This window comes from Lysinibacillus sp. NPDC058147 (genome assembly GCF_042884205.1).
Taxonomy (GTDB): Bacteria; Bacillota; Bacilli; order Bacillales_A; family Planococcaceae; genus Lysinibacillus.
Map to the genome: position 1 here is coordinate 1 of NZ_JBHVUJ010000007.1, position 173,448 is coordinate 173,448.

Genomic DNA, 173,448 nt, shown 5'->3' on the forward strand with positions numbered 1-173,448 from the left:
GTTCGTCCTGAGCCAGGATCAAACTCTCCATAAAAGAAATTTGATTAGCTCAAATTGTTTTGCTGGCATCATGTTTGATGTCCAAAATTTTGTTTTGTTCGCCAACTCAAGGTTAGCTACTAAAAACTTTATTGATTACGTTTTGCTTGTTCAGTTTTCAAGGTTCATTTCGTCGCCGTTTCTTCAACAGCAACTTTTATATAATATCATGTCGCAAACTCTACGTCAACAACTAATTTAGTTGTTTTTCAGTAGTTATCTTAACGACTTGTATAATATTACACCCATATTTTAAGAAGGTCAATACTATTTCTAAAAAAAAATTATAGTTTTTCACTTCATCGAGAAACTTCCTATATAATAATTAAGAAAACAATTTAATATTAGACTTACAATCTGAAGTATATATTGTTATCTAAAATATTATTTCTTCATAATTTCTATTAAAAAATAAACAAAATAAGTCTGTGACATAAAAGAATGGACAATCAATTATGCCTTGGCATAATTGCGTCGCATCCGGAATCCACGGTAAAGAAGGATTAAGCTCTAATAACATTTCGATTCAAATTCCCGACCCAATCGAATGCTGCAACACGATATTACCACTCCTATTAGAGTCAAAAGATAATCATTTTTACATTTCCTTTTTAAGATAATGAGGGCTTTAGTAAACAAGGTATATAGATCACTTAATCTATCACATTAAAAAAAAGCATGTTTTGATCAATTTTTTCAAAACACGCTCTTTTAATATGTTTCCCTATCAAGGTTACTAACATTAATTTAATCAAACTTAATTATAAAGCTACAATTAGCGAAACATGGGGATACATAAGTGAAATATCAAAAATAAATCCTTTTACCGGTCTACATTCCCCAGTCATTACCCTACTATTATTTATTCTTCAATATTGTGCAATAAAAAGCTTGTCGCCATTTGGAACTGTAAATCATTTTGACGGTCCTCTTTGTATTTTTTCAACGTTTCGTTCAAGCTGTTAAAGAAGGTAGTGTCTAGAGAAATATTAGCTTCTGCCTGATTCAATTTCTTATCCTCTCGATAAAGCTTAACAGCCTCCGCCGTCGATTCATCTAAGTAACCATCTAAACGAGCAATTTTATAGCCTAGCTTTTTTAAAGCATTTTGCGTATAAGCAATTTCCTCACTCATGTCGCCCTCTTTAAACTTCCCTGATAGTGGGTGCATTTGGAAAGCAAATAATTCATTTTGTTCAATAACTAAATTAGCCTCAATACCTTGGCCATGAATCCATTCGCGCTTTGGTGTCAGCCATTTATTTGTGGACAGTTTAAGCTCTCCACCATTTTTCAGAGACCACGACTCCTGTACTGTACCCTTTCCAAAACTCTTGACACCAACAAGAGAAGCACGTCCCCAGCTTTTTAAAGCGCCACTAAGTACTTCACTAGCAGATGCACTGCCCGCATTCTGTAACACCACAATCGGTATTTTGTACATTTCTTGTAAATATTTTTCATCGAAACTTTTTGATTCTGTTTTTAATGGTTCCATAGCACCTTCAGCATTTTGCATATAGGCAAACACTTTGCCTTTCTCTAATACTGTGCTTAGTAGCGCTGCGACGCTATGTAAATAACCACCTGGATTATCTCGCACATCAATTACTAACCCTTTTATATCTTTTCGAAGCAATTTACTCGTTTCAGCAACCCATTCATTGGCCGTTTTCTCACCAAATAGTGAAATTTCCACATAACCTATCGGAGTATCTTCTACGTTCACTACTTCGCTCGTTACTGTTTTATTGGAAATTGCCGCTCGTTCCATCGTCATTTTAATATGTTTATCTTCACTTGGACGATAGACGACAATAGTTACTTTCGTCCCCTTCTCTCCTTGAATTAATTGCATTAGTTCACTCATCTTTTTACCATCTACTCGAACGCCATCAACTTGTACAATTTCATCGAGAGAGCGCATTCCTGCTTTATCTGCTGGGGACGAACGGACTGGAGACACAACAATAAATTTTCCGTTATTTTCAGATAGCTCAATCCCAATGCCCACTCTTTCCTCGGCTAACATTTGTCGGTGTTGTTCAGCCTCTTCCTTCGAATAATAGGTGCTGTAAGGGTCCTTAATAGCATCTGCCATACCACGAAGTGCCCCCTCCACTAATGCATCCTTTTTCGTACTGTATACAGATTTTTCCTCAATTAAATTCAACGCTTCATTAATCGAATCGACCTCTGCTACGACCGGCTCCTTTTTATCCCCTAAATTAAACCAGTCAAAATAAATTCCGCTACCTAGCAATAGACTACTAGCAAGTACGCCGACACCAGCCATTATTTTGCGCAAACCTTCCCTCCTCCGTCTCTTCTACTGTATGAATTTAATTTTTCAAACATACAAGATTAATCTTCAAAATAATTTGTTGAATTCTATGATTTATATTTTACGAGTATTCTATTGTGTGTCTCGGATATTTGCATTTTTAGTGTGAGTATTCTATCGACATTGAGGGTATTTCCTTCCATTCCGTGGGTAATTCTATCCCCAATCGCGGGTATTTTTCTTCTTTTCACGAATATCTATGCACGAATCATGGCGTTTTATAAACGAGGGAATATTCACGTAAAAAAATCTGCTTCGTTTCTTCGAGAAAACGAGCAGATTTTTTGATTTATTTTATTAGTCTAATGCATCTACATATTGTTTTAACATTTCCACATTCATTGGCCCTTTAATAGCACGTCGAATATATCCATTTGAATCAATAAAATAGGTTGTAGGAATCGTTAATATTTGATAGGCAATGCCGACTGATTTTTTCGGGTCTTGATCCAGCAAAATAGGAAATGTTAAATCAAAGCTATCTCTAAATGTCATCACAGAATCTATTTTTGCGTCATCCGTAACATCTCGTTCTTCACTTGTTAAATTGACAGCTATTATTTCTACATTATCTTTTTTAGCATATTGTTCATAATAATTTTGCATATGTGGCATTTCTGCCTTACACGGTGGACACCATGTTGCCCAAAAGTTTAACACGACTTTTTTTCCACGAAGCTCACTCAATGTGACATTTTTACCATCCAAACTTGTTAAAGTAAAATCCGGTGGCGTATCTCCATTGTTTAAACCAATCTTTCGTTCATCCATTTCTTTCCCCAGAGAAGCTGTTTCAATTTCACGATCCTTCTCAATCTGCTGTTTAACATATGTACCAATCATCGCGGCTACTAATAACACGACGATAAGCAGCCCAATATTTTTTTTCATTCCGTACCTCCCAATAATTCAGTACTTTCTCTTTGAACAGCATCATTTAGACAGTCCAGCCAAGCGCTGAATCGCAATACCTACTATCAATAATATGATGCTCACCCCAACAGCCGGTTGCCATAAACCATGTGGTTGAAAGAGAGCAACAATCATTAGACCAATCGTATATAAAAATAATGCGCGATTGATAGCTGTTATTTTCCATAATATGAGGATTGTTAGTATACTTAGCACAAGTAAAGTAATCATTTCGCTATTTGCTTGATTATCATTTAGTAACACTACAAGCCATTGATAGATCGATTGCGTTAAAATGATTGCCCAACCACAAGCAGCGATTCCAGTTGCGTCAAATTGCAATTTTTGCCGCTTCCACAAAAGCTGTAACGATGCCGCTATTACCCCTAATAAAACACCAATTGTTCCACCATTGAAATAAAGGAGCGCAACTGGTTGAGCAATAACTGCTTTAAAATCAGTGACAATTATGCTAAATTTCCAAACGAGAATAAAGGTAAAGACTGCGTCACCATATACCTCCGACCATTTCTTCGGAAATTGTATCCGTAAAACTAGCCATACAATGATAAAAGCCACAAGAAGAGCGACAGCTGTTGCCGGTAATGTTAGTGTCCGAATAGAGAACCATTCTGTATTATTCACCTAATAAATCCTCCATAAGAAAAGATAGTTTCAGCATAGCATATAATCTTTATATGAACTGTCATTTCACACCGTGTTCAAAAAATCTCCCTGAAACATGCAAAGAATAGACTCTGGATAAACAATTCAATTGAAATACCCATCTAGGTATTCATACTACAAATATATTACATAAAATGATGGCATACTAGGAAAATGGCTTCCAAATTATGCATCTGCTAATAAAATAAGTACAAGGTTCTACAGATGAGCATATTTTTAATTTCAATAATCGAGATGAGCATATTATGTTGCTTTCCCAAACATTATTCAGAAAGCTCTTCCCTACATGAACTTAGTTGACGTTCTATCCGTCACTTTGCCTTTTTCTATCAGCCTTAATCATTTCTAAGCGCACAATGTGAAGATTCCCAAAATTTTGCGCTGACTGACTGCCAATCTTCCTCTGTTTATTGACATTACCCAATCTTGACTAACAAATCTTTTTTGGTAGAAGTGCCGAACATTCACTTTCATCTTGATATGTCGATACCCAATCAATATTATAGAACTTTAATAGAAATATAAAAAAGCTATACATTAGCATAATCCTAATGTATAGCTTTCAATATTTTTATACTGGAATATATTTCAACGGGTTTACACTACCGACTGCTTGTCCACGCCAAGCGCCAATATGCACTTCGAAGTGTAAGTGTGGTCCTGTTACGCGTCCAGTCATACCCATTGTTGCAATTTGCTGACCTTGGGATACCTCTGAACCAACACTAACATTGAAAGAATTTAAGTGTGCATATACTGTTGTATAAATTTCGCCATTGATAGAATGTGTAATGATAACAACATTACCATACGTGCTAAGTGGTGCAGCATAGGCAACAACACCGTCAGCAGCTGCCCAAATTGGAGTACCTGTACTATTTGCAAGATCGACTCCATAGTGGAATTCTGGACCTGCACCAATATTACGCCAGCCATAAGGTGATGTTAAACGACCATTTGTTGGCTTAATCCATGTACCATTCGATTGTGGTGCATCCACTGTTGAAGATCCTGATCCTGATCCTGATCCACCACCACTATTGCTTGAATTAGCTGCCTTAGCTGCGGCAGCAGCGGCTGCCTTACGTTTCGCTTCTTGTTGACGAGCAATTTCAGCTAATCGATTTTGTTCATCGATGATTTTTTGTTGTAATTCTGCACTAACCTCAAGGGCCTCAGAATATTCTTTCTCAAGCAATACTTTTTCTGATTTCAGCTTTTCTTGCTCTTTTTCTAATTGATCAACTAATTTATTTTTCTCAGCTTTCTGTCCATCCAATGATGCTTTTAAACGATCAAGCTCAGCTTTTTTATCTTCGAGCTTTTGACGTTTACTTTCTAAGACTTGCTTTTGTTCCTCTAATTTTTGCTTGTCATCTTTTTGATCCTGGATAATTTGTCGATCCGCTTCAAGCAATGCATTAACAGCAGAGAATCGATCGATAAAATCTACGAAGCTATTAGAACTAAGTAACACGTCTAAATAGCTAACGGAACCACCTGCCTGAATGGCACGGGCACGATCCTCTAACAATAAATCACGCTCTTCAATTTTGCGCAAAAGCTCCGCAATAGAATCTTCTAATGTTTTTATTTCTGCATTTGTAGATTGAATTTCCGACTTCACATTTTTGATATTGCCATTCGTTTTATCAATTTCAGCATTTAATGTTTGAATTTGATCTAATAATTTTTGTTGCTTGTTTTCATTTGCATTAATAGCATTTGTTTTATTATTGATGGATGAATTTAAGCCATCTTTCTTTGATTCAATTTGTTTTTTTTCATCTTTTAAATCCGATAAACTAGTTGCATACGCTGATGGAGTTTGGATAAAAAGAAATAGTGCAGATGCTGCAGCAAGTGTTTTCAATGAGTTTTTCGCCATACTTTTCACCTATTGAACTCCTTTTCGACTATTATTTTTTTTGAATTTCGTTTTTAAAGCCTTACGAAAACTAGATTTTTAAAAACTTACGTACTGACATGAAACTTCCCCAAATACCAATTAGTATACCGATGAGTAATAGTAGACCGCTTACTTGGTACACAAGAGGTGAGAAATCAAGTACTTGAACAAGTTCGCCCTTTAATCGAGGCGCAATAATTTTATATACATTGTGGTAAAGGGTTGCAATGACCGCAATCGGAATAATAGAACCTAAAATTCCGAGCCACATTCCTTCTAATAAAAATGGGATACGCACGAATGAATTCGACGCTCCAACAAGTTTCATAATTTCTATTTCATCACCGCGTGCAATAATGGTAATTCGAATCGTATTAGAAATTAAGAAAATCGCTGTAAATAATAATCCTAAAATAAGCACTATACCTACGTTGCGGCTAATATTTAAAAAGTTAAACAGTTTTTCTACTTTGCCTTCACCATACATAACGTCATATGTATACTCAAATTTTTCAATTTTTTTAGCAACAGTAGCTGTTTGCTGAGGATCGGAAGCCTTCACATAAATGACATTACGTAATGGATTGCTTTGCTCAAATAATTTAAAATCGTCCCCAAAATCTTTTACTAATTTCGTTAATTCATTTTCTTTAGTCGAATAGTTCATCTCTGCGACATCTGGTAATTTCTTTATTTTTTCCATGAGCGCTTTTTCAGCAGCTTTATCTGCTGTTTCATCGATTAACACTTTAATTTCTACATCGTTCTCTAAATCAGATGCTACTTTATTTAAATTCATCATAATAAGCGCGAATACGCCTACTAATATTAATGTAACTGTTACTGCACTCACTGAGGCAATAGTCATCCAGCTATTACGGCCAAGAGACTTAAAACTTTCTCGGAAGTGACGTTTTACCGTATTAAACTTCATAACCGTAGTCACCTCCATGCTCATCACGGACAATCATTCCGCCTTCAATTGCAATTACTCGACGGCGAATCGTATTTACGATTTCACGGTTATGGGTTGCCATTACAATAGTTGTACCTCTCGCATTAATTTCCTCGAATAAATTCATAATTTCCCAAGATGTCTCAGGGTCTAGATTCCCAGTAGGTTCATCCGCAATAACTACCTTCGGCACATTCACAATAGAACGTGCAATCGAAACACGTTGCTGTTCGCCACCTGAAAGTTCATTAGGGAACATTCTTGCCTTTTGCTTCAGTCCCACGAGCTCTAAAACTTCCATTACACGACGGCGAATTTCTATTGGGTCTTCCTCGATTACCTCAAGTGCAAACGCTACATTTTCATAAACGCTCAAACGAGGTAGTAGCTTGAAATCTTGGAAAACAACCCCAATTTGACGACGTAAATAAGGTACCTTTTTATTTTTCAATTCTGCTAAATTTATACCATTAACAGTGATTTCTCCCGAAGTTGCTTTTTCCTCGCGGTACATTAATTTAATGAAAGTCGATTTACCTGCACCACTTGGACCTACAACATAGACAAATTCACCTTGCTTTATGTTAACGGAAAGCCCATTTGTCGCAACAACGCCATTTGGATACTTCTTTGTCACATTTTTCATTTCTATCATATTTAAACCACCTAAATCTCTTACCCTGTAAGAGGTATTTCGTTAACTATTATAGCACTCTATTTCTCCCTTTTTTATTACAGTTTCATTTCATTACGTGGTAGTTCTTGTTATTTCGTTATTTGATTGCAAAAAAGTAACATAAAATCGACAAATAAAAAAACAGAAATCGAGCCCAAAAGAGGAAAGTCGATTTCTGTTCTTCTTATGTTTCAAGCACTAAAAAAGCATTCAAGCTACGCTGTTTAGCTTAGCCTGAATGCTTTTGTTATTTGTTATTTAAATTTGCTGCTCGTCAGTTGTTGTATAGCGTACAAGAACTGCGCCTGTTTTAGACTCACCTTCGATGAATAGACGATTAGCATTCTCTACTTCTTTATCAAAACGTACTACTTTTGATAAAAATTGATCCTGTGATTCAATTTTTGAGACATCTTGAATACCAACATCTACTTTACCAAAATTCGTAACAATTTTACCGCTTAACGATATTGTACGTGGCACATACAATTCAACGGCTCCTGCTACTGTTTGTGCTTTTATTTTCGATGAATTAGTAGAGCAAGTTGTAACAACAACATGTCCATTAACCGATTTTGCTTCAACTTCATCCAATGCGCCATCTATATAGACACGGCCATTCAATGTTTCAGCCTCTAAATCTTTACCACGAACATTTGTTAATTCAATCGAACCATTAGAAGAATCCACTTCTGCCTTTCCAAAGTTAAACTTAGAGCCTTTAATCGCACCGTTTAATGTCTTTACTTTTAATTGCTCAAAATCCGTATCTTGTAATGTAACGCTACCGTTCATTAATCGTACTGATAATTTTTCTAATTTATCCTTTGGAACAAGTACTTTAACATTTACTTGAACAAGCTTTAGTTGACTTAAAATTCGTAGTGAATCTCCGTCTTCTTTAACAACGAATTGCTCTAGGAAATTAGCACGTGTTTCGTCTTCACTGTCATTAACAAGAGGTGCCTTTACTTTGCAAATGACTTGGAAGCTATCTCCTTCAGCAGTTTCTAATGAAAAATTGCCATTCGGTAATTCAGCAATTATTTTATCTACATGTTCAGCTGCAACTTCTTCCGTATGTGTAAACTCAAATTTATCACCAAATGGAGAAGTAACATCAAATTCTTTGACCTTTTTTACTGCCGTATTCATCATGTCCATAAAAAGTGAACCGATTTGTGTTAAATCTTTACGGAAATCTCGCATTTCTTCTTGGAAATATTTAGAGAAATCTTCATCTTTTTGCGGTTGTTCATCTTTGTGACTTTCATTTTCAAATACTGACTCTTTTTCTGTTGAGGAATGCTGGTCCTCATTTGACACATCATTCATAACATTTTGAGTGGACTTGCTAGGTTGCTCTAATGCTTCTAATAATGTAATCGCCTCTTGCGCTGAAATTGTTCCTTTTTCCACAAGTTCTAAAATTCGTTGACGTTCATTTTGCATAATTAAAATAGCCTCCCTCAGTTCGTTATATTATTTATACGATTCATCTTGTGAAAAGTTTCACCATAAAAATGAAAATATTGGGTATATATCTTTTTAGGCTCATTACCATAAGTGTGGGGTTGATTTCCGTTCCAGCTGGGCGCTTTGTTGCTGACGCTAATTCCCAAGGAGTTGTTCATCCTCCACTCCTATCAACCTATCCACATGACGTACATTTTAACTTAATATCATCCAACTTTTGAATTTTATCGGAACACTTTTAAGTATTATCGCCCAAGTTTTGAATTTTATCGATACACCTTCAACTTTTATCATCCAACTTTTAATTTTTATTGATATCTGCCTTCGTGCAAGCAAAAAAAGTTCGCAACTCCCCTTAGGGAGTTTGCGAACTTTTTATAGTTATTGAGAAGCCTTTGCTAAAACAGCTTCCATACGCAGACGATCTCTTGTTAATATCGGTTTTAAATATTTCCCTGTATACGATCCACTTACTTCAACGACTTCTTCTGGTGTACCTGTCGCAACAATAGTACCACCTTTGTCTCCACCTTCAGGACCTAAGTCGATAATGTAGTCTGCTGTTTTGATGACATCTAAATTATGTTCGATTACTAGCACAGAATCGCCATTTTCTACAAGACGTTGTAGAACTACGAGTAAACGTGCAATATCATGCGCATGTAAGCCTGTTGTCGGCTCGTCTAAAATATAGAATGATTTACCTGTTGAACGACGGTGTAATTCAGAGGCTAATTTTACACGCTGTGCCTCACCACCGGATAGAGTTGTTGCAGGTTGTCCTAATTTCATATAGCCTAATCCTACATCCACGATCGTTTGTAGCTTACGTTGGATTTTCGGAATATTTTCGAAGAATACTACTGCGTTTTCAATCGTCATATCTAAAATATCCGCAATGCTCTTATCTTTATATTTCACTTCAAGCGTTTCACGGTTATAACGCTTCCCATGACAGACTTCACATGGCACGTAAACATCTGGTAGGAAATGCATTTCAATTTTTATAATACCGTCACCACGACAGGCCTCACAGCGGCCTCCCTTAACGTTGAAGCTAAAGCGACCTTTTTTATAGCCTCGTACCTTCGCTTCATTTGTTGTTGCAAATACATCTCGAATATCATCAAAAACGCCTGTATACGTAGCTGGATTTGAGCGCGGTGTACGGCCGATTGGTGATTGGTCAATATCAATAACCTTTTCGAGCTCATCGATTCCTGTTACTTCTTTATGTTCGCCTGGCTTCACCTTTGAACGATTAAGTTTTTGAGCTAATGACTTATATAGAATTTCATTTATAAGCGTTGATTTACCTGACCCTGAAACCCCTGTTACGGCTACGAATAAACCAAGTGGTACATCAACCTTCACATTTCTAAGATTATTTTCTTTGGCACCTTTAATCGATAATTTGCGCCCATTCGGTTTGCGTCGCTCTATTGGTAGTGGAATAAACTTCTTGCCACTTAAATATTGCCCCGTCAATGACTTTTCATTTTCCATTACTTCCTGTGGTGTTCCCGCCGCTACAATTTGGCCACCGTGCACACCTGCACCAGGACCAACATCAATAAGATAATCTGCCGCCAGCATCGTATCTTCATCATGCTCGACAACAATAAGCGTATTGCCGATATCACGCATATTTTGCAGCGTGCTAATAAGACGGTCATTATCACGTTGATGCAAGCCGATTGATGGCTCGTCTAAAATATAGAGGACACCCGTTAAGCGCGAGCCGATTTGTGTTGCAAGGCGAATTCGTTGAGCTTCTCCCCCAGAAAGTGTTCCCGCTGCTCGACTTAACGTTAAATAATCTAACCCTACATTAACAAGGAAGCCCAGTCGTTCTTCAATTTCGCGTAAGACAAGTCGAGCAATTTTCATATCCTTTTCTGATAAATCAAGCTCTTTGAAAAATGAATCGGCTTCCTGAATCGAATACTGTGTAACTTCACCGATATGCTTATCTGCTAGTTTTACAGCTAATGTTTCAGGCTTTAAGCGATAACCTTTACAAGAAGGACATGCTTGCTGCGCCATATATTTTTCCATTTGTTCACGTACGTAATCAGACGTTGTCTCTTTAAAACGACGCTCCACATTACGTACAACACCTTCGAATTCAATCATTTGATCTCGCACATTGCCAAACTCATTTTCATAATGGAAGTGGATTTTATCTTTACCAGAACCATATAAAATCTTATCCATCTTTTCTTTTGGAAGATCCTTTACTGGGACGTCCATTGGGATATCATAATGATCGCACACAGCCTTTAATAATTGTGGGTAGTATTGAGAGCTTGTTGGTTCCCACGGTGCTATAGCATGCTCTAATAGACTACGATCCCAATCAGGCACTACCAAATCAAGATCTACCTCTTGTGTCGAGCCTAAACCATCACAGCTCGGACAAGCTCCAAATGGACTATTAAATGAAAACATGCGAGGCTCTAGCTCACCGATTGAAAATCCACATAATGGACAAGCATGATGCTCACTAAATAATAATTCCTCATGCTCCATCACATCAACAAGTACACGCCCATCTGCCAAACGTAATGCTGTCTCTAAAGAATCACTAAGACGCGCCGCGACACCTTCCTTCATCACAACACGATCGATGACTACTTCTATTGAATGCTTTTTATTTTTATCGAGTTCAATTGCATCATCTAAATCACGTAACTCACCGTCAATACGTACTCGAACAAAGCCTTGCTTTTTTAAATCTTCCAGTAACTTTACGTGCGTTCCTTTACGCCCTGACACCATTGGAGCAAGTAACTGCATTTTCGTTCTTTCTGGATAAGTTAATAAACGATCGACCATTTGCTCAATCGTTTGGGACGTAATCTCAATACCATGATTCGGACAAATAGGTTTACCGATGCGCGCAAATAGCAAACGCAAATAATCATAGATTTCCGTTACTGTCCCAACTGTAGAACGTGGGTTACGGCTCGTCGTTTTTTGATCGATAGAAATAGCAGGGGATAATCCCTCTATGGCATCGACATCTGGTTTATCCATTTGACCAAGAAATTGACGGGCATAGGCTGAAAGGGATTCTACATAGCGACGTTGTCCCTCTGCATAAATCGTATCAAACGCTAATGATGATTTCCCTGAGCCCGATAAACCTGTTAGCACGACTAATTGATCGCGTGGAATTGTGACATTGATATTTTTTAAATTATGTGCTCGTGCGCCTTGCACGACTATTTCAGTATTTTTCACAAGCCATTCACCCTTCTACTTTCAATTCAAATATTGTATCGCGCAGCTCAGCAGCACGTTCGAAATCGAGTGCTTTTGCCGCTTCCTTCATTTCTACTTCTAGAGTAGCAAGTAATTGCTCTCTTTCCGCCTTCGTCAGTTTCTTACCTTTTGTTGCCTTCGTTACATAAGACTCTTCTTCCTCTGCCACCTGTGTCGCACGAATAACATCAGGAATTTTCTTAACAATCGTTGTCGGTGTAATACCGTGCTCTTCGTTATACGCCATTTGTAGTGTTCGACGACGCTTCGTTTCCTCAATCGCCTTTTTCATCGAATCAGTCATATTATCTGCGTACATAATGACATGACCATTAGCATTACGCGCCGCACGACCAATTGTTTGAATGAGTGAACGCTCTGAACGTAAAAATCCTTCCTTGTCAGCATCTAAAATAGCCACAAGCGAAACCTCAGGAATATCTAACCCTTCTCGCAATAAGTTAATGCCGATTAGAACATCATAAGTACCTTTACGCAGCTCGCGAATAATTTCAATCCGCTCTAGCGTCTTAATCTCTGAATGCAAGTACTCCACCTTTAAGCCCATTTCTTTCAAATAAGCTGATAAATCCTCTGACATTTTTTTCGTCAATGTTGTAACGAGCACTCGTTCATCACGAGCAATACGCCCTTGAATCTCATCGATTAAATCATCAATTTGCCCTTCAATAGGACGTACGTCAATTTGTGGATCTAGAAGTCCTGTTGGACGAATAATTTGCTGTACCATTTCTGGCGAATGCTCCAGCTCATACGGTCCTGGTGTTGCTGATACATAAATAGCTTGATGTATATGTTTCTCAAATTCTTCAAAACGTAAAGGGCGGTTATCTAGTGCTGATGGCAAACGGAAGCCATGCTCAACTAGCACACCTTTACGAGCTTGGTCACCGTTATACATCCCTCGAACTTGTGGTAAAGTAACGTGACTTTCATCGACAACAAGTAAAAAATCATCAGGGAAATAGTCTAGTAGTGTATATGGCGTTGCCCCCGCTTCACGCAATGTTAAATGACGCGAGTAGTTTTCGATACCTGAGCAAAAGCCCATTTCGCGCATCATTTCTAAATCGTAGCGAGTGCGTTGCTCTAAACGCTGCGCCTCCAATAATCTATCCTCTGCACGTAAAAGAGCTAAACGCTCCTCCAACTCTTTTTCAATATTTTCAATGGCTTTTAGCATTTTTTCTTCTCGAGTTACGAAGTGGGATGCTGGGAAAATAGCTACATGATCACGCTCCGCTAATATTTCACCAGTTAACGCATCTACTTCGCGGATTCGATCAATCTCGTCCCCAAAAAACTCCACGCGGATACAATGCTCATCACGAGATGCCGGGAATATTTCCACCACATCGCCACGTACCCGGAACGTCCCACGTGTAAAGCTCACATCATTACGCTCATACTGAACATCGACCAATTTTCGAAGCAACTGATTACGTTCAATTTCCATTCCAGTCCGCACCGATACGACCATTTCACGATATTCTTCTGGAGAACCTAGACCATATATACAGGACACGGATGCAATAATAATGACATCATCACGCTCGAATAATGCAGATGTTGCAGAGTGACGCAATTTATCAATTTCATCATTAATGCTTGAATCCTTCTCGATATAAGTATCCGTCTGCGGTACATATGCCTCTGGCTGAAAGTAATCATAGTAGCTGACAAAGTATTCAACTGCATTATTAGGGAAGAACTCTTTAAACTCACTATATAATTGACCCGCTAGTGTTTTGTTGTGCGCCATAATAAGTGTCGGCTTTTTGACCTGTTTAATGACATTAGAAATCGTAAACGTTTTTCCTGTTCCGGTTGCACCGAGCAATGTTTGATGTCGTTTACCTGCACGTACACCCTCCACTAATTCCGCAATTGCCTGTGGCTGATCTCCACCAGGCGTATATGGCGCTTGTAAATCAAATGTTTGCACACATGTCCCCGTCCTTTCCTTCCAATTTGTACATATATTTTAGCATAGCATTATTAAAATTTCGAACATTTAACGAACGAATGTTTGTAAATATTTTTTCGTTTGTTATATTTAAGATAATCTAGATAGAACGTATGTAATGAAATATTCAACTTCTTTCAGCGAAGTTAAGACCTCACGGCGAATGACAGCCTATCTATAAATAGATTACCCTTTCCAAATGTTAGCTAATCGAGTTAGGAAGATGTAAATGCATTACATTAGAGGAGAAACGTTCAGATGGGATGAAGAATTCGCTCTGGCTAGCCATAGAACTGCTCAGATTCCACGAAGTTTTGATTCCTGCCTCACTACGGATATTCAATCATCAACGTTGCAAATATAGCAAAAAAATCCCGCCCTCCAATAAGCGGAGAGCGGGCTCATCATATTATTCACTTGCTACTTGGTGTAAAGCTACTAGTTCGGTTGCGTATAGATGAAATGCCTTTTCATCTTTTTCGTCGAGTGCTCTATCTATCAGAACCATGAGCTGCTCTTCACGATGCTTACGCTGGATATGATTTAAAAATAAATCTAAATAAATCTCGTTTAATAATTTCTCTGCCTCATCAACTTTCTTTGTCTGACCAACGGCTTTTAGAAAATCTGTATACGAATAATATTTATCCAACGAATCTCACCTCGATCCTTTTCTAAATTATATGAAAATTGAAATTAAAATGCAATGTTAAAGAACTGAAAATCATTTCGATTTACTATTAATCTCGTGAAATTTCACGCAATTTCTCTATGCAATTGCTTGATATATCAACGCTTTTTTTGTTTTATCTATATTTTCTGAATTTCGTTTTGTATTTTACACTTCAATAACAAATAGAAAAAGGGGGCTTACATACATGTCAGCAAACTACGTCAACGGATATTTAATGTCTTTCAACACCTATTTACTTCAGCCGGTTCAGTATGACTCTAAAATTTTCACGCGGGTAATTGATAAGCATAATGAACTGATCGTCACACGGAAACCAATGCATATATTACGAAAATCTTGTATTTCACTAGGAACAACCTATGAAGCAGCAAGACATTCCGCCAAACGCTTTTTCGGCAATCAACATAAACTTCCAATCGTTGTTGCTTATGATTATGGGTATCCTTGTATTTTTCTACCAACGTATTCTCCAAACTCTATCCACAATATTTGGATTGGACTTCACGCCATTGCCAATGTTGTACCAAGTAAAATAGGCTGTATCGTCACTTTGAAAAATAATAAACAGATTGAACTGTCTATTCAATATGCTTCGATTAGTAAGCAATTTGTCAATGCATCGATGCTCTATAAGCATTACATGAATGAGCGGGAGCAGATTAGCAAAGACACCCCGTATCATCCACCTTTTTAAAAAAAGGTATCACCAGAACTAAAAAACCCCCTCAAAAGCACAATTTTACTGTGCCTCTGAGGGGCTTTCATTACCCGATTTTTGAACGTAAGTATGCATTAATGAATGGATCTACATCGCCATCCATCACCGCTCCTACATTACCTGTTTCTTCATTTGTACGATGATCCTTCACCATTGAATATGGGTGGAATACATATGAACGAATTTGTGAGCCCCAGCCGATTTCTTTCTGTTCACCACGGATTTCATCTAGCTGCGCTTGTTGCTTTTCGATCTCTAATTGATAGAGTTTACCTTTTAACATCGTCATGGCTTTTTCACGGTTTTTAATTTGTGAACGTTCTGCCTGACATTGTACGACAGTACCAGTTGGAATGTGCGTAATACGAACAGCTGAATCTGTCGTATTAATATGCTGACCACCTGCTCCCGTTGCACGATACGTATCAATTTTTAAATCCTCTGTACGAATATCAATTTCAATATTATCATCGAATTCAGGCATAACATCACAAGAAACGAATGATGTATGACGACGACCCGAAGAGTCAAATGGTGAAATACGCACTAAACGATGGACACCTTTTTCTGATTGCAAATAGCCGTAAGCATTATGACCCTTAATAGACAATGTTACAGACTTAATACCCGCTTCATCGCCTGGAAGATAATCAACTGTTTCGACTTTAAAGCCACGTTTTTCCGCCCAGCGTGTGTACATACGAAGCAGCATTGAGCCCCAATCCTGAGATTCCGTACCACCTGCTCCTGGGTGCAGCTCTAAAATCGCATTATTTTGATCGTATGGACCGCTTAATAGTAATTGCAGCTCAAAATCGCCCATTTTTTGCTGGAATTCTACTAATTCATTGCCTAGCTCTTCCTGCAATTCTTCATCAGGCTCTTCTCGTAATAGCTCTAGCGTCATATCTAGGTTCTCATGTGTTTCCAATAAATCTTTATATTCATTAACAATTGCCTTTAAGCCATTGCTTTCATTAATGATTACCTGTGCGCCTTGCTGATCATCCCAGAAACCTGGCTCAAGCATCATTTCATCTAATTCCTGAATACGTGCCTCTTTGTTTTCTAAGTCAAAGAGACCCCCTAAAATCCGCCAATTTTCCGGCTGAAGTGTCTAACGCGTTACGTACATCTGCTAATTCAATCATTATTAAATCCTCCGAACGTTATTAATGGGGCTATCTGTTTTATTCTATGATAACCACCCAAGCTTTTAGAAAAATCAGTACGAAAAATGATTTTAAAATACTCATACTTCATTTTTTCAAGCCCCGTATCTCTTTATTATAACGTTTTTACGGAGGAAAACATACTTTTTTACAATACTGTATAGTGTGTCAATCATTTTCAACTTCATTGTCAAAGATAAAGTTGTTCGCCATTCGTTGGAATACTCTACCTTGATCATATTGAACTAGTAAATGCTTCATTCGTTTCTCCAGTTTATATTTTAATAAAAACGCTCTTTGAATTCTGGATTCAAATGCTCTGACACTTAGATCCACATTAAATTCATAGCCGTTCATAAAAGTTACTTTTGTACACTTATTATCCACAGCTTGATAGTCCTCGATATGATGGACGGCAAACCATTTACATTCAGGTCGTAAATAGGATTTACTTGGAAACCATACAATATTACTTCGCTCATGAACAACTATGGGATTTTTATTCAACTTCCCCAGTATCATTTTCGAGCCATCGAAAGCCCCTCTTAAGCTTGAACCAAAATAACGTAGATTATAATCCATTAATTTTGTCGGTGATAATTTTGAAATATATTCATTATCCCTTTCTATTACACGTGTGCACAAGTTTCCATGGGCATCATACTCCGGTATATACAGCATCGTTTCACTACTCATAATGTCATCACAATGCATGTAAATCCTCCTTAAAATATTATTTATTTTTTCTAGTAAAGAGGAGTATACTAATAAATATATTGGTATACTCCAATGTACTTCCTCGAGAAGGTCTTCCTAGGACTCCTATTCTCGAGGATTTTTATGTCCACACATGAATCACCCCCTTATCAAAAGAAAACAAGTTCAAATCCACAAAACTTTCATACTATTCATATATACTCATAATAAATCAGAAAAAAGTTATAAACATTACCTTTTTTATTGAACTATTTACCTATTGTTGTAGTATTATGTATCTTTTTCTGAATTTTCTAATATCTCGATAGATTTAAGCTCTATATCAAAACATAGAAAAAGACCATTTTAACATTCAGTTAAAATGATCTTTTTCATAATCGTTAACTTATTGAGCTGCACCATGGCAGTTTTTAAATTTCTTACCGCTTCCGCACGGACATAAATCATTACGTCCGACATTTTCAGCCTTACGGACAGGTTGCTTTTTCGGAGCTGAACCGCCATCCTCTTTCGGATTAACAGCTTGACCTTTTGCAACTTCCTCACGCTCTAAGTTATTGTGGATTTCTGCCTTCATTGCATATTTTGCTACATCTTCGCGAATGGAAGCAACCATATCCTCAAACATAGCAAAGCCCTCTTGTTGATACTCACGAAGCGGGTCATTTTGACCATATGCACGAAGATGGATACCTTGACGTAGCTGATCCATAGCATCGATATGATCAATCCACTTCGTATCAATTGAACGTAATAAGATAACCTTTTCAAATTCACGCATACGTTCTGGCGTAAGCTGTTCTTCTTTTTCATCATAACGTGTTTGGACAGCGTTTGAAATTAGCTGGTTAATCTCTTCTGCGGATTTACCTTGGAAATCTTCCACCTTCAGATCGCCTTCATCTAATAGGTTTGCGGCAACATAGTCATCAATTGCTTTTAAGTGCCAATCCTTTTGCTCACCTTGTGTATACAATGCCACAACGTTGTCGATCGTTTCTTGAATCATAGACTCAACAAGCACACGCATATTTTCTGTTTCTAATACGTCGTAACGCTCTTTATAAATAATCTCACGTTGCTGACGTAGCACATCATCATATTGTAATAGACGTTTACGAGCATCGAAGTTATTACCTTCAACACGTTTTTGAGCTGATTCTACTGCTCTTGAAACAACTTTAGATTGTAGTGGCTGTGAATCATCCATCCCTAATTTCATCATCATGTTCTTCATATTATCGGAGCCAAAACGACGCATTAATTCATCTTCTAGTGACAGATAGAATTGAGTAATCCCTGGGTTCCCTTGACGACCAGAACGACCGCGCAGCTGATTATCGATACGACGTGATTCATGACGCTCCGTACCAATTACCGCTAAACCGCCAAGCTCCATTACACCTTCACCAGGTTTAATGTCCGTACCACGACCAGCCATGTTTGTTGCAATTGTTACTGCACCTTTTGTACCTGCATTCGCAATAATTTCGGCTTCACGCTCATGATTTTTCGCGTTTAGGACATTATGCGGAATTTTATGTTTATCCAATAAATTCGAAATAATTTCAGATGTTTCAATGGCAACAGTACCAACAAGAACTGGTTGTCCAGCTTTATGGCGCTCTGCAATATCTGCCGCCACCGCTTTATATTTCCCATCCATCGAAGCAAAAATTAAGTCTGGACGGTCATCACGAGCAATCGGCTTATTCGTTGGAATCGCCACAACACTCATATTATAAATATTACGGAATTCCTCTTCCTCAGTTTTCGCTGTACCTGTCATACCTGCAAGCTTTTGATACATACGGAAATAGTTTTGGAATGTAATTGTCGCCATCGTCATCGATTCATTTTGAATCTCTACGCCCTCTTTAGCTTCAATCGCCTGATGTAGTCCATCAGAGTAACGGCGACCCTTCATTAAACGACCTGTAAAGCCGTCAACAATAACGATTTCGCCCTCTTGTACAACATAATCAACATCATTATGCATACTTACATGCGCCTTTAACGATTGGTTAATCGCATGGTTTAAACGTACATGTGTTAAATCAAATAGGTTATCAACGCCAAATGCTTTCTCTGCTTTTTCAACACCAGCATCTGTTAACGTAACACCTTTTGTCGATTCTTCATATGTGTAATCCGTTTCAGCACTTAACATACGAACAAACGCATTAGACTGTTTATAAAGCTGCGCTGATTTCCCAGCCTGACCCGAAATAATTAATGGCGTACGCGCTTCATCAATTAAAATCGAGTCAACCTCATCGATTACCGCATAATGTAGCGGACGTTGTACACGCTCTTCTTTATAAAGCACCATATTATCACGTAAATAGTCAAAGCCAAGCTCATTGTTTGTGCTATACGTAATATCAGCTTGATAAGCTGCACGTTTTTCTTCTTTTGACATGCTGTTCAAATTTAAACCAACCGTTAAGCCTAAGAAATTATATAAAAGTCCCATTTCTTCAGCATCACGGCTTGCTAAATATTCGTTGACTGTCACAACGTGTACGCCTTTACTAGTAATGGCATTTAAGTAAACAGCCATAGTAGCCGTTAACGTTTTACCTTCACCAGTTTTCATTTCCGCAATATTACCTTCATCTAGTGCCGCAGCACCCATAATTTGTACACGGAATGGGTACATTTCTAACACACGCTTTGACCCTTCGCGACAAACCGCAAAAGCTTCCGCACGAATCGACTCTAAAGGCTCTCCGTCCGCATAACGTTTTTTAAATTCTTCTGTTTTCGCTTGTAATTGATCATCTGAAAGCTGTTCCATTTGAGAAGCGAATCCCTCAACCTGGTCAGCGATTTTTTCTAATTTTTTTAGTTCACGTTTATTGAAATCAAATAATTTATTTAATAGGTTTGCCATGAATTTTTTCACTTCCTATATAGTCTCAACTTTCATTTTACCATTGTATAACAGATTCATGCAAACAGAGTCCTTATCATGAAATGAAATCCGGATGCAAGTAGGTGTTTGGTGAAAAGATATACATGCATTCATCCAAGCACCTATATTGGCGATAATTTTTTCTACTGAATGAAGATAAAAAAGGCTCTCGCTTTTGCGAGAGCCTTTGTATATAATCAATTATGCCTCGGCATAATTGCGTCCTGAATCGGCTTTGTGCTTGCACAAAGAACTCCTTTCCGATTCCGTGACATCCGCCGGAGGCTTTTAACTTCTTTCAGCGGATATTTGGACATCCGCTGAAAAGTGATTTAAAACAACATTCATCTCACTATCTTTAGAGATGAGAGACTTCTGCTGAAAGAAGTTAAAGTTTAAGTTGTTTCAATTAAGCCGTATTTACCGTCTTTGCGTTTATAGACAATATTTGTGCCGTTTGATTCTGCATCTGTAAAGATATAGAAATCATGCCCTAGCATATTCATTTGTAAAACAGCTTCTTCTTGATCCATCGGTTTTAGATCAAATTGTTTTGTGCGAACAATAGAGTATTCTTCATCCTCTGTTGATACATCAGCCGCTGCTTGAGAAGTAGCAAAATAAAGGCCAGTACCTTCACGCTCACGGAATTTACGGTTTACTTTTGTTTTATGCTTACGGATTTGACGTTCTAATTTATCAACGATTAAGTCAATCGCAGCATACATATCATTATGACGCTCTTCTGCACGAAGAGTTAAGTTCTTCATTGGAATTGTAACTTCCACTTTAGTTTGCTTGTCATTATAAACCTTTAAATTTACGTTAGCGTTGGCGTTAACATCTTCGTTAAAATAGCGTTCAACTTTCTCGATTTTGTTTTCAACATACTCTCGAATAGCTGGAGTTACCTCAATATTTTCACCACGAATGTTAAAGTTTAACATGTAAACTCCTCCTTTATAACTGCTATACTATATATTTCTACACAAGTGTGTGAAATTCCTCTAAAATAATTCTTTTTTTCACAAAAATTTTTTTCCTGAAATAATGTGTAGCATCTGCGACAGCAACGAAATTAAATGTAGGATGAATGTTTTACTTTATAAATGAATGTTATTTAATTTTGCCTCATCCGCTTCTTTTCTTCTGCGCAACTTCAACTCTTCGACAATCAAATCTTCAACCGATTCTTGATTATTGAAATTCACGCCATACTGCTTGCCATTACCAAAAGGACGGCTCCAAATTATTTCACCATAAGCTCGTACCTCTCTTGTATCAAGAACAAAGCGTAAATCCAACGGACGAGGATTGACACCTAAATCCACCTCAGTAAACATCTTTAAACCGCGTGGACTAATATCAAGTAAATCAGCCATTGCCGTTTGCGCTTGATTGACTCTACCATCCTCATATATTGCAAAAGTCATTTTAACAGGCTCATCGAACTTAAATCGAAAACCTTCTTGGCGTTTAAATATCATCTACCCACCCCAATACTATTCTAAACATCTATTTAGCTTGATTATGACACGGTGCATGTTTTACATCTAGAGGGAATAAGTAACATATTTTGCCGATTAAAGACCTATTTTTTGACTACTTAAATGGTTCCCTTTTGTATGATGTAAATGCCGTGTCTCGTTTTTCACGCAAAGAAAAGAGACCATCTTGGATCGATGGCCTCTATGTTGTCTAAATTTGTCCAGTGTTTCCCTGACCGTATTGCTGCTGTCGATTGATGCGAATAACTTCCTTCCATGTATCACGGAATTCCATCACTAATCCCTCAACTTCTTCAATAATAGCGACATCACTTTGAATATTTGCCTCGACTAAACGACGATTCATATATTCATAGAGCGCAAACATATTTTTTGATATTTCGATATCCATATTCAATGTCGCCATCAGCTCGCTAATAATTGATTGTGCTTTTTGAAGATTTGTATTTTTTTCTTGGATATTCTTTTCTTTGATTGCTAGTTTAGCCTTATGCAAAAACTTCAAGCATCCATTATAAAGCATTAACGTTAGCTCACCAGGTGAAGCAGTTGTAACACTATTTTGTTTGTACGCATTTTGTGCTGTTAAATTTGCTGCCAATAAAGGACAACTCCTTTGAAAGGTTACTTATTTACTAGTTTAAACCATTTTATGAAGAAAAGCTAATAGGTAATTATTAATTCTTTTTGTCATAATACATACCATCCATCACACGAACATTCGAGTAAGGATTGTAGTATTGCTGTTCACTTTTTTTCGTTTTTTGTAGGGTTGCCATATCCTGCTTTACAGTGCTCATGACAGCAGCCAAGCGTTCTTTTATCCCATTATCTAATTCAAGTAAAGTTCGATGAATGCGATTCTGTTTGTCGAATAGAAAGCCTTCTTGAACCAAATCTTCAATAATTTTTCCACGCTTGTCTAACATGTCGTTAATGTTATCAATATATTCATCGCGCTCTTCACCATTTGGTATATCACCCAAAAGCTTAAATAAATTAGCTGACACCTGCAATAGTTGATCTATTAGTTTCATAATATTCTCCTACCTTGCTTAATTAGAAACGACCGCCAAAACCTTAACCTTGCGCGAACATACTAGATTGCTGGTTTGCTTTATTGATTGCTTGCTCCATAGCTGAGAATTGTTTCCAATAACGAGCTTCTACATCTCTTAGTTTAGCTTGTAATTTCGTCATACGCGTATCAGATTCATTAATCGCAATACCCAAACTAAATGTATTGTTAACAGCTCCCTCTCTTCCTGCTTGTTTCTCAATTTGGGTTGTCATTTTTTTCATCTCATCGCGTAAACGCCATGCAATTCCACGACTATCTTCTGTTACTTTTACTGTTTTTCCATTCACTATTTGTTCTTTTACAGTTACCTCACCCGTTTGAGAGAACATTTTAAACACTTGATCAGGATCTTTTTCTAATGCAGCATCTAGTTTTGCCTCATCAGTAATAACAAGCTTACCACTATCTTTCAAATCTTTTGATGTAGTAATACCAATTTCAGCTAAAGAATCCATGAATTTATCGCCAAGGCCTGCAACACTTCCCATAAATGTTTCGCGCATTTTTGCCATACCATCTCGAATAATTGAATCACTACGCAATAAACCACTCTTCGCTTTTTCATCCCAGAGCTTTTGTTCATTTTCACTCATCTCTTTACGTTGCTCAGCTGTTAGTGGTGCATAATCACGGTATTTACTTTCTTTTAGCTGTTTATTAAACTCATCAATCATTTCGTTATATTTTTCAACAAACTCCTTGATTTGTTCCTTCGCAGCCTTTGTATCAGTAGTAGCTTGCATTGTGACAGAGGCTACTGTCGTACCACCTGTTGGAGTATTGTTATTTACTTCTTCAGCATTAGCGTAAGCTTGCTCCGCATCTTTTTCGCGTTGCAAACCAGCTCCATAGTTGCTTTTTACACTATCATAACTCGCTTTTTCTTTTTCATAAGTTACTTGCTTTGTCGCAATATCCTTAAACTCATTTAGTCTAGTAGAATCCTGCGATAGAAACTGCAATTGTTCTACATTTGTATTTTTCAGCATTGTTTTTAAAGAGCCATCTGCAAGATCATTTATAGCAGTTTTAATTTCTTCTGTTGTCTTACCGTTCATGCTATTTAAAAACGTAATTGCCTCATCATTTGTAAGTAAATTTTTATTAGTTGCTTTATAAAGTCTTTCATCTGCTTCTTTATTCGCCTGGTTACGGAAATTCTCAAGGCGATCTGCATTATCTTTCATTCTATTTAAATCTGCATCACTATAAACGCTGAACTGGCTCATCGCTCTTAATGTATCAAAATCATTATTTTTAATAGTATCAATATCATCATCACTTAAATTCGCAATACGATTTTTATCTGCAAAATCTTTGTAAACCGATTGCTCCTGCTCTGTTAAAGTGGAAGCAAATTTACTAATGTATACAGTATCATAATCTGTCTTAAATGCGCTAGGAGGCAATGTAGCATTATTCAATTCATCTATCGTAGAAAAAGATGTGCCAAAATAACGATTCGCAGCATCAATGTATTTTTGAGTAAGCCCATTCGGCCCTGCCATAGCATCTTGTGCATTTTTAAGCTCTAATTTTGCTGCCTCAAACTGCTTTAAAGCAACGTCACCCGCATTAAAAGTCTGTTTTAATGTCATTTCATAACCTGAAATTGTAAAAGTATTAGATGAACGCTCTGTTTGAATACCATTTACTTCAAACATAGCATTCTTTCCATTGCTAGCCAATTTACCATCAGTAGATGCGAAGCCTAGTTTGTTAAATACATCCAAACCACCTGTAACAACAATTTCACCTTGTCCACCTTTTTCACTGCCTGTGTTTTTAGCAGTTAGGGACAATTTCCCACCTTCAAATAAAGCAGTAACACCTGCACCACTATTGTTAATTGTCTTTACTAAATCATTGATTGTCATATCATTAGTAAAATTAACTTTTGTTGCCTCTGTTGCTAATCTACCATCCTTACCAATTGATTGGATAGAAATAGAATTTACATTCAAATTTAGCTCACTTAACTTTGAATCACCGGTATATTCAGTTTGATTACCTACAGCTTGGGCTGCAGAAGCTAATTGTGACACACCACCAATTGTAATATTACCAGCTGCTCCTGAAGTAGCCTTTACTGATACTAAATTTTCATTTGATGAAGTTGCAGTTTTTTGATTCATTTTTCCTGAAAGAATCATTTTATCTAATAAGAAAGTATCAAATGTTTTTAGTTTTGCATTAACATTACGATATGCATCTCGTTTCCATTCTAATAATTGTTTTTGTTGAAAAGCTTTATTTAAAGGCATACGTTCTGCCTTCATTAATTTCTCTACAAGTGAATCAATATCCATCCCCGATGCTAAACCGCCAATTCTTGTTACCATACTTTTTTCCTCCTCATTAATATTTTTATATTTTCTTGTCTACAATCATACCCAGCATCTTCTGCATTTCATAAAATGCGTCCAATAGCTTTTTGGGAGGTATTTCTTTTACTACCTCCTCGGTATTTTGGTCAACCACCGTCACATAATATCGTTCTAACCCTTCATGATATACAAACTTCGCTGCGCTATGTGTAACTTCTAACATTTGGTTCATTGTATTTACAGCTTGTTGAACTTTAGCCTTTGTTTCCTCAGCATTTTCAAGTAATTGGACTTGTTCAACTTTAGATGTAGGTATTATTGTAACTTCACTACCTTGATTCGTCCCCCCCTCTACTGCTGGTTTATTTTTAATACCAGTTTGGATTATCGCCTTTGCATCCATATTTGTATTTTCTGATATACGCATTGTTTCCCATCCCCCCTTGATTCTCTTACAAGCGTTACTAGAGATAATATCGGATAAAAAAAAAAGAATTTCAGTTTTTCCATAAATCATGAAAAAAAACTGAAATTCTTATAGTTATAATGGGGTTCTTAGGTTTAAAATCAAAAAATATTATAAATAATATTATTACTAGTCTTTACTTCTAGGATTGATTTAACTCAATATTATGACAAAATATACGTTCTTGTGTATTGAATCCAGGATATCCCCTCTTTTACATCTTTTAAAAAGAAGGTTTATGTTAAATTAATTGTCGCTTTCATTGGATTTATTTTCATTATACACTAATCAAATGCAATTTAATGAGCATATAATAGACAACAAGCATCATATAACTTTCTAACTAATGTCTAAAGTCATATGTAAATAAGATTTTAAATACATAATTCTCAATATAATTTTCATGCATTTACCCCTTCTTCCTTAGAGGTAGCAAGAATTGTCCTATTGCTACCTCTAAGGAGGGTATCCTAATTTTGGAAATGAAAAGCGTTAATTAAAAAAACGCACATTAAAATTTAATCACCAAGGACTATTTTCAAGTCATATTGTCCTAAATACAAATTACACATAAAAAATTAGTAATAAACTAAAACTACTATTTTTTACGATTATCTATTATTATAATATTTTTAGGAGCTATCATTTTATATTTATAAGATAATTCATTAGGAGTGATAAGGTATGATAAAAACAGCAGTCATTTTAGCAGCTGGTATAGGTAGCCGCCTGCGACCATATACAGATAACCAACCAAAAGGATTTTTACAAATTTATAAGGATGTCCCTTCGTTAATTGAACTCTCTATAGAAGCACTACAACAGAATGGTATTACTAATATTATTATAGGCACAGGTTACCGTAATAATTTCTATGAGGATTTAGCTAATAGAATGCCTAATGTAACATGTATACATTCACCTGAATACGAATCAACAGGTAGCTTAGAAACACTCATGCAAATTTTCCCTCATATTTTAGGAAAAGATATTTTATTATTAGAATCTGATTTATTATACGATCCAAATGGGATACGAGAGCTTATGTGGCACAGAGAGCCTAATGTTATTTTAGCGAGCAATCCTACAAATTCTAATGATGAAGTGTATATCGAAACAACAGACTCTTTTAATTTAATTAATCTCTCAAAAAATAAATCAGAACTCAACACTACTTATGGAGAGCTTGTAGGTATTACAAAATTATCAGCTGCTCTGTTAGAAAATATAAATAAGCTATATAACGAAAAATTAGAATGTGCAATGTGGGATTATGAGGATGCATTAGTTGCTCTTGCACATCAAAATATTTTTGTACATAAAATCGCAGAGTATACTTGGTGTGAAATTGATAACGAAGAACACTTAGCGTTTGCAAGAAAAACTGTCTATCCAAGGATTCAATTATTAAGCGGACTACCTAAGCGAGATATTTTACTAAACCCCGGACCTGCAACTACCTCGACTGCAGTGAAATATGCACAAATTCAGCCAGATATTTGCCCTCGTGAAGAAGCATTTGGTGACGTCATGTGCTTTGTTTCATCAGAATTAACGTCGTTTGTTGCAAATAATGAGGAATATACTACTGTGCTATTCCCTGGTTCAGGTACAGCAGCTGTGGAAGCAATATTAACATCTGTCGTAAAGGATAATGATACTTTGTTAATAGTGCATAATGGGGCTTACGGAAAACGAATGCAAGAAATCTGTGATACATATGCTATTAACTATATAATGTATGACTCGTCTTATACAGAAGCAATAAATTATGATGAGTTAGAAAACTTCATCACAACCAATCAAACCAGTCATCACATTACACACATTGCAATTGTGCATAATGAAACGACCACTGGTTTATTAAATGACTTAACAATTGTTGGAGAGATGTGCCGTAAAAATAACATAACATTTATTGTTGATGCTATGAGTTCTTATGCCGCGATTCCAATAGATATGCCTACACAAAATATTCATTATTTAGCAGCTAGTTCAAACAAAAATATTCAAGGTATGGCAGGTATCGGTTTTGTAATCGCAAATAAAATTAATTTAGAACAATGTAAAAGTCATAAACGTAAAACTTACTATTTAGATTTATACGGACAATACGAATACTTTAATAATACAGGGCAAAGTCGCTTTACTCCACCTGTTCAAACCTTTTATGCACTACAACAGGCTATTATAGAAACTAAAAATGAAGGTATTATAAATCGCTATCAACGTTATAGTAATTCATGGGAAGTGCTTATAGCCAGCTTAAAAGAACTAAATTTAGATTGGGTAATTCCTTTAGAGCATCATTCTAAAATTATTACAGCTATTTATGAACCAGACAATAACAACTATGACTTTACTACAATGCACGATGAACTCTTTGCTAAAGGTTTTACGATTTATCCCGGTAAGGTAGGTAATTTAAATACGTTCCGAATCGCGAATATTGGGGATATCGATAAAACAGACATGCAAGGCTTTATTGAAGCCCTGAAAGAATATTTCAAAAAAATAAGTGAGTAGCCCGTATTGGGTTACTCACTTTTAATGTGTTGCATAAAACGACTTTTCACTTCAACAGGTGTTACACTAGGTCGTCCTAAGTTATCTTTCACTCCTAAAGACGTTTTACAGTAAGCGAAAGTTAAACCGCCTATTGTGTCCCACTCTTGTAAGGAATCTTTTAATGTTTGTTCGTCATCTAATGCAAAAACATGGTGATACTTTGTGGCTTTAGCCATATCTAAAAAATCAACATGAGAAGATACGGTAAACTGTGCACCTGTAGATTCATGTGCTGCATTGTCTAATAATAAGTGATATAGGTTATTCGGTGCGTAATAACCAAGTGTAGCCATTGTCCCTAATCGCATTAATAATGCACCATCTCCATCTATAGCAATCACTTTTTTATCAGGGCGAGCAACAGCTAAACCAAGTGCGATTGAACTAACACACCCCATCGAACCAACCATATACAACTGGTTTGCTGTATCTCCTAATTCGTACAACTCTCTTCCCGTTAAACCAGTGGTTGCGAGTACAAGTGCATTATCATCTGCATAAGATTTCACTGCTGATAACATAGTTAAGCGGGCAGGTAACTCACTTTTTTTCCCATATTCTCTATAAGTAACATCTATAGCTTCAATCTCACTTTGTTCTTTTAATGCAACCTTCCCAAAAGTCCCCTTTTTAACAATGAAAAAATAAGATTCGCCTTGTTCAATATGTGCATCTGCTTCCTTTAATTGCTGAAGTGCTTCGTCAAAATCAGTCGACAATATAGCATGAGGTATGCGCATAGTTGCTAGTAATTCACCTGTTATTTCACCCATTAATTCATGCTGTGGCTCATCATGTAACCCTTCTTCACCACGTAAACTAACAAATCCCAATACAGGAATCTTAAACGTATGGGTTAAAGATGTTAGTGGTGATACCGCATTCGCTAAACCTGAATTTTGGCATAGAAATACTGGCTTACGCCCACCAAGATAAGCACCTGAACAAATTGCTACAGCATCTCCTTCATTTGCAGCCATCACAAAATCTTGTTCATTAATTGCATAATTGATAAGATACTTTAAAAATGAGCAAGGTACACCACTATAAAAATCATAAGATAAATCATTTAAAGCTTCTCCAAACTGTTGTGCTGCTAACATTTTCCCACCTCACTTATACATGTAGCAACTATAAATAAATTCATTATTCCAGTATTCTTTAATCTCTGTTTTAACAAATTTAATTTGCAGTTCATTTTTTCTAGCAAAATCCTCAAAAAATACTTTTGGATAGAATAGTTTAGGTAAGTCTTTATATAATTCGTCAAAATTTGGTATTAATTCACGACGGAACTCATAATAAGAACATTCTTTATCCTTATCATGAATATCAATTAAAGCTATCATACAATTAGCTTTACTCAACATTTTTTCTAAAACTTTTTCAGCATACTCTAAGTCTTTAAAGTATGCGAAAACACCGTTTGATAGTATGACATCATATTTATTTTTTACATCTAATTCATCTGCATTTCCATATTCTAATTTTACTCCATATTTTTCTAGTATCTTATTTCCTCCATCAACTAAACTCTTAGAATAGTCTAGACCAGAACTTTTATAACCCATTTTACTTGTCAAAAGTAAGTTAGCACCATTCCCACAGCCTACTTCAAATAAAGTACTTATTTTCCCTCCTGTTTTATTTTCGTAATAATTTATTTCATTTTGTAATTCTTCAAATTGTTTCAGAAATGCATCATATGTAAAAGCACCATCAACAATATCAAAACCGTTAGCTTCTTTCATTTTTAAGAACAATTGTTTCTCATCAATTTCAACTACTGGATATTCAATTTGTTTTTCATTCCATATATTTCTCCAAGTATTCATACTAATCCATCCTTTTGAGCTTTGATGTTTTGTAAATCTTCAATAAGATCAATATCTATCCATCCACCTTTTATATATTTAATATTAACTTCATATTCATTAGCATAATTTGTTAAAAACTCATTAGTAGTCCATTTTTCTATTTTTGCTTGCTCTTTTACTTTGTTATAGAACATTTTCAAATTTGTAGCACCTTTGGACGTAACTTTCCATAAGCCTATAGACTCACCTGTTGGTTTTTCTATATTAGTACCGATTTCAAGTAATTTTTCAATTTGGTTAAATTCATTTTTAATATATTCATTTGTAGCTAATACTAAATCTTTTTTTACAGTACATTCTTCATCATTAATATCAGCATCAACTATCATTATCATGTCATAATTTTCATTTAATAATTCGTTTAATATATAAGACTTAATCAAAATATCCCCAAACATAATAATGGTGTTAGTTCGAATTTCATCCACTGCAAGCATTAAAGAGTCTAAATCCGTTGTATTAGCATAGTTATCATTATCTATTGTTTTAATATTTGGTAAAGAAATTGTTTCTTTTTTATAGCCACGAACGACAGTAATATCTTTAATACCAATATCATTTAGTTGATTAACAAGTGTATGTAAAATAGGCATGCCATTTACTTTTAGCATTGTTTTAGGAATATCTTTTGTTAAATCCCCTAATTGCGAACCACGAGAAGCTGCTAAAATTATAGCATTCACATCTTGTCCATAAGTCGGTAAATATTTTTTTTCTGCTTCTTTTAATTCATCCGCTCCCTGCAATTCAAATATGTGACCAACAGAAGCAATTGTACCTTCTACATTCACTAAACTTTGATCCTTATAAATGCGTTCTGTCGTTTCCTCCATAGCAGTAATTGCTGCACGCACATTATGATTAGCCCAAATAACCATGCTCACACCCCAATCTTTGAAATGAGAGGTCGGCGTTGAATAGTATTTCGTTGGTACAATAATAACAGGGTGACGGTCATTCCAAATCTCCATAAATGCTTTAATTTCTGAAGCATTACTTTTTTTACTATGCATTAAAATCGCATCTGCCCCAGCTTGACGATAAGCTTCTGCTCGTTTTACTGCTTCGTCTAGCCCCCAGCCTGCAATAAACGCTTCAACACGTGCTACTACAATAAAATCAGGATCTGTTTGCGCATCTTTAGCAGCTTTAATTTTGCCGCAAAACTCATCAATATCTGCAAGAGGCTGTGCTTCACCATTTATAAAGGAGTTTGTCTTAGGGAACAATTTATCTTCAATACATACGCCTGCAATACCTCGTTGTTCTAACTTTCGAACGAGACGACGCATATTATTAAAGTTACCGTAACCTGTATCCCCATCTAATAAAATAGGAAGATCTACAGCATCATTCATAAATTCAATCACTTCAAGTATTTGAGTCCACGATGCTTCATTATTATCACGAACACCTAGTGCCGCTGAAATTGAGAGTCCACTCGCCCAAATACCTTTAAATCCAGCATTTTCAACTATTTTTGCGGAGAGACCATTATGTGCTTCCATAATAAAGTTAAGCTCATTCGATAAAAGTAGATTTTTTAACTTTGTTGTTTTATTCATGTATATTCTCCTTAATCATTCTAACAATCTTAATTATATCAACATGTGAAAGATAAGTATGTAGAGGTAGTGTTAGAGCATTTTCATACCATTTCTCCGCCTTCGGACATAAACCTTTTTTATAGCCTAATTTCTGATAATAAGGGTGCCAATACACTGGCATGTAGTGCACATGCACGCCAACATTTTCCTTACGCATTAGTTCAAATACTTTTTTACGGTCAACATGATTAGACAATTGTACAGAATATAAATGACATCCTGATTCCGTATTTGGCAACTGGTAAGGAATTGTAATGCCTTCCACATCTGCGAGCAACTCGTTATACATTGTCACAAGCTCACGACGCTTCGCAATAAATATATCGAGCTTTTTCATTTGCGAAATGCCAAGTGCTGCTTGTAAATCTGTTATGCGATAATTATAGCCAAGGTCTGTCATTTCGTAATACCAATCACCTTGCTCCTGCGCAAATGGTGTTTGCTCAATACCATGGCTACGGAACTTCAGCATTTTTTTATAGTATTCCTCATTATCAGTAACAATGACACCACCTTCTGCCGTTGTAACGGGCTTCACAGGATGGAAGCTAAACATCGTCATATCAGCAAATGTACCTACTTTCCGACCCTTGTATGTAGCGCCTAGTGAATGTGCACCATCTTCAATTACAATTAAATTATGCTTTTTAGCAAGTTCCATAATCGGATCCATATCAGCGGGCTGCCCCGTAAAATCAACTGGAATAATTGCCTTCGTCTTTGATGTAATATTTTTTTCGACTTCTTTAACGTTTATGTTATAGGTCTTCTCATCAATATCAGCATAAACAACAGTACCATTCATGTAACGTACGCAATTTGCACTTGCTGCAAATGTAATCGGAGAAGTGATTACTTCATCTCCTTCTCCGATATCAGCCGCATAACAGGCTCCATGAAGCGCAGCTGTCCCATTGGAAAAAGCTACCGCATATTTTGCGCCTACATAATCAGCTACCGTTCTTTCGAATTCTGCAATTTTAGGACCTGTCGTTAAAAATGGAGAACGTAATACATCAACTACTGCTTGAATATCCTCTTCATCTATACATTGGCGACCATAAGGAATAAACTCGTCTAATTTTTTCATAGTATAAGCTCCCAGCTTACAGGCGTACCCTTTTTTGCTTCCTTTTTAATCGTTTTTCCTAATAGTAATTCATAATACTTTGTAGGTAAGCCTAAGCCTGGACGTACATCTCTTAAGTTTTCTTTAGTAAAGACATCCCCTGCTACCATATCTTCCCCAATGTAAAGCGAACGGCGGTCATTAGATGATTTTATTTCCGCTTCAGTTGGGCCATATTTTACTTCACCGATAGATTGCCATGCGCGCTCTGTTTCTTTTACTAACATTTTCAGCTCATGAGGCTCCATTGAAAAGGTTGCATCTACCCCGCCTTCTTCACGCGATGTTGTAAAGTGTTTTTCGATGACTGTAGCGCCTAATGTCACCGCCGCAACGGACACACCTACACCCATTGTATGATCTGATAAACCCATCTCGACATTAAACAATTCACGCATATGTGGAATGGTTGCTAAATTTGAATTTTCTGGTGTTGCTGGATATGTACTTGTACATTTTAATAAAATGATTTGGTTGTTTCCTTCTTCTCGGGCAGCACGTACAGCCTCATCTAATTCAGCGGCACTTGCCATACCTGTTGAAATAATCACCGGTTTTCCTGTGCGAGCTACCTTTTTAATTAATGGAATGTCCACATTCTCAAACGATGCAATTTTATAAGCAGGCACATCTAACGTTTCTAAAAAATCAACTGCTGTTTCGTCAAATGGTGAGCTAAACGCAATTAAGCCTAACTCTTTAGCACGATTAAAAATCGCCTCGTGCCATTCCCATGGTGTATAAGCTTGTTGATATAATTCATGCAAAGACTGACCTTTCCATAAACTATCCTCATTTGAAATAAAAAATTCGTTAGTGTGCACATCTAATGTAATAGTGTCTGCTGTATATGTTTGTAGTTTTAATGCATCTACCCCCGCTTCAGCAGCCAGCTCCACCAATTCTAATGCTCTCTCAAGTGATTGGTTGTGATTACCAGACATTTCTGCAATAATAAATGGTCTTGAATAAAGACTTATTTCACGTTCTCCAATTTTAATCATTGTATCAACTCCAATATTTCATAAAGCCACAGGTTTGGCTGATTATTTACCGTAATTTGTAATCCTTTATCACTTATAGTTTGTAATTCACTAATAGATAGGTTGTTTAATACATCTCGATAAGTTTCAACTGTCACTTGTTCATGCCATCCTAGGCTGATGCAAGCTCCTAACTTTGCTGCATATTCAATACCTATACACTGATTATCTGCTACAATCGTACACGCTGCTGGTAAGCCAACAAAACAACGCTCCCAAGTTGTCGCACCGCCTGCCCCTAATGAAAAATCTGCTTTTCCCATAAGTTCTGCTATGTAATTAATTTGTTGATGATAATGATAGTTTCGTTTATAACAAACCTGCTTAATCTCATCTTTATGAACATTACCATTTCCGACTACAACATCAATGTGAGCAAAGTTAAAATCGCCTAACGCTTCTAAAACCTTCAATGTTTCTGCTGTAGGATCCGAGCCACCCATAAATACAAGTATACGTTGCACATGCCTTATATTTCTGTGATAACGAGCTTGAATGAATTCCTCACGCATAATTAAATACTTTGGCCCTAATAACCTTAAGCACTTTTCGTTAACGAGAAAATCGTATCTTCTATCATAATGAGGAGTAACATTTTGGTCTAATATCATATCACAGTCATGCTCACGGTTCGCAAGGTCATCGATAACCATTATTCTTTTCGTAAACTTACGTATTTCACGCTCTTGCACCATACCAATTTCATAGTGGTCTATAATATATAAATCAGCATTTTCATAAGCTGTTATATTAACAAAACCTTCTTTTTCAACAAATTGAATCAAATTTCCGGGCAAATCACTCATTAGAAATTTTACCTCACACTGCTGTTTCTCTAAACTTTTGGCAATAGTCAAACAACGCATCACATGACCACTGCCTATGGCAGTCGACGCATCCGCAACAATTATTATTTTCTTCATTACACCACCGGCTTCTGTTCAATATGTGCATTTAATTTTGCAATATCAGGATTTTCCTGTAAATAACGTACAACTTCCGAACTTTTCACCAACGGATCATTAAAATGGTGTGCAACAGCTTGGCACAATGAATAATCCTCATCCGTGTCAAGTGTAATGCGTAGCATAGGTACTTGGATTGCTTCTTTTGGGGTATATGTCGCACGAGTAAATTCAAGCATATACTCATAAGCATAATACGTCACATGTTCACGGTGACGCTCTTCTGTACTTATTTCATGAATACGATAAAGCGCATCATATGAAATAATTTCTACCGCTAGCCCTCTAGGTAATGCTATCTCAATATCAATAACATCTACTTGTTGCTCTTTTATTAGTGTTACCAAATCATTCGCTAACTCATAATCAACAAATGGGCAATCAGAAGTAACACGCATCACATAATCCGGACTATATGGCTTAGCTGCTTGCACATACCGATCTAGCACATCTTGTTCGCTACCACGATAATAAGTAACACGATTGGTTTCACACCATTCTGCAATTGCATCGTCCTGTGGTAAATTTGATGTCGCTACAATTACTTCTGTTACACCATTAATTTGTCGACAACGTTTTACAACATAACTCAGTACATCTGAATCATTAAGTGGTTTTAATACCTTGCCAGGTAGACGAGAAGAGCCAATACGGGCTTGAATAATCGTAATTATTTTCATCATTCCACCTCCACAATATACTTACTATACCTCTCATTTATACTCCAACGCTCCGCTGTCATTTCAAACAAATGAACATCATGCCAAACATTATTTTTAAAAATATGCTTTTCTAAAATACCGACTTCTCGAGCACCTTGGCGTAAATGAAGTTTTTGTACACCTTCATTAATATCCATAACTTCTCCAAGTAACTTTTTTAATCCTAATTCCTTAAATGCGTAATTGTACATATAAAGGCCAATAAATCCTGCTAATAAAGCATACTTCTCTTCACCCACATAAAAATTCCAATATGCTCTTTTATTATGCCAATTAATAGATGTTAATGAAATTAAGCCAATTGATTCACCATTATATTCCATAACCCAATACATTGAAGTTTGGCATTCATTAATGGCTTCAAACCATTTTTTTTGATTCTCCATACTATAAGGAATATCTGTATACATGACACGTGTAATATTTTCTTTAGTACGCCAGTCCAAAATTTTTTGTAAATGCTTTTTTTGTACCTTTCTCCAAATCACAAGATTACAACCTTTCTTGTATAGGATGTTAGAAATTGTTGACCATCCCATATGTTACTAAAGTTCAAAGCTTGTCCTATTGGTACAATTCGGTCGATAGCTCGGTTAGAAATAGCATTCACTAACACTGCGAGTTCTTCTTTTGAAACACCATAATAACTTAAGGTTTGATCTTTATCCGCCAACTTATCTGCTATTTCTTCCAGTGATTGAACACTGCATTCTAAAAATAATCCAGCACCACAATGTTGTTCACGTAGCTCAATATCCATTCCCGTTACTTGAATACGTATAAATGTTGGAGCTAACGATACATTATCTGTAGCTTTATCCGTCGCATACTGCATCGCTGTAGTTAATTTTGTAACCTGTAGAGCTGACTGGAATTCATACTGTTCACTTTTTATATGTTGGTCTAAGCTTCGCCAAAACTGCTCAATCGCTTTAGTATTGTTACCTAACCAAAAAATAAGGCGTGGTGATGAACATGCCATTTGGTCAAACCAAAAGGCATCGTTGTAAAATTTCTTCACAATCACCTCTATATCATCTAGCGCTTCGCTGTTCAATAATGCAACCGAAAAGCGATCAGGAAAAGCTAACTCGTTAGCTAGCGGGGCTAGAGGAACTTGACGAATTTCTTTAATAGTTGTATCACCACCCCAAATCACACGTGTATGACAGATCTCACTGATTTTTTCGGTAGCCCCTTCATCGTGGTTATATGTACATAATATCGTCTGTTTTGCGATAGTATTAAACTTTCCAGTATGAAAAGCCTCAATAATTGTTGTGAGTAAGACATTATCCTGACTTTTACCTGACAACCGAATAATATTGCGATTACCTGCAAATAACGATAACAGCCAAGAGTACACAAATATTGTATCTACATTCGAAGGCGCAATATGAAATACTGTACCTCGTGCAACTTTAATACTCTTTGCATTTTTTTCCCTAAATTGATCTTGCATTTCCTTAATATTGGATTTACGTAACCAATAGCCTAATGCAACAATTTCCGGTTGGCTTCGCATCCGTAACCATTGCTTTGATAAATAATTGGCAAATGCAAGTACTTCTTCATCAAATAATGGCAATACTTTTGTTACTTGTAAAGCCGCTAATGCTTGATCAAACGATTGATTCGTTGGCCAAAATACTATCATTGTTTTATCCTCCCTGAAACGTATCACTGCAACCACGTACTTCGGCTTTTGGAATTCGACCTGCCACTGTGAAATACTTACCTTTCCATCCACAAGTGCAATTATCTTCTCCATGAATAGTACCAATATCTTCCGTTAATAAAGAATGACCTGGATAGCTTTTAGGTAGTTCACTTAACACTTGTATTACTCCCTCTTGTCCATTAATAAGAGGCTCAAACGTAATTTTATCTCTCACGATAATATCCGCATAACTCGGTGCATGTAAGTAGCCTGCGCTACACTCAACAAAAATAGAGCCAACTTGTTCAACCATGCCGTAATAATTATGGATTTCTTTAATACCAAACCACTCTTTTAATAATCGATTGAATGTTACCGAGTCAACTGCTTTGTCTTTTAACTTCTTCCAACCACCGCCGTGAATTAGAATACTATCATTAAAATCTAAACTAATACCTCGTTTTTTACTTACTTGATAAACATATTCCCAAATCATAAAAGTAAAACCAAATAATAAAATACGCTGTTCTTTATGTTCTTCTAAATAAGCTTGCAAACCTTCAATATCTAATGTCATATCATCATTCAATGCGTAAAAATGTTTACGTCCAAAATTAGCAAAACCTAATATTCCGGCTCCGCGTGCACTAAATGAATTACGATTCTTTAACACCGATTTCGTATCAAAAATAATCATCGGTAGTCGCTTTGTACCAAGCAATGGACGCATCACATCAACTAATGTTTTAGTTTGTACCATAGCTGTATTTTTATCTAAAAAAATTTTAGATACTTGTTGTCCAGTCGTACCACTTGAAGTCAATACCTTAAATACCTCATTTTGTGACACAGAATATAAATCCATTAGCTTAAATAATTGCACTGGTAAATATGGTATATCTTCTAATCGCTTAATTTCTGTTAGTAACTGGCTTTTTAGCATCATTTGACTATACAATTCACAATGTGTCAAATGCCATGCCGTTAATTCTTTTAACTTCTCAAGAAGTTGTGTTTCCTTCTCTTTTTTAGACAAATCATATGGTTGCATTACAAATACAACTCCTTCAATGCATTATAGTTTAATTTTCCATTTGAAAACCTAGGAAATTCCTCTAATACATGCACACAAAATCCTGAATTATGTAAATGATACCACGATTGAATTAACTTCCTAATAATATCTGCCACATCACTAGTAGTGACAATAATTAACTTGTCATCCTTTCCTGTACACGCCACATTAAACCCTTCAGCCTCTAGCTTACGCTCAACATCATCCAAGTTAATGCGCAATCCAAACAACTTAATAAAACGCTTTAACCGTCCTGTAATTGTGTAATAACCATCTTTATCAACTACCGCTGTATCACCTGTATGAAGCACGCCTCCTAACTCATCACCTTTTGCTAAGTCGGTTATTGATTCCGCATAGCCCATCATCACATTATCACCATAATAAATCAGTTCACTCGTTTCCCTATCTATATCAAATCGGCCACCAGGTACAGCAATGCCGATTGTACCTGACTTTTCATTTAATAGCTCATAAGGAATATATGACATACGTGGTGCTGCCTCTGTTTGACCATACATCACATAGAAGTATTTATTCTTTTCCTTCGCATATCTCGCAAATGCAAGGACTTCTTTTTCATTTAAGCGCCCCCCCGCTTGCGTAAGTGTCTTTAAATACGGTAAGTCCATTTTCATAAACCCTATTCGAAGTAACATTTGATACGTAAATGGAACACCTGCTAAAGACGTGGCATGCTGTTCTTGTATATACGACCAAAAACCTTTTTCTATAACACTTTGCTCAATAAGCAATAATGTTGCACCTGCTTGCATGTGACTATTTACAATTGACATACCATAAGAATACGAAAGTGGTAAATTCATAATTGCTCGCTCATTGGTATTAATCGATAGATATGTCACAATGGCCTCTGCATTACTTTGTAAGTTATCATAAGATAATCGTACAAATTTAGGACTACCCGTTGTTCCTGATGTGCTTAGTAATACAGCTAAATCCTCATTTATTTTTACTTCCATAGGTCTAGTATGATACAAAATACCTTGCTTCTCATTGTATCCATCTACTTTATCAATTCCTATAATATAATAGGGACTATACTGTTGAATAATTGTACGTAACAGATCTATATGTAGCGTATAATCTACTAACATTATTGCATGTCCTGCACGCAACGCACTAACATAATAGGCTACGGTTGCCTCATCATTTCGACATACTAACAAAACAAGGCGCTTAACATCCTGTTGAAAACACTCTGGTACTGTAACCACACCATTCTCTGTTCGTAATACTTTTTCAAAAAAATACATGTTCTCCACCTCTCATATATACTATCGACAAAAAAGCATCTGCATAAAGGCGCAGATGCTTTCTAACTTAAAACAACACATCATATTTAGCTAAAATTTCTTTTGCTTTAGCAAATGAGTTCATATCTAAAACATCATCTGTATCTAGCATTGTATCAAACACATCATCAATCTCTGCAACAAGGGCCATATGGGCAATAGAATCCCATTCTGGAATGCTGTTATATGTAAGTCCATCTGTCACTTGTGATTCATTAATACCTAAAGCCTCTATAAAAACTTGTTTTAATTTTTGTTCATTCATTAATAACGCTCTCCTTACACCGTGATTAAAGTATTAAATTATCATACCACCATCAACACCAATTATTTGCCCCGTTACATAGGAAGATTGCTCAGATAATAAAAATGTAATCACATTAGCCACTTCATCAGGGTGACCAAATCTTTTCATTTTAATTTTATCTAAAACTTTTTCTTTTTTTTTATCTACGTAATGACAAGTTAATTTAGTATCTATGAAACCTGGCGCTACAGCATTTACCCGTATTCCATCAATAGCAAGTTCCTTAGCTAGAGATTTTGTTAAACCTACAATAGCCGCTTTGCTAGCTGAATATGCCGAGCTCCCTTCAGCTCCGTTTAGTCCCACAATAGAACTCACATTAACAATAGATGCATTATCACTTTTACGCATTAATCGAGATGCATACTGTATTTGTATGAGGACAGATGTAACATTCACATTTAACATGTCATTCATTACTTGAGCCTTTGTCATGCCAACAAGGGCTTCGTTCATAATCCCAGCAGTATTTACTAATCCATCGATATATCCAAACTCTTTTTTAATCCTCAATATACTTAGTTTCATCGCCTCTTCATCGGTTATATCATAACAAACTATAAAGGGATCCTGTCCATTTTCTCTACAAAATTTAATAGTTTGCTGTAAACTTTCTTGAGTTCGACCATGTAAAATAACTTTACAACCCTTCTTACATAAGGCTATTGCCGTAGCTTGTCCTATACCGCTTGCTGCACCAGTAATTAATATTATACCAATAATGTTACACCTCTATCTCATTATAATCTGCAAAGGAAAATGATTTTTTCGGGATTTTCCAATCATTACCATAAATATATACAAGATATTTTTCATATAACCTCGAAACTTTTACATCCAAACTTCCCCATCTATAAATTGAAGATTGAGTAAAAAATTCGCGAGGGAAAGTATATTCATTAGTAAAATAACCTTCACTACTCTCTTTTAAGACTTCGAAATCTATTGTAAAAGGTTTGATGTTAGAATGAGCAATAAAAAGTCTGATTCCACTAGCTTCATCATATTTTAAAGAAACAGAAGGATTATCTACAATAAATGAATTTAATATGTTCAATAAATCTTTCTTACATTCATCTTTGACTTTGAAGTCAATATCTTCATCCCACTCTATTAAATCTCCATCTCTTACTACTCCTAAGAGGGTACCATAATCAAGGAAGTATTCCACATCTTCTTTATTAAATAGTATAATAAGGTTTCTTAATAAATTTGTTGCATATTTATGCGTATTCTTATCTTCAAAAGCATAACTTTCAGATTTTAATAACTGTTTAGAAGGGAAAATAATCCTAGATTCATCAATATTTAGTTGATTAACTAATTGATATTTAATTTCTGTAACATACATGGAAGTGATCATTATATTATAAGAATGATCTTTAAGTGAACTAGGTGACTTTATCTCATACCCTAAAAGAGTTTTACCTTGCTTTGCAACATCATTATCAACTATGTAAAGAACTTCATATTCTTTTTGTTTTTCTAAAAAATTTACTGCTCCTCCACCACTACCAAAAAGTACAACTTTCATTTAAGATCCTCTTTCAGAATATCATATGCCTCTAAAATACTAGTATTAATAAAAAAGCTAGTACCTTTACCTTTGCCTAAAAATTTTATGTTATTCGGTATTGTATTAATCAATTCTTCGTTTTGTTTCACAGTCTGCACATATTTTTTATCAATGATAGGAAAAGAACGATATAAAACTTCTTTATACTGTTTTTCAACAATATTATCTTGTCCAATTATTTTAGCTTTTATTAACTCTTGTAAGATAAAATCGAATGTTAATTTTTCCAATTCTTCATCTGAATCGAAGAATATTTCAATGGTACACTTATTTACATCCTTATTTTGAGAAACATTTGGATACAAGGTTACTCTAAAAAAGCTAAAACTATTATCCCAACAAGTAATGTAATGGTTCTCAGAAATAAACGGTTTTTCAAATATAAAATGCATTAATAATGTATTTCTAAAATTAAGAGAAGGCATATTAACTTTTTCTTTTGTTACATTTAAAAAGTTATTAAACGGAGCTGTCCATACAATTAATTTCGGAGAAATAACATTCGTAATGTCATTTTTAAAATTTTTGATTGTAATACGACTTTCTTCTTGTAATAGCAAATCTATAGCCGCAGTATTTGTCAGTACCTTAACATTTTTTTCTTTTAACTTTTCAGTTAAAAACTTTATCCATAAACCTATACCTTCTCCATTATTAGGATAATACTTTTTATTTAATGAACTTCCAGTCTGATATTGTGGATATGCTATCTTAGAATCATAAATTTCTGACTTTTTTAGTTCTTTTGTTAAAAATTCATCTCCTACAATTAGCCTCTTAACATCAAAAGTTTTAAATACATCGGTTGTTAAGTTTTCTAATTCTAGATTAAGTAGTTTTTTAAATATTGGTCTAAATACTTTATTTGTATATGTTGTCCCGAATATCTTTATTAAATAACTATATAAATCTTGGTCTAAATTCGATACTTTTTCTTTACTAGATAATAATTCAATTAAGCCATTTTCATAGCCCTCCTCCATATTAATTATATAAGGATAACTAGAATCTTTGTAAAGTTCCCCAAAGGTAATATTACCGGGATTAAAGGTTTGAATCTCTCTCCACTCTTCTCCAAAATCAGTATATAAAATATCATCTATTTCTTTAATCATGGTTTCATTAACAATGTGAGTACCATAATCAAATTCAATTCCTTCAAATTCTTTTGAATTTAGTAGTCCACCAACTCTATCTGTATTTTCAATTAAATAAATATTTTTATATTTATCAGCTAAAAAAAGGGCAGAAAAAATACCTACAATTCCACCACCGACAATTACCACCTCATCATCCATCAAATCATCCCTCTCAATTCTTCTACATCTAACCAATCGGTATTTTTATCGCTTGTATATTCAAATCCATCAGGTAATGATTTCCCCTTATCTTTGTAATGAGTTGACCACCAAGAAAACTCTGGTTGAATAACGTAATAAGTATCAAATTCACATGTATGACGAGCATCATCTTCCATAATCATTGCTTCATGTAGTTTTTCACCTGGACGAATACCTATAATCTCCATTTCACATTCCGGAGCAATCGCTTTTGCGAGATCCGTAACCTTCATGCTAGGGATTTTTGGTACAAAAATTTCACCCCCATACATACGTTCTAAATTATCTAGAACAAATTGTACTCCTTGGTCAAGTGTAATCCAAAAACGTGTCATACGTTCGTCTGTAATAGGTAACTTGCCTGTATCCTTAATCTTTTTAAAGAAAGGTACAACACTACCACGGCTTCCTACTACATTGCCATAACGAACAACTGAAAATCTTGTTTTCTTTTCTCCTACATAAGCATTTGCTGCAACGAATAACTTATCAGATGCTAGTTTTGTTGCACCGTATAAATTTACTGGACTACATGCCTTATCTGTTGAAAGTGCAATCACCTTTTCTACACCGCGATCAATCGCAGCTTCAATAATATTCTGAGCACCATGAATATTTGTTTTAACTGCCTCAAAAGGATTATATTCACAAGCATCGACATGTTTCATCGCAGCCGCATGAATAACAATATCTACTCCATCAAACGCACGGTATAAACGATCCTTATCGCGTACATCACCAATAAAGAAACGTATTCGCTCATCTTTGAATTCTTGTTTCATTTCATATTGCTTCAGCTCATCTCGACTAAAAACAATGATTTTTTTAACACCTAATGTAAGTGCTTTTTGGATAAACTTCTTACCAAAAGAGCCTGTCCCCCCTGTTACTAGTACGGTTTTATTATATAACGCCATCATCTTAAAACTCCTATCTTATATGTCTAAGCAATATCATGCAGAGTATAATTGAATATTCAATTATACTAATTTATTAGTATTGAATTTTTATATAATTTATATCGGCAAATTTTCTTAATAATAAAGAAAATTTGCCGATATAAATTATTACCAATATAATACTTTCCATATCCGACCTTTTTTCAGTTGTATTATTAACCTTGGCATTTAATTTAAATTTTCTATCAATCTAAATTAAGTAGCTATAACCTTAGCTACTTAATTTAAAGTTATTTTTCAAAAGGGATGCACACTCGTCCGTAAAGGTCTGTTTAGCTATATTTTATTATCATTTCTTCCCTACCAATTACACCTAAAAATCAAAGTCTCTTTTAAAACCCTATAAAAACTAATTTAATTGCTCCATTTAAATTTATTGGACTCAATCTTAATCTACTTTGAGCAATAATTTTTCCACTCCGCTTAAGGTGCAATTTTTTTAATGAATTTTCTTACATATTCAACATACTTCATTCATTATGTTTAACCTTAAAATTTAAATATTCTTTATTATAGACTCTGCCGATAATGAAAACGTTATCTTAATACTGCTTCTTTATTTTATATTACTTTCTTAAGCTAGACTTTTACAAAATCCCAACGCTTTTTAGTTGAACTTTTTATCAAACGAACCAGTACCTTCTGGATAAAATGCTCTATATGTATTTCTTAGTATTATATCGGATGCTTTTTCTTTTTTTACACTAAAAAGCCTATGACCGCTTGTCACAGGCTTAAAGCTGTAGAAATTGTTCCTTTGTTATAAATTTTGTACCGTTTATTTTTGCACCTTGCCTTGCAGTATTGTATACATTTGCATTTGCTGTTGGACAATTCTCATTGAACCATCGTAGATAGACATGTAGATTTGGTTGTGTCTTTATAATGCTTCCATCATTGGCTTGTACTTGTATCAATGAATTCACAACAACTTTCCCGGATGTAGAACCTTCAGCATGTGTTAGCTCACCACTAAACCCCAAGTCCTGACCAAATAGCACAATATTTTGATAGCCAAGATACTCTAGTAAGCTAAATGTTGTTGTTGCAACAGAACCACCAGTTGCCAACTTAGGCAAACTATATTTATCTGCTTGCTCCTCTGCTTGCTCATAGCCTTGCTGGCATAGCATATATTTCTCACCTTGATGGAGCTCCACTACCTCTGCATTAGCTGTTAATAAGTAAAATAATGGACCTCTATAATTGGTACCTTCTAGTTGCTTTACAATATTTAGCTGTGCATCCGTAATAACTACTGCTTTAGGCCATATGCCCTTTGCTAACACTAGTTTCAACGCTGAACCTACTACATAAATATCTACATTTTCCACTTCTTCCAGCCACTGCACAGTTTCATTTAATGAAGGCCCGGACGCCACTAGGCAAGCTGTATTACTGCTACATTTTGGGTAAAGCTTATGTTCATACAATTCTTTATTTTTCTCAGCATTGCTATGCATAAGAGGTGCAAATTTTTTATATGAAATTTGGTTACGCTTAATCGTATCTAAAATATCATACAGCGCATTATTCTCTCCTATAGCCTTTAGCCAAACATTCGGCACTAGCAGTTGCAAGTTAATGGTATTTTCAACCGCTTCTAAAGAATTAACAAGCTTAATATTTGAAGCTAATAAACTACCATTTTGCTGAAAAAGTTCCATCTCTACTTGTTCAAAATAATAAACGTAAATCGGCTTAGTTGTCAGCTCTGCTAGCGCTTGAGCATGATACCCAAGACCAAGACCAATGACTAAATAATGTGTGGCTTCTTGATTGAACTCCTTCACTACCCAGCGCATTGCATCGTCATAAGGTCGGTACTTACTATATATCGCTACTCCATTAAGTAGTAACGTCAACTCTCCATTTCGCGCCTCTTGTATGTGCCATTCCATTATTATAGAGGTGCTTCCGCTAATGTGATTTCTTCAAAAAATGGAGCAATTTCATATTCAAACATATCAGCTACTACAACATAATCTTGACGCTCCAAGCCATCATTTACTTCTAATAAAAATTCTTGCAACTTCTCAACTTCTAAAACCACTTTCCCACGATTTGAGTTAATAAGTTCGCTAGCTTGTGTTAGCCACATCATTCCTTCAGAAAAATCTTTAATACTAACAAGTGCACTAGTCAGCTCATCCTCGCGCAATTTTTTAGCTATATAAGTAGCACCATTCGGCACATTTTTTATATATGAATTATACATTTCAATAAGTTCATTTAACTCCATATCTCATTTCCTCCGCTTCATTTATTGTTGCATCAACATATGTACTACATTTTTCAATTACCTCGATAAAATTTGTATACAAGTCTTTTTGTTGAAGATAAACTCTTGCATAACTTTCATCATGAGTTTCATTTTCCTTCTGATTATAATGCGTCATAACCCGCATGATAATTGGATCCTTTACGCTTGATATTAACGTAGTTTCTAATAATTGCTGGAATTTGCTATCGATAGTGTCTAATTTTTTTAGCGTGCTAGTTGGAAATTGCTTACTTGCTACAGTACTTTCTAATAAACGCTCTGCAGTTTTTAAAAGCATAATTATCTCTTTATATCTACTTTTCTCTTTTCTCATTGTGGCAATATAACTATCAATACTATGCTCTTTAGAAACTATACTATTTTTATTCGTAATTTCACATTTAGGAATAGCATTGCAAAATGCTTCAAAGCTTTTTTGCTCCATTCCTTCAATTTTAATGCCGCCTTCCGTACAATTATAGATAGTCGAAGGGCTTTCAATCTCCCTCATAATTTCCTCAAAATTATCTCTCATCGTCAGAAAAGCATAATCTGTTAACACTATCCCACCATTGTATCCCTCAACTTCAACTAGTCCCCTATTTTCAATATATTCCTTATCAATTTCACGCATATTTTTATTGCCTTCAGCATGAGTTAGATTATTTGTATAAGCCAAATCCTGACCGATTAAAGCAATTGGTCCATCACTTATATAACGTGCGATTGATAACGCATAGTGTGCAACAGATCCACCACCTTTAATAAGAGGTAACCTTAACCCTATTTGTTTAAATACCGAACTTTGATCACTCACTTCATTATCATAAAATGCATACTTTCTGTTCGTAAATTTTTGTTGAATTTCATATTTACTCGTTATGCTAAATATTAATTCAGCATATTTAAGATTTAAATTTTTAAAATGTCTCTCATAGTTTATCATACCACCATCAATACTTATTATATAATCTGGTTCAATTTCATTTTTTATTAATGTATGAATAGTAGAACCTGAGGCAATTAATATTACTAAATCCTTAATATTCTTTAATAATGGGATTTGTTTGGTTAGCGATGGTCCACCTGAAATCACAACTATTGGTTTAGAAGTAGTCTTCTCTAAATCAGATAAGTTGCTAGAATTATACGAATACAATATATTTCTAATGATATTTTCTTGCCATAGATCAGCAAATTTTGTAATTGTATTTTTATAAATTGTATTTTTATTTTGAATTTCTTTAATTAATTTCAATAACTTGACATACTCTTCCGCAAAAATTTTGTCATAGTTAGAAGTACATATTATATTTACTTCTTTAGAATAATTAATTAATCTTTCAGTAATAGCCAGTTCTATATCCTTAATCTGTGTTCCATAAATTACAGAATATGATGTATATCTATTATTTTTTAATTGTTCAAGCGGCTCAATAAAAAGTATTTTATCACTATTTACTTTTGCATTGACTAGAGCATCATATAAAAAACCATTTCCTATTCCATAGATAATATTTAGTTGGTTCGGATTAATTTTATTTTGGCAAATTTGCTCTGCTTCTCGTTGCGGATTATATTTACTATGTATTAACATATTATTTATTTTAATTGTTTCGTGACCTGTTTTAGTTGGAAGATATTCAATATCACATAACATCTCTCTTCACTCCTTTACCATTTAAAAAAAGGCTCTCTCAAAGTAGAGAGAGCCTTTTAGGATACTTTTAATTATCGTAATAATTGTAGTACACCTTGTGGTTGTTGGTTAGCTTGCGCTAGCATAGATTGTGCAGCTTGCATTAAGATGTTGTTCTTTGTGAAGCCCATCATCTCTTTTGCCATATCTGTATCACGGATACGTGATTCAGCAGCTGTTAAGTTTTCAGATGTAGCACCTAAGTTATTGATTGTGTGCTCTAAACGGTTTTGAACAGCACCTAGTGCAGAACGTTGTGTTGAAACGTCTTCTAATGCTTGGTTGATTGTATCAATTGCTGCGTTAGCGTTAGTTTGTGATGAAATACTAACTTTTGATACACCTAATTTATTAGCAGTCATTTCATTGATAGAAAGCTTAATAGCTTGGTCTTTATTAGCACCAATATGGAATACTTTATCAGTGAATTTACCACTTAATAATTTTTGAGTGTTGAACTCTGTATCAGTTGCGATACGTGTAATTTCTTCTGATAAAGCGTTCACTTCTTTTTGTAATGCTAAACGGTCAGAAGTTACGTTTGTATCGTTTGAAGATTGTACTGCTAATTCACGCATACGTTGTAGGATTGCATGTGTTTCGTTAAGTGCACCCTCAGCAGTTTGGATTAAAGAGATTGAGTCTTGAGCGTTTTTAGTAGCCATGTCAAGACCACGGATTTGCCCGCGCATTTTTTCAGAGATTGCTAAACCAGCAGCATCGTCTCCAGCACGGTTTACTTTGTAACCTGAAGATAATTTCTCAAGGTTTTTTGAAGCTTGAGTGTTGTTGAAAGAAAGGTTACGGTGTGTGTTTAAAGCTGAAATGTTGTGTTGAATAATCATTTGGAATTCCTCCTTGAATGTTTGTTTTTGTTATTCCACATCCTTGTGGAATGTCGGATTAGGTAGTATGTATGTACTTCCTGCCCCTTACAATATATATATCGTATTTAATCGGAAAATGTTTAATAGTTTTTTAGAAAGTTTTTTTTTTTTTTGTAATAGATTTCAAGTTTAGATATTAGTAATAGTTTATTGGTTCTTTATTTGTTCTAAGAAGCTTGATGAGGCAGAAAGGGCTTCCTTGTTTTGATCTTGAATTGCTTTAAAAACTTCTGAACGGTGTACTTTAACCGTTTTAGGTGCAACAATTCCAATTTTTATTTGCTCGCCATCTACTGCTAATATTTTAATTTCAATTTGGTCACCTATCATAATAGATTCACCTTTTTTACGTGAAAGCACTAGCATTATTTCACACTTCCTTCCAATGTTTGCATTGGGTAGCGTAGTGGATAGGACTTATTATCTTCAAGGACAACTTGTTTGCCAAGATTTTTATCTATGTTAATAATTATAGGTGCTAGCAAATTAATAGTAGAATCCTCGAAAGTTTCTTTCATTGTAACAATAGTATATGTAAGAACATCTTCCTCTTTTTCAATTTGTAGTTGGTTATGATCCTCGTCACTAATTTCAAAGCTATAATCTTTTTTAAACGCAAATGGATAGGCTATCACAAAACCAATTTCCATTTGATCAACTGATTGAAGTAATACTAATGGCAGGTTTGCATCTATAGGTAGTAATACAAATTTTTTGTAATCTTCCAAACCTAATAAACCTTGCTCAAATGTTAGAATATCCTCTTCTACAATTTCGATTTCACCTAAAAATTTAGTAGCTATTTTCATTCTTTCACGCGCTCCTTTAAATGATGACGTCGATGTTAACATCTGGTCTTTGTACCATTGTACTAGTTACTTTACCAGGTGTGTAGTCAATAATAGGTTTGTTCACCTTTGCGTCAATTATTGGTTCTCTTCTCTCAAAATTGATGTCTGTAGTACCTGGTGTATAGTCGATTTTTACAGAACCTACAGATGGGATAAATTTAATATTAAACGGGGTACGGTGTGGACCATGGTTTTGTTTTGCGATATTTTGAATAGTCGCACGTTCTTGTCCTTTACCTGCATTCTCCATTAATTGACGTCCCTCGCTTGCTCTACGGGCCATCCCCTGAAGTGCTCCTTGTTTGCCTTCTTCTGCATAGTTTGCACTTGATTCCAAAGGACCAATCATCCCTATATCTCGTCTAGCTTGAGAAGAATCGATTTGTAAAACGCCCCTAGTTGTATGAATCTCCAGAATAGCTGCTGGTTGTTCAATTGTTTGAGTAGCTTTCGGCTGTTCAATAGATTGTTGAGGCTTACTAATTTCAAGCTCTATCTTTGCATCCGTTGTTTGAATTTGAATTTGTGGAAGTCTCATTTACAATTCTCCTTTCAAGAAAAGCGTCTGAACATATTGTTCAAACGCTCTATAATTCTTTATAAAGTTTGCCCCTGTCACTTCGCTTTCGGGGCAGAACCTTAGTAGTTTTTATCGGATAAAATCTACTAAAGTTTGCTGAATGATTTTTGCTCCTACGGATAGAGCGGCTTGGTGAACGGATTCTTGTGTAACCATATCTGTAATCGTCTTCGCATAGTCTGTGTCTTCATTGGCAGATAGTTGTTTTGTTACATTTATTTCTTGAAGACTTAGTCGATTTCCCATCATTTCTACACGATTTTGACGAGCTCCGACATCTGCTCTTAAAGTCAATGTACTTTCATAAATACCGTCTAAACCAGGAATTGTATTAGCACCACTTGTTACTTCTAAACCAAGTGCATCGCCAATCTCAGCACCTGTTGCACCACTTTCTAAAAGTGTTGTTACGTGCGTCATAAATCCATCAATATCGTTAAATAAATCAGCACCCGGAGTATTAATGTTCATTGTGATACCATCAAATACGTTGATTTCAATCGACTTCTGTCCTCCAGTGGTAATTGCCGAGTTTGGTGACCCTGTATCATCATAAAGCGGTTGGTTTGTATGCGTGCCTGAAAAGATATAGTTATCGCCCACTTTTGTATTGGCAATATCACGCAATTGTTCCTTTAGTTGTTGCATTTCTGCATTGATCTTTTGACGATCATCAGCAGTATTTGTATCGTTAGCAGCTTGTACAATAAGCTCCTTTACACGTTTTAATGCTTCGCCTACTTGGTCAAACGCTTCGTCTGTTGTATCTAGCCATGTATTTGCTTCACGAAGATTACGTTGGTATTGTTGGTTTTTATCAAGATCTATACGATAGCCCATTCCCTTTACCGCTACAACTGGATCTTCAGACGGTCTTGAAATTACACTACCTGAGTCCAACATATTTTGATATTTAGACATTTTACTATAGCTTGTATTTAAATTACGTAGCATATTACTCGATAGCATTGATTGTGTAACGCGCATAATTTATCTCCTCTCAGTCAAGTGGCTATTATAGCCCTACTCTTCCCATACCATTGATGATTTTATCTAATGTTTCATCTACCACAGTAATCATACGTGCATTAGCATTGTATGCTTGTTGGAATGTAATCATATGAGTCATCTCTTCATCTAAGGAAACTGAGTTCATTGAATCACGGCGCTTAGAAATTTCCAAATGCCTTGTTTCAGAGTTGTATGCACTACGCTCAGCTTCCTGTCCCTTAACTGCTAAATCCCCTACTAATGATTTATAATAGCTTTGGAATGTACCTTTCTTTAAGTTATCTTGAGCCTGCGATTGCAGCTCTGATAACTTACGCATGATTCCGTTATTACCTTCCTCGCCTATCGTATCAGATACAGCTACCTGCTTTGCATCAGTAATTACTACGTTAAAATCACGTGCAGTTGTTCCAGAGAAAAAGTCAAGACCTGTACTATTATCTAAACCAAAACCTTGACGATGGATTTCATTAAATTTCGTTATAAATTCATTTGCTAGTTTATCTAAATTAGCAAGCATTTCTGGATAAGTGCCTTCTCCACCACTATGTCCATATGCGTCAATTAATGCACGTAATGTACCTTTACCAGGTTCCATTTGACTGTAATCAATTGAAATTCCATTCGCTGGATCCCCTGGTGGTTCGCCAACAGCAGAAATTTTAATTTCTTTAAAGTTAGCATAGCTTCCTGTCGCTTGATCATCTACATCACCATCGATGCGCTGATTGTTTGTATCCATCGTTGCAAGTGCAGCATATTCTCTACCATCCACTAATTTAACAGAAGTACCATCTGCTGCTACATATGTAATCGTCATTGAACCTTCAGCTACATCTTTTGCTAACCCACCTGATTTTTGCCATGAAATTGAAACAGGAATATATTCATTTAACTGATCTACTAATACATCACGTGCATCATATAAATCATTTGGTACATAACCACTTGGCTCAGCTTCTTGAATTTGTTTATTAAGGGCAGCAATTTGTTTAAGAATTGAATTTACTTTATCCGTCGAAACATTAATTTCATTCCCGATATTACCTTGGATCTGTTTAAGCTGTCTATCCATATAATTAAAGGACTCAGCAATTGCCTTTCCTTTAGAAATTAATACCTGACGTGCAGCTGTATCTTTTGGATTGTCCATAACGTCCTGCATCGATTTCCAAAAATCTGTAAATGATTGATTAATACCAAACTCTGAAGGCTCTGACATAACATCTTCCATCTGCGAAATTGATTTTGCTGTTGAATCCCAATAACCTAACTTATTCGTTTCTTGACGATATTGTCGATCGGTAAATTGATCACGGATGCGTTGAATCGAGCTTGTTTCTACCCCTGTTCCAAGATGTCCTGGATAGACAGGTTGATTTAATCCAGCGGTTGGAAAACCAGGAGTCGCTTGCATATTCACTCGTTGGCGAGTGAAACCTAATGTATTAGCATTGGAAATATTATGTCCTGTTGTATATAAAGCAGTTTGTTGTGTAAATAAACCACGTTTACTTGCTTCTAAACCCATAAATGTTGAGCGCATTCTTTTTCCTCCCTTACTATGCTTGAGAATCGAAATATGATTTTTTTGCTATTGTATTTGTGCCACGAACCTCATTGCCAGAATAGTTGATTTGCTCAGGACGAGGTTGTAAAGCGTCCAATGTAAGATTGACAAATTGTAACGATTGGAACACTAGTTTTTGATTTAAATCGTTTTGATTTTTTAAGTCGTTGATGATTTGCAATAATCGATTGCGCACTGCTGAAAGTGTGTCTTTTTCAGTCTGTTGTTCAGCAGCCTCGATGACATCCGCGACAGTTGCTTTGTCAGTTGAAGCAAGTCCTTTTGCTTCAAGGTAGTCCGTTACCTGTTTCTGACGCTGTTGCTCGAGCTTATCGATGGCCGCTACATGCGCCTGCTCATCCTTGAGCATTTGGTCCAGTGCTTCGATATTCCCAACTGTAATAATTTCAGTTTTTTTAATAGCTAGTTCAAGTAAGCTTTTATGCATTCTTTCTAGCTTTGTTAATGTAGAACAGATCGCTTCTGTAGACATTTTGCTAAGCACCCTTTCTGATATTCCTTAGAAACGATAATATTTCAGCATATCTTCTGCAACTTTGCGAGCGTCCACTTTGTATTCACCAGAATTGATATCTTTTTTTAGTTGTTGTACGCGCTCTGCACGCTCTGTGCTGTATGTTGAAACTCCTTGCATCTCCTGTGCAGTTTTTGAAATTTCGATTTTATCTGCAAAAGATGCCTTGTTTGCGCCTGATTTCACATTACGCACCTGATTTTTATAGGCGTTCACTGCATTAATCCCATAAGATGTAATTTTCATTTAATAACCCCCTATCTAAAAAGCTTATCTTCCTATTATTTCGGATTGTCTCACATAATGTTAAGTTTTCAAATATAAAAAAGTGTGCTAATTTTGTTTAAAATTAACACACTCTAAGCCTTTAACGTTTTCGTTCTGCGTGATATGTTACACGGTCACGTTCTGCTACACTCTCACGGAACTCCTTCGCCGCTTCAAATGTACGTAGCTCCGACTTCAATTCATCCTGACATTTCGTACAAAGCTTACCTTGTGTCGTTAGATGACCACAGTTATCACATGGGTAGCCAAGATTAGGGAACATCGCAGTCTGTAAGCGCCCCTTACGTACCCATTTATACAACAGATCCTCATCAGCTCCTGTTGCTTCAACAATACGTTCTACTGTCGCAGCACGGTTTTCACGTTTACGTAGAAAGCGATAAACGATTTGATATAGATCTTCTTCAGATTGAGCACATTTATGACATACTTCTCTGACCCCTGTATAATTAAAAAACTCATTACATTTCGGACAATTACGAACCTCTGCCATCTACTCTTCCTCCTCTTACATAATAACAACAAAATACGAATCTTATTTACTCGTAATCTATTATACACAATGCATTAGCATTTTCATCCATTAATTAGTGTGAAGCTTTTGACATTTTTGGCGCCTGCATTTAATAAAACCTCAGTAGCATGCCTTAAAGTCGTTCCTGTAGTTTTTATATCGTCAAAAAGAAGATATTCTTTATGCTCTACATGTGCTCCAGCCATTAAACGGAAAAGGGGTGCTGCTTGGATACGCTGCTCTCTATTTTTGGAGCTTTGCGTTGCTGTCGTCGTTTTTTCTAAAAGTTGTATAAAAGGAATATTAGCAGCTTTTAATAGCTCATCCATATGTGAAAAAGTACGTTCCCTTTGTTTGAGGGGATGCATAGGAATCGGAATGATGGTTGCTTTTTCATGTTTAAATCGTGCATGTAGCTCCTGCCGAAATACTTTAGCAAGTGCGACATCTTGAAGAAATTTATATTGATGCAAATAATCCTTCATTGCATCGTTATATTGGTAAAGCGCTGTTGTTGTTGAGGAATATTCAAATTGAGCCGAGCACCCATCACAGATCGTTGATTGAAATTGTTTGGTTAAAAGTATTTTCCATGAAATTGCTGATTGCAAAGGCTGTGAGCATAATAAGCAAAGTGTTTCAATTTTATTCATTATGAAAATCCTTTCTTATTATAATAAAGAATTTTAGTATGCGCATCATCCATTTCAGTCGTAATACCATGATGAAAAAATACGACGTCTCCACCTGCAAAATTAGCATTTCGTCCAACTCGCCCAGCGATTTGTATTAGTGCACTTGAAGTGAAAATTGTTGATTCTGCCCCAATCACTGCAACCTGTACATTTTTTATCGTAATACCTCTTTCTAAAATGGTCGTTGTCAGTAAACCTGGAACTTCTTCATAGCGTAGTTTAAGCACTTTTTCTTTACGCTCAGGATCTTCAGCATGCACCGCCATGATTCTGCCATCTAATTGCTGAAAAAGAGGCGTAGCTATTTTCATTAACTCTACTTTCGGGAAAAATAATAGAAAAGGCTCTTTTCTTGCAAGGCGCTCCTCTGTCCATTGTTTTAGCTTTCTTGGAATCTTTCCTCGTTTGAAGCTTTTTTCATAGCTCCATAGGGAATGAAATCGAGGAACTGGTAATGGACGATTATGATAGCGCTTCGGGATAAATGAATAGCTTTCATTTTGATACTGAGTCAGTAATTTTTGCGAAGGTGTTGCTGTGACTAATATTATTGGTGCGTTTTCTGTTTTTGCTTTTTGCACAGCGCTTTGTAAAGTTTCATCAAATGTATATGGAAATGCATCAGCTTCATCAACAATCATGACGTCAAAGGCTCGTTCAAAACGATAAAGCTGATGGGTTGTAGCTAACACAAGCTGTGCATAGCCCTCCTGCTTTGGCGATCCACCATATAGTGCATGGATCATCGTTTGCGGGAAAACTGTTTGAAAGCGTGGATATAACTCGAGCACTACATCTGTACGTGGCGTAGCGATACATACCCGTAAGCCCTGCTCTAACGCATAATGTACAGTTGGAAAAAGTAGCTCTGTCTTTCCTGCCCCACATACAGCATGAATAAGATGCGAACGCTTTGCTTTAACACTTTCTAGCATCTCATTTGCGGCCTGTTGTTGAAGCACTGTAAATTCCCCTGCCCATTTGAGTGAATGCTTTCTTGTTCTCATTGCGCGAGGGCCTGTCCAGATTATTAATTGTGTACAGTTACTCACTCTGCCCATATTCAGACAATGTCTACAATATATACATTGCTGCTGGCATTTCGAACAATCAAACGTTGTAAATTGCTGAGGATTATCATTATGGCAACGATTGCATTTTACATGCGGCTCTTTTTGAATTCCTTCTATTATATGGAAGCATTTGTGGTTGATCGATTTCTCGATATCACCCTTTGAAAATGTGGCGTGTTCCTTTAACCAAATACGCCCTTCATGAAAATCTCGTAATGCAGGTGGCAACAGCCAGCCTTTGTATTTCATTGCTTTGCTCCTTTCGTGTGGGTGGTTTTTATCAGCGATTCTCTTGCTTTTATCAGCGATGTTCACGGGTTTATCAGCGATCCACCGCTTCCCCGACAAAACGGTATGCCCAAAAATTAAAAAAACAGCCTCTACAATTTTGCTGTAGAGACTGTCTCACTTAAGATTATTTTTTTGTCCAACCTAAACCAATTGAGCCCTCACCTAAGTGTGTGCCAATTACGGGACCGAAATAGCTCAATTTAAAGTTAACGTTCGGGTAGGTTGCTGCTAGTTGTGCTAGCCATTCCTCGGCTTCAGCCTGGCAATTGGCGTGGATCACGACAGCGTCCAGTGCATCATACTTTTGAACATCCTCAGCTAGTAGCTCCTCCGCACGCTTTAATGCTTTTTTACGCGTACGAATTTTTTCAAAAGGTACAATGACCTTGTCCACAAAATGAAGTACTGGCTTTACTTGCAATAAGCCGCCAATTAATGCAGCTGCTGAAGACAGACGTCCCCCACGTTGTAAGTGCCCTAAGTCGTCTACAATGAAGTAAGCACGAATTGTCTGCTTCATGTCCGCCAATGTTGCGAGAATTTCTTTTGCAGAATAGCCCTGAGCCGCCATTTCAGCTGCTCGTAGAACGTAAAAACCCTGTACCGCACAGGATATTTCACTATCAAAAGCGTACATATCAATGCCTTCCACCATCTCGCCTGCTTGAATAGCACCTTGATATGTTCCACTAATTCCACTCGATAGATGAATAGATATTACTTCATCATACTCTTTTGCCAGTTCTTCAAAGAGAGCGGCAAATTCTCCAATTGGGGGCTGCGTTGTTTTTGGAAATTCTTTTGCCCCACGTACTTTATCATAAAATTCAGATGCTGTGATATCTACTTCTTCTGCAAATAGTTGCCCTGAGATATTTACACTTAACGGAATCATATGAATGTTTAAGCGTGCTCGTTCCTCAGCCGGAATATATGCAGTACTATCTGTTACGATTGCTGTCCTCATTCATGTCCACTCTCCTATTCTACATAGTTTACATTCAATTGCGCCTCGGCGCAATTGTTGCTGTCGCTTCGCTTTCGCACAAATAAAAAATGTTGTCCGGATTTTGGCAGGTCAGTTAGCCATTTTCGCAGGATGCGGAGGTTTTAGGCTAACATCCTTGTATTCATTCCTTTAAAAATCCGTGACATCCGCTGGAGGCTTTAGGCCAACAAATGTTTTCTGTGCGAAAGCGTAGTGTTAACGCAGCGACAGCAACACGAGGTTGGTCACTCAGTCATTGCCACAGGACGTGGCGTTCTTAGACTGAGTTCCTCTATTTCAGTAGGTATCTACTGAATGAAGATAAAAAGAAATGAATGTGAAATGAATTACGACATAGCGTAATCTCGTCTGAATGTTGAATAGGAGTAAATACATTCCCCTCTTTCACTATTCTAGACATATGCTAAATTGTTAAACTTAGCATCCATTTCACATTCATTTTCTATGTATACTGCTCTTAGCATGTAAGAGGTTGATCTTCATTCAATTAATCCTTCTTTTAGGGCTCGCTCATCACCATAACGCGAAGTTGATTTCCGCTCCTCTAATGAACTGTTATCACAGGACGCTTTCGCTCTAACGTCTTATCTTTGACGCTAATCCTAGAAAACGCCTAATCTCAACTCTTAGTGATGAGCCTGAATGAAGATTGCCTCATTTTATTTGCCAGTACTTGATTTGGTGTCATCTCCAGTATAAAAAACGCTAGTGACCTTCCAGTGTCCATCTTCTTTGACGAATACTGTAACTTGTTGTCCAGCACTTTCATGCTTCACATTCGTTGTAGTTTGTACTAAATGCAATGTTATATTTGAATAGACCTGCGCTTCATTTTCGCTATATTTTATAATCGTAGTATCTTTAGCATCTCGTTTAACGTCTGACTGTTTAAACACATCCGTCAAGTATTTTTTTTCTTCTTCATAATTGAAACCTTTTGGATTCTTCGAGAGTGTTTGCATATAACGATCAATTTCCTTTGAATTGAAAGCTGCATTATATTCATTAAAGGCTGCTAATATCGCTTTTTCTTCTTCAGCAGGGATATTTTCCGCCTTCGTTATTTTTCCACCATTCATTTCATACCCGACGGTTCCATCATCAATGACTTTTTGTCTTTCTTCTGCACTCATTTCATCTTTTTTATTACCACAGGCAGTTAACATTAATGCAGATAACATTAATAAGGTAAGAACTGCTAGAAAACTTTTCTTTAACATCAAAAAACCTCCCGCGCATATTGTAGCATATAAATCCCGTTGTAGGAATTTTGTTGTGCATTTTCAACATTTAGGTGTTACATCTTCCTTATGACGCCCATGGTTTTAAAATGTTGCACTCTTTATGTGAACACTATGTATAAATTGTTACATCTTTATATGACATGATTCGCTGTTTTTTCAAAAGGTATGAATACTACAGAATTCTTCTGCGAACAACGCTACGATCTCGCCACAAAGCATTTTATTTTCACTAAAAAAACTGCTTTAAAAACTACTAAATAACATAGTAGCCTTTAAAAACAGTCTATCAATTATGCCTCGGTATAATTGCGTCCAGAATCGGCTTTGTGCTTAGGCCTGCAGATGTTTTTTGCGCGAAAGCGTAGTGCTAACGTAGCGTCAGCAACGTCTCTTTGTCTGTGCGAAAGCGAAGCGACAGCAACACAGCATCGATGCAGGGCAGTTAGCCGTTATCGCATGGATGCGATGGTTTTAGGCTAACATCCCCTAAGAACTCCTTACCGATTCCGCGACATCCGCCGAAGGCTTCAACTTCTTTCAGTTCTGCTGAAAGAAGTTGTTTAATGTATGGCTATTAGCGTACTTCAACCCAGCCATTTTTGATGGCTGTAACAACAGCTTGTGTACGGTCGTTTACATTCATTTTTTGTAGAATGCTTGAAACGTGGTTTTTAACTGTTTTTTCTGAAATGAACAGTGTCTCACCAATTGTACGGTTAGATTGTCCATCTGTTAATAATTGTAATACTTCACATTCGCGTTTTGTTAGTAAATGGAATGGTCGACGGATTTCTGTTTGATGGAAGTTACCTTTATTTTCATGCTCAGAAAGACGACGGAATTCCGCTACTAAATTTTTAGTTACTTTTGGATGTAAGTATGATCCACCATTCGCAACTACTTTAATCGCTTCAACAATTTCGTCAGCATCCATCTCTTTTAGCATATAGCCAAGTGATCCAGATTTTAGCGCGTGTGTTACGTATGTTTCATCATCATGAATAGATAACATAATAACCTTCGCATCTGGGAATTCATTAATTAAATCTGCCGTTGCCTCTACTCCATTTTTCCCCGGCATATTAATATCCATTAGTACAACATCTGGTTGATTTTCAGCATATAAAGAAACCACATCTGTACCATCGTCACCTTCTGCTACTACGTCAAACGTATCTTCAAAGTCTAAAATACGTTTTACTCCTTCGCGGAATAGCTGGTGATCGTCTACAATAATAATCTTCGTCATTTGTCTTTACCCCCTAAAATTCTCCAACAATCGTTTTACTCTACTTCTAACGGAATTTTAAATAAAACCGTCGTACCTCGATTTATCTCACTTGAAATTGAGATTGTCCCATCCAAAATTTCGATACGTTCTTGCATACCTAAAATCCCAAAGGAATGTTCTTTTACTACCTGTGGATCGAAACCTTTGCCATCGTCCTTTACAACGATATTTACGGCATCTTTCAACCATTCAAGTTTCACCCAAATATCTTTACATTTCCCGTGCTTCATGGAATTTGTTACACATTCTTGCACTAAGCGGAAAATAGATACTTCATAGTTTGATGGTATACGCTTTTCGGTGCTTCTCGATTGGAAATGAACTTCAACACCAGGGTTATATTCAGTCACTGTCGATAAGTATTTTTTTAATGTCGGAACAATTCCCAAATCATCAAGTGCCATTGGTCTTAAATCATAGATTATTCGTCGCACCTCTGATAATGCATTACGCACCGTTTTCTTTAAATCAGCAATTTCAGCCAAAGCATGCTCAATGCCTTTTTCACGATAAGTTCTGTCAATTAAATCTGTGCGCATTAGTACATTTGCTAGCATTTGAGCAGGTCCATCATGAATTTCTCTAGATAGACGTTTACGCTCCTCTTCTTGTGCTGCAATAATACGTATACCAAAATCTTGTTTCATTTTTGCTTGTTCAAGTGCTAAACCAACATTTTTTAAATCTGAAGTTAAGTAATTCAAAACGACATTTACTTGATTGACTATATGATCTGCACGTTCAATCGTATCGAGTAATGCTCTTAATCTTCTCTCCAAATCATCTCTCTTATCACGTAGCTGCTTTTCTTGTGTTCTAATAACAGAGAGCTTCACTTGAAAATCATTTGCAGTTTCATATGCTTCTCTAACTTGTTCTTCGGTATAATTATCAAAAGCTTTACTCACTAACACAAGTCTTTGCTTAGCAAGCTGTGTACTTTTTTCTAAAGCATCGCCTTCATCAATAACAATTGAAACTTGTTTTCGAACAATTTCTAGCTCTATTTTCATATCTTCGAAGCTTCTTCGGCTTTGTTCACTTATAATAAAGATATCGTCTTTCGAGCTCATGATTGTTTCTAACATTCGATTAAATATGTCATCAAGCGACTTTAAATCGAAGGTATCATTTGAAAACATAGTATACTCCCCAGTCTAATGTCTTATGATTACTTACTATTTCAATAGACCAATTACATAGTCTACACCTATTATAGCATCACCATGTTAAAATTTAATGCTTTTTCTTTATGAAAATTATAGAATAGAACTCTACTTTAAAGGAGATTGATACTGATGAGAGAAAACTATTTAACTGTAAAAGGTTATGGAGAAAGCGAAATTGTTATTTCAAAATCTCGCTTCCTTACTTATATAGAACGTACAGAAACGGAAGAGGATGCAATTTCTTTTATTGAACGTATAAAAAAAATGCATCATAATGCGACTCATAATTGTTCAGCTTATATTATTGGAGAACATGACCATATTCAAAAAGCAAATGATGACGGGGAACCAAGTGGTACAGCTGGCGTCCCTATGTTAGAGGTTCTAAAAAAACAAGGGTTAAAAGATACAGTCGTTGTCGTCACACGCTACTTTGGTGGCATAAAGCTTGGTGGTGGCGGTCTTATTCGTGCGTACGGAAAAGCGACAACAGAAGGTTTACTTGCTGCCCAAGTAGTTGAACGCAAACTTCATCATTTGATGAAAATTGCCGTTGACTATACATGGCTTGGCAAAGTAGAAAATGAAATTCGAGGGTCTTCATATACATTAGAAGAAATTCGCTACTTGGAAGGTGTTGAAATCATTGTCTCTGTGTTAAAAGAGGACGAAGAACAATTCCGAAACTGGGTAACGGAAATGACAAACGGACAAGCAAACATTACTTTTGAGAATGCTCAATTTATTGAATTTGTTGTGAAATAAATAGTTTTAATTGTCGAAAACTAAATATCCATAGTATAATTTTAATATTGAGCTATTTTATCATTTACAACATATTTTAAAAGTACTTGAATAAAGTTTAGTTTAATCGCATTTTTATTCCCAAAATTTAGAGGAGAATATATCAAATATGAAAAATAGAAATAAAAATAAAAGCAAAAAGAGGTCTTCTAAAGCTTCATTAATTATAAAAGTTGCCCTTCTTTTAGTTGCTAGTTTACTAATTTGCGCGACTGCCTATGGTGTTTATATTGCGAAACAAGCGAAGCATGCAGCAGACTCAGCGCATGAAGAGTTAAAAGGTCGAGACATTTCTTCACTTCGTGCTGAAAAAGTAGAACCAGTACACGATAATGTTTCAATCCTATTTGTCGGTGTTGACGATAGTGAAAATCGCGGGCAGGGCTCTGAAAACTCACGGTCTGATGCATTAATCCTAGCAACATTAAACAATAAAACAAAAACCGTTAAAATGCTAAGTATCCCTCGAGATTCTTATGTATATATTCCTTCAATGGAACGTAATGATAAAATTACACATGCACATGCACATGGTGGAACACTTTCAACAATTGATACAGTAGAAAAACTATTAGATGTACCGATTGACTATTATGTGCGTATGAACTTTAATGCGTTTATCGACGTTGTTGATGCATTAGGTGGAGTCGAAGCTGACGTGCCGTATACTTTACACGAAAAAGATGAATTTGATCGCAATTCCATCAACTTAAAGCCTGGTTTACAGCATTTAAACGGAAGTCAGGCACTTGCACTTGCAAGAACACGTAAACAAGACAATGATATTGAACGCGGTAAGCGTCAACAAGAGATTTTATCAGCGATCATGAAAAAAGCTTCTTCTGTAGAATCCATTACAAAATACGATGATGTTATTAGAGCACTTGGTGATAACATGAAGACAAATATGACATTTAGTGAAATGAAGTCATTCTTATCTTATTTAACACAAGGGATGCCACGTATTGATTCTTTAACATTAGATGGTTCAGATGATATGTCTACTGGTGTTTACTACTATAAATTAAATCAAGAATCGGTTGATGAAATTTCTGAAACGCTGAAAAACCATCTTGACTACAATAAATCATCTAGTAACTTAACGAATAATAATACTGATAAAGATAACGCTGTTGGCGATGATACAACAGAAAACAATAGAGCTCAGTAATTATAAAAGCCTTTCCACTTTTAAATAAAATTGTGGAAAGGCTTTTTGTATGGCATGATTTTGGATGTTTGAGCAGTTCTAGGGTATTAGGATTCGCCGCTAAAAAGTATGAGTTGAGCCGCTAACCTAAGGAGGAACGCCGCTAAAACATAAATTTGCGCCGCTAATCAAGTAAAGAACGCCGGTAAAACTCGAATTCCCGCCGCTAATCAAGCAAGGAGCGCTTTTACCCGAGATTCAAACCTAAGTCTCAAAAGTAAAAAAGCAACCATCCATAAGAATGGATGATTGCTTGAATGTTTTATTTATTAAATATCCGCACAAAGTTCAATAATGGTTTATAGTTTTTACCCGCGAGTCCGATTACTTCAACCAAAATTTCAATTGCAGTTAAAATGACAGCTACGAGTAAAATCGCGCCCCATACTTTTGCCATTGAGAAAATGATGGCTGCTAATCCAAACATGACAGCAATCCCATAAATAAGGAGTACTGTTTGACGATGTGTAAAGCCCATATCCAGTAAACGATGATGCAAGTGTGATTTATCTGGATCTGACCATTTTTTCTTCATACGAACGCGGCGAACAATCGCAAAGAATGTATCAGAAATTGGCACACCTAGAATAATAACTGGGATAATTAATGTTACGACTGTTATATTTTTAAATCCAAGCAATGCGAGCACTGATATCATAAAGCCAAGGAATAAGGCTCCTGTATCTCCCATGAAGATTTTCGCTGGGTGGAAATTGTAAAATAAAAATCCGAATGTTGCTGCTGCTAAAATGGCTGCGATTGCTAAAACGAACATATTGCTCATGATAAATGCCATGACGGCTAAAGTAATAAGGGCAATCGTTGAAACACCCGCCGCTAGACCATCTAAGCCATCGATTAAATTAATGGCATTTGTAATACCCACAATCCAAAGAATTGTTAAAGGGATACTTAATAATCCAAAATTCAATTCACCAAAAAACGGTAAATTAACCATTTCAATTTGAATGCCACCTACAAAAATAACAATAAGTGCAGCAGCAAGCTGACCAATCAATTTTGCTTTTGCGGAAATTTCACGCATATCGTCTATGACACCAGTTGCTACGATAATACAAGCTCCAATTATAATTGCCAGTAGAAAATCACTACCATTTTCATTGTATATTAAAATCGGCTGGAATATAGCCACAGCTATTAAAAACGCAAGGAAAATCGCCAAACCGCCAAGTCTTGGCATTATTCGTGCATGTACTTTTCGATAGTTTGGTGCATCGACGGCACCTATTCTGAATGCTAATCGTTTAACTAGTGGAGTTAACAATATTGAAGCAACAAATGCTGCTATTATAGACACGTAGAGCATGTCTCTCCTCCTCAAAAAATAATCTACATTTAAATTCTAATTGATTATAGCACGAACAGACGCCGAAATATACTTTTTCTATTTATTTTCCACCATTTCACAAATATTATTCTTCTTTTTCAAATTGGAAGAATGCTGCATGTCAAATGTAGTCATCATTCGTAAAATTTGATAAAATAATGTAGTGTCTAGCATTTAGACAATTTAAAAGGAGCGTAAATTTCATGTTCTCAATTTTTAAACGCAACAATGAGCAAACTAGTGCTCGTCAATTAAAACGCTACTATAAAATAGTAGATCAGATTAATAGTCTTGAAGAAAACTATGTCCATAAGTCAGATGAAGAATTAAAAGAAATGACTTTTATTTTCAAGGATCGTTTAGAACAAGGTGAACCAATTACATCTATTATCCCAGACGCATTTGCTGTAGTACGCGAAGCCTCAAAACGTGTATTAGGTATGCGTCATTTTGATGTACAGCTTATCGGTGGCCTTGTTTTAACTGAAGGTAATATTGCTGAGATGCCTACAGGTGAAGGTAAAACGCTTGTCGCTTCCCTTCCTTCCTATGTACGCGCTTTAGAAGGTAAAGGTGTTCACGTCATTACAGTTAATGACTACCTAGCTAAGCGTGACTACGAGCTTGTCGGCCAAATTCATCGTTTCCTTGGCTTAACAGTTGGTTTAAATATACCGATGATGGAGCCGGATGCAAAAAAAGAAGCCTACAACGCAGATATTACATATGGTGTAGGTACTGAGTTCGGATTTGACTACTTACGCGACAACATGGCTCATAGCTTAGCTGATAAAGTACAGCGCCCTTATCACTTCGCCATTATCGATGAAGTCGATAGTGTACTTATTGATGAGGCAAAAACACCGCTTATTATCGCTGGGAAAATGCCTGCGAATGATGAGCTACATCGTATTGCCTCTATGCTTGCTAAACGTTTTAAAGAAGAAGAAGATTACGATTTTGATGATGAAACAAAAGCTACTTCTTTAACAGATAAAGGCATTGAAAAGGTTGAGGCTGCCTTCAATGTTGATAATCTATATGATCTTGAACACCAAACACTTTACCATTACGTTATCCAAGCAGTTCGTGCACATGTGATGTTCAAGCGCGACGTTGATTACATCGTAAAAGATGACAAAATCGAGCTTGTTGATATGTTCACAGGTCGTGTTTTAGAAGGTCGTTCGCTCTCTGATGGCTTACATCAAGCGATTGAAGCAAAAGAAGGCGTAACGATTACTGAAGAAAATAAAGCACAGGCACAGATCACAATTCAGAACTATTTCCGTATGTATCCGAAGCTTTCTGGGATGACGGGTACGGCGAAAACACAAGAAAAAGAAATTCGCGAAGTGTACGGCATGGAAGTTATTCAAATTCCAACAAACCGCCCACGTCAACGTGTCGATCAGCCTGATATTATTTTCAGCAAACAGGAAGATAAATATAAGTATGTAGCTGCTGAAGCTAAACGTCGTCACGAAAAGGGACAACCAGTCTTGATTGGGACAACTTCAATACTACAATCTGAAACAGTGGCCGAACACTTAAAGAAAGAAGGCTTAAAATTCCAATTGCTAAACGCTAAAACAGTTGAGCAAGAGGTTGAGTTGATTTCACAAGCTGGTCAGAAAGGTCGTATTACTGTAGCAACAAATATGGCTGGCCGCGGTACAGATATTGTGCTAGATGAAGCAGTACACGAGCTTGGAGGATTATATGTCCTCGGTACCGAAAAGCATGAAAGCCGTCGTGTAGATAATCAGCTACGTGGTCGTTCAGGTCGTCAAGGTGATATTGGTGAAAGTCGTTTCATTCTCTCTATTGAAGATGATATGTTCCGCCGTTATGCAAAAGAAGAGGTTGAAAAATTCTCAGAAAAAATGGTTGTCGATGAAAACGGCATTATCCAAACTAAAGAAGTGCAAGAACTTATTAACCGTACACAACGTATTGTTGAAGGCTCTCAATACGGTATGCGTGAGTATAACTTAAAATTAGATGATGTTATTAATGACCAACGTACAGTTATTTACGGACTACGTGATAAAATTTTAACTGGTGAAGATTTAATGGGTGAGCTGAAAAAAATGCTAAGTGAAACAGTTGATTTTGCTGTTCGTGATGCTGCTCCTGATGAACTCCCTTCAGTGGAATGGGATTACGACCACATGGAGAGCTCTCTCAATTCACTATTCATTACTCCTGTCACAATTGACCGTGAAGCCGGCAAAGTTAAACAAATTTTAGCTGATATACAGCCTGCTGAACAAGAGTTACTTGATCGCATGGAAAAGTTCTCTAGTAATGAAGAAGTAATGAAAATTATTCCACAAGTAATGCTAAGCTATCTTGACAGTGGCTGGGTGAAACATTTAGAAAACATGGCACACTTAAAAGAAGGAATCGGCTTACGTCATTACCAACAAGAAGATCCGATGCGAATTTACCAACGTGAAGGACTTGAATTATTCGGAAAGAATTTCCAGGAATTACGCCGTTCTATCATTATAGAAATTACAGGCTTCATGAAAATGATTGAAGCACAATTGGAGGTACAATAATGAGCTTATTCTCATTCTTTAAAAAATCAGACAAAGTTGTTCAAGAAAACACAATTGACTCTAAAGACTTATTAGGAAGTGCTACTACGGAGAATAGCGATAATCGCGATGTCGTGACTAAGCTATCATTCCATCCAGAATGGGATGTTCCACAGGAGCAAAAGTACATTTTTAATTTCCTTGCTAATGAGCTAGAACCATTAAAGCCAAATCAATTATCACTTTCTTCTATTAGTATTGAAGAAGATCCACGTTCTAAAAAATGGCAAGTGCGTGCATTTTTCCGCTCATCATTACCTCAAGCCATTGAGCTAGGTGAAATTGAGCTGTTCATTATGGATAAAAATGACGAGCTTGTAGCATCTAAAAAATTCGACTTTGCAGCACTTGGCACAATTCCAGCAGAAAGTGCTCGTCCATGGGTATTTGATTTTGAAAAATCAACAATTAAAGTCGATGAAGTACCAGAAGACGGCTGGAAAATTGCATTCAACCTTGTTTCCCTTCGTGGTCACCAATTAGAATTAGACCCATCATGGGAAAAACAACTGCCTGAAGCACAAAAAGAAGAGCTTGCGAAAATCGTAAAAACTTTACCTAAGTTAGGCGAAACAGAAGTAAACTTCACTGGCCTACAAGCGAAACTTGCTGATAACGGTAATTTTAATGTGTCAATCTTCATTCGTAACGGACATAATAAAGCTATTAATCTAGAACAATTACCACTAGAAATTATTGATGCAACAGGCAAACAAATTGCTAAAGGCTCATTTAAAATGGATCCAATCTTAACTGTACAACCAAACTCAACAAAGCCTTGGACATTTATCTTCCCAGCAGAGCTTGTTGACGCAAAAGATGCCGATCTTTCTCGTTGGACAGCACGTGTAACACAATAAAGTGTTTAAACACCCTTCTATTTATAGAAGGGTGTTTTCATTTATTTAATTTCTTATGGAGCGATGGGCAACCATCTATCAGCGATGTTCAGTGGTTTATCAGCGATTCTAACACTTTTATCAGCGATGTTCAGTGGTTTATCAGCGATGCACATTTTTATCAGCAAAGCCGTCGCCTTCAACCGAGCGATTTTATTTAAAAAAGCGATTTCTGCATATATGCAAAAATCGCTTTTACTTTATTTGATAGCGTCGAATCGTTTATAAGCTACTAATCTTGTTGACCAGTAAGAGTATGTAACGTCCGAAATTTCAACACCGTCTGATCCTGCATGGATAAATTTATTGTTACCTATATAAATACCCATATGAGATATTCCATCTTTATACGTATTTTGGAAAAATACTAAATCTCCTGCTACCGGATTTTTAACTTGTATTGTGTTACCGTAGAAGTATCCTTCGCTACTGTCTCTGCCAATTTTTAAACCACCTTGGTTAAAGGCATAGTAAATCAGGCCACTGCAATCTAGACCTTCTGATGTGTTGCCACCGTAGAGATATGGTGTTCCTACTAATGAATTAGCTACGTCTACTGTTTTCTTGTAAATAGCTTGTCCATTAGCTGTAGGGTCTTTAGTTGTTTCTGTTGATGTTCCCGCACCTGAAGATCCGTTATTATGTACTGTGTCATTCTCAGGTATTGAAGCTACTGGAGATAATTTTAACACTTGTCCAACGAAAATATTGTCTGTCGTAAGTCCGTTCCAGTCTTTAATATCCTTTATTGTCACATTATATTGCTTAGCGATTTTAGATAATGTATCGCCTTTCACTACTGTATAGGAAGCAGTTGTGGGCTTTGATGGTGTTGTCGGTTTTGTAGTTGATGGATTTGAAGGTTTTAGCGCTTCATTAGTAGCTTTTTTTGTAACTTCAAGCTTTTGCGCGACGTAAATCAAATCATTCGTTAAATTGTTCCAACTTTTTATGTCTTGTACTGTTATTTTATGGTTTTGGGCGATTTTAGTTAAAGTATCTCCTTTTTGTACGGTATATGTAGCTGCTTCTGCGGTCTGTAATGCTAAAAAAGAAGTAGCAATAGTGCTTAAAGCAAGGATTCTTAATTTTTTTGTCTTTTTCATATCAATTTGCCTCCGTTCGTGCTAAAATATTTCCTTGTGTGTCTATCATACTAGATATTTTAATAATCAGATATCAGAAAAATTGACTATTTTTCAAACAATTTATGATTCTTACCGATTCCGACAGATTCTTACAAATTGTTATAGAATATTAATTGCAAGATTAGTATTCATATGATAACATACACTTCTGTATTTAAAATTTTTAGAAAGTTTTATCTTTTCAATCTTAAAGGAGTTTTAATTTTTATGAAAAACATCTTGCTTTTCGTCAAGGAAAATTTGGCAGTCGGTTTACTATTATTTGCCTTATTTTTAGGCGCTGGAAATATTATCTTCCCCCCATTATTAGGTCAACAAGCTGGTGAACACATAACAACAGCCATGATTGGTTTCTTAATAACAGGTGTCGGATTACCGCTATTAGCAATTGTTGCTATTGCGAAAGCTGGTGGCGATTTACAAATACTTGCTAATCGTGTCGGCCCTACCTTTGGTATTATTTTTACCTCAATTGTTTATTTAGCGATTGGACCATTTTTTGCAGTGCCGCGTACGGGTTCTGTTTCCTATGAAATCGGGATTGTCCCATTTCTTCCAGAAGGAGCAGCAGATCATTGGGCTCCACTTTTGATTACTTCTGTTATATTTTTCGCCTTAATATTAGTCTTAGCAATTAACCCTTCAAAGCTTGTTGATCGCGTTGGGAAAATTTTAACGCCTGTTCTATTAGGTGTTATTCTAGTATTAGCTATTAAAAGCTTTATTTCCCCAATGGGTGAACCAGGGGCAGCTATAGGAAAATACACTTCGTCACCATTGACAGAAGGCTTTGTTCAAGGCTATTTAACAATGGATGTACTTAGTGCATTAGTATTCGGAATTGTTATTTTACAAGCATTACGCGACATGGGTATGTCAAATTCTAAGAAGCAAGTCAAAACGATAATTTTCGCCGGAATTGTTGCCGCTATTGGCTTATCATTTGTCTATATCGCACTTGGACAAATCGGTAACACTAGTATTAATGCAATAGGCACTTTTGATAATGGTGGTACTATTATAGCAAAATCAGCTGAAGCTCTTTTTGGTACACTCGGGACTGTTATATTATCTGCCACAATTTTACTAGCATGTATATCTACTGCTGTAGGTTTATTGACTGCCAATGCTCAATTTTTCCATAAACTATTTCCTAGTGTTTCGTATAAAACGTTTTTAGTAATTTTCACAATATTCAGTGCAGCAATTACTAACGTTGGTCTTGAAACAATTATTCGTGCATCACTACCTGTATTATTAATCATCTATCCACTAGCGATGGTGTTAATGGTTCTTTCACTTTTCGATAACTTCTTTAAAGGTGGAAAAATTGTTTACATTTTAGCATTAATTCCTACATTCCTTGTTAGTCTGAATGATGGTTTTAAGGAAATGAAGATTACGATTACACCGTATGTGAACATTTTGAAAACTTTACCATTATACGAGCAAAGTCTAGCATGGCTTGTACCTGCAATAGTCGGTGCACTTATTGGCTTTATCATTCATAAGCTAACAAAAATATAAAAGTTCTTCATCTAACTTGAATCTACTTACCTTTTGCGAATTAGTCTCAAGCTTCTTTTAGACAACGACTGTCTATGAATCTTGTATAAACTTTCTTTCTCGCAAAAGGCTAGTAGATTCTTTTTTTGTAGGTTATCCCCTCCTTTTCCTATTCACGGTTATATGGAAATTCATGTATAATAAAAGTAATTAGAAAAGAGGTGTCCCATGAAAAAAGTATTGTGGTCTTTTGTATTCGTTCTAAGCTTTTTCATCTTTTCATTTACAAACGCTTCTGCTGCGAGCAATGAACAACAGCTTGTAAAGGATATCAAGGCAATAATTGAGGAAAATTATGTTGGAACTATCCATGGAAATTTGCAGAAAGCTAAAACAATTCCTGAAATCATTGATCTGCTTGACCCTTATTCTACCTATTTTACGAAAAAGGAATTTGAAGAATTTATAAATAGCATCGAGCTATCAACGATCGGGATTGGTGTAATCATCGAAGAACATGAAGATGGCATTCATATTTTACAAGTGTTTGAGAATAGCGGTGCATCTAATGCCGGTGTAGTTGCTGGAGACATTATTACTGCCATTAACGGGAAATCCGTAGTAGGAAGCTCTACACAAGAAGTCTCATCCCTATTAATTGGTGATGAAGATACTAAAATAGAAGTGACATTCAAACATGCAGATGGTACAACTTCTAATACAACCATTACACGAAAAAAATTCACATTGCCGAATGTGGAATCTACATTACTATTTGGGGATGTTGGATATATTGCTATGTCATCCTTCTCAGAAGACGGTACAAAGCTTGTCAAAGATGCACTTATTCAATTAAAACAGCGTGGTGCAACCTCTTTTATATTTGATTTACAAAACAATGGTGGCGGCTATGTATCAACAGCTGAGGAGATTGCAGGGCTATTCCCGAACGCAAAAATTGCGTATTTATTAGAAGAAGCACATGCATCTTATAAAATACCTGCAGTCAAACAAAACGAAAAATTCCCGGCCGATACACGTATTCTCGTAAATCGCTATAGTGCTAGTGCCTCTGAAATGTTATCAGCAACATTACAAGATCAGCAATCTGCTATTTTATATGGAGAAACTACGTATGGAAAAGGCTGTATGCAGGGCTTTTTTGAATTGCAAGATGGAAGCTATTTAAAGCTTACTATCGGTAATTTTACAGGTCCTTTAGGGAAAACGATTAATGAGGTTGGGGTAAAGCCAAACGTCCAAACAAAGACTGCGCCTATATTCCAGGCACATTATGATGCAATTAAAGCGCAATATACAAATTATAAAGAGCTTGCAAGCTTAAAAAATGTACCAACATCTAAAACATTTACGGTGAAATTCTCACAAGCACTCTCTTCGCAGATTGCTAAAGACAGTGTACAGCTTGTCGCTTTAGGCGGTAACGAAGTACCAATTACTGCAAAAGTCGATGGTAGTTCATTACTTGTTACTCCATCAAAACCATTAAATAGCGGGCAAGAGTATATGCTACTTGTTCATCCATCTATCCAAAAAGAATCGGGCAATAAACTTAAAAAAGGCGCATATCTTCATATTACAGTTAAGAAATAAAAAATTCCTCTCACCTTAGATGGTGAGAGGAATTTTTTTCTCTTAAAAAGTATAAATGAACTAAATCGCTCGCTAACTCGCATGGCTGTTTTTTTTGTTCAAGTAAATTAGTTAATATTAAACGCTCAAAGGATCCTACAAAACTATCTACAATTATATGAATGTCTGTACAAAATGATTGTAATACATGGGCACAATCATAACGATGTATAAGGTGAGTAAATTGCTGTGTAAGTTGAGATTTAACTACAAGTGACTGTTCAGATTCAAATAGTCCAATTTTTGTTAATTTCGGGTTTTCAATTATGTAAACGAATAACATATGTATTTTTTGTTTTAGCTCTCGAGCAAAGCCGTCTAATCCCTTTTCAACTTCTTCTGATTGTTTACTCATAATTGCATCAAATCCACGTTGAAATCGTTCATTCAGATCGCTGTAAAGAGAGTCCTTGCTTTCAAAATATAAATAAAAAGTTGGCTGAGTTACATTAGCGGCTTTTACAATATCACTAATTTTTGTATTGTGATAACCTTTTTCAGAAAATAACTCCAAAGCCTTTTCAAGCAATAATTGTTTACTTCGTTCACCATTTGAATTAACCTTCCTACCTCTTGCCATACTTCCTCCCTTATCATAATTTGTAGTAGACTTAGTCCTTTATGCATACAGAGCAATGCGATATTATCCATATGTTCATAAAAAATTCCACACTGAATTAATTATGCCTCGGCATAATTGCGTCCGGAATCGGCTTTATGTTTAGGCATGCACGAGGGCCGACAGATGTTTTTTGCGCGAAAGCGTAGTGATAACGTAGCGGCAGCAGCATTATGTTGGTCACTCAATCGTGTGTTGTTCCTTTTGCTGCTATGCTTTCTCACAGATAAATTACCACAGGACGTGGCGTTCTTAAACTGAGTTCCTCTATTTCAACAGCTCTTCGGATACCCACTTAACTTAAATCCGCATTTATCACACCACCTATATAAGTGGAAACTTCTGTAACTGCCGTTTCACTTACGTTACAAAAGATATTTACTGAAAGTAAGTTAAAACTAATTATAATACAGCTCCTTTATTTTCACTATAAAATATTATAAAAATAACAACTTTTTTGCAGCTAGTAACTTTAGTGTCCATTGAACAAAATAAAAAAGTGGGTATCTAATTCTTGCTTAGATTCCCACTTCTCTATTATTTAGAAAACTTCCGTTTTAATTTATTGCCGTATTCTTTTACTTCCTTCACGCCAAATAATAAGTACGAGCCAACAACTACTGCACTAAAAATAACAAGGCTTACAATGAAATTTATATACATGTTGCTAAATACTAAATATTTACTTGAAAAATACAAAACAACTGTGATAATGATCATTGGTGGAACTGCTCTGAAAAATTGAAGCTCTTTGCTGAAGATCCCCATTTTCAGGTCATATTTAAAGCCTGCATAAACAATCAGCATAATAAAGTTTGTTACTGAACTTACAAATGTACCCCAGGCAATTGCCTCTGCTCCACACTTGTCAACAAGTAGCATAATAACAGCAATATTAACAGCAAATACATTGATTATGCTAAAGACAACAGGTGCCATTGAGTCACCCTTTGCATAATAAAAGCGCGTTATATACATGTTTGCGGCTAAAAAATACATCGATAAACAGAAGATTGCCATTACTGGTGTAGTAATTGCCGTTGAAAGTTCATCAAAATTACCTCGTTGATAAACAACCTGTATTAGATTCTCTGAGTAAAAATATGAGTAGATTGTTACAGGATAAAGTAACAATAATAGATAATGTAACCCTTTTGAGTATAAGCTTTTTATGGAAGCATGGTCATTCTCCCCCTCTTTTTTACTCAAAATCGGGAAGATAACAGTCGTTACTGCTGTAATTAAAATGGCTTGTGGGAATTGCATTAGCCTTGAGGCATAGTTTACAGAAGCTACTGCCCCATCAGATAACATCCCTGCAAAAACACGCTGTAATAACGCATAAAGTTGAATGGTAGCGCCACCGAGCATAATCGGTAAGATCATTACCCACAATTGTTTTGATGCACTATTTCGTTCAAATGAAAAACCAACCTTAAACGAACCCATTTTACGATAGCCGGCAATTAAGAAGTATATCATTATGATCGCACTTGCTAATGCACTAATCCCATATCCAATTGCACCGATACCCTCAATATTAGATAAAACTACAGCAATTAATAAAAACACTGCATTATAAATTAAAATGGCAAAACTGGACAAATGAAACTTATGATTTGCGTTTAACAATCCACTATACCATGAGGATAATACGAGTAAGATTGACGATGGCATCATCCAATAATATAGATTTTTAGCTAACTCTAAATCACTTTGACTTAATTTACCCTTCTCAGCTTTAGCTTGATTAAACATGTCCATAATCGGATTCGTGAATGCTAACATGACAATGGTCATAACGGAAACGGTTAACAAAACAATTGTAAAGGACTGTTTGACAAATAGTGCACGGTCCGTTGTTTCCCGATTATAAATCGTGATGACAGCAGTAGTGAATGCACCACCTACGACTAGATATAAAAAATTTGGAATTGTATAAGCTGTGAAAATACTATCAGCAATATGGCTACTACCATATTGAGAACCAATAATCACTTCGCGTAAGAATCCAAAAACACGAGCTACAATATTAATAATCGCAACCGCTCCGATTACTTTTAAAAAATTTTTCATAAGCCATCCCTACCTTCAATGGCCGACTTATAAATCTCAATACAACGAGCTGTTATATTTTTTTCATCGTGAATGGCTAATACTTTGTCGACCGCTTCACGATTCATATATTGTTCTGTTGGCGTGTTCACGGCACGCAGCATCTCCTCAGATAAAACCATCGCATTTTCGGGCTCCACTAAATGCCCTGCGCCTTCTCCAAGCAACGATACAAGTCCGCCTACATTTGAAGCAATAACAGGTGTATCTGTCGCTAATGCCTCTAATGCCACTAATCCAAATCCTTCTAAATGGGATGGTAATACAAAGACATCACTTGCTTGGAACCACTTTACTAGTTCTTGTTGTTTTAGTGGATCTATAAATTTGACGTCTTCACTGATTAATGGTTGCAAGGATTGGAAAAACGATTGATCTCTTCTAGAACCTACAATATTTAACTCTACAGGACGAGATACTTTTGTTTTTAGCATTTGGAAAGCCTGTAACAGCTCTTCAACGCCTTTTTGTTTAATAACATTTCCTACAAATAAAAATCTGAATGGCTCAGTTGCTAATTGCAGTTCTTTGCATATCGCTTCTTGATTTCCTTTTGTGAAAACCTCACGATTCACACCCATACTAACGACAGAGATTTTACCTTTTTCAATGCCAAAATCTTGTTCAATTTGTTGAGCTAAGACAGGACCTACTGCGATAACATGTTCACTTTCACGTAAAATACTCGCTGTCCAATTGCGAATTCTTGTGTTCTTCTTTGCCATGCGCTCAATATCGCCACCATGAGCTGTAACGATAAAGGGAATACCAAACATTTTCTTTAATAAGAGCGACAACATACCAGATGGAAACACATAATGTGCATGTGTGACATCAATAGACTTTCTGTTTTTAAAGCCTTTCGTCAATGTCGATAAACCCCATTTTGTATATTTCATAATGGTATTTTTCTTACCTGTTGCCGGATTAGTATTTACAGATATATCTACGTCTAGTCCTGCTTTTTCAAGTGCAGTGACTTGGTTTTTCACAAAAATACCGAATGATAAATGATCAGGTGTTGGATACATATTACTAATGACGAGTATTTTTTTCATAGACGTGTCACTGCCTTTTTCATTAATTCCTGACCACGCATGGCCTCTTTATGAATATGGGTAGCAATTTGTTTCGTCTCCGCAATCGATTGCTCCCAATTGCTACTTAGTTTGCCAACTAATGTAGATAGAACATTCTCATTATCTTCTATATCCTGCATTTGTAAGCAACGATCTGATGCGCCCACAAAGGACATAAAATCCTGTACTTTTGTATGATAGGATATCGCAATAATTGGAGTTTCCGAATTTGTTGCCAAAATAAGCGAGTGCAGTCGTGTACCGATAATAATATCCTGCTCCTCCGTTATATCAAGTAATCGCTCTGGCACCAAATTTTCATCAATAATTTCAGTATGCGCACGTTGTTGCATTTTTTTCTGAATATCCTTCGTCACAGTGACGTCTTGCGGGAATTTCGTAGCAAAAAATGTAATTTTGACATTGTGCTCAGAAATCACATGATCTAGATTTTTCGCCATACCTGTAACGTACGCATCATATTTTTCAACATTTCCTTCTGGCCAATAGTTTGCATTATAGTACGGAACCGCTGATACACCTATTTTAATTGGTTTTTCGGCGTAATGTTGACGATCACCTTTTAATGTAAATGCAGGATCACCAATAATATCTATTGGCTTTTTCACCCCAATACTATGCAATAGCTTTTTAGACTGGGGATCACGTACAGAGATACTTGCTGCATAACGACACATTACGCGAATACTAATTTTCCCGGAAATCGTATCTAGCGGTCCAGCGCCACATCCGTAAATAACGTAGGGAACATTACTTTGTTTTGCCATCATTGCATACGCCCCATACAGGTGAGCCTCACGTTTATAAAAATCCATTAAAATACCACCACCACCAATGATGAGGAGGTCAAATTTTGATACATATTGTTTATTGTTATTATAGGTATGGATAAACGTTTTAAATAAGTTACTCTTTCTGTAATACAATGGATAGCTATGTACCCCGTAACGTTCGGATGTTTGTTGTGTATTATTACTAAAAACGGTAATGTCATCACTAGTTACCGAAAATGTTTGTTTTACTTGTTGAAGAATGCCGTATAATATTGATTCATCACCATTATTATCATTGCCGTAATTCCCCACAATGCCTATTTTCATTAAAAAACATCCTTTTACTTTTTAATACTGAGATTATACCACAATTGAACATTTTCGTTCTTTTTAAAAATAGTGAAAATAAGATGAGCTTCAAAAGTCACTACTAGTCTTCTATTAAAGTGAAAATTGGCTCATTACTATAACATGGTTGATGTGCGTTGCAGATAGGTGCTTTCCTGAGGCATCCAATGAGTCGCCCAGTCTTCACTCAAATCAACAGTTATTATTAAATATCAAATAAATATTTAAAGAGAAAAATAGCAAACTAGGTGTAAAACTACTAGTTTGCTATTTTTTAAATGCAAAGTTCTATCTTTAGGACTACTATTATGGATTGATTGCTCTGTAAAGGAATAATCCAAAATGAGCGCGACTAATCGCTTCATTTGGCTTAAAGGTGTTATCACCATAGCCAGTTGTAATTTTATTTGCAGCTAACTGCTGAACATATGAATATGCCCAATGATCCTTTGATACATCTTTAAAGTTAATGCTGCTTGTTCCTTTTAAATTATAAGCTAATGCTACAACCTTCGCCATTTGTGCTCTTGTTAAAGTACCATTTGGATCAAAGGTATTGTTGCCTTTACCGCTCATAATACCAGCCTCGACTACAGCTGCGATTTGTTTATAATACATGTGACTCGCAGGAATATCTTTAAAGCCTGGATTTTTGACATTTGATGTTTTTAAATCAAGTGCGCGACTAATAATAACTGCTGCGTGTGCACGTGTAAGTTTGTCATTTGGTCTAAATGTGCCATCTGCTTGACCTGTAATGATTTTATTTTTTGTTAAATACTCAATTTCTTTATAGTACACATAGTTACTTGGAATATCTTTAAACAACGCCGCTTTTGCTACAGTCACATTAGCCTCAACATGTTTTGTTCCTAAAGTCGCTACTACTTTACCAGTAGCACCCGGATTTTGAGCCGTAAACTTACCATCACTAGTAATGGTACCGATATTACCTTCTACAGACCATTTCACCTGTGATGCATTATAAACTAGAGGTTTGCCACCCTCGTCCTTTGCATCCATAGTGAATTTAACCGTTTCACCGGCGCCCACTGATTTTGATTTTGGTTCAATGTTCAATGTTGCAGGAGCATCTACTACTTTCACTTGGAATGATTGAACGGGTGTGCCATCGTGGTTGATGAAAATACGATCATTGCCAGCTGTCGTTGAAGTATAGCTCAAGCCGTTAACTTTTAAAGTATTATTCTCAGATGTTAGCGATACATGACCGTCTAATGGTAGCGCATTATAGTTTTCATCTAAAATATATTTTACTGCTATACTAGACGAAGCACCTGCTAAAAGAGTTGCATGGCTTGTACTGTTCGTATATTCAATTTTTGCGCCTTTGCCAGTTGGTGCCGTACTTACAGCTTGTAATGTAGCGGACACAAGACGTTGCGCATTGCCTGAATTTAATGGTAGGTTCGCTAATACGACATTATTATTACCGTAATTTCGAATGCCCATCGTTGTTGAGCCGCCGCCATCTAGGTTAATTGCTCGTTCAACACCAAGCGACACTAAATAGTTAGCAAGCTGAACCATATTCATCCCTGCACTATGTTTTTGTTTTCCATCCACCGTAATAAGGTGTACTGTTTTTCCATTATTACTTGTCGCTACAACAGTACGTGCTGTTACCTCTTTTGCACGTTGACTAGATGTGCTCATCATAATATAAGGTTTATTATCTTTTACTAAATACGGACCACTTGCCAAGATAAATTTCGCATTCTGCCAAAGCTGATCAATCGAGAAGTTAACACTCAGCTCATCCCCAAGCGCAATTTGGCTTAGCTTACTGTGCCAATCTCCACCTTGTAAAGATACAACAAAGCCCGTTGAAGGGATGGATATTTTTTCTTTTGATCCATAAGGTGTAATTTGTGTAACTTTCCCTGTTAATGTTTGACCGAATTTATTTTCAGTAATCGGAGCTCCTGTATCTACTACGATTTCAAAGCCATATTCATTTGTATTTGTTGTTTTACTATAAAATTGTGGTGTGTAAACAATTCCCTCATATATATTACGAGCACGATTCATTCCTGACATTTTATAGTCTGTGCCTTTGTGAGAAAGTGTTACATTAAAATCAAAATAATCAATGACACCACTGCCATCTGCTGCAACCCCAAAAGCTGTAGGGACATTCATATATTCATCAGAGCCGTTAGAAACAGCACCACCGTTTAAAATAACATTATCTTTACTTAGTAAAAATAATGGGAAACCTGCAGACATATCGAAGAAACTTGCATTAATAGCACCAACTACACGATTCCCCTCGCGAGAATTACGATTAGCATTTGCTACTGTCGATTCTCTGCCATTGACATTTGCGGGCATACCTAATTGTACTTCTGTCGTTTCATCTACATTAATAGCAAGATGATTAATAGAGTTTGTATTGGTACTGCTGTATGTATATTGTTTATACTGCACACCATGCGATAATGGATAATCCTTTTTGACCGTTTGGGCTGCATAAGCATTTAACGGACTTACAACCATTGACAATAATACAACTAAAACTAGTAAATTTTTCGCTATTTTTTTCATTTTTTTTGCGCTCCTGAGTAATATGGAGCTCTCAACTCTCCCTTCACATGTTTTACTTCTATAACACTATCAAAAATATGCCAAAATATCCATGGAACATTTAAGCTATTTTCCAGTTTTAAATATATTGTCAAGAAAACTATTTATATAGTCTCATTTTAGGATTTTTCTAACATTTGACCCTTATCGTTACTCTATAACTTTGTTAAAATGAGGTAGAAGTCTAGGAGGGTAAAATATGAAAAAACTATCAATCATTGCTTTGCTCATGACAGTAATCGGCATGCTTCTTTGGCAACCACAGCTGGCATCTGCTGACGAACTGACAGGGCATTCACATGAACAGGGTCTTCGTTATTTAATTTCTAAAAATGCATTAGTAAAAGATACAAATGGAAGTTATCGTCCAAACGACAATGTGACACGCGGAGAGTTTGCTTCTTATTTAGCTAAAGCTATGAATCTCGAGACGACAAGCGACATAGTCTTTAAAGATGTCCCAGATACATATTTACATGCAAAGGATATTAAGCTTGCTGCTTCAGCTGGAATTATTACTGGCTACGGAGATGGTTCATTTAAACCTAATGCCGTTATTTCAAGACAGCATATGGCAGTTATGCTTGAGAGAGCTATTGATTATTTAAACATTCCTAAAGGTACATCTTCTATTACCTTTAAAGATAATGCAGCTATATTTAAAGACTACCGTCAAGCCGTAGCTATAGGTGCGCAACTAGGAATCATTCAAGGCTCTAATGGCAACTTTATGCCTGAAAAAAATGCGACTATTGGACAAGCATCTTCGTTTATTCTACGTTTAATGCAACTTGCTAACGATCCAGATGCTGGTGAATCAAACAATGGTAACTCAAACGGTGGTAATACTGACGGTGGCGATACAAATACCGGCTCCTCTAAATACGCTATTAAGGAAATTTCAAACGGCATACTAGTTGGTAATCAAGGTTTTTCTACCTTTGAAGCTGCTGAGAAGGCTGTAACAAAAAACACACAGGTTATCGTTCAAAGTGATAAAATTGTAAAAATGTCTTCAGGCTACGTTGTTACAAACAATTATGTAGCACTAAAATCTGAAACAATTAATGACGCAATTGCGGTTGCAGCTAATACAGAAATGGAATACTTAAGTAGTGATGCAACACAAGTAAAAGTTCGATTAGCTGGTCAAGTCGGCTACTTAAAACACGCTGATGTTACATTAATCCCATTTTCAATGAGCAAAGGTCGTTCTTACTATTCGAATGAAAATGGTGAAATTAAACATACACTCTACGATTACAATACAAATAAGTATTCTTCTAGCTATGTTTTCGGAAAGGCGCCATCATTCATGAAGCCAGGCGAAAAATACTATAGCTGGAACGGTATTTATTTCACAAATGGCAGTGGCTCTTCTAAAGGTGATGCCTATAACTACTATCAGTATTTACCTGCCCGTGCCCAAACACAATATACAGCACAAGAAATTGATGCTTATATTATGAATAAGCTAGCAGAAGTTGAGAGTACAGGAGCCAGCCTTTATAAAGATGCTACAAAGAAAAGTAAGTTAATAGGTTTGGGGCAAACATTAAAAGATGTGGAAGCAAAATCCCAAATTAACGCTATGCTTATTTTATCCCTTGCTCAACATGAGAGTGCTTATGGTATGAGTGATCATGCACAAAACTTAAATAACCTATTCGGTTTATACGTATATGACACAAACCCACTAAACAAAAAGTTTGATAGTGTAGCTGACAATATCAATGAGCTTGTTGATAAATTCCTACAACCAAACTACATTACTCCAGGCGGTTCACCTGGTAAAAACTTCTCTAACGGTGCAGTAGTTGGTTCAAAAGCTCTTGGCTTTAACGTAAAATACGCTTCTGATCCATTCTGGGGTGCAAAAATCGCAGGACACTATTACCGTGCTGAAAAGGCGTTAGGCTTTAAGGACGCCAATAATCCATACACAATCGGTCTAACAACAACAACCGGCTTGAATGTTCGTACAGGCGCAGCTGTTAGCTTTAACCCACTATTCACATATGCACGAAGTGGTATGCCAGTTATCATTACAAGCTCTGCTACAAACGGCTGGTATGAAGTCCTTTCTGATAAACTGTATACAGGAAAAGCTTTCGTAAGCAAAGACTATGTACAAGTAATCAATACAGTAAAATAAAAAAGAAGTCGTCCTATAACGTTAGGACGACTTTTTTTGTTGTTGGAAAGTTATTTATGGCAATGAAATTATGGTGTCTTAAAGTATATTTTCTAGCATGTCACTCTAATTTGTAGTGATAAAACGAAACTTCAGCAATGTATCTGTGCAAAAGCGAAGCGACGGTATTAACATGCGAACTGATGGATAGATACGCCCCAGCGACGGATTGAACCTGCAATGACGGATAGATACGCCCCAGCGACGGATTGAACCTGCCAACTGACGGATAGACACGCTCGAGCGACGGATTGAACCTGCAATGACGGATAGATACGCCCCAGCGACGGATTGAACCTGCCAACTGACGGATAGATACGCCCCAGCGACGGATTGAACCTGTCAACTGACGGATAGACACGCTCGAGCGACGGATTGAACCTGTCAACTGACGGATAGACACGCTTGAGCGACGGATTGAACCTGCAATGACGGATAGATACGCTCCAGCGACGGATTAAACCTGCGAACTGACGGATTAGAACACTTAATAAAAAAAAGATGTCTCAAATAATATTTGAGACATCTCTTTTATTGTTAATATGAAACCTTTTTCTTATCCGTTTTAATAATCGCTGACGCAATTATGACAAAGCCAAGCATTAAAACAAAGATTAAATCAAGTAAGCCCGTATGCATAGACACTGTAAATAAAGTAATGACAAATGCATAAGCTACTGAGTGGAAGCTACGAATACCGCCTTGCTTCACTTTATTATATATTAATGAGATTAATACGCCATATAATAAGAAACCAACCGCTACAAGTAGATATCCGCCATCTAAGAATAATTGACCGATAAACGTTGGTGTTGTTGTTCTGTTAGGACGTGTAATATATTTACCTTCAGCTTTGCTTAGAGAGTTTACAACTTCTGTTACTTTCATACGTGGTGACACTTGTTCACCTGGTAAAACTGTACTTAAGATACCAGCATGGATTTCTCCATTTAGATAGCCTTCCTGCTGCGTATATTCGATAATTTTACTTAAAACAATATGGCCAGTTACACTCTCACCATTTATTGAACGAATCCATTTTGGTGTTAAGTTAACTTTCTGCTCAACAGTTAACAGTTTTTCCTTTTCTGTTTCAGTTAATTCTACATCTGGTTGTTCACGGCTATTGAATTCCTTCGTTGTATCCTCTGTTACAACACGTAAGAAACCAAACATCGAGAAAGCTACTCCAATAACAAACAGAGCAGTAAGGAACCATGTTAATTTCACACGTTTTACAACGTAATGGAAAATGATAATACCAGTAAATAACATAATGATTAATGGTGTACGGTAACCCATTAATAGGAATAAGAACATTACAGCAGCATAGACGGAGCCGTAGATCAATGTTTTTTTCCATGTGATGTTTTTTTCTAAAATCATTTTATATGATATTAGCAGTAAAACTCCATACCATAATAATTGGGCAAAGAAGTTTAATTTTGGATCAAGGTTACGTCGATTAGATTCATCAGAAATTCCTAATCCACCACCGGAAATCATCATTATTACATATGAAACTAAACCAAGTACAGTTAAAAAAACTATAAAATGAACAACATATTTTCCAAAGAAGGATAAACCAAATGATGGGATTGTCCATTGTAACTTATCAATAATGTACACACCGATGTAGTAGCATATTACTGCTAAAAATACCGCTGGCCAAATTGATACACGTAAGTTAAATAATTCAAATCGATGGAAATCAAATAGACTTGTAAAAAAATAGAGCATTAATACAAAAGGTAAAAAGAAATACGGCGAAAACGTATCAATTTTGTTGACCTTTGCAAAAGTTTGTTTCAGTTTATTCATAAATGTCATACATCTAAGAAGATGTGATTGCCCTCCTCTATCGCGAATCATAATTGTTTATTCTTTTATTTACTAAGCAAAACAAGAGTTATTATATCATAAATACAGGTAGACTTATAGAAAGGAATGAATTGATTTTATATAAAATTATACAACGATTTCACATCCAGAATCGCTTGCATTGCTTTCCCTAAAGCTTGTCCCCTCTGTAACACAACTTAAACCTAACCAGATTTACAATACCTTCCAAAAATTCTGTACTAAACCCTCAGCTAAAATCCAAATTTTAATGATACATCCATTATTTAGATGTAATATAAGTAAGTAGTGCAAATTTCTTAAAATTTGAAAGGGGTCAATTGGTTCAAACACTATTCAAAATCAGGGATGCAATCGCGCAATTGAAGACAAATACAAAATAAGGATGTGGATTTAATGAAGAAATTATTCATTTCACTACTCGTAGCATGCTCTTTTATGCTTGTAGTTTTTTTAACACCAACACAAGCTAATGCTGCACAGAAAATTGGTGTCGTTTTCTCTGAAAGTAGCGAAAAATATGCCAATACTACACACCCAGCTGGAACATTTAATGGCCAATTTGTTTCTGAAAAAGTTGACTATAGCTCTACATATAATAAGGAACTTAAATCTTTTCTTCTCTATCAGCAACAAGGATTTCAAGTAGAGAAAATTTATGAGAGAGACTTAAATAATCTAGAAAATTTAAGTCAATATGATGCAATCGTCTTTGCCTATACAGTCATGATGAATCATCAGCAACGCGAAAATGTCAAAATGTACGTTCGAAATGGCGGTGGTGCAATTTTTGCCTTCCAGACAGCACGTAATGAATCCGCAAAATTCCCTAAACCTGGTCAAATGGATCTCTCTCCATTGATCTATGATGTCGATTCTTGGGTAATGGAGTGGGATAATTTAACTGAAGTTTTCAATTCACGTTTTATTGACGATATTGTGTTAGGAAACTCTACTATAAGCAATATAAATACTGTTCATCCAATTATTCAAAATACAACAAAAGAGCTTGGCAAAAGCAAGCTTACTCTTACAAAAACAGATCGTGATTGGGTAGAAGTCATGAAGCCTTGGCAAGGTGGATCGGCAACACCTATTTTATATTTCTCAGATTACAATTACACAGACAAGCCTAAAACAATGAAAAAAAATGAATTTGGTGCAGCCCATGCGATCGAATACGGTAAAGGCAGAGTTGTTCAAATTGGATTCAAAATCTATGATTATATTAATATTGATGTTAAAGCGGATTGGCAGAATAACGAAAATGGTGCTGCCTATTCAACAACTAATGGTGACAAAGATGCACAAGTATTAATGAAACATGCTTTAAATTGGGTAGCCGAAAATCATAAAGGCTATGAGCACCGCCGTTATAACCTTTCGCTTTACTCTGACGGGGTGCAAAGTTATGTAGCACCGTCTGGTAAATTCGTTTTCTACTCCACTGTAACGGTTAAAAACAATGGTAATGTGCCTGCACGTGGTACATTGAAAGTAGAAATTTTAGACGCAAACGATAAAGTTGTAGGTAGTGGACATGAACGTTACATTCCAGGACTTGCTGCCGATTCCACAACAAACAATGCTGATCAAAAAGACATTAGTACGCATGCGGAAAAATATCAAATTTCTATGCCTGGCGATTTAGCTGCTGGAACATATACGATACGTACATCCTTTATAGAGGGGCGCGATGACCGCAAAAATGCTGATGAAAAATTTGCAACGATTGCAGAAATTAAAACGCTCACACGCGCAAAAGGTTCCAATAAAGCAACAATTGCTTCCGCTCCATTCTTCCCAGATGTTTCTTCATCGAATGGTGCCTATTATGATATAAAAAACTTATATGCGTTAGGCATTGTGAAAGGATCTAATGGGAAATTTAATCCACAAAGTACATTGACTCGCCTGCAAGCAACAGAGATGGTTTTGCGAGCATTAGGGATTCCAGCATCGAGCTCAGTTACCTTAAATGCAAGTGACATGAAAGCAGGTGACTACGGCTATGCCGTTTTAGCAACAGGCTTACGCTATGGCATAATTGCATTAGAGGATGGCAAAATCAATGCCCATCAGCCAATGACCCGCGGTGCCATGGCACGAGCACTTGTCAACGGCTTCAAACTACAAGGTTTTACGAAGAATACTTTCTCTGATGTGCCGACATCTCATGCATATTATAAAGATGTTCAAGCTTTATATGCACTTGGCATCACTACTGGCTATGCGGATAATACATTCAAACCAGCTGGCACAGTGACACGTCAAAACTTTGCCCAATTCGTAAATAGAACACTTTATGCGAATTCAAAGTAATTACTAGGTGAAAGTTGATTTTTTAGTGTGCTGATCGGGATGTTTTTTATCGTTGGTAGACCTTATGTATTTCGTTGGTGGAAGTGCATTTATCGCCGATAAACCTGTGTTTTCCGCCGCTAAAAGGGTTCGTTTCGCCGCTAAACTTGTGATTTCCGCCGCTAAAGGTGCTCGCTTCGCCGATAAACTTGTGATTTCCGCCGCTAAAGGTGTTCGCTTCGCCGATAAAATTCTTTTAATACTACTAATCAAACAAAAAGAGCTACTTCGTTCACTTTTGAACGATGTAGCTCTTCATTATTATTGTTTTGAGTAATATTCTAAAATTCCTTTGTAAATAGATTCAGCGAATAACTCAAGTTGTTGATCATCTGTCAGTTTAGCGCGGTCTTCATTATTTGATAGGAAGCCTAGCTCGACTAAGATGGCCGGAATATTCGTATTAGCAATTACAATGTATTTCATTTCTTTGACCTTACGATCTTTCATATTTACGTTTTTAACGATTTGATTGTTTACAAATGTCGCTAGATCAATGTCTTCTTGATACATATCACCTGGTGTTTTAGCGTAATACGTTTCGGTACCTTTTGCATCAGTATTCTTTGCTGAGTTCACATGGATACTTACGAAGATTTCACCGTAGTTAGCATGTGCAAAGTCAATATGTTTTTGTGGCGGAGAAAACGTATCTCCAGTACGAGGCATCAATACCTTTGCACCTGCTGCCTCTAATTTATCCTTTACTAGAGTACTAACCTTTAATGTTATATCTTTTTCGTAAATTTTATCGTAAAGGGTTCCAACGTCACTACCACCATGACCTGGATCAATAATGATAATTCGATCTTTTAACGGATTACCACTTTGATTTAATAACTTTAAATAAGATTTATGGACATACCCTTCTTGACCTTGATAAGTAACTTGTGCCCAATAACCGTTAATACTGTTCACTTGAACATATTCGCCCTTTTTTAACTTGCTTACCACCGCAGAAGTAGAGTTAGCTTCTTTACGGATATTTAAACTGTCAACCGTCACTCGACCTAATAGATCCCCAGAAACTGTTGGTGGAGTCGGAGTTGGGTCTGGAGTAGAAGGTTTATCTACTTCAACGTCCTCCGTACTATTAGCCACGATATAACCTGGTACACCATTCACTACAGTTAGATAGTAACCACTTACCGTCTTATATACCGGCAAATTCACTTTACTATTCACAGTTGAAATTATCTTTGATGAAGAAGTTGGTTTTACGTAAAGATTAATATTTTGTGTTGTCTTAACTTGCTTTTGGACATTCCCTAATGCGTTACCGTCAGCATCTAAAAACTGTGCATACGTTTTATAAATATAAGCAAAGGTATCTTTATAGGAAACTTTTAACCAGTCTCCTTCAACTGCATAGACTGATAGTTTACCACCTTTATTGACAGTGCCTACAATATTAGCAGTAGATGAAGAATCCTTGGATTTACGAATATTTAATCCGTCAGTTGTTACAGAACCTAAGCCAATGACTTGTGATGAATCAGGTACAGTTACACCTTTAGTAGGTATATCTAAGCGATATTTTTCATCTTTGGCACGCGCTACAAATAACGCAAACTGTTTACGTGTCACTTGTCCATTTGGATTATAATTTTGATTGCTTCCCTTTGAAATACCATTATAGTAAATCGTATTCACGTATGAAACGTACGGATGAGTTATACCTACGTCTACAAAAGGAGAATCGATATTTTCATGATCACTTGTATCGAGCTTAAACGCGTTTGTTAATACATAACTCATTTCATCACGAGTTAAAGGTTTGTTTGGTAAAAATTGTCCCTTTGTATTTGTTTTAAAGAAGCCAAGTTGTACAGCACGTTCTACATAACCTGAAAGCTCTGTACCGACTGCTACATCTGAAAAGTTTGATTTTTTGCCAACTAATGGCTTGTTACCCGAAGCAACAACAACCATTTTGGCAACTTGTCCACGCGTTACTGTGTTGTTAGGTTTATAATACGTTTTCCCCTTTTCTTTATACCCTTTAATAACACCTAAATTAACTAAATAATTGATTTCTTCATATGCGTCATCCTTGTTCGTAACATCTACAAAACCACCACTTGCTTGTGCACTATGTATTGTAAACATTGAAGCAGAAAGAAAAAGGACGCATAAAATAAGACTAATTTTTTTAAGATACAATGTCTTATTTCCTCCCTTCTTGTTCTATCATTAATATTAACAAAATTTCACAGGCAAAACCATTATAGATGAAATTATTATACTAAAATTCTAAATTATAGAAATCTATGAACCCGAAATGCTAAATCAATTGGACTGATAAACTTATCAAACAAAAAGAGCTACATCATTCACTATTGAACGATATAGCTCTTCATTATTATTGTTTTGAGTAATATTCTGAAATTCCTTTGTAGATAGATTCTGCGAATAACTCAACATATTGATCATTTGTCATTTTAGCTCGATCTTCATCATTCGTTAGGAAGCCTAGCTCAACTAAGATGGCTGGAATAATCGTGTTGCGAATTACGTAGTATTGTTCTTCTTTAACACCACGATTTTTCATGTTTAAGTTATTAACGATTTGAGTGTTTACAAATTTTGCAAGATCAATGTCCTCTTGATACATATCACCTGTTGAAATTGCATAATATGTTTCAGTACCTAGTGCAGAAGTATTCGCTGCTGAGTTTACATGGATGCTTACGAAGATTTCGCCGTAATTTGCATTTGTAAAGTCCACGCGGTCTTGAAGTGAAGGATATGTGTCCCCTGTACGAGTTATATATACCTTCGCACCTGCTGCCTCTAGCTTTTGCTTCACAAGTGTGCCGACCTTTAATGTGATAGCTTTTTCGGAATTAGAGCCTACAACAGTTCCAGGGTCCTTACCACCATGACCTGGATCAAGAATGATAATTCGATCTTTCAACGGATTACCTTTTTGATTTAATAGCTTTATATAAGATTTATGGACATACCCTTTTTGACCTTGATAAGTCACTTGTGCCCAATAACCGTTAATACTGTTTACTTGAACATATTCGCCTTTTTTCAGCTTACTTATTACCGTAGAAGTAGAGTTAGCTTCTTTGCGGATATTTAAATTATCAACTGTCACTCGCCCTAATAGATCCCCAGAAACTGTTGGTGGGGTTGGATCTGGAGTTGGAGTTGGAGTTGGAGTTGGAGTTGGAGTTGGATCTGGAGTAGAAGGTTTTTCTACTTCAACGTCCGTTGTACTATTAGCCACGATATAGCCTGGTACACCATTCACTACAGTTAGATGGTAACCACTTACCGTCTTATATACCGGCAAATTCACTTTACTATTCACAGTTGAAATTACCTTTGATGAAGAGGTAGGTTTTACGTAAAGATTAATATTTTGTGTTGTCGTAACTTGCTTTTGGACATTCCCTAATGCGTTACCATTTGCATCTAAAAACTGTGCATATGTTTTATAAATATAAGCAAAGGTATCTTTATAGGAAACTTTTAACCAGTCTCCCTCAACTGCATAGACTGATAGTTTACCACCTTTATTGACAGTGCCAACAATATTAGCAGTAGATGAAGAATCTTTTGATTTACGAATATTTAATCCGTCAGTTGTTGAAGTAACTAAGCCAATAACCTGTGATGAATCAGGTACAGCTACACCTTTAACAGGGATATCTAAGCGATATTTTTCTTCTTTGGCACGCGCTACAAATAACGCAAATTGTTTACGTGTCACTTGTCCATTTGGATTATAATTTTGATTGCTTCCCTTTGTAATACCATTATAGTAAATTGTATTCACATATGAAACGTACGGATGAGTTATACCTACGTCCACAAAAGGAGAATCGATATTTTCATATTCACTTGTATTAAGCTTAAACGATTTTGTTAATACATAACTCATTTCATCACGAGTTAAAGGTTTGTTGGGTAAGAATTGTCCCTTGATATTTGTTTTAAAGAAGCCAAGTTGTACAGCGCGTTCTACATAACCTGAAAGTTCTGTGCCGACTGCTACATCTGAGAAGTTTGATTTTTTGCCAACTAGTGGCTTGTTACCTGAAGCAACAACAACCATTTTGGCAACTTGCCCACGCGTTACTGTGTTGTTAGGTTTATAATACGTTTTGCCCTTTTCCGTATACCCTTTAATAACGCCTAAATTAACTAAATAATTGATTTCTTCATATGCGTCATCCTTGTTCGTAACATCTACAAAACCGCCACTTGCTTGTGCACTATGTATTGTAAACATTGAAGCAGAAAGAAAAAGGACGCATAATATAAGACTGATTTTTTTGAGATACAATGTCTTAATTCCTCCCTTCTTGTTCCATCATTAATATTAGCAAAATTTCACAGGGAAAACTATCATATAGATGAAACTGTTGTACTGAAATTCTAAATAATAGAATTTCAGTATTTAAAGCATCAAACAAAAAGAGCTACATCGTTCATATTGAACAATGTAGCCCGTTTTTATTATTTTTTCGCGTAGTATTGTGAAATTCCTTTGTAGATAGAATCAGCAAATAACTCAGCATATTGATCATTCGTCATTTTGCCACGGTCTTCATTATTTGTTAGGAAGCCTAGCTCGACTAAGATGGCTGGAATAATCGTGTTGCGAATAACATAGTATTGCTCTTCTTTAACACCACGATTTTTCATATTTAAGTTATTAACGATTTGATTATTTACAAATGTCGCAAGATCAATGTCTTCTTGATACATATCACCTGTTGAAATTGCATAATATGTTTCAGTACCTTGTGCAGAAGTATTCGCTGCTGAGTTCACATGGATACTTACGAAGATTTCACCGTAATTAGCATTTGTAAAGTCAACGCGGTCTTGAAGTGAAGGATAAGTATCCCCTGTACGAGTCATATATACCTTCGCACCTGCAGCCTCTAACTTTTGCTTCACAAGTGTGCCGACCTTTAATGTGATAGCTTTTTCTGAATAAGAACCTACAACAGTTCCAGGGTCCTTACCACCGTGACCTGGATCAATAATGATAATTCGATTTTTCAATGGATTACCATTTTGGTTTAATAACTTTATATAAGATTTATGGACATACCCTTTTTGACCTTGATAAGTCACTTGTGCCCAATAACCGTTAATACTATTTACTTGAATATATTCGCCTTTTTTCAACTTACCTAGTACCGTAGAAGTAGAGTTAGCCTCTTTGCGAATATTTAAACTGTCAACCGTCACTCGACCTAATACATCACCAGAAACTGTAGGTGGATCCGGAGTAGGAGGTTTTTCTCCTTCAACGTCCTCTGTACTACTCGCAACGATATAGCCTGGTATACCGTTTACTACAGTTAGATGGTAGCCATTTACTGTTTTATAAACTGGTAATTTTGTTTTGCTATTAATGGTAGTAATTACTTTTGAAGAAGATGTTGGTTTTACGTAAAGATTTAGATTTTGTGTTGCAGTAACTTGCTTTTGGACATTCCCTAATGCGTTACCATCTGCATCTAAAAACTGTGCATACGTTTTATAAATATAAGCAAAGGCACCTTTATAAGTAACCTTTAACCAGTCTCCTTCAACTGCATAGACTGATAGTTTACCACCTTTATTGACAGTGCCTACAATATTAGCAGTAGATGAAGAATCCTTGGATTTACGAATATTTAATCCGTCAGTTGTTACAGAAATTAAACCGATAACCTGTTTTGTATCAGGTACACCTACACCTTTTACTGGTAGCTCTAAACGATACTTTTCACTTTTCGCACGCGCTACAAATAATGCAAACTGTGCACGTGTCACTTGGTTATTTGGATAATAATATTGACCCGTTCCTCGAGTAATACCATTATAGTAAATCGTATTCACGTATGTAACGTACGGATGAGTAATACCTACGTCCACAAAAGGAGAATCGATATTTTGATATTCACTTGTATCAAGTTTAAACGCTTTTGTTAATACATAACTCATTTCATCACGAGTTAAAGGCTTGTTCGGTAAGAATTGCCCCTGAGTATTTGTTTTAAATAGGCCAAGCTGTATAGCTCGTTCTACATAGCCTGAAAGCTCTGTACCGACGGTTACATCGGAAAAGCTTGATTTATTGACAACTAGTGGTTGGTTACCTGATGCAATTACAGCCATTTTGGCAACTTGTCCACGTGTTACTGTGTTGTATGGTTTATAATACGTTTTGCCATTTTCCGTATATCCTTTAACAACACCTAAACTAACTAAATAATTGATTTCTTCATAAGCTTCATGATCTTTAGGAACATCTACAAACCCACCACTTGCTTGGGCGCTATGTATTGTAAACATAGAAGCTGAAATGAATAAGACGCATAATATAAGACTGACTTTTTTGAGGTTCAATGTCTTATTTCCTCCCTTCCTGTTCTCGTGTACATTTTAGCAAACTTGCACAGACAAAACTATCATACGAATGTAACTATTCAACTGTTTCTAGGCATCACCCCTATTTTTGGTATATTTAATAAAAAGAAGAGAGCCTGCAAGTGCAAACTCTCCTCAATTTATACATTATATAAAAGAACTTCCTTGCAATGTATTACTTTAAACGTAGCCCTTGTCTAAGTAATACGGAATTTAATTATTATTGTTATTTTTGTGCACGTTCAATAAATGTTTGAAGTTGAGATATTTTTAACATCTCATCGTAACCGAAGTTACCATTTCCTATACCTTCTGTAATAGCATTTGAAGCAAGAATTGAAACAAATTCATTTGCCCAATGATTTGCAGGAGCATCAGCAAATGTTACAACATCGCCTTGTTGCTTTAATCCGAAGGCATGTACTAAAACTTTCGAGATTTGAGCACGTGTTATCGGTGAAGATGGATTAAATTTGCCACTACCATCACCAGCAAAGATACCTAACTTCGATACAGCTGCAATTGCACCAGCATGTTCATATGTTGGTTTTACGTCTGTAAAATTCGTATTTTTATCGGATGTATCCAAGTTAAGTGCTTTAGCAATTTGCTCTGCCACTTCAGCACGAGAAGCATAAACTGTGAAGTCAATCGCAGCTTTCTTTACTTCTTCTTTAACAGCTTCTGCTTGTTCACTATCAAATGTTGCTACACGTTTAGCACCGATGTAACGAGATCCCCAATAATATGGATCGTTTAAATTTGAATAACTAACACCTTTACCTGTTTGTGAGTGGATCATTTTCCCCTCACCCATGTAAATAGCTACATGTGAGACACCTTTACCACTAGTATTGAAGAATAATAAATCTCCAACTTGAAGATCATTCTTTGCTACTGCAGTACCTTGTTGATATTGTGAGCCTGATGTACGGCTTAATTCAATACCTAAATCTGCAAAGACTTTAGATGTATATCCTGAGCAATCGAGCCCTTTAGTAGTTGTACCTCCATAAAGATATGGAACACCTAAATATTTTGACGCTGTATCAGTTACATCAGATTCTGTAGCTGCTTCTGCTTTATCTATTTGAGTTGTTGTAAATAACATGAAAGATGCAAAAATCGGTAATAACCATTTCTTTTTCATATATTCGGTATACCCCTCTCAGAACTTTTTTGCCTATAAATAGACTATCATAAAAGAAGCTATTTTAATTTTTCAATTGTGTAACGGTTTTAGAGCACAAAAAAACACTGATATACCAACGTTTCGTGGTTTATCAGCGTTAAAATATGGGTATTAAATAATGGATATTCGGGATTTTTGTAACATTCCTGTAATATAAGCTATGCTTTGTCACAATAGATTACAAGATTTAGCGTATTTTCAATTTTTAATTGTTGGATATGAGCGTTTCCGATAGCATTCTCCATTAAAGGTTATGAGGAGTTCGCGTGGTATTTGATTACCTCGGGTATTCTCCTCTGCTTCGCGGGTATTTCCTTTATCCCGCTCCACACATGCTATTGGCTAGAAAATAATTGCACCCAATAGTAATATCCATTGCTATCAACAGCAATCGCTACCCCGGTATTTGTGTAATTTTCTCGCAAAATGTTTTCACGGTGTGCTGGTGAAGCCATCCATGCTTTGACAGCGGCATCGGGTGTTGGAATTTTTCTTCCTATATTCTCTCCTAAGCTCGTATATGGATAATCGAATAATGTTGCTAAATCCCAGGGCATCCCGTAGTAAGGTGATTCGTGCTCAAAATAGTGTCGATTCACCATATCCTGTGCCTTAATAACGGCAATTTGTGTTAAAGCTGCATCATAGGTAAGGGTTTGTAGCTTTCTTTTTTGCCGTTCGACGTTGACTAAACGTATTACATCATTAGACATGTTTAGTGAATAATTTTTTGTTGGAATATACGACTTGGATAAATAGTCATAGGCTACCTCGCGATTTGTTACCTTCGATGAAAAGTCAAGACTTCTTTCAACCAAAGAAGCAAATTGCGCTCGTGTTACCAATCGATTTGGTGCAAATTGCTGTGCGTTGATTCCTTTTATAACGCCAACATCAGCAAGTGATTCAATATAGTCTTTTGCCCAATATCCATCCTTAACATCGCTAAACTTACTATGATTTTGGGAATCGACTTCAATATGATAAGCGAGTGTTAACATTTTGGCTATTTGCGCTCGCTGTAAAGGTGCATCAGGGTTGAAGCAATCGCCATTTTGTAAAATTCCTAATTCCACTAAGGCACAGATTTCTTTATAGTACGGATGATTGGCTGATAAGTCTTTAAAATTCGGAGTGTAATCGGTATCCAGTTTTAGCTGCATGGAACGAGCAATTGCAGCTGCAGCCTCTGCCCTAGTAATCGATTGTTCAGGTCTGAAGGAGCCATCCTGATAATTTGTCATATAATGCTTTTCTAACATACGTTCTATTGAACTTCTTGCCCAATGTGATTGTGAAACATCCTTTGCAATATTAGCTGCCAGCACTTCTTCAGATGTGTTTGTCAGAGGCACAGCATATGATGTAGTCAGCAAAATAAGAGACATGCCAACAACACTCGTTACTTTTCTAAACATAGCTACCTCCTCCTTCAATTAATTATGTATAGTACTCTAATGGAACAAACTTTCCCCCACATGTTTTCCTGACAGTTACCGTTTCCACGGAGACCTTCAAAGTCACTGTCTTTCACACAGTTCATATTCATATGAAGTCCAATCATAAACCCTAGATAGCCCTCAAGTGACCTACGCAGGGATCATGGGAGTATTGTCAAGGTCGACCAGTCTTCACAACCAACTTAGGGTGACAAATACAAGCATTCCATTATTGTCTAATTTTACCTCTTTTGTTTTTAAAAAACCACTCAAAGATTGAAGATAACCTAAGAGTGAGTCTTCACATTTATTCAACGCTAATTATATAGAAATCGTCTTCAGTTTTTTGTAAAGTGCGGTAAAGGAATAAAGCCATTTGACCACGTCGAACATCTGTATAAGGTGAAAAAGTGGTCGCGCTAGTACCTTGTGTAATCCTATAATTTAATAACGTTTGAATATACATATTAGTTTCATTATCTTTCGTAAAATCTAAAAATGGAGCAGATAATTTTGTAGCATGTTGTAAATCAAATCCAAGTGTTAACATCTTTGCCATTTGACTTCGCTTAATAAAATGATCTGGATTATAATTTGTACCTTTTTGGATAATGCCCTTTTCAGCAAGTACGGCTATATGACCGTAATATTTATGAGAGGCTGGTACATCACTGAAACCAGGATTTACTACATTTTTTGTCTCCAATTTTAGAGCTTCAGCTAAAAAGTATGCCGCTTCCCCTCGCGTTAAGTTTTGATAAGGACTAAACGTCGTCGAAGTTGTCCCAAACACAATCCCTTGGCTATATAATTCACTAACTGCCTTGTATAGTTCTGCTTCGTTCCCGCTATTTTTTATATCTATAAATGGCATTGTAGCTGCTTCTGCAGGTATAGCCGCAACACAAGGAGCAACTACTGCAGCGGTTGCAAAAGCCCATGCTTTATGTATCTTCTTAGATGACAAATTAACGCTTCCTTTCCTTATTATAAATAAAGAAAAGAGGGACTTGCCCTCTCTCCTAATTATAAACCTAATGTTTTTATATGATCCTCTAAAATACGGTAGTTATATACTAAGTCCTGCTGCTCAAGAGTAAGTGCGTCGTATAGTTTTTTTGCAGCTATTACTTTCTTTTCAAACGTTTTAGCGTCTGGGTCTAGCTCGCCAATCGCATTCACTACTTTTAACACTGCCGCTACATCTTTTTCAGCTTTCTTTAAAGTATCGTAGTTTAGGACTTGTCCTTTTACTTTAGAGTCTAATGCTTTATATGCGGCCGAAGCATTCGCTACATCTTGAATATATGTGCTAGAAGTCGGATTAAGACCAGCTATAATCTCAACAACTTTCTTTACATCACTCATATTTTTCTCAGCTTCAAGCAAAATATTGTAATTAGATACTCTTTGCTTATCTGTTGTACTTAAGCTATCGTAATCTTTTCGCACAGATTCAATCTTGCCAAAATACAGTTTGTCGCTTGGTTTTAAAGCTGCAATACTCTGATACACTTTAATAACGTTATCTAATGATAGAAGCAGCTGATCGTTATAAACATATTTACGTTGAGTAGCAGAAAGATTGTCATATGCTTTTAAAATCTTTTGATATTGGCTATCCATATTTTTCGATGTCATAAGTTTATCAATTTCATTGACAACACTAATGACAGGCTTAATAATTTTCTCTTGCTCTTGCAATGTTTTATAGTTTTCAACCGCATATTGCTGATCCTTTGGTAAGGCATTATAAGCAGCACGTATCTCTTCAATACGTTTAATGTATTGATCTGGCGAGATAGTTGGAAGTTCATCAATCATTCGCTGTACATTCCCTGCACCTAAGATGCTTGCTTCAGCAGCTTGTAATAAATTGTAGTTTGTTACATATTGCTGCATGTCCTTACTTAGAGCATCGTATAATGCTCGAGCTTGTACTGTATCCGCATGGAATGTTTTACTTGATGACTTCAGCTTGCCAATTAATTCAATCACTTTGGCAGTTGGCTCATAGCTTTGTAAAACCGCAATATTATTGACATATGACTTTTGGTCCTTTGTCAGCTTATCGTACGCTTTTCGCGCTGAGTTTACTTGACTAACAAATTTACTTGTACCCGGCTCTATACCATCGATTTGCACCATAGTATTTAAAATTGCTTTTACTTCTTTCTCACGATCTGTTAACACCTTCACATTAGAGACAAGCTTTTTCTGTCCTGATGTTAGTTTATCGTAAGCAACGCGAGCATTCATAAGCTTTGTTAAATAATCCGGATCATTAGGCTCTGCCGCATCTATCAATGCAATAACTATACCCGCAGATTTTAGTTCAGTCTCAGCTGTGACAAGCTTTTCATAGTTTGTAACAGCATTTTGCTTTTCTAGAGGTAATGCATCATAATTTTTGCGTGCAGATTCCAAATCATTTAAAAATGTTTTACTAGTAGGTTTCAACGTTTCAATCAAGCCTATTAATGTAGCAACATCCTCGACTGCTGTTAGTTGATTGTAGTTTGTTACGCGTTTTTGTGAGGCAGGGTCTAATGCATTGTATGCTTTACGTGCTGCCAAAACCTTTTTTGTATAATCCTTACTGGCTGGATTTAAAGTGTCAATTGCCTTAATAACCTTCACAACATTGGCATTATTTTTCTCATAAGTTGTTAATGTCTTATACTGTGTGACTAATTTTTTCGCATTTTTATCCATCACTTTATATTCAGCAGACATCGCCGCCACTTTCGCTACAAACGTAGCATCTGGCTCATTAGCTAAAGCCGTAACACGATCATCGAAATTTTTAGCTGTTGTAATATAACCATCCGCGATTTGAAGATCAGGATAATTCGTTACAAGGTTTTTCCCGTCAGATGATAGATTCGCATAATCAGCAAATAACACCTTAACTGCTTCCGTATATGTTTTTTGCGATGGGTTTAAGGCCATGATGCGTGACACAATATCCATCGCCTCTACTTGATCCTTCAACGATTTATAGCCTTTCACGAATTCGCGTTTTGTAGGATCTAGCTTTTGGTAAGCAGTATTCGCAGCCTTAGCTTTTTTAGTGTAATCCTTCGCAGTTGGGTCTAGCTTTTCCACTAGCGCTATTACATTTAAAACTGCTTTTTGTGATGTTTCCGAGCTCGTTAGCTCTGACAAATTATTGACGATTTTTTTGACAGTAGCTGCATCTATTTTCTTCCCGTCAGGTGATACTGGTGTATTATAAGCTGCACGCGCTTGCTCTATTTGTGTAATTTTATCCGTAGCATTCGCAATTCCAGCAATGAGTTTCTCAATTTCTTGCGCTGCCTCTATATTTGCTTCAGCTAAATCTAAGTCAGCGCTATTTTTTACAAATTCTTGTTTGTCTAATGGTAATGATAAGTATTTATCTCTTGCTGCCTTCACTGCTATTCGATAGTCAGCATTATTTGACGGTTTTAGTGCTGTAATTTGCTTGGAAATATTAGCAGCATCCTGATATGACTTAAACGCATCAAAATTTGTAACTAAACGCTTTGAGCTAGCATCTAGTTTATTGTAGGCAGTTTCAATTGTTGTTACTGCACTAATAAAGTTTGTAGCAGATGCGAAATCCCCTGAGCTCTTGTTTGTCAGCTCTGTAATTTTCGCAATTACTTGATCAGCTGATGATAAGTTTGCTAACACATCTGTATATTTTTTGTATGGTGTTACCGTTGCATTATTTGGATTATAAGCTGTAATAATTTTCTTTTGATCAGCAGTGAGCTTGTTTAATTCAGTAGTTATGCCAGCTGTAATTCCTTTAATTTTAGTAGAATCAGAATTGGGATCACTAAGGGCTGATACAAGCGATTCTAATTGAATAACTGTATCGTTTACTGCAGTTGCATCCTCATGCATTTTGTAAAGTTTTGCAATGTCTGCCCCGTTATTTTTGAAATAAGTATTGCGATCAGGCTCTGGGAATTCATATTGAAGTGATGTGCCTGTAACATCTTTAACTATAGACTTAGCCCCATTATTGGTTGCAGTAACAACAGCATCTTTAAATGTTTTTTGAACATACAAATAGGTATCTACAGTATTTTCTTCACCTAAAAATGTCTTATACCTATCAAATGCATCGTTAGCATCTTTAATGAAAGTTTTACTAGTATAAGAGAGACCATTAATACTTGTACCAATTTTCTTAAGATCGCTTAATAAAATTATTTGTTGTTCTACATAGTTATATTTAGCTGTAATAAATTTGATTTCATCATCAGCAAAATTATCACTTAAAAACGCTAAATCTCTTTTTGCAGCAGCCATTTCTGTCGCTGTCGATTTTTCAGATAGTTTTCCATATTGTGCAATTATTTGTGTTTTAGCGTCTACTGCCGCTACATTCACATTAGCTACTTGATTCGCCTGAGAGATTGTTTGAGGTTGTCCTTCTTGAGCATTGGCAATCGCTGCCGGAGTTAGTAATAGGCTTGTTATTACACCAACCTGTATTGGTTTCTTCAAAATGTCCACCCTTTCTTTTTATAGGTAAATAGATATGTATCATTCATTTCTAATTTGCTACCTTTTGTATCGGTGCATTTTATCCTATTTCAAGCTAATCTATTAAAGAAGCTCACCCTCTTCACTAGTAGAAAGATAATTTTTTAGATTGAATAGTCTTTTTATAGGAAGTTATTGTTAGGATACTATATAATTGAATTATGTGCATGGATCTGGCAGAAATTTTGGCAAAAGATTACTAATTACGAGTAAAAATGCGAATAGACTTTGAACAAATTTACTACCTAAAAGACAGGTGCAGCTGAAGAACACCTCAATTGATAGTTCTCTGTGGAAAGGGCTACGCTATACGTCTTGCGCCTTATATTTTCCAGGAAATATTTTATCGAAACATTACAGAGATTGGTGAATAAAAGCTTTGTATAATTGTCTTATACAACGATCAAATTTTCTCTTTTTCTAGGGAAATCAACGAAAAACTCAGCATTTCTACTATGTTATTTACCAGTAATTAGGTGTATACTACAACTCTAATATTTAATTTACGAGAAAGGGAGCTATATATGTTTTATCACTATAAATTTTGGCACAGCTTAATGCATCCCACTAACTTTACCCAAGCTGTTGAGCAAGGAGAAATAAGAGGCTATAAAAAACGATCCTTCACAGTTTTCATGCTCTTTATGCTACTATTTGTCATTCGTGAGTTTTGGGGCATGGGTACTGAAAGTTTAACAACATTATTTGCATCAAATCATCCAAATGAATACTATACAGCCCGTTTACTATCAATGATTGGGGTTATTGCCTGGGGAGTTATCTATTATTGCTTCCATTATTATGGCGTTACATACTTGTTACATCTATTAACGGACATTCCATACAAATGGATTCAGAAAGTACAACTTTATGTAATGGTATTTCTACTTATTGAAAAAACAATTTTATTTGCCGTGTTTTATGCAGTTGGTTACACAACAAACCTCTCCTTCTTTTCACTTGCACCTATAGCTCAGCAAGTAATAGATCAGGATTATGTACTATTTGCTATCAATCAACTAACTTTAGCAACTGTGTTAACAATTATTGTGCAATACACGTTCCTTTCAAAATGGGAGGAATGGTCAGATCGTAAAGCATTATTAGCAAAAATTATTGGACTATATGTGGTAATGGCTATTTTTATCGGAATGGTTAGTGCGTTACCACTACAAGAATGGATTACAAGGGGGTTAGGATGATGCGCTTTATTAAATCCAGACCTTGGACTAGTTTAAGTATTATTGTGATAGCGTTATTAATTGGTGTAAATGCTTATTTTGTATTTAAAGATGATAGTAAAGTAGCCAGATCCTACTTTATCGGTGAATTTCAAAGAGCTACTACTGGTGATCGTGTAGAGACGGTGGAAAAGGATGCGATTGTTGCCCCTACACAAACCTATACAATTTCATCAGACGCGAAAAGTCTTTCTGCAATAGATGTAACACGTGGGCAGGAAGTACATGCTAATGATTTATTAGCTACCTATAAAACAGAGGAAGTTGACGGTGAATTAACAAAGCTTGAGGCTGAACGCACTGCGTACGAAACTGAATTAAGTGATTTAGAGTCGGCTTTAGCAGAGATAGAATCTGAATACGGTGACGGCAAGGACCCAAAAAGCTCTATTAATACCGACCAAATTAGTGATAAATTAAATGTCTCTGTTAAATTTGAATTAGGTCAGCAAACTTCTCCATCAACTGCAGTGGCAATATTAAACCGTCACATTGCAGAGACTAATCGTCAAGTAGCATTAATGGATGCGCAAATAGCTGAAGTTAAGGCACGCCAAGGTGTTATTTGCCCTGTGGATGGTGTCATCTCAAAAATCACTGAAGAAGCTGGTGCGGTGACATTTGAAATTTATTCATCTGAAAAGTCTATGCTTGCCTACTTATCCGAGGATGAATGGCAAAAGGTTGAAGATGGCCAAACCGTTAGTTTTAAATTGCCGCATAATGACGATGAGCTATCAGGTACTGTAGTTCAAAAACAAATGATACCAACGAATAATGACTCACTTTGGGCAAATGAACTAGCTAAGTCTAAAAAGCTTCCAAAGCCTTCAAGCTATGAAGTAATACTGCATCAGGATGACATGCTAGATAACATTCCATTTTCAACAGTCGGTAAGGCTTCCATTACTGTCAATGAGGCATCCAACGCGTTTAAAGTGGACTCCGCATGGGTGAAGGCTAAAAAGAATAATAAACATAGCGTTTATACGATAGATGAAAATGGTAAAATACGCGTTGAGGATATTGAGGTTGCCTTTAAAACGGCAGACTCTACTATCTTTACAGGCTATATGGATGCTGGAACACCTATTATTGAAAATGAACAACGCAATATTTTAGCACGCTCCTTCCGTTCAATACCTCTCAAAAAAATTGAGTGGAAAAATTTTAAAGAGATCGGTTGGAAAGACTACGTGAAATATATTGTCTTTTAGCATACTAAAACCTCCCCGGACTTGGGGAGGTTTTCTGTTGTTGGCGATTTTTTGTGTTTATCAGCGATTTATCTGGTTTTATCAGCGATTCTTCGATGTTTATCAGTGATTTCCTTGGTCTTATCAGCGATTCTTCGATGTTGAAGCCGGCGATATTTTCTGTTCTACCGGTTTCTTAATTAAAAGTTGAATTCTCCATTTGTTCTTGTGTCGCTAGTTCATAGTTCATTGTAGTTATACCACTCACCTCATAGAACATGCCATGCACATATAGTTTTTCACCATTTTCTCCATTCAGACGGACAGAAAACATAGAATTACCTTTTCCGACTTTTTTTACAGTTACACCATCGGCTGAAAGCTCGGCATCAACTATTTTGTTATCATACATTGCACCTGTATATTGCTCAATTTTGAAATCTTTCACATTAAAGCCAATTTCACTTTTTGGAATGAACACACTGTTTTTTTCAACCGCTGACGTTGTATACAATTCATAGCCATTAGATTCTGCATGGATGCCTACACGTACCGACTGTCCCTTATTATCAGATAGAGTCGCAATATAGTCACCGGCTTGCGATAACATCAGCACATAGTTACCACCTTTAGGAATTGCATCTTCCTCCCAACCATCAAATTTAAATGGCTTATAGCTGAAAACCTTATCACTTACAGCATGCCCCGCAGCTGTAGTTAGCTGAATATTTTTCGGATCAAAGCCTAAATCTTGCTCTAAAAACAGCTCTGAGCTAGGTGTAACCTCATCTGTTGGCTGACAGTTAATTTGTAATTTTCCGTCTACTTCCGTTACAGTAACTTTATATTTTTGTATTTCGACTATGTCATAATTTTCTTCATTATAAAGATTGTAGCCAATAAGCATGAAATAGCCCGATCCCTCTCTTAGCGCCTCAATCTTCACATCATTATTTGTTCGAAGAATGCGGAAGAATTCATTCTTTCCATCTGTCGCTATATTGTCAATAGCATAAGCATCAATATTAGTTGAAGTAAGCTCTCGTGCAGTAAATGTTTGAACAACTCGTTTAGCCTGCCTAGCTTCAATACGTTGAATAAATAACGCAAGCTGCGAACGTTTAACGGTCTCTTTTAAACCAAAAGTGGTTGGTGTAATCCCCTTCGTTATATTATTTTCAAACAATGGAGCAACTGCATAATAAGCATCTGAATATTTTACAATATCTTTAAATGGTAATGTCTGACTAGCTTCAGTAGATTCTAAATGATATGCCGTTGTTAGCATTCGCGCTAATTGCTCACGGGTAATCGCTTGATTGACACCGAAGCTCCCATCCGCAAACCCTGAGATAATCCCTTCACTTTCCAAGGCTGCGATTGCCCCATAATATTCATCGCTCGGCTTCACATCAGTAAATTGAGGATCCATTACATTCTTAGTATCCAACCCTAAAAGACCTGCCAAAATCTTCGATGCCTGTCCACGCGTCACTTCAGCGAATGGCTTAAACGTACCATCTTCATATCCTTTAATAATTCCGCGTTCAGTTAAATCCTTTACCGCAGCACCATATTCCTTCGTGTAATCAACATCAGAAAATTTATCTGTTGCCTGCGCAGTTGGTACTACTACAATAGCACTCGTCGCTAAAGCAGCAATTAATGCTCCCTGAAATAAAGTATGCTTATTCATCACCAACTCAACCCCTTAACATATTTTGTCTATCATACTATTATAATACGTTTAAGGATATCTAAATATTTCATAATCTACTATGTATTCTATTGTTGAGCTTTTCTCCATGTTTTCTACAAATAGAAATAGCCCCAACATCTATATTAAATGTTAGAGCTATAACTTCATTACATATACAAAAAATTAAGGAGATTTCTCTCCATCAAAAAGCCTTGTGACTATGATGAAACAAAAAGTTTCATCTAATCACAAGGCTAAGTTACTAGGTAACTAGTTTATAGCGTAACGCTAATTATTGAGCAACAATAGTTACTTTTAATTCTTTAGTTGCGTTACCTACTTTAACTTTTAATGTTACTTTAGCTTCTTTAACACCAGTATTTAATGTAGCTGTTGCATCAGCAGTACCGTTACCAGTAATTTTAACATCTGTTACTTTTTCAGGTACGATTGTAACTGTATCTGCAACAAGTGCTGTAATTGCTTTGTTACCGTATTGGTCAACAGTTGCAACGTTTACTACTGCAGGTGCATCACCTGTAGATTTTAAGTTTGCTACAGTTGAACCAGAAACTAATGTAGCTTCTGTAATAGCTTTAGCTGCGTTGTATTCAGCTGTTGTTTCTGATGCTGTAAAGAAGAAATCTTGCGTTTTTTCAGCGTCAGCTGAAACAACGAATTTTTGTTCTAAAATTTGACCAGTTGCATTAATTGTTACTTTTAATGTGAATTCTGTGTCAATTTTGTTAGCTGCTGCTGTTGTATCAGTATTTAAAGCTGTGTCAGCAATATTTACTTTACCTGCAGTTACAACTTGTGGTGCAGCTAATTTACCGCCAGTTACTGTCGCTGTATATTCGTTAGCTTCAAGTGCAACTTTACCACCGTTTAGTAAACCGTTAATTGTAATAGCTTTATCTGTTGCTACTTTAGTTTTACCAATTTCAGCAATTTCATAACCATTGTATTCAGTACCATCAGTTACTTGTACTTTTACTTCTACAGTTGAATCAATTGTGCCATTTGGAGTTACAAGTGCCACATTTAATGTTGCAGTACCGTTTTTAACAGCTGTAACTGTATTACCATTTAATGTTACTACATCTGAAGTTCCAACTAATGTTACTGTTACAGGAGCTACAGAGTTTTTCATTTCACGACCATATTGGTCTTCAATGATTAAGTGATCTTTCGCTGTAATTGTAACAGGAGCTTGAGATGTTGAAATTACTAAAGGATTTTTAAGTCCACGAACAACAGTTGGTACTGCTTTTGCTTTTACATCTACAGTAATAGTAGCAACTTTGTAAGTTGAAGTTTGGAATACTAATGCTTGTGTTCCAGCAGTGTTAAATGTTGTTTTGTAGTATACTTGGCCGTCTTTTACTTCAAGAGCTGATTCAGCAACTGTAGTACCACCAATTTTAATACCTTTGTTAGCATCAGCTAACACTTTTTTGTTAGTGATTACATTGCCTTCTTTATCAGTAACTGTTAATGGAATTAATGTAGATTCTTCAGCAACAGCGATTTCTGGTTGAGAAACAGAGATACCGTTAGTTGTAGCTGTTTCTGCAACTTTAACAGTATATTTAGCTGATTGGCCGTTAGTTGTTGAAATTAATAATACATCAGTATCACCAGCTTTTAAGATAGATTTTAAAGAAACTACTAATTTATCTTTATCGCCAATTTTAACTTTTGAAACAGTATTATCGATTTCTAAGTTTGTTGTGTTTGTGTTTGTAATTACTAAACCAGTTGCTTTAGCAGGGTCAGTAATTTCTTTTCCGTATTGATCTTTAAGATTTAATACGATATACGCATCAGAAGCCTTAGAAGAATCATTTAAAGCTACTTCTTCACCTTTAGCGTTATAAATACCAGCTACTTCAATAGAAGAAACTGTAGATTCAGCAGATAATTTTACAGTTTTTGAAACTGATGTACCTGTAGCAGAATCAAATAATACTACTGGTACTAAATCGCCGATTTTTTTGCCTTCAACAACAGCACCTGATAATTTAACTACACCTTTAGCTGAATCAGCAACTACAGTTGTGTTAGCATTATCATTTGTTTTTAAAGAAGTTGATTTTGTAATATCTGTACCATATTGATCTTTAACTACATAACCAACAGTTGCAGTAGTACCAGCTTCGAAAGTACCGTCAGTTTTAGCAGCTTTGTCAACTACAGCTACTTCGTCTAAGATTTCAATTGAAGTTACTTTTTGAGCTTCAATTTTAACATCGCTAGTTAATACTTTTTCAGTTAAACCAGATACGTTTACAGTGTAGTCAGCTGCTTGGAAGTTTGTAGCACCTACTAATTGAACTGATTTTTTATCTTCAGACCAAACAAGAGTTACGTTTTGTTTGAAAGTACCGCGTAATAATTCAACTTTAGCTTTAGAAGTATCTTCTATAGCTTTATTGAATTTAACTTCGATTGTTTTAGCGTTAATAGCTTTTACTGATTCTAATTTAGCTTCAGCTACTTCATATGTAACTACAGCTGAGTAAGATTTGCCTTCGATTTCGAAATCTACTTTAGTTTCTTTGTTTTCTGGAAGAGCAGTTTCTAATTTTACAGTGTGTTTTGTATCATCAGAAAGTGTTACTTCTAATGTTGTTGCATCTACAACTTTAGCTTCTTTAACAGTTAAAGGTGCTTCTTCACCAATGTTATCAATTGCACGGCTTAAGAATGATGCAAATTGACCACGTGTTAATGAGTTTTTAGGGTTGAACTGTGTTGTGTTTGTAACGTTTGTAAGACCAGCATATTCTAATGCAAGGATTGCTTCACGATTTTCTGTAGCTGTAGCTTTGTCTAAGTCAGTGATTACAGATTCGAAGTCTTCATCCGCTTTGTATTCAGCTACTAAATCTACGTTATAAACAGTTTTGATAGCACGTACTAAAACAACAGCCATTTGCTCACGGCTCATGTTATTAGTGTGCATTAATTGGTTATTTGAGCCTTTGAATACGCCAGCATCTTTAACAAGTGCTGCATATTGTAATAACTCTTTGTCAGCTGTTGTTGTTGGTAAATCAGAGAAACGAGCTTTTGTTGCATAGTCTGCAGGAATTTCGTAATTTTCTGACACTAACCATTTTCCTAAGAACTTTGTTACATTACCGCGTGTAACAACAGCATTCGGTTTGAATGTACCATCTGGGTAACCAGATACGATTTTAGCGTCTGCTAATGCTAAAATTGCGTCCTTGTGGTCAGAGTTTTCAATATCAGAAAAGCTTGCTGCGCTTGCTGCTGGTACGATTGCTGATGCTACTAGGGCTGCTGAAGCTGCGCCTACAACCCATTTACTATATTTTTGTTTCATATGAAATTACCTCCTAGATAAATTAGCCAATATTCGTGACTACGATTTCATTATAAGAGTACGAGATGGTAAATTTCAAAATGAAATACCTGGAATGAAAAATGTGGTAACACCAGAATTTTAAAGGGTTTCTAACCATATTTTGTGCAAATGTTATTATACCTACCATCCTGAAAATTAACATACAAACCTTACTGCCACAAGGAAAATATACCATCTTACCCATGTCGTTTTTACCATCCAAATTTCAACAAAATTCGACTTTCAAGCAATAAATGATTAAAAACCATTAGTGAACAATTCGTGAATTTACGTTACAATAGTGTAGGTAATTTATTCTTGTATTTCCTTGATTATATTATAATTTTCCAGAAGTTTTGTAGATTATCAGTTATTTGGAATATTTCATAAGCATTTTTTCGTTCAGAAATTTCATGGTGATTGGCACTTTTTAATCAGCAATTGAGAAATTGTATCAGTGATATTAGTATTTTTTTGGGGATATCAGCGGTTCTTTGCATTCTATCAGCGATCTTCCCGAAGTTATCAGCGATTCTTAGCTTTCTATCAGCGATCTTCTCGATGTTATCAGCGGTTCTTAGCTTTCTATCAGCGATCTTTCGTAATACAATAATGGATAAAACAATTATTAGAGATGAGGATTTGAAGGAATGGTTTTTAGTAGCCTTATATTTTTATATGTCTTTTTACCATTAGTGCTCATTGTGTACTTCATCTCTCCGAAGATGTTACGCAACACAATTCTACTTTTGGCCAGCTTGTTCTTTTATGCATGGGGTGAACCGAAGTATGTACTATTAATGATGATTTCCATTTTGCTCAACTATATTTTGGGAATTGTCATTGAAAATACAGTTTCGCAGTCCAAACGAAAAGCGCTACTTTGGCTTGTTATTGCGAGTAACTTGGCCATCCTAGGCTATTACAAATATGCCGGCTTTTTCGTGGACATTCTTAACAATTACTTGGACAAGCCAATTGCATGGGAGGCTGTACCGCTTCCGATTGGTATTTCATTCTACACGTTCCAAGCCCTAAGCTATGTTATCGATGTTTATCGAAAGGACGTAAAGGCGCAGCGTAATTTTTTAGATTTATCTCTTTTCATTACATTGTTTCCACAGCTTGTGGCCGGACCGATCGTTCGTTATCAAACAGTAGCCGAGCAAATTAAAAAGCGTCTTTCTACTGCTGAGGATTGGATGATTGGTACTCGTCGTTTTGTACAGGGGTTAGCTAAAAAAGTACTGATTGCGAATCCGATGGGAGAAGTCGCCGACCAGGTTTTCAGTTTATCGGGCGGCGATTTAACAACAGGTACTGCTTGGATAGGGATTTTAGCTTACGCGTTACAAATCTATTTTGACTTCTCTGGCTATAGTGATATGGCTATTGGTTTAGCACGAATTTTTGGCTTCCATTTTGAAGAAAACTTTAACTATCCGTATATTGCACAGTCCGTAACAGACTTCTGGCGTCGTTGGCATATTTCGCTTAGCAGTTGGTTTAGAGACTATGTCTACTTCCCACTTGGAGGTAGCCGTGTTAGCCATGAATGGAAACTATATCGAAACTTATTAATTGTTTGGACGTTAACGGGCTTTTGGCACGGGGCGAGCTGGACATTTATGGCATGGGGTTTTTATTACGGAATATTAATTTGCCTTGAAAAATGGGTGCTTTTAAAATGGTTGGAACGTATACCTCGTTTCTTACGCCATATTTATATTCTTATTATCGTTATGATCGGCTGGGTATTCTTTAGAGCGAATGATTTTACATACGCCTTTGAATTTATCAAAACGATGTTTGGGCTATCCGATGCTGCATTATATAATTATGAAACGATTTTACTTGCAAAGGACTATGCCGTGTATTTTGTAGTAGCGATCATATTCGCTATGCCAATTTATAGACTTTATCAAACGTGGAGCGAGCAAAAAGCGACGACTTCCCTATCATTTGATTGGAGTCTACGCCTTGTACAAACAATTTACTACGGGGCGTTGTTGCTCTTTATCACAATGTTTTTAGTGAACGCAACACATAATCCATTCATTTACTTTAGATTCTAGGTGGGACAACATGCGAAAAATACAAATGTATCTATTACCAATAACCTTTTTTTGCATCATTTTCGGTGGCTTCGTCGTGCATGTTTTAACGGTGGATCGTCCACAATCTGAAATGGAGAACCGTCCGTTAGAATCTGCAAACCTTTCACCAAGCCTACATGAAGTCTTTTCAGGGGCATGGTCAAAGCAAGTAGAAACATATATTTCCGACCAATTTCCTGCACGTGATACTTGGATGCGCAACTATGTTTACTTCCAACGTGCAATGGGAAAAACCTACTTAAACGATAAGTACGCAGTTGATGATAAAAGCGGTTGGATTATTTCCAAGCCCGCTGAGGCAAAATCTGATAAAGAGCTCACTTCCTTCGCCTCTGATTTACAAAAGCTAAGCGAAGGGCTAGCTGAAAAAAATATTCCGTTTACGTTTTACTCGTTACCAGCAAAGGCTACTTACTCACGTGAGCCAAGCCCAAGCTATATGCCTGATGACGCTGGAATTGCCAATAATGTGCGCCTACATGAGCTTGTTACTGCTGCAGGCGTAGACAATGTTCGTCTCTATGATGAAATGAAGAACGACTTTTCTGCTGAACGTAACTTCTTCAAAACCGATCATCACTGGACAATACGCGGTGCATACTCAGGCTATCAAGCACTAATGAAAACAATGAGCGAGCGACTCGGTGAATCGATTGAGCCGATTCCATACGAGGAAGCCAATACTTATTGCTTAACGAATAAATTTGCTGGCTCCTGGAATAAAATTTTGTACATGACCGTCGATAATCACGATCAAATTTGCTATAACGAGCCAGCTTCATTCGCAACGCAATTTACAATTTACGACGGTACAATTGAAGGTGGAGTCACAGCTCCGTACGACTCAGTATACGGCCGTGCCAAAAAAATGAGTCCTAATGCAGTCGTCAACTATGCTGATGCTTATAGCCGTGACTTTGCAGAGCTCACAATCGTCAACAATCATTATGATAGCGATAAACATATCGTCGTTATTAAAGATTCATACTTTAACACTATTCAATTTCATATGGCAAGTCACTTTAAAGAGCTGACGATTTTAGACTTACGTTACTTGGATAAAGATATTATTCCTTATTTACAAAGCATGCACCCAGACTACGTCGTGCTTGCTTACAATGACCGCAATTTAAAATTGATGCCTGAGTAGCGAGAGCTATTAGTGTAGATATCTTTTTCTAGCGGCGATGTTTCGACTTTTAGCGGCGGAATCGACTATTTTACCGGCGATACTTACACTTTTAGCGGCGGAATTCGCTTTGTTACCGGCGCAACTCTCACTTTTAGCGGCGGAACTAACGTTTCTACTGGCGATACAAAAAAGCAGTGATTTCTATCATGAAAGAAATCACTGCTTTTCCTATGTGGCACGCTTTTTTATTTTCCCAACTACCCACTGACTAAATGGAAGCATAGAAATCAACTTCGTCACCGTAATACAAACGACGATCGTCCACAGCATGAGCAACGGCACTCGAACTAGCGTACTATTAAAATGATCCACAAACCACCCTGTTGATAGACGCAGAACCTCCCAATGAATGAGATAGATCATAAACGCATAGCGACTCAGCACCTGGACCGTTTTCGTATAAGGTAGCGACTGTCCCCAAGCAATTACCAACAAGGTAATACTTATAACAAGCGGTACTAAATCAATTCGTCTCGAATGTGTCTCTGTATAACCGAGCAACAGACGGATGTATAAAAAGGCACTAGATAACACGAACAACACAATCGTCGCATATCGATACTTTTTTGCAAGCGCAGCAATCTGCGTATAATACACACCCAACGCATAAGCTATCGCAAAATAACCAAGCCACCCCGTAAAGAGTAAACGAAACATGATTGCATTCTCTTCAAAAAATGGATATGGCAATGCAACCACTGAATGATGAATAAGCGTAATAATCACACATAACGGTAAAAACCAAGCCATAGACCACTTAAAACGCTTCATCAACACAAAGACTATATAGAGCTGCATAATGACCACAACAAACCAGCCAACAAACTCACTATAAATAACATTGCGGATAAACTTTTCCCATACTAAGCCCTTCTTGTAAATTAACTCTACAATTACCGCATCAAGCATTGCCCATATTAAAAAAGGCAGGAAAATATATTGAATTCTATTCGACCAAAAATTACTCGGTATTTTATCCTGATAACGATTCGCTAAAATTAAAATAGACAACAAAATAAACGTCGGCGTCGCATAACATAGCGCAATCCGCAAAAACAAATAAAACGGTTGCTCCGGTATTGCCCCAACCACCATAATAATCCACGAAGAAGTGTGCAATAGTAAAATAGACAAACACGCTACCACACGTAGTAAATCCCACTCTTTAATCACTAAACATTCTCCTAGTATCTTTATATCTCTCTATTAAGTCTGTCATAATTTGTCGATGAATGCAATGGTGATACTTGTAATCTAGTTTTCTTGCTATAGAGAGGAATTATATTAAGGAGAGATAGGTTAACAAAATAGCTATACTTAATAGAAGAGAGATGAAATCGGTGGAGGGAGTTTTAAACGAATTCAAGCATCGTCTCGAGTCGGTAGAAAATCACCTTGAAGTAGTAGAGTTTGAGCAGCAACAAATCAAACGAGCTGTTTTAGAAGCAAATCAAAAAGTAAAACGACTAGCAGTTATTCAAGAAAGCCAGCACCGGATTATTGAATTACTATTAGCTCGATTGATCCAACATGAGGATGAGTTGAAACGAATAAGTGAATTACAATGTGTTGTTTGAAAAATTCCTTCATAAGAATTCGTATAAACAAACGCCACTTCAGATTAAACCATGAAGTGGCGTTTTGAATATTCTTCTATAGATATATTAATTACCTTACCAAATCTTCTCTACCCATTCAGGATGGTCTATAAATGGATTTCGATTGCCTTGGATTTCGTAAATTCTTTCATTTCTTTGTTTTTCATATTCATCTACAGGGTCTTGCTTGTGCCATTGTAAAAGAACAGAAAGTTTACCGTGATAAGGCGCTGTTCCATTATTGACTTTGTCATTTAATTCAAGATCAACTTTGTCTCCTGGCTCATAACGAGTTGCCATATATAATAGTATTCGAGCTACATCACCTTTTACGCGATTAGGTGGTTCGAATGAATCTGCATCTTTAAAGCAACCATTACAGCCAGTTACTGGACTACCACCATTGTCAAAGTCTAAATTTCCTCTTGAACTATTAACTTGTACATCGGTTGCGCGTAAGTGATGGATATCTGTTCCTGGTCCTTTGCTTGTCCCAAAGTTACCATGTGATTTTGCCCACGTATGCTCTCGGTTCCAGTTTCCTACATTGCCACCATTGTTTGTTTTTGGACTAGATTTCCCAGAGTAAAATAACATTACATTACTCGGATTATTAGGGTCTTCATCCGTATACTTTAATGCATCCCAAACGTCATCATAAGAAAGTACCTTTTGTTCAGAGATGATATCATGAAGAGCCTTTTTTAGTACCTGACCTTCCTTGTTATATGCACCTGCATAATAATCATTGGCAATCACTGTAACGCTGAAGCTTGTAGTGACACTTTTCTTTCCATCAGATGCTGTGACGCCAACAATGTGGCTACCCTCATCTAAATTGAGTGTTAATAGCTTTCCACTTATAGTGCCTTTTGTAGCCGTAAATGAAAGTTCATCACCATCAGGATCGGAAAAATGATCTGTTAAATCAAGTTTAATTTCCTCTCCAACAGTTACAGTTATATTTGTAATAGGTTTTTTAATGATTGGTTGATTGTTTTCGGAAGGCAAAGAAGGATCCACAATGGGATCCCCTTTCGAATTTGTAAATTTAATTTGTTCAGGAGCTGCACCCTTTTTATATATTATCGATTGTATATCTATATTTTCAGCGCCTCTGATTTCACTGACATAGGGACCTTCAATTGTGATTGATTTCACGACAGTACCTTTTAAGTCGATAATCATCCCTGCTTTAACTGGACTAAAGGTAACATCAGTCGTCTTAAAGCCTTCTCCATGTAGTTCCGCATAGGCACCTTTAAGGAATACGCCTTTTGGAATAACAGATTGAGCATCTAAATGCACTGCCACACTAGGTTTATTTATTGTCAATTTGTTCTTCTTGAAGTTCTTATAGTCATATACTATTTCAGGCTGAATCGGTTCAACAGTCGAACCTTTATTAACATCAATTTGAACCATTACAGGATCATGGTCACTTGCACGACCAGCCATATCCGTAAAATCAGCATTAATATGGAGAATATCGACCGCTGTTTTATTTGCCAGATTGTTTGACACTAAAATATGGTCTAATACTTGTGAGTTCCCCTGAAATACATATGTGTAACGGTCTGAAGCATCCACTTTATTAATCATATTTGTCATCAATTGACCTTCATGGATTTTAAGAGCATCAGCAAATTGATAATCATTGAAATCACCTAAAGAAACAATATTTGCATCTGGATTTTTTGATTTAATGTCCCCAACAAAATTATAAACAATGTTGGCGATTTTTTTACGTTGCACTTCACTTCCATACTTTGGAGGTTGAATCGCGCCAAATAAAGGAGTATCTCCAGTTTTTGAATTCCAATGATTTGCGATAACAATTACATCTTCACCTTGGAAATCAAATTGTGCTGCTAAAGGTTTGCGACTACTATTAAACGCTTCATTGTTTGGATCAATTCGACCAGGATTCAGTGTTAATTTTCCATCTTTATAATCAACAGCTGTTGTCGCATCTCCTGCCGGAATACCTTCCTTCAGCTTAACTCGCTCTGGGTTATAAAGGAAGCCAACTCGAATATTCGCATCTGGTGCTCCACCGTCTTGATTGTTCATTGGGTCTATATTAACATACTGATACTCGACACCACCAACACCTTTAATAGCGTCAATTAACCTTTTATAACTTTGATCCGCTTTGGAATCACCTGGAGACGCCCCGTTATTATCCTGCACCTCTGTTACACCAACAATGTCAGGGCTGCCCATATCAATACCAATTGCTCTTGCTAATTTTTTCGCTTTATCATCCGTAGTAGAAGTTTTGTTATTAGAGAAGTTCTCCAAATTATACGAGGCAATTGTTAACTTATCTTCTGCCTTTACTATTTTTGTTGTCTCTGGTGATGTATCTCCTTTTTCATAAGCTGCCTTCATCTCATCTAAAGAAGCATAGATTTTAAAGTTTTGATAGGAATAACCTACAATTCCCGTAATTGGCCCTTTAAATTTATCACCTGTAGCAACCTCAAAATCACGTGCAGCTCCATTCGGCTCTAATCGGAATTGAATTCTGTTTGGATTTGCATTTTCTTTCTCATACAATACCCCACCGTGAAGTGTATTTGTTTGTTCATCCTCAAGTACTGTTACTAAATCTCCATGTTCCTGAGGTGCTACCGCTTTCACGTTGCCAACTTCTACTCTCATGCCTTCGATACTTTCCCAAAAATCAATAGCGTCGATTGTTGGATTAAAAATTTCAAGCTGATCACTATCGATTTTACTAAATGACATTTTTAACTTATCAATTTCAATTGCTTTCGGTAATGCTACACTACTTTTAATAACTTCTACTTTTCCATCTTGATCGTCACGCACATTAATTTGTGTTGTTTTCAAATCTGTTTGCTGCCTATCATCATAGCCATCATATGCATATTCGCTTACCTTACCTTTAACAGATACTAAATCCCCTACCTTTATTGGCCATGGTTTCTTTCCACTGTACAGAAAAATCCCTTCCGAAGTATTCGGATCATTATCAGCCAATTCATCTGGCGTTTGAATCGTATAATACCAATTATTATTTAACGAAAATGAATAAGTGACGATTCCTTCAATTCCTTCAACCGTCTTACCATCGAATGTTGAAGCATGCCCTGCACCTTGAATATCATGAATTTGTAATTTATCCGCAATAGTATAATCAAATGTAGTTATGTCACTAAATGTGCCATCTTTAGCTTTAACTATTGTTTTTAAAATGGTATTTTTGCTTATCTCAATTGGTTTCTCATATTTAAAACTTTTATCATTTGGCTCCGTGCCATCTACTGTGTAATAGATTTCTGCATCAGCTGTCGGTGTTGTTAAAGTAACTGTTGTCTTTCCAACAAACGTTCCACTTCCAGGAGATGCGATAGCAGGCTTTAATGCCGTACTGTCCACTACAATATCTGCTTTTGATCGCGGAATCACTTGATAGTCTTTATCGAATTGTTGAACAATACCAGTGATAGATTCATAGTTTGTACCGACAGTTAAGCCAAGCGAATTTGTTTCATCTCGTACGAGGAAATTCGTTCCGTCACTTGCAGTAAAGTTTGCCCACCCTGCCCCTTGTTGAACATCAGTAAGCGTAACATTTTTCACTGTTACAAGCTGTGATTCGCTATCTTCATTTACTTGAGCCCCTGTTACAACCTTTGGAGAAGGTACACCGACATTTTCAACTTTTTCAACGATTGTAGCACCATCTAATTGTAGTAACCCACGATAGTCAGCTAACTTACCTTTTAAAGTAACTTCATCACCGATAGACATAGCTAAACTAGTAGGTCTTACAGCAATACCACCTGTTTCATCTTGTACCGAAAACGTATTTTTCAAGCCCGCTGCAACTCTACCTTTGATAGTTACCGTTTCACCTACACCTTTATTTCGAGCCTCTCCAATTGAGAGAACTGTCGGTACTTCAGGATCAACAGGTCCACCTGAATCGGTATCCATTACGTGTTGGCCTAAATTGGATGAATCATCTATCTGATATGAATTCCATTCCAATGCTGCGTTAAAAGAATCATCAATAATTGTATCACCAGACAAAACCGAACTCTTTCTTACTAAAGTTACATCTTTAGCAAAATCCGCTGAAGAACCAACTTGTCCAATAGAATCGACTATTTCACCAGATTTCCTCAATACAATTGGATCATTCCCATTGAAATTAATAACAGTCGAGTTTTCTAGATTTCCTTTTGCTTTAATAGTAGGAGCTGCATCTTTATGATATAAAACATACGTAGCTCCGTTTTCTAGAGTACCTGCCAGATTCACTTTATTTTTCGCAGTAGCTTCTCCGTTCGTATGAAGCTCTAAAGTATAATTACTTAAATCGACCGCGGTACCTGTACCATTATATATTCCAATTGCTTTATTAAAGGAACTCCCTTCAATATACTCTGAAATGATTAAATCCTTTGCAACTGTTTCAGCATTTACAGAGAGAGGTGCTATTGGTGCGGCAACACTTGCGACTAGAGTTGTTGCTAAAAAAGCATTTATCGGCTTCTTCCAATTCTTCTTTGACATCCAGTCAATTCTCCTTTCAATTTTAAGAATGATAGTTTTTAAAATGCAAAAGATAAGATCATTTTTGTATGCAGGGTTATCATCAATATGCGATAAAACATATTTCCCCACTACATATATATGTAAACATATTATTGTTAATACCTTATTAATTATTTATCTATTTATTGTTAGTAATAGTATATTATGTGTAAATTATTATTATTTATATATCAAGAGGTAATGTTTATTTGCATATAATGGTTTTCATAAAAAATGCATGAGTTCGTTTAATTTCACCTGCACAATGTCTACAAGCTTTACAGGTACTTAAGTTTTATCTTCTATATGAATTCCTCCTTCAAATGTAAAAAAGCCTTTACGCTTGTAGAAAGAATAAAGGCTCACTCATAATTTTCTATATCAATAATATATTAACTGTTTGAAATGTGCGTTATTACGGTTATGACTTACCCAGTGTAGTAGTATTAGGCACACTGAGCCAATGGAACAGTTTATCTTGTGTTCATCAGGGAGTTCTGATGGACACAAGATAAAAAAGACCCCATGGAGTTTAACTAATTAAAGTTATATCCATAGGGCCATAATCTACTTATTTCACTAGCGAGCTAGCTTATAAAGTAATGTTACGTTTAATTTTTATTTAGGAGCAACAACAGTTGCACTGAAGTCTGTTAATACATGACCATTAGCATCTGTAAATGTAATTGGTGCTGCACCATCAACAGCTTTAACTAATGAAATTACAGAACCAACTTTTAAACCATCAGCATCAGCATCAGTAAGAGTAATAACTAGAGTTTTTGTTGTTGAACCAGCAATAGTTGTTGAAACAGCATGACCGATACCACCTGTAGCGTTTGTGAAATCTACAGTACCAGCTGTTGCTGTGCCTGATAAAGTAACAGCATTGCTAAATGTAATTGTTAAAGTATTATTGTCTGTTAATTCCGCACTTGCAACTGTAGCAGGATCTAGTTTGGCAACTTCAGCAGCAATTTTTGAATCTAATTGTGCCGCAGTAGTAAATGTTGTAGAAGCGATTGCATCTAAAACTGTTTCTTTTTCAGTAGCTGTACGAGCATTGAACTTATCTAAAGTTAAACCTAATACTTTAGCATTGTCTTTTAATGCAGTCAATGCAGCTGTGTAATCTGCAGCTGTTGCTCCAGTACCAGCGTTTGCAGTTTTAATAGCATCTAATTTACCTTGTACAGCAGCTAATGCAGCAGCTTGAATTGTATCATTTGTAACAGCTGTTGCTTTGAAAGTAGCTACAGCAGCTTTTAATGTAGTATCTGCAGTATTTAAAGCAGTTTTGTTAGCATTTGTTCCAGCAGATGATTTAACAGTGCCATTTACAACTGCAGTTTTATTAGCTTTTGCAGCTAAAATATCAGCTTTAAGAATATCAATATTAGCTTGAGTGTATTGACCTACAGCAGTACCAACTACAGCATTTTTAACTACAGTTTCTGCATCAGCAATTGTTGCATCAAGATCAGCGATTGCAGCTACAGTTGCTTTTGCTTCAGTAGCAAGAGTATTATATTTTGTTTGGAATGCTAATGGGCTTGCATAAAGAGCAGTTCCTAAATCACTAAATACTCCAGCAGCAATATCGTCTTGGTCAGCTTTAATGAAATTATTGAATCCGTCTAATTTCTTAAGTGCTGCAAGAACTTGTTCTTGAGTAGTAGCAGCATTAACTTGGTTGAATACAGATGTTAATTCACCTGGGTTTGTAGTAGTTGGATCAACTACGTTGAAAGTTAATTTGCCTTCTGAATCTTTACTTACAGTTACAGGAGCGCCTACTTTTAGGTAATCTGCTTTGAACGCAGCTAATGTCGGAACTACAGAACCTTTGCTTAGGTATGTTGCGTCAAGTAAGCTGTATGGAACACCGTCAATGTATACAACTTCTTTTTCAACTTTTGTAACTGTACCAGATACTGCAACTGTAGATGTAGCAGCAAAAATAACTGTTTTTGAATCAGTAGATGGAAGTACTCCTGCACCTACACGTGAAGCTGTTGCATATGCAGTTACTGAACCAGCTTGTTTAGAAGTTACTTTAATTGATTTAGATAATTCACCAGCAGCAATTGTAGTTGTTACTGTACGTGGGTTACCTGGAGTAACTGTTACAGTGCCTTCATTAGCGCCAGTTACTGTTAATTCACTTGTACCAGATGTTACATTAAATGATACGTTAGTAGCAGATTTAAATGCACGTGGTTTACCATTTTGGTCAAGTAAGTTGTACTTATATTCTACAGACTCAGAACCACCAGCTAATACTGATTTAGTGTCATCACCTTTAGAATCAAGTGCTTCTAATTCAGCTTGGTATTGAATTTCTTTAGTGAAGTAAGTAGCTGCACCTTTAGCTTGTAAATCAGATGCATCTAAGAATGTTTTATTAGCATCTGGACCAGTACCATTGTTGATAAATACGATAGGTTCTGCCCATGCTTGTTCATCTGTTGAAGTTACAGTAAATTCAACTTTACCTTCTTTTCCTTTAACTGCTAATTGATAGTAAGTGTATCCTTCTTTTTGACTATGTGAAGTTACTTGTTTACCATCTTCATCAACTAAATAAGTAGGATGTTTTGCGTCATATGGAAGTGCAACATATACAACATCACCTGCTTTAGCTGGTTTTCCATCTTTGTCTACATAAGTAGCTACGTAATCACGACCACCTGTTTGTTTAGTTCCAGAAATTGCAACTGCAGCGTTCGCTACACCTTTAGCTTCAATAGTTAAGCCTAAAGTATGTTTAATTTCAAACGATACTTCTGCAGCTTTTGCTTGTAAAGCTGTTGGGTTGTATAGAACGTTTGCGAAATCAGTAATTTTAGAACCTGGGTTATTGTTGTTGAAGAAATTATAGTTAGTTTTTAATTCACCAGCATAAACTACAGGTTTAACTTTACCGTTTGTACCGCTTAATACTAAGTTTGCTTTACCTTTTGAATCAAGTAAAACAGGAACTACACGGTTTGCACCGTTTGTAATTTCATATGGGTATTGATCAGATGTTGCAGGAGTTTCTGTGATATTATTTGTTGTATTTTGTGTCCATAAACCAGTACCTTCAACGAATACTGAACGAGTTAATTTATCAGTTGTTACACCAAGGTTATTTTCGAATGCAACAAATACATATTGACCAGCTTTTTGAGGTGCGCTGATTTCATAAACTTTTTTAGCACCGTTTGATAATACATTGTCAGCAGTTTTTTCTGTAATAGCTAATTGAGTTTCGTTAGCCCAGTAAACTTTTGCACTTGAGAATACAGTAGATTTATCTGTTGCATAAGCAGTTACAGAATCAACTGAAGCATAGTAACGAGTGTAAGAATAAGTAGCAACGCCTTCAGCATTTGTGTAAGCTACTTTTTCAATTTTTTCGTTTGTGTTTTTATCGTTAACGATGTTGAAAGTTACAGGAACATTTTCTTTAGATTGACCTTCTGGAACTGTTACTGTTGCTTTAAGAGTTACTTCTTTACCGATTACACCTTGTTCAGATGCAGTTGTAAGTTTAACAGCTGTTGGAATTACAGCAGCAATACCTTTGAATTTACCAATTTCTTCACCTTTGTAAGAAACAGTGTATTCTTTATCAGCAGTTTGAGCTGCAGTAGTTAAAACAACAACTTTTTTGTTAGTTTGTTTAACAGAAGCGTTTTTAACTTCTAATCCTTCGATTTTGAAGTTTTCAGCTTTTACGTTATCAGTATCAACTTCTTCGTCAAATGTTACTTCAACAGTTGTGCTGTTGATAGCTTTAACAGAAGCGTCTACACCAGTTTCAACATCAATGTTGATTGTACGGTATAAGAATGAAGCGAATTGACCGCGAGTAATAGAGTTAGCTGGGTTGAATGCTTTGTTTGCTTGTTTAGCAGCATCTGTAAGTTCAGCATAGTCTAAAGCAGTGATTGCTTCACGTTGTTCAGCAGAGAAAGCTTTGTCTAGGTCAGAGATTTCGCTCTTGAACTTTTCAGCTTTGTACTCAGCTACTAGATCTAAGTCATAGATTTCGTTGATAGCACGCACTAAAACAACTGCCATTTGTTGACGTTGCATAGATTGTGTGTAGTTTAAGTTGCCGTTTGAACCAGCAAATACGCCTGCATCTTTAGTAAGTGCAGCATATTTTAATAGTTCTTTTTCAGCTGTTAATGGAAGATCGTTGAAGTATTGTTTTGTAGCCCAATCAGCTGGAGCTTCATAACCTTCAGTTTCTAACCAACGGCCTAATAATTTAACTACTTGACCACGGTTAATAGTTTGGTTTGGTTTGAATGTGCCGTCAGCGTATCCATTGATGATACCTGCATCAGCAAGAGCGTTGATCGCTTCTTTGTGAGTGTTGTTTTCTACATCCGTGAATCCTGCTGCAGAAGCAACTGGTACGATTGCAGATGCTACTAATGTAGCTGTAGCAGCTGTTGCTACGAATTTTTTGTATTTCTTTGGTTGGTTAGCCATAGAAAAATTTCCTCCTCTAAGTTCATAAAATATGTCTCTACTACAAATTCATAGAAATGCAGTAAATAAACAACTACACATAAAAGTATAGTTGTATCCCTAAAAGTTGTCAATCATATTTTGGGAAAGTTTCTAATTCATTTCCGGAAAAACATGGGCATACAACTCTCTTTTACCATTGTCATCTATTTTAGACGATTTTTCAAGTGATATTACACATCTTTTCCAACAATAATATGGTAAACAAACCTTAAATGTTAAATATTTTTACAATAATAAACAATTATATATTTCTATTCCATTTTTATTGGTATAAAAAATGGTAATTCTTTTTGGTTCTTTGGAAATTGTAAGTGGCGTAATAATTGAAGATATTTTGGTGAATGTACTGCGGGATCTTTATAAAGTGCGTCTATGTTTTAAAAGTAGAATCATATTTTTACACACGAAAAAAGCTCAAGCATATAAATGCTTGAGCTTTTTTCGCTTGGGCTACCAACCGTTGTTTCCTTGCAGGGAATTCTATTTATTTCATAGAGGAAATTCCTATACACATACAGTCTAACACTTTCAATTTAAAACGACAATACCAATTTTTAAAAATTATTGGCGTTTCTGCCTTGCCACTTCCAATAAAAATAATGGAAGTGCGATTTGACGCTTGATACGCTTAGGTTCTTTCATTAATCGATAAAACCATTCAAGGCCAAATTTTTGGAAAATTTCTGGTGCACGTTTAACTGTACCTGCAAGCACATCGAATGATCCACCCACGCCTTGATAAATAGTAGGATGCAATTGATCGCGATTTGCATTAATCCAGTTTTCTTGTTTTGGACTTCCCATCGCTACAAAAAGTAGATCGGGTTGTGCTTCATTAATGCGGTCAAGTACCTTCTGTTCGTCCTTTTCATAGCCGTCCTGTGTGCCGACTATTTTAATAGAAGGAAATAACGATTCTAGCTTTGCTTTTGCCGCATCTGCAACACCTGGTTTCCCTCCGTAAAGGAAAATAGGTTTGCCACGTTTTGCCGCTTCCTCGCAAAGCTTCATCATCATATCGACGCCTGTAACACGTTCACGAATTTGCCCTTTTTGAATTTTGGAAGCAAGAATAACACCAATGCCATCTGGAATTTGAAATTCCGCTTCGTTAAGCAGCTTCTTTAGAGCAGGGTCTTCTTTTGCCTTGATAATCTTCTCTGGATTGATGGCAACAACGAGCGCCTTTTGTTTTGTTTCAATACGCTCGAATGCCATCTCCATTAATTCATCGTAGCCTTCCGTATTGACATTGATGCCAAGTACTGTTTCTTTCATCGGTTTTTCGCATCTCCTAAAAGGTGGAACTGGAAGCCTGCTTCTTCCCATTTATCACGTTTTAAGCAGTTTTTCGTATCGAAGACGATTTTTGATTTCACTGTAATTTCTGCAGTGTCTAATGCTTTGAATTCATTATGATCCGTTAGAACAAGAATGATATCTGCATCTTTTGTAGCTTCTTCTAAGCTTTGTGTTTGTGTTGCATGTTTGTTTTCTTTAATGTGTGGATCGTATGAAATAACTTCTAATCCAAGATTTTGTAACTCGTCAATAACGATTGTAGATGGACTTTCGCGCATGTCATCTACGTTCCCTTTGAAGGCTAGTCCAAGAACAGCTACTTTGCCACCAGCAATTTTGTTTTGATTTAAGATAGCTTGTGTTTTTTGTGCTGTGAAGCTTGGCATACTATCATTTGTATTACGAGATAAATGAATAATTTGTGCTGTCTCGCCACCTAACTCAACTAGGAACCATGGGTCAACCGCGATACAGTGACCACCTACGCCAGGACCTGGGAAGTGAACATTTACACGTGGGTGATAGTTCGCAAATTTAATGGCTTCCCAAATGTTTACGTCAAGCTTCTCTGCCAATTTTGCAAGCTCATTGGCAAACGCAATGTTTACATCACGGTAAGTGTTTTCCATTACTTTTACTAACTCAGCTGTAGTTGCATCTGTAATGTGGATAGTACCATTCACAAATGTTTGATAAAGCTCTTTTGTCATTTGTGCAGACTTGTCATCAATCCCACCAACGATACGGTCGTTGTTCACTAATTCTTCAAAAATACGACCAGGTATAACACGCTCTGGTGAATGTGCTACAAATAAATCGATACCAAATTCAAGATTTGCTTTGATTAACTCTGGTAACATAATGTGCTCTACAGTTTTCGGTGGTACTGTCGATTCAAGAATGACAAGGTCACCTTTTTTCAAGAATGGCACGATAGAAGCCGTAGCTTGACGTACATATTCTAAATTCGCTGTATTATCAGGATTAATTGGCGACGGAACTGCCACGATGAATACGTCCGCTTCCTGTGGTGTCGTTGACGCCGTTAAGAAACCTTCATCAACTGCTTTATTCAGGCGCTCCTGCAAACCATTTTCTTCAATATGAAGTTTCTTCTCTTGAATACTTTTTACTGCTGCTGGGTTTACGTCCACCCCGTGTACTTTTATGCCGTGGTTGGCAAACATTACAGCCGTTGGTAAACCGATGTAGCCAAGCCCAACGACACAAATTGATTTAGTCATTCTCTATTCTTCCTTCCGTTTTCAAAAACGAGTAGTTAAATTATATGTTTTATTAATGCATGATGCATTTTTGTTCTGCATTATAGTATACATCTTTCAAGTGAAAGTGTGAATCAATTTGTCATTTTGAAGCTGTTTTATGTGTCTGATTAGCAAAAGTTTTGTTGGTTAGTGGCGCAATTTCGGAGTTTAGCGGCTTTCTTTGCTTGGTTAGCGGCGCAATTTGATGTTTTGGCGGCGCAACTCCTTTGGTTGGCGGCGCAAATCACACTTTTAGCGGCGAACTCCAATAAAGCTGGACAATTTGGCATAAGTCTTGTGGCCGGCGGCGGTATTTCGTGTTTTAGCAGCGTTCTTTGCTTGGTTGGCGGCGCAATTTGATGCTTTGGCGGCGCAATTCACACCTTTAGCGGCGAACTCCAATAAAGCTGGACAATTTGGCATAAGTCTTGTGGCCGGCGGCGGTATTTCGTGTTTTAGCAGCGTTCTTTGCTTGGTTTGCGGCGCAATTTGATGCTTTGGCGGCGCGATTCACACCTTTAGCGGCGAACTCCAATATAAGCTGGACAAATGGTACTTCCTAATTCGATCTGGCCCAGTGCTTGATAAATTTAATTTTTGTAAAAGCCGTTTTGCTACATACTGACTCTCTATATTCAAAAAATCACGACAATCACTGTTCGATATTGTATCTCCTACTAGCATGTGATAATCCAGTAGTGCTCGTATATGTGCTTTTTTACTTTAAAATTTACAACTTTGACAATACCAAGTCATGCGCAATTTCTCCATCCCAAACTGACCACAGTTCTCACAATGAACACCCCGTCGCAAAGCAGAAGCATCGATTTGATAATACTGGCAAAGCGGAAATGGCGTTTTATTCCGCAAATGTGACAAAATAATGTTTTTGATTTCTTTCATTGTTTTCGTCTCTTTGCTTTTCTCTAAATGTTTATGAAGAAATATCGGCAGCTCTTTTGCCATTAAAATTGGCAGTCTTCCTTCTTCCCGAGAAATATTTACATTATTAAAAGGAAAAACAACCGCTCCATAAATGGGTATAGAAATATGTTGGTTGTCTAAGAAATGTTTCATACCTTGAATATACTGTTCAAGCTGAATTTCAGGATGCGTAAAAACGTGAACCTCCCCAGATTCCGAAGTACGAATGAGCTGGCGTGGGTCACTTTTAAAATGTACAGTTCCTCGAATATTTTTAATTTCCAATAGAATGATAGCGTTGGGGACAATGAGTAAAATATCAATTTGCATAGGAAGAACAGAGGGAAGTATTACATTGTGGAAAATGTAGCAATCATTGAACAGTGCTATTTGCTGTAGTTCCTTCATAACATATTGCTCACCAAAATCGTCGGCTTCGTTATTTTTGAGTTCCTGCTGAAGATTTTGATATTGTGGGTGCGTGGGGTGCAACCGAGTCACAAGCGCTTGGAGTCCGTTTGTCAATGGAGATGGTGCGAAGGGTTTTATGATCAATCAATTCTCTCCTTTTCTATATAAATTTTAAATGGTTTATCAGTTATTGTCGGATCCTTCCAGCGATTATAGCATGTTTAACAGCGGTTTTGGTATTTAATCAGCGGTTTTTATTTTTTTATCAGCGATTGCTGTACTCTTATCGGCGATGTTCACTTTTTTATCCGCGATTGTTGTACTCTTATCAGCGATGTTCACTTTTTTATCAGCGGCTGTCGCTCTTTTATCAGCGATGTTCACTTCTTTATCAGCGGTTGTCGCTCTTTTATCAGCGATGTTCACTTCTTTATCAGCGATTGTTGTACTCTTATCAGCGATGTTCACTTTTTTATCAGCGGTTGTCGCTCTTTTATCAGCGATGTTCACTTCTTTATCAGCGGTTGTCGCTCTTTTATCAGCGATGTTCACTTACTTACCAGCTAATTAATCCCAACTAAAAAAGGAATCACCTTTAGTATCGGGGATTCCTCGTTCCGCTTTCGAGTAATTGTAGAATTGATTGGGCTTGTTGCATGTGCATTGCTAGTACGTATTGACTTGCTTGCATTAGGATTTGGGCTTTTACCATGTTCATCATTTCTTTTGCGATATCTGCATCGCGAATGCGGGATTCGGCGTCTTGTAGATTTTCTGCTGTGTTTACGTTCGCATTATAGGCGTGCTCTAGGCGATTTTGGTAGGCGCCTAGTTTTGAGCGCTCATTTGATACGCGCTTTAAAGCATCGTCCATTGTGGAAATTGCTTTATTGGCACCATCACGAGTTGCAATGGATGTTGTATCGTCCAAGCCAAGTGCTCCAGCACCCATATCGCCAATAAACAGCTCGATGCTTTGACCTGAGTTGGCACCTGCCTGAATTTTAATACCGTTTGTAGCATAATCCCCATTTAGTAATGTCTTTGTATTAAATTCAGTGTCCTTCGAGATGCGTTGAATTTCTTTTTTTAATTCCTGAAATTCCATATCGAGACTTTCACGATCACTATCCGTTAAAGTATCGTTGCTCGCTTGGACAGCGAGCTCGCGCATGCGCTGAATCATGTCATGTACTTCATTTAGTGCACCTTCAGCTGTTTGAACGAGTGAAATACCGTCTTGAATATTTTTCGCTGCCATGTTCAAACCGCGAATTTGTGCACGCATTTTTTCTGAAATTGCAAGTCCTGCTGGATCATCCGCAGCACTATTGATACGATAACCTGAAGAAATCCGAAGCATTGCCTTGCTCATAGCATCGGAATGTCTATTCATATTATTTAAAATTGACATCCCTGTTGCTGACCATTTTCCAAGCATCATTTCATCACCCCTATTGTTATTCATATCGGTCTATGTTAAATTCTTTTAAGTTATTTTGGTAATGTGTTCTAATTTAGTAGGTTCTATATATTAATGATTTCTAACCCATTTTTATATTTTAAACTTTAGACCTAGAGATATATAAAAGCACCCTCTTCTCACATAGGAAAAGTAGGTGCTTAATTGCAATACCGTGTATTCAATTTTCGAAACCTCCGAGTTGATGGTTCTTTTGTTGTAACAGTTCAAAAAAGAGAGCTTTATTATTATCTAGTAATGCCTGGTCGATTAAATTATCAATGTTTTGCTGCTCCAGCTCTGTAATGAGCTGATCTACTTCGCCAACAGTCACTGAAGAAACGAGTGGTAACTGCGGTTTTGGAGTAGCGTTTTCAAGAATCGGTGTTAGATGCTCATGAACATTGGTAATTAATAATAATTGATATAATGGTAGTCGGATAAAACGATTCCCTTTTTGGAAAACAAATACTTCGGATATATTTTCAATTTGCTGTGTATTCAAGTTGATAATCATCTCTTTACCTTCGATGGGAATGAAATGGAAAATCTCATTCTCTTTTAAAATAGAGAAATATTGATAAGCAAACACGAGACGTAGTTTGTCTCCAGTAATTTTTGTGTAAAATGGCTTCATATATTGAACTTGCATCATCCTTCATCCCTCCTATTTATCTGATTATTCAGATTTTAACACATATCAATTATCTTGTTAACTATCTTCTCCTTGATTTTTTTCTTTTCAATCATTCAGCTTATCATGTACGCATTTTAATCGTATAATGGAAGGACAGTCTTTTTTCCTTCATGCTTAAATGCCCACTAGCTATACATTATGAAAGGAGTGAGGTTATGGCATTGTCTATTGCCCAATTAGCTAAGGAACATCAAGAATTTATCCTTGCCAAAGTAAATGAAGCTGAACAGGCGTTACATCCTTCCTCTATTGAAGACGAAGAGCTAGTGCGTCGTGCTGTTTTTTCAGTGCGGAACAAATCAGTTGTCTTTGAACGTTTTAATGGAGCGAGTTCTACATTATATGCAAGCGTACAGGATGTCAGACCTGCTTCTGTAGAAATTGATTTTGCCAAAGAGGAGTTGAGCTGTAATTGTCCTCAGCTGAAATGGTGTAGACATCAGGTTGGCGCATTGCTTGCCCTCTATCAGTATTTTGATTCGGTGCAAAATTGGTCAAGTGCTTGGCGTGCGCAAAAATCAGTGCAACTAAAATCATTAGCAGATGAACGAAGTCCAGAAAGCTGGAAATTGATGGCCGATGAAGTTATGAAACGTTTATTGCCACCTGGGCGTATTCTTGAAGGGTATGGCCTTTCTGCTGTACGGACAGATGCATTGGAACGACTTCAACGGCATATGCCTTTCGAGCGTGAGTGGCAGCCACTTTATAAGCTTTTCATGGAGCTATCCATCTTTAATACAATATGGCGTCATTTAAATGAAACAAAAGGACATTCATTGGATTCGCCTTATATGAAATATTTTATTGATCAAAGTGTTCAATCATTCGAGAGTATATTAACAGAACTAACGGGTCGATCACGTCTTTTTGCTACTGATCCATTTTATGATGCTATTCAGGAATTAGTTAGAGCGTTTTTATTAGAACGACAAGGATTATTTGCTGATCGACTACAAATATATATGCTGCTTTGGGCAGTGCTTTTTTATGAAAAGCCGCGTCGTGAACAGGAATTGGCACTGATAAATAAGCTTGAAAATATTTCACCTGAGATTTCCTTGCAGTCATTAAAACTGTTATTTTATGTGCTGCTACAAAAAGAAAGTTTATTACTGGAAAGCATTGCACATATTGATGTACAACATATGCAAGACTTGTTTGAACTGGCTACTTTTGCGAAACGTGCTGGCGAATCACATGCACAGTCCATTATTTTACGTGCGATGCTACCATTTACCGAAGTCTTTTTACAGCAAACTGTGCCAGTTGTAAAACGTGCTCAATACGTAAGGCAATTTCAGCTTTTATACGAAGACATACAGCTAACGGAGGAACAGGAAACTACATTATATAGTGCATTTGGTGTTTATGGGCTCCAGCCGTTTTCTTTCTTTCTTATAAAAAAAGAACGCTATCGTGAATGGGCAGCCCTCCATCAGTTAAATCTCTCTTCCCTTTCTTATTTAGAAATGTGTGGATTGAAAGATGTGCTTCAGGTAGCGCCTGCAACAGTATTGCCCTTATATCATCTATATGCCATGGCTGAAATTACACAGAAATCACGTATGAACTATAAACAGGCTGTACGAATTTGGAAAAGTATGCGCAGTGCGGCAAAACGTGCTGGCAAAACTGCTTATTTTGAAACATACATGCAAACAATCCGTGCAGAGTATAAACGACTTCGTGCATTACAGGAAGAAATTGAGAAAGGAAACTTAGTATGATGACTATAAATGCTCCTTCCCCGTTTTCAAAAAAACTACAGCTTCGTATTAATGCCGGACAGGAAGGATATTTTACGTTACAGGGATTTACTGCTGATGGTGCAACAATGGATGCAGACTCACTCATTTCTTCATTATTTTTTAACTATGAAGCGAATGTCTATGGTTTATTAACCAATCGTTCAGAACTTACGATTGACGTTTCAACCTCTGAGCTCCTTGATATTTTTTCGCAGCGCTATTTGCATCCTTTTATTAAATGGCAAGGTGCGAACACAGAAAGTCAGGTGTGGCTAGAAAAAACGTCTGCTTTACAATCGTATTGGCAGGAATCCTCGCTCTGGTCATACGCAAATATTGCAGATGATTTTTCAGCGCTAACATTCCCTATAGACGGTGTGGATGCTGTTTTATTAGAAACGGCAGTGCAGCAAAAACTAACTCAAGCAGGTCTTGTATTATCCGATTTACCAAAGCTAATGCCATTTTTCTTGCGTGGTGGCTGGCCATTAGAGCAGGAACGACAGGCAGGTGCAGTTACTGTCTCTCTACGCTTAAGTGATCCTGAGGAAGATTCAGATGTTTGGCTTTTAGAAACCGTACTTAGCACGGCTACAACCAAAAGCTACTGGACGCCTGCTATGCGAAAGCAGTCACTACCAATTGCTGATGCTCTTCCGGCAAAGTGGCAAATGTATGCTGATGCTATTGAACAACAACAAGCACAAATTGTAGACCTTCTTGCTGTTGAAGATTTACGTAGCGATATTTTCATCCGTATTACGCTTGAGGATTTACAAGTTCGAACATTTTTACGTGAGGATTTAGCAAGATTACAGGCACTCGGCTTTGACGTTGTATTACCGGCTTGGCTAAAGGATTTAAAACAATCAAAAATGCGTGTTCGCGTAAGTACTGGCAATGTAGCGACAAAGAAGGTTGCTGGACTAGACGATATTTTAACGTTTAAATGGCAATTTTCTATGAATGGACAGTCCATTTCACCTGAGCAATTTAAAAAGCTTGTGGATGAGAAACGCGAATTCATTCGTATTGGTACTGAATGGTTTCGAGTCGATGCAAACTGGATGCATGAAATGCGTGCATTGATGCATCAAGCAGAAGATGAAAGCTGGACTGTTCGTGAATTGCTATTTCGTGAACTGCCAGAGGATTTATCCATACCTCTTGAAGAAGAGGATGCCGATGATGAAATGCGTGATGATCCGATTTTTGCCTTCGAATTGCAAAAATCGCTTAAATCCTATATGGAGCAGCTTCAGGAGAAAAAAGGACTTCCAACAGTACCAGTCCCTACATCTTTGCATGCTGAATTACGTCCTTATCAGCATGAGGGCTTTGAATGGCTTGTCTTCATGCGCGAACAAGGCTTTGGTGCGTGCCTAGCCGATGATATGGGTCTTGGTAAAACGGTTCAGCTTATTTCATATTTGCTACATCTTAATGAAACAACTAAGAACAAAAAACCATCTATCATTATTTGCCCTACGTCCGTGCTAGGCAACTGGCAAAAGGAACTAGCTCGTTTTGCTCCTTCCTTGACTGTGCATACGCATTATCAGGCGAATCGAGCAAAGGAGGATGCTTTTAAACAGCTAGTGGAAAGAGAAAAACCACATGTGATTTTATCTACTTACGGCACGGTATCACAGGATGCTGAGTTTTTACAGGAAGTAGAATGGGCGGCAGTTGTACTAGATGAAGCCCAAAATATTAAAAATATGCAGACACTACAATCAAGGGCTATTCGTAAATTACAAGGTGCTCATCATATTGCTTTGACAGGTACACCGGTGGAAAACCGTTTATCGGAGCTATGGGCAATTTTTGATTTTATCCATAAAGGCTATTTAGGAAGCTTCGGCCGCTTTAATGAAGAATTTATTTTACCGATAGAACGAGATGAGTCTGAGTCACATAAACAGAAGCTACGTGCAAAAATACAACCATTTTTACTTCGCCGTACAAAACGTGACCCACACTTACAGCTTAACTTACCGGATAAACAAGAGTCTCATGAGTATTGCCCATTAACAACTGAGCAAGCGTCTCTTTATGAAGGATATATTCTAGAGACGCTCGATCAGTTGGAGCAATTAACAGGCTTTCAAAAAAAGGGACGCGTCTTAAAGATGCTCAGTAAGTTAAAGCAATTATGTAATCATCCTGCCTTGTATTTAAAAGAACCTTTCGAGGATGCCCAATCAATGCTAACTCGTTCTACGAAATTAGAAAGTATCGTGCAAATGGCTACAGAAATCGTGGACAACGGCGAGCAATGCCTCATCTTTACACAATATATTGGAATGGGGCAATTACTACAGCATTGTTTTAGTGAACTATATAATATTGATGCACCGTTCTTAACAGGTGCAATGCCTAAGCAGCAGCGTGACCGCTTAGTAGAGGCTTTTCAGGCAGGAGATTTCCCAATATTTATCCTTTCCTTAAAAGCAGGTGGAACAGGGCTCAATTTAACAGCAGCCAACCATGTATTACACGCCGATCGCTGGTGGAATCCTGCCGTTGAAAATCAAGCGACAGACCGTGCATATCGAATTGGTCAAACACAATTTGTGCAGGTGCATAAGTTTGTTACAATCGGTACTATCGAAGAAAAAATTGATAAAATGCTAGCCCAAAAATCGGCATTATCTGAAGAACTAATTCAATCTAGCCAGTGGTTAACTGAGTTAGAAGATGACGAACTTCGTGATTTAATGACACTAGATTTTTAACGGTTGGTTTATGCGCCAAGAGCAAAAATGTTCTTGGCGCTCTTTTATTTCAGTGGACATTACAGTTACTTCTTCCCTACTTACTTCATATTTATATTTAGTTGTGTGTAAAATGCTCATTGCTGTGCGGTCTTCAGCAATGAACTACGCTTATGAAAGGTATACATCATTCCTTTCTAAATTGATTACGGTGCAAGTAATAGAAGGAGAATGGCGGATCAGACAACATAGCACTTGTCACTTGCCCCGTATGTACCATTAGAAAACTGCTAAACTACTGGTAATTGTACTTCTGGCTCAGGTAGCACAAAATCCTTTAAGCCGTCTTGCTCATCAGGTGGCTTTGGCAGCATAATTGCCCCGTCGCTATCCCTTGGCTTAAGCTGATAAAATCGGACATCTTCTACGACTACTTCTGTGATAAAAACCTTTGTGCTTTCTTCATTTAAAAATGATCTTGATTGAATACGACCATTTGCCCCAATTAATGAGCCTTTTCCGCAATATTTGACGATATGCTCTGCAAGCCTTCCCCAAACTGTACAAAGAATAAAGTCAGCATCGACTTCCCCACGACTGTTTTTAAAATTGCGATTAATGGCTAAAGTAAAATGTGTTTGCACGCGATTTTCAGATAAGTATCGTAACACTGGATCCTTCGTTAATCTTCCGACCAGTCCGACTTGATTCATTGATTCACCTCCTTTGCTTTTGATTGCTCTCATCTTACAAAAATTAATCCAGCATTGGCAAAAGTCGATTTTTATCATTTCCCTTAGTTTTTAAACATAAATTAGCTATATTGAGTCTTTTACTTTTCTATTTTTGAATGATTTTTCGAGCTGAATTCTTTCCGCTGTAATAGCAAATGCTAATTGTTGAAATATGAAGTTTCGCTGTTTTTGCAGATTGTGCAAAAATACAGTATTGGTCCTTTCGTAAACAGGACTACCTGAATATGTTATACTAAAATAGATGACCGACTTAGGAGGATATTACATATTGAAAACATTTAAGATGCTTTCCTTTGACCTTGTCACAAAAGACGGCAAGCAACCTTTCCCTTTAGTCGATGGTATAATTATTAACCAGGAAAACAGCCATCAATCTTGGATTCTTGAACTATTTATGGACCGGCAATATCGTTCAACTTTCGAAGAACTTTTAGCGAGTGCTACTGTCTTTAATGTACGTGCAGTTATTTCATTCCCAGATAATGAGCCTGCTCCTTTCCAGGTTGTCGTACATACAGTTCAAGAAATTGGCGAGCACATTTCTGTCCTTTTAAAAGGGACGCTAAAGACAAAACGCTCGAAATATGCCGAGCAATTACTTGCCGAGTTACTAGCTGAGGGAGTTACTTTAGATAACTTATTGGACCGCTTCACGCATGATATGAAAGAAAGACCAAAACTCAAAAATGATTGAACTTGATTGAACGATGCAAAAATTTGCATCGTTTTTTTATTGGACAGATAGAGATTTTAAGGTAAAATACGGTTTAAAAATTATAGGAGGTAACCTACACTTGAATATTGCTATTAGGGAAAAGCCCTTAAAATTATTGTGGCTTGAGGCATTAAAGAGACGGATGTTCGAAGAGGACCCTGATTTCAACTATTATCATGAGCAATTCAGAAGATTCGATGCTGGCTATGCCGGTGAAAAGAAAGTTGACCGTGAATGGCTTGAATTATTATGTCCCTACACTTTTTTAGTGTTACATAATTTAATTCTGATAAATTCTGCACAGCATTCACATCAACTCGATACACTTTTCATATGCAGTAATTTTATGCTAGTTGTTGAAATAAAAAATATTAACGGACGTCTTGATTTTGACGATAGTACTCATCAATGTATTCGAACAAAACCAGATGGTACTGTTGAAGGATTTCCAAATGCAATTACTCAGACCCAGCGACATATGCAATTTCTTAAAGTTATTTTCCAAAACTATTCTCTCCCCATTGAGGGTGCGGTTATCATCGCTAATCCCTCTGCTATCATTGCAAGTCATCCAAATACAATTCCGATTTTCCATGTTTCAGGACTTCAAAAACATCTTCATTCCCTTTTTAGAAAATATACAAAATCAATTTTAAGCGATGACCAGCTAACTCAAATTGCTCAGCAGCTCCATAGTAGACATCAGTCACCGAAATTTCCCGCTCCTATTGATTCATCAAGATATCGCCACGGCGTACTTTGTCCGAAATGCCAATACAAGTCACAAATGCATTATTCTCGCGGGATATGGAAATGTTCGTACTGTCAATTTGCAAGCGAAGAAATATTTGCTGAAGCTTTACAAGATTATCGATACTTAATTGGATCAACAATTACCAATAAACAGTTACGTGAATTCTCCGCTATTCATTCCAGTGATGCCGCAAATCGCTTACTTAGAAAATTTCAATTTCCTTATACAGGTTCTTATAAAAATCGCGTTTATCAACTACCCGAAAATTTAGTGGACTATATTAAGCCATTTTTCCGCTCTTCTTGAGGATATTTACTGGGTTTATCACTTTTCTTCGGAGGATTTACATTCTTCGCGGGTATTTACCTCTCTCCCGCAGGCATTCACTTCTCTTCCGCGGGTATTTACCTTTCTTCCGCGGGTATTTACCTTTCTTCCGCGGATATTCACTTCCCTCCCGCGGATATTCACTTCTCTCCCGCAGTATTCACTTCTCTCCCGCGGATATTCACTTCTCTCCTCCGGTATTCACTTCTCTCCCGCGCAGATATTCCGCCCTTCGCGAATTCGAAAAGAAAAAAGAGCACCTCCATTAACCGGAAGCACTCTTTTTTATATTATCGCGTTACTTTCTCTTCGACGATCTTTTCTTTCACAACGCCGTTATTTGGAACAGTGTTTGTACCATTTAAATCAGCATTTGTTCCTGGTGTTGTTGTTGTTCCTGGTACTGTTGTTGTACCTGGTGTTGTTGTTCTTGGTGTAGTAGTAGTGCCTGGAGTTGTAGCTTCAGGAAGAACAGTGTTACGGTTAACACCATTTACGTCACGATTGTATACGTCATTTCTTCGAGTCGGCTCAACAACGTCTTCTACTTTGTCAACACCACGGCGAACGTCGTGTTTAACATTCTCCACCGGTCTTGTTTCAACAGCTCTGTTTCCCCAGTTACAACCTCCAAGGAATAAAGCAGCAAGAATAATTGCCAAAAATGACATTCTCCACATAGAAAAATTCCTCCTTTCTCGATGCTATGTCATCAAATACAACGTGTGCATTTGTGATCCTACATAGATTGCCCGGGAAAGGAGGGAACTATCCGATTTTTGTACAAACTATTTTTGTTTTTCTTTTAACAATTGTTCAATGTAGGCTGCTTCTGCTTTACAATTGTAGCTATAGTTTGTACCTAGCTCTTTTTGCAATGCCTCGATTGTTTCAATTTGCTTAGCTGTTGGTTCTTCATTTAAAATTTTTGCAATTACTTCATCGATTTTATGCGCCATCTCTTCATGGAATTCAGTACTCATCAAAACATCTGCTGGGATTTTTTCGATCCATGCGGCATTTTCTTGAAAATAAGATTGCCAGCTAGCAATGAAGTCTTCCATAGAAAAACGCTCTTCTTTCCAATCAATACTTGCTAAGTATGATTCAAAAGATGTTGAAATCGAACGCGTAATGCTAATTTTAACACCTGAAGACAATTCCTTATACATCTATATAATCCTCCTACGTTTTAAAAACAAAACTAAAATTACATGTATTTCAATACACAATCACATATACGCCATTGCATTTTTATAAAACATCTAAATCCTATCTTTAACTACTCTACCTGCGAGCGCAGAATAAAGATAAACTATTAAAAGATTAACAGTAAAGTCATTATTCGAACATCATTATTTTATATCTTTTAGCCTATAATTGCAAATTAAGCCTGTTTTGGTTGCTCAGGCCCAATGGCAAATAAAATATCCGCTTCACATACTAATTCTCCATCGACTGTCGCCACACCGTGACCTTTGCCCATTACTCCACGTAGTTTCACGAATTCTACCTCTAATCGAAGTTGATCTCCCGGTACTACTTGGCGCTTGAAACGACAATTATCAATACCCGTCAAGAAAGCTAGACGACCTTTGAATTCATCCGCGTTTAATAACGCTACACCACCAACTTGTGCTAGCGCCTCTACAATTAAAACTCCAGGCATTACTGGATAGCCCGGAAAATGCCCATTAAAAAAGTCTTCGTTCATAGAGACATTTTTTAAACCGACTGCACGTTTACCTTCTTCTAATTCAACGATACGATCAACGAATAAAAAAGGATAACGATGTGGTAAAATTGCTTGAATTTGCTCAGCTGTTAACATTTCCTTTTCCCCCTTAATTCTTATGTAAACACAAAGTATGGTAAAGAATAATTTTATTCTTTACCATTCATAATATCAAATATATGCTGCCATGTTTCTGGTTTGAAAACGTCCATGGCTTTACCTTGTCCAATTACACTATAGCCAAACATTGCACCTAAAACTGCTGCAACAACAACTAAGATGATAATAAGTACAACGCGTAGCCAAATCGGAATCAGCCGTATTTGCACCCATCGAACCTCTCGTTGCTCTCCATTTGAGCCGTGTTCCTTCTCTTCTGGTGGCGTATCGGTTTCTTTAGTTTGCATAGAACCTCGACTTGAATCGTTTGTCATAGATTGTACTCCTCTTCATTACTTACTAAACAGTAATAACGGATTTACTATCGAATACCATTAATGAGCCCAAGCATTTGGTCTGCTAAAGTTACAGCTCTTGCATTGAATTGATAAGAACGCTGCGTCTGAATTAAATCCGTCATTTCCTTTGAAAGATCTACATTCGACATTTCTAGCGAACCACTCTGCATGCCAATTTGCTGACGATTTGCTCCTTGTAATTCAGTGACAACTTCAGCTTGTGTATATCCAAGCTGAGCTAAGTTATTCGGCAATCCAACATAGGAGCCAGAGATTTTCTCCATTAGCTGTGGCTTTTGGAACTCTGTCACTGCTAAATCAGTACGAATAATATCTCCATTTGGATAGGATGCCTCTAATACGCCCCCATTACTAATAGCAAAACTTTTTACATTATCCGGTAATGTAATAGCTTGTCCTGCTGAGTTTGCCAATGGATATCCATCTGCAGTTACAACCATTACTGTTCCATTATTTAATGGTGATAAATAAAAGTCACCTTGACGAGTATACACTGTTTTTGTGCCATTTTCACCTTCTGGCATCAAAACATTAAAATATTGCTTTGGTTTAGTAAAAGCTAAATCAAGATCGCGGTTTGTTGTTTGTAAAGAACCTTGCTTTTGATTTGATTGGATTTGTCCAAGCATTGCACCTGAGCCATAACGGATACCAACAGGTGATTGTCGGTCAGCACGGTCTTGCTTATCATTATTAAATTGCTGATACAGCAGTTCATTAAATGTAGCTTCTTGTGTTTTATAACCGACTGTATTGCTATTGGCAATGTTATTACTAATAGTATCTAGTTTATTTTGTAATTGCCCCATTGTGTTTGTTGCTGTCATCATTGTACGTAGCATGTTCAAACGCCTCCAGTTCGCCTATTATACTTTCCCGATTTCATTGGCAGCCTTTTCCATGCTGCGATCATAAGCCTGTAACACTTTTTGGTTAGCTTCGAAAGCGCGATATGCTGTCATTAAATCAGTCATTGTGCGACTAGAATCTACGTTTGAGCCCTCTAGATAATTTTGACGCAGTGTAAAGGATACGCCATTGGCACCGTAAGCTGTCGGTAAGTTCTGCCCATTTTCTGTTCGCATTAAGCCATTATCCTGTTTACTTAGCATGTTCGGATTCGCTGCAAATGATACTCCAACACGAGCTACTTGCTGATTATTAACAAAAATTGCCCCGTTCTCATCTAGGCGGAAATCATCATTCGGTAGCTGGATGCGCTGACCTCTGTCTGATAGCACATACAGTCCCTGTGGATTAACTAAATAGCCTTGACCATCTAATGTAAAATTCCCGTTGCGTGTATATGATTCACCACCATCTGGATGTGCTAAACGGAAGAAAATAGATCCATTAGTGCCATCTTCATTTTGTGGTAAGTTTCCATCGATCAAAGCCATATCTGTCGTGAAATCAGTGCTATAGATTTGGCCTTGTATGTAATTTGGTAATGTTTCTTGCATATAAATCCCTGTATTTACTGCACCAACTTGACTCATATATTGAGAGCCTGATTGCTGATTAGCAGGTGCATTTGTTTTTCCTACACTTGACATGAGCATGTCAGGAAATGAGCGAATTGTTGATTGGTCTGCTTTATATCCTGGTGTATTCGCATTTGATAAATTGTTGGTAAGTAATTCTGTTCGTCTTTGTTGTGCAATCATACCAGTTGCAACTGTATAAAACCCTTTAAACAAAGGAATCACCTCATTGTATTTTTATAGGGATGCGGGAACTCGATCAATATTTTCAAGCATAATGCCTGTACCTATTGCTACACAATCCATAGGTTGCTCCGCAATGAACACAGGTACCTTTAGCTCTTCGATTAATAGCTGGTCCATACCGTGTAGTAATGCGCCACCGCCTGTAATAATGACCCCACGATCAATTATATCAGCTGATAACTCAGGTGGTGTTTTTTCTAAAACATTTTTTGCAGATTGAACGATCATTGCAACGGATTCATGTAGTGCATGTTCAATCTCCTCGGATTGAATCGTTATTGTACGTGGTAGGCCTGTCACCATGTCTCGGCCACGAATGTCCATTGAATCGTTTCTGCTGCCTTTAAAGACTGTACCGATAGTAATTTTTATAGCTTCTGCAGTACGTTCACCGATTAGCAATTTATATTCTTTTTTAATATATTGTAAAATATCATTATCAAAAATGTCTCCTGCCACCTTAATGGACTCACTCGTTACAATATCACCCATTGATAGGACTGCAATATCTGTTGTTCCGCCGCCAATATCGACTACCATATTGCCGCTAGGTTGGAATATATCCATGCCTGCTCCAATAGCGGCAACTTTTGGTTCTTCTTCTAAGTATACTTTTTTTCCACCTGATTTTTCTGCAGCTTCACGGATAGCTTTTTGTTCAACACTAGTAATGTTTGTTGGACAGCAAATTAAAATACGTGGCTTAGCTAAAAATCCTTTGACGTTTAATTTGTTGATGAAATGTTTTAGCATCGCTTCTGTAACGTCAAAATCTGCAATGACACCATCTCGTAATGGGCGAATTGCAGTAATGTTACCCGGTGTACGACCTACCATTTGGCGAGCCTCTTCCCCCACCGCTAATACTTTATTAGTTTTTTTATCAATCGCCACAACGGATGGTTCATTTAAGACGATTCCTTTACCTTTAACGTGTATTAATACGTTCGCAGTTCCTAAGTCAATGCCAATATCCTTCGAAAACATTTTATAATTTCTCCTTCCCGCCATTTCCAACTACATAACGTTCATTTTTATCTGTTTATCTAGAATATTTTATCATATCCTATTGGTAATTACACCTAATTTTAGTGAATAGAACTTCATTCTTTCAATTATATGAACACTTATTGAAAAGAAGAAATCGTTAAGACAATTTTTTTGATTCATCACCTAATGTGGGACTGATTCCGTTCCGAATGAGAGCGTCAGATAAGCCACTTAGGGCAACAGATGCTTTTAGCCTTCGTTCCCCTCCTTGCTCGCTCCAGGGTCTTATCTGTGATGCTGATCCCCAAGAACTCGCCCAGTCGAAACGAAGATCAACGATTTTTTTTCAAATGTCTTCTCATAACTTTGAGTAATAATAAATCCTTGATTATGTAAATAAATAGGAAATATATCTAGCTTGTCCTCAACATCAAAAAAAGAACGAATCATTCATGACTCGCTCTTTCTTTCCACTTGTTTTTCGTTGCCTCTCCTCCACGAATATGACGTACGGCCTTATGGTAGGCGAGTATTTCCTTTACTTGCTCAGCTAATGCTTCATGAATTGTTGGCAGTCGCTCTGTCAAATCTTTGTGCACCGTACTTTTTGAATAACCTGTCATTTTCGCGAGGACACGCACAGTCTCACGCGTCTCAATCAATAATTCACCGAGGCGTATGCAGCGCTTCCGAATGTGCTCGTGCACGTTCTTCGTCCTTTCCACACAATTTCACAAATGGCATCAGATGCACGTCTGCGCATTTCTTCACCTTATGTGAGGACAAAGCTATTCAGAACACGTTTTACATTTTCACGATAAAATACCGATTTTTTATGCATTTTTTAGTATTCGCTTCTCTCAATGTAAAATTATCATTTACTATATTTGAAATCTACGAATTATCCTATCAACATTGATATCAAGTGGCCTAAACCAGCAAAAGTCTCTCGCCTATAGAGGTGAGAGACTTCTACTGAAATAAATTAAAAGGCTAGTAATTTTTTCGGATTAATATATTTTCCGTTTTCTAGTACTTCAAAATGCAAGTTAACGCCAGCTGATTGGTTCCACTCATTGTCAGTAGCTTTGCCAAGTACTTGACCTTGTGTTACCTCATCGCCTTCCTTAACAGCAATGTCTTTTACAGAGCTATAATTTGTTTCCATACCATTTGCATGCTCAATAACAATTTTATTGCCTGTAAATGCATCAAGTTTTACTTGTTTTACTTTACCACTTAAAGCAGCAAGTACTTCGAATTCTTCACCGTTCATAGAAAGAGTTATACCGGAAGATGTCGTAAATGTTTGATTAAATACCATTAGTGCTTTTTCACGCGACTCTGCATTAGCCTCTACTTCATAAAACTCTTGTGAAACTTGAATCTTACTAAGATTCGCTTCCTTGAACGGGTACTTCATTGTTTCTGTTTTTGCATTTGTTTCAACTACAGGACCTGAATCTACTTCTGCTACATTTGGTAACGGAGCCTCTTCTACTTTTGATACGAGACTATTGTAACCAAGTAACAAACCTGCTAGCATTAGAGCACCACCAGCGTAAACTGCTGGCCAAAACCATGGTTTCTTCTGTAATTGAACTTTTTCATCTTGATTTTGAGAAGTTTTACTATTTTTATCCTCTCTCATTTTCATCACCTCTAGTTGCAGTGTGAACAACTAGAAGTTATTTTAAACATGCATCTATCTTTTTTATTTCAATATCTTGATAATAATAGTGTAAAATTTCGGCAGCAGTTTTCCCATCGCTTGCCAATGCCTCTGCTCCATATTGACTCATTCCTACACCATGCCCATATCCTTTTGTACTCACTTGCACTTTTCCAGCGGTGGAATCATATGAAATTTTAAAATCCGTTGACGATATTTGCAAAAGTGTTCGAACTTCTCTCCCTGACCATACATTCTTACCTAACTGCATGCGGTCAACACGTCCTGTATCATTTAAAAAGAACTGTACACGGTTGAAATCACTTGCTTGCCATTTAATAGGCCACAGTGCATTCCATTCAGATAATGTCCATTCTTTCATCGCTGAAAACTTTGGTGATGATAGATCCGACATACTCGCAACGCTTTGTAAATAAGGTACATCATTGCCACTAAAATCGTAGGCACTTTCTGTTTTCCCATTGCTAGTAGAGTGAAACATTGCCGTAATTAATTCATTATTATATAGAAGAACTTGTCCTTTCGTTTCGTTAATAGCCTCGACAATTTTCTTTTCATTCCCCGGGAAATTGCTAGTCCAATTCGCCTTTCTTTGCTCCTTATCGTAAAAAACTTGTCTAGCAACAGTAGGAGCGATAGCTATTTTACCGTTATTTGTCGATTTCAACGCGTATGTCCTTGCTGCAATAGCTTGGGCCTTTAAAGCTTCTTTTTTAAATGAAACAGGCATTTCTGCAGCTACTACACCCGTCACATACGTTTCTAAAGGGATTTTCTCCTGTTGTCCCTCCACTTCTATGAATATTTCACAAGCTTGTTCTGCAGTTGAAGGCGCATCCTCAACCGTACGTCTCTCACTAAATGCCACAGGAAGCATATATAATGCTCCCATCAAACAAATTATGCCTATACTCATTATCCATTTTTTCATAAGGAATAATATGCTGAATTCCTTCAAAATATGTGGCCACACAACAGATGGTAATTGTTCCGATAAAAACAAAAATCATTCCGATAAATCTTAGAATCTTCCCGATAAAATATAAAATTGTTCCGATAAATCTCAAAATCTTTCCGATAAAACAGAACTAACGTGCCAAAGCGCTCATTTTAGGCAAAAAATATACAGTTTCCTTAACATAGAAAAAAACCCTCTGCTCATAAGCAAAGGGTTTATAGATCTATTTAGTTTGTTGGTAATTCAACCGTTGTTTTCTCTTCAATGATAACTTCTTCAAGTGATACACGTTCAATCTGTGCGCCAAGTGCAGCTAGCTTACCATGGAAGTCTACATAACCGCGATCTAAGTGATGAAGCTTTGTAACTCTAGTCACACCTTCAGATACAAGACCTGCTAAAATTAGTGCAGCCGCAGCTCGTAAATCAGTCGCCATTACTTCAGCCCCCTGAAGGTTTACTGGCCCTTCGATAAACACAGAACGTCCTTCTATTTTAGCACCGGCATTCATACGACGGAACTCTTCAACATGCATAAAACGATTTTCAAAAACCGTTTCTGTAATAATACTCGTACCTTCAGCCGTTAACATCAAGGCCATCATTTGAGATTGCATATCTGTCGGGAAGCCTGGATGTGGCATAGTTTTAATATCAACAGCTTTTAATGTTTTAGGAGCACGTACACGGATTCCTTCATCTAGCTCAGTTATTTCTACACCCATTTCACGCATCTTTGCAATTAATGCTGTCATATGCTCAGGAACAGCATTTTCAATCGTTACATCCCCTTTTGTAATTGCTGCTGCAACCATAAATGTTCCAGCTTCAATACGGTCAGGAATAATATGATGTTCAGTTCCATATAATGTATCGACTCCTTCGATACGAATTGTATTCGTACCTGCACCGATAACTCGACCACCCATACTATTAATGAAGTTTGCAAGATCTACAATTTCAGGCTCTTTTGCTGCATTTTCAATTACAGTTGTTCCTTGCGCTAAGGCTGCTGCTGTCATAATATTTTCTGTTGCCCCAACACTCGGGAAGTCCAAATACACATTTGCGCCTTTTAAACGGCCTTCAGCCTTCGCCTCTACATATCCATGACCAAATGAGATTTTTGCGCCCATAGCTTCAAAGCCCTTTAAATGTAATTCAATTGGACGGGAACCGATTGCACAGCCCCCAGGTAAAGCAACACGAGCATAACCATTTCGAGCAAGTAAAGAACCCATCACTAAAATCGATGCACGCATTTTACTGACAAATTCAAATTGAGCTTCACTAGAAAGTTCTTTTGTTGTATCTATATATACTGTGTTGTCCTCAGGTATATATGTAACAGCCGCATTTAGACTTTTTAGTACTTCGTTTATAGTAAAGACATCTGCTAAGTTAGGGACTTCTTTAATTACATTTTCTCCTTTAGAGGCAAGTAAAGCCGCTGCTAGGATTGGTAACACTGCATTTTTTGCGCCCTCTACGCGCACTTTCCCCTGTAGCTTTTGGCCGCCAGTCACTATTATTTTTTCCACCCTATGTCCCTCCGAATTCAATCTATTAACCTATCAAAATTTTATTTTAACAAGAAGTATAATGTCATAATCAGTAAACAAACAACTCTATAGTACAACTTTTCTTACGCTCGTTCAAGCATCCAAATCACTATTTTACGTCATTTATTGATATTTTGCTATTTATTTATTGTACGCATGATTTTTTTTTTTGTGAATGACCAATAACACGGAAGAAAAGCGTAAATTTCTAATATATACCCATGAATTTGTGAACAAAAACCAAATCTAATGGATTTATATCAATTTTTCCGAGGCATAATTATGTCCGAATTCATCTTACCACCTTATGGGATGGGAGACTACTGTAACTGTCGCTACGGAAACATTTGTAGCTGTCACTTTGCTTTCGCTACCAAAACAACTGCTGAAAGTATTTAATCTAATTTTTTACATATTTCAAAGGACCACATAAATTATGTTATAAAGCCCTGTGAAACATGTAGATTTCATTACTAACATAAAGATAGTAATTAGGGGCTATTAAAATAAATACGGAAGCTTCCCTGACCAGTTTGAAATTTGTAGAAAGAAATTAGACACGGCTGATCCTATCGCAATACTTAATAAGATATAAATTAATTGAATTTGAAAAACTTTATTCTTCTTAAAGATTTTTTCTAGCAAAAACGCTTGTAGCGCATAAAAAGTAATAGCGATAAAAAATATATGCGATAAAATCCCTATTAACGCTTCCTGACCTATTGCCTCATATATTTCCATGTTGGTTCCTCCATATTAATTCCTCTAGCGATACTCTCAAACGGTAGCATAATGTTAAAAAACGGACAGATGTTGAATCTGCCCGTTAAAATTTGAATTAGATATTACCCTCATGAACGTTGATACGATTCAACGCACGTTTTAATGCTAGGTCAGCACGTTTGAAATCAATGTTTTCTTGTTTACCTTGAAGACGACCTTCAGCACGTTTAACGGCTTCTTTAGCACGTTTAACATCGATGCTTTCAGCAATTTCAGCAGAAGGTGCTAAAATTGAGATTTTTTCAGGACGAACTTCAATAAAACCACCGCTTAAGGCAACAAGTTCAGTTGAACCGTCTTCTTTTTTCAGCTTCACTGCACCAATTGCAAGTGGAGCAACCATAGGAATATGGCCTGCAAGAACACCGATTTCACCTGAAGTTGTTTTAGCGATTACCATTGATACTTCAGAATCGTATACTGGGCCGTCGGGAGTGACAATATTGACTAGAACTGTCTTCATATTTTTTCCTCCTCGTCCCTAGTATTAAACCTCTACGCCCATGCTTTTCGCTTTTTCAACTACTTCATCAATAGAACCAACTAGACGGAAAGCATCTTCTGGTAGGTGATCCCATTTGCCATCAAGGATTTCCTTGAATGAGCGAACAGTTTCTTTAACAGGTACATAAGAACCTTTTTGACCAGTAAATTGTTCCGCAACGTGGAAGTTTTGAGATAAGAAGAATTGAATACGACGAGCACGTTCTACTGTTTGTTTATCTTCATCAGATAATTCATCCATACCTAAGATAGCAATGATATCTTGTAATTCACGGTAACGTTGGATTGTACGTTGTACACCAGTAGCGATTGCGTAGTGCTCAGCGCCTACGATTTCTGGTGATAAAGCACGAGAAGTCGAAGCTAATGGGTCAACCGCAGGGTAGATACCCATTTCTGATAATTTACGCTCAAGGTTAGTAGTTGCATCTAAGTGGGCGAAAGTTGTAGCTGGAGCCGGGTCAGTATAGTCATCGGCTGGTACATAGATCGCTTGAATAGAAGTTACAGAACCTTTGTTAGTTGATGTGATACGTTCTTGTAATTTACCCATTTCAGTTGCAAGTGTTGGTTGGTAACCTACCGCAGAAGGCATACGACCTAATAGGGCAGAAACCTCAGAACCTGCTTGTGTGAAACGGAAGATATTGTCGATGAATAAAAGTACGTCTGCACCTTGCTCATCACGGAAGTATTCTGCCATTGTAAGACCAGTTAAAGCTACACGCATACGTGCACCAGGTGGCTCGTTCATTTGACCGAATACCATCGCTGTTTGCTTGATAACGCCTGAATCGCTCATCTCGAAGAATAAGTCGTTCCCTTCACGAGTACGCTCACCTACACCAGCGAATACAGAGATACCTGAGTGCTCTTGTGCGATGTTATTGATTAATTCTTGAATTAATACTGTTTTACCTACACCGGCACCACCGAATAGACCGATTTTACCACCTTTGATATATGGTGCTAATAAGTCTACTACTTTGATACCTGTTTCAAGAATTTCAACAGTAGTTGAAAGTTCATCGAAAGCTGGTGCTTCGCGGTGAATTGAATCACGACGAACGTCTGCTGGAATCTCTTCACCTAAGTCGATTACTTCTCCAAGTACGTTGAATACACGACCTAGAGTAACTTCACCAACTGGTACTGAGATAGCTTTTCCTGAGTCTGTTACTTCTGCTCCACGTTGTAAGCCATCAGTAGATGACATTGCAATTGTACGAACAGAATCATCACCTAAATGAAGAGCAACTTCTAATGCAAGAATTGTTGGTTCTTCATTAGGACGTTCAATCTTAACTGTTAATGAGTTATAGATTGCTGGTAATTGGCCATTGTCAAATTTTACGTCAACAACTGGACCCATTACTTGAATAACATGTCCTTTATTCATTACTGTGTACCCTCCTATCGTATTCTTATACGACATTGGGAAGCTGGCCTATTCTAAGGCTGCAGCTCCACCAACGATTTCTGTAATTTCTTGTGTAATCGCCGCTTGACGTGCACGGTTATATTGCAATGAAAGGTCTGAAATAAGATCAGAAGCGTTATCAGTTGCATTTTTCATAGCCGTCATACGAGAAGCATGTTCACTTGCTTTTCCATCTAATAATGCGCCGTAAACTAAGCTTTCCGCGTATTGTGGAAGTAATACTTCAAGAATTGCTTCACCAGATGGCTCGAATTCGTAAGAAGCATTACTGCTAGCAGGTGCAAGATCCGTTAATGGAAGAAGTTTTTTCTCTGTCACTTCGCTAGCAATTGCGCTGACAAAGTGATTGTAGTACATATAAAGTTCATCATACGTACCATCAGTGAACATACCAACAGCTTTACGAGCGATTTCTTTAATATCAGCAAATGATGGTTGGTCCGGAAGACCGACAACATCGCTGATGACATTATGATCACGTTTCACGAAGTAGTCACGAACAACACGACCTACTGCTAAAATAACGTATTCGTCTTTTGATTTATGACGCTCGTCAATTGTACGTTGCACTTGACGTAGGATACTTGAGTTGTAAGCACCTGCAAGACCACGGTCAGAACCAATGACTAAGTAAGCTGTTTTCTTAACAGGACGAGCAGTTAACATTGGATGTCCACTGTCTTTTGTTCCTGAAGCGATCGCGCCTACTACGTCCTGGATTTTTTCCATGTAAGGAACGTACGCTTTAGCGTTTTGCTCTGCACGACGTAACTTTGAAGAAGAAACCATCTGCATCGCTTTCGTAATTTGTTTCGTACTCTTTGTAGAATTAATACGACCTTTTATTTCGCGTAAGTTTACCACTGGTATTTCACCACCTTTTGTTTTTTAATCAAGTGACTAGCTCGAACTTATTCTGATTTAGCGAAAGTTTTTTTGAATGCATTGATTGCTTCAACGTAATCCGCATCAGGAGCAAGCTCTTTTGTAGTACGAACGTGATCTAAAACGTTTGTGTGGTTTGATTCTAACCAGCTTAAGAATTCATTTTCAAAACGAACGATATCTTGTACTGGAATATCATCTAAGTGACCTTTAGTTAAGGCATAAAGGATGGCAACTTGTTTTTCAACTTTAAGTGGTTTGTTTAGGTCTTGTTTAAGAACTTCAACCGTACGTTTACCACGCTCAAGTTTAGCAAGTGTGATTTTATCTAAATCAGAACCAAATTGAGCAAATGATTCAAGCTCACGGAATGCAGCTAAGTCAAGACGTAGTGTACCCGCAACTTTTTTCATCGCTTTAATTTGAGCAGATCCACCTACACGTGATACAGAAAGACCGGCGTTAATCGCTGGACGTACACCTGAGTTGAATAAGTCAGATTGTAAGAAAATTTGTCCATCAGTAATTGAGATTACGTTAGTTGGGATGTATGCAGAGATATCCCCAGCTTGTGTCTCAACGAATGGAAGAGCTGTAATAGAACCATTTTGGTATGTTTCATTTAACTTCGCAGCACGTTCAAGTAAGCGACTGTGTAAGTAGAAAACATCACCAGGGTATGCTTCACGACCTGGAGGACGGCGTAGAAGAAGTGAAAGTTCACGGTAAGCTGATGCTTGTTTAGAAAGATCATCATACACGATTAATACATGCTTACCTTGTAACATGAATTCTTCTGCCATAGAAACACCAGCAAATGGTGCTAAGTATAGTAATGGAGCTGGTTGAGACGCAGCAGCCGTTACAACGATTGTATAATCTAATGCACCGTGCTTACGTAACGTTTCAACTACACCACGTACAGTTGATTCTTTTTGACCAATAGCAACGTAGATACAAATCATGTTTTCACCGTTTTGGTTTAAGATTGTATCGATTGCTACTGATGTTTTACCAGTTTGACGGTCACCGATGATTAACTCACGTTGACCACGACCGATTGGTACTAAAGCGTCAATCGCTTTGATACCAGTTTGTAGTGGTTCGTGTACTGATTTACGAGCCATTACACCGAAAGCTGGACTTTCGATTGGACGAGATTTTGTTGTATTGATTGGACCTTGTCCATCCACTGGTTGACCAAGTGGGTTTACAACACGGCCAATTAGTTCTTCACCAACTGGTACTTCCATGATACGACCTGTACGACGAACTTCATCGCCTTCTTTGATGTCTGCGTATGGACCTAAGATTACGATACCAACGTTACCTTCTTCTAGGTTTTGAGCCATACCCATAACACCGTTAGAGAACTCTAAAAGCTCTCCAGCCATGGCGTTGTCGAGGCCATGAGCAAGTGCGATACCGTCACCAATACGGATAACTGTACCAACTTCGCTTACTTTAAGTTCAGATTCATAATTCTCAATCTGTTGTTTAATCAGACTGCTGATTTCTTCAGCCTTGATGCCCATGTATGTCACCTCTCACATTTCTAAATTATTAACCGATTAATTCACGTTTTAGGCGCTCAAGCTTGTTCGCTACTGAGCTATCATAAATATGATTACCGATTTGAACACGAATACCACCAAGAAGTGATGGATCAATTTCGTTTGTAATGTTTAATGTTTGTTTCCCTACAAGTTTCGCAAATGTTGTAGAAATATTAGCGCTTTCTTCAGCAGAAAGTGCACGAGTAGAGAATACTGTTGCATCTGCAGAACCTTGTGCCTGTGCAGCAAGCTCAGCATATGCGTTCGCAATAAGCTTCACTTCGTTTACACGTTTTTTCTCAACAAGTAGTTGAACTGTGTGTACAACCTCTGAAGTTGCACCTGCAAAGATTTCAGCTACCATTTGTTTCTTACGTTCGATAGAGAACTTAGGAGCATTTAAAAGTGTTAAAAAATCAGGAGATTCTTTGACTACTTTTGTTAGCTCGTTTAAGTCTGCTCCAACTTCAGCAAGAATGTTTTTTTGTTGCGCTAATTCAAATAGCGCTTGTGCGTAACGTTTTGCTACAGTTGAATTACTCATCGAGCTTCCCCTGCCTTCGCAATCGTCTCTTCAATTAGAGCACGGTTGTCAGCCTCAGAAATCTCTTTGCTAAGGACTTTAGATGCTGCAAGTACAGATAATGAAACGACTTCATCACGTACAGCCGCAATAGCTTTTTCTTTTTCAGACTCAATTTCACGTAAAGCCGATTCTTTTAAGCGGTTAGCTTCATTACGAGCTGCAGTAAGAATTTCTTCTTTTTGCGTTTCGCCTTGCTTCTTAGCGCCTTCAACAATCGATTGTGCTTCCGTACGAGCTTCTTTAAGAAGGCTCTTTTGTTCTTCTAAATATTGGTGAGAATCTTTGCGCGCTTTTTCAGCTGCTTCGATTTCACTAGCGACTAATTCTTCACGTTGTTGCATGATGCCCATAAGTGGACCCCAAGCGAACTTTTTAAGTAAAAGCATTAACACTAAGAAGATTATTAATGTTGCGGCGATATCACCACCATTGAAACCTGGCTCAGCGCTGCCTAGTACAAGATAATCTAAAAACACGATTGTTTCACTCCCTTCAAGAGCTTTAACTTCAACATAATAATTTAATTACTTGAAAAACTACCTATTTTAAAAAGCTATATTTTCACATAGCTTTTATCAGTTCCAAAATGAAGGGCGAAGTTTCATCTAGAGATTCCTGCTTCGCCACTAGAATTCAGTATACAACTGAATTATTTGTTCATTACGATGAATGCGATTACTACTGCGATGATTGGTAGGGCTTCAACTAATGCAACCCCGATGAACATTGTAGTTTGAAGAACGCCACGAGCTTCTGGTTGACGAGCGATACCTTCTACTGTTTTTGAAACGATAAGACCGTTACCGATACCTGCACCAAGTGCACCTAAACCGATTGCGATTGCTGCTGCTAATAAACCTAATGAACCTGTCATTTGAAAATTTCCTCCTTGGAATTGTTTGTTTTTTTGGGTTCAAGCATAAAGAATATGCTTTATATTAATGGTCATCGCTCACTTTATGAGCAATGTAAACCATTGTTAACATTGTGAAGATAAAGGCTTGGATAAAGCCGATGAAAATAGAGAAACCTTGCCATGCCATCATTGGAACGATTGCTCCGATGAATCCGACTGGACCCGTAACAGCTAAACTTGCGATTAAGCCAAGTAAAATCTCACCTGCATAAATGTTACCGTAAAGACGAAGACCTAATGTTAAAGTATTCGCAAATTCTTCAACGATTTTTAGCGGGAACATGAATGACATTGGTTTGAAGAATGTACCAACATAATGGCCTGTCCCCTTCATTTTAATACCATAGAAATGTGTTAAGGCTAAAATCATTGCTGCAAGCGTCATTGTAACAGTTGGGTCAGCTGTAGGAGATTTCCACCATAGTTCGCCGTTATAGGCGATAGAGAATGGAAGACCTAATAAGTTAGATACAGCGATAAACATAATTAGCGTGATACCTAAAATATGGAATCGTCCACCAGTTTTCCAGTCCATGTTGCTTTTTATGATGTTCTTTACGAAATCCATAATCCATTCCATAAAGTTTTGCATGCCAGTAGGTTTTAACTTTAGGCTTCTAGTTGAGATAAATGCGATTAAGAAAACGATTACGGCCGCAACTAGTAACATCATAACAGTTGAAAGGTTGAACGTAAGTTTGAACAAACCAAAATCAACTACTTTTAATGGAGCTTCATGATTCATTGTTATTTTTCACCTCTCTTTCTAATTTAAAGCACATTAGCGGTTCCTTACATGTGACACAATTCTCTCGACAAAGAGAAAAACGTACGGAATCATTAGCCCTATGACCGTGCTAATCAAGTGAAAATAGTTTGGCAACGAAATGGCTAAAGCGACTGCCGCTACACCTGATGCAAAGCGAAGCGCTGTACCAAGTGAGCCTACTTTCTTCCCTTCACTAATGGATCGATCAAACTTCTCCATACGGCGAACTAAAATCCAAAAATTATACGTACCAAAGAATGCACCGATTGCGATGCCCGCAAAAACCGTCTGATAGGGTGTAAATCCCCAGCCTAATGCACAGAGTGCGAGCAAAAAAAATAACGCTCTCTTCTGCACAGCAAAAATGTGATGCAAATCTAGCATTGGTTTATAATCTCCTGAATCATTTTTTCGAGTAAAGAAACGTTTGCTGACCACTATGTGAAATCAGAAAAGAGCAGTGAAAAACACTACTCACAGCGGAATAGTAACGGGAGAGAGTCATTTTGAAATTACAGGTGTAAATCCCTAAAAATGTCTTACACCCCGAAACGCACAAAACGTTGCAAATCGACAGTTTTTAGTTTGAACTGTCAATTTAGTAGAAACTTGATGTAACAAGCGTTTCAACCTCTATTTACGATTTGAAACCCTTATCATTATTACCCTTTGTAAGCATACAATAGGAGATATTTGAAGTCAATTAGTAAAGGAGAAAAACTTCACAGCCACTATACTCTTGTCAAATTGTTGACAAATTTGTGTATGGAAATTCATAATTTCAAAATCAAAGTTCACGTTTGTGCAAAAAAAAGCTAATCTACGACACATTTATGCTCGTAAATTAGCTCAGCCATCACGATTAGTACATTAGACTCATTTTTTGTTTTTAAAAAGGGCTATTGCTTGCTTTTTTGTAAAAAACCTAGAAGAGCCTTCACAATACGCTCAGAAGCATGTCCATCACCGTAAGGATTTGAAGCTTTAGCCATTGCTTCATAGGCATTTTTATCTTCTATTAATTGCTTAGCTAGAGAGTAGATTGTTTCTTCTTCCGTCCCTGCTAGTTTTAGAGTTCCCGCAGCAATACCTTCTGGGCGCTCTGTTGTATCTCTAAGTACTAAAACTGGTTTGCCTAATGAAGGTGCTTCTTCTTGGACGCCGCCAGAATCAGTTAAAATCATATATGAATTAGCCGCAAAGTTATGGAAATCGAAGACCTCAAGAGGTTCAATTAAATGTACACGCTTATTATCTCCTAAAATCTCATTCGCTATTTCTCGTACAGCTGGGTTCATATGGACTGGATATACAACTTGTACATCCTCATGTTCTGCTAAAATTCTAGTAATTGCTCTGAACATATGACGCATAGGTTCACCTAGATTTTCACGACGATGTGCTGTTAATAGAATCATACGATCTGAACCTATTTTTTCTAACACAGGATGTGTGTAATGTTCACTTACTGTTGTAGCTAATGCATCGATAGCTGTGTTACCAGTAACAAAAATAGTTTCAGGGTTTTTATTTTCATCTAAAAGGTTTTTCTTCGACACTTCCGTCGGTGCGAAATGTAGGTCAGCCATAACACCTGTTAACTGGCGGTTCATCTCCTCTGGATATGGTGAATACTTATTCCAAGTTCGAAGACCTGCTTCCACATGTCCGATAGCAATTTGGTTATAAAATGCAGCCAAGCTTGCAATGAAAGTTGTTGCAGTATCGCCATGTACTAGAACAATATCCGGTTTTGCTTCTTTCATGACTTTATCTAAGCCTTGTAATGCATTAGTCGTCACATCAATTAATGTTTGACGATCCTTCATAATATTTAAATCATAGTCTGGTGTAATTTTAAATGTGTCTAAAACTTGATCGAGCATTTGGCGATGTTGGGCTGTTACCGTTACAATCGATTCTATTTGCTCAGGATGTTTTTGTAATTCCAATACAAGTGGAGCCATTTTAATTGCCTCTGGTCTCGTACCGAAAATAGTCATTACTTTCCATTTTTTCATCAAAATGAATTGCACCGTCCTTTGTTATATTTGTATGAAAAGTGCTTTACTCTCATTGATTTGCATAATATTAAGCAAGTGTCGGACTTCAAGAGAAGTAATTCGCCTTACATAGTATGAAACGTCCTTCAATATTGAAGGACGCTCTCAAAAGTTATTGGTTTCCCAAAATTTTCATACTAAATGAATCAACGAACTGCTCAGTATTACTTCGTACCGAATAAGCGGTCGCCTGCATCACCTAAACCAGGGACAATGTAGCCATGGTCATTTAATTTTTCATCAAGTGCAGCAATATAAATATCTACATCTGGATGCTGTTCTTGAATTTCTTTTACACCCTCTGGAGCTGCGATTAAGCACATGAATTTAATGCTTTTCGCACCACGTTTTTTCAGTGAGTTGATCGCTTCCACTGCTGATCCACCAGTTGCAAGCATTGGGTCTACAATGATGAAATCACGTTCTTCAACATCTGCAGGAAGTTTTGCATAGTATTCTACAGGTTTTAAAGTTTCTGGGTCACGATAAAGACCGATATGACCAACTTTTGCAGCTGGAATTAGATTTAATACACCATCTACCATGCCAATACCTGCACGTAAGATCGGTACAATCGCAATTTTCTTACCAGAAAGTACTTTTGTCTTAGCGACTGTAACAGGTGTCTCAATTTCAATTTCCTCTACTGGCATATCACGTGTAATTTCGAATGCCATTAATGTTGCAACTTCGTCTACTAGCTCACGAAATTCTTTTGTTCCTGTATTCTTATCACGAATATAAGTTAACTTATGTTGGATTAGTGGATGATCAAATACGTATACTTTGCTCAAAGGGATTCTCTCCTAACCGTTCGGATTTCATTTTTATCTCACCTAGTATAACAGAAAAAAGGAGTCGTCTCAAAAATAAATTTGGGACAATTCCTTTTCAAGAATGTTTACTACATATAATAGCGATTATTCATCCAGTATTGCATCTAACTGTTCTATTGTCATCGGCTTATAATAGAAGTAACCTTGTCCAACCGTACAGCCGAGTGCGCGTAAAATCTCAACCTGCTCTTTACTTTCAATACCTTCTGCGACTGAAGTCATTCCTAGGTTTAATGCTAATTGTATAATGGATCGGACAATAGCGAGTGTCGCAGCATCATTAATAGCATTAATAAAGCTTCGATCTATCTTCAATTCAGTAAACGGTAGTCTTTGTAAATAACTTAGTGATGAGAATCCTGTTCCAAAATCATCTACCGAAGTTTCAAAGCCGTATCCCTTTAATTCCTGAATAATAGAAAAAGCGGTTTGAAAATCGACTAGGCCAATGGTTTCCGTTACTTCTAAAATGATATATTTCGGATCTATTTCGTATTTCTGAACAAGCTCCAATGTATCCTGCACAAAATTAGCATAGTAAAAATGATCCGGCGAAATATTTACTGCTACCTTCACTAATTTTTTCCCTAATCTTTTACGCCTTGCTAACCACGAAAGAACTAACTCTAATATTTGAATATCGATTTCGCGTACCTTCCCCGCACTTTCCGCCACTGGAATAAAGATTGCCGGAGACACGAAACCGAGTTTTGGAGAAATCCAGCGAGCGAGCGCTTCAATACTTTGAATTTCACCTGTCCGTAAATCAACCTTTGGCTGTAAATTCACCGAGATTTCTTTGTTTTTTAATGCTTGTGCCAAATGGTTTAACACTGTCATTTGCTGCTCAAGCACATCATTTCTTTCTTGCGTAAATATTTCCGTATGGGTACCTGGTTTATTGGCCGCAAATGATACAGCATTATCTGCAAAGCGGATCGCATCTGCAATTTTTATTTCATCATTATATAGAGCAATTCCCGTTTTCAGTGTAATATAAATTTGCTTTCCACCTACAATAAAGGGCTGGCGAATAATCTCTTTTATACGCCTTTCATAATTTAAGAAACCTTCATCGGATGTCACATTTGAAATGATTAAACTAGAACTTGTAAATCTAGCAATATATTCGTTATGATCATAATTCTCTTCATTTAAACGTTTGGCAATTTGTCTTAAAAGCTCATCTCCCGCTTCACGACCATATAACTCGACAATTTGAGGGAATTCGCTTGGCTTTAAAATTTTGATATGGCCATTTTCACCGTATCTTTTTTCTACCTTGTTTAAAAAACCATGCCTATTAGGTAGCCCCGTTGTGATATCGGTATAGGCTAAATTCCATATTCTTTTTTGCGTTTTTGCATACGAGTATGCCAATGCAATAAGAGCTCCAATTTTTCGAAACAAACTTTCAAAAAACTTCTGATCACTACTATGTTGCTCTAAAAATATCGCAAATAATCCAATTGCTTGCTGTTGTTGATTGTATATTGGCATAAACCATCCAAATAGCTTTTTAGAGGCATTGGCAAACATTTTATGTTCTATTGGAATATCAATTTCATCCAAGCTCTTAATTAGAATGGATGACTCTCCTTGCATAACTCTCTTAAAAAATTTGTTCTCACAACACTCCGGTAAACCTTTTATTTTATCATTCCCATTAAAAATTCGTAATTGATCTGCCTCCGTTTTGACAAGAACCATACTTGATATATTCGGCATAAAAAATTCATCTAGGCTACTACAAAGAATGCTCATTTTTTTATCAAAGGAATTGTCCTTTTCGATCGCTTCGTACATATCTTTCTCAAGGCGCATTAAAAATTCCTCGGTGTGATAGTACGTAACATCCTTCACGAATACTAGTACAAATAAAGTTTCATTTTTATTATTTTGAAATGGGAGTGCTTGTATCTCTGCCCAAAAAGGAGGTTTATCGAAACAATTATGGTGCCATTTTGCTTGGACTATGACTCCGCTATGTATTTTTTGTTTAATCTTTTCTATAGTTGTCTGTTCTCCGTTGCCAATCAATGAAAAATAATCGTTATTTATTATTTTTGAACGTGTAGTATTTATAAGCTTACAAAAAGAATCATTACATTCTAATACGCAATGATTATTTGTTGCATCAAAAATAACGTAGCTTTCTTTAGAGTTATCACCTAACCTACGAATTGTATTTAATAGCATTTCATTTTCTATGAACATTGTTTTTGTAACCATCCAGTCCCTCCTCCCACCATCTCTATCAATATGCCTCGCGAACTTAGCTGAGTTTCTCCATTTCAGTGGATGTTTGACACCCGCTGAAAGAAGTTAAATCTCTTTAATATTGTACATAAAAATTCAGTAAATTGTCACTTTTATAAAAAATATTCTTCACAAAAGGGACATTATTTGTCTCACTCTACGGTTATATATCCTTTTATACTAAGTTTATGTAAATAAATTCAAAAATAGTAGTATCTTACTTCTGTTTTAACAAAAAAATAGCTCATCGGTGACGCTGATGCCAGCCTTTACTGTAATCACTTTTAACTAATAAAAAAAGCTGTGGTTAAAGTGATGGAGTCCACTTTTACCACAGCTTTATCTATTAAATTATGCGTATAATGGATGTTTGTCAGTTAAAGCTTTGACGCGAGCTTTTGCTTCCGATTTAACTGCTTCATCTTCTGGGTTTTTAAGAACCGCAGCAATAATTGAACCTACTTCTTTCATGTCCTCTTCTTTAAAGCCACGAGATGTCACAGCTGGTGTACCAATGCGGATACCAGAAGTTACGAATGGAGATTCTGTATCGTAAGGAATTGTATTTTTATTTGTTGTAATGCCTACTTCATCAAGTGCGTGCTCTGCTACTTTTCCTGTTAAGCCAAGAGATTTCACATTAAGAAGTAACAAGTGGTTATCCGTACCACCAGATACAATTTCAACACCTTCTGCAATTAATACTTCTGCTAAAGCTTTAGCATTAGCTTTAATTTGTTTTGCATACTCTTTGAATTCTGGCTGTAATGCTTCACCGAATGCTACTGCTTTTGCAGCGATCACGTGCATTAATGGTCCACCTTGGATACCTGGGAATACAGATTTGTTAAGCTTTTGCTCCCATTCTTTCGAAGCTAGGATTAAACCACCACGTGGGCCACGTAATGTTTTATGTGTTGTAGATGTTACAAAATCAGCGTATGGCACTGGTGATTGGTGCTCACCCGTAGCTACAAGACCAGCGATATGTGCCATATCCACCATGAAATATGCTCCTACTTCATCAGCGATTTCACGGAATTTAGCAAAATCGATTTCACGTGGGTATGCAGATGCTCCTGCAACAATTAGTTTTGGCTTATGCTCTAATGCTTTTTGACGTACATCTTCATAATCGATTACTTGAGTATCTTTTGTTACGCCATATTCAACGAAGTTATATAGAATACCTGAGAAGTTTACAGGAGATCCGTGTGTTAAGTGACCGCCATGAGATAAATTCATCCCAAGTACTGTATCACCTGGTTCTAAAATTGTGTGGTATACAGCCATGTTTGCTTGTGCACCAGAGTGTGGTTGTACGTTTGCATATTCTGCACCAAAGATTTCTTTCACACGATCACGTGCGATATCTTCCACAACATCTACGTGTTCACAACCGCCATAGTAGCGTTTACCTGGATAACCTTCAGCATATTTATTTGTTAGAACAGAACCTTGTGCTTCCATTACTGCTTCAGATACAAAGTTTTCTGATGCGATTAACTCAATATTTGCTTGTTGGCGTTTTTTTTCCGCAAGAATTCCGTCTAATACTGCTTTGTCTTGTACTGCTAATTTTTCGTATGCCATGTTTGAAAAAGCCTCCTAAGTATAATCGTTATTTGTATACCACTGATTTCAGAGGTAATTTTATTTATATACGGCACGCTCTCCGCCAATCAGCTTCGGACGTGTTGTTGCAATTGTTACAATCGCTTCTCCTACCATTCGCACAGAAGTACGAACTGGAACAGCTACTGCCTTTAAATGCATACCTATGAGTGTTTGACCAATGTCAATACCTGCATGTGCTTGCACAGCTTCCACAACAACTGGATTTGTAAATTGCGTAAACGCATAAGCGGACATCGAGCCACCTGCTGTACGAACTGGTACAACTGCTACTGGTTCATAACCAAATTGTTCTGCCGTTGTTGCTTCCATTGTAATAGCACGATTAATATGCTCACACCCTTGGAACGCTAGATGTAGTTGATGTTTCTTTGCAAATGCCTGCAACGGCTCAAAAATTGCTTCTCCAATTTCAAGCGCGCCTGCTGTGCCAATTTTCTGACCAATCACTTCAGATGTCGAGCAGCCTACGACAAAAACAGTATTTGGTCGTAGGGTTACCTGCTCTTCAAATTCACTGAGTAACTGAGTCAAATGTGTTCGTATTTGTTGTACAACCACTATGCTCAGCCCCTTATTTCTAAATTATTTATGTCACACTAAATCAGGACATATGTCAGCAAACTTAATTGCTTTTCTTATTGCTCAAGCTCAGAGATTTTTTCAATGCGGCGCGTATGTCGACCACCTTCAAAATCTGTTTCAAGCCATACTTTAGCGATTTCACGTGCAAGGCCTGGCCCAATAACACGCTCACCCATCGCTAAAACATTTGAATCGTTGTGGCAACGCGTTGCTTTCGCGCTGAATAAATCATGCACTAAGGCACAACGAATTCCCTTAATTTTATTTGCAGCAATGGACATCCCAATGCCTGTACCACAAATTAAAATACCTTTATCAAATTCCCCGCTAGCAACACCTTCAGTAACTGGTTTTGCATAATCAGGATAGTCTACTGAATCCGCAGATTGTGGACCAAAATCTTCGTAGCTAATATGTAGCTCATCTAACAGCTGCATAATCTCACGACGTAAGTTATTGCCTCCGTGATCAGAAGAAATTGCTATTCTCACTGGGTTCCCTCTTTTCGAAATTATAGTCAACACTAGTGTACCACTTCTATCTCAAGAATAACATGATTTTTCTTGCATTTTTATGCTGATTTCTCCTAAAAGACGAACAATTCTTGTAAACTAGCATAAAAACATTCACTTTTATATTCATTTTTCTGTGGATAATGTGAATATCATGTTGATAAATTCGGATAATGGTTATTTGTTGTAATATTCTATCTTCTAAAGTTTTTTTACCTTTTCAATTACAGTGGACATACTATATCAATATTTTTTCTATGTATTGTCAATGGTTGCTGCTGTTGAGGGATTCTTTGCCCTTATGCGAGTGTGACCTGTAGCTCTTTTTTAAGTTGATTTTTTCTCTCCATCCGTCGCTCTGAAGGCGGGCTTTCCGTCACTCCTGCTCTTCTTTCCGTCGATTTCTTCTCTCTATCCGTCGCTTCGTCTGGTTCTTCAGTCGTTGTCGCTATTCTTTCCTTCACTGTACTTAATACAATATGAAAAAAACTGTAGCATACTCGATACCCACCCGAGCTTGCTACAGTTTAAAATCATATTTATGCTTGTCTATCAAATTGTTGAATCATTTTATGCAGTTCTTCTGATTGTACCTTTAAGCCTTCTGCTAGTTTTTCTACTTGCTCAATGGCGTATGCTTGTTCTTCTGTTGCGCTGCGGACTTCCTGTGCGCCTGCAGATGTTTCTTGAGCAATGGCTGCAACTTCTTGAGATTGACGAGCAGTTGTTTCAATATTATGCATTTGCTGTTCAATTAGTGAAGAAATTTCCACAATTGATGTTGCCATTTCGTGTACACTCGTAGACATTCCTTCTACCGCTGTCGTAGTTTCTGATACACGTGCAGCTTCTTTTGTCGCAAATGTCACCTGATGATTCATTTGTTTTACAACAATCTCAACATTTTGTTGCATGGATTGAACAAGGGAAGTAATGCCTTGTACCGCCTTCGCACTTTCATCAGCTAAACTACGAACTTCTTCAGCTACGACAGCAAAGCCTTTTCCATGCTCTCCAGCACGCGCTGCCTCAATCGAAGCGTTTAAAGCTAGTAAATTTGTTTGCGCTGCAATATCACCAACTAAGCTAATGATACGCTCTACCTGTCCAGCGTTTTCCTCTAATAGGCGAATGCTTTCTAATGCCTCATTATTGCCAGCCGCAATTTGTTGAATACTATTCACTAACGTTTCAATCGCATTTGTCGTTGTCGTTAAATTATGTAAAATCTCTTTGGATTGTGATGCAGATGCCTCTGCTCTACTATTGACTTCTGTTGCGAGAGCTCGTACATCTTCAATAGCTTCAGCTGTATCTTGTACTGCTGTAGCAGACGTCTCTGCTCCTGTAGAAATATGTTTTACTGTAGAGGCAATATTCTCTGCTTTTTTTGTTGCAATTGCGGCTTCATCAGATAGTTGAATTATCGATTGATTTGTTTGTTGGAAGTTAAGATCTATACTTTCAACCATCTGTCGTAAATTTAATACCATTTGTTGAAATGCCTCTGCCACAGAACGAATCTCGTCACTTGTTTTCGGCATTTCTACATCCTGACCAATTTTCCCTTGTGCTACACGGGAAGCTGAATTTTCAAGCTTTTGTAAAGGTTTAATTAAGATTACGCTGAAAACTGCAGCCAAAATACCTGACCACGCAATCCCTGACACGTAAGTGAAAATTTCAAACAGTTTACGATTAGTCTCCGGGAAGAAGGTAGGTTGTAAATATTCGATGAAAATAAAACTAATACTGTACGTGATTAGTGCAAGTATACTGACAAATAATACTAGTTTAAGTCGTAAGCCAAACTGTTTTTTCATAGCGACCCTCAATTCTCTTCAAGTTTTTTTACTAGTCGTTCTACCAATTCCGTTAATTCTGCAAATGTTACTTTATAGATTTCTTTACTACCTCCGTAAGGATCTACAACATTTCCTACGCTACCTTCATTTGTATATTCCTTTAAAGTAAAAACTTTTTGTTCCGCATTTGGATAATGAGAGATGATTGTATCTTTATGAGCTGTTGTCATTGTTAAAATTAAATCAGCCCACTCCATTTCAATCATAGATAATTGTGTTGCTAAATGCTGATGCGTCATGTTTTCTTCATATAATACTTGTTGTGCATGTGCAGACATTTCCGCGTTTGGCATGGCATAAATGCCCGCTGAACGGACCTCTACATTGTCAAGTTGTTTATGTTTTAAAATAACCTCTGCCATTGGACTGCGACAAGTATTCCCAGTGCAAACAAATAGTATTTTCATACTTATCACCCTCCACTAATTTTTTCTATTGTCGGATAGCTAGTACACTCATAATGATAAAAAAAATCCCTGTAATTATTTGAAACTTATTACCAAGTAAGACCTGACTTCTTCTTGCAATGACTAATGACCCATATGAGCAAATAAGCGCACTTACACCTGCACTTATAATAAATACTGTTTTCTCTAAGTGTAGCATACCAAAAGAAACACTTACTGAAAAGGTATCTAGGCTTGCAGTCACAGCTAAAAGTATTGGTGAAATTGTAACCTTTTCATCTTTTCGCGAAAATAATAGTAAATGTAGGCCTATGCAAAATAATAAAATACCTGAGATTTTTTGTCCCCACTCTAAGAAGAAATGCACTAAAAAGTGTCCTAATTCGAAACCTAATAACGGGAAAAGCATATGCAAAGCAGCTGTCCATACTGACAAAAAAAATCGATATTTAACATTTGGTATCAATACATATAAACCAATCACATCTATAGACGTTATTATACCTGCAAGAACTCCCTGCAAGAAAGCACTCCTTCACTCTCTAATATTTTATCATTTTATGCTCGAAAAAACAGTATTATCATAATACAATTTCCTTACAAAGAGGTGTTAAAAGTCACTCTAACAACGCTTTCCACAACCAAAAATTAACTGTCCAAATATGCCCGATTGGTGAAGCCGAAGAAACCCATAAAAAATAGCATGCCAGCAAGATCTTCTAGCATACCATTTTTATTTATAAATATTTAATTTACGGGGTATACCATTTTCCTCCAGCTGCTTTCTCAAGTCGATTCATAATAGCAGCTCCTACCCCTTCAGTCGATGTAGTCGTCGCTAAGATAATTGTAGCTGTTGTTTTATCGCAAGCTCTTAGGGCATGGTACAATGTCGCACCCATTTCTTCTTTACTACCAGCTTCTCCTACTGATAAATAAAAATCAGCATTACTGTCAATAAAGCTTGCTGGTGCAAGTAACGCTACTTTATGTCCTTGTTTTTGTAATTGATATACAGCCTCATGGACTTTCTTCAAATCACATTCAATTAATAGTACAGGTGCATTAGGAGCATAGTGTGTATATTTCATACCAGGGGCTTTTGGTGTAGCCTCTAACTTTTGCTCTATTTTTGAAGGTTGAAGTACTTGACCAATCTTAGCCTCTAGCATTTCCTTCGTAATTCCACCTGGGCGCAAAATTACTGGCGGTTCGTGTGTTACATCTAACACTGTGGATTCGAGTCCAATCCCAGTAGAACCTCCATCTAAAATATAAGGTATGTACCCTCCCAAATCATCCTGAACATGTATTGCTTCTGTAGGACTTGGCTTCCCACTACGATTAGCACTCGGCGCAGCAAGTGGCTTTTTTAATTGTTGTAGTAAGGCGAGCGCAACTGGATGATCTGGCATACGAATGCCGACAGTCGTTAGACCAGCTGTCACACTGCTTGCTAGCACATTTGGTTTTACAGGCATGACAAGTGTTAGTGGACCTGGCCAAAATAAATCCATGCATTTTTTGGCTACTTCTGAAATATGCTCTATATAGAGTTCAACTTCCTCTTTCGTGCCAATGTGAACAATTAGCGGATTGTCTGAAGGACGACCTTTTGCTTCAAATATCTTTTTAACAGCTGTATCATTTGTTGCAACAGCTCCTAGGCCATAAACCGTTTCTGTCGGAAATGCCACGACCTCACCTGCATTTAAGATATCCACAGCCTGTGTATAATTTATCTGACTATTCACATTACTGTCCACAATCTTGCAAACGGTTTCCATAATTAAAACCTTCCTTCAATTATTCGTTTTTACTAAATTATCCACATAATGTTTATAACTTATTAAAAATTGTGTATAAGTTATCTGAATTCGTGAACAATTCACTCAAAAAATCCTTTAATCCATTCCCAAATAAAAAATGTAACGTGTTCCTTCTCTTCTTTCACTTCTTCTTTCACTTCTTCTTTCGCTTCTGCTTTATCGGGCTCACAAATTGATGGGAATATGCTACACCACCAGTTATCACCACGTGCATCCCCGATTTTCACGACAATTGAATGATACAAATTTTGTGGATAAAGTACAGCGTTATGTCGCTTTGGTGGAAATAAGTTATCCCCAAGTACAACTTGTGTATCCAGTTGTGGATAATTTACTTTTATTTCCGCTTCAATTTCTTGTTTTAATGAAAGCATTTGCTCGTTATCCATAGTTTTAGCTCCAGCAGTAGCGACTACTTGCTTAAAATACGGCTTTAAATTTTCGACAAGTTGCTCTTTTTCAAGCTGATCCTTTGTCGTGTTGCTATTGGCAATAACTCGTATACGAAAATCATTTTCTTGTTCATAATTACTAGCTTCTTTCGCAAAACCCACTAATGATGGAATATATAAAATACATAATTGTAAAGCAATCGCAATTAATACTAATCTTGCAAAAGCTAGTAAAATATTTTGTTTAGGCAATCTAATAATCTTGTATTCGTTTAACATAAAAATCCCTCCTTGCTCAACATTGTGGGCAAGAAGTAGATAGTTTATACATGAATTTCACAAAAAATCATTCGAGGCTTACCATTTATATCTTTTTCTATTGAAATTGTGGCCTGCGGAAAACTATTTTTAAAGAATTGAGCTACCTGCTCCCCTTGTGTATAGCCAATTTCAAGACCTATGAGGGCGGGTTTATTCATCATGTGCGGAAGCTGCTCAGCTAATTTTCTATATAAAATAAGCCCGTCTTCTTCTGCAAAAAGAGCACTATGTGGTTCATGCTCCAGCACAGTACTTGACATCTCTTTCGCTTCATCAAAAGCAATATACGGTGGATTAGATAAAACGATATCAAATTTCTCACCTGCCAGAGGCTTCGCTAAGTCCCCTAGTCTAAAGTCAATATCCGCTGCTAGCCTTTGTGCATTTTTTTGTGCTGTAGTTAATGCAGCTTCGGATAAATCAGTGGCTACGACCTTTAACTCTGGACATTCTAGCTTCATAGAAATAGCAATTGCGCCACTACCCGTACCGATATCTGCAAACTTCAATTCTTGATGATTAAATATTTTGTTCATGCGATTGATTGTTCCTAGCACCAATTCCTCGGTCTCAGGTCTAGGAATAAGTACTGACTCATCGACAATAAATGAGCGACCATAAAATTCTTCACTACCGACGCAATACTGTACTGGTCGTCCACTCGCATGCTCTTCGATGAGCTCTTTAAATTTTTCTTTTTGTTCAGCTGTTAATACATCTTGAAGGTGTAGCATTACTTCTGAATAGCTAGTGCCAAGTATATGCTGCATGACAATACGTGCCGCTGTTTCCTCACGACCATTATCCACTAAAAAAGAAGAAGCCCATTGAAGGGCCTCCATTACATTATTATAGGTCATCATTTAATCGCTCTAACTTCGATGCTTGCTCTTCTAAAATGAGCGTATCAATGATTTCGTCTAGTCTACCTTCGACGATTTGATCTAGTTTTTGAATCGTTAAACCAATACGGTGGTCTGTTACTCGGTTTTGTGGATAATTGTATGTGCGAATACGCTCAGAGCGATCGCCTGAACCTACAGCTGATTTACGTGTAGCATCAATTTCCTTTTGTGCTTCTTGCAAATACATATCAGCAACACGAGCACGCAGAATTTTCATTGCCTTTTCACGGTTTTTAATTTGTGATCGTTCGTCCTGCATCGATACAACAACACCTGTCGGTAAGTGGGTCATACGCACAGCTGACATCGTTGTATTTACCGATTGACCACCGGCACCAGAAGATGCGAATGTATCCACTCGGATATCTTTCTCATGGATATCCACATCTACTTCTTCAACTTCAGGTAAGCAAGCTACTGTCGCTGTCGATGTATGAATACGCCCTTGAGATTCTGTTGCAGGTACACGTTGTACACGGTGTGCGCCATTTTCAAATTTAAATTTTGAATATGCACCTTGACCGTTAATCATAAAAATAACTTCTTTATAGCCGCCCATTGCGTTCGGCGTCGCTTCCATTACGTCAATTTTCCAGCCTTGTGTCTCAGCATAACGAGAATACATACGGAACAAATCTCCTGCGAAAATATTCGCCTCGTCTCCACCAGCTGCTCCGCGAATCTCCATAATAACGTTTTTATTATCATTAGGATCTTTCGGAATTAATAAAATGCGTAAACGTTCTTCCAACTCTTCTTGCTGATCTTTAAGTAAATTGAATTCTTCTTTTACCATCTCGTGCATATCAGGATCTTTTTCACTATCTAGCATTTCACGCGTATCCGCTAATTGCTCTTTTACATTTTTATATTCACGATAAGCTTCTACAGTTTCTTGGATATCTGATTGCTCTTTGGAATATTCGCGTAATTTTTTACTATCATTCACAATATCAGGATCACTTAAAAGCTCCGTTAGTCTTTCGTAACGATCCTCCACTGCTTGTAATCGATCGAACATGGATTTCACCTCTATTAAGTTTTTATGAAGTTTGCTCTTTTGTGACTGCAGAGAAACTTTAAATTAGAATTACGCTAAGCGCGTAAGAGTATTTTTGAACATTTTTCATTTCCACTACTTAGTATAAGGAAATTTCCGCATGTATGCTACTTATTCTTAGTTTAAACAACTAAATCAGTTTACATTATAGCGGTGGATGCGCGTGACACTTTCGACAAACCGGATAGTAGGAATCATTCCCGCCAATTTGAATTTGATCACCTGTATAAACAGGCTTTCCACTTTCATCAACACGCAAATTCATTGTCGCTTTTTTATGACAGAACCAGCAAATCGTTTTCATTTCCTCAATTTTATCTGCATATGTAAGCATGTACTGACTGCCTTCAAATAACTCATTTTGGAAATCGTTTTTTAGACCGAAGCCCATGACCGGAATATCTAACTCATCTACGATATATGCTAATTGCAAAACATGCTCTTTTTTTAGAAATTGTACTTCATCAACAAGTACACAATATGGTTTTACAGCATTGTTTTTTACTAGCTCAAAAATATTTGTATCATCATTAACAGGAATAGCTTGTTGACGTAAACCTACTCGACTTGAGATAAAGCCTACTTCATCTCGCGTATCTATGCCTGGTGTAAACATCATTACAGGTTTTTGTTGTTCTTCATAGTTATGCGCAACTTTAAGAATTTCTATGGATTTACCACTATTCATTGCACCGTGTTTAAAATATAGCTGTGCCATTTTGTCTTCTCCCTTTCTTCATGTCGATCTGGATACTGAAAAGACTCGCATCAGGGTTTCTTAACTTCTTTCATCAGAAGTCTCCCACCTCTATAGATGATGAGATGAATACGGATTTAATCTACTTTTCAACGGGTGTCCAAATACCCGCTGAAATAGGGGGACTCAGTCTAAGAACGCCACGTCCTGTGGCAATTTATTTGTGCGAAAGCGAAGCGACAGCAACACGGTTTTATCTGTGCGAAAGCGAAGCGACAGCAACAACACACGACTGAGTGACCAACATCACGTTGGCCCAAAGCCTCCGGCGGATGTCACGGAATCGGAAAGGAGTTCTTAGGAGATGTTAGCCTAAAACCATCGCATCCATGCGATAACGGCTAACTAACCTGCATCGTGCAGGCCTAAGCACAAAGCCGATATCGGACGCAATTATGCCGAGGTAAATTGATTATACTGAAAAAAATACCTGCCAAGCACATGCTTGGCAGGTATTAAACTAACATTAGTTTTTAAGACCGTATTTTTTGTTGAAACGATCCACGCGACCATCAGTAGACGCGAATTTTTGACGGCCAGTATAGAATGGGTGACATTCGTTGCAGAACTCGACAACGATGTTTTCTTTTACTGAACCAGTTTTGAAAGAATTACCGCAAGAGCAAGTTACTGTTGCTTCTTTGTAATCTGGATGAATTCCTTGTTTCATATTCGTTTTCTCCTCTCGCCCTGAACCATCTGGAACAGAGTATTATCGAACTGTACCTTACATAGCCCGAATATGTCGGCTACATATGTACACGTTACATACTTTGCAATGATATCATATCAAATATACTTTTGACAATAGTTTTTAATGTATTAACGATTATTGGTTATTTTATGTGATTTTTCAGGCTTATCACCATAGCGTGGGTCGCTTTCCTAGCCGCTTTCAGCCTTCACTCCAATCAACCTTTATATATAACACATGTTGTTTTAACAATATTATCGTTAGCTTCTAGCCAATTTTAAATATACGAGTATTTAAAAATCACCATCAACTATTACTAGTCAACGGTGATTTATGTTTATAGTAAGCCCTTACCTTTAGTAGCTTTCTTCATATCTTCATTTAACTTTTCAAAGAATTCTTCATTTGATTTTGTCGTACGTAATTTTTTCATGAAACGCTCCGCAAAATCAGGTGCGTCTGAGAATGTTTTACGAATTGCCCATAGCTTTTCAAGTTGCTCTGGTTCAAGAAGAAGCTCTTCCTTACGTGTACCTGAACGGCGGATATCAAGCGCAGGGAAAATACGACGCTCTGCTAATTGGCGATCAAGATGAAGCTCTAAATTACCCGTTCCTTTAAATTCCTCATAAATGACCTCATCCATACGAGATCCAGTATCCACTAAAGCTGTCGCTAAAATTGTTAAGCTACCGCCTTCTTCAATATTACGAGCAGAACCAAAGAATCGTTTTGGTCTATGGAAGGCAGCAGGATCAATACCACCAGAAAGCGTACGACCGCTCGGAGGAATAACTAAGTTATAAGCTCGTGCTAAACGTGTAATTGAGTCCATTAAAATAATAACATCACGCTTATGCTCAACTAAGCGGCGTGCACGTTCTAATACAATTTCTGCAACTTTCACATGATTTTCTGGAACCTCATCGAAAGTCGAGCTCACTACATCTGCATTCACAGAACGTTCAATATCAGTTACTTCCTCAGGGCGTTCGTCAATAAGTAATACAATTAACTCCGCATCTGGATAATTTGTTGTAATAGCATTCGCAATTTCTTTTAATAATGAAGTTTTCCCTGCCTTTGGTGGTGCAACGATCAATCCACGCTGCCCAAAGCCTACAGGTGCCACTAAATCCATAATACGAGTCGATAAATTGCGTTGTGTTGTTTCAAGTTTAATTTGTCGGTCAGGATATAAAGGCGTTAATGCAGGGAAATGCACACGTTCCTTTGCTACCTCTGGGTCTTCACCGTTAACAGCATCTACCTGTAGTAGTCCGTAATAACGTTCGTTTTCTTTAGGTGGACGTACTTTACCAGATACCTTGTCCCCATTTCGTAGGTCAAAGCGACGAATTTGAGAAGCAGAAATATAAATATCCTCTTTACTTGGTGAGTAGTTAATTGGTCGAAGGAAACCAAAGCCCTCTTGCGAAACAATTTCTAGTACACCTTCCATAAAGAAATAGCCCTCTTGCTCTGAACGCGTTTTCAAAATAGCAAATATTAATTCTTTTTTCGTTAGCTTGCTATAATATGAAATTTTATATTGGCGTGCAAGGGCGTAAAGCTCTTTTAACGTCATGTTTTCTAATTGAGCGATTGTCAATGTAGACATATGCACAACTCCAGTCTTTTTCAAAATATAATTGCCATTTTTGGGGTTATTAAAGAAGTTTTTTTTACGATAGGCTCTGTAATCTTTTCGTACCTGGTAGCATTTTCATTCATAAGTCCTCAGAAATGAAGCAGTTTGAAGCAAAGCGATAGGTACTTTAATTAACTATGCGAAACATAAAGCATAACTAGCCTTATAAAACTATGGGATGGTTGAAAATTTAGAAGAAGGTACCTAGCGCAAAAAGATTGCACTAGGTATATTTTAGAAGAAATTTTTATTAATAGCTAGGTTTTTTATCAAGAGCGTGGCGACCTTCTACAAAACGCACAGTTCCAGATTTAGCTCGCATAACAACTGAATGCGTTAATGCATAGGCTCCCTTATATTGAACGCCTTTTAAAAGCTCACAATCTGTTACTGCAGTCGCTGCAAAAATAGCATCGTCACCTTTAACTAGATCATCTAAATAAAGAACTTTATCTACGTCTACACCCATTTTTTTGCAACGTTCTAACTGTTCCTCGTCTTCTGGCACTAGCTTCGCTTGGAAGTCTCCACCTAGACATTTTAATGCAACAGCTGAAATAACACCCTCTGGAGCACCACCTGTACCAAACATAATATCAATGCCCGTTTCATCAAAAGCAGTATTGATAGCTGCTCCAACGTCGCCGTCTTGAATAAATTTAATACGTGCCCCAGCTTCTCGGATTTCATCAACAATTGCTTGGTGACGTGGTCGGTCTAAAAGTGTAGCTACTACGTCTGAAATATCTTTATTTTTAGCTTTTGCTACCTGTAATAAATTATAAGTAACAGAAGCGTTAATATCTACCTTACCTGCTGCTTCTGGACCTACTGCAATTTTCTCCATGTACATATCAGGTGCGTTTAACAGATTACCTTTATCTGCAATAGCAAGAACTGTCATTGCACCATTTGTACCCTTCGCTACAATATTTGTACCTTCTAATGGGTCAACTGCGATATCTACTTGAGGACCTCCATTACGTAGGCCAAGCTCTTCACCAATATAAAGCATTGGTGCTTCATCCATTTCGCCTTCACCAATCACTACTGTAGCATGCATTGGAATTGTATCGAACATTACGCGCATCGCTGTAGTCGCTGCATCATCTGCCTCAATTTTTAAACCACGACCCATCCATTTCCCGGATGCGATTGCTGCTGCCTCTGTTACTCGTACTACTTCCATCGATAAACTACGTTCCATTGTTTTATTTGCCTCCCGTTATCGGCATATTTCTTCGCCGAAACATTCAAATTACCTCTATTGTAACATAGTTAGTTCAAAATATTTAGCTCTCATTATTCCTGAGTCTCTGCTACGCGTGCCATTATTGTTTCACGTCGAATATCAGCGCCTAAATCACGTAATTTCTCAATAAGTGAGCTATAGCCACGCTCAATATGATAGATATCATGAATTTCTGTTTCACCTTCAGCTAAAAGGCCTGCTAATACTAATGCGGCACCAGCACGAAGGTCTGTAGCTGTTACAGTTGAACCATGTAATTTACTAGGACCTGTAATCATAGCAGTATTTCCTTCAACGCGTGCATTGGCATTCATACGACGAAGTTCATCAATATGCTTAAATCGAGCTGTATAGATTGTATCTGTTACCTTTGAGGAACCAAATGCTTGAGACATTAACACCGAAAGTGGTTGCTGAATATCCGTTGGGAACCCAGGATACACTAATGTTTTAACATCAACGGCTTGCAATGTGGAGAGGTCCGTTTTTGGCACAAAAATACTTTCTTCACCGATTTCAATTTTTACGCCCATTTCACGAAGCTTCGCTGTAATCGCTTCTAAATGCAATGGAATTACATTATCTATTGTAATGCCTTCACCTACAGCGGCAGCCATAATCATAAACGTAGCAGCTTCAATGCGATCTGGAATAATCGTATGCTCCGTACCATGAAGCTCCTCTACGCCTTCAATACGGATGACACTTGTACCCGCACCTTTAATATTAGCGCCCATGTTAGTGAGAAGAGTTGCTACATCAATAATTTCCGGTTCTTTCGCTGCATTTTCGATAACCGTACGTCCCTTCGCGAGGACAGCAGCTAACATAATATTAATTGTTGCGCCAACACTGGCAACGTCTAAATATATTTTTGCGCCAATTAATTCATCAGCACGTAAATAAATTGCTCCATGCTCATTAGTGATTTTCGCACCTAATGCCTCAAAGCCTTTTATATGTTGGTCAATAGGACGTGGCCCTAGGAAGCAGCCTCCTGGTAAACCAATCACAGCTTTTTTAAAGCGACCTAGCATTGCTCCCATTAAGTAATAAGAGGCACGAAGCTTTTTCACGTTGCCGTTTGGTAATGGCAAAGCGATCATATCTGTTGGATCAATTGTCATTATGCCATCCTCAAATGAAACTTCTCCACCAATTTCCTCTAATAAAGCCTTTAACGTCCAAGCATCAGAAATTTCTGGTATCCCTCCAATGATCACTGGAGAGTTCGCCAAAATTGATGCTGGAATTAAGGCGACTGCACTATTTTTTGCACCACTAACTTTTATTGTACCCTGTAGACGATTTTCGCCTGTAATTTTATAAACATCCATTTTGCGTTCTCCCTCATGATTGGAAAGTAATTTTTTCTACTATTGGCTCACTATATAATCTTATTATTCGCCTTTTCTCTTATTCCAATCCGCTAAAAATCCTTCAATTCCTTTTTCCGTTAATGGATGATGGAAAAGTTGCTTTAATACTTTAAAAGGAGTAGTTGCAATATGTGCACCAGCAAGTGCTGCAGCTGTTACATGTTGCGGATGACGAATAGATGCAGCGATAATTTGCGTGTCGATATTATGAATTGTAAAAATATCTGCAATCGTTTCAATTAGTTCTACACCGTTTTGCCCTATATCATCTAGACGACCGATAAATGGTGATACATATGTAGCACCCGCACGAGCTGCCATTAACGCTTGGTTTGCACTGAAGATTAATGTTACGTTCGTTTTAATACCTTTGTCTGCAAAGAAGCGACATGCCTCTAAACCGGCTGGAGTCATTGGCAATTTAACTGTAATATTTGGAGCAATTGCAGCCAATTCTAAGCCTTCTTTAATCATACCTTCCGCATCTAGAGCAATTACTTCCCCACTCACTGAGCCATCTACAAGCTCTGTGATTTCACGAAGTCGATCATGGAAAGAAACATTCTCTTCCTTAGCCACCAATGATGGGTTTGTTGTAACACCTGATAAAATACCCCATGCGTGTGCTTCTTTAATCTCTTCAAAGTTTGCTGTATCAATGAAAAATTTCATAATATTACCTCCTGATCACTGTTTTGGCTCACTTACCATATTTGAAGTTGTTTTTCACATGACATACGTTTAACAAATGTCATCTTCAATTTTTAGTAATGAGCCCTATATTTGAATTTTCGCCAAAATTTTTTTATTTCAAAAACAAGAGAAGGTCGATAAAAGCATCAACACTTCTCTTATTATGTGTATTCATCTGTGCTTTTGTAACATAAGATGCAAAAATTATGCTTTTTGTGCACTACCAAATTCACGGATTTTCCCGATAACTGTTGCTTTAATCGCTTCACGTGCCGGAGCAAGGAATTTACGAGGATCATAAACAACTTTATCATTATCAAGAACTTCACGGATTACTTTTGTAGCAGCAATTTGATTTTCAGTATTAACATTAATTTTTGCTGTACCTAATGAAATTGAACGTTGAATATCTTTTGTTGGAATACCTGTACCACCGTGTAATACTAATGGTAGATCTGCTAATTTCGAGATTTCTTCCATTTCTTTAAAGCCTAAGTTTGGTTCTCCTTTGTAAGGACCATGTACAGAGCCAAGTGCTGGTGCTAAACAGTCGATATCTGTTAGCTCAACCATTTTACGGCATTCCTCTGGATCAGCATACATAATACCACCGATTACGCCATCCTCGTCACCACCTACTGTTCCAAGCTCAGCTTCAACAGAAACACCTTTCGAATGAGCGTATTCAACTACTTTTGAAGTAGTCGCCACATTTTCCTCGAATGGATGATGAGATGCATCAATCATAACGGAAGTAAAGCCTGCATCAATTGCTTCTTTACATTTTTCAAAGCTTGAACCATGGTCAAGATGGATAGCTACAGGTACTGTAGTGCCATAAGACTCCATTAAACCTTTTACCATGTGTACAACGGAGATGAATCCGCCCATATATTTACCTGCGCCTTCAGAAACGCCTAGAATCACTGGAGATTTTTCTTCTTCTGCTGCTTGTAAAATTGCTTGAGTCCACTCAAGGTTGTTGATGTTGAACTGACCAACCGCATAACCTTCTGCTTTTGCTTTAATTAACATCTCTTTCATAGATACTAATGCCATACTAAAAATCCTCCTCTTAGGACTATTCTTTTTACATAGATATGCTATTTAATCATAGCAAAAACAAAGTAACCTGAAAAGCATTTCAGGTTACTTTGTTTTCTGCACGAAAGCGAAGTGCAACGAAGCGGCAGTGCCAACCGCAGTGTAGTGCAACGCAACGAAGGTTTCAGCCCCTGAAAAGCAGGGGCTGTTATTTTCTACACGAAAGCGGAGTGAAACGTAGCGGCAGTGTCAACCGAAGTGCAGTGAAACGGAACGAAGGTTACGCGAAAGCGAAGTGCAACGTAGCGACAGCGTCTTGTTTTCTGCACGAAAGCGAAGTGCAACGTAGCAGCAGTGCCAACCGCAGTGTAGTGCAACGCAACGAAGGTTTCAGCCCCTGAAAAGCAGGGGCTGTTATTTTCTACACGAAAGCGGAGTGAAACGTAG

Annotated in this window: 142 protein-coding genes; 20 read left to right on the forward strand and 122 right to left on the reverse strand. The window is 36.9% G+C overall.

The annotated features are described in order from the left end of the window. Window positions 1-901: 901 nt before the first annotated feature. From ACFVT8_RS18715 to ACFVT8_RS18760, 10 genes are all read right to left on the reverse strand, one after another. A complete protein-coding gene (locus tag ACFVT8_RS18715; protein WP_387083718.1) occupies window positions 902-2,347 on the reverse strand; it encodes a S41 family peptidase in 1,446 nt (481 codons plus the stop codon). A 333-nt stretch (window positions 2,348-2,680) separates the two neighbouring features. Beyond that, complete coding sequence (locus ACFVT8_RS18720; protein ID WP_387083719.1) at window positions 2,681-3,274, reverse strand: redoxin domain-containing protein; 594 nt, start codon at window positions 3,272-3,274, stop codon at window positions 2,681-2,683. A 42-nt stretch (window positions 3,275-3,316) separates the two neighbouring features. Next, entirely contained in the window at window positions 3,317-3,940 is a 624-nt protein-coding gene (locus tag ACFVT8_RS18725; protein WP_387083720.1) for a hypothetical protein, read from the reverse strand. Window positions 3,941-4,553: 613 nt separating this feature from the next. Next, window positions 4,554-5,879, reverse strand: coding sequence for a murein hydrolase activator EnvC family protein (locus tag ACFVT8_RS18730; protein ID WP_387083721.1), 1,326 nt, complete (start codon window positions 5,877-5,879; stop codon window positions 4,554-4,556). A gap of 61 nt (window positions 5,880-5,940) precedes the next feature. Next, window positions 5,941-6,825, reverse strand: a complete 885-nt coding sequence (ftsX, locus tag ACFVT8_RS18735; protein ID WP_387083722.1) for a permease-like cell division protein FtsX — start codon at window positions 6,823-6,825, stop codon at window positions 5,941-5,943. Then, window positions 6,815-7,501 (reverse strand): cell division ATP-binding protein FtsE, encoded by a 687-nt coding sequence (ftsE, locus tag ACFVT8_RS18740; RefSeq protein ID WP_387083723.1) that lies wholly within the window; start codon window positions 7,499-7,501, stop codon window positions 6,815-6,817. Before ftsE ends, ftsX begins: the two co-directional genes overlap by 11 nt. A gap of 279 nt (window positions 7,502-7,780) precedes the next feature. Then, window positions 7,781-8,974, reverse strand: coding sequence for a DUF4097 family beta strand repeat-containing protein (locus ACFVT8_RS18745; protein WP_387083724.1), 1,194 nt, complete (start codon window positions 8,972-8,974; stop codon window positions 7,781-7,783). Between the two features lie 405 nt (window positions 8,975-9,379). Continuing rightward, window positions 9,380-12,244 carry an excinuclease ABC subunit UvrA gene (gene uvrA, locus ACFVT8_RS18750; RefSeq protein WP_387083725.1) on the reverse strand — a complete coding sequence of 955 codons (2,865 nt, stop codon included), beginning with the start codon at window positions 12,242-12,244 and terminating at the stop codon, window positions 9,380-9,382. Window positions 12,245-12,251: 7 nt separating this feature from the next. Next, window positions 12,252-14,231, reverse strand: a complete 1,980-nt coding sequence (gene uvrB, locus ACFVT8_RS18755; RefSeq protein ID WP_387083726.1) for an excinuclease ABC subunit UvrB — start codon at window positions 14,229-14,231, stop codon at window positions 12,252-12,254. Between the two features lie 430 nt (window positions 14,232-14,661). Beyond that, window positions 14,662-14,904: an IDEAL domain-containing protein gene (locus ACFVT8_RS18760; protein ID WP_387083727.1), complete on the reverse strand. Its 243-nt coding sequence runs from the start codon at window positions 14,902-14,904 to the stop codon at window positions 14,662-14,664. A gap of 226 nt (window positions 14,905-15,130) precedes the next feature. On the opposite strand from ACFVT8_RS18760, the gene ACFVT8_RS18765 reads away from it, so the two are divergent. Beyond that, window positions 15,131-15,640, forward strand: a complete 510-nt coding sequence (locus tag ACFVT8_RS18765) for a competence protein ComK (RefSeq protein WP_387083728.1) — start codon at window positions 15,131-15,133, stop codon at window positions 15,638-15,640. Between the two features lie 70 nt (window positions 15,641-15,710). Here ACFVT8_RS18765 and prfB read toward each other — a convergent pair. The 9 genes from prfB to ACFVT8_RS18810 form a co-directional block, all read right to left on the reverse strand. Then, a protein-coding gene (gene prfB, locus ACFVT8_RS18770) for a peptide chain release factor 2 (RefSeq protein WP_387083729.1) occupies window positions 15,711-16,815 on the reverse strand; the annotation gives its coding sequence in 2 pieces (ribosomal slippage) (window positions 15,711-16,739 and window positions 16,741-16,815; 1,104 coding nt in all). Window positions 16,816-17,004: 189 nt separating this feature from the next. Next, window positions 17,005-17,550 carry a competence protein ComK gene (locus ACFVT8_RS18775; protein WP_387083730.1) on the reverse strand — a complete coding sequence of 182 codons (546 nt, stop codon included), beginning with the start codon at window positions 17,548-17,550 and terminating at the stop codon, window positions 17,005-17,007. Window positions 17,551-17,938: 388 nt separating this feature from the next. Beyond that, window positions 17,939-20,449 carry a preprotein translocase subunit SecA gene (gene secA / locus ACFVT8_RS18780; RefSeq protein ID WP_387083731.1) on the reverse strand — a complete coding sequence of 837 codons (2,511 nt, stop codon included), beginning with the start codon at window positions 20,447-20,449 and terminating at the stop codon, window positions 17,939-17,941. A 416-nt stretch (window positions 20,450-20,865) separates the two neighbouring features. Then, window positions 20,866-21,417, reverse strand: a complete 552-nt coding sequence (hpf, locus tag ACFVT8_RS18785) for a ribosome hibernation-promoting factor, HPF/YfiA family (protein ID WP_387083732.1) — start codon at window positions 21,415-21,417, stop codon at window positions 20,866-20,868. 156 nt (window positions 21,418-21,573) lie between these two features. Then, window positions 21,574-21,957 carry a PilZ domain-containing protein gene (locus ACFVT8_RS18790; RefSeq protein WP_387083733.1) on the reverse strand — a complete coding sequence of 128 codons (384 nt, stop codon included), beginning with the start codon at window positions 21,955-21,957 and terminating at the stop codon, window positions 21,574-21,576. 211 nt (window positions 21,958-22,168) lie between these two features. Next, window positions 22,169-22,579, reverse strand: a complete 411-nt coding sequence (gene fliS / locus ACFVT8_RS18795; RefSeq protein WP_387083734.1) for a flagellar export chaperone FliS — start codon at window positions 22,577-22,579, stop codon at window positions 22,169-22,171. A gap of 76 nt (window positions 22,580-22,655) precedes the next feature. After that, window positions 22,656-23,015, reverse strand: coding sequence for a flagellar protein FliT (gene fliT / locus ACFVT8_RS18800; protein ID WP_387083735.1), 360 nt, complete (start codon window positions 23,013-23,015; stop codon window positions 22,656-22,658). A 43-nt stretch (window positions 23,016-23,058) separates the two neighbouring features. Beyond that, window positions 23,059-25,401, reverse strand: a complete 2,343-nt coding sequence (gene fliD, locus ACFVT8_RS18805; protein WP_387083736.1) for a flagellar filament capping protein FliD — start codon at window positions 25,399-25,401, stop codon at window positions 23,059-23,061. Window positions 25,402-25,426: 25 nt separating this feature from the next. Next, entirely contained in the window at window positions 25,427-25,813 is a 387-nt protein-coding gene (locus ACFVT8_RS18810; RefSeq protein ID WP_387083737.1) for a flagellar protein FlaG, read from the reverse strand. A 723-nt stretch (window positions 25,814-26,536) separates the two neighbouring features. On the opposite strand from ACFVT8_RS18810, the gene ACFVT8_RS18815 reads away from it, so the two are divergent. Then, the gene (locus ACFVT8_RS18815) at window positions 26,537-28,378 is read left to right on the forward strand and encodes a 2-aminoethylphosphonate aminotransferase (RefSeq protein WP_387083738.1); all 1,842 of its coding nucleotides are present in this window, start codon (window positions 26,537-26,539) and stop codon (window positions 28,376-28,378) included. An 11-nt stretch (window positions 28,379-28,389) separates the two neighbouring features. On the opposite strand, the gene aepY is transcribed toward ACFVT8_RS18815, so the two are convergent. The 34 genes from aepY to ACFVT8_RS18985 form a co-directional block, all read right to left on the reverse strand. Further along, window positions 28,390-29,523: a phosphonopyruvate decarboxylase gene (gene aepY / locus ACFVT8_RS18820; RefSeq protein WP_387083739.1), complete on the reverse strand. Its 1,134-nt coding sequence runs from the start codon at window positions 29,521-29,523 to the stop codon at window positions 28,390-28,392. Window positions 29,524-29,532: 9 nt separating this feature from the next. Then, window positions 29,533-30,255 (reverse strand): class I SAM-dependent methyltransferase, encoded by a 723-nt coding sequence (locus ACFVT8_RS18825; RefSeq protein WP_387083740.1) that lies wholly within the window; start codon window positions 30,253-30,255, stop codon window positions 29,533-29,535. After that, window positions 30,252-31,862, reverse strand: coding sequence for a phosphoenolpyruvate mutase (aepX, locus tag ACFVT8_RS18830; RefSeq protein WP_387083741.1), 1,611 nt, complete (start codon window positions 31,860-31,862; stop codon window positions 30,252-30,254). Before aepX ends, ACFVT8_RS18825 begins: the two co-directional genes overlap by 4 nt. Then, complete coding sequence (gene pseC / locus ACFVT8_RS18835; RefSeq protein WP_387083742.1) at window positions 31,855-32,994, reverse strand: UDP-4-amino-4,6-dideoxy-N-acetyl-beta-L-altrosamine transaminase; 1,140 nt, start codon at window positions 32,992-32,994, stop codon at window positions 31,855-31,857. The genes aepX and pseC overlap by 8 nt, the downstream gene beginning before the upstream one ends. After that, window positions 32,991-34,037 (reverse strand): pseudaminic acid synthase, encoded by a 1,047-nt coding sequence (gene pseI, locus ACFVT8_RS18840; protein WP_387083743.1) that lies wholly within the window; start codon window positions 34,035-34,037, stop codon window positions 32,991-32,993. Before pseI ends, pseC begins: the two co-directional genes overlap by 4 nt. Continuing rightward, entirely contained in the window at window positions 34,034-34,999 is a 966-nt protein-coding gene (gene pseG, locus ACFVT8_RS18845; RefSeq protein WP_387083744.1) for a UDP-2,4-diacetamido-2,4,6-trideoxy-beta-L-altropyranose hydrolase, read from the reverse strand. Before pseG ends, pseI begins: the two co-directional genes overlap by 4 nt. Further along, entirely contained in the window at window positions 34,999-35,721 is a 723-nt protein-coding gene (locus tag ACFVT8_RS18850; RefSeq protein WP_387084171.1) for a cytidylyltransferase domain-containing protein, read from the reverse strand. The genes pseG and ACFVT8_RS18850 overlap by 1 nt, the downstream gene beginning before the upstream one ends. Next, on the reverse strand, window positions 35,721-36,251 hold the full coding sequence (gene pseH, locus ACFVT8_RS18855) for a UDP-4-amino-4,6-dideoxy-N-acetyl-beta-L-altrosamine N-acetyltransferase (RefSeq protein ID WP_387083745.1): 531 nt from the start codon (window positions 36,249-36,251) through the stop codon (window positions 35,721-35,723). Before pseH ends, ACFVT8_RS18850 begins: the two co-directional genes overlap by 1 nt. Beyond that, window positions 36,248-37,420 carry an acyl-CoA reductase gene (locus ACFVT8_RS18860; protein ID WP_387083746.1) on the reverse strand — a complete coding sequence of 391 codons (1,173 nt, stop codon included), beginning with the start codon at window positions 37,418-37,420 and terminating at the stop codon, window positions 36,248-36,250. The genes pseH and ACFVT8_RS18860 overlap by 4 nt, the downstream gene beginning before the upstream one ends. Window positions 37,421-37,424: 4 nt before the next feature. Then, on the reverse strand, window positions 37,425-38,474 hold the full coding sequence (locus tag ACFVT8_RS18865; RefSeq protein WP_387083747.1) for a LuxE/PaaK family acyltransferase: 1,050 nt from the start codon (window positions 38,472-38,474) through the stop codon (window positions 37,425-37,427). After that, window positions 38,474-39,775, reverse strand: coding sequence for an AMP-binding protein (locus ACFVT8_RS18870; protein ID WP_387083748.1), 1,302 nt, complete (start codon window positions 39,773-39,775; stop codon window positions 38,474-38,476). The genes ACFVT8_RS18865 and ACFVT8_RS18870 overlap by 1 nt, the downstream gene beginning before the upstream one ends. A 67-nt stretch (window positions 39,776-39,842) precedes the next feature. Next, window positions 39,843-40,079, reverse strand: coding sequence for an acyl carrier protein (locus tag ACFVT8_RS18875; protein WP_387083749.1), 237 nt, complete (start codon window positions 40,077-40,079; stop codon window positions 39,843-39,845). Between the two features lie 33 nt (window positions 40,080-40,112). Then, the gene (locus ACFVT8_RS18880) at window positions 40,113-40,844 is read right to left on the reverse strand and encodes an SDR family NAD(P)-dependent oxidoreductase (protein WP_387084173.1); all 732 of its coding nucleotides are present in this window, start codon (window positions 40,842-40,844) and stop codon (window positions 40,113-40,115) included. A 1-nt stretch (window position 40,845) separates the two neighbouring features. Beyond that, a complete protein-coding gene (locus ACFVT8_RS18885) occupies window positions 40,846-41,655 on the reverse strand; it encodes a LicD family protein (protein WP_387083750.1) in 810 nt (269 codons plus the stop codon). Continuing rightward, on the reverse strand, window positions 41,652-42,995 hold the full coding sequence (locus tag ACFVT8_RS18890; protein ID WP_387083751.1) for an NAD(P)-binding protein: 1,344 nt from the start codon (window positions 42,993-42,995) through the stop codon (window positions 41,652-41,654). Before ACFVT8_RS18890 ends, ACFVT8_RS18885 begins: the two co-directional genes overlap by 4 nt. Next, window positions 42,995-43,954, reverse strand: coding sequence for a UDP-N-acetylglucosamine 4,6-dehydratase (inverting) (pseB, locus tag ACFVT8_RS18895; RefSeq protein WP_387084175.1), 960 nt, complete (start codon window positions 43,952-43,954; stop codon window positions 42,995-42,997). The genes ACFVT8_RS18890 and pseB overlap by 1 nt, the downstream gene beginning before the upstream one ends. A gap of 776 nt (window positions 43,955-44,730) precedes the next feature. Beyond that, window positions 44,731-45,897: a motility associated factor glycosyltransferase family protein gene (locus ACFVT8_RS18900; protein ID WP_387083752.1), complete on the reverse strand. Its 1,167-nt coding sequence runs from the start codon at window positions 45,895-45,897 to the stop codon at window positions 44,731-44,733. Window positions 45,898-45,899: 2 nt separating this feature from the next. Next, complete coding sequence (locus tag ACFVT8_RS18905; protein WP_387083753.1) at window positions 45,900-46,238, reverse strand: DUF8042 domain-containing protein; 339 nt, start codon at window positions 46,236-46,238, stop codon at window positions 45,900-45,902. After that, complete coding sequence (locus tag ACFVT8_RS18910; protein WP_387083754.1) at window positions 46,225-47,919, reverse strand: motility associated factor glycosyltransferase family protein; 1,695 nt, start codon at window positions 47,917-47,919, stop codon at window positions 46,225-46,227. Before ACFVT8_RS18910 ends, ACFVT8_RS18905 begins: the two co-directional genes overlap by 14 nt. Before the next feature lie 71 nt (window positions 47,920-47,990). Further along, the gene (gene hag / locus ACFVT8_RS18915; RefSeq protein ID WP_387083755.1) at window positions 47,991-48,803 is read right to left on the reverse strand and encodes a flagellin Hag; all 813 of its coding nucleotides are present in this window, start codon (window positions 48,801-48,803) and stop codon (window positions 47,991-47,993) included. Between the two features lie 189 nt (window positions 48,804-48,992). Beyond that, entirely contained in the window at window positions 48,993-49,211 is a 219-nt protein-coding gene (csrA, locus tag ACFVT8_RS18920) for a carbon storage regulator CsrA (RefSeq protein WP_387083756.1), read from the reverse strand. Further along, entirely contained in the window at window positions 49,211-49,654 is a 444-nt protein-coding gene (gene fliW / locus ACFVT8_RS18925) for a flagellar assembly protein FliW (RefSeq protein ID WP_387083757.1), read from the reverse strand. The genes csrA and fliW overlap by 1 nt, the downstream gene beginning before the upstream one ends. A 16-nt stretch (window positions 49,655-49,670) precedes the next feature. Beyond that, a complete protein-coding gene (locus ACFVT8_RS18930) occupies window positions 49,671-50,234 on the reverse strand; it encodes a DUF6470 family protein (protein ID WP_387083758.1) in 564 nt (187 codons plus the stop codon). A gap of 111 nt (window positions 50,235-50,345) precedes the next feature. Beyond that, entirely contained in the window at window positions 50,346-51,263 is a 918-nt protein-coding gene (gene flgL, locus ACFVT8_RS18935; RefSeq protein WP_387083759.1) for a flagellar hook-associated protein FlgL, read from the reverse strand. 28 nt (window positions 51,264-51,291) lie between these two features. Continuing rightward, the gene (flgK, locus tag ACFVT8_RS18940) at window positions 51,292-52,833 is read right to left on the reverse strand and encodes a flagellar hook-associated protein FlgK (RefSeq protein WP_387083760.1); all 1,542 of its coding nucleotides are present in this window, start codon (window positions 52,831-52,833) and stop codon (window positions 51,292-51,294) included. Between the two features lie 16 nt (window positions 52,834-52,849). Then, window positions 52,850-53,350 carry a flagellar protein FlgN gene (locus ACFVT8_RS18945; protein ID WP_387083761.1) on the reverse strand — a complete coding sequence of 167 codons (501 nt, stop codon included), beginning with the start codon at window positions 53,348-53,350 and terminating at the stop codon, window positions 52,850-52,852. Between the two features lie 27 nt (window positions 53,351-53,377). Further along, a complete protein-coding gene (gene flgM / locus ACFVT8_RS18950) occupies window positions 53,378-53,638 on the reverse strand; it encodes a flagellar biosynthesis anti-sigma factor FlgM (protein WP_387083762.1) in 261 nt (86 codons plus the stop codon). Between the two features lie 121 nt (window positions 53,639-53,759). Further along, on the reverse strand, window positions 53,760-54,173 hold the full coding sequence (locus tag ACFVT8_RS18955; protein WP_387083763.1) for a TIGR03826 family flagellar region protein: 414 nt from the start codon (window positions 54,171-54,173) through the stop codon (window positions 53,760-53,762). 83 nt (window positions 54,174-54,256) lie between these two features. Continuing rightward, window positions 54,257-54,847, reverse strand: a complete 591-nt coding sequence (locus tag ACFVT8_RS18960; RefSeq protein ID WP_387083764.1) for a ComF family protein — start codon at window positions 54,845-54,847, stop codon at window positions 54,257-54,259. Next, window positions 54,847-56,211, reverse strand: coding sequence for an ATP-dependent helicase ComFA (locus tag ACFVT8_RS18965; protein ID WP_387083765.1), 1,365 nt, complete (start codon window positions 56,209-56,211; stop codon window positions 54,847-54,849). The genes ACFVT8_RS18960 and ACFVT8_RS18965 overlap by 1 nt, the downstream gene beginning before the upstream one ends. A 166-nt stretch (window positions 56,212-56,377) precedes the next feature. After that, on the reverse strand, window positions 56,378-57,220 hold the full coding sequence (locus tag ACFVT8_RS18970) for a DegV family protein (protein ID WP_387083766.1): 843 nt from the start codon (window positions 57,218-57,220) through the stop codon (window positions 56,378-56,380). 701 nt (window positions 57,221-57,921) lie between these two features. Then, window positions 57,922-58,482 (reverse strand): Cif family virulence factor, encoded by a 561-nt coding sequence (locus tag ACFVT8_RS18975; protein WP_387083767.1) that lies wholly within the window; start codon window positions 58,480-58,482, stop codon window positions 57,922-57,924. 598 nt (window positions 58,483-59,080) lie between these two features. Beyond that, the gene (locus tag ACFVT8_RS18980; protein ID WP_249073460.1) at window positions 59,081-59,755 is read right to left on the reverse strand and encodes a response regulator; all 675 of its coding nucleotides are present in this window, start codon (window positions 59,753-59,755) and stop codon (window positions 59,081-59,083) included. Window positions 59,756-59,790: 35 nt separating this feature from the next. After that, window positions 59,791-60,939: a sensor histidine kinase gene (locus ACFVT8_RS18985; RefSeq protein WP_387083768.1), complete on the reverse strand. Its 1,149-nt coding sequence runs from the start codon at window positions 60,937-60,939 to the stop codon at window positions 59,791-59,793. Between the two features lie 156 nt (window positions 60,940-61,095). Here ACFVT8_RS18985 and ACFVT8_RS18990 point away from each other — a divergent pair, with 156 nt between their 5' ends. Together ACFVT8_RS18990 and ACFVT8_RS18995 are read left to right on the forward strand one after the other, a co-directional pair. Further along, on the forward strand, window positions 61,096-61,731 hold the full coding sequence (locus ACFVT8_RS18990) for a YigZ family protein (protein WP_387083769.1): 636 nt from the start codon (window positions 61,096-61,098) through the stop codon (window positions 61,729-61,731). Between the two features lie 148 nt (window positions 61,732-61,879). After that, entirely contained in the window at window positions 61,880-62,941 is a 1,062-nt protein-coding gene (locus ACFVT8_RS18995; protein ID WP_387083770.1) for an LCP family protein, read from the forward strand. A 301-nt stretch (window positions 62,942-63,242) separates the two neighbouring features. On the opposite strand, the gene ACFVT8_RS19000 is transcribed toward ACFVT8_RS18995, so the two are convergent. Beyond that, window positions 63,243-64,307 (reverse strand): glycosyltransferase family 4 protein, encoded by a 1,065-nt coding sequence (locus tag ACFVT8_RS19000; protein ID WP_387083771.1) that lies wholly within the window; start codon window positions 64,305-64,307, stop codon window positions 63,243-63,245. A 224-nt stretch (window positions 64,308-64,531) separates the two neighbouring features. Between ACFVT8_RS19000 and secA2 the strand changes: the two genes are divergently transcribed. Together secA2 and ACFVT8_RS19010 are read left to right on the forward strand one after the other, a co-directional pair. Further along, window positions 64,532-66,895 (forward strand): accessory Sec system translocase SecA2, encoded by a 2,364-nt coding sequence (gene secA2 / locus ACFVT8_RS19005; protein ID WP_387083772.1) that lies wholly within the window; start codon window positions 64,532-64,534, stop codon window positions 66,893-66,895. Next, window positions 66,895-67,794 carry an accessory Sec system S-layer assembly protein gene (locus tag ACFVT8_RS19010; protein ID WP_387083773.1) on the forward strand — a complete coding sequence of 300 codons (900 nt, stop codon included), beginning with the start codon at window positions 66,895-66,897 and terminating at the stop codon, window positions 67,792-67,794. The genes secA2 and ACFVT8_RS19010 overlap by 1 nt, the downstream gene beginning before the upstream one ends. A gap of 239 nt (window positions 67,795-68,033) precedes the next feature. Here the strand turns inward: ACFVT8_RS19010 and ACFVT8_RS19015 are convergent, their stop codons facing one another. Further along, window positions 68,034-68,939 carry a C40 family peptidase gene (locus ACFVT8_RS19015; RefSeq protein WP_387083774.1) on the reverse strand — a complete coding sequence of 302 codons (906 nt, stop codon included), beginning with the start codon at window positions 68,937-68,939 and terminating at the stop codon, window positions 68,034-68,036. 249 nt (window positions 68,940-69,188) lie between these two features. Between ACFVT8_RS19015 and brnQ the strand changes: the two genes are divergently transcribed. Continuing rightward, window positions 69,189-70,508 (forward strand): branched-chain amino acid transport system II carrier protein, encoded by a 1,320-nt coding sequence (gene brnQ / locus ACFVT8_RS19020; RefSeq protein WP_387083775.1) that lies wholly within the window; start codon window positions 69,189-69,191, stop codon window positions 70,506-70,508. A 207-nt stretch (window positions 70,509-70,715) separates the two neighbouring features. After that, a complete protein-coding gene (locus tag ACFVT8_RS19025) occupies window positions 70,716-72,101 on the forward strand; it encodes a S41 family peptidase (RefSeq protein ID WP_387083776.1) in 1,386 nt (461 codons plus the stop codon). Between the two features lie 10 nt (window positions 72,102-72,111). Here ACFVT8_RS19025 and ACFVT8_RS19030 read toward each other — a convergent pair whose 3' ends face one another. The 5 genes from ACFVT8_RS19030 to ACFVT8_RS19050 all read right to left on the reverse strand — a co-directional run bounded on the left by ACFVT8_RS19030 (window position 72,112) and on the right by ACFVT8_RS19050 (window position 79,663). Then, entirely contained in the window at window positions 72,112-72,720 is a 609-nt protein-coding gene (locus ACFVT8_RS19030; protein ID WP_387083777.1) for a TetR/AcrR family transcriptional regulator, read from the reverse strand. A gap of 576 nt (window positions 72,721-73,296) precedes the next feature. After that, window positions 73,297-74,835 (reverse strand): murein biosynthesis integral membrane protein MurJ, encoded by a 1,539-nt coding sequence (gene murJ / locus ACFVT8_RS19035; RefSeq protein ID WP_387083779.1) that lies wholly within the window; start codon window positions 74,833-74,835, stop codon window positions 73,297-73,299. Next, complete coding sequence (locus tag ACFVT8_RS19040) at window positions 74,832-75,932, reverse strand: glycosyltransferase (RefSeq protein WP_387083781.1); 1,101 nt, start codon at window positions 75,930-75,932, stop codon at window positions 74,832-74,834. The genes murJ and ACFVT8_RS19040 overlap by 4 nt, the downstream gene beginning before the upstream one ends. Continuing rightward, a complete protein-coding gene (locus tag ACFVT8_RS19045; RefSeq protein WP_387083783.1) occupies window positions 75,929-77,074 on the reverse strand; it encodes a polysaccharide pyruvyl transferase family protein in 1,146 nt (381 codons plus the stop codon). Before ACFVT8_RS19045 ends, ACFVT8_RS19040 begins: the two co-directional genes overlap by 4 nt. A 327-nt stretch (window positions 77,075-77,401) precedes the next feature. Further along, window positions 77,402-79,663 carry an S-layer homology domain-containing protein gene (locus tag ACFVT8_RS19050; protein WP_387083785.1) on the reverse strand — a complete coding sequence of 754 codons (2,262 nt, stop codon included), beginning with the start codon at window positions 79,661-79,663 and terminating at the stop codon, window positions 77,402-77,404. A 238-nt stretch (window positions 79,664-79,901) separates the two neighbouring features. Here ACFVT8_RS19050 and ACFVT8_RS19055 point away from each other — a divergent pair, with 238 nt between their 5' ends. Continuing rightward, entirely contained in the window at window positions 79,902-81,857 is a 1,956-nt protein-coding gene (locus ACFVT8_RS19055) for an S-layer homology domain-containing protein (protein ID WP_387083787.1), read from the forward strand. Between the two features lie 576 nt (window positions 81,858-82,433). Here the strand turns inward: ACFVT8_RS19055 and ACFVT8_RS19060 are convergent. Beyond that, window positions 82,434-83,717 carry an oligosaccharide repeat unit polymerase gene (locus ACFVT8_RS19060; RefSeq protein WP_387083789.1) on the reverse strand — a complete coding sequence of 428 codons (1,284 nt, stop codon included), beginning with the start codon at window positions 83,715-83,717 and terminating at the stop codon, window positions 82,434-82,436. A 435-nt stretch (window positions 83,718-84,152) separates the two neighbouring features. Here ACFVT8_RS19060 and ACFVT8_RS19065 point away from each other — a divergent pair, with 435 nt between their 5' ends. Both ACFVT8_RS19065 and ACFVT8_RS19070 read left to right on the forward strand, forming a co-directional pair. Continuing rightward, complete coding sequence (locus ACFVT8_RS19065; RefSeq protein ID WP_387083791.1) at window positions 84,153-86,078, forward strand: S-layer homology domain-containing protein; 1,926 nt, start codon at window positions 84,153-84,155, stop codon at window positions 86,076-86,078. A 52-nt stretch (window positions 86,079-86,130) separates the two neighbouring features. Then, entirely contained in the window at window positions 86,131-86,394 is a 264-nt protein-coding gene (locus tag ACFVT8_RS19070; RefSeq protein WP_387083793.1) for a hypothetical protein, read from the forward strand. Here the strand turns inward: ACFVT8_RS19070 and ACFVT8_RS19075 are convergent. The 7 genes from ACFVT8_RS19075 to ACFVT8_RS19105 form a co-directional block, all read right to left on the reverse strand. Continuing rightward, the gene (locus ACFVT8_RS19075; protein WP_387083795.1) at window positions 86,379-88,280 is read right to left on the reverse strand and encodes an N-acetylmuramoyl-L-alanine amidase; all 1,902 of its coding nucleotides are present in this window, start codon (window positions 88,278-88,280) and stop codon (window positions 86,379-86,381) included. The genes ACFVT8_RS19070 and ACFVT8_RS19075 overlap by 16 nt on opposite strands. A 199-nt stretch (window positions 88,281-88,479) precedes the next feature. After that, window positions 88,480-90,417, reverse strand: coding sequence for an N-acetylmuramoyl-L-alanine amidase (locus tag ACFVT8_RS19080; RefSeq protein WP_387083797.1), 1,938 nt, complete (start codon window positions 90,415-90,417; stop codon window positions 88,480-88,482). Between the two features lie 173 nt (window positions 90,418-90,590). Continuing rightward, a complete protein-coding gene (locus ACFVT8_RS19085; protein WP_387083799.1) occupies window positions 90,591-92,480 on the reverse strand; it encodes an N-acetylmuramoyl-L-alanine amidase in 1,890 nt (629 codons plus the stop codon). Between the two features lie 247 nt (window positions 92,481-92,727). After that, window positions 92,728-93,651, reverse strand: coding sequence for a C40 family peptidase (locus tag ACFVT8_RS19090; RefSeq protein ID WP_387083801.1), 924 nt, complete (start codon window positions 93,649-93,651; stop codon window positions 92,728-92,730). Window positions 93,652-94,028: 377 nt separating this feature from the next. Continuing rightward, window positions 94,029-95,111 carry a CAP and S-layer homology domain-containing protein gene (locus ACFVT8_RS19095; protein WP_387083803.1) on the reverse strand — a complete coding sequence of 361 codons (1,083 nt, stop codon included), beginning with the start codon at window positions 95,109-95,111 and terminating at the stop codon, window positions 94,029-94,031. A 328-nt stretch (window positions 95,112-95,439) separates the two neighbouring features. Then, window positions 95,440-96,099 (reverse strand): S-layer homology domain-containing protein, encoded by a 660-nt coding sequence (locus tag ACFVT8_RS19100; protein WP_387083805.1) that lies wholly within the window; start codon window positions 96,097-96,099, stop codon window positions 95,440-95,442. A gap of 59 nt (window positions 96,100-96,158) precedes the next feature. Then, window positions 96,159-99,638, reverse strand: a complete 3,480-nt coding sequence (locus tag ACFVT8_RS19105; RefSeq protein WP_387083807.1) for a hypothetical protein — start codon at window positions 99,636-99,638, stop codon at window positions 96,159-96,161. A gap of 563 nt (window positions 99,639-100,201) precedes the next feature. Here ACFVT8_RS19105 and ACFVT8_RS19110 point away from each other — a divergent pair. Together ACFVT8_RS19110 and ACFVT8_RS19115 are read left to right on the forward strand one after the other, a co-directional pair. Continuing rightward, a complete protein-coding gene (locus ACFVT8_RS19110; RefSeq protein ID WP_387083809.1) occupies window positions 100,202-100,879 on the forward strand; it encodes a hypothetical protein in 678 nt (225 codons plus the stop codon). Then, on the forward strand, window positions 100,876-102,135 hold the full coding sequence (locus tag ACFVT8_RS19115) for an efflux RND transporter periplasmic adaptor subunit (RefSeq protein ID WP_387083811.1): 1,260 nt from the start codon (window positions 100,876-100,878) through the stop codon (window positions 102,133-102,135). The genes ACFVT8_RS19110 and ACFVT8_RS19115 overlap by 4 nt, the downstream gene beginning before the upstream one ends. Before the next feature lie 175 nt (window positions 102,136-102,310). On the opposite strand, the gene ACFVT8_RS19120 is transcribed toward ACFVT8_RS19115, so the two are convergent. Both ACFVT8_RS19120 and ACFVT8_RS19125 read right to left on the reverse strand, forming a co-directional pair. Continuing rightward, window positions 102,311-103,810 (reverse strand): S-layer homology domain-containing protein, encoded by a 1,500-nt coding sequence (locus tag ACFVT8_RS19120; protein WP_387083813.1) that lies wholly within the window; start codon window positions 103,808-103,810, stop codon window positions 102,311-102,313. A gap of 295 nt (window positions 103,811-104,105) precedes the next feature. Then, complete coding sequence (locus tag ACFVT8_RS19125) at window positions 104,106-107,165, reverse strand: S-layer homology domain-containing protein (protein ID WP_387083815.1); 3,060 nt, start codon at window positions 107,163-107,165, stop codon at window positions 104,106-104,108. Between the two features lie 671 nt (window positions 107,166-107,836). On the opposite strand from ACFVT8_RS19125, the gene ACFVT8_RS19130 reads away from it, so the two are divergent. Both ACFVT8_RS19130 and ACFVT8_RS19135 read left to right on the forward strand, forming a co-directional pair. After that, on the forward strand, window positions 107,837-109,261 hold the full coding sequence (locus ACFVT8_RS19130) for an MBOAT family O-acyltransferase (protein WP_387083817.1): 1,425 nt from the start codon (window positions 107,837-107,839) through the stop codon (window positions 109,259-109,261). Window positions 109,262-109,271: 10 nt separating this feature from the next. Beyond that, window positions 109,272-110,453, forward strand: a complete 1,182-nt coding sequence (locus ACFVT8_RS19135) for an alginate O-acetyltransferase AlgX-related protein (protein ID WP_387083819.1) — start codon at window positions 109,272-109,274, stop codon at window positions 110,451-110,453. A gap of 210 nt (window positions 110,454-110,663) precedes the next feature. Here ACFVT8_RS19135 and ACFVT8_RS19140 read toward each other — a convergent pair whose 3' ends face one another. Beyond that, window positions 110,664-111,668, reverse strand: coding sequence for an acyltransferase family protein (locus tag ACFVT8_RS19140; protein ID WP_387083821.1), 1,005 nt, complete (start codon window positions 111,666-111,668; stop codon window positions 110,664-110,666). A gap of 167 nt (window positions 111,669-111,835) precedes the next feature. Here ACFVT8_RS19140 and ACFVT8_RS19145 point away from each other — a divergent pair, with 167 nt between their 5' ends. Beyond that, window positions 111,836-112,072 carry a hypothetical protein gene (locus ACFVT8_RS19145; RefSeq protein WP_387083822.1) on the forward strand — a complete coding sequence of 79 codons (237 nt, stop codon included), beginning with the start codon at window positions 111,836-111,838 and terminating at the stop codon, window positions 112,070-112,072. A gap of 96 nt (window positions 112,073-112,168) precedes the next feature. On the opposite strand, the gene ACFVT8_RS19150 is transcribed toward ACFVT8_RS19145, so the two are convergent. From ACFVT8_RS19150 to ACFVT8_RS19185, 8 genes are all read right to left on the reverse strand, one after another. Next, window positions 112,169-116,644, reverse strand: a complete 4,476-nt coding sequence (locus ACFVT8_RS19150; protein WP_387083824.1) for an endonuclease — start codon at window positions 116,642-116,644, stop codon at window positions 112,169-112,171. Between the two features lie 639 nt (window positions 116,645-117,283). Beyond that, on the reverse strand, window positions 117,284-121,153 hold the full coding sequence (locus tag ACFVT8_RS19155) for an S-layer homology domain-containing protein (protein ID WP_387083826.1): 3,870 nt from the start codon (window positions 121,151-121,153) through the stop codon (window positions 117,284-117,286). Between the two features lie 603 nt (window positions 121,154-121,756). Then, entirely contained in the window at window positions 121,757-122,473 is a 717-nt protein-coding gene (locus ACFVT8_RS19160) for a WecB/TagA/CpsF family glycosyltransferase (RefSeq protein ID WP_387083828.1), read from the reverse strand. After that, on the reverse strand, window positions 122,470-123,741 hold the full coding sequence (locus ACFVT8_RS19165; RefSeq protein ID WP_387083830.1) for a nucleotide sugar dehydrogenase: 1,272 nt from the start codon (window positions 123,739-123,741) through the stop codon (window positions 122,470-122,472). The genes ACFVT8_RS19160 and ACFVT8_RS19165 overlap by 4 nt, the downstream gene beginning before the upstream one ends. Before the next feature lie 744 nt (window positions 123,742-124,485). Further along, on the reverse strand, window positions 124,486-125,241 hold the full coding sequence (locus ACFVT8_RS19170; RefSeq protein ID WP_387083832.1) for a nuclease-related domain-containing protein: 756 nt from the start codon (window positions 125,239-125,241) through the stop codon (window positions 124,486-124,488). A 96-nt stretch (window positions 125,242-125,337) separates the two neighbouring features. Further along, complete coding sequence (locus ACFVT8_RS19175; protein WP_387083834.1) at window positions 125,338-125,649, reverse strand: hypothetical protein; 312 nt, start codon at window positions 125,647-125,649, stop codon at window positions 125,338-125,340. A 43-nt stretch (window positions 125,650-125,692) separates the two neighbouring features. After that, a complete protein-coding gene (locus ACFVT8_RS19180) occupies window positions 125,693-126,538 on the reverse strand; it encodes a flagellin N-terminal helical domain-containing protein (protein ID WP_387084177.1) in 846 nt (281 codons plus the stop codon). Window positions 126,539-126,740: 202 nt separating this feature from the next. Beyond that, entirely contained in the window at window positions 126,741-127,214 is a 474-nt protein-coding gene (locus tag ACFVT8_RS19185) for an IDEAL domain-containing protein (RefSeq protein WP_387083836.1), read from the reverse strand. Window positions 127,215-127,411: 197 nt separating this feature from the next. Between ACFVT8_RS19185 and ACFVT8_RS19190 the strand changes: the two genes are divergently transcribed. Both ACFVT8_RS19190 and ACFVT8_RS19195 read left to right on the forward strand, forming a co-directional pair. Then, window positions 127,412-128,986 (forward strand): hypothetical protein, encoded by a 1,575-nt coding sequence (locus tag ACFVT8_RS19190; RefSeq protein ID WP_387083838.1) that lies wholly within the window; start codon window positions 127,412-127,414, stop codon window positions 128,984-128,986. Continuing rightward, the gene (locus ACFVT8_RS19195) at window positions 128,983-131,745 is read left to right on the forward strand and encodes a DEAD/DEAH box helicase (protein ID WP_387083840.1); all 2,763 of its coding nucleotides are present in this window, start codon (window positions 128,983-128,985) and stop codon (window positions 131,743-131,745) included. The genes ACFVT8_RS19190 and ACFVT8_RS19195 overlap by 4 nt, the downstream gene beginning before the upstream one ends. A 269-nt stretch (window positions 131,746-132,014) precedes the next feature. On the opposite strand, the gene ACFVT8_RS19200 is transcribed toward ACFVT8_RS19195, so the two are convergent. Next, window positions 132,015-132,437, reverse strand: coding sequence for a single-stranded DNA-binding protein (locus tag ACFVT8_RS19200; protein WP_387083842.1), 423 nt, complete (start codon window positions 132,435-132,437; stop codon window positions 132,015-132,017). A gap of 310 nt (window positions 132,438-132,747) precedes the next feature. Between ACFVT8_RS19200 and ACFVT8_RS19205 the strand changes: the two genes are divergently transcribed. After that, window positions 132,748-133,173: a YwpF family protein gene (locus ACFVT8_RS19205; protein WP_387083844.1), complete on the forward strand. Its 426-nt coding sequence runs from the start codon at window positions 132,748-132,750 to the stop codon at window positions 133,171-133,173. A 100-nt stretch (window positions 133,174-133,273) separates the two neighbouring features. Further along, window positions 133,274-134,254 carry a nuclease-related domain-containing protein gene (locus tag ACFVT8_RS19210; protein ID WP_387083846.1) on the forward strand — a complete coding sequence of 327 codons (981 nt, stop codon included), beginning with the start codon at window positions 133,274-133,276 and terminating at the stop codon, window positions 134,252-134,254. A 311-nt stretch (window positions 134,255-134,565) separates the two neighbouring features. Here the strand turns inward: ACFVT8_RS19210 and ACFVT8_RS19215 are convergent, their stop codons facing one another. The 42 genes from ACFVT8_RS19215 to ACFVT8_RS19420 all read right to left on the reverse strand — a co-directional run bounded on the left by ACFVT8_RS19215 (window position 134,566) and on the right by ACFVT8_RS19420 (window position 173,016). After that, the gene (locus ACFVT8_RS19215; protein ID WP_387083848.1) at window positions 134,566-134,955 is read right to left on the reverse strand and encodes a hypothetical protein; all 390 of its coding nucleotides are present in this window, start codon (window positions 134,953-134,955) and stop codon (window positions 134,566-134,568) included. Between the two features lie 108 nt (window positions 134,956-135,063). Then, window positions 135,064-135,447, reverse strand: a complete 384-nt coding sequence (locus ACFVT8_RS19220) for a hypothetical protein (protein ID WP_387083850.1) — start codon at window positions 135,445-135,447, stop codon at window positions 135,064-135,066. A gap of 215 nt (window positions 135,448-135,662) precedes the next feature. Beyond that, entirely contained in the window at window positions 135,663-136,106 is a 444-nt protein-coding gene (fabZ, locus tag ACFVT8_RS19225; RefSeq protein WP_053484429.1) for a 3-hydroxyacyl-ACP dehydratase FabZ, read from the reverse strand. Between the two features lie 53 nt (window positions 136,107-136,159). Beyond that, window positions 136,160-136,444, reverse strand: a complete 285-nt coding sequence (locus ACFVT8_RS19230) for a DNA-directed RNA polymerase subunit beta (protein WP_053484430.1) — start codon at window positions 136,442-136,444, stop codon at window positions 136,160-136,162. Between the two features lie 47 nt (window positions 136,445-136,491). Beyond that, entirely contained in the window at window positions 136,492-137,331 is an 840-nt protein-coding gene (locus ACFVT8_RS19235; protein ID WP_387083852.1) for a flagellar hook-basal body protein, read from the reverse strand. Between the two features lie 24 nt (window positions 137,332-137,355). After that, window positions 137,356-138,189 (reverse strand): flagellar hook-basal body protein, encoded by an 834-nt coding sequence (locus tag ACFVT8_RS19240; protein WP_387083854.1) that lies wholly within the window; start codon window positions 138,187-138,189, stop codon window positions 137,356-137,358. Between the two features lie 21 nt (window positions 138,190-138,210). Continuing rightward, window positions 138,211-139,206 (reverse strand): rod shape-determining protein, encoded by a 996-nt coding sequence (gene mreB / locus ACFVT8_RS19245; RefSeq protein WP_387083856.1) that lies wholly within the window; start codon window positions 139,204-139,206, stop codon window positions 138,211-138,213. Window positions 139,207-139,655: 449 nt separating this feature from the next. Continuing rightward, complete coding sequence (locus ACFVT8_RS19250) at window positions 139,656-139,916, reverse strand: sporulation transcriptional regulator SpoIIID (protein WP_053484600.1); 261 nt, start codon at window positions 139,914-139,916, stop codon at window positions 139,656-139,658. Window positions 139,917-140,194: 278 nt separating this feature from the next. After that, on the reverse strand, window positions 140,195-140,860 hold the full coding sequence (locus tag ACFVT8_RS19255; protein ID WP_387083859.1) for a peptidoglycan DD-metalloendopeptidase family protein: 666 nt from the start codon (window positions 140,858-140,860) through the stop codon (window positions 140,195-140,197). Window positions 140,861-140,897: 37 nt separating this feature from the next. After that, complete coding sequence (gene spoIID, locus ACFVT8_RS19260; RefSeq protein ID WP_387083861.1) at window positions 140,898-141,779, reverse strand: stage II sporulation protein D; 882 nt, start codon at window positions 141,777-141,779, stop codon at window positions 140,898-140,900. Window positions 141,780-142,087: 308 nt separating this feature from the next. After that, window positions 142,088-143,401 (reverse strand): UDP-N-acetylglucosamine 1-carboxyvinyltransferase, encoded by a 1,314-nt coding sequence (murA, locus tag ACFVT8_RS19265; RefSeq protein ID WP_387083864.1) that lies wholly within the window; start codon window positions 143,399-143,401, stop codon window positions 142,088-142,090. A 522-nt stretch (window positions 143,402-143,923) separates the two neighbouring features. Next, window positions 143,924-144,163, reverse strand: coding sequence for a DUF1146 family protein (locus tag ACFVT8_RS19270; protein WP_323654280.1), 240 nt, complete (start codon window positions 144,161-144,163; stop codon window positions 143,924-143,926). Between the two features lie 97 nt (window positions 144,164-144,260). Continuing rightward, entirely contained in the window at window positions 144,261-144,668 is a 408-nt protein-coding gene (locus ACFVT8_RS19275) for a F0F1 ATP synthase subunit epsilon (protein WP_387083866.1), read from the reverse strand. A 24-nt stretch (window positions 144,669-144,692) separates the two neighbouring features. Further along, window positions 144,693-146,108, reverse strand: coding sequence for a F0F1 ATP synthase subunit beta (atpD, locus tag ACFVT8_RS19280; RefSeq protein WP_053484439.1), 1,416 nt, complete (start codon window positions 146,106-146,108; stop codon window positions 144,693-144,695). Window positions 146,109-146,156: 48 nt separating this feature from the next. Further along, window positions 146,157-147,014, reverse strand: a complete 858-nt coding sequence (gene atpG, locus ACFVT8_RS19285; RefSeq protein WP_053484440.1) for an ATP synthase F1 subunit gamma — start codon at window positions 147,012-147,014, stop codon at window positions 146,157-146,159. A 47-nt stretch (window positions 147,015-147,061) separates the two neighbouring features. Continuing rightward, complete coding sequence (atpA, locus tag ACFVT8_RS19290) at window positions 147,062-148,570, reverse strand: F0F1 ATP synthase subunit alpha (RefSeq protein ID WP_323654276.1); 1,509 nt, start codon at window positions 148,568-148,570, stop codon at window positions 147,062-147,064. A gap of 28 nt (window positions 148,571-148,598) precedes the next feature. Further along, window positions 148,599-149,135 carry a F0F1 ATP synthase subunit delta gene (locus ACFVT8_RS19295; protein WP_387083870.1) on the reverse strand — a complete coding sequence of 179 codons (537 nt, stop codon included), beginning with the start codon at window positions 149,133-149,135 and terminating at the stop codon, window positions 148,599-148,601. Further along, the gene (gene atpF / locus ACFVT8_RS19300) at window positions 149,132-149,653 is read right to left on the reverse strand and encodes a F0F1 ATP synthase subunit B (protein WP_387083872.1); all 522 of its coding nucleotides are present in this window, start codon (window positions 149,651-149,653) and stop codon (window positions 149,132-149,134) included. Before atpF ends, ACFVT8_RS19295 begins: the two co-directional genes overlap by 4 nt. 173 nt (window positions 149,654-149,826) lie before the next feature. Then, complete coding sequence (atpE, locus tag ACFVT8_RS19305; RefSeq protein WP_132360362.1) at window positions 149,827-150,051, reverse strand: F0F1 ATP synthase subunit C; 225 nt, start codon at window positions 150,049-150,051, stop codon at window positions 149,827-149,829. A 64-nt stretch (window positions 150,052-150,115) separates the two neighbouring features. Then, window positions 150,116-150,838 (reverse strand): F0F1 ATP synthase subunit A, encoded by a 723-nt coding sequence (gene atpB, locus ACFVT8_RS19310; RefSeq protein ID WP_387083874.1) that lies wholly within the window; start codon window positions 150,836-150,838, stop codon window positions 150,116-150,118. A gap of 36 nt (window positions 150,839-150,874) precedes the next feature. Next, window positions 150,875-151,246: an ATP synthase subunit I gene (locus tag ACFVT8_RS19315; protein ID WP_249075151.1), complete on the reverse strand. Its 372-nt coding sequence runs from the start codon at window positions 151,244-151,246 to the stop codon at window positions 150,875-150,877. Window positions 151,247-151,761: 515 nt separating this feature from the next. Next, window positions 151,762-152,886: a non-hydrolyzing UDP-N-acetylglucosamine 2-epimerase gene (wecB, locus tag ACFVT8_RS19320; protein ID WP_387083877.1), complete on the reverse strand. Its 1,125-nt coding sequence runs from the start codon at window positions 152,884-152,886 to the stop codon at window positions 151,762-151,764. 203 nt (window positions 152,887-153,089) lie between these two features. Then, on the reverse strand, window positions 153,090-153,719 hold the full coding sequence (upp, locus tag ACFVT8_RS19325; protein ID WP_370044630.1) for a uracil phosphoribosyltransferase: 630 nt from the start codon (window positions 153,717-153,719) through the stop codon (window positions 153,090-153,092). A 126-nt stretch (window positions 153,720-153,845) separates the two neighbouring features. After that, window positions 153,846-155,993 (reverse strand): EAL domain-containing protein, encoded by a 2,148-nt coding sequence (locus tag ACFVT8_RS19330; RefSeq protein ID WP_387083879.1) that lies wholly within the window; start codon window positions 155,991-155,993, stop codon window positions 153,846-153,848. 378 nt (window positions 155,994-156,371) lie between these two features. Next, window positions 156,372-157,613: a serine hydroxymethyltransferase gene (gene glyA, locus ACFVT8_RS19335; RefSeq protein ID WP_387083881.1), complete on the reverse strand. Its 1,242-nt coding sequence runs from the start codon at window positions 157,611-157,613 to the stop codon at window positions 156,372-156,374. A gap of 60 nt (window positions 157,614-157,673) precedes the next feature. After that, the gene (locus ACFVT8_RS19340) at window positions 157,674-158,216 is read right to left on the reverse strand and encodes a TIGR01440 family protein (RefSeq protein WP_387083883.1); all 543 of its coding nucleotides are present in this window, start codon (window positions 158,214-158,216) and stop codon (window positions 157,674-157,676) included. A gap of 77 nt (window positions 158,217-158,293) precedes the next feature. Beyond that, window positions 158,294-158,731, reverse strand: a complete 438-nt coding sequence (gene rpiB / locus ACFVT8_RS19345; protein ID WP_387083885.1) for a ribose 5-phosphate isomerase B — start codon at window positions 158,729-158,731, stop codon at window positions 158,294-158,296. A 320-nt stretch (window positions 158,732-159,051) separates the two neighbouring features. Next, the gene (locus ACFVT8_RS19350) at window positions 159,052-159,216 is read right to left on the reverse strand and encodes a hypothetical protein (protein WP_387083887.1); all 165 of its coding nucleotides are present in this window, start codon (window positions 159,214-159,216) and stop codon (window positions 159,052-159,054) included. Between the two features lie 75 nt (window positions 159,217-159,291). After that, a complete protein-coding gene (locus tag ACFVT8_RS19355; protein ID WP_387083889.1) occupies window positions 159,292-160,575 on the reverse strand; it encodes a methyl-accepting chemotaxis protein in 1,284 nt (427 codons plus the stop codon). Between the two features lie 8 nt (window positions 160,576-160,583). Next, entirely contained in the window at window positions 160,584-161,024 is a 441-nt protein-coding gene (locus ACFVT8_RS19360) for a low molecular weight protein arginine phosphatase (protein WP_387083891.1), read from the reverse strand. A gap of 25 nt (window positions 161,025-161,049) precedes the next feature. Continuing rightward, entirely contained in the window at window positions 161,050-161,547 is a 498-nt protein-coding gene (locus ACFVT8_RS19365; protein ID WP_387083893.1) for a manganese efflux pump MntP, read from the reverse strand. 229 nt (window positions 161,548-161,776) lie between these two features. Further along, the gene (locus ACFVT8_RS19370; RefSeq protein ID WP_387083895.1) at window positions 161,777-162,811 is read right to left on the reverse strand and encodes an L-threonylcarbamoyladenylate synthase; all 1,035 of its coding nucleotides are present in this window, start codon (window positions 162,809-162,811) and stop codon (window positions 161,777-161,779) included. Between the two features lie 101 nt (window positions 162,812-162,912). Next, window positions 162,913-163,524, reverse strand: coding sequence for a stage II sporulation protein R (locus ACFVT8_RS19375; RefSeq protein ID WP_387083897.1), 612 nt, complete (start codon window positions 163,522-163,524; stop codon window positions 162,913-162,915). A gap of 44 nt (window positions 163,525-163,568) precedes the next feature. Continuing rightward, window positions 163,569-164,429, reverse strand: a complete 861-nt coding sequence (gene prmC / locus ACFVT8_RS19380; RefSeq protein ID WP_387083899.1) for a peptide chain release factor N(5)-glutamine methyltransferase — start codon at window positions 164,427-164,429, stop codon at window positions 163,569-163,571. Then, complete coding sequence (prfA, locus tag ACFVT8_RS19385) at window positions 164,416-165,492, reverse strand: peptide chain release factor 1 (protein WP_387083901.1); 1,077 nt, start codon at window positions 165,490-165,492, stop codon at window positions 164,416-164,418. Before prfA ends, prmC begins: the two co-directional genes overlap by 14 nt. 184 nt (window positions 165,493-165,676) lie before the next feature. Then, complete coding sequence (locus ACFVT8_RS19390) at window positions 165,677-166,249, reverse strand: thymidine kinase (protein ID WP_049668006.1); 573 nt, start codon at window positions 166,247-166,249, stop codon at window positions 165,677-165,679. A gap of 505 nt (window positions 166,250-166,754) precedes the next feature. Next, on the reverse strand, window positions 166,755-166,958 hold the full coding sequence (gene rpmE / locus ACFVT8_RS19395) for a 50S ribosomal protein L31 (RefSeq protein WP_053484459.1): 204 nt from the start codon (window positions 166,956-166,958) through the stop codon (window positions 166,755-166,757). Window positions 166,959-167,319: 361 nt separating this feature from the next. Further along, window positions 167,320-168,603, reverse strand: a complete 1,284-nt coding sequence (gene rho, locus ACFVT8_RS19400) for a transcription termination factor Rho (protein WP_337991643.1) — start codon at window positions 168,601-168,603, stop codon at window positions 167,320-167,322. Window positions 168,604-168,883: 280 nt separating this feature from the next. Further along, the gene (gene glpX / locus ACFVT8_RS19405) at window positions 168,884-169,840 is read right to left on the reverse strand and encodes a class II fructose-bisphosphatase (protein WP_100546229.1); all 957 of its coding nucleotides are present in this window, start codon (window positions 169,838-169,840) and stop codon (window positions 168,884-168,886) included. A gap of 95 nt (window positions 169,841-169,935) precedes the next feature. Then, the gene (locus ACFVT8_RS19410) at window positions 169,936-171,222 is read right to left on the reverse strand and encodes a UDP-N-acetylglucosamine 1-carboxyvinyltransferase (RefSeq protein WP_387083905.1); all 1,287 of its coding nucleotides are present in this window, start codon (window positions 171,220-171,222) and stop codon (window positions 169,936-169,938) included. A gap of 63 nt (window positions 171,223-171,285) precedes the next feature. After that, on the reverse strand, window positions 171,286-171,936 hold the full coding sequence (gene fsa / locus ACFVT8_RS19415) for a fructose-6-phosphate aldolase (RefSeq protein ID WP_387083907.1): 651 nt from the start codon (window positions 171,934-171,936) through the stop codon (window positions 171,286-171,288). A gap of 225 nt (window positions 171,937-172,161) precedes the next feature. After that, the gene (locus ACFVT8_RS19420) at window positions 172,162-173,016 is read right to left on the reverse strand and encodes a class II fructose-bisphosphate aldolase (RefSeq protein WP_387083909.1); all 855 of its coding nucleotides are present in this window, start codon (window positions 173,014-173,016) and stop codon (window positions 172,162-172,164) included. Between the last annotated feature and the right edge of the window lie 432 nt (window positions 173,017-173,448).

Excerpts from the sequence above, each read along its gene's own strand:
- ACFVT8_RS19255 (WP_387083859.1), bottom strand. The coding sequence starts at position 140,860 with ATGAGAGAGGATAAAAATAGTAAAACTTCTCAAAATCAAGATGAAAAA.
- prmC (WP_387083899.1), bottom strand. The coding sequence starts at position 164,429 with ATGATGACCTATAATAATGTAATGGAGGCCCTTCAATGGGCTTCTTCT.
- fabZ (WP_053484429.1), bottom strand. The coding sequence starts at position 136,106 with ATGTTAACAGCTGAGCAAATTCAAGCAATTTTACCACATCGTTATCCT.
- ACFVT8_RS19200 (WP_387083842.1), bottom strand. The coding sequence starts at position 132,437 with ATGAATCAAGTCGGACTGGTCGGAAGATTAACGAAGGATCCAGTGTTA.
- ACFVT8_RS19015 (WP_387083774.1), bottom strand. The coding sequence starts at position 68,939 with ATGAAAAAGACAAAAAAATTAAGAATCCTTGCTTTAAGCACTATTGCT.
- pseC (WP_387083742.1), bottom strand. The coding sequence starts at position 32,994 with ATGAAAAAATTAGACGAGTTTATTCCTTATGGTCGCCAATGTATAGAT.
- ACFVT8_RS18890 (WP_387083751.1), bottom strand. The coding sequence starts at position 42,995 with ATGGATGATGAGGTGGTAATTGTCGGTGGTGGAATTGTAGGTATTTTT.
- ACFVT8_RS18990 (WP_387083769.1), top strand. The coding sequence starts at position 61,096 with ATGAGAGAAAACTATTTAACTGTAAAAGGTTATGGAGAAAGCGAAATT.
- murJ (WP_387083779.1), bottom strand. The coding sequence starts at position 74,835 with ATGAAAAATTTTTTAAAAGTAATCGGAGCGGTTGCGATTATTAATATT.
- ACFVT8_RS19130 (WP_387083817.1), top strand. The coding sequence starts at position 107,837 with ATGGTTTTTAGTAGCCTTATATTTTTATATGTCTTTTTACCATTAGTG.
- ACFVT8_RS19420 (WP_387083909.1), bottom strand. The coding sequence starts at position 173,016 with ATGGCATTAGTATCTATGAAAGAGATGTTAATTAAAGCAAAAGCAGAA.
- ACFVT8_RS19155 (WP_387083826.1), bottom strand. The coding sequence starts at position 121,153 with ATGGCTAACCAACCAAAGAAATACAAAAAATTCGTAGCAACAGCTGCT.
- secA2 (WP_387083772.1), top strand. The coding sequence starts at position 64,532 with ATGTTCTCAATTTTTAAACGCAACAATGAGCAAACTAGTGCTCGTCAA.
- glpX (WP_100546229.1), bottom strand. The coding sequence starts at position 169,840 with ATGGAACGTAGTTTATCGATGGAAGTAGTACGAGTAACAGAGGCAGCA.
- ACFVT8_RS18910 (WP_387083754.1), bottom strand. The coding sequence starts at position 47,919 with ATGTTATGTGATATTGAATATCTTCCAACTAAAACAGGTCACGAAACA.
- ACFVT8_RS19065 (WP_387083791.1), top strand. The coding sequence starts at position 84,153 with ATGAAGAAATTATTCATTTCACTACTCGTAGCATGCTCTTTTATGCTT.
- mreB (WP_387083856.1), bottom strand. The coding sequence starts at position 139,206 with ATGTTTTCGAAGGATATTGGCATTGACTTAGGAACTGCGAACGTATTA.
- ACFVT8_RS18970 (WP_387083766.1), bottom strand. The coding sequence starts at position 57,220 with ATGAGGACAGCAATCGTAACAGATAGTACTGCATATATTCCGGCTGAG.
- ACFVT8_RS18825 (WP_387083740.1), bottom strand. The coding sequence starts at position 30,255 with ATGAATACTTGGAGAAATATATGGAATGAAAAACAAATTGAATATCCA.
- ACFVT8_RS19215 (WP_387083848.1), bottom strand. The coding sequence starts at position 134,955 with ATGTGGAGAATGTCATTTTTGGCAATTATTCTTGCTGCTTTATTCCTT.
- ACFVT8_RS19190 (WP_387083838.1), top strand. The coding sequence starts at position 127,412 with ATGGCATTGTCTATTGCCCAATTAGCTAAGGAACATCAAGAATTTATC.
- rho (WP_337991643.1), bottom strand. The coding sequence starts at position 168,603 with ATGTCTACATTGACAATCGCTCAATTAGAAAACATGACGTTAAAAGAG.
- ACFVT8_RS19110 (WP_387083809.1), top strand. The coding sequence starts at position 100,202 with ATGTTTTATCACTATAAATTTTGGCACAGCTTAATGCATCCCACTAAC.
- ACFVT8_RS19390 (WP_049668006.1), bottom strand. The coding sequence starts at position 166,249 with ATGGCACAGCTATATTTTAAACACGGTGCAATGAATAGTGGTAAATCC.
- ACFVT8_RS19275 (WP_387083866.1), bottom strand. The coding sequence starts at position 144,668 with ATGAAGACAGTTCTAGTCAATATTGTCACTCCCGACGGCCCAGTATAC.
- ACFVT8_RS18765 (WP_387083728.1), top strand. The coding sequence starts at position 15,131 with ATGTCAGCAAACTACGTCAACGGATATTTAATGTCTTTCAACACCTAT.
- ACFVT8_RS19375 (WP_387083897.1), bottom strand. The coding sequence starts at position 163,524 with ATGTTAAACGAATACAAGATTATTAGATTGCCTAAACAAAATATTTTA.
- ACFVT8_RS19235 (WP_387083852.1), bottom strand. The coding sequence starts at position 137,331 with ATGCTACGTACAATGATGACAGCAACAAACACAATGGGGCAATTACAA.
- ACFVT8_RS19295 (WP_387083870.1), bottom strand. The coding sequence starts at position 149,135 with ATGAGTAATTCAACTGTAGCAAAACGTTACGCACAAGCGCTATTTGAA.
- ACFVT8_RS19050 (WP_387083785.1), bottom strand. The coding sequence starts at position 79,663 with ATGAAAAAAATAGCGAAAAATTTACTAGTTTTAGTTGTATTATTGTCA.
- ACFVT8_RS19135 (WP_387083819.1), top strand. The coding sequence starts at position 109,272 with ATGCGAAAAATACAAATGTATCTATTACCAATAACCTTTTTTTGCATC.
- ACFVT8_RS18815 (WP_387083738.1), top strand. The coding sequence starts at position 26,537 with ATGATAAAAACAGCAGTCATTTTAGCAGCTGGTATAGGTAGCCGCCTG.
- ACFVT8_RS19150 (WP_387083824.1), bottom strand. The coding sequence starts at position 116,644 with ATGTCAAAGAAGAATTGGAAGAAGCCGATAAATGCTTTTTTAGCAACA.
- ACFVT8_RS18865 (WP_387083747.1), bottom strand. The coding sequence starts at position 38,474 with ATGCAACCATATGATTTGTCTAAAAAAGAGAAGGAAACACAACTTCTT.
- ACFVT8_RS19330 (WP_387083879.1), bottom strand. The coding sequence starts at position 155,993 with ATGGTTACAAAAACAATGTTCATAGAAAATGAAATGCTATTAAATACA.
- ACFVT8_RS18955 (WP_387083763.1), bottom strand. The coding sequence starts at position 54,173 with ATGGCAGAGGTTCGTAATTGTCCGAAATGTAATGAGTTTTTTAATTAT.
- ACFVT8_RS18810 (WP_387083737.1), bottom strand. The coding sequence starts at position 25,813 with ATGCGTATATCAGAAAATACAAATATGGATGCAAAGGCGATAATCCAA.
- ACFVT8_RS19115 (WP_387083811.1), top strand. The coding sequence starts at position 100,876 with ATGATGCGCTTTATTAAATCCAGACCTTGGACTAGTTTAAGTATTATT.
- ACFVT8_RS18745 (WP_387083724.1), bottom strand. The coding sequence starts at position 8,974 with ATGCAAAATGAACGTCAACGAATTTTAGAACTTGTGGAAAAAGGAACA.
- ACFVT8_RS19055 (WP_387083787.1), top strand. The coding sequence starts at position 79,902 with ATGAAAAAACTATCAATCATTGCTTTGCTCATGACAGTAATCGGCATG.
- ACFVT8_RS18875 (WP_387083749.1), bottom strand. The coding sequence starts at position 40,079 with ATGAATGAACAAAAATTAAAACAAGTTTTTATAGAGGCTTTAGGTATT.
- csrA (WP_387083756.1), bottom strand. The coding sequence starts at position 49,211 with ATGCTAGTGCTTTCACGTAAAAAAGGTGAATCTATTATGATAGGTGAC.
- ACFVT8_RS19360 (WP_387083891.1), bottom strand. The coding sequence starts at position 161,024 with ATGAAAATACTATTTGTTTGCACTGGGAATACTTGTCGCAGTCCAATG.
- flgL (WP_387083759.1), bottom strand. The coding sequence starts at position 51,263 with ATGCGCGTTACACAATCAATGCTATCGAGTAATATGCTACGTAATTTA.
- hpf (WP_387083732.1), bottom strand. The coding sequence starts at position 21,417 with ATGTTAAACTTTAACATTCGTGGTGAAAATATTGAGGTAACTCCAGCT.
- ACFVT8_RS18980 (WP_249073460.1), bottom strand. The coding sequence starts at position 59,755 with ATGACGAAGATTATTATTGTAGACGATCACCAGCTATTCCGCGAAGGA.
- ACFVT8_RS19090 (WP_387083801.1), bottom strand. The coding sequence starts at position 93,651 with ATGAAAAAGAAATGGTTATTACCGATTTTTGCATCTTTCATGTTATTT.
- ACFVT8_RS19355 (WP_387083889.1), bottom strand. The coding sequence starts at position 160,575 with ATGAAAAAACAGTTTGGCTTACGACTTAAACTAGTATTATTTGTCAGT.
- ACFVT8_RS18900 (WP_387083752.1), bottom strand. The coding sequence starts at position 45,897 with ATGGAATGGCACATACAAGAGGCGCGAAATGGAGAGTTGACGTTACTA.
- flgM (WP_387083762.1), bottom strand. The coding sequence starts at position 53,638 with ATGAAAATTACATCTTATGGGATTAATGCAGTGAACGCCTATAAAAAT.
- fliW (WP_387083757.1), bottom strand. The coding sequence starts at position 49,654 with ATGAAAATAGCTACTAAATTTTTAGGTGAAATCGAAATTGTAGAAGAG.
- ACFVT8_RS19195 (WP_387083840.1), top strand. The coding sequence starts at position 128,983 with ATGATGACTATAAATGCTCCTTCCCCGTTTTCAAAAAAACTACAGCTT.
- ftsE (WP_387083723.1), bottom strand. The coding sequence starts at position 7,501 with ATGATAGAAATGAAAAATGTGACAAAGAAGTATCCAAATGGCGTTGTT.
- ACFVT8_RS19270 (WP_323654280.1), bottom strand. The coding sequence starts at position 144,163 with ATGGAAATATATGAGGCAATAGGTCAGGAAGCGTTAATAGGGATTTTA.
- rpmE (WP_053484459.1), bottom strand. The coding sequence starts at position 166,958 with ATGAAACAAGGAATTCATCCAGATTACAAAGAAGCAACAGTAACTTGC.
- ACFVT8_RS19230 (WP_053484430.1), bottom strand. The coding sequence starts at position 136,444 with ATGACAAACGATTCAAGTCGAGGTTCTATGCAAACTAAAGAAACCGAT.
- ACFVT8_RS19125 (WP_387083815.1), bottom strand. The coding sequence starts at position 107,165 with ATGAAACAAAAATATAGTAAATGGGTTGTAGGCGCAGCTTCAGCAGCC.
- ACFVT8_RS18945 (WP_387083761.1), bottom strand. The coding sequence starts at position 53,350 with ATGTCTACAGAAGCGATCTGTTCTACATTAACAAAGCTAGAAAGAATG.
- ACFVT8_RS18995 (WP_387083770.1), top strand. The coding sequence starts at position 61,880 with ATGAAAAATAGAAATAAAAATAAAAGCAAAAAGAGGTCTTCTAAAGCT.
- ACFVT8_RS19040 (WP_387083781.1), bottom strand. The coding sequence starts at position 75,932 with ATGAAAAAAATACTCGTCATTAGTAATATGTATCCAACACCTGATCAT.
- pseG (WP_387083744.1), bottom strand. The coding sequence starts at position 34,999 with ATGAAGAAAATAATAATTGTTGCGGATGCGTCGACTGCCATAGGCAGT.
- atpA (WP_323654276.1), bottom strand. The coding sequence starts at position 148,570 with ATGGGCATCAAGGCTGAAGAAATCAGCAGTCTGATTAAACAACAGATT.
- atpD (WP_053484439.1), bottom strand. The coding sequence starts at position 146,108 with ATGAATAAAGGACATGTTATTCAAGTAATGGGTCCAGTTGTTGACGTA.
- aepX (WP_387083741.1), bottom strand. The coding sequence starts at position 31,862 with ATGAATAAAACAACAAAGTTAAAAAATCTACTTTTATCGAATGAGCTT.
- ACFVT8_RS18790 (WP_387083733.1), bottom strand. The coding sequence starts at position 21,957 with ATGATATTTAAACGCCAAGAAGGTTTTCGATTTAAGTTCGATGAGCCT.
- ACFVT8_RS18850 (WP_387084171.1), bottom strand. The coding sequence starts at position 35,721 with ATGAAAATAATTACGATTATTCAAGCCCGTATTGGCTCTTCTCGTCTA.
- ACFVT8_RS19185 (WP_387083836.1), bottom strand. The coding sequence starts at position 127,214 with ATGATGCAAGTTCAATATATGAAGCCATTTTACACAAAAATTACTGGA.
- ACFVT8_RS19410 (WP_387083905.1), bottom strand. The coding sequence starts at position 171,222 with ATGGATGTTTATAAAATTACAGGCGAAAATCGTCTACAGGGTACAATA.
- flgK (WP_387083760.1), bottom strand. The coding sequence starts at position 52,833 with ATGCGCTCAACATTTATGGGTTTAGAAGCAAGTAAACGTGGTTTATTT.
- fsa (WP_387083907.1), bottom strand. The coding sequence starts at position 171,936 with ATGAAATTTTTCATTGATACAGCAAACTTTGAAGAGATTAAAGAAGCA.
- fliD (WP_387083736.1), bottom strand. The coding sequence starts at position 25,401 with ATGGTAACAAGAATTGGCGGTTTAGCATCGGGGATGGATATTGATTCA.
- ACFVT8_RS19045 (WP_387083783.1), bottom strand. The coding sequence starts at position 77,074 with ATGAAAATAGGCATTGTGGGGAATTACGGCAATGATAATAATGGTGAT.
- pseB (WP_387084175.1), bottom strand. The coding sequence starts at position 43,954 with ATGGCGTTATATAATAAAACCGTACTAGTAACAGGGGGGACAGGCTCT.
- ACFVT8_RS19120 (WP_387083813.1), bottom strand. The coding sequence starts at position 103,810 with ATGAATAAGCATACTTTATTTCAGGGAGCATTAATTGCTGCTTTAGCG.
- ACFVT8_RS18885 (WP_387083750.1), bottom strand. The coding sequence starts at position 41,655 with ATGAAAGTTGTACTTTTTGGTAGTGGTGGAGGAGCAGTAAATTTTTTA.
- atpE (WP_132360362.1), bottom strand. The coding sequence starts at position 150,051 with ATGACAGGTTCATTAGGTTTATTAGCAGCAGCAATCGCAATCGGTTTA.
- glyA (WP_387083881.1), bottom strand. The coding sequence starts at position 157,613 with ATGGCATACGAAAAATTAGCAGTACAAGACAAAGCAGTATTAGACGGA.
- ACFVT8_RS19165 (WP_387083830.1), bottom strand. The coding sequence starts at position 123,741 with ATGACTAAATCAATTTGTGTCGTTGGGCTTGGCTACATCGGTTTACCA.
- secA (WP_387083731.1), bottom strand. The coding sequence starts at position 20,449 with ATGGCAAACCTATTAAATAAATTATTTGATTTCAATAAACGTGAACTA.
- ACFVT8_RS18775 (WP_387083730.1), bottom strand. The coding sequence starts at position 17,550 with ATGCATTGTGATGACATTATGAGTAGTGAAACGATGCTGTATATACCG.
- prfA (WP_387083901.1), bottom strand. The coding sequence starts at position 165,492 with ATGTTCGATCGATTACAAGCAGTGGAGGATCGTTACGAAAGACTAACG.
- ACFVT8_RS18870 (WP_387083748.1), bottom strand. The coding sequence starts at position 39,775 with ATGTATTTTTTTGAAAAAGTATTACGAACAGAGAATGGTGTGGTTACA.
- ACFVT8_RS18985 (WP_387083768.1), bottom strand. The coding sequence starts at position 60,939 with ATGTTTTCAAATGATACCTTCGATTTAAAGTCGCTTGATGACATATTT.
- ACFVT8_RS19095 (WP_387083803.1), bottom strand. The coding sequence starts at position 95,111 with ATGTTTAGAAAAGTAACGAGTGTTGTTGGCATGTCTCTTATTTTGCTG.
- hag (WP_387083755.1), bottom strand. The coding sequence starts at position 48,803 with ATGATTATTCAACACAACATTTCAGCTTTAAACACACACCGTAACCTT.
- spoIID (WP_387083861.1), bottom strand. The coding sequence starts at position 141,779 with ATGCTTCCTGTGGCATTTAGTGAGAGACGTACGGTTGAGGATGCGCCT.
- ACFVT8_RS19160 (WP_387083828.1), bottom strand. The coding sequence starts at position 122,473 with ATGAAAGAAACAGTACTTGGCATCAATGTCAATACGGAAGGCTACGAT.
- brnQ (WP_387083775.1), top strand. The coding sequence starts at position 69,189 with ATGAAAAACATCTTGCTTTTCGTCAAGGAAAATTTGGCAGTCGGTTTA.
- ftsX (WP_387083722.1), bottom strand. The coding sequence starts at position 6,825 with ATGAAGTTTAATACGGTAAAACGTCACTTCCGAGAAAGTTTTAAGTCT.
- ACFVT8_RS19000 (WP_387083771.1), bottom strand. The coding sequence starts at position 64,307 with ATGCTCTACGTGTCTATAATAGCAGCATTTGTTGCTTCAATATTGTTA.
- ACFVT8_RS18960 (WP_387083764.1), bottom strand. The coding sequence starts at position 54,847 with ATGAATAAAATTGAAACACTTTGCTTATTATGCTCACAGCCTTTGCAA.
- ACFVT8_RS19220 (WP_387083850.1), bottom strand. The coding sequence starts at position 135,447 with ATGTATAAGGAATTGTCTTCAGGTGTTAAAATTAGCATTACGCGTTCG.
- ACFVT8_RS19010 (WP_387083773.1), top strand. The coding sequence starts at position 66,895 with ATGAGCTTATTCTCATTCTTTAAAAAATCAGACAAAGTTGTTCAAGAA.
- ACFVT8_RS18930 (WP_387083758.1), bottom strand. The coding sequence starts at position 50,234 with ATGAGACTTCCACAAATTCAAATTCAAACAACGGATGCAAAGATAGAG.
- ACFVT8_RS19030 (WP_387083777.1), bottom strand. The coding sequence starts at position 72,720 with ATGGCAAGAGGTAGGAAGGTTAATTCAAATGGTGAACGAAGTAAACAA.
- fliT (WP_387083735.1), bottom strand. The coding sequence starts at position 23,015 with ATGAAACTAATAGATCAACTATTGCAGGTGTCAGCTAATTTATTTAAG.
- ACFVT8_RS18975 (WP_387083767.1), bottom strand. The coding sequence starts at position 58,482 with ATGTTAAAGAAAAGTTTTCTAGCAGTTCTTACCTTATTAATGTTATCT.
- ACFVT8_RS18860 (WP_387083746.1), bottom strand. The coding sequence starts at position 37,420 with ATGATAGTATTTTGGCCAACGAATCAATCGTTTGATCAAGCATTAGCG.
- ACFVT8_RS19180 (WP_387084177.1), bottom strand. The coding sequence starts at position 126,538 with ATGCTTGGAAAATGGTCAGCAACAGGGATGTCAATTTTAAATAATATG.
- ACFVT8_RS19060 (WP_387083789.1), bottom strand. The coding sequence starts at position 83,717 with ATGAATAAACTGAAACAAACTTTTGCAAAGGTCAACAAAATTGATACG.
- ACFVT8_RS18905 (WP_387083753.1), bottom strand. The coding sequence starts at position 46,238 with ATGGAGTTAAATGAACTTATTGAAATGTATAATTCATATATAAAAAAT.
- ACFVT8_RS19370 (WP_387083895.1), bottom strand. The coding sequence starts at position 162,811 with ATGGAAACCGTTTGCAAGATTGTGGACAGTAATGTGAATAGTCAGATA.
- ACFVT8_RS18965 (WP_387083765.1), bottom strand. The coding sequence starts at position 56,211 with ATGAAATACAAAGGCTGGCTGTTGCCACCTGCATTACGAGATTTTCAT.
- ACFVT8_RS18720 (WP_387083719.1), bottom strand. The coding sequence starts at position 3,274 with ATGAAAAAAAATATTGGGCTGCTTATCGTCGTGTTATTAGTAGCCGCG.
- aepY (WP_387083739.1), bottom strand. The coding sequence starts at position 29,523 with ATGTTAGCAGCACAACAGTTTGGAGAAGCTTTAAATGATTTATCTTAT.
- ACFVT8_RS19025 (WP_387083776.1), top strand. The coding sequence starts at position 70,716 with ATGAAAAAAGTATTGTGGTCTTTTGTATTCGTTCTAAGCTTTTTCATC.
- ACFVT8_RS19315 (WP_249075151.1), bottom strand. The coding sequence starts at position 151,246 with ATGCTAGATTTGCATCACATTTTTGCTGTGCAGAAGAGAGCGTTATTT.
- atpB (WP_387083874.1), bottom strand. The coding sequence starts at position 150,838 with ATGAATCATGAAGCTCCATTAAAAGTAGTTGATTTTGGTTTGTTCAAA.
- pseI (WP_387083743.1), bottom strand. The coding sequence starts at position 34,037 with ATGATTAAAATTGGAGAACGTGAAATAAGTCTTTATTCAAGACCATTT.